Origin of the sequence: Roseateles depolymerans, from assembly GCF_003387155.1 — a bacterium.
Lineage (GTDB): Bacteria > Pseudomonadota > Gammaproteobacteria > Burkholderiales > Burkholderiaceae_C > Roseateles > Roseateles depolymerans.
Genome location: NZ_QUMT01000001.1, coordinates 172,123 through 401,545, shown reverse-complemented (window position 1 = coordinate 401,545; position 229,423 = coordinate 172,123). Strand labels below are relative to the sequence as shown.

The following is a 229,423-nucleotide window of genomic DNA, read 5'->3' as shown; positions in this document are numbered from 1 at the left end:
CCTGCACCTTCACCGCCGACCCACCCTTGCCCGGAATCTCGAAGAAGGTGTAGCTCAGGGTGATGGTCTTCACATCCCTGGGCAGCTTCGGGTCGATCACGAACACCACCGGCCACACCTTCTGCTCGCCGGGCTGCAGCGTGTATTCATTGAAGCAGAAGCACTCCAGCTTGTTGAAGTAGGGTGTGGCCTGCTTGGGCGCATAGCTGGGGATGGCCTGGGCTGCCATCACCCGGTTCTGCACATTCTGGAAGGTGTACATCACCGTGGTCAGCTCGCCGGGATGCACATCCATGTGACGCACGGCGGGCTTGAAGTCCCAGGGGCCGCGGGCATTGGTGTCGAATTCCACGCTGATGCGGCGGCTGTAGTCGACCTGCGTGTTGCGCAGGTCTTCCTTCTTCACCGCATGCTGCCGCTCCCCCAGGGCCAGCACATTGATGCCCAGCGCGGTGCAGACCGCGCGGTAGATGGGCACCAGCGCATAACCGAAGCCCGCCATCATGGCCACCACCACCAGCAGCTTGCCGGTCATGCGCAGGTTGTCCCTGCGGATCCAGGCGGCCAGCGGTCGGCGGTCCATGGCGTCGGGTCCTCAGCGTCCCAGCCAGATGATCTTGGCCACAAAGCCAAGACCGAACACCAGCGCGACGCTCAGCAGCACGAGCGCCAGCTTCAGGTTGCTCTTCTTCTGATCGTCGCGAATGCTCATGGCCGGGTCAGCTCACGATGCGGGTGGCGGTCACGTCCAGCTTGGGCGGATTCTCGAAGGTGTGGAACGGGGCCGGCGACGGCACTTCCCACTCCAGGCCTTCGGCCGCTTCCCAGGGCTTCTGCGGGGCCTTGGCGCCCTTGCCGCGCATCATCGGAATGACCACGAACACAAAGAAGTAGACCTGCATCAGACCGAAACCGAACGCGCCGATGGAAGCCAGCATGTTGAAGTCGGCGAACTGCATGGGGTAGTCGGCATAACGACGGGGCATGCCGGCCAGGCCCAGGAAGTGCATCGGGAAGAAGGTGACGTTGAAGAAGATCAGCGAGCCCCAAAAGTGGATCTTGCCGCGCGTCTCCGAATACATCACGCCGGTCCACTTCGGGCCCCAGTAGTACACGCCGGCAAACAGCGCGTACAGAGAGCCGGCCACCAGCACATAGTGGAAGTGGGCCACCACGTAGTAGGTGTCCTGGATCTGGATGTCGATGGGAGCCACGGCGCAGATCAGGCCGGTGAAGCCGCCCATGGTGAACACGAAGATGAAGCCCACGGCCCACAGCATCGGGGTTTCGAAGGTCATGGAGCCGCGCCACATGGTGGCCAGCCAGTTGAAGATCTTCACGCCGGTCGGCACCGCGATCAGCATGGTCGCGTACATGAAGAACAGCTGGCCGGTCACCGGCATGCCGGTGGCAAACATGTGGTGGGCCCACACGATGAAGGACAGGATGGCGATGGAGGCCGTCGCATACACCATCGAGGCATAACCGAACAGGCGCTTGCGAGCGAAGGCCGGCACGATCTGGCTGATGATGCCGAAGGCCGGCAGGATCATGATGTAGACCTCGGGGTGCCCGAAGAACCAGAAGATGTGCTGGTACATCACCGGGTCACCGCCGCCGGCCGGGGTGAAGAAGCTGGTGCCGAAGTGACGGTCGGTCAGCGTCATGGTGATGGCGCCGGCCAGCACCGGCATCACGGCGATCAGCAGGTAGGCGGTGATCAGCCAGGTCCAGGCGAACATCGGCATCTTCATCAAGGTCATGCCGGGCGCCCGCATGTTCAGGATGGTGACGATGATGTTGATCGAGCCCATGATGGACGACGCGCCCAGGATGTGCATCGCAAAGATGCCGGCATCCATTGAGGGGCCCATCTGCAGGGTCAGCGGCGCGTAGAGCGTCCAGCCGGCGGCGGGTGCGCCTCCGGGCATGAAGAACGAGCCCACCAGCATCAGCGCGGCCGGGATCATCAGCCAGAAGCTGAAGTTGTTCATCCGCGCGAAGGCCATGTCGGACGCGCCGATCTGCAGCGGGATCATCCAGTTCGCGAAGCCCACGAAGGCCGGCATGATGGCGCCGAACACCATGATGAGGCCATGCATGGTGGTGAACTGGTTGAACTGTTCCGGGTTGAAGAACTGCAGGCCCGGCTGGAACAGCTCGGCGCGGATGCACAGCGCCAGGATCCCGCCGATCATCAGCATCGTGAAGCTGAACAGCAGGTAGAGCGTTCCGATGTCCTTGTGGTTGGTGGCGAACACCCAGCGACGCCAGCCGGTCGGCGCATGGTGATCGTCATGATGGTCATCAACGTGGCCGGTCGGGTGATCAAGCACTGCACTCATTTGGGAAGTCCTCGTCCGTCTGATGCACGGTTAGACACGGTGAGACACCGCTTCAGGGTCCGTCGTTGGGGCGCGTTCATTTGGCCCGCTCGGCCACGACCTCGGCGGGCTGAACGACCTGGCCGGTCTTGTTGGACCAGCTGTTCTTGGTGTAGGTGGCGACAGCGGCGATTTCCGTGTCGTTCAGGATGGCCTTCCATGCCGGCATCTGGTTGCGGCCATTGAGCAGCACGTGGATCTGGTCGGCATGGGTCTCCGACAGCACGAGCTTGGAGCCGTCCAGCGCCGGGAACTGGCCGGCGCCCTTGCCGTCAGGCCGGTGGCAGACGGCGCAGTTGGTGGTGTAGACCTTCTCGCCGCGGGCCATCAGCTCGTCCAGGGCCCAGACCTTGGAGGGGTCGTCCGCCTTGGCCGCGGCCTTTTTCTGTTCTTCCGCCACCCAGGCGCTGTAGGCCTGCTGGCTGAGCACCTTCACGTGGATGGGCATGTAGGCGTGTTCCTTGCCGCACAGCTCGACGCACTGGCCGTAGTAGTCGCCTTCCTGTTCGGCCTTGAACCAGGTGTCCCGCACGAAGCCGGGGATCGCGTCCTGCTTGACGCCGAAGGCCGGCACCATCCAGGAGTGGATCACGTCTTCGGCCGTGGTGATGACCCGCACCTTCTTGTTGACCGGCACGACCAGGGGGTTGTCCACCTTCAGCAGGTAGTTGTCGACATCACCGGGCTTGCCGGAGTCCGACAGGGCGCGCTGCGAGGCGTCCAGGGTGGAGACGAAATGGATGCCGTCGCCTTCGCCCTTGATGTATTCATAGCCCCACTTCCACTGGTAGCCGGTGGCCTTGATGGTGAGGTCGGCATTGGTGGTGTCCTTCATCGCCACCACGACCTTGGTGGCGGGCAGCGCCATCAGGATCACGATGATGAACGGCACCACCGTCCAGGCGATTTCCACCTTCACGCTTTCATGGAAGTTGGCCGCGACGGCGCCCTTGGACTTCCGGTGCTTGAAGATGGAATAGAACATCACGCCGAACACGGCGACGAAGATGAGCAGGCAGATGACCAGCATCATGTTGTGCAGCCACGCCTGTTCATGCGCGATTTTCGTGACTGCCGGATGCAGGTTGAGCTGATTGACCGCCGGCCCACCGGGCAGGTCGTTCACGGCCAGGGCCGACTGGCTGGCCAGCGCGACCGCTGCGGTCATCGCCAGCTGGCTGCACCGTCGCACCAGCGGATGCACATCACTGTTCATCATCGTCATGGTTCGTCTCTTCATCCAGTCTTTCTTGAGCTCTCGTCACCCGGGTCTCCACCAGGCGGTGTCGAAGGGCGATCTCCAGGGACCCCAGGCCCCCAGACCTCGCGGGGCGCGCCAGGGCTCACCGGGGCCTGCAGACGTACGGCCATCGGGTCGGAATTTTAGCCCACGCCCCTTTTTGGCCTTGTCCACGCTTTCACCCACGGCAAAGCCGTGCACCAAAGCTGGACTATGACTGCCGCCGAGGGCGTCAACCGCCCTGGAATACCCTCAGAGCGCCCTTCCAGAACGCTGTCCGCAACGCTTGACTCGCGTCAATTCTCACTCGACCGGCGGGCGTTGGGACCTGCCGATGGGGTCAGTGCTTGCCGGGTCCGCGGATCATGGCCCGCATCTGCTCCAGGGACACCTCGGTCTGTGCCGCCACTTTGACGCGCGGCTGCGGCTTGAAGGCATGGCCGTAGACCAGCTCGACGCTGAGTCCGAGGCGGCCATCCGGCCCGCGCAGGGATTCCAGCGCGGCCAGCAGCCGTGAATGCCACTGGCGGCCGCGCAGGCCGGGCGTGCGCAGCACCGACACATTGCCGCCCAGGGCGCGCAGGTCGGCCAGCAGCGATGCCGGGGTGGCCCAGGTCAGGCGCAGGTGCTCCTGGTCCATGACGGGATCGGCGAAGCCGGCATGCACCAGCATGTCGCCCAGGTCATGCATGTCCACCCACTCCGGGGTGGGAACGCCCCACCCTTGCTGGGTATAGAGCTGGCGGAGTTCGAGGAAGCTGTCCGGCCCAAAGCAGGAGAACATCAAAAAGCCGTCCACGGCCAGTGCCGCATGCCACTCAGCGATCAGACCTGGCTTGTCCGTTTCTGCATGCAGCTCCATGTTGGACCACAGCAACTGCGCCGCGCCGGCGGGCGCCTGGGCGACCAGCTCGGGCGTCATGCCGCCGCGCAGCCGCTCCAGCATCGACTGCATCCAGCCGCGGCGCAGGCGCTGCTGCCAGTGGGCGCGGACTGCGTCGTCCGGTTCGCACCACTGCTGCACGGCCTGGGGATATTGCTGGCGCAGACCGGCGTCGCCGCCGCCCACCGAGGGGCGGCGCTGAAGCACCTGCGCGGGTTGAAGTTTGATGACGGGCAGACGGTCCAGCATGCGCTGGGCGACTTCCTGATGCAGCCAGGGCGGCTGCTCGGCCAAGGCCAGACGACGGCGCTGCCGCCGTGCCGCCGCCGCATCAATCTGCTGTGTGCCTGGCGGCAAAGCCTCGTTCCCACTCATGGGGCGAGATTGTAGGCGGCGCCGGGAGACCTCATGACGCGGGGGAGTTTGGAAGGATCTCGTCGGATGAGTCAAAGGAGAGACGGTCGTGCTGAAGCGTTTGTTCCCACGTTGGCGGATGGGTCTGGGCTGGCCAGGGCAGTGCCTGCTGTGCCGTCAGTGGTGCCAGGGGCGCTGCTGCCCGGACTGCACCCGCCGGCTTGAGGGCGATGACCGCCCACGCTGCATCACATGCGGGCTGCTGCTGCCCGAGGGTCTAGCCGGCGAGGACGACCTCGATGCATGGGGCCCACCCTCCGCGAGTCCCCACTTCCATTGCGGTCGCTGCCTGCAAAAGCCCCCTCCCCTGCTGCGCTGCGTGGTGGCGCTGGATTACGCCTTCCCCTGGGACCAATGCCTGCAGGCCCTGAAATTCCGCGCGCGGCTGGAGATGGCGCCCTTGCTGGCCCAGTCACTGGAGGCAGCGCTGAGCCGGGCCCAGGCCCCACGGCTGGCACTGCCGGCGGCCACGCTGGTGCTGCCCATTCCCTTGTCTGCCCAGCGCCTACGTGAGAGGGGTTTCAACCAGAGCCTGGAGATCACGCGGCACCTGCCCGGGCGGCGACAATACCGGGTGTGCGCCCGCACCCTGGTGCGGACCCGGCATACCCAAAGGCAGTCGGAGCTGCCGCTGGCCGAGCGCCTGGCCAACCTGCGTCGGGCCTTTGCGGTGACGCGGCCTCTGGACGGTCAGCATGTGGCTATCGTGGATGACGTGATGACCAGCGGCGCGACCCTCTTCGAAGCGGCGGCGGCCCTGCATCGGGCGGGCGCGGCCACTGTGCAGGCCTGGGTGGTGGCGCGCACGCCCTGACGCGTGAAGGCTGGTGCGCAGCGAACCGGCGCGAGAGTTATTGGAAGGATTTCATGTTCAACATCGTGCTGGTGCATCCGGAGATTCCGCCCAACACAGGCAACGTCATCCGCCTGGCGGCCAATACCGGCTGCCGGCTGCACCTCATCGAACCGCTGGGGTTCTCGATGGAGGACCGCCTGCTGCAGCGGGCGGGTCTGGACTATCACGAATACGCCCCGGTCCTGCGCCATGCCGACTGGGACACGTTCCTGGCGGCCGAACGGCCGGACGAATCCCGCCTGTTTGCCTTCACCACGCGGGGCAGCCGGCTGCTGCCGGAGGTCGAGCTGCGCGGGGGGGACTACCTGGTCTTTGGCTGCGAGACGGCCGGCCTGCCGCCGGCGCTGCGGGACAGCTTCCCGCTGGCGCAGCGCGTGCGCCTGCCGATGCGCAGCGGCCAGCGCAGCCTCAATCTCAGCAATGCCGTGGCGGTGGCGGTCTTCGAGGGCTGGCGCCAGAACGGCTACGTCGACGGCGTGTGAGGCCCAAGGAAGGACGACTTCGAGCGCCCGCTGGCGGTCAATGGGCGCTCGGTGTGGGTCGCCTCGCAGGCAGCGGCTCGCGCCGCTTCACCATTCCGACTTGGCCTGACGTCCCATGAGCGCTTCCATGGCGCCATGCGTATCCAGGCGGCCTTCCAGCACATCGACCACGGCGGCGGTGATGGGCATTTCCACGCCCAGGGACTGAGCCCGGGACAGGACGGTGGGTGCGCTGTAGACGCCTTCGGCCACATGGCCCAGGCGTTGCAGGATGGCGGGCAGGTCCAGGCCTTCGGCCAGCAGCAGGCCCACGCGGCGGTTGCGGGACAGGTCGCCGGTGGCGGTCAGCACCAGGTCGCCCAGCCCGGCCAGTCCCAGCAGGGTTTCCGGCTGCGCGCCCAGCGCCAGGGCCATCCGCTGCATCTCTGCCAGGCCGCGGGTAATCAACGCAGCGCGCGCATTCAGCCCGGGCCCCTTCTTGCCTTCCAGTTCGGCGGCCAGACGCAGCCCGTCGGCGATGCCCACGGCGATGGCCATCACATTCTTCACTGCCCCGCCCACTTCCACCCCGACGGGATCGGCCGACGAATACACCCGCAGCCGCTCGCTATGAAACGCCTGCACGCCCAACTGCGCCAGTTCGGCATGTTCCGACGCGGACACCAGCGCCGTGGGCTGCCCTGCAGCCACCTCCTGCGCAAAACTCGGCCCTGACAACACGCCGGTGGCCAAGTGCGGCACCACCTCGCGGGCAATCTCATGCCCCAGCTGACCGGTGCCGGCCTCAAACCCCTTGCACAGCCACAGACAGCGCGAGCGAGGCGGCAGCACGGCCAGCATGCTGCGCAGCGCGGCCATCGGCGTGGCGACCACGATCAACCCGTCCTGCCCATGCGCCAGCGCGGCGGCCAGATCGCTGCTCAGGTGCAGCGACTCGGGCATGGGCGCGTCGGGCAGATAACGGGCATTGCGCCGGTCGACCTGCATGGTGGTGACACTGGCGGCATCCCGGGCCCAGAGCACGACGTCGTGGCGGGCGCTGGCGGCGATGGCCAGGGCGGTGCCCCAGGCACCGGCGCCGAGCACGCTGATCTTCATGCGCAGGAGAGGATCGGACATGGTGGTCAGAGAAGGACAAAAACCGGAACGGACCAGCGTCGGACAAACGTCGGACGGGACAAGGCCCGTCGGGGACCAGAAGCAGAAACGCCGGCCGGGCGGTTGCTTCCGCGGGGCCGGCGCTGGTCAGGCGGGGACTGCTCAGTTGGGAGCGGATTCGCCGCCGGCGCCCAGGGCCTGGGCTTGCTGTGCTTCGAACATGGCCTGGAAGTTCACTTCGGTCAGCAGCACGGGCGGGAAGCCGGCGCGGGTGCAGACGTCGGACACGATGGCGCGCAGATAGGGGTAGATCATCTGCGGGCAGACGATGGCGAGGATGCCTTCGAGCTGTTCCTGGGGCACGTTGCGGATCTCGAAGATACCGGCTTGCTTGGCCTCGATCAGGAACAGGGTCTTGTCCTGAACGGTGGTGGTCACGGTGGCGGTCACGCTCACTTCGAACAGGCCTTCGGCGACCGGTTCGGCGGACAGGGCCAGCTTGATATCCACTTGCGGCTGCGCCTGCTCCAGCAGGATCTGCGGGGCATTGGGCTGCTCCAGCGACAGGTCCTTGAGGTACATGCGCTGAATTTGGAACACGGGGGTGCTGTTGTCGTCGGCCATGCTTCTTCCAAAAATGGGAAGGCCCGCAGGCGCGGGCCGTGAAAAGCATTATGGCACTGCCGGTCCCGCCTCCATGAAGGGGGATCACCCAACATGAAACGAAGCGCGAGTCACGCTTCTGCAATGTCCCGCCCGTCTGCAAAGACGAGCGCCCCGCAGTCTAGCCCCGGCAACACACCTCCGCTCACGCGGACGAAGATCGTTGCAGTCCTCGGTTCAGGAAACAGGGAGCCCGGGGCCTCTTTGCGGAAGTTAAGAAGGGAATGGCCGGCGAAGCCGGACAGGAATGACATGGAGCAAAGGGGCCCCGGGCTTCCTGTTTCCGGCGCGTAGGCAACTAGCCCCCGCCAAACTCACCCTGCGAGCAACGGCTGCAGCGCACCCTTTTGGTCGAGCGCGATCAGATCATCACACCCCCCCACATGGGTCTCACCGATGAAGATCTGGGGCACCGTCCGACGCCCGGTCAGCGCGATCATGGAATCCCGCTGCGCCGGATCCAGGTCCACGCGGATTTCTTCAATCTGATCCACGCCGCGCTGCTTGAGCAGGGACTTGGCCCGCACGCAGTAGGGGCAGACCTGGGTGGTGTACATCTTCACGGCGCGCATCGCCTTACCTCCAAAATGCTGTTGAGCCTCCGAGGAGGCTCCACGGTGAGCCGCAAGGGCGGGAATCAGGCCGCGGACTTCTCCACCGGCAAGCTGGCTTCCCGCCAAGCGGCCAGTCCACCGGCCACGGGCACCACTTGCGTGAAGCCCTGACCACGAAGGATGCCAGCCGCGCGACTTGCGCGTGCGCCGGTCTTGCACATCAGCACCAGCGGCAGGGCCTTATTGGAGGGCAGTTGCTTGATCGGCTCGCCGGTGGTGAGCAGATTCAGGGGGACGTTCCGGGCGCCCACAGCATGCCCTTGGGCGAATTCTTCGGGCTCGCTCACATCAATGAGCACGCCTTTCTCACGGTTGAGCAGCCGCACCGCCTCGGCCGTGCTCACGCCGCCGGCCTTGCCGCGAAACGAGGTCCACAGCAGCAAGCCGCCGGAAATCACCGCCGTCAGCACCAGATACCAGTTGTCGATCAGGAATTTCAAAGCCAGGCCCAACCAATGAAAACCGCAGATTATAGGTTTCGCCCCACGAAACAACGGGCTCGCCGGCGTCTGACCGGGAGCCCGTCTTCAGGGGTGATGTGAGGGCGCGCCCTCGTTCGCTCACAGCCGGAACGTCGACACCGCCGTCTGCAACGCCCGGGCTTGCTGCTCCAGACTGTTGGCAGCGGCGGCCGCCTCCTCCACCAGCGCCGCATTTTGCTGCGTCATCTGGTCCAGCTGCAGCACCGACTGGTTCACCTGCCCGATCCCCTGGCTCTGCTCGGCCGACGCCGCCGTGATCTCGCTGATGATGTCCGACACCCGCTGCACGCTCGCCACGATCTCGTCCATCGTCGCGCCGGCATCCTGCACCAGCCGCGAGCCCGACTCGACCCGCTCCACGCTGGCGCCGATCAGCGACTTGATCTCCCGCGCCGCTTCCGCACTGCGCTGCGCCAGCGACCGCACTTCCCCGGCCACCACCGCGAACCCACGCCCCTGCTCCCCGGCCCGCGCGGCTTCCACCGCGGCATTCAGGGCCAGGATATTGGTCTGGAACGCGATGCCGTCGATCACCCCGATGATGTCGCCAATCTTGCGCGAGCTTGCGGTGATCTCGTCCATCGTCGACACCACCTGCCCCACCACTTCGCCGCCCCGACGCGCCACCGTCGCCGCCGAGCCCGCCAGCTGATTCGCCTGGCTCGCCGCATCGGCGCTCTGCCGCACCGTCTCGGTCAGCTGCTGCATGTTGGATGCTGTCTGCTCCAGCGACCCGGCCTGCTTCTCCGTCCGGGTGGACAGGTCCTGATTGCCGGCGGCGATCTCGCGGGACGCCACCGTCATCGAATCCGTGCCATTGCGCACTTCGCTCACGATGGCCTTGAGCCCCTGCGCCGTGTCCCGCACGGCGGCCAGCAGACTCTGGTCGGCGCCCGGCGCCACCTGGATCTGCTGCGCCAGATCGCCCTCGGCCATCTGCTGCATCACCTGGCGGGCGTATTCCGGCTCCCCGCCCAACTGCTTCCACACGCTGTTGATCAGCAGCCACGACCCCAGGCCCAGGCACAGCACCACCACCACGCCGCTCACCACCGTCACCAGCACGCTCGCCGACACCCCGCCTTCCGCGCGGGCCAGCGACGCATCGAAACTGCCTTGCGCGTCCTTGCCGGAAGCGGCCAGCAGATCCGCCAGCGCCTTCTGCGCTGCCTGCATCTTGGGAATGGCGCCCGCCTGGTCGCCCTGCTTGATGCCCAGGAACAGCTGCGCCGTATCCACCGACGCGGCGTAATACGCCTCGAACGCCTTGTCCAGCTGGCCGCCCTCGTCGGCCCGGCCGGGAATCGCCTTGATGCCGGCAATCACCTTGCGCATGCTCGCGGCCCGTTCCCCGGCTTCATCCAGCCGCTTCTTCTCCCCCTCGGCCACCGCACTCTGGATGGTGCCGCTGAGGTTCTCCAGCTGCGACGACAGCTGCGTCGTCGCCACCAGGTAGGGATAGTCGGCCTCTCCCAGCGCGGTGATCGCGCCGGACGTCCGGGTGGAAAAGAACAGCACCACCGCGATGCCCACCGCAAAGATCAGCGCCGCCACCACGGGCAGCATCGCGATTCGCGTCTTCAGCTTCATCTTCTGTCTCCAGCACACGCGCAGGCGCCGACCTGGGTGGGGCGGCGCCTGCGGCTTTTGCATCGTCTGCAGGACGTCCTGCGCGAACGTCCAGGTTTTACTCAGCGCCAGGCGCTTCAGTCAACGCTGAGCACCACCTTCACCGAGCTGTCCACGGCCGACTTCTCGATATAGCCGATCGCATCCGGATTACCGGCCACGAACTTCTTCACATCGGCCGAGCTGCCCAGTTCCTTGGGCGGCGTGCCCTTGCCCGAGAACACCAGGCGCGACCAGGCCGCCTTCACCTGGGCCGACGACTTGCCGGTGGCCTTGGTGTAGAAAGTCTCGCGCGCGCCGGCGCTTTCCGGCAGGTCCACCGCCACGGCGGCATTGCCATTGGGCAGCGCATTGCTCTTGCCCAGGAAGATCGACGCGACCTGGTCCGCCGTCATGCTGGCCACGGCACTCTTCGGATTCACCACCACGGCCACCTGGGCCTGTGCTGCCACGCCCGCCACCAGCAGCGCGGCGCCCACGATCATCTTGTTCATCTTGAATTGCATCTGGGACCTCGCCGCTTAGAACACGAAATCAACCGCCAGGCTGTAGACGCCGACGCGCTGGTTGGCGAAGCCAGGCTGCGGGTTGTAGAACTGGCCGGCACCGGTCGTCTTGATGCTGTCGTACTGGGCCTTCACGGCGATGTTGCGCATCGCGTCCCAGCGCATGCCCAGGGCGATCGTCTTCTGCGGCGTGCTCTGCGAGCTGGCCACTGCGGCCACGGTGGCATTGAGCACCGACGGCGCCGGCACGGTGTTGTTTACATTCAGGCTGTCCGTCTTTTGCTGCGACAGCGTGGCGTAGGGCGTGAACTTGCCGATGCGATAGCCCAGCGTGGTGTACCAGCCGGTGGTGTCCGGCACGAAGGTGTCGGTCTTGCGCTGGGTGTATTCAGCGGCGGCGACCCAGTTGCCTTCGTCATAGGTCAGGCCGATGCTGGAGAAGGTCGCGTCCTTGCCATTGGGGTCGAGCTGATCACCAATGCTGGCGTAGGGCGTGGCGCGCAGCGCGGCGACGAAGGTGTTGACCGTGGCGTTGTGGACCGTCACCTTGCCCATCACATGACCCACACGCAGCGTCAGGCCGTCCATCAGCTCGGCCGATGCATTCAGGCCGACCATGTCCTTCAGGTCCACCTTCACCCGACGCACATACGAAGAGCTCTGGCCGGCGAAAGCGCCCAGCGTGACCGAATGACCGGCGAGCTGCGTCGTCCAGTTCACGTCACCGCCATCGAAATGGCTGACCGGCACCTGGCCGTAGACATCGATGGGCGGACGCAGCCAGGTGTTGGCATAACCGACATCACGGAAATCCGACACCGCAAAGAACGGGGCGCCCATGCGGCCCAGACGGAAGGCCAGGCCCGGCGTTGCCTGGTATTTGCCGAAGGCCCATTCGATCTGCGGCGTCCAGCTGCCCTTGCCGTTTTGCTTGGTCAGCACCTGCACGGTGGCGGAGAACTGCTGGTTGAACTTGGCGGCACCCTGCACGCCCAGCTTGGTGTCGACGTCGGCGCTGAACGACTTGTCGGCGCCATGGGTCTGGCCGGGGATGACATATTGCGCGCCGTCCTTGGACGTGCCCACCACACCGACCGTGCCGAAACCGGACAAGGAGAACATCGACTCCTGCTGGGCCTGGGCTTGCGCGCCCACGGCGGCCATCGCCAATGCTGCACCCAGCGCCACCGGCGTCAGACGCCCACTCTTCACAACCATCATGGAGGAACTCCTCATTCTTCGTTACCAACTACACCGACACCTCACACGGCGGACCGGTCGCTTCGGCCAGAGCCCTGGCACACCCGCATTCGTCCGACGCGAACCTGTTGTCGGTCCTTCACAAACCTTCTTGATCCCGCAGCCCGAGAGGGCTGCCTCTAGAATCCGCGCAGTCCGCCGGAGACCGGCAAAACCTCACGGATCCCCATGTACAAGCTCGTGCTCATTCGCCACGGCGAATCCACCTGGAACCTCGAAAACCGGTTCACCGGCTGGACCGACGTCGATCTGACCCCCACTGGCGTCGCCCAGGCCCAGCAAGCGGGCCGGCTGCTCAAGGAAGCCGGTCTGGACTTCGACGTTGCCCATACCTCCGTCCTCAAGCGCGCCATCTGGACCCTGTGGCATTGCCTGGACCAGATGGACCGCCAGTGGCTGCCCGTGCGTCACAGCTGGCGCCTGAACGAGCGCCACTACGGCGCCCTGCAGGGCCTGAACAAGGCCGACATGGCCAAGCAGTACGGTGACGAGCAGGTGCTGGTCTGGCGCCGCAGCTACGACACCCCGCCGCCGGCCCTGGAAGCCTCCGATCCGCGCAGCGAGCGCAGTGACGTCCGGTATGCCGGACTGGAGCCTTCTCAGATTCCGCTGACCGAATGCCTCAAGGACACGGTGGCACGGGTGCTGCCCTATTGGAATGAGCAGATCGCGCCGGCTATTTTGTCTGGTAAGCGAGTGTTAATTGCGGCCCACGGCAACAGTATCCGGGCCCTCGTGAAATATTTGGACAACATCGCGGACGACGCGATCGTTGGCGTGAATATTCCCAACGGCATACCGTTGGTTTACGAATTGGACAAGGATTTGAAGCCCATCAAGAGCTATTACCTGGGCGATGCGGAAGCGGCCGCCAAGGCCGCTGCTGCGGTGGCCAGCCAGGGCAAGGCCTGAAGGGCGGGGGCTGGGAGTCGCCGCAGTCGGGGACATTATTTCAGTATGTCCGTCACCTAGGCGACACGGAATTTCCATTCATTGCAGTAGCCCGGTCCACCATAATAAAAAACCCCGCACATGCGGGGTTTTTTATTGGGTCTTTAGTAAGACTTTAAATATCTCGACCGTTCATTAGTCTCGAAATTCGCGAGTACCTCTATCCGGACGCGGTAATCATTCACGCTGACCGCAGTGAATCCGCTACCAGACGCGAAATGCACACTGAATTGCTGGCATGAGGCACCGCATTGCTGCTCCAGACCTGCCGCACGCCGGCTTCATGCAGCGCGGGCAGGGCATCGCCATTGAACAGGGCATGGGTCACCGCCACGTCCACGCTGGTGGCCCCGCGGGCCAGCGCCTCCCGGGCGGCGCCCATCAGCGTGCGTCCGGTGGAGGCCATGTCATCCAGCAACACCACCGGCCGTCCCGCCACCGCCACGTCGGGAAACGCCAGTTGCACCTGGGTGTCGCCGTGACGGACCTTGCGTCCGATGGCATGGTCCAGCCCACCGGCCTTTGCGGCATCAGCCACCCATTGGCCGGATTCCTCGTCCGGCCCCACCAGCAGCGCGCCCGGCACCTGGTCTGCAATCCAGCGGCCCAGCAGGCCGGCCGCCGACAAGGCCAGACCCACGCCGGGCGGCATCACCTCGTCCAGGCTGCTGATGCGGTGCAGATGCGGGTCCACCGTCACCACCCGGTCGAACTGGGTGGCCAGCAGCGCGGCGATGTGACGCTGGCTGACCGCCTCGCCAGGGGTGAACTCCTTGTCCTGCCGCATGTAGGCCAGATAGGGAGCGACCAGGGTCAGACGACGGGCGCCCCAGGCACGGGCGGCTGGCGCGGCAATCAGCAGCTCCACCAGCCGGTCGTTCGGAGTGTGCTGAAGGCCGCGCAGCAGCACCACCTCGGAGGGCAGCGGCTTGGGCAGCACCAGTCGCAGTTCGCCATCCGGGAAGCGGTGTCGGCGGATCAGGCCCAGCGGGCAGTCCAGTGCGGCGGCCAGACGGTGGGCCAGCCCTTCTTCATCGTCGAATGCCAGCAGCATGCGCCACCTCTCTCTTACTTCAGTCGCCAGGTCGGTCACCCGGCCGGTCGCCGGATGGGTCGCCCGCTCAGGGCGGCGGCAAGGCCGCCGACAACCGCTGACTCAGGATCTCGGCCAGCGCCCGCCGTTCCATGCCATGGGTCTCGATGAGCGGCAGTCGCTCGATCCGGATCGACAGGTCCCGGGCGGTCAGGATACGCCACAGGCTTTCCATCAAGGTCATCTGGCCGATGAAGCGGGCGTCCTCGCTGTAGGGCTGGCCCGGCTGGTGCCAGCGCAGCACCACCGGCTGCAAGGGGGCCCCGACACTGATGGCCGCCTGCAGCAAATTGGCATGCAGCGGCAGCAGCGGATACCCAGGACCGGTGGTCCCCTCCGGGAAGACGGCCACCACTTCGCCGCGCTGCAGCGCTTCGGCGGTCTGGTGCACCACCCGCAGCGCGTCGCGCTTGCTGGCCCGCTCGATGTAGAGCGTGCCCACGGCAGTCGCCAGGCCGCCCACCAGCGGCCAGTGCTGGATGTCCGACTTGGACACGAAACGCGCTTCCGGCATCACCGCATGCATGGCGGCAATGTCCAGCCAGGACACATGGTTGGCGGTGATCAGCCGGGCGGTGTCCGGCGCCGGCCCGACCGACTCCAGCCGCACGCCCAAGGCCCGCAGCATCTTGGCCGACCACCAGCCCACATAGCCGTGGCGCTGGTCGGGCGTGAGCCCTTTCCATCGGACGTTCACGATCCACAGACCGTGCACCAGATGGGTCAGCATCCGGACTACCCGTCCGGCCGCCACCAGCGCCCGCATCAGGCGGCCGCTTCCGTCACCAGGGATTCGTAGGCCACCGTGCCCGCGACCAGCGTGAACCGCACCTGGCCGGGCAGTTCAAAACCGGTGATGTCGAAGGCAAAAGGCGTGTGCTTGCCCTGGCTGACCAGGCGCTCGGGCGTCACGGCGCCGGAGGCTTCGGGATCGAAGACGCAGACATCGCCCACGCCACCCTCCACCAGGCGGCCGGCGCTGGCCGACAGCGAGCCCAGCGCCCCGCCCAGCACTTTGACCGGACGCGCGGTGATCACATCCAGCGCGCGGGCCATCGGCAGGCCTTCGTCCTGGGCCCAGCGCAGCGCCAGGCTCAGCAGCAGTTCCAGACCGGTCGCACCGGGCGTGGCTTCCGCGAAAGGCAGGTGCTTTTCGTCGGTGGAGACCGGGTTGTGGTCGCTCACCAGGGCATCGATCGTGCCGTCCGCCAGACCCTGGCGCAGGGCGTCCCGGTCGCGCTGCTGGCGCAGCGGCGGCTGGAGGCGGAAAGCGGGGTTGAAGTAGCCGATGTCCACATCGGTCAGGTGCAGCGAGTTGATCGACACATCGGCCGTCACTGGCAGGCCTTCCTGCTTGGCACGGCGCACCAGGTCCACGCCGGCGGCGCTGCTGAGGCGACACAGATGCACCCGGGCGCCGGTGGCCCGCACCAGTTCCAGGATGGTGTGCAGGGCGACGGTTTCGGCGGCCACCGGCTCGCCGGACAGGCCCAGGCGCGTGGCGACCGCGCCGCTGGCGGCCACGCCACCGCTGAGCCAGGGGTCGCGCGGATGCAGCCAGAGCGCATAACCGAAGCTGGCGGCGTACTGCATGGCGCGCTGCATCGTCAGCGTATTGCGGATCGGCTCGGCGGCATGGGAGAAGGCGACGCAGCCGGCTTCGGTCAGCTCGGCCATCTCGGTCAGCGTCTCGCCGGCCAGTCCGCGGGTGATGGCGCCCAGCGGGAACAGGCGGCAGCGGCTGAGCTTGCGGGCGCGGAACTTGAGCATTTCCACAAGGCCCGGCTCATCCAGCGCGGGGTCGGTGTCGGGCGGGCAGACCAGGCTGGTCACACCACCGGCGGCGGCGGCGGCCAGTTCGCTCTCCAGCAGGCCTTCGTGCTCGTGCCCCGGTTCGCGCAGCCGCGCGGCCAGGTCCACCAGGCCGGGGGCCACCACCAGGCCGGTGGCGTCGATGGTGCGGTCGGCGGTGAAGTCACCCACCTGCCCCACGCCGACGATACGGCCCGAGGCAATCGCCAGGTCACCCGTCTGGTCCAGGCCCGAGGCGGGGTCCAGCAGGCGTCCGTTCTGAATCAGGATCTTCATACAGTGCTCCAGCCTCTCTTCAAGCCTCGTTGCCGGCCAGGATGGACATCACGGCCATGCGCACCGCAATGCCGAAGGTGACCTGCGGCAGGATGACGCTGTGCTGGCCATCGGCCACGCTGGACGAGATTTCCACGCCGCGGTTGATGGGGCCCGGGTGCATCACGATGGCATCGGGCTTGGCCAGGGCCAGTTTCTCGGGGGTCAGGCCGAAACTCTTGAAGTACTCGCCGGCGCTGGGCAGCATGGCGCCGCTCATGCGCTCGTTCTGCAGGCGCAGCATGATGATGACGTCGGCATCGCGCATGCCTTCGGCCATGTCGTGGCACACGCGCACGCCCATGTCCTTCAGGTCACCGGGCACCAGGGTCTTGGGGCCGACGGCGCGGATCTCGGGCACGCCCAGGATGTTCAGGGCATGGATGTCCGAGCGGGCCACCCGGGAGTGCACGATGTCGCCGACGATCGCCACCGTCAGCTGGGTGAAGTCCTTCTTGTAGTGACGGATGGTGTACATGTCCAGCAGCCCCTGCGTGGGGTGGGCATGACGGCCGTCACCGGCATTGACCACATGCACATGCGGCGCGCAGTGCTGGGCGATCAGATAGGGGGCGCCGGACTCGCTGTGGCGCACCACGAACATGTCGGCATGCATGGCCGAGAGGTTGGCCACCGTGTCCAGCAGGGTCTCGCCCTTGGCGGTGCTGGAGCGGGCGATGTCGAGGTTGATCACGTCAGCGGACAGGCGCTTGGCGGCGATCTCGAAGGTGGTGCGGGTGCGGGTGCTGTTCTCGAAGAACAGGTTGAACACCGACTTGCCGCGTAGCAGCGGCACCTTCTTCACTTCCCGGTCGTTGACCGACAGGAAGGTGCCGGCGGTGTCCAGGATCTGATGGATGACCGCGCGGGGCAGCCCCTCGGTGGAGAGCAGGTGGACCAGCTCGCCGTGCTTGTTCAGTTGGGGGTTTCGTTTACTCAGCATGGTCATTTCACGTCAAAGCTGAACCGTCCGTCGGTGTCCTTGGCCAGGCGCAGGCGCTGCTCGGGCGCCAGGGCGACGCGGGCGGCGGAGAAGGCCGGCTCGATCGGCAGTTCGCGGCCGCCGCGGTCCACCAGCACGGCCAGGGTGACGCTGGCGGGGCGGCCGAAGTCGAACAGCTCGTTGATCACGGCGCGGGTGGTGCGGCCGGTGTAGAGCACGTCGTCGATCAGCAGGACGTGACGGTCGTTGATGTCGAAGGGCAGGCGCGTGTGGTCGGTGGTGGCGCTCATGCCCTTGGAGCCGAAGTCATCGCGATGCAGGGCGCTGGAGATCACGCCGTGCTGGCCGTCGAGCTGCAGGTCCTGCTGCAGGCGTTCGGCGAGCCAGGCGCCGCCGGACCAGATGCCGACCAGGGCGACCTGGGGCTGCAGCAGCCGGTGCACGCCGCGGCGCAGGTCCGCATACAGGGCTTCTGCATCGAGAAGGAGAGTGCTCATGGAGATTCCCGGAAATACTGTTCGAGGATCAGGGCGGCGCTGGCGGCATCCAGGTCGCGCGCGCCTTGGGACTGGGCTTCGGCGCTGGTGTAGCGTTCATCGACTTCCAGCACCGTCAACTTGAAGCGTCCGCGCAGTTGCCCTGCAAACCGCTGCGCACGCTGGGTCATCTCATGGGGCTGCCCATCGGGGTGCCGGGGCACGCCGACGACCAGCGCATCCGGCTGCCATTCCTGGATCAGCTTGCCGATGGCCACGAACCGCGCGTCGCCCTGCTCCGCAATCGTCCGCAGCCCCTGCGCCGTGCCCAGCAACCGATTCCCGCTGGCCACCCCAATACGCTTCGTCCCGAAATCAAAACCAAGCAGCTGCACAGGCACCTTCTCAGCACCCATCACGCCGCCCCCGCCCAGTCGCGCAGCGACGCTGGGCCCATCCGGCCACGCCCGTGGAACTGGCTCTGCCAGGCCACCGGGCGGCGCCCCTTGGGGGCAGGAGCGAAGCGACTGGGGGGCTTGATTTATGCATGCCCTGCCTCTGGGCTGAGCATGCGGGGGTCGATGCCGAGGAGCGCCAACGCCTTTTCGTAGCGTTCCTCGATCGGCGTCTCAAAAATGATCTCCGGCGTTGCATTCACCGTGATCCAGCCGTTGCGCCCCAGCTCCTCTTCCAGTTGCCCGGCCGCCCATCCGCTGTAGCCCAGCGTGATCAGCACCCGCTTGGGGCCCGCGCCATGCGAGAGGGCCTCCAGCACATCCCGGCTGGTGGTCATCTCCAGCCCGCCCGGCACTGCCAGCGTGGCGTTGTAGTGATTGCCCTGCGCGTCCAGCGGTTCATGCAGCACGAAGCCGCGCTCCGTCTGGACCGGCCCCCCGTAGAACACGGGGCGAGCCGCCAGGTCTTCATCCGGCAGTTCCAGTTCGACCTTCTCGAAGAGGTTGCCCAGGGTCAGGGAAATCGGTTTGTTGATGACCAACCCCAGGGCACCCTTCTCGTTATGCTCGCACAGGTAGACCACTGACCCGGCAAAGGTCTCGTCCACCATGCCCGGCATGGCGATCAGGAACTGGTTGGTCAGATCGATGCGTTCCTTGGACATGCGGGCATTCTATTTCACCGACACTCCCCGTCCATGACGAACGCCTCCTCCCACGGCGGCTCCAGCGCCGCCCCCGATCCGAACACCGCCCTGGTCTGGTTCCGCCGCGACTTGCGGGCCGACGACCATGCCGCCCTCTTCCACGCCCTCAAGCGCCACACCCGGGTGTTTTGCGTGTTCGTGCTGGACACCGACATCCTGGACCCCCTGCCCCGCGCCGACCGCCGTGTCGCCTTCATCCTGGACGCGCTGCGGGTGCTGGACGCCGACCTGGGCCGGCTGGCCGACGGTGCCGGCCTGATCGTGCGGCATGGCCCGGCCCGGAAGGAACTGCCCGCCGTGGTGGCAGCGCTGGGCGCGGGCGCGCTCTACTTCAATCACGACGACGAGCCGGACGCCCTGAAACGGGACACCGCCGTCGGCGACGCCCTGCTGAGCCGCGGCGTGTCGGTGCAGAGCTTCAAGGACCATGTCATCTTCGAGCGCTCGGAGATCCTGACCGGCAGCAGGCAGCCCTATGGCGTGTTCACGCCCTACAAGAACAACTGGCTCAAGACCGTCAACGACTTCTACCTCAGCGCCTACCCGGTCAGCCGGTATGCGCGCCACCTGGCACCGCTGACCGATGCGCTCCAGGCCGACCTGGCGGCCCTGCCCGCCTCATCCCGCTCCCACGCCAAGGCCGCGACGCCGAAACACCACCGACGGGTGCCGACGCTCGAGGAGATCGGATTCGAGTCGGTGGCGGTCAACCCCAAGCTGATGGACGGCAGCGACGGCGCACAGCGGCTGTTCAAGGACTTCCTCACCCGCATCGACCGCTACGACGAGCAGCGGGACTTCCCCGCCGTGAAGGGCCCCAGCTACCTGAGCGTGCATCTGCGATTCGGGACGGTGTCCATCCGCCAGTTGGCCCGCGAAGCCAGCGCCCGGGCCCGCAAGGGCAACGAGGGCGCGCAGACCTGGCTGTCCGAGTTGATCTGGCGCGATTTCTACCACCAGGTCATGCATCACCATCCGCATGTGGTGGGCCAGGCCTACCGGCCGGAATACGACCGCATCCAGTGGGAAAGCGGAGCCGAGGCCGAGCGGCTTTTCAAGGCCTGGTGTGAAGGACGCACCGGCTACCCCATCGTGGACGCCGCCATGACCCAGCTCAACGAGACCGGCTACATGCACAACCGGCTGCGCATGGTGACGGCCAGCTTCCTGATCAAGGACCTGGGCATCGACTGGCGCTGGGGGGAGCGGTACTTCGCGCAGCAGTTGCTGGACTTCGACCTGGCCGCCAACAACGGCGGCTGGCAATGGGCGGCCTCCAGCGGCTGTGATGCGCAGCCGTATTTCCGCATTTTCAATCCGGTCAGCCAGAGCGAGAAATTCGATGGCGACGGCAAATTCATCAAGCGCTACCTGCCGGTGCTGGAGAAGCTGCCCCCGAAGCTGATCCACGCGCCCTGGACGGCCCGCGCGGTGGAACTGCAGGCCTGCGGCGTGACGCTGGGCCGCGACTATCCGGAACCGATCATCCGGCACGAGGTGGCGCGCATGGCGACGCTGGACCGGTATTCGGTGGTCAAGGACCGCAAGCTGCCGGAAGGGGCGGCCGAGGCCTAGCCTCAGGTGCTGGTGCTGGTGCTGGTGCTGGTGCGGGTTCTGTGCTGGTGCTGGTGCTGGCGCTGGCGCTGGTTGGGCGGCGGCGCCGCCTTCAGTGCACCACCGCGCTGCCGTCCGACGGCAGCGACTCGCCATGGGCCCGGCACTCCGCCAGATTCAGCAGGCCTCGCGCGCTGATGGCGTCGCGGGGATACACCGCCACACCGACCGAGCAGTGCAGCAGCAGCGGCCGTCCGGCCAACTGGAAGGGCTGGCTCAGCGCCTCGTCCAGCCGCTGCGAAAGCGCCTCCGCATCCGCAGCGGTCGCCACGCGGGACACCACCAGCGCAAACTGCTCATCCGCATGACGGGCCAGCAGGTCCGATTCGCCGGTGCAGGCCTTCAGACGCTGTCCCAGCTCCACCAGCATCGGCGCGGTGGCGGCCGGCCCGTGGGAGAGCAACAGGGCCTGCAGTCCCCGCAGCACCACCACGGCCACGACCACCGGCTGGGCCTCGCCGCGCAGCACCCGCAAGACCTGGTCCAGCCGCTCCAGCAGCGCGACCTGGCCCAACAGCCCGGTGACCGTGTCCCGCAGCAGGGGCGACATGCGGGTCTGGCGTCCGGTGGCCGCCTCGCTCTGCAGCAGCTCTTCGAGGTCGTTGAACAGCGTCTCCAGGCCGGTGCCCTTGTCGTAGAAGCCGTCCGCCCCGGCCTTGATGCACAGGTCCTTGTAGAGCTCGGCCGACTGCTGGCTCAGCATCAGGATGCGTCCCTTGTAGCCACGGCCGCGCAACTCTCGCAACACATCGAGGCCGGTGCCGACGGCCAGGTTCATGTCCAGCAGCACCGTCTGCGGCTGCAGCCAGTCGATCAGCGCGATGGCCTGCGGTGCCCCTTCGGCCTCGCCAATGACGCGGGCTCCCGGCATCAGGTCCAGCCTGGCTGCCAGCAGTCGGCGAATGGCCGACGAGTCCTCGACGAGGAAGATATCCATGGGACGCTTTCTTCAGATGCCGCCCGTCGTTGAGCGGCTTGGCTCGCATCTTGAGCCCACCGCGTGACCGCGTTGAGAAGCGTGCCTCGCAAGCCGGTGTGGGGTGTCCACCAGAGCTCTTGTACTGAAATCACCTACAAGGTCGGGACAGCGGTATCTGCGTGACAAACCTGTCGCCCCACCCCCCCGGATCGCGGGGGGAGCACGGCCGCAGACGGGGCCTTACAGCGCATCCGTCAGGCCATGCTGCAGGCAGTACTTGGTCAGCTCGGTGTTATTGCGCCAGCCCGTTTTCTCCAGGATGCGGGCGCGATAGGTGCCGACCGTCTTGGCCGACAGGTGCATGGTGTCGGCGATCTCCGCCGGCGTCTTGCCGGCGGCAATCAGGAGCATCACCCGATGCTCCTGCGCGGACAGCTGCTCATGCGGCAACTGGTTGGGCGCATGACCGCTGAGCAGCCCCAGCAGATGGTCCGCCATGGCGGCGGTGACGTAGCGGCCGCCGGCCAGCAGCCGCTGCAGCGCCTGGACGAGTTCGTCGGTGGCCTTGTCCTTGGGCAGGTAGCCGGAGACGCCCATCTGCAGCAGCCGGGCCGCATAGGCCGACTCGGCATTCAGGCTGAGCACCAGGACCGGCACGTTCTTGATGGCACGCAGGATGCGGCTGGCGCCTTCGGTGCCGGTGGCATCCGGCAGCGACAGGTCCAGCACGATGGCATTGGGCGGCTCGGCCTGCCCCAGGCGGAGGGCGTCGGCAATGGTGGATGCTTCATCGATCTGGGCATCCGGCCACTGGGAGTGGATCAGCTGCTTGACCCCCAGCCGCATGATCGGATGGTCATCAACGATCAGAAACCTCATCCCAACCCTCCTCGTTTTCAATGGCAGCAGATCTGGACGCCGGGCCTGAACCGGAAGCGGCCTGCGCCGACGTCGCGTTCGGCACGGCCATTTTCATCGGCACACGGACTTCCACCCTCGTGCCCTGTCCGGGGGCGGGCCCGAAACTCATCTCGCCCCCTGCCAGTACGGCACGCTCTCGCATGTTTCTCAAACCGGATGCATCGGCCCGGATCTGGCCGGGCCCGACGCCATCATCCTGGATTCTCAGCCAATAGTCGCTCCCCTCAAGCCGTGACTCGATGGCCAGATGCTGGGCCTGTGCATGACGCAGCACATTCGTGGCGGCTTCCTGCAGCAGCCGGAACAGCTGGTTGTGCTGCTCAGCATCCAGTCCTTCGTCGGAGCTCAGGTCCAGCGTCACGGCCAGGCCCGATTGGCGCTCCAGGCCCTGGGCGTAATGCTGCACCGCGGCAGAGAAGCCGAAGTCGTCCAGCAGCGGGGGTCGCAGGGCGGAGGCAATGCGACGCGCGGCGCCGATCACGTCGTCCGAGATGCCCAGCAGTTCATCGAGCATCGGCTCGCGCGTGGGGGCCAGCTTGCGGGTCAGCGAGATCACCAGCATCTTGCTGGCGGTGCCGAGCTGCCCGAGCTGGTCGTGCACTTCGCGGGCCAGGCGCCGCCGCTCGCCTTCGACGCTGCGGTCCAGTTCAGCCGCAAAGCTCTGGATGCGATCAAGCGCGTCGCGCAGGGCCTGGGTGCGCTGGTCCACCACCGTCTCCAGGTGCGCATGGCTGTCGCGCAGCGCGGCTTCGGCTTCGTCGCGGCGCTTGCGTTCTACCCAGAGGGCCAGCAGCGCGGCGGCCACCAGGGTGCCGCCGACCACCGGGAAGATCTGGGCCAGCAGTGCCGTCTGCTCCTGCTGCTCCCGCACGGCGGATTCAATCTCATTGATGCGTTGCTGCTGCAAGGCGTCCAGCCGGTCGAGCTCTCCGCGAATCTCGTCCATCAGCTGCTTGCCGGCCACCCAGGCCTGCACATTGCGAATGGCGGCTTCGCCGAGCTTCCAGCGGCTCTCGACATTCTGGGCCAGTTGCACACGCCGGTCTGCAATCAGTCGGTCCAGACGTGCAATGGCCGCGTCCTGCGCATCGCCGGAGCGCTGCAGGGCGGATTTCAATTCACCATAACGAGGATCGAGTTCCCGCAATCCATGGTCGTAGGGCTGGAGAAAACTGGCATCCCCCGTAATGAGGAAACCGCGTTGACCGGTTTCCAGGTCCACCAGCAGATGATTGAACCGGCTGATCAGCACCTGCGTGCTGAATGCATGGGCGCGCACATTCTCCAGACGGGTCAATTCGCCCAGGCTTCGGTATTCACCATAGGCGGTCACCACAAAGGCCACACAGCCGGCCAGCAAGAGGCCCGCGGCCACCGGGAAGCTCAATATGCGCATGCAGATGGGGACCTGTCGGCCCGCTTGGTCTGTTCCGCGGTCATTGTCCCTAGCACTGGTTGAGTCATTGCCCACCCCGACCCGGTTGAATGACCACCCCTTCGCGTCAGACGCGCAGCCCCCACCCTAGAGGCGGGCGTGAATAAATGCAAGCCCGGCGCGGCCTGCAATGGCGATGAACTGGCCTGGAAGGAATGCCAGACAGTGTCCGGCATGCGAGCAATGCACTGAAGCGAGTGCAGAAGCGATCGTCGAGACGATTCAGAACAGCTCGACGTCGCTGGTATGACTCGCTTCGGACATCTGGCCCTGCGCAATCAGCGTGGCATGGCTCTGCACCTGATTGCGACCGGCGCCCTTGGCGTGATAGACCGCCTTGTCGGCGCGCTCGAAGGCGCCCGCCGGCGAGTCACCCGCGCGGATCTGAGTGAAGCCGATGCTCACCGTGATGCGGCCCACCTGCGGGAAGGCGTAATGCTCGGTGTTGTGACGGAAGCGCTCAAAGGCATTGGCGGCGTCTTCCTCGTTTTCGCAGCGCATCAGCACCACGAATTCCTCGCCCCCGAAACGGTAGAGCAGGTCATTGAAGCGGAAGGTGTTGCGCATCAGGCGCGACAGCAGCAGCAGCACTTCGTCGCCAATCAGATGGCCGAAACGGTCATTGATGGATTTGAAGTGGTCAATGTCCAGCACGCCCAGCCAATAGCGCGGATGCACTTCCGTCTGGCGGCGCTCTTCCTGCCCGCTGCTGGCGGCCCGGCCGGGCAGCTCGGACACAGCCTTGAGGAAGCTCTCGTCAAAGGTCTTGCGGTTGAGCAGACCGGTGAGGGTGTCCCGCTCGCTGTAGTCCAGCAAGCCCTGGAAGTTGTGATAGATGCGCAGCACGCTGATGACCAGCCGCTGGGACGACGGGCTCGGACGGCTGGAGGTCTGCAGTTCCAGCACCCCGATGACCTCGCGCTCGGTGGCGAGCGGGAAGTAGGTGATCCACTGCTTCTGGTCGCGGTCCTGCAGGACGGCACGTTCCTTCAGGCACTGGTGACGGCGGGGGACGTCTTCCAGGCGCGCCAGCTTGTCAGGGTCGACCCAGACCGAGTCTGCAGTCGCCACCGTGTCTTCGGCGCGCAGGCGGGCGCGGGTCAGCCACCGCTGCTGGCCGGGCTCGCCGACACAGCGGTAGATGGCGACCGACGCCGGGGTTTCCAGAAGATCACGCAGGGCCGTGACCAGTGTGACGTCCATGACGTCACGGTCACGAAACCCGGTGAGTTCTGCAAGATGATCAACGACCTGAGGCATGGCGCTGTTTCAATCCACGCCCATCCGTCGGGCGTTACGACACTACCGCCTGACCGGCGAGGTTTTGAGCAGTGTATCGACCGATGAGTCCCAAAAGGTGCTCTTCGTCGTAGGGCTTGCCCAAATAGTCATCAACCCCCAATTGCTGCGCATAGTCGCGATGCTTTTGCGCAATCCGCGAGGTGATCATGATCACCGGCAGATTCCGCAGACGGGCATCGGCACGCAGGTTGCGGACCAGGTCGAAGCCGTCCATGCGCGGCATCTCGATGTCGGAGAGCACCACGGCCGGCAGTTCATCGCCGGACAGACGCTCCATCGCATCCAGGCCGTCCTTGGCCAGCAGCACGCGGTAGCCTTCGCGCTCGAGCATGCGCTGCGTGACGCGGCGCACGGTGAGCGAATCGTCCACCACCATGACCAGCGGCGGCAGCGGCTCGCTCGGCTTCTCCACCACCACCTGCGCGGCGGCGCTCAGGTCATGCACGCGCTGCTGCGCGGCATGGCCGTAACGGTTGGCCAGCGCGACCGGGTTGTAGATCAGGGCCACGTCGCCCGAGGCCAGCAGGCTGATGCCCGCCAGGCCCGGCACCTGCATCAGCTGCGGTCCGAGGTTCTTGACCACGACTTCCTGGTTGCCCAGGACTTCGTCCACGTGCAGGGCCAGACGCTGCTGCGCGCTGTGCACCAGCACCACCGGCAGGGTACGGCCCTGGGCGATGCCGCGCTCGCTGGCGTTCATCAGGCCGCCCAGCCAGTAGAAGGGCAGTTGCTCGCCGGCGACCTGCATGAAGCCGTCCTGGTAGGCCTTGTCCACCTGGTCGGCGGTCAGGCGCTGCACCGACAGCATCAGGCTGGCGGGCACCGCCACCTTGCGGTCACCGTAACGCAGCACCACCACCTGCGTCAGCGCAGTGGTCAGGGGCACGCGCAGCTCGAAGCTGGCGCCCTTGCCCGGCGTGGAGTCGGTGATGACGTAGCCGCCCAGCGTGTTGACTTCGGAACGGACCACGTCCATGCCCACGCCACGGCCGGCCATTTCGGTCAGCGACTCGGCGGTGGAGAAGCCCGGCTCGTAGATCAGTTCCATGAGCTGCTTGTCGGTCAGTGCCTGACCCGGCTGGATCAGACCCTGGCTTTCGCCGCGGGCGCGGATGCGGTCCAGGTTCAGGCCGGCACCGTCATCCGTGAAGCGCACCTGGATTTCGTTGCCTTCCTGATGCAGGCTCAGCACGATGCGACCCAGCGGCGCCTTGCCGGCTGCTTCACGGGCAGCGGCCGGTTCAATGCCGTGGACCACGCTGTTGCGCAGCAGATGCTCGAAGGCGCCGGTCAGACGTTCCAGCACGGAACGGTCCAGTTCCACGCCGCCGCCGCGCACTTCCAGCTGGGCCTGCTTGCCGCTTTCGCGAGCGGCCTGGCGGACCACGCGGTGCAGACGTTCACCCAGGCTGCTGTCGAATTCCACCATCCGGGTGCGCAGCAGGTCGTCCTGCAGTTCACGCGTCAGGCGGGACTGGCCCGCGAGTTCGTCTTCACCGGCCGCCACGTTGCGCTGCAGACCTCGCTGCACGGTCGCCACGTCGTTGACCGATTCGGCCAGCATCCGGGTCAGTTCCTGGAAGCGGGTGTAACGGTCGAACTCCAGCGGGTCGAAGTCCTTGCCGGTGGCCTGTGCGGCTTCCTGGCGGGCGGCGATGCGGGCTTCAGCCTGCAGCTCCAGCTCACGCAGTTGCGTGCGCAGACGCTCCAGGTTGTCGTCCAGGTCGCCCAGCAGGGTGCGCATCTGGCCCAGTTCGGATTCCAGACGGGCGCGGCGGATCGCCACTTCGCCGGACAGGGCCGCCATGCGCTCCAGCAGCACGCCCCGCACACGCACTTGCGCGGCAGGCGCGACCGGGGCGCTTTCCATCGGTTGACCCAGGTCGGCCACTTCGCTGAAGTGGGCCCAGTCGATGTCGATGTCGGCTGGCACAACCGGTGCCGCCACGACGGCGGGCACCTGGGCTTGGGGCTGAACCACCGGGGCTTCGGCCGGGGCTTCGACCGGTGCGGCGGGTGCAGTCACCGTCTCGGCGACGGCTTCAGCAGTCGGCGCTTCCTCCGTCTCCAGAGCAGGCGCCACGACGGCGTCGGAACCTTCCACCGGCAGCTCGGCGGCCACGGGCGCTTCCGTCTCGATGACGGCGGGGACCTCCACGGCCTCCACCACATCCAGCAGTTCCACCGGCTCGACGGCTTGCACCGCAGCAGGTGCTTCGACCGGCGCAGGGGCCACCACCGGAGCGGCCACCGGGGCCACCATCGGCGCGGGCACCACCGGCGCCGGATTGCGCCAGTCACGCTGCAGGTTCTGGAAGCTGTACTCGAGCGCGTCGGCGGCGTCCTGCAGGTCGGTGACCTGGCCATGGTCGGCCGCGCCATCGCCCATCAGGCGTTCGATCTGGGACTCGAGGTTGTGAGCCTGTTCACCCAGGCGCATCGCACCGGCCAGGCGGGCACCACCCTTGAAGGTGTGCAGCACCCGCATGCAGGCCGAGGCGCGCGAAGCGTCCTGTGGCTGCGAGGCCCATTCGCGCAGGCCGGCATGCAGTTGACGCAGCAGGTCTTCGGCTTCTTCCTCGAAGATCGGCATCAGCTCCGGCTCGATCTGGTCGGGCAGGCTGAAGTCGAAATCGTCGTCGGCGAATTCGTTGACGGATGCGTCAGCGGATGTGTCAGCGGCGGGCACCACCGCAGGCGTGGGTGCGAGATAGGCCGGCACCGGCGCTTCCGTCGCATGCGCAGCGGTCGACACCTCGTCCAGCGACATGGCCAGCAGGCCTTCGTCGCTGTCCAGGGCGCCATCGGGCAGCGGCGCGCCGGGCTGGAACAGTTGCAGCTGCGCCAGCAGCTCGCCGTCGACTTCCTTCAGGAAGCCGGCCGCGAACTGATGCAGCAGGCGGCGGATCTCGTCCGAACCGCGCTGGAACAGCGTCGGGTCGGCCACCTCATGGCCTTGCGCGCGGCCCAGCGCATGCTCCAGCGCACGGGCCAACGTGGACAGGTCGTCGAAACCGACGGTGGCGGCGCTGCCAGCCAGGGCATGCGCCAGCGGCTCGGCATCCTGCGGCAGCGGCGACTGCGGCAGCAGCGACCATTCGGTCAGCTCCACCTGCAGGCGGCGCGAGCGCTCATCCGCCTCATTGAGGAAGATGTTGAACAGCGCAATGCTGATGCGCAGATGACCGATGACCTTGACGCCTTCGTCGCTGTCTTCGGCGGCGTCGGTGTCTTCGTCGGGCACGTCGGTGTCCACCGCGGTGCCGCCCACCAGGCTCAGCACAGGCGCGGCGGCCGGCACCGGGGCGAAGGCCTGCTCGATGATCGGCTCTTCTGCCGATGCGGCGGCAGGTGCTTCGGCCTGCACCGACGGGCTGCTCAGCAGCTCGCTGTTCAGGTCCAGATGCAGATCGACCGATTCGGTGGAGGCATCAGCGTCGGCGGCAGCAGCAGCGGTCGAAGCGTCGGCGGCCACGGGCTGGTCCAGGCTGGAGAGATCCAGCAGGTCCAGGTCCAGGCTGTCGGCACTGACAGTCGCGTCGGCAGGCAGCGCAGGCGCTTCCACCACGTCGTCGATCGGCAGCGGCATCGGCTCGGTGGCGTGGACTTCCTCGGTGTCGAGGTCAGTCGGCCAGCCTTCCGGCATGTCGAGCAGCGGCGCTTCGTCGGCGGTGGCCACGGGCAGCGTCGGCACGTCCACCAGCTCGGGCACTGCGGGCGCCACATCCAGCGATGCTTCGGCGGAGAGAGCGGGCAGGTCCAGCGCGACGTCGAGTTCGGGCACGTCGCGAGCCGGGGCCGTTGCCTCGGACGGGAAATCCAGCGACAGGTCCAGCGTCGGCTCGTCCACGGCGGCCGTTACAGAGGCTGCAGACGCTGCGGCGTCGGCAGTCAGCGGCGGGACGTCCAGGGCCGGCAGCTCGAGCGAAGGCAGACCGTCGGCCACCACGGGCGTGGCGGCTTCCAGCGGTGCCAGCGGACGGTCGTCCAGGGTCTCGACGGCGGTGGGCCGCTCGGCCACTTCCACCACCTCGGGCACCTCGGCGACCTCGATGATCTCCGGCACTTCCACCAGTTCGGGCACGTCGGCGGGAACGATCACCGGGGCAGCAGCAGCAGCAGCGGCAGCCGCAGCAGCGACAGGCGCCGCAGCAGCCACGGGCGCCGCAGAGATCTGCAGCGGTGCGTAGCGGTTCTCCAGACGCAGGGCATCGGCCGCGGCACGGAACGGCACGCTGCTGTAGCCGTGCGGACGCTTCTCGCCAATGGCGGTCGCCCAGGCCTGGAAGGCGTCCAGCGCTTCATGGCTCAGACGCAGCAGGTCGGCATCGGCCTGCGGATGCTCGGAGAGGCGATGGTTGTAGAGCTGTTCAAAGGCCCAGCCGGCTTCACCGAACTCATTGAGCCCCACCATGCGGGAGCTGCCCTTGAGCGTGTGGAAAGCGCGGCGGACGGTGGTCAGCTCTTCGCGGTTGCTGCTGTCGCGGGCCAGCACGGCCAGCGCGTCGCGGGCGGTGGTGACCACTTCGCCGGCTTCTTCCAGGAAGATTTCCAGCATCTCCTGGTCGACTTCCGCTTCTTCCTGCGGAATCGGCGCGGACTCGGGCACGGCCGGCGGCGCCACCGGGGCCGAGGCCTCGATGAACTGCTGCAGCGACTCGGCAGCGGTGTTTTCCTGCCCTTCGCTCAGCAGTTGCTGCTGGGCTTGCTGGGCAGCCTGGGCCAGGTTCAGGTCGTCCGCAGCGCGGGCTTCCTGCGAGATGCGTTCCAGGTCGCGGGCCAGGTCTTCGGCCGGACGATCGCCCTGGGCGACCGCGGCGGCCGTGGCCTGCAGCTGGTCCAGCAGTTGCGGGGCCGGCGCCTGTTCGGGCGCTTCGTTGGCGGCTTCGGCGACCGGGTGATGTTCGCTCTCGCGACCCACCAGCGATTGCAGCAGGCCGCTGGCATCGTCGAAGCGGAACATGCGCTTGGCCAGGTGCGGCTGGACGCTGAGCATGTCGATCAGGAAGCCGAGCGCACCGAGGTTGTTGGCCAGACGGTCGAATTGGGCGCGCGGACCCGGCAGGGCCGGATCCACTTCGGTCTGGGCCAGCTCATCCACCTGGTCGCGCATGCGCAGCGTGGCCTGGGCCGCCTGCGACAGGCCCAGCACGCTGAACACGCCGCGCATGGTCTGCAGTTGGCTCGGCACCGGGATCAGGAGATCACGCTTGGTGGGGTCGCGGAAATACTCGTCGCACTGGCGCTCGACCTCCGAGAGGCTGGCGCGCAGTTCATGCACCACCGAGCCCAGGGTCTGGCGGTCCGCCACGCGGCGGTACAGCTCTTCCATCCAGGCTTCCAGCGGCTCGGGCGCCTGGCCCTTGGCCACCGCCTCGATGCGACGGGACAGGTTGACGACCCGTTCGGCCTGCTCCGGCTGGTCGAAGGCCTCGTCTTCCAGGGCCGCTTCCAGGTAGAGCATCGCCGTGGCGATTTCCATGGCCAGGGTCGGCTCGGGCGCACGGCCCGAACGCAGCGTGGCCACGACGGCACGGCGCAGCGTGTCGCCCAGCACGTCCCCGCTGGGGAAGAGCTTTTGCAGCGACTCGGCCACGCCGGCGAATTGTTCGTCCAGGCCGCCCAGACGGTGGGTCTCGCCTTCAGCGGCGGATCCCCAGGATTCCTTGGCGGTGGCGACGCGGCGCTTGGCCGCCTGCACCCAGGTCGGGTCGATCTTGCCCAGCGTGTCGTCGCGGTAGTCGACGGACGGGGCCTCGATCAGGCCGTAAGCCACCTGCACGGCTTCCAGACGCGGCGCGGTGCCGGGGGCCGGATGCTTGGCGGCGGCGGCAAAGAACAGCAGGTCCTTGGCCAGACGCTCGGACGGCGCCGCATCGCGGCCGGCGCGCAGTTGCGCCAGCAGGCGCGAACCCAGACGTTTGACCAGCGTGTCCACCGGCAGCAGGCCGCGGGACTGGGCTTCGAACTGGGCAGCCGCCAGCAGCCACAGCGTGCGGCCGTGGGGCTGGGTCTGGGTCAGTGCCAGGCCGGCGCACAAGTCGCTCAGCAACTGGCCCTGTCCGGGCGCAGGCGCGCGCATCTGCTTGAGCAGCAGGGCCTCGAAAGGCGCGCGCATCTGTTCAGGCGTGAGGGCGCGCACCGACGTGTCGGCCGCCAGGTCACGCCAGCGGAACTCCTGGGTCCACAGGTCGGCCGGGTGAATGCGGCCTGCCCCGTTGAGTTCCTGCAAGGTCTGGTAGGCCGGGAACAGCGCCAGCGAACTGGGCTGGCCGCCGGCCAGGGTCTTGGCAATGAAGGCCAGCACGGCGAAGTCGGCCCGCTCGACCGCTTCCACCTCCGCCACCGACACCAGGGCCGGGTTTTCGGCCAGTCGGAACAGCGTGGCCTCGGCGGCGCGCAGCAACTGCGCGGCAGCCGGAAGGCTCACCACCGACAGCACGCCGGCGGCCTGGTGCATCTGTTGGGCCGCTCCCTGCAGCGCCGGGCTGGGCTGGCCTTCGCCGCCCAGGGTGGAAACGCGCGCGTCGGTATCGCGGAGCACTCGGCGCAGGGCCTTGTGCACCGATTCCAGCGTGCGACGCAGTTCCTCCTGGACCCAGGCCAAAGGGCTCAGGTCTGCCGGGAACTCGGATTCGCGCGAAAGGTCCATGCTCGCTCTTTATTGTCGCTTTGTAATGTGGGCGCTGTGGTGGCGTGCGCTCACGTGGCCGTGATCCCTGGTTGCCGATGAGGGCAGTCGGGGATCAGTTGGTCACCTTGAATCGCGCCACCGACTGCTTCAGCGCTTCCGCCGACCGGGACAGCTCATGCACCATCTGGGCCGTGGAACGCGTACCTTCGGAGGTCTGTTCGGTCACCGCGAAGATGTGCTGGATGTTCGCACCCACCTCGTTGGCCGCACGGGCTTCGTTCTGGGCAACGGTCGTGATCTGACCGATCAGTTCGTCCAGGCGACGCGACACCGCGTCGATGTCTTCCAGGGCGCGACCGGCCGCGTCAGACAGCTTGGTACCTTCCACCACCCCCAGCGTGGACCGTTCCATAGCGGCCACGGCGTCGTGCGTGTCGGTCTGAATGGTCTTGACCAGCGCGGCAATCCGGCGCGTTGCGTCGGCGGAGCGTTCCGCCAGTCGCTGCACTTCTTCCGCCACCACCGAGAAGCCGCGACCGGCTTCACCGGCGGACGCGGCCTGGATGGCGGCGTTCAGGGCCAGCACGTTGGTCTGTTCGGTAATGTCCGAAATCAGCTCGGTGATCTCGCCAATTTCCTGCGACGACTCGCCCAGGCGCTTGATTCGCTTCGACGTTTCCTGGATCTGGTCCCGGATCTGGTTCATACCGCCGATGTTGTTCTGCATGGCCTGCAAACCCTGTTCAGCGGCCAAACGCGACTGGCGGGCCACTTCGGCCGTCGTCTGCGCCTGCGTGGACACGTCGTTGATTCGGTGGGCCATCTGCAGCACCGCTTCACCGGTGGCGCGAATTTCGTGCAGCTGTTCGGTCGAGGCGGCCAGCAGCTCGGTCGAGGTCTGGTCCACCTGGGCGGTGGTGTCGGTCACCCGCACCGCCGTGGTCTGCACCTGATGCACCAGGCTGCGCAGCTCTTCCACCGTGTAGTTCACCGAGTCGGCAATCGCGCCGGTGATGTCTTCCGTCACCGTCGCCTGGTGGGTCAGGTCACCTTCAGCCACCGTCTGCAGTTCGTTCATCAGACGCAGAATGGCGGCCTGGTTGGCGTCGTTGACGCGCTTGGCTTCCTGCTCCTGCGCCTCGGCTTCGCGACGCTGTTCGTCCGCGAGCTGGGCACGACGGGCCTGGTCACGCACATACAGCTGCAGGAATCCGACCGCACCGCCCACCAGGGCCAGCAGCGACAGCACCATGCCCACCACCAGCACCAGGCTCAGACCACCGGCAGCGGCCAGGTCGGTCGAGAGCTGGCCCAGGTCCTTACGCAGCACTTCGCTGTCGTTCAGGATGGCGGTCTGCGCTTCCCGCGAAGCCACCAGGCCCTGCAGGTTGGACAGAATGGCGGTGGCCTGGGTGCGGGTCTGGTCGTACTGGCCCAGCAGCACCTTCAGGCGCTCACGCACCTGCGGATCCTTGGCACCGTTCAGGCGCAGTTCCGGGTTGCCGTCCAGCAGCGCCTGGGCGATTTCACGGAAGGCGTTCAAGTCCTTGCCCAGCAGGAACACGGCCTCGGGGCTCACGCCGTCCTGGGTCAGGAATTCGTTGGCGGACTTGCCAATACGCTGGGTCAGCATCACCAGCTGGCCGACCGCGGCCACTTCGCCGGTGGAGGCATTGCCCTGGATGGACAGCGAAGCCACGGCTTCCGCGCTTTCCAGCAGGTCGGACGACTGGCGGTTAATGGCGCGCAGAGCGGCGCCCACCTGCGTCAGCACCTTTTCCTGGGCCAGCATCACCTTGGTGTTCTTGTCGGCGCGCTCGATCATGGGGGCGATCTTGTCGAGCAGCGGCTTGACCGAGCCCGGGGCTTCGGCCAGCGTGTCCGATCCGTCCCGCAGGCCGGCGATCACGCTGGTCAGCACCTGCGAGCTTTCCTTCATTTCAGGGAAGGCGTTCTTGTTGCCCAGCAGGGCGGTGGAGACCGCCTTGGCCAGACGCTGCGATTCCGTCATCGCCTGACCGGCGCCAGCCACCTGGTCGGCGGCGCGGTTCGAACCCACCAGGCTCAGCGTCACCGTCAGCACGGTGCCCACCAGACCGGCGGCCACCAGGGCCGTCAGCAGGCCGGTGCGGCGCGGAGGCTGGGGCGGCAGCTTCTTGGGCATGGAGCTGGGCGTTTCCACCGCCGATGCGGTCGGCTGGAAGCCGGCACCGGTTTCCTGGAATTCGGCCGTGGGCTGGGCAGTGGTGATGATCGAGGGCTGGAAGTCCTGCGATTCATCGGCCGCGGCCGTGTTCTCGGTCGAGGGGCCGGTGTCGTCGATGTCGACGTCCGCCTTGCCCTCGTTTTTGCCCTTGTTCTTGATTTTGTCCAGGAAGCTCATCACACCCTCGTTTGGTCTCGTTTCGTCGAAGCTGGCCGTGTCCGGCCGCGTTCAGGCATCAGTTCAAAACAATGCGCAGGAATTGGGGATGCAGGATCAGTGCATCCAGATCCAGCACCTGCCAGCGCCGGCCCTGCCCGTCGCGCATGCGCATCGGGGCGAAGTCGGGATGGCCGGCCGTGTCCGGCTCGGCCTGAAGCTGTTCGTCGCCGCGCAGGCCGAGGAGCTGGTCCACCAGCAGCGCGCAGTTGATACCCAGCTCCGGGTTGATCGACACCAACCGATGGGAAGGCGTCAGGGAAGTGGCGCCCCGCAGGCCCAGGAAGGCCGACAGGTCCACCACCGTGTGCAGGCCGCCGCGCAGGTTGGCCACGCCCAGCATCCACGGCTGGGTGTAGGGCACCTGCTGCAGCGGCACAGGCGTGAAGATTTCGCCGGACTGCTTCAGGGGAAGCAGCAAGCCCAGGCCGGCACACTCCACGGCCAGCCAGTTGGCGGCTTGCGGCGTCTCTCGAGCCGCCTGCATCCGTTGCGCCAGGCGTTGCTGGAGGTCTCGCAGGGCTTGCTTGTTGGCCATGGTCTCAGCCCAGCGCCTTGATCTTGGCGATCAGCTCGTCGGCCTTGACCGGCTTGACGACGTAGTCGCGCGCGCCCTGGCGCATGCCCCAGACCTTGTCGGTTTCCTGGTTCTTGCTGGTGCAGATGACCACCGGGACGTCGGCATAACGCTCGTCGCGGGTGATGGCGCGGGTCAGCTGGAAGCCGTTCTGGCCAGGCATGACCACGTCCATCAGGATCAGGTCGGGCTTTTCTTCCTCGAGGCGCTTCATCGCTTCTTCACCGTTTTCGGCGGTGCGCACGGTGTAACCGCGCTTGGTCAGAAGGTCGCTCAGGTGATGCAGCTCGGTCTTCGAATCGTCGACGACCAGGATTTTTTGGATGGACATGGATGCTCCCAGGTAGCGCGGCCAGACATCGGCCGCGATGGCCTTTTTGTCAGGGATGATGAGATTGACAGGAAACTCGGAAGATCAAACGCCGCGAAAACGCGGCGGTGTGAGGTTGTTGACGTTCAGGGCTCTCGCCGGTGTTGCTGGACTGCTTGCAGCAACTGGTCTTTCGTAAACGGTTTGGTCAGATAGTCCTGCGAGCCCACCATCCGGCCGCGGGCCTTGTCGAACAGACCATCCTTGGACGACAGCATGATGACCGGCACTTGTGAAAACTGCGGGTTGCGCTTGATGATGGCGCAAGTCTGGTAACCATCCAGTCGCGGCATGAGGATGTCGCAGAACACGAGGTCCGGCTGGTAATCGCTCAGCTTGGCGAGGGCGTCGAAGCCATCTTCAGCCAGCACCACCTGATGCCCGCCCTGCTTCAGAAAGATTTCTGCGCTGCGGCGAATGGTGTTGCTGTCGTCGATGACCAGCACCTTTGTGGCCTTGGATTCCAAGCTGTTCTCCGTAAGTGTCAGACCAGGGTCGTCAGTGTTGTTGCGATTCGGGGCTGCGCGACGGATGAAGCCGGGTGCTTCCGTGATCCGTTTCGCGCCAGCGGCCAGTTCGTGCGCCGAGGTCGGGCGGTCCGTGCCGCCCCGACCTCAGATCTGGACCATCTCGAAGTCTTCCTTGCGGGCTCCGCACTCCGGGCAGGTCCAATTCATGTTCACATCTTCCCAACGCGTGTTGGGAGCGATACCGTGCTCAGGGTCTCCGGTGGCTTCGTCATAAATCCAGCCACAGATCAGGCACATCCAGGTCCTTGCTTCGCTCACGATGGGTTGACTTTGCATCACTACAATGATCGAAAGATTGTAGCCACGCCCCCTGGGTATCCCGGAGGGCAGAAGTACCGATGAAACAACAGTTAAAACCGGTCCTTCGTCACATTTCGCGCATCCGTTCACGGCTTCCCGCCGCCCATCCATGAGCCGTCAAGACCTCACCTCCCCAGACCCCGATCCGACCGGCACCCAGCCCGGCGAGGACCAGGAGTCGCCGCCCCCGGCCTGCGTCATGAGCTTCAACGCCAGCGACCCCAGCGGCGCCGGCGGCAGCGCCGGTGACGTGGCCACCATCGCCGCCATGGGCGCCCATGCCCTGCCGGTGGTCACCGCCATCGTCATGCGCGACACGGCCGAGGTGTTTGACCACCAGACGCTGGACGGCGACTGCATCGTCGAGCAGGCCCGCTCCATCCTGGAGGACGTGCCGGTGGCCGCCTGGAAGGTCGGCTTCCTGGGCAGCGCCGAAGGCATTTCCTCGGTGGCCGAGGTGCTGTCCGACTATCCGGACGTGCCGCTGGTGGCCTACCTGCCCAGCATCTCCTGGCTGGACGAGGAGCAGCAGCAGAGCTACCTGGATGCCTTCCGGGAACTGGTGCTGCCCCAGACCCTGGTGCTGGTGGGCAACCACAAGACCCTGAGCGACTGCCTGCTGCCCGACTGGGACGCCGACCGGCCGGCCTCACCGCGGGAACTGGCCGTCGCCGCCCATCAGCATGGCGCCGCCCATGTGCTGGTGACCGGCATCAGCCTGCCCAACCAGTATCTGGACAATGTGCTGGCCGGGCCGCAAGGCGCCATCACCGGCGAAAAGTTCGAACGCTTCGAGGCCAGCTTCGTCGGCGCCGGGGACACCCTGTCCGCGGCCCTGGCGGCGCTGCTGTCGGTCGGGTCCGAGCCGCATGATGCGGTCGGCGAGGCGCTGGCCTTCCTCGACCAGGCCCTGGAAGCGGGTTTCCGCCCGGGCATGGGCAATGTCGTGCCGGACCGCTTCTTCTGGGCCCTGCCCCCGGGCGAGGAAGGCGGGCCGGACGGCGAGGCCACGACCCCGGAAGAGCCCGTCATCGACGAACCGCCGACCCGCGGCCCACGCCGCATCCACTGAACCAAGGTCCTATGAGCCAGAACGATCTCCTCTTCGAGCGCGCCCAGCGTGTCATCCCGGGCGGCGTCAACTCGCCGGTGCGGGCCTTCCGCGCGGTCGGCGGCACCCCGCGCTTCATCGCCCGGGGGGAAGGCGCCTACATCGTCGATGCCGACGGCAAGCGCTACATCGACTACATCGGCTCCTGGGGGCCGATGATCCTGGGTCACGGCCATCCGGCCGTGATCGAGGCGGTGCAGCGGGCGGTCACCGAGGGGCTGTCGTTCGGCGCCCCCACCGAGCGCGAGATCGAACTGGCCGAGGAAATCCTGCAGCTGGTGCCCAGCTGCGAGCAGGTGCGGCTGGTGAGCTCCGGCACCGAGGCCACGATGAGCGCCATCCGCCTGGCGCGGGGCGCGACCGGCCGCAACAAGTTCATCAAATTTGAAGGCTGCTACCACGGGCATACCGACGCCCTGCTGGTCAAGGCCGGCTCGGGTCTGGCCACCTTCGGCCACCCCACCAGCGCTGGCGTGCCGGAAGCCACGGCCCAGCACACGCTGGTCCTGGAATACAACAACGTCCAGGCCCTGGAAGAAGCCTTCGCGCTGCATGGGAAGGAACTGGCCTGCGTCATCGTCGAGCCGATTGCCGGCAACATGAACTTCGTGCGCGCCAGCGTGCCCTTCATGACCCGGCTGCGGGAGCTGTGCACCGAGTCGGGCGCCCTGCTGGTGCTGGACGAAGTCATGACCGGCTTCCGCGTCGACCTGCGCAGCGCCCAGGGGCACTATGCCGACCTGATCCCCGGTTTCAAGCCGGACATCAGCGTCTTCGGCAAGGTCATCGGCGGCGGCATGCCGCTGGCCGCCTTCGGCGCCAGCCGCGACATCATGAAGCACCTGGCCCCGCTGGGCGGGGTCTACCAGGCCGGCACGCTCTCGGGCAACCCGGTGGCCACCGCCTGCGGCCTGGCGACGCTGCGCGAGATCCGCAAGCCCGGCTTCTTCGACGCCCTGTCCGCCCGCACCCGCCGCCTGGTGGACGGCCTCAGCGCCGTGGCCCGTGAACAGGGCATTCCGTTCTGCGCCGACAGCCAGGGCGGCATGTTCGGTTTCTTCCTGCTGCCGGAGTTGCCGCAGAACTACACCGCGGTCATGCGCACGGACAAGGAGCAGTTCAACCGCTTCTTCCACGCGATGCTGGACGCCGGCGTCTACCTGGCCCCGGCCCTGTATGAGGCGGGTTTTGTCTCGGCCGCCCATACGGACGCTGATATCGACGCCACCTTGCACGCGGCCCGGGACGCCTTCCGCCAGGCGCTGCGATAGCCCCATGCCGGTGGTGGCCGGGCAGGCCCTCGGGCCGGCGCCTGGCAAGCCCCGGTCCGGCACTGTCGCGATCAGCCCACCTTGAGACAGGTATTACTCTTGCTTACCCTTTGGTACAGCAGCTGAAGCACGAACCATGCATATCCACATCCTGGGCATTTGCGGCACTTTCATGGGCGGTCTCGCCGCCCTGGCCCGAGAGGCCGGTCACCGGGTGACCGGCTGCGACGCCAATGTGTATCCGCCGATGTCCACGCAGCTGGAGGCGCTGGGCATCGACCTGATCGAGGGCTATGGCGCGGACCAGCTGGACCTCAAGCCCGACCTGTTTGTGGTGGGCAATGTGGTGACGCGGTCGTCGGAAGGCCGTTTTCCGCTGATGGAAGCCATTCTGGATGCGGGTCTGCCCTACACCAGCGGTCCGCAGTGGCTGGCTGAGCATGTGCTGCAGGGGCGCCATGTGCTGGCAGTGGCTGGCACGCACGGCAAGACCACCACCACGTCCATGCTGGCGTGGATCCTCGAAGCCGCCGGGCTGGCGCCTGGATTCCTCATCGGCGGCGTGCCGCAGAACTTCGGGGTGTCGGCCCGCCTGGGCGGAGGACGGTATTTCGTCATCGAGGCCGATGAATACGACACCGCCTTCTTCGACAAGCGCAGCAAGTTCGTCCACTACCGCCCCCGCACCGCCGTGCTCAACAACCTGGAGCATGACCACGCGGACATCTTCCCGGACCTGGCCGCCATCGAGACCCAGTTCCATCATCTGGTCCGCACCGTGCCGCCTTCAGGCCGCCTGGTGGTGAATGCACGTGAGGAATCGCTGCAACGGGTGCTGGGCCGCGGCTGCTGGAGCGAAGTGCAGCGTTTCGGCGCCCGCAAGGAAGAGCCGGGGGCCCTGCGCGCCCGGGGGGAACCGACCTCCTTCGACGTCCTGCGCGGCAGTCTGAAGGTGGGCCACGTCAGCTGGGAGCTGCTGGGGGAACACAACCAGCTCAATGCGCTGGCGGCCATCGCTGCCGCCGAGCATGTGGGCGTGGACCCGGAGGCCGCCGCCACGGCGCTGTGCGGCTTCAAGAGCGTGCGCCGCCGGCTGGAGCTGCGCGGCGAGGTGCGCGGCATCAAGGTCTACGACGACTTTGCCCACCACCCCACCGCCATCCACACCACGGTGGACGGCCTGCGCCGCCGCATCGCCCCGGCCGAGCGCATCCTGGCCATCTTCGAGCCGCGTTCCAACACGATGAAGCTGGGCACGATGAAGGCCCAGTTGCCCTGGGCGCTGGAGGAAGCCGACCTGAGCTTTTGCAACCAGGACGGCCTGACCTGGGACGCCCGGGAAGCGCTGGCCCCGCTGGGCGACCAGGCGGTGGTGGGGGCCTCGGTGGACGATCTGGTGCGCCTGGTGGTGGCCGCAGCCAAACCCGGCGACCACCTGCTGTGCATGAGCAACGGCGGCTTCGGCGGCATCCACGAGAAGCTGCTGGCGGCGCTGAAGTAAGCTCTGCGTCGTCGGTGAGAGGCAGGCATGCCGGCTGCCTGGGCCTCAGTCACCGATCTTTTCACCGCAGAGTCTTTCCACCGTCCCCTCTCCCTCCAGGAGCACCGACACGATGAGCCCTCCCGGCAAGCCGATTCCCGCGCTGCAAAACCGTTCCTTTCTCTGCCTGCTCACCCTGGTGACGGTCGGCTTCGGATGGATCCTCTGGCCCATGCTGGGCTCGATCTTGTGGGGCGTGGCCCTGGCCATCGTCTTCCGCCCGGTCTACCTGCGCCTGCTGCGCAAGGTCAAGCGGCCCAATGTCGCCGGGGTGCTGACCATCCTGCTGATCGTGGTGTTGGTGGTAGTGCCGATGACCTATGTGACGGCGGCGCTGGTGCGCGAGGCGACGGTCCTGTATGAGATGTTCAAGTCCGGCAAGTTCGACTTCCACACCTACGTGCAGCAGATCTATGCCGCCACCCCGCGGTGGGTGATGGACGTGCTGGAACGGCTGGGGCTGCAGAACCTGACCAGTCTGCAGGACCGTCTGGGCTCGGCCCTGAACCAGGGCAGCCAGTTCGTCGCGACCAAGGCGCTGGGGTTCGGCCAGGACACGTTTGACTTCGTGGTCAGCTTCTTCGTGATGCTGTATCTGCTGTTCTTCCTGATGCGCGACGGGGAGCAGCTGTCCAAGCGCATCCGCGATGCGGTGCCGTTGCAGGACGCGTACAAGCGCCAGCTCGGTGACAAGTTCCGCACGGTGATCCGCGCGACGGTGAAGGGCAACATCGCGGTGGCGGTGCTGCAGGGCGCGCTGGGCGGGCTGGCCTTCTGGGTGCTGGACATTCATGCGCCGGTGCTGTGGGCGGTGCTGATGGCCTTCCTGTCGCTGCTGCCGGCGGTGGGCGCGGCGATGGTGTGGGCCCCGGTGGCGGTCTACCTGCTGGCCACCGGCGCGATCGGCGCAGGCCTGGGGCTGCTGCTGTACGGGACGCTGGTGATCGGCCTGGTGGACAACCTGCTGCGTCCGCTGCTGGTGGGCAAGGACACGAAGATGCCGGACTACGTGGTGCTGATGACCACCATCGGCGGCATGGCGGTGTTCGGCATCAATGGCTTTGTGATCGGCCCGCTGATCGCTGCCATGTTCATCGCGGTCTGGGACATCGTGGCCGCCGAGCGGCGTTATCCGGATGACCGCACGGGTTGAATCATCACTCGCGCTGCGCTCATGAGCCAGCGCCAAGCACCCACAAAAAAAGGGCCGGTTCTCACCGGCCCTTTTTGCTTTCCGCTCAACTGCGGGTCATCGTCGCCTTCAGCGTGGTGCTCAGCAGATCCAGGCTCTCCGCAATATGGGCCTTTGTCTCCACCGACTGCCCGCCCTTGGCTTGCGCCGCGCGCAGCTCCGACTGCAGCTGCGTAGCCTGGTAGCGCATCAGCGCATAGGCGTCGGCGAACTGGCCGGTGGCATTGCTGTGGGTCAGGTTGGCCTGCAGGCGGCGCAGATACTCCCGCTGCAGGTTGCGGCGCAGACGGTCGATCTCGCCGCCGGTCTTGAGCTCGCTCCAGATGGAGGACTGCAGCGTCCCATACACCTCATTGAGGGAGATGATGCCCTTGCGCTGCGAAGCCGGCACATAGTTGGGCAGCTCCATCAGGCGCACTGCCGTGCTCACGCTCAGCAGACGATTCAGGGCAGCCAGTTGCACCGCGGACACGGCCGCCGGAATGCTCACCCACTGCGGACGCGCGAATTCCACATAGTCGGTCGTCAGCGAACTGAGGAACTCCGGCTTGAAGCGGAAGCTGTCCGCACTGAACAGGCCGGTAGCCAGGAAACGCAGTGCTTCACGCTGCTTCGCCGGATCCACCGGCGCCAGCGCCGGACGCGCCGCCCCCGGCACATCCCGCGTCGTGTACATGCCGCCGACATACTTGCCCACCAGCTCCGACGAACGGGCCAGTTGCATGAAGCCGTTGATCAGCGACCGACGCTGGCGCAGCGGATCTTCACCCGCCACCGGCTTGCGGTTCTGCACCCGATTCCACAGTTCCTGCGACAGCTTCAGACGCTTCTGATAGTAGGACAGCGGGTCGTCGCCCAGGTCGAACCGGTTGATCATCGGATCCATACCGTCGTAGGGACCGAAGCCCCCCGCATCGGTGTCGTCCGCATAGGCATGGCCCGGCTCGTTGTTGCGCGAGGCGATGCGGTTCAGCTCGGTGTCTTCCTGGTCCTTGGCCACCGGCTTGTAGGCGTATTCAATCGCCCAGTAGTCATACGACCCCAGCGTGGTGTTGTTGTAGGTGGTGGGCGCCTCGCCTTCCAGCGGAATGTTGTAGGCGTTGTAGTCCATCACCGAACCGGAGATGCCGTGGGCATCGGTGTAGGCCTTGTCCTTGAGCTGCGCCTGCGTCACCGTGGTGGACGCCTTGAAGTTGTGCTTGAGGCCCAGGGTGTGACCCACCTCATGCATGATGACGTCCTTGATGCGCGCCTGCACGAAGGCCTCGGCCTCCGGGCTGTTGGGGTCGATGTCGCCCCGCGCTTCCAGGATGTCCAGCGCGAAGTTCATCTCCGACGCCGCATCCATGGCGTAGGTGCAGTAGCTGGCGTTGCGGCCTTCGCGCCAGCCCTGATTCATCTGGGCCAGGGCCTTTTCCTCGTCGCTGAGGCTGGTCAGGCGGGGCACGTCTTCGCTGATGAAGGCGCGGCCGCCGCGCGAGAACACGTCGCTCATGCCGATGTCGGCATCCAGGATTTCGCCGGTGCGGGGGTCCACATGCGAGGGGCCGATGGCAAAGCCGACATCCGAGCCGACAAACCAGCGGATCGACGCATGCTGCGCATCCATGTTGTCCCAGTCGGCATCATCGGGCTGCTGCTTGGCCACCACCGCGTTCTTGAAGCCGATCTTCTCGAAGGCCTTGTTCCATTCCAGGATGCCGGCTTCCACCGCTGGGCGGTATTTCGGCGGAATGTTCTTGTCCATCCAGTAGACGATGGGCTGCACCGGCTCGGACAGGGCCGCGGACGGGTCCTTTTTCTCCAGGCGCCAGCGGTTGATGTAGTGCACCCGCGAATTGGCCTTGCTGTCGTCGCTCAGGTCGTTGAAGGACTCGGTGAAGTGACCCAGGCGACCGTCCGCACGGCGGGTGGGCATGGCGGCCTCCGGCAGGGCTCGGAAGTTGTAGACAAAGCCCATGAACATCGAGCGCGGGTCCGGGGTCACCATCGGCGGCGGCGGCACCGGCACCGGCGGCGCGACCAGCGGCGGGGCCGGAATGCGAGGGGTGAAGTAGTGCACCTTGGCGCTGAGCGTGCTCAGCGTCTGGTCCGCCCGGGTCGCCTCGAAGTAGGAGTTGCCGCGGTCCACCGAATACGGCAGGCGGAAGGCCGCTTCCATACGGGTGCTCATGCCCGGGATGTCGGTCAGCAGCAGGCCGGCGTCCACCAGGAAGGACTTGCGCTCCGGATGGTCCGCGCTGGCCACCGGGCCGGCGGCCAGCAGGCTGGGCGAGAAGGCTTCCTCGACGGCGCGCTTGCCGCCGCCCTCGGCGCGGAAGCGGGTGTTCAGCGCCACCAACTGGATGGTGTTGCCCACGCGGCGCCATTCGGCCATCACGTCCGGGCCCATCTGGCTGGCGTAGAAGCCGCGCTCACCAATGGAGCTGGAGATGTTGATGGTGAACAGGAAGGGCTTGTTCAACATGGCCCGCGGGATTTCCAGCCAGACCTTTTCATCCTTGCGCAGGATGGGGAACAGGCCGTCCTGGCGCTTGGTGTCCTTGGACACTTCGGCAAAAGGCTTGGGGGCGGTGGGGTCGGCGGGCGGGCGGGCCGCGCTCATCGGGGCGCTGGCGCCGGGCGCACCCGGAGCGCCGGAGGCTGCCGTGGCCGGAGCCGTCGCCGCTGCGGGCGCAGGCGGCGCTCCCGCGGGGGCACCACCGCCGGCAGGCGGCGTGGCACAGGCGCAGAGCATCAAAGACGCCAAAGCAATGGCGGACAGCTTGATCGAATCCGAAGTGGTCATGAGGCGGATCGGTGAAAGTGGAGTCGTTGCGGTGTCGGGTGGCGATGGCTGCCGACCGCAGTGATGAAAGAGGACCTAAGCCATGGGGAAGGCGTGAGCGGGGACGAATGTGCGGCGCGCCAGGGGCGTCGTCAATTCGCAAAAGCCAGGGAATGCAGGCGAAAACCTATCGCCACCCTACGGCGGTGCGATCAGCGATGACTACAGCGCACGCCCGGCAACGGTACCCGAGTGCCCCGCCCATGCCAAAAGTCAGCCGATGAACCGTCAATGACCGGGATGCTCAGGCGGCGAGCCTTCTGTCCCCGAGCCATGCCCCCTCCTACACTCCACCGCCATGAGGTCCACGCATCCCCCCCGCCGCACCCATCTGCTGTATTTGCATGGTTTCCGCTCATCGCCGCAGTCGGCCAAGGCGCAGCGCATGGTCCGCTGGGTGGCCGAGCACCGGCCCGACCTGGTGCTGGCCTGCCCGCAGTTGCCCCCCTCCCCGCGCGACGCCATCGCGCTGGCCACCTCGCTGGTGCAGGACTGGCCGCGGGACACGATGGCGGTGATGGGCAGTTCCCTGGGCGGCTTCTATGCCACCTATCTGGCGCAGGCCACCGGCGCCCGCACGGCACTGATCAATCCCGCCGTCGATCCCGCCCGCGACCTGGCGGCCTACATCGGCGAGCAAACCATCTGGCAAAACCCGCAGGAGCGCTTTTACTTCCGGCCGGAATTCGTCGGCGAGCTGCAGGCGCTGACGGTCGGGCCGCTCGCCCATCCGGAGCGCTTGATGGCGGTGATCGCCAAAGGGGATGAGCTGCTGAGCTGGGAGGAGATGGTGGGCCGCTACCCGGGCAGCCACATCCGGCTGCTGGAAGGAGGCGACCATGCGCTCTCCGACTTCGATACCCACCTGCCCGCCATCACGCAGTTCCTCGGCTTGTAGCCGGCTGGGTGGCTGGGACTGGATGACCGGACGTCTCAGCGCGATGGTTTGCGGATGGCCCACACCAGCAGCGCCGTCACCAGCACCGTCAGCACCACGATCAGGCCGACCACCACGACAAAGCCGTGGGGATGATCGATGAAGGGCAGTCCGCCCACGTTCATGCCGAACAGGCCCGACACCAGGTTGATCGGCAGCGCCAGCACCGTGACCATGGTCAGCAGGTACAGCGTGCGATTGTTTTCCTGGGCCACCAGCGCCGCGGTTTCATCCTGCACCGCCCGGATGCGTTCCTGCAGCGCCTGGATGTCCCGCAGCACCAGCGCGAATTCCTCGCTGGCCTGCTGAAGCTGCTGCTGGTCCGACGAGGTCACCCAGGCGGGTGGATGCGACAGCATGCGCAGCAAGGCACTCGGTTCCGGCGCCAGCAGACGCTGCAGCCGCACCATTAGACGGCGCAGTTGCGCCACGTCGTTGTCGGTGCCGGGACGACGGCCGGCCAGCAGCGCATCCTCGATGTCATCGACCCGCTCCGTCGCCTGGCGCACGATGCGCTGGAGTTCATCCGCCTGGTCCCGCAGCAGGTGGTCCAGCAGGCCGAGGGTGGACTGAGGCCGGTCGCCGCGCTTGACCGCCATGCGCAGCCGGTCCACCGACCGCAGCGGCGAGCGCCGCGCGCTCAGCACCAGATGCTCGCTGACCTGCATCCACAGCGTGGACACGTCCTCCACATCAAAGGAGAAGTCGAAGGTGACGTCGTTCAGCACCGCAAACAGCTGGTCCCGGTCGCGCTCGATGCGCGAGGAGCGGGACCCCGCCTGCTGGGCCTCCATGAAGCTGTCGGCCAGCACTGCATGGCGGGCCAGCCAGGGCATGGCACCGGCATGGCTGAGGTTCAGGTGCAGCCACACATACCCGCCATCCGGTTGTTCCAGCCGCGCCTGCGCCTCGGCCAGCGTCGGCAGCGCCTCGGTGGGCCGCTCGGGATGGATCCAGAAGCCGCAGATCAGCCCATTCGTGTCGCCGCCGTAGGACGCGACCTGGGGGGCCGACAGTGGGTCGGGACGCGCCGGCGATGAAGCCGGTGAAGCCGCAGAAGTCGATGAAGCCGATGAGGGCACCGAGTTCGATGGGGGCGGCGGGGACGACGCAGGCGGCGCCACATCGGACGCCGGCGAGTCGGACAAGGGTTCAGCCATCAGCGGAGGTTCCAGGAAGACGAGCAATCGCCTGCCCCATGCGCAGCCGCTGGCCGGTGCTCACCCCGTCCAGCAGCGCCACGCCGGGCGGCAGGAACACGATGATCGTCGAGCCTTGCTCGAACCAGCCCATTTCCTCGCCGCGTGTATGCGAATGGCGACAGTCGAACCGATGCGGACCGGGATGGTCCGGCCGCAGCGTCAGGTCCAGCGCATGCAGCCGCAGGCTGGCCACCAGGATGGCGGCCACCGGCACCAGGGCGATGGGGGTGCCGTCCGGCAGACGGGTTTCGATCGCCGCCCGGACATTGCGGCAGAACAGCCGCTCCACCCGCTTGAGCGCAATCGGATTCACATTCCAGGTGTCGCCGGCCAGATGGGTGACTCGCTCGATGGTGAGGTCGGCCGGGGCATGGAAGCGGTGGTACATCGACGAGGTGAGCCGCAGCGTCAGGTAGCTGCCGTTCAAGTAGGGCGCCGCCCGCTGCGCATCGCCGAACAGCTCCTGGATGCCGTAGGCCATGCCTTTGGCCTGCAGCGCCATGCCGCGCTCGACCCGGCCGAACGCCCCCACGATCGCATCACACGGGCTCACCAGCACCCCGGGATCGGCATCCACCGGACGGACGCCCGGACGCAGGCGCCGGGTGAACACCTCCCGCAGGCTGCGGTAGGCGCGTGGTTCCGCTTCGCTCAGGTCCAGGTCGGTGAACAGCCGCCAGACCGCCACCGACAGCCGGGTGAGCCCGGGGCTCTCGATGCGGCTGTACCAGCCCATGAACCGGGTCAGCGCCAGCCGGGGCACCCGGTTGGTGAGCAGGAAGTTCAGCTGTTCCTGCTGGGTCAAACGATCACGCCAGCTCGCCAATTTCATAGACATGTCAATCGGATCCGGTACATCTCGCCACTGTGCCAACCCTGTGTGACAAGACAGCACTTTGAGGCCATTGCCATGAACCCAGAATTGCTCTCCGCGCTGGCTGCTGCCGGCTTGCTGACCGCCGCCCTCGCGCTGGCGCCCAAGGGCTGGCGACGCCTTCAGCTGTCCCGTGCCAAACACCCGTCGCTGGCGGGCCACTCCCGCATGGCGGTGCGGCTGGCCCGGCTGATGCCGACCCAGCGATTCGGCGACGACCGTTTCTTCGATGCAGACGACGCCACCCCCGAGGTAGTCCAGCGCCGCCGGGCCAGTTTCGAGGCCCTGTCCCGAACGCTGCAGGAACGTCACGCCCGCAGCATCGAGGCCACGGCGGCGCTCAAGCCTGGCCTGCCGGACCTGCAATTCACCAGCGGCTACCGCGTGCCGCCGCCGTTCAGCCCGGTGGTGCAGAAGGCGCTGCCGCTGGGGGCGGTCATGCGTGCCAGCGACGGCCACTGGCTGACCGACCTGGACGGACAACGCTTCATCGACCTGGCCGGCAGCTACGGCGTCAACCTGTTCGGTTATGCCTTCTACCAGCGCTGCATTGCCGAAGGCAGCGCGCGGGTGGCCGAACTGGGCCCGGTGCTGGGCGTCTATCACCCGCTGGTGCAGGGCAATGTGCAGCGGCTGCTGGCCCTGTCCGGCATGGACCAGTTGTCCTTCCACATGTCCGGCACGGAAGCGGTGATGCAGGCGGTGCGCCTGGCCCGCTACCACACCGGCCGGACCCACCTGGTGCGCTTTTGCGGCGCCTATCACGGCTGGTGGGACGAGGCGCAGCCGGGCCCCGGCAACCCGCTGCCGGCCGAGCGCACCTACACACTGCGCGATATGCATGCGCGCAGTCTGCAGGTGCTGCGCACCCGGCGGGACATCGCCTGCGTGCTGGTGAACCCGTTGCAGGCGCTGCATCCGAACCGGCCGGCGCCGGGCGATGGGTCGCTGGTGGACAGCTCGCGGCGCGCCGCCTACGACCGGGAGGCTTATGCCGCCTGGCTGCGGGAGCTGCGGCAGGTCTGCACCGAACGCGGCATCGCGCTGATCTTCGACGAGGTGTTCATGGGCTTCCGACTGGGCGTCGGCGGGGCGCAGGCCTATTTCGGGGTGCAGGCCGACCTGGTGACCTATGGCAAGACGCTGGGCGGCGGGCTGCCCGTGGGCGTGGTGTGCGGCAAGGCCGCGTGGATGAAACGCTATCGCGAGGAGCGACCGGCCGACATCTGCTTTGCTCGGGGCACCTTCAATACCCATCCGTATGTGATGGGCGCGATGTCGGTGTTCCTGGATGCGCTGGAAGATCCGGCCTGGCAGCAGACCCTGGTGGAGCAGGACGCCGTGCAGGATCGGCGTCGGGCGCAGCTCAACGCCGCGCTGGAGGCTGCGGGACTGCCGGTGCGTGCGGCCAACATGTCGTCGGTATGGACGCTGTATTACCTGCAGCCCTCGCGCTACAACTGGATGCTGCAGTACTTCATGCGGGCCCAGGGGCTGGCGCTGAGCTGGGTCGGCACCGGCCGGATGATCTTCAGCACTGACTTCACCGATGCCGATTTCGACGAAGTGCAGCGCCGCCTGCTGGTCGCTGCGCAGGCGATGCGCGACGGCGGCTGGTGGGCCGGGCCGGACGATCTGACGAATCAGTCGATCAAGCGCCGGCTGCTGCTGGAGACGCTGGGGCTCGCACGCTGACCGCGTGGCCAGTCCGGGCCACCTGGGCCGCGGCCCGGCTGCGGGCGCGTCAAGGGGCCGACGCCGCCGAAGCCGCAGAACGCACTGGGGACGCTGTTCCGGTAGCGCTGGGGGCTGAGGCCGAAGGTGCAGCGGACGCTGGGGCGACGGTTGCGCCAGTGCCAGCGGCAGAGGCGGCTGCCGGTGCCACGGGTGCTGGCGCCGACGAGGTCGCGGCTGCAGCCGCGGCCCGCTCCCGGATCTCCTGGGCCACCTCATCGACCGCCTTGACCACGGCTTCCGGATGGTCCCGCTGGATGTAGTGCCCGGCACCTTCCACCGGCTGGATGCCCTTGCCACCGATCAGCGGCAGCCAGTTCGGCTCCAGGCCATGCACCATGGCCTCGAAGCCGCTGATCGTCTCCTCCTGCGTGTACACCGTTCGGGTGAGCACCCGCACCGGCACGTCCGGCCGGCGCTTGGGCAGCAGCGCATCCACGCAGTCGGTCTGCTGCAGGTATTCGGCCTGCATCATGCCGCGGAAGACACGGCGGCTCATGCTCTCCAGCATGTTGGCCATCAGCGGCACTTCCACCTGCATGCGGCGGGTGTGCATCGGATGCACGGCATCCACCAGCACCAGCCCGGCCACCTCGTCGGGATACAGGCGCGAAAACGCGTATTGGTAGAGGCCCCCCATCGAATGCCCCACCAGCAGATACGGCGGCTGGATGCCCGACGCATGCAGCAGGTCATGCAGTTCGGTGGCAATGCCGCAAGGGTTGCGCGGTGTGGGCGGGGTCGCGGTGCTGTCGCCGTAGCCGGGGCGATCGTAGGCAAACACCGTGTAGCGGTCGCGCAGTTCGCTCAGCACCGGCACCCAGGGGTCCCGGCCGTCGCCGATGCTGGACTGCAGCACCACCACCGGCTTGCCCTGCCCCACATAGGTGTAGACCACCGGCCCTCCCACCAGCCGCTGCGTGCCGGTGTTGGGCATGGCGCCGCATCCAGCCAGCACCGCCGCGGACAGCGCCAGCGGCCAGGAGAGGGGCCGGGACAGGGGCCGGAATGTCGGCCGGTATGTCGGCCGGAACAGCGAAGACAGCAGCGCCCGTCCCGCGGACGTCAGGGACCAACCAGACGCCAGAGAACGGCGCCAGCGCAGCAACCACATGCAGCAACCTCCGGAGGGAATCAGACAGGCGGCGAGCCGTCCGGAGGCCTCCACAGGCAGCGCTCAGGACATGCAGGTCTCTCAGGCCACCTGCTCGCCGTGTCCGGCATTCTGCCGTTCCATCAGCACGTGATGCATCGGATCCATGCGCTCACCGCGCAACAGATGCAACGGGGCGCGGTGATAGAGCTGGATGTCGTGGAAGGGGTCGGTGATGATCTTGGTGGCCCAGGCCAGGCCCGTGCGCAGGTCGCGGGTCACCGCCAGTTGCAGCACCCGGAACACCAGGCCGCCGACACCCAGCCAGAACCAGAGCAGGCCCAGCTGGTGCAGATACTCGGTGAAGCTGGCGGCCGGGGTGAACAGGCCGAACAGCCCCGGCTGCAGCCACAGCGCCACCGGCGACGCAGCCCACAAAGCCATCAGCACCACCTTGCGCCGCAGGTTGTAGCCAATCTTGATGGCTTCCTTGTGGGCATGGGTGGCCTGGTTGATGTCGTCGAAGCCCTTGGGCTCGAAGAAGAAGTGGCCGGCCTGGCGGCTGGTCATCGACACGCCCCAGGCCAGCAGCGCGGCCCAGGCCGGGTCCACCAGCAGCAGGCCGTAGGCGACCACGAAGCAGCAGGCGCTGAGCAGGTGCAGCGACTGGTTGATGCGGCAGTGGTGGTAGTAGCGGTGGTCGTCCCAGCGCTGTTCCTTGAGCAGGTCCAGAAAGTCCTTCATGCGGCCCTCGTCCAGAAGATGATCCGTCGGTGAGACTGCCGCCGGTCGGCCCCGTTTCGGGCAGGCACGGCGCTTTCATGGCGCTTGTGCGACGGCAGTGTGGCGACTGTGTCGCGGCGCTGTTTCAGGCGCGTGACGGTCGCAAGCGTCACACAACTGTTGCGAAGCGCGACCATCATGCCGGTCATGACAAGCGCACCGATCGAACTCGAGGTGGACGAGCTGCCGACCCGCCAGCGGCACTTCCGCGTGGCGGTGGTGACGGAAACCTACCCGCCGGAAGTCAACGGGGTAGCCCGCAGCATCGCCTGCGTGGTGAAGGGTTTGCAGGCGCGGGACCATGCGGTCCAGCTGCTGCGGCCGCGTCAAGCCGGGAGCGATTCGAACGGCCCCGGGCATGACGAAGTGCTGATGCGCGGTCTGCCGGTACCGCGTTATCCGCATCTGCGCATGGGGGTGGTGTCCAAGCGCACGCTGATGCAGCTGTGGGCGCCGCGGCGGCCGGATGTGGTGCACATTGCCACCGAAGGCCCGATGGGCTGGTCGGCGCTGCAGGCGGCTCGTCAGCTCAAGCTGCCGGTGGTGTCGGAGTTCCGCACCAATTTCCATGCCTACGCCCAGCACTACGGCATCGGCTGGTTGCGCCGGCCCTTGCTGGCTTACCTGCGCAAGTTCCACAACCGCTGCCACAGCACGATGGTGCCCAATGCCACGCTGGCGGGTGAGTTGATGGCGCAGGGGTTCCGGCATGTCAACGTGATTGCACGCGGCGTGGACACGCAGCTGTTCGACCCGTCGCGCCGCAGCGAGACCCTGCGCGAGCAGTGGGGCGCGGCGCCGCAGGACCCGGTGCTGCTGCATGTGGGCCGGCTGGCTGCCGAGAAGAATCTGCAATTGCTGGTGGACCTGTGGCCCGTCGTGCGGCGCCATCATCCGCGGGCCCGCCTGGTGCTCGTGGGCGACGGTCCGGCCCGGCCGGAGCTGGAGCAGCAGTTGCCCGGCGCCATTTTCGCCGGCATGCGCCATGGCGAGGACCTGGCGGCGCACTATGCCAGCGGCGACCTGTTTGTCTTCCCCAGCGTGACCGAGACCTACGGCAACGTCACGCCCGAGGCGCTGGCCAGCGGCCTGCCGGTGCTGGCGTATCACTACGCCGCGGCAGCCTTGCTGGTGCGCAGCGGCGTCAACGGGGCGACGGTGCCGCTGGGCAGCCCGGCCGCGGCCTTTGCGGACCGGGCGCTGGAGCTGCTGGCGGACCGTCAGCGGCTGAGCGCCATGCGCGTGGCCGCTCGGGATGGTGCGGAGTCCATGGGCTGGGACGGCATCGTGCAAGGCATCGAGCAGGTGTATGCCTCGGCCATCGACGGCACCAGCGTCGCGTTGCGGGCCGGCGCCGGATTGCTGGCGCCCGCTGTGCGGGCCTGAGACTCGTCGTCCCTTCACCTCGTGGCCTCGTCATCTGGTGGCCTCGGTTTCGGTTCGTCGTCCACTCTCGCACGCACTTCGGCGCTCCTGCAAACGCGCACGCTTGGGGCTGGCCCTTGCCGTCAATCCGGCGGTCGTTGGACGCTGGCTCGGACGCTCACTCCGACAACACGCCGTGCCGCGACGGCAGGTCCAGCGCCACGGAATCCGCCCCGCGCCACAGCCGACGCAGCATCAGCAGCAGCACACACAGGCTCACCAGCAGACCCAGGCCGCTCATCAGCCACACCAGCGGTACCCCGGCGGCCTGCAAGGCGGCGTAGGCGCCCAGCATCAGCAGGATGCTCAGGTTCTCATTAAAGCCCTGCACGGCGATCGACCGGCCCGCGCTGAGCAGTTGCACGCCGCGATGCTGCAGCAGCGCATTCATCGGCACCACCATTGCGCCGCCGACCGCGCCCACCAGCACCATGGCCGGCAGCGCCCAGTCCAGCGTCCGAACCCAGGGGGTGGCCAGCATCAGCAGGCCGAGCATCAACCCCAGCGGCAGTACGCGGATGGCGTGGTGCAGGCCGATCCACCGACCCGCCAGGCCCGCGCCCACCACCACGCCCACCGCCACCGTCGCCTGCAGATAGGCCCCCTGGTTGAGCCGCAGCCCCAGCACGTCCTGCGCCCACTGCAGCACCGCCAGTTGCAGCGTAGCGCCAGCGCCCCAGAACAGCGTGGTCATGGACAGGGACAACCGACCGCCCTTGCGGTCCCGCCAGAGCGTGGCGTTGGCCGCCAGGAAGTCCTTCATGATGGCCAGCGGCTGCCGTGAGCTCGGCGCATACACGGCGCCGCTTTCCGGCACCCGCAGTTGCAGGCCGGCCGCCAGGGCATACAGCAGCAGCAGCGCCAGCAGCGACGCCACCAGCGGACTGCGCAGCGGCACACCGGCCACTGCCGCCATCCACCAGGGGCTCACCAGCAGACCACCCACCAGCGTGCCCAGCAGCACGGAACACACGACCGAGACCTCGATCCAGCCATTGGCCGCTACCAGGCGCGACGCCGGCACGATCTCAGTGATCAGCCCATATTTGGCCGGTGCATAACAGGCCGCGGCCACACCGACCACCGCAAAGGCCGCCAGCGGATCCAGCCCCATCACCATGGCGCCCACGCCGACCGCCTTGAGCCCATTCATCCAGGTCATGAGGGCCGCCTTGGGCATGGCGTCGGCGATCAGGCCCACGACCGGCGCCAGCGCCACATAGGCCACGGTGAAACAGAGCTTGAGCAGCGGGGCCCACCACACCGGCTGCCCCATCTCCCGCAGCAGGGCAATGCCCACGATCAGCAAGGCGTTGTCCGCCAGGGCTGAGAAGAACTGGGCCGCGATCAGGGTGTAGAAACGAGGAGGCATGGTCGCGGCGGACGGGGCCGCAGAAAAATCGGAGTGTGTGAGGGTGAGATGACGCTGGCTTGACCGAAGCTTGACAGCGGTTTGACAAGCCCAAGTCAGCGCTTTGGCCGGGGATGACCCGCAGATCTGCCAGAAATGCTTCACAAACCCCGCAAAAGCCGCCGTCCGGCGCCTGGCAGGGGTCGGCGCAGGAACGAATTGACACCTCGGCCCCCGCCCCCGCCGCTCGACCGTCGCGCCGATCAGCGACAATGCCGCCGCTATGTTTGCCCTCTTCGAAGACGCCGGAAAATTTCTCGCCGGCCGCGTGATGTCCGAAGCCGAATCCTCGATGCAAATCGAACTGGATTCAGGCAAGCGCGTCAAAGTGAAATCCGCCAATGTGCTGCTGAAGTTCGACAAGCCCTCCCCGGCCGAACTGATGGCGGACGGCCAGCGGCTGGCCCAGGAGATCGACCTGGACCTGGCCTGGGAATTTGCGCCCGAGACCGAATTCGGTTTTGCGGACCTGGCCCGCGACTATTTCGACGTCAAGGCCACCCTCAGCCAGCAGGCGGGTGCGCTGTTCAGGCTGTTCGAGGCGCCGCATTACTTCCGGCGCATGGGCCGGGGCCAATTCAAGAAGGCGCCGGCGGACATCGTCAAGGCGGCGCTGCTGGGCATCGAGCGCAAGAAGCAGATCGCCGCCCAGATCGAGGAATGGGCGACCGAGCTGGCCGCCGGCCGCTGCCCGGCCCCGATTGCGGAGCAGATCTACCGTATCTTGTTCCGCCCCGACAAGAACGGCCCGGAATACAAGGCATTGGTGGAAGCAGCCCGCCGCAGCCAGAAGGCGCCGCTGGACCTGCTCAAGGATGCAGGGGCCATCACCAGCCCTTATCAATTCCACTGGAAGCGCTTCCTTTTCGAGCACTTCCCCAAGGGCACCGGCTTCCCCGCCCTGTCCGCTCCGGCCATCAAGGACGAGCTGCCGCTGGCGTCGGTGCGCGCCTTCTCCATCGACGACTCCGCCACCACGGAAATTGACGACGCACTGTCGGTGCAGGGCCTGGGCACCGGCACGGTGGTGTTCGGCGTGCACATTGCCGCGCCGGGTCTGGCCATCCAGCCGGACTCGCCGGTGGACAAGGTCGCGCGGGACCGCTTCAGCACCGTCTACATGCCGGGCTGGAAGCTCACCATGCTGCCCGATGAGGTGGTGCAGGCCTACACGTTGATCGAAGGCCGGGACTGCCCCGCCGTCAGCATCTACCTGACCCTGGACGAGGCGACGCTGGAGATCACCGGCCGCGAAACGCGCCTGGAGCGGGTGCCCATCGCCGCCAATCTGCGCCACGACAAGCTGGACAAGGTCATCACCGACGCCACGCTCACCGGCGCCGAACCCGCGGACTACGACTTCGCCCCCGAACTGGCCTTTGCCTACCGCCTGGCCCGGGACCTCAAGGCCAAGCGCGAAGTGGTGCGCGGCAAGCCCGAAACCTTCAACCGGCCGGACTACAACTTCCGCCTGGAATGCAACGGCGACCATGAACCGGACGGCAGCGAGCAGGTCAGCATCGGCGTGCGCCAGCGCGGCGCGGCGCTGGACCTCATCGTGGCCGAGGCCATGATCCTGGCCAACAGCAGCTGGGGCGCCTACCTCGCCGAATGCGGCGTGCCCGGCATCTACCGCAGCCAGGCCAGCCTGGCGCCCGGCATCAAGGTTCGCATGGGCACCAAGCCGGCGCCGCATGCGGGCATGGGCGTGTCGCAATACACCTGGGCCACTTCGCCGCTGCGCCGCTATGTCGACCTGGTCAATCAGTGGCAGATCATTGCCTGCGCCCGTCATGGACGTACCGCCGCCCTGGTGGCGCCGTTCAAGCCCAAGGATGCGCAGCTCTTCTCCATCATCTCCGGCTTCGATGCCGCCTACAGCGCCTACAACGGCTTCCAGTCCGGCATCGAGCGCTACTGGACGCTGCGCTACCTGAAGCAGCAGGGCATCACCGAGCTGACCGCCTCGGTCATGAAGGAAGGCCTGGTGCGCGCCGACGACCTACCGCTGGTCTTCCGCGCCCTGGGCTGCGAACAGTTGCCCCGTCACGCCCATGTGAAGGTGCGCATCACCGGCCTGGATGAACTGACGTTGGACGTGCACGCCAGCCTGATCGAGCGTCTGGACACGAACGACGCGGCGCAGGATGCCGGCGACGCCGAAGAGGATGAAGAGCCCAGCGGCGTGCTCACCCTGGCCATCGACGTCAATGCGGAGGACGCCGCTGGCGCTCCTTCTGAACCGGCGCCCCCGGGCGCTGCCTGAGTGCCTCCCATGCCCAAGCTCAGCTACCTGCAGACTGCGCTGATTGTCTCGATCGGCTTTCACGCGGCCCTGATGTTCGCGGTCAAGACCATCCCTCCTGAACAGCTGGACCGGCTGTTCCAGGACACGCCGCTGGAAGTGATTCTGGTGAATGCGCGCGGGCATGAGGCGCCGACCAAGGCGCAGGCGCTGGCGCAGGCCAATCTGGCCGGCGGCGGGGATACGGACGCGAAGGTGCGGGCCACCTCGCCGCTGCCGCCTTCGCCCAAGATCGAGACCGGCGACAGCATCGAGGTGCAGCACAGCCAGATCCAGCAGCTCCAGCAGACGCAGGAGCAGCTGCTGGTGCAGGTGCGCCGGGAACTGGCCCTGCTGCCGGCCCCCGATCCGCAGCGGGACAAGGGCAGCCAGGAAGCACGGCAGCAGGAAGAACGCCGCCGGCAGCTGGTGCAGTTGCTGGCCGAGATCGAGAAGCGGGCGAATGAGGAGAACTCGCGTCCGAAGAAGCGCTACATCAGTCCGGCCACGCAGGAAGTGGTGTACGCCCAGTATTACGACTCGCTGCGCCGCCGCATCGAGGCCCGGGGCACCCGCGACTTCCCCACCTACCAGGGCCGCAAGCTCTACGGCCAGTTGATCATGAACATCCATGTGGACTGGCGCGGCCGGGTGGTGGAAACCGACATCGTGCAGAGCTCGGGCAACCGCGTGCTGGACCGCCGCGCCGTGGCCATCGTGGAGGCCAGCGGCCCCTTCGGCGGTTTTACGCCGGCGATGAAAAAGGGCGCTGAAGTCCTGGTGATCACGTCCCGCTTCCGCTTCACCCGCGAGGACGGGCTGGAAACGACGATGACGGCCAACCCGTCCTGATCCCCATGAGTGAGCCTTCTTCTGCGCAAGGTCCGGGTCCCGCGGCCATGGATCGATATGCCGTCGCCGGCAACCCGGTGGCCCACAGCCGGTCCCCGGATATTCATGCCGCCTTCGCCCGCGAGACCGGGCAGGTGCTGACCTATGAGCGACTGCTGTGTCCGCTCGACGCCTTCGAAGCCACGGTGCGCGCCTTCGCCGCTGCCGGCGGACGCGGCTGCAATGTCACCGTGCCTTTTAAATTTGAAGCGGCATCGCTGGCGAGCCGGCTCACCCCCCGGGCGACACTGGCTGGCGCGGTGAATGTGCTGCGGTTTGATGCAGACGGCTGGCTAGGCGACAACACCGATGGTGCGGGCCTGGTCTCCGACCTGCAGCGTAATGCCGGCAGGCCGCTCGCGGGCCTGCGGATGCTGCTGATCGGGGCGGGCGGCGCCTCGGCGGGCGTGCTGGGCAGCCTGGTCGCGGCCCGACCGGCCGAAATTCATATCGTCAACCGCAGCCCGGACAAGGCCCTGGCGCTGGTCGCCAGCCACCAGGCCTTTGCCGACCATCACGGCGTGCGCCTGCGCTCCGGCGGACTGGACCAGACCGACGGTCGTTATGACGTCGTCATCAACGGCACCAGCAGCTCCCTGAGCGGCGCAGGGCTGCCCCTGCCCCAGCCGGACCGTCTGGTGCTGGCCGCCGGCGGTGTGGCGGTGGACATGATGTACGGCAAGCCGGCCCAGGGCTTTTTGCGCTGGGCGGCGGACCAGGGCGGCCCGTCGGCCTGCCTGCGGGATGGCTTGGGCATGCTGGTGGAGCAAGCAGTGGAATCGTTTGAGCTGTGGCGCGGCGTGCGCCCGGACAGTGCCCCGGTGCTGGCCGAACTGCGTCGTCAGGTGGAGGCCGCATGCTGAGACAGTTCATGCGACTGGTGCTGATGCTGATCGTCAGCATCCTCTGCCTGCAACTCTTCTTCGCCGCCCGCATCGCGCTGATGGCGGTGCTGCCGCCGGAATCGACCAGTTTCCAGCGCACGGAGATCCTGCGCCTGGTGCGTGAAAAGGGCTCCGTCGTCTGGGCGCAGCGCTGGATGGATGCTGACCAGATCAGCATCAACCTGAAGCGGGCGGTCATCGCCAGTGAGGACGCCGGTTTCAATGAGCACGGCGGCGTGGACTGGGAAGCGATGGAAAAGGCCTGGGAGCGCAACCAGAAGGAACTGGAGCGGGCCGAAAAACGCGCCGCCCGCCTGGCCGTCACCGCCCCGAGCAAACCTGCGCCCATGGCCAAGATCGTGGGCGGGTCCACCATCACCCAGCAACTGGCCAAGAACCTCTTCCTCAGTTCCGAGCGCACCTTTGTGCGCAAGGGCCAGGAATTCGTCCTCACCTACATGCTGGAGGCGCTGCTCAGCAAGCAGCGCATTCTGGAGCTGTACCTGAATCATGTGGAGTGGGGCGAAGGCGTGTTTGGCGCCCAGGCCGCCGCCCGTCGCTACTTCCAGGTCGATGCCGCCCGGCTGAGTCCGCAGCAGGCCGCCAACCTGGCGGTGATGCTGCCGGCGCCCAAGCGATTCGAGAAACGCCCACGTTCGCCCTACTTGCTCAGCCGTGCAGGCACTATTGAGGCTCGTATGGGTGCCGTGGAGTTGCCATGAGTTCCGAACTGAGCACCGAGATCGCCGCTGCGGCGGCCCGGTTGATTGTGGAAGAAGGCCTGGAATACGGACCGGCCAAGACCCGAGCGCTGCGCGCCCTGGGCCTGCCGCCCCGCACCAAGCTGCCGGACAACGACGAACTGGAAGACCAGGTTCGGGAATACCTGTCGATCTTCTGCGCGGACACCCAGCCGGCCGAACTGGCCGCGCTGCGGGAGGTGGCCGCGGTCTGGATGGAACGGCTGGCGGAGTTTCGCCCCCACCTGACCGGCGCCGTCTGGCGCGGGACCGCCACCCGGCTGTCCAACATCCATCTGCAGCTGTACTGTGACGACAGCAAATCGGCGGAGATCGCCCTGCTCAATCAGGGCGTGGATTACGACGTCGGCCAGGCCCGCAACAGCCGTGGGGACACGGTGGACCAATTGATCCTGGATGTGCCCTGCCGCGCCCTGAATGAACGGGTGACGCTGGCGCTGACCATTCTGGACTACAACGACCAGCGCGGCGCGCTCAAGCCGGATGCCCGGGGACGCACCGAGCGGGGCGACCTGACCGCGCTTCGACACTTGATGAAGGACGCCTGATGCAGCGACGACATGTTCTGGGATGGGCCGCCGTGGGCGGCGTGGCGGTGGCGGGCGGCGCCCTGCTGGCCTTGCGCCATGAGCGCGAGGCGGCTGCTGGTGCGAGCGCGGGTGCAGGCGCCGGAGCACCGGCGACCGGCCCCCTGTCCGAGCCGGCTGCTGCCTTCTGGAACGCCAGCTTCGACACCCTGGACCAGCAGCCCTACCTGCCCGCGCAGCAACTGCGCGGCAAGCCGCTGCTGCTGAATTTCTGGGCCACCTGGTGTGCGCCTTGCGTCAAGGAACTGCCGGAAATCAATCAGTTCCACGAGGAATTCGCGGCCAAGGGCTGGCAGGTGCTGGGTCTGGCCGTGGATGCGCCCACGCCGGTCCGTGGATTCCTGGCCAAGCTGCCGCTGCGCTTCCCGGTTGCCCTGGCCGGTCTGACGGGCACCGACCTGTCGCGCCAGCTGGGCAACAGCAAAGGCGGCCTTCCCTTTACCGTCGCCTTCGGCGTGCAAGGTGAGCCGATCTGGCGCAAACTGGGGGCCACCAACCTCGAAGAGCTACGCCAAATGGTGGCAACTAGCAAAGTTTGAGCTGCCGTCAAGCGCCAAACGGGGGAGGCCCTGGCATCTGGCATGCCATAGCCAAGTGACTGGGCAGGGTCAAGCCATTTATTTTTGTGAAGCTGCCTGGATCTGGGGGCAAAAGGCGTAAAGTCCAGCCTTTTACGCTTCTAGTGTCTTCGCTCTAATGAGTCAGGACCGGTCGCAGATGCAGATTCTTGTTGTTCACGGCCCCAACCTCAACCTTCTCGGCACCCGGGAGCCCGAGGTCTATGGCGCGCACACTTTGAAGCAGATCGACGACGATCTGCGGCAGAAGGCGCAGGAAGCCGGCGCGCAGCTCGACACCTTCCAGAGCAACCACGAGGGAGCCCTGGTGGACCGCATCCAGGCGGCCGGGCGCGACGGAACGCGCTTCATCATCATCAACCCGGCGGCCTACACCCACACCAGCGTGGCGATTCGCGACGCGCTGGCGGCGGTGGCGCTGCCCTTTGTTGAAGTTCACCTGTCCAACATCCACCGCAGGGAGTCCTTCCGACATCACAGTTATGTGTCGGAGCTTGCGGTGGGCGTGATCTGCGGGCTGGGCCCTCTGGGGTATCAGCTGGCCTTGCAGTACGCGCTGAATCATCGCGGCGCCTAGCCTTGCGGCCGGGCCCGTGTCGGGCACAGACGAAAACACAACCTTCCCCGTTGGAGAAACCCTATGGATTTGCGCAAGCTCAAGACCCTGATCGACCTCGTGTCCGAGTCGAACATCTCTGAACTTGAAATCACCGAAGCCGATGGCAAGGTGCGCATCGTCAAGTCCGATGGCACGCCCCTGGTGGCGGCCATGCCGGTGATGCAGGCGGCCCAGCCGATGGTGCCCGCCCAGGCCGCAGCGCCCGCCCCCGCCGCCGGTGCTGCGCCAGCGGCCGCGCCGGCTGCCCCGGTGGAAACCGGCCATGTGGTGAAGTCGCCCATGGTGGGCACTTTCTACCGCGCCTCCAGCCCCAATGCCAAGCCCTTCGTGGAAGTGGGTCAGCAGGTCAAGGAAGGCGATGCCATCTGCATCATCGAGGCGATGAAGATCATGAACGAGATCGAAGCCGACAAGTCCGGCACCATCGTCAAGGTCCTGGCCGAGAACGGTCAGCCGGTGGAATACGGCCAGCCGCTGATCGTCATCGAATAAGGCGGCGGCATGTTCAAGAAGATCCTGATCGCCAACCGGGGAGAAATCGCCCTTCGCATCCAGCGCGCCTGCCGCGAACTGGGCGTGAAGTCGGTGGTGGTCTACTCCGAGGCCGACCGCGACGCCAAGTACGTCAAGCTGGCGGATGAAGCGGTGTGCATCGGCCCTGCCCCGTCCGCCCAGAGCTACCTCAGCATGCCGGCGATCATCGCCACCGCCGAGGTGACGGACGCCGAAGCCATCCACCCCGGCTACGGCTTCCTCAGCGAGAACGCGGACTTTGCCGAGCGCGTGGAGCGCAGCGGCTTCACCTTCATCGGCCCCACCCCGGAAAACATCCGGACCATGGGCGACAAGGTGGCGGCCAAGCAGGCCATGATCAAGGCCGGCGTGCCTTGCGTGCCGGGCTCTGATGGCGCGTTGCCGGACGATCCCAAGGAGATCGTGCGCATTGCCCGCACGGTCGGTTATCCGGTCATCATCAAGGCCGCTGGCGGCGGCGGTGGCCGCGGCATGCGGGTCGTGCACACCGAGGCGGCCCTGGTCAATGCGGTGCAGATGACCAAGGCCGAGGCCGGTGCGGCCTTCGGCAATCCGCAGGTCTACATGGAAAAGTTTCTGGAGCATCCGCGTCACGTGGAAATCCAGGTGCTGGCGGACGGCTTCAAGAATGCCGTCTGGCTGGGCGAGCGCGACTGCTCCATGCAGCGCCGCCACCAAAAGATCATCGAGGAAGCGCCGGCACCCGGCATTCCGCGTCGCCTGATCGAGCGTGTGGGGGACCGCTGCGCGGCCGCCTGCAAGAAGATGGGCTACCGCGGCGCGGGCACCTTCGAGTTCCTGTATGAGAACGGCGAGTTCTACTTCATCGAGATGAACACCCGCGTGCAGGTGGAGCATCCGGTGACGGAACTGGTGACCGGCATCGACATCGTGCAGATGCAGATCCGCATTGCCGCGGGCGAGAAGCTGCCCTTCACCCAGCGCAACATCACGATGCGGGGCCATTCCATCGAATGCCGCATCAATGCCGAAGACCCGGTGAAGTTCATCCCGTCGCCTGGCCGCATCACCATGTGGCATCCGCCGGGTGGCCCCGGGGTGCGGGTGGACTCGCATGCCTACACCAACTACTTCGTGCCGCCCAACTACGACTCGATGATCGGCAAGATCATCGTGCACGGCGACACGCGGGAGCAGGCGCTGGCGCGCATGCGCATTGCCCTGTCGGAGACGGTGGTGGAAGGCATCCAGACCAACATCCCGCTGCACCGCGAGCTGATGGCGGACGCCAAGTTCATCGAAGGCGGCACGGACATTCACTATCTAGAATCGTGGATGAGCCAGCACAAGCGCTGACCCTCCCCTGTTGACTGACGCCTTCGGGCGTCCCCGCCCTCAAGCGCGGGCCCATCGGGCCGCCTTGGGGGCTTCACGCTTTCTGGAGCCACCATGAGCACGAGCGACGCCAAGTTGCACGAACTGATCCTGATCTGCCGCGAAGAGGACGTGGAAACCGTCAGCGACGCGTTGATGGAGATCGAGTCCCTGGCGGTCTCGGTGGAAGACGCCGATGCGGACACCCCGATCGAGAACGCCCTCTTCGGCGAGCCCGGCATGCCGGCGCCCAAGGCGGGCTGGGACCGCTCGGTGGTCAAGGCCCTGTTCGAGACCGAAGCCCAGGCCACTGAAGCGGCCACGCTGCTGCTGGCGCAGGATTGGGCCAGCGACGTCCATGTGCAGACCATCCAGGCGGTGGAAGAGCAGGACTGGGTGCGGCTGACGCAGTCGCAGTTTGCGCCGGTGGAGATCACGCCCACCTTCTGGATCGTGCCGTCCTGGCATGAAGCGCCGGCGCAGGCCCGGCAGAAGATGCGGCTGGACCCGGGGCTGGCCTTCGGCACCGGCTCGCATCCAACGACCCGGATGTGCCTGCGCTGGATTGCGGCGCATGGGGATGAGGCGGCGGGCTGGGACCGCGTGCTGGACTACGGCTGCGGGTCCGGGATTCTGGCCATTGCCACGGCGCTGTTCGGGGCGCGTGGCATCGATGCGGTGGACATTGATCCGGCGGCGGTGCAGTCGTCCCTGCAGAACGCGCAGGAGAATCAGGTCAGCATCCATGCGGCGCTGCCCGATGCGGCGCAGGGCGAATATCCGGTGGTGCTGGCCAACATCCTGGCGACGCCGCTGAAGCTGCTGGCGCCGCTGCTGTGCAATCACCTGGCGCCGGGCGGTCACCTGGTGCTGGCCGGTATTCTGGAGCGCCAGGCCGACGAGCTGAAGGCGGCGTATGCGCCGTTTGTGTCGCTCGAGGTGGCGGACCAGGAAGATGGATGGATTCTGATGACGGCCCGCCGGGGTTGAAAACTTCGGGCTTCGGGCTTCGGGCTTCGGGCTTCGGGCTGCGGCCTCGAACTCGGGGCTCAAGCGAAGGCTCAAGGCTCGGAGCTGAAGGCCAAGCGCTGAAAGCTGAGAGCTGATCACTGATGAGTGACGACAGAGGGCTGGGAATCGTGATGGCCACTTGTCCTGGTGCCCGCCACGAGCGTCCTCTGCAATTGCGACAAATCGTCTCTGAGCCCGTGGCGGAGCGCCTTGGGCAGGGGACGAGCGTCAAGGACTGACCCTGTTTCTGGCATTATTCCGCCCATGAATCTTGCGACTCGCTGCACCACCTGCGGCACCATCTTCCGGGTGGTGCAGGACCAGCTGCGCGTCTCGGAAGGCTGGGTGCGCTGCGGCCGCTGTGCCGAGGTCTTTGATGCGCGCGAGCAGCTGTTTGACCTGGAGCGCGACAGTCCGCCGCCATGGCCACCGGTGGCCGGTGCGCCTGCGCCGGCCGTGCGTCAGCCGGCGCTGCAGGCTCCGGCCCCGGCACCGGCGGTGACCCCACCGCCGCCTGCTTATGCACCGCCGCCTGCTTATGCACCGCCGCCTGCTTATGCACCGCCGCCCGCGTTTGCGCCGCCGCCGCCTGCCTACACCCCGCCGCCGACTTTTGCGCCGCCGCCGGTCACTCCGCCACCGTCTTCGCGGGATCTGTCGCTGCCCGGTCGTGGGCCGGAGCCGGGGGCGACGACGTTCCCGAGCCAGTCGATGGCGGCTGCGTTTGACGATTTGCCGCGCCGCATGCCGCCGCCGCCGATCGAGCCGCCGCGGGACAGTGGCTGGCTGGCCAATGATGACAATGAGCTGAATCCGTTTGCACCGTCGCGTCCTTTGCCGGGCGACTTTGACGATGACGACGGGGATTCATTGCTGCCGTCGCCGCGGCACTACAGCCGGCCGCGCAATCGTGCGGTGGGGGGTAGCGGGCGTGCGCAGCCGCCGGCGGTGCCGGAGTCGTCGTATGGCGAGGACCGGGTGGAGCCTTTCCTGACGGCGCCGCCTGCGCCGGCGGTGGATGCAAGGTCGCATCTGCCCGAGCCCAAGGGCATGCGGTTTGAAGAGGACGAGTTGCCACCGCCGATGGCGGATGACGAGCGCCCGGATGTCTTGCTGAACCTGAGTTCAGCCACGGCGGCGCAGCTCAAGACGCAGGAGCCGTCGCTGGACCCGCGGATTCCGGTGCGGGCGCCGGTGGATCCGGGCGAACCTTCGCTGATGCCGACGGCGCAGACGGATGTGCCGATGACGCGTGCGGAGCGCAAGGCGGCCGAGAAGGCAGCGGCGCGCGAGGCGGCGGAGGCAGCGCGCCGGGCCAAGGAGGAGGCCAAGGAAGCGGAGCGGGCGGCCAAGGAAGCGGAGAAGCAGGCGCGCGAAGCTGAGAAGGAAGCGGCGCGAGCGGCGAAGGATGCGGAGAAGCTGGCGTTGCTGACGCGCAAGGCGGCGGAGAAGGCGGCCAAGGCGGAGGCGCGGAGCAAGGGCCGGGAGCCGGCGGAGGCTGCGGCGTCGGTGCCGAGTTTTGTGCGCAAGGCTGAGTCTGCGCAGCGCTGGCACCGTCCGTGGGTGCGGGCGACCTTGGGCACGGCGGCGTTGGGTTTGTTGGCCGGTGTGGCGGGCCAGATTGCATGGCAGGGGCGAGAGGCCATTGCTGCGCAGTATCCGTTTGCGCGTCCGATGCTGCTGAAGATGACGACGGCGATGGGCCAGGAGCTCAAGCCGTGGCAGCACATTGAGGCGTTGAGTGTGGAGAGCAGCAGTCTCAACCCGGCGGGCGAAGGCAACCATTACCGGCTGAGCCTGAGCCTGCGCAACCGCAGCAACTGGGACGTGGCGCAGCCCTGGGTGGATTTGAGCCTGACGGATGCTTCGGGCCAATTGGTGGTGCGCCGCATGCTGTCCCCACAGGAACTGCACGCCACGCAATCGTCTTTCACTGCCGGCGCCGAGCAGCAACTGCAAGTCGTTTTCGACAGCGGCAACACCAAGATCAGCGGCTACACCGTCGAACTCTTCTACCCCTGAAGCGCCCACCCGCGGGCCGCCCAAGCGAGCACCGGACGCGGTTCACCGCACCTCGCTGCACCTAGTCGCGCCGGACGCGCGAAGCGTCGTCCAAGCGGGGCTGTGGGTTCGCTGCGAGGGCCACCCGCCGGGCCGCCCCAAGGGAGGCCCACAGCCCCCTCGGGGGGCGGTGTTTGGCTGGCCCTAGGCCAGCCAAACCGGGGGCCAAAAAAAACCCGGCCGAAGCCGGGTTTTCATTCAGGTGCCTGAGGCTCAGGGCTTGTTGCCGGTGGGGAACGGCCAGGCCGCTTGCGGGCTCAGCGCGGTCTTGGCAGCAGGCGCGGGAGCGGCAGCGGGCTTCGCAGCAGCGGCAGCAGGCGCAGGGGCAGCGGCAGGCTTGGCAGCAGCCTTCTTGGCAGAGGCCTTCTTCGCGGCCGGCTTCGCAGCAGGCTTGGAAGCCTTGGCAGCGGGCTTGGCAGCGGTGGCCTTCTTGGCGGCCGGCTTGGCGGCGGGCTTCGCAGCCTTGGCAGCGGGCTTGGCAGCCTTGGCAACCGCCTTGATGGGCGGCTTCTTGGCAGCGGAGGCCTTCTTCGCAGGTGCAGCGGCCTTCTTGGCAGGTGCAGCCTTCTTGGGAGCAGCGGCCTTCTTGGCCGGTGCAGCCTTCTTGGCCACAACCTTCTTCGCAGCCGGAGCAGCCTTCTTGGCGGCAGCAGCCTTCTTCGCCGGAGCAGCCTTCTTCGCTGCAGCAGCCTTCTTCGCCGGAGCGGCCTTCTTTGCAGCCGGAGCTGCCTTCTTGGCCGGAGCGGCCTTCTTGGCGGCCGGAGCCTTCTTGGCCGGAGCGGCCTTCTTCGCCGGTGCAGCCTTCTTCGCTGCAGCCTTCTTCGCCGGGGCGGCCTTCTTGGCCGGAGCGGCCTTCTTCGCAGTTGCCATTTCAGTTCTCCTTGATCAAGTGGAAATAGCCCTGCCCGTCAACAACCGGTTGTTGCCAGTGCAGGTATTCATTGCCCATGAGTCGAGGGAGTTCGCCACGGTGCAATGAATCAGGGTGCGATGCAGGCCGCCGCTTCTGTGTCGGTCGGTGAATTGCATCGCCAATCTTGATCTCTTCTCTTCAGTCAAACAGTCAACAGTTCAGGGGTTGCTCCGGCCGGGGACTTCATCAGTCCCAGGACAGGGCACCGCCCGATTGGTATTCGATCACGCGGGTCTCGAAGAAGTTGCGTTCCTTCTTCAAGTCAATCATCTCGCTCATCCAGGGGAACGGGTTCTCTTCATTCGGGAAGAGAGCCTCCAGACCGATCTGGGTGGCGCGACGGTTGGCGATATAACGCAGGTAGCCCTTGAACATCGCTGCATTCAGACCCAGCACGCCGCGCGGCATGGTGTCTTCGGCGTAGCGGTATTCCAGTTCCACGGCCTGCTCAAACAGCTGCTTGATCTCGGCGCGGAACTCAGGCGTCCACAGATGCGGATTCTCCAGCTTGATCTGATTGATCAGGTCAATGCCGAAATTGCAGTGCATGGATTCGTCGCGCAGGATGTACTGATACTGCTCGGCAGCACCGGTCATCTTGTTCTGGCGACCCAGCGCCAGGATCTGCGTGAAGCCGACGTAGAAGAACAGGCCTTCCATCAGGCAGGCAAACACGATCAGCGACTTCAGCAGCGTCTGGTCCGTCTCCGGCGTGCCGGTGACGAAGTTGGGATCCATGATCGCGTCGATGAAGGGGATGAGGAACTCATCCTTGTCGCGGATCGACTTCACCTCGTGATAGGCATTGAAGATCTCGCTCTCATCCAGACCCAGCGACTCCACGATGTATTGGTAGGCGTGGGTGTGGATCGCTTCCTCGAAGGCCTGGCGCAGCAGGAACTGGCGAGCTTCGGGCGCGGTGATGTGGCGATAGGTGCCCAGCACGATGTTGTTGGCCGCCAGTGAATCCGCGGTCACGAAGAAACCAAGGTTGCGCTTGATGATGCGGCGCTCGTCCTCGGTCAGACCATTGGGGTCCTTCCAGAGAGCGATGTCGCGAGACATGTTCACTTCCTGCGGCATCCAGTGATTGGCGCAGGTGGCCAGGTACTTTTCCCACGCCCACTTGTACTTGAACGGTACGAGCTGGTTGACGTCGGTCTGGCCATTGATGATGCGTTTGTCCGCGACGTTGACACGTCGGGCGGCGGCGGGTGCAGTGAGGTCCGCCGACGCTGCATGCGATGCAGGGTTTGAAGCGACGGACTGACGCGCGGCGTCCATGGGGGTCATGGTCGCTGCGTGAATCGGTGCACCGGAGGCCGGCGCGCTGCTCGAAGGTTTACGGTCTTCTTCCCAAACCAACATGGTGGTCTTCCTATCGTCGCGGATTATCGGAGTGTTGTGTTCAAACACAAAGGACTTCTTGACTTCAGCGCCACTTCCCTGTTGCTGGTCCGCATCGCATTTCGCTTCCGAGGAGGCGCGCGGCGTGGGTGCATGGAGCGCTGAAGCGGCGGGTGTGAGGTCCGCCGGAAAGTGTTCATCGATGCTGCCGCGCCGCTTCTCCAAAAACGCGCGACGCCCGGAAACATCGATGAACACTCGCATCGCGAGCGTCAGCCCGACTTTTCCGCAAGGCTTGCCGCAGATGATTCACGCATCTGACGGCAGCCTCGCGGCCTTCATCGGGACTTCAATGAGACTTCATTGAGCCTTCAACAACTGCTTACTGGCAGGCTTCGCAACCCGGGTCGTCAATGGCGCAAAACTTGACGTCGGTGGCCGGCGTCGAAGCGTCAATGACGGGCGAGACCGAGGTCTCGACTGCAGCTGCAGCCACCGGTGCGACCGATGCCGCCACCGGCGCGGCGTGCATGCCACCGACCGAGCTGCTCACCGAGTTGAGCTGGCCGGCGTTTTGCACCGTGCTCTTCTCGGCGTGCGTCGCGCCCATGGTGCGCAGGTAGTAGGTGGTCTTCAGACCACGCTGCCACGCCAGCTTGTAGGTCTCGTCCAGGCGCTTGCCCGATGCACCGGCCATGTAGATGTTCAGGCTCTGCGCCTGGTCGATCCACTTCTGGCGACGGGCGGCGGCTTCCACCAGCCACACCGTGTCCACTTCGAAGGCGGTGGCGTAGAGCTGCTTGAGCTCTTCCGGCACGCGGTCGATGCGGCGCAGCGAACCGTCGAAGTGCTTCAGGTCCATGACCATCACGTCGTCCCACAGGCCCAGCTTCTTCAGGTCGCGGACCAGGCACTCGTTCACCACGGTGAACTCGCCGGACAGGTTGGACTTGACCGACAGGTTGCCGAAGCAGGGCTCGATCGAGGCGTCCACGCCGATGATGTTGGAGATGGTCGCGGTCGGGGCGATGGCCACGCAGTTGCTGTTGCGCATGCCGTCACGGGCGATCTTGGCGCGCAGGCTGTCCCAGTCCAGGGTGGCGGAACGGTCCACGTCCACATAACCGCCGCGGGCTTCGGCCAGCAGGTTCAGCGAGTCGATCGGCAGGATGCCGCGGTCCCACAGCGAACCGCGGTAGCTGCTGTAGCGGCCACGCTCGGCGGCCAGGTCGGTGGACGCCCAGTAGGCGTGATAGCAGACGGCTTCCATCGAACGGTCGGCGAATTCCACCGCGGCCTGGGAGGCGTAGGGCACGCGCAGCTGGTACAGCGCATCCTGGAAGCCCATGATGCCCAGACCCACCGGACGGTGACGCAGGTTGGAGTCACGCGCCTTCTTGACCGCGTAGTAGTTGATGTCGATGACGTTGTCCAGCATCCGCATGGCGGTGGACACCGTCTTCTTCAGCTTGACCTGGTCGATCTCGCCGTCCTTCAGATGCTGCGCCAGATTGACCGAGCCCAGGTTGCACACCGCGATTTCGTTGTCGTTGGTGTTGAGCGTGATCTCGGTGCACAGGTTGGACGAGTGCACCACGCCCACGTGCTGCTGCGGCGAGCGCACGTTGCAGGCGTCCTTGAAGGTGATCCAGGGATGGCCGGTCTCGAACAGCATGGTCAGCATCTTGCGCCACAGGTCACGGGCCTGCATGCGCTTGAACAGCTTGATCTCGCCGCGGTCGGCCTTGGCCTCGTAGGCGACATAGGCCGTCTCGAAGGCCTGGCCGAACAGGTCGTGCAGGTCCGGGCAGGTGGACGGGCTGAACAGGGTCCAGTCGCCGCCTTCGATGACGCGCTTCATGAACAGGTCGGGAATCCAGTTCGCCGTGTTCATGTCGTGGGTACGACGGCGGTCGTCACCGGTGTTCTTGCGCAGCTCCAGGAACTCTTCGATGTCCAGGTGCCACGTTTCCAGGTAGGCGCAGACGGCGCCCTTGCGCTTGCCGCCCTGGTTCACCGCCACGGCGGTGTCGTTGACCACCTTCAGGAAGGGAACCACGCCCTGGCTCTTGCCGTTGGTGCCCTTGATGTGGGAACCGAGGGCGCGCACCGGCGTCCAGTCATTGCCCAGGCCGCCGGCGAACTTCGACAGCAGCGCGTTTTCCTTCAGCGCCTCGTAGATGCCGTCCAGGTCGTCGGCCACCGTGGTCAGGTAGCAGCTCGACAGCTGCGAGCGACGGGTGCCGGAGTTGAACAGCGTCGGGGTGCTGGACATGAAGTCGAAGCTCGACAGCACTTCATAGAACTCGATGGCGCGGGCTTCGCGGTCGATCTCGTTCAGCGCCAGGCCCATGGCCACACGCATGAAGAAGGCCTGCGGCATTTCGATGCGGGTGCCGTCGACGTGCAGGAAGTAGCGGTCGAACAGGGTCTGCAGGCCCAGGTAGTCGAACTGGAAGTCGCGTTCGGCCTTCAGGGCGGCGCCCAGCCTGGCCAGGTCGTACTGCTGCAGACGCTCGTCCAGCAGTTCGGCCTGCACGCCCTTCTTGATGAAGGTGGGGAAGTAGTCGGCGTAACGGGTGGCCATCTCGGCCTGCGTCACTTCCTCGCCCAGGATTTCCTTGCGGATGGTGTGCAGCAGCAGACGGGCGGTGGCGCGGGTGTAGCCGGGGTCCTTCTCGATCAGGGTCCGGGCAGCCAGGATGGCGGCCTTGTGGACCTCGTCCATCGGGACGCCGTCATACAGGTTGCGCTTGGTCTCGGCCAGGATCGGCTCGGGCTTGACGTCAGCGCCCAGGCCTTCGCAGCTGGAGACGATCAGGGCGGACAGCTTGTTCAGGTCGAGGGGCACGCGGGTGCCGTTCTCGGTCACGCTGATGCCGGACTCCAGCACGGCAGCCTGCTGCGCCTCGCCCTGGACCTTGCGCTCCATGGAACGACGCTCGCGATACAGCACATAGGCGCGGGCCACTTCATGGTGACCGCCGCGCATCAGCGCCAGCTCGACGTGATCCTGCACGTCTTCAATATGGAAGGTGCCGCCGCCCGGACGCGAACGCACCAGCGCACGCACCACGGCTTCGGTCAGCGCATCCACCGTCTCGCGCACGCTGGCGGACGCTGCACCGCTGGTGCCATGCACGGCCAGGAAGGCCTTCATCATGGCCACCGCCACCTTGCTCGGCTCGAAATGCACCACCGCACCGTTGCGGCGGATGATCTGGTAGGCCTGGTAGCCGCCGGCGGCCAGCGGTGCGGACTCACGGGGAGTCTGCGCCAGGCCCGCTTCGGCGGTCGGTGTGACGGCGACTGTCTGCATGGGATCCTCGTCTGTTCTGGTTCGAAAAAACAAAAAGCAACGCCGTGCCCGGACAACCCGACCGGGCCAGCGTCATCAAGTAATGGGGTGATGCAAGAAGCGTTTTTCCGCCGTGATGCCCCACACCATGACCTGACCGGCGCGCAAGCGGCGCGGGGGCATCGGAGCAACTGCGGGGAAGGCGTTCATCGCTGGTTTGCGAAGTCAGCAGGATAGCATGCGAGACACTATATCTAGGGTCTGGTCTACCTTCAAGCAACTACCAATAGCGTTACGAGCTGGGAACCGACCTGGGCATGTCAGCCCTCTCAAGCCCTGTCCCCGCACAGCGCCGATGGATTCGGGACCTTCGTTTCAAGGCCAAGGATTGACGCGGCTTGCGGGCCCGAAATGCCTGCAAACACGCATCATCAAAGGGGCTCCGGCAAGGCCGGTCCGATGGGGCCATCGGGCGGCACCGGACGGCTGTCACAGGTGATCAGGACAAGCCCCATCTAGGGGCTTCCCGAAGAGACAACGACGGGGCGGTATGCGTCCATGCCTGAGCGCCAGAGGGAGGATGAGGGCGCACGCGGGCGCGCAGGATCGGCATCCGCACACCCGCGGCCGATCGCAGGATCAGTTGTCGTCAGCCCCGAGCGAAATGCCCAGGCGGGCCATGCGGTAGCGCATCTGGCGCAGCGACAGTCCGAGACTGGCGCCGGCCGCCGTCCGGTTGTTGCGGTAGTGCTCGAGCGCGCGCAGCAGCAGGCGCTTTTCCACTTCGTCCAGGTAGGTGGCCAGGTCGGACGGCAGCGGGGCTTGGCCCAGCGCCTCGGCCGGCAGCGGGACGCCTTGCGCCAGGTCGGCGGTGTCGGTCACGGCCTCCGGCACTTCCTCGGCTTCGAGCAGTGCCTCGGGCAGGTCCAGATCGGCCACATCGATGGTCTCGCCGCCGGACAGGGCCAGCGCCCGATGCAGCAGGTTCTCCAGTTCCCGCACATTGCCGGGGAAGCTGTAGCGCCCCAGCGCCGCCAGGCCCTGCGCCGTCAGTTGCGGCACCGGCTCCACGCCGGCGTCGGTGGCGATGCGCTCCAGCACCCGGGCGCTGATCGGCGCCAGGTCTTCCATGCGCTCGCGCAGCGGCGGCACGCGGATCTGAATGACATTCAGCCGGTAATACAAGTCCTGCCGAAACCGCCCCGCCATCACCTCGGCGGCGAGGTCCTTGTGGGTGGCGCTGAGCAGCCGGACATTGACCGGCATTTCCGCCACCGCGCCCACTGGACGCACCGAACGTTCCTGCAGCGCGCGCAGCAGCTTGGACTGCATCGCCAGCGGCAGGTCGCCGATTTCGTCGAGGAACAGCGTGCCGCCCTGGGCGGCCTGGAAGAAACCTTCGCGGTCTTCGGTGGCACCGGTGAAGGCGCCCTTGCGATAGCCGAAGAACTCGGCCTCCAGCAACTGCTCGGGAATGGCGCCGCAGTTGACGGCAATAAAGGGTTGGGGACGGCGGGCGCTGACATCGTGGATGGCGCGGGCCACCAGTTCCTTGCCGGTGCCCGACTCGCCATTGAGCAGCACCGGCGCCATGCTGCGCGCCACCTTCTCGATGAGCTGACGCACCTGACGCATGGCGGCCGAATCACCGACCAGCCGCTCCAGCGCTGACACCGGCCCGGCCGCTGCCACGCGGCCTCGCGGCAGCGCCGCCTTGCGAGAGGCTTCGACCATCGCGGCACCCATGGGCGTGACGGTCGGCGCATCGGACTCGTGCGGCGGTGGGGAGGCGAGCGGCGCGGGGGACAGCGGGCGGTTGCCAAACATCGTTGGCGCAGGCGCAGTGGCCGAAGCCGACGCTGAGGCGTAGGACGGCTGGGATGCCGGTGAGGCCGGTGAGGACGGTGAGGCCGGCACCGCGGAAGCCGCGGAGGAAGGCGACGCCGCCGACACCGCGCCCGTTGCCGGGAATGGCGCAGGCCCGCCCGCGCTGCCGGGCGACGGTGCACGCGCGGCCATCGTGGAGGCCGACGACTCGGGTCGGGGCACCCGTCCCAGCGCCGAGGCGACCACCATGCGGAACTGGCGCAGGTCCACCGGCTTGGTCAGGTAGTCATAGGCGCCGGCCTTCAAGGCTTCCACCGCATTCTCGGGCGAGCCATAGGCGGTGATCACGATGGCGCGCTCGCTGCGGCCGCGCTGCTCCAGCCACCGCAGCACATCCAGTCCGGTGCCGTCCGGCAGTCGCATGTCGGTGATGACGGCGTCGTAGCGCTTGCTGTCCAGCAGCGCCAGCGCATCTTCAACGGTGCCGGCGCTGTCCAGTGCAAAACCTTCCCGCAACAGCGTCATCTCATACAGGGTGCGCAGGTCGGGTTCGTCATCGACCACCAGCAGTCGGGAATCAGCGCTCATGGGTAGTGTCTTGGCCAGCAGGAGAGGCGAGGCGGGGCAGCAGCACACGGAACTCATTCACGTGCTGCGACTCCTGACGGTGGAAGTCGATCTTGGCACCGTACCGCTCGCAGAGTTCCCGACAAATGTACAGGCCCAGGCCCGTGCCTCGGCTTCGGGTTGAAAAGAATGGTTCGAACAAGTGTCGTTCTACCTCGGCCGGGATGGGATCGGCGTCGCTCAGCACCGACAGACGGACCCACTCCGTGCCTTCCTGCATCACTTCCACACGCACGGCCGCCGGCATCGGGCGGGCATGGCGCAGGCCGTTGTCCAGCAGATTGATCAGGACGCGGCGCAGGTGGTGCGGGTCGAAGCTCACCGTGGCTGTCTCGTCCAGGCTGATGGCCAGGCGCAGGGGGCTGGTGTCGTCCTGGGGCAGTCGCTGGGTGGCGGCCCAGTCCGTGCAGTATTCACGCACCAGCGGGGGTAACTGCACCGTCTGGGGGATGGAGGCAACGCCGGGGGCCACCTCCATCACATCGTCCACGATGCGCTTGAGCCGCTCCACATTGCCGGCCACCATGCGGGTCAGCTGCTCCAGGCGCGGCTGGCCGGCGCAGTCTTCTTCCAGCAAGGCATTGGCCTGCGCAATGGCGGTGAGCGGGTTGCGGATCTCGTGCGCGATGCCAGCCGAGACACGACCCATCGCCGCCAGCTTCTCCTGCCGGTTGCGGGCTTCGAGGTGGCGGTTGTCTTCGACGAACAGCACACACAGGTCGTCCCCGTCCAGGGACCGCATGGTGAAGCGCATGCGCACATGCAGCGAGCGCTGCAGGCCGCCGCCGAAGTCCAGCAACACGTCGCGGCCGGTGTCCGGCCAGCTGCGTTCGCTGTAGGCCTGGGTCAGCGCCCGCAGCAGGGGCGCCCAGGTGGGGGTGGCATCCAGGCGGAAGGGGCCGGGGCGCAGGGTGGCGCCTTCGGCCAGCAGCGCGCGGGCGGCGGGATTGGCGGTCCGCACCAGGCCGCGCCGGTCTGCCACCAGCACGCCTTCATCCATCTCTTCGATCACCAGGCGGTTCAGATCGGCTTGCTGGCGCGCATATTCCAGGCTGCCGCGGGCAGCGCGTTCCTCGCGGGCCAGACGGCTGGCCAGCTCATTGGCCAGCAGCGTGACGACGAACAGGCCCACGCCCAGCAAACCGGCCTGGCTGATCCGCAGGCCGCCCTCCAGGCCCATCATCACCGCCCACACCGCCACCGCCAGCAATTGCAGGCTGGACAGCGCCGCGCAGGCCAGGGCGGGCAGACGCGGCAACAGGGCGCCGGCCATGAGCACCGGCATGAACAGCAAGGCGCCATAGCTCAGGCCGGCCGGGTCCCACCATTGCAGCAGGCTGAAGAGCGCCAGGTCCACGCCGATGCTCAGCGTGATCTGGCGCCAGCTCAGCGACTGGCGGTCGGGGGTGGGCGGCCAGGTGCCGCCGCCGAACCAGCGGGGCAGGATCCAGGCCAGCACTGCCTGCACGCCGTAGAGCAGCGACAGCCAGGCCGCCCAGGCACTGGGCCGGGCGCCCATCAGGCTCGCCAGCGACTGGGTGGCCAGCAGCGCCAGGCTCAGCGTGGCACGCGCGCCCATGAAGGCGCGGTACAGGCGCTGGGTGGTGCTGATGCCGGAGGCGCGGGCGGAAGTGTCGGACAAGGGCATGGCGGGCGGTCGGGGCGGTCGGTGCTGTGCGGTGCTGTGCGGTCTGTGCGGTTGGGACGATCAGTGCGGGCGGGCTCGGGCGGACTGCGGACTCGAGCGGGCGTCAGCAGTGCGCGGGTGGGTGGCGCCCCAACATCAGGTCAGCCGGGCCTCGAACCGACTGCGATGCTCCGCGCAGCAGAAGTGGCCGCCCCGCCCTGGCAGCGCCTCGCTCACCGGCAGGTGCGTGCCACATTCGGCACAGTCCACCATGCGTTCAGGTTCCGGTTCAGCGGCGGCAGCGGCCGGCGTGGCGCTGCGCGGTGTGGGCGGCGGGGTGCTGCGCTCAGGCCGGCCGCGCTTGAAGCCCAGCACAAAGAAGAACAGTGCCAGCACCAGCACCCAGAACAAAAGTTTCATCACGACGGTCCGATCACCAGCTGCGCTGCAACACCACTTCCAGCACAAAACGCGATCCGGCATAGGACAGGAGCAGCAACCCTGCCCCGAAGTACAGCCATCGCGTGGCCCGGCGTCCGCGCCATCCGAACACACGGCGTCCGGTCAGCAGCCCGGTCAGCACCACCCAGCCCATCACCGCGAACAGAGTCTTGTGGTCCCAGCGCCAGGTCGGGCTGAAGGCCCAGCCCAGCAGCAGGGCCAGCGACAGTACCACCACACCGGCGCCGACAAACTGAAAGGTCAGCCGCTCCAGCCGCAGCAGCGGCGTGGCCAGCATCGGGCCGCCCTGCCCTTTCTGCGCCCGCATCTGCTTCTCGGCCCGGTTGAGCATCACCGCATGCATCACCGCCACGCCGCACAGGCCGTAGGACGCCAGCCCCATCGCCCAGTGCAACGGCGCCAGCGCGGAACCGGCCTGTGGGCGATACTCGCCAGGGAACAGCCACGCCAGCAACATCACGATCAGGCCCAGCACACTCAACCAGCGCTGGGCCGAGGGCAGCGGCAGAAAGCGACTCTCCACCAAGTACACCCCCAGCACCAGCCACAGGGTCATGGACAGCGACGGGGCAAAACCGAACCGGGCGGCGTGCATCAGGGCGCCCTCCGGCCCCGGCGCACCGATGCCGGCGATGTCCGTGACCAGCGCGGCCAGGTGCAGGCACCAGGCGACGGCCAGGATGGCGCGCCAGGTATTGGGTCGACGGGTGGCCCAGACGGCGGCCAGCGTGTAAGCCAGAACACCGGTCATGCTGAGCAGTGTCAGCAGCAGGCCGGCGGGCTGTTCCGATCCGAACGATAAAATCATCCGCAAAGTGTAATGAGACCCGCCGCCTTTCAATCGGCGTTTGAACAATGGCATCCACTCTCACCGACCGCCTGAGTCGCCTCGTCAAGACGATGCGCGGGCAGGCCCGCATCACCGAAGACAACGTGCAGGACATGTTGCGGGAGGTGCGCATGGCCCTCCTGGAGGCGGACGTGGCCCTGCCCGTCGTTCGCGACTTCGTCGCCCGCGTCAAGGAAAAAGCGCTGGGCGCCGAGGTGGTGGGCTCGCTGTCCCCCGGCCAGGCGCTGGTGGGCATCGTCCACAAGGAACTCGCCGCCACCATGGGCGAGGGCATTGCGGACATCAACCTGGCCGCCCAGCCGCCCGCCATCATCCTGATGGCCGGCCTGCAGGGCGCCGGCAAGACGACCACCACCGCCAAGCTGGCCAAGCACCTGATCGAAAAGCGCAAGAAGAAGGTGCTGACGGTCTCGGCGGACGTGTATCGCCCGGCGGCCATTGAACAGCTCAAGACGGTCACCGCCCAGGCCGGCGCCGAGTGGTTCCCGTCTGCGCCGGACCAGAAACCGCATGACATCGCGCTGGCCGCCGTGGACCATGCCCGCCGTCATTTCTTTGATGTGCTGCTGGTGGACACGGCCGGCCGCCTGGCCATCGACGAAGCCTTGATGGCGGAAATCCGTGACCTGCACGCCACACTCAAGCCGGTCGAAACCCTGTTCGTGGTGGACGCCATGCAGGGTCAGGACGCGATCAACACCGCCAAGGCCTTCAAGGAGGCCCTGCCGCTGACCGGTATCGTGCTGACCAAGCTGGACGGCGACTCGCGCGGTGGTGCGGCGCTGTCGGTGCGGCAGATCACTGGCGCGCCCATCAAGTTCGCGGGCGTGTCGGAGAAGATCGACGGCCTGGAAGTCTTCGATGCGGAGCGCCACGCCGGCCGCGTGCTGGGCATGGGCGACATCGTGGCCCTGGTGGAGGAAGTCCAGAAGGGCGTGGACGTCGAGGCGGCGCAGAAGCTGGCCGAGAAGCTCAAGTCCGGAGACGGCTTTGACCTGAACGACTTCCTGGCCCAGATTTCCCAGATGAAGAAGATGGGGGGCCTGTCCGGCCTGATGGACAAGCTGCCCACCCAGATGACGGCCAAGGCCGGCGCCGCCGACATGGACAAGGCCGAACGCGACATGAAGCGCATGGAGGGCATCCTTAATGCGATGACCGCCAAGGAGCGCCGCCAGCCGTCGCTGCTGATGGACGGCAAGTCCAAGGCCAGCCGCAAGCGCCGGATTGCCGCCGGTGCCGGCGTCCAGATCCAGGAAGTCAACCGCCTGCTCAATCAGTTTGACCAGATGCAGGGGATGATGAAGAAGATGAAGGGCGGCGGCCTGATGAAGATGATGAAGAAGCTCGGCGGCATGAAGGGCATGAAAGGCATGATGGGCGGCGGGGGCGGCGGCATGCCGTTCTGACCGAGGACGGTCGGTGGCGCCGCCTATTGGCTGGCGACCTTCCGCCCGGTCCTGGCCTCCATAACGAAGGGCTCCCGAGGGAGCCCTTTTGTTTGTGCGTGACTGCTGTGCTTCAGCGTTAGGCCTGAGTCTTGTGGCTGACTCTTGTGCCCGACGCGCTCTGCCCCGCGTCGCCAGTGATTACTCGAGCAGCGCTTGCGCGAATTCGCGCGCGTCGAAAGTCTGGAGGTCTTCCAGCTTCTCGCCCACGCCGATGAAGTACACCGGCACCGGCCGCTCCCGCGCGATGGCGGCCAGCACGCCACCCTTGGCCGTGCCGTCCAGCTTGGTGACGATCAAGGCCGTCAGGCCCAGCGCCTCGTCGAAGGCCTTGACCTGGGTCAGCGCGTTCTGGCCGGTGTTGCCGTCCACCACCAGCAGCACTTCATGCGGCGCGCCTTCCTGGGCCTTGCCGATCACACGCTTGATCTTCTTGAGCTCTTCCATCAGGTGGAGCTGGGTCGGCAGACGGCCGGCCGTGTCGGCGATCACGACATCCGCACCGCGCGAGCGGCCAGCCACCACCGCGTCGAAGGTGACGGCCGAGGGGTCGCCGCCTTCCTGGCTGACGATCTGCACGCGGTTGCGGTCGGCCCAGACCGACAGCTGTTCGCGAGCCGCGGCGCGGAAGGTGTCGGCGGCGGCGAGCAGCACGTTGGCTTCTGCATCCGCCAGATGGCGGGTGAGCTTGCCGATGCTGGTGGTCTTGCCGGCGCCGTTCACGCCCACCACCATCATCACGGTGGGCGAGTGCTCACCGATGACGAGTTGACGCTGCAGCGGCTGGAGCAGTTCGGTGAGGGCATCGACCAGCAACAGGCGGACGGCTGCGGGGTCGGTGGCTTTCGTTTCCTTGACCCGGCGCTTGAGGTCCTGCAGCAGGAATTCAGTGGCCTTGACGCCCGCGTCGGCCATCAGGAGCGCGGCTTCCAGCTCTTCATACAGCTCGTCGCTGATCTGGGTGCCGGTGAACACCTGGGCAATGCTGGAGCCGGTCTTGCGGAGACCCTGGCGGAGCTTGTCCATCCAGCTCTTGCGGGGGGCGGGTTCCGGGGCGGCGAGGGGGGAGGCGACCGGGGCGGAGATCGGGGCGGGACTGGCGGAGACCGGCGCCGGAGGCGGTGCGGTAACGCGGGCCGGTGCGGCGACAGGGGCCGTTGCGGCTACAGGGACCGGGGGAGAAGCCGGGACCGGCGGAGAAACAGGCGCCGGTGCGGCCACGACGGCGGGCGCGGAAGTAGGCTGCGCGGGGGCAGGAATTGCCGGGCTCGCTGGGACCGTCGCCACTGGCTGTTGGGGCGGTGCGACAGCCGCAGGGGACGCCGAAGGCGCCGCCGGTGCCGAGGCTGCCGACGGTGCAGCAACGGGGGCTACCGCCGGGGCGGGCGCAGGCGCAGGCGCCGGAGCCGGTTCCGCAGCGGGGGTGGCATCGGAACCGAAGCCCAGTTTTTTCTTGATGAAGCTGAACATGAAGGGGACTGCTCGCCGTTTCGATCGCCTTTTTTCGGCGGGGCTTGCATTGTCGTAGAAAACCTTGCTATAGTCGCGTTCTTCGCAAGGCGCTTTAGCTCAGCCGGTTAGAGCGACGGAATCATAATCCGCAGGTCCGGGGTTCGAATCCCTGAAGCGCCACCAAACAACATCTACTCGCCCAATAAGCGTTTAGATCGAAAAAGCCACCCTTGAGGTGGCTTTTTTCTTTGGTCAAACTTCACTCATGTAGCCAGCGCGCGGGTCACTTCTTGGGGCATCTCGAGCGCGCTTAACGCAACGGACCCTGCGATAGTTGCGCTGCAAAGGCCGCAGCGGACGCCCCCCCCCCCCCGATCATGCAAGCGAAGTGGGCGCCCAGCAGCGGACATGATGTCTGTTCATCCCTCCCCATCCAGCACGAAAGTCCGGAACACCGCGCTCGAAAACTTCGGCGCAGGGCCTATGACGTTGCAGACAACCAGCCCATTCATCGACTGAACCGCTGGCGCACTTCGACTATCCGGCTCACCAAGTGAACCTCAGCCATCGGCTTCGGGTTCGCGGTCTGATGAAGCATCCGCATCGTCTAGTAAACCGCCCCGAAGCGCCGGCCAAAGGCAGTTCAGGCAACGACAGGTGCTACTGCGTGTCGGCGAAGTGTCATCGTCTGGCGCACGCTTTCGCCAGACGCTCGGCAGGTTTGCAGCCGCTTCTGCTGCGGCAAGTTCTTCGAGAGTCACCTTCAGCACTCCAAATCTGAGTTCAATACCGCGCTCAAGAGGCGGACGGTCTATTGCCACCCACGGAGCGCCTTGCGCATGCGCCGTCTTACCGGCAATCAGCACGCTCAGGAGAGAAGTAAATGGGTTCTCTACGCACCCTCCGCCTCCCTTTGCTCAGTACGCTGCTTGAGCGCTGCATTCTTCGCTGAGCCTTGATCCCCGTAATGAATCTCTCGATGACATGCGGGGCAAAGAGCCGCAACGCACGAGGGATGGTCCAAGCCACCATCGGAAAGTCGAGTGATATGGTGCGGCTCAAGGTAAGGCGATCCGTCGGCCCGGACGAAGGGCGCCGGTCTGTCGCAGCTTTCGCATACACCTGCAGCGCGCAGAAGCACGTAATCGCGCACCGCTCGGCTTCGCTCGTACACAGCGCGGAGCGCGTGCATGCCGCCAAGCCCCTCACGCGGCTTAAGCGCTGCGAGTGCACGGCTACGGGCCTCTTGCAGTGACTTTGGCTGAACGTACCCAGCAGCCACTTCAACAGGAAGCACCGCGTCCTCTTCCAACGTCCGCACGGGAAGGAGATGAAACACGATCAGCTTCCGCGGGTCGCCATTTCGGTCCGGCCCGATAGGGCACGTGTGGTTGGCGTAGATGAACTCACCTTTGTACTGTTGGCCCTTCCCCTTACCCAAAGCCTTGAACACGTGCAGAGATCTTCCATCCTGGGCGTGCCGAGCAATAGCCAAGTTACCGTTGGTCATCTTCATATCTCCGACCTGACCCTCACCGGTGTACGAAAAAACTCCGTTCTCGTCGAAATGATCCTTGTAGCCATACTGCTCACCAGACTCGCCGGTGAACAGAAAAACTGCTGGGGCGCGCCTTGACGGGGCAATCCCGCTTTGCCTGCTGCCGCCGAACGGGTCGTTGATCTCGGGCCAACGGTCGTACACGCGGTTCAATTCAAACCGCAAGACATAGCTGTCAGCATTCACTTGTGCCATCCCCCCTCGTCTCGTTATCAGACTTTGACGGAATACATGCCGCCCATGGACGCAATAAGGCGGGTCCATCCTTTACCAGTATTTTGGCCCCGAGCGTCCTTAAAAGGTGACTTCACCGCAACGGCCGTTACCCCCATTCAGGCGTAAGCTCCCCTCGCAAAGCAGACAGTGTCGCAATCAACTATCGTTGAGCGCGGTTAAGAAAGCAGCATGATCACGATCTCAAAGCCCTATGCCCCTATGATCATCGCCGCAGTCCGCGACGCGGTGATTTACCAAGAGGGTCTGCTTCGGAGTGAGACGCTTCGTGATCGTGCCGACCACGAAGAGCACTACATGCATTTGACGCAGTTCTTCGAGTATGTACAGAACGAATAAAAGCGTCACGAAGAAGAGATCGGCTGCCCGCTCGAGAAACTTCTGTAAATCCCATCAAGGCCCAAACCCCGAAGTTGCCGACGGCAGTCCTCCGCATTTGTAGTTGGGTCCTGCGCCGCGTGATCAGCGGCGCTCACTCAACCGGAGGCAGAAAAACACTCCAGGCTCAATAGCCTCGTGTAAGACCTGAGTCTGCCGCCAAAGGCAAAGCCTTTACAGCGGACCCGGTGAAGTTCCCCCCCTCCCGACCTACGCGCTTGGCGGCAGCTTCGCCGCACGCGCACTGACCCGCTGCCGGATCGCCTCACGCCACACCTCTTCATTCGGTTCAAGCGCAGGAAACGCCACTACAGCCGGATTGATCACTTCCCCCATGATCGTCGCCATGACTCGTCCAACGGCTTGCTTCAAGTCTCTATGCGCCGTCTCGGGGATCGTGGCGAGCGCATTCGCCAGCGCATCGTCCAGCGCCGCCATCGCATCGATGCCTCCATCGCGCAGCGCTCTTGCGCATTCAATCGTCGGCAAGTTCATCCGGCATTCCTGTTCAGTCAATGAATCAATCACGCAAAGGGTAACCCAATCGATGCGCGACCCGGCCCACCGCCAACCGTGGCGCCACTCAATCGCCAGCCGTTGGATCCCTCACATGGAATTCCGTCGCGTCAAGCAAGGGCCTTTGGCTGCTCGTTGAAGCACATCACCAGGTCGCGCACAGACTTCACCCTGCCGTAGTAGGGATTCGCCTCGATGTGGTCGAGGGATCGTCCGGTGCGCCTCGCCACCTCGGGCGCAACAGCCATGTCCAGGGCGTCAGAATCAATCAACAGCGTTGGTAGCGTGTCGGACGCCAGCACCGGAAACGATGGATGCGCGAACGCAAGCTCCTCCTGGAGCGCCTCATACACCGCGCGAATGATCCAGGTGTCCACCCGGCGTGTATCAAAGCTCCTGGCGAATTGGCAGATGGATTCACCGTCTCGCGAAGCCGCCAGTTCGGAGAACCGCATTCGCGCGGCCTTCGTCGTGGCCCGGACCCAAATCCCGATGAGAGCACCACCAAGACCGAGCAGCAGCAGCGCTTGAATGGTGAAGCACCAGAAGATGCCCAGCACCGCCACGCCACTCAGCCCAAAGAACACGACTCGAGAAACCCGTGACGGCGCTTGACGCTTTGGCATTCTCCGAGACGGTGTTCGCATCGCATGCTCCCAGGGCTTTCTGGAAGTTTGACACATCCGTTGAGTGCCAATCGTCGCGAACCCAGCCTCGTCGGCGAGCTAGGAAGACATCGGCCGCAGCAATGCCGGAATGGACGACGCCAGCAATGCAACGCCCGAGCCGGTGAGCAGTGCCAGGACCAGCTGACGAAACTGCGCCTCTGAGATCCCGACGTAGAGCCGGCTGCCCAGCAGCGTCGGGATCAGCATCGCTGGCGCCACGACGGCGAACAGCGGCAGCACTTCCCGCGTGACCAGCCCCTTCGACAGGTAGACCGCCATGGTCACCATCAGCGCGGAGAGATTGAAATTCTGGATGATGGCGCGTTGCTCATCCTTCGGCAGACCGCGTAGCGTGCACCACAGCGTAGGCACCGTCCCGGTGAAGCCGCCAAGCCCCCCCATGACGCCGCCGAGGCCTCCCACCACGGCATCTGCAAGCCGACCGCCGCGAGTGATCCTCGGCAGGCGCCGGGCGAGCAGCATGGCCGGACACCAGATGACCAGGAAGCCCCCCAGAATGGCCTTGAAGACCTGGGTATTGATCAGCGGGAGGATGGCCACGCCAATCGGGATGCCGACCACGCCCCCCATCAGGAATGGCGCCAATCGCTTCCAGTCGAATCCTCGACGCACTGTGAATGCCGCAATGAGCTGGCCGGTCAAGGCGCCGAAGACGGCCAGTGTGGCCGCGGTGGTCGGGTCAAGAGACCAGGCCTAGAACGACATCGCGGTCAGGCCGAATGCGAATCCATACAGGCCCTGGACAAAGCCAGCACAGATGGCGCCAATCACGACCATGGTGATTTGATCCATAGCTCCTCTTCGTCGGCGCTTCGCCTTGCATCGAGATAAACGGCCCGCATGGCAGTCCCAGGCCGGAAGTAAAGAGCCGCAGGGTTTTCGGTTGCGACTCAGCGGCGGATGCATTCTGCCCTGCCGTTGCACCGCAAGCTGGCCATTGCCGGATGGCTCCATACTTCGGCCATGACGCGCCTCGTACTGCTTCCCGGAATGGACGGAACCGGTGAGCTCTTCGACCCTTTCATTGCCGCGCTCCACGGCATCATCCCCACCTCCGTGGTCCGTTATCCGGCACACCTGGCGCGTTATGAGTCGCTCACAGCCTGGGCCAGTGCCACATTGCCGACCGACGAGCCGTACGTTCTGCTGGGCGAGTCCTTCTCCGGCCCGATTGCCCTGACCCTGGCCGCCGAACGCCCAACGGGCCTGTCCGGCTTGATCCTGTGCGCCAGCTTTGCGCGCTGCCCCAGTGTCTGGCTGACGCGCATGCGCCCCGCGCTTGGCTGGCTGCCGCCACTGCCGCCACCACGCGCACTCTTGCGTCATCTGCTCTGCAATGGCGATCAGGCGAGTCCCGAGACGTTTGCCGCATTGCAATCCGCCGTGTCCCGCTCCACGCCGAGGGTGCTGTTGGAACGACTACGGGAAGTCGCCTCGGTGGACGTCTTGGCGACTGTCAACAGGATCGAAGTCCCTCTGCTGTACCTGCATGCCCGGCAAGACCGGCTCGTCTCAATCCAATCCTTTCAAGAGATTCGCCGAGCCCGGCCCAGCACGCAGTTGGCTGAATTCGATGCGCCTCATCTGCTGCTTCAGACTGCGCCCGAGGCCACCTCATTCGCGGTGCGGGAGTTCCTGGACGCTCAGCGCTGACCGTGACCCGTGCACAGCATCCGCCCCGTCGCGCCCCGCATCCAGCAAGCTCCCGCCGCCACCCTGCCCCGCCCAGCGCCCAGCACTTTGCGGTGGCACGCCCAACCGCCGCACAAACACGTCCCGCAAATGCCGACATTCCCGGCACCCGGTTTCCCGCGCTATCGCACGGCGGTCTGAAGGCTTCCAGCCGCGGTCAGCGACGCGGCGGCACCCACTCAGTGAGCACCACCGGATGCGGCGTGTTCGTCGCCTTGCTGCGGGAGCGGCTCTTGCGCTCGAAGCCTGGCACGGTGTCCGCACTGGCCTCGGCGTACTGCGACATCGGCACCCGATGCGCATCCCAGACGCCGGTGATGTTCTCCGGTGGCACGCCGCCGCGTATCACCACCTCCTGCGACGCCTTGGCGGTGTTGAGGCTGGAGCCCTTGCCGGTCGGAAACACCCGCGCGGCTTCATACGGGTTGGTGAGGTCGTAGGACTCGCGGTCCAGCGGCTTGTTGAACCGCGCCACGCGTCCACCAGGGCCGCCTTCGCTGGCCCATGCGGAGGCCACCTTCGCGCTGCGCGTCGCAGAGACGAATTCGCTCTTGGTCTTGGCACGGCTGCCGGCGGTGATGTGCTGGCTCGCGGTCAGGTTGGGGTCGTAGCCTTCCGGCGGCCTCAGTCCACGGCGCGGATCTTCATCGCGGCGCAGGGACCGGTACAGCACATTGGGGTTCTCGCTGTCCGACTCGCCGTCCGACAGGTGATGCAGCGCGCGAGTGCGCGGCGGATGGCTGGACATGGCCGGCGCCGCGCGTCGAGGTTCCGGACCGCCCCACGACGCTGACGACATCGAAGGCGGTTGCGAATACCCCGAAGGGGCCTGCTGCCCGTAAGAAGGGCGCGGCGACGACGGACCCACAGCGGGTTGTGAATAGCCGCTGGACTGTCCATACGGGGACGCGGGGGCGTACGGTGAATACCGGGGGGGAGAAGTACGGTCGATCGGCATCTGGACTCCGAAAAATGAATGACCCGTTCGGGCTGGTCCAGCGTAGGCAGCGGGCCGTTGGCATCGGTCCCGAGGTGCGAAGCGAGCAATGCCCGCGCGAAGTGCTCGAGGTAGGATGCCGCGGTCCATTTCCTGGAGTCCGCGCGTGACACGCTCCGCTCGCTTGCTGGCGCTGATACAGACGCTTCGCCGCCATCGCCATCCGGTCACCGGCGACGCCCTAGCCTCCGGGCTTGGTATCAGCCTGCGCACGCTGTACCGGGACATCGCCACCTTGCAGTCCCAAGGCGCCCAGATTGATGGGGCGCCCGGCCAGGGTTACATGCTGCGCGAAGGTTTCGTGTTGCCGCCGTTGATGTTCACGTTGGAAGAAATCGAGGCGCTGGTGCTCGGCTCGCGTTGGGTCAACAGCCGGGAGGACCCCAGCCTGGCGTCTGCGGCCCGCGATGCACTGGCCAAGATCGGCGCAGTGCTGCCGCCGCACTTGCGTCACGAACTCGACACCACCACGCTGATGGTGGGTCGCTCCGACGCCCCGGGGCTGGACCGCGATGTGATGGCGCTGCTGCGCAAGGCCATCCGCAGTGAGCACAAGGTGCAGATTCAGTATCGGGACCTGCAGGACAGCGTCACCGACCGGATCGTCTGGCCCTTCGCGCTCGGGTTCTTCGACCAGGTGCAGGTGCTCGTCGCCTGGTGCGAACTTCGGGGCACGCACCGTCACTTTCGTGCAGACCGGATCGAACAGGCCCAGGTGCTGGAGGAACGTTCTCCGCGGCGCCGCACGGTCCTGATCAGGGATTGGCGCCAGCAGCAGGGTCTGCCGGCTACTGACGGAATTTGACAGACCCGCTTCCTAGCATGACCAGCACCGATTCACAAACACGGAGTTCCAGGTCATGTCTCATCCCAACTTTGTCCTTCTCTACGTCAAGAACCCCACCGACAGTGCAGCCTTCTATGCCGCCTTGCTCGGCGCACCAGTCATCGAGGCTTCGCCCACATTCGCCATGCTCAAGCTGGACTCCGGTGTCATGCTGGGGCTGTGGGCGTCTTCCGGGGTCGAGCCGGCCGCGACCGCGCCAGGAGGCTGCGAGTTGGCCATCGCGGTGGCGAATGACGAGGCCGTGCAGGCGCATCTGGAGGCATGGCAACTGGCCGGTGCCCGCTTGCTGCAGCCGCCCACCCTCATGGACTTTGGCTACACCTTCACCGTGGCCGATCCTGACGGGCATCGACTCCGGGTGTTTGCGCCGCGGCGCGCTTGACGATCATCCGCTGTTGGGTCCCCGTGACGCCACCCTCATCTTCCATGTCCTCCAGACCTGCCCTGCACTTCGACGCCGACGCCCCGCAGCTCGCCCGTGAGCTGATTGGTGCCTTGCTGCTGGTGGACGGCGTCGGAGGGCTGATCGTCGAGACCGAGGCTTATGCCATGGACGATCCAGCCTCCCACAGCCATGGCGGCCCTCGTCCGCGCAATCGGTCGATGTTCGGGCCACCCGCGCACGCCTATGTCTACCGCTCGTACGGCATTCACTGGTGCCTGAATGTGGTGTGTCGCGAGGCAGGCCATGGCGCAGCGGTGCTGATCCGCGCCTTGCAGCCGACCCATGGCGTGGCGCTGATGCGTCAGCGTCGCGGCACGGAGAATGAACGACTGCTGTGCGCCGGCCCCGGCCGTGTGGCGCAGGCCCTGGGCATCACGCAAGCGCATGACGGCCTACCGCTGGACCAGCCGCCCTTCGAGCTGCGCCCGCCCGATCATCCGGTCGAGGTGGTGACGGACGTGCGCATCGGGATTTCCAAGGCAGTTGAACTGCCGTGGCGATTCGGACTGGCCGGGTCGCGGTTCGTGAGCCGGCCTTTTCCGCGTGAGACGACGGGAGCGTAACTCCAGCACGCCCGCAAGCTTCACCGGGATCAGGTAATCGGTGCCGGATTGAACAGCACCAGCGCGTTGTGCAGCTGATGCCGCTCCGCCCAGGTGCGTCGGCCGCTGGCCACGTCCAGCATCAGCTGGAACATCTCCCAGCCCATCTCGGCAATCGTCTTCTCGCCGTCGGCAATCAGTCCGGCATTGACGTCCATGAGGTCATGCCAGCGCCGTGCCAGATCGCTGCGGGTGGCCACCTTGATCACCGGGCACTCGGCCAGTCCATAGGGGGTGCCGCGGCCCGTCGTGAACACATGCAGGTTCATGCCTGCCGCCAATTGCAGCGTGCCGCAGATGAAATCACTGGCCGGCGTGGCCGCATAGATCAGGCCGCGCTGGCCATTGAGCCGCTCGCCCGGGGCCAGGACGCCGCTGATGGGCGCGCTGCCGCTCTTGACGATGGACCCCATGGCCTTTTCCACGATGTTGGAGAGTCCGCCCTTCTTGTTCCCGGGCGTGGTGTTGGCACTGCGGTCCACGCTGCCGCGCCGCAGGTACGCGTCATACCAGGCCATCTCGCGGATCATGGCGTCGGCCACTTCCGGCGTGCGGGCCCGCGAGGTGAGCTGCGCAATGCCGTCCCGCACCTCGGTGTTCTCGCTGAACATCACTGTGGCGCCCGCTCGCACCAGCAGGTCGGCGCAGAAACCCACCGCGGGGTTGGCGGTCACGCCGGAGAAGGCGTCACTGCCGCCGCACTGCACGCCCACCACCAGCTCGGACGCGGGCACGGTTTCCCGGCGGCGGGCATTGAGCCGTTCCAGATGCCGGCGGGCGGTCTTCATGATCGACTCGACCATGGACATGAAGCCCACATGCTCGTTGTCCTGCAGGCACACGACGTCCAGGCCCGCCTGGGGATCACGTTCGTCGCTGATGGGAATCACGCCCGGCGGCAGCAGGCGCTCGGGCTGGAGCTTCTCGCAGCCCAGGCTCACCACCATCACTTCGCCGCCGAAGTTGGGATTCATGCTGATGTGACGCAGCGTGCGGATGGGAATGATGGCGTCGGGGGCGTCGATGGCCACGCCGCAGCCGTAGGTGTGCTCCAGGCCCACCACGTCATCCACATGCGGATAGAGCGGCAGCAGCTCCGACTTGATCCGCTGGACCGCGAATTCCACCACCCCGGCCACGCATTGCACGGTGGTGGTGATGGCCAGGATGTTGCGCGTGCCGACCGTGCCGTCGGCATTGCGGTAGCCCTCGAAGGTGTAGCCCTCCAGCGGCGGCAGGTCCGGCGCGACGACGGTGGCCTTGGGCAGCCCCTCCAGCTCACGAGCGGCCGGCATCTCCAGCAATCGTTCATGCACCCAGCGGCCGGCCTCGATGGCTTCGAGCGCGTAGCCGATGGGCACGTTGTAGCGCAGCACCGGGGCGCCGGCGGGCAGGTCCACCAGCGCCACCTTGTGGCCCTGCGGCACCTTGTCCTTGAGCACCAGTCCGCCCGGCAGCACGGTGCCAGCGGGCAGCCCGCCATCATTGGCGACGATGGCGACGTTGTCCGCCTCGTGGATCTTGATGGTGAGAGGGGCGTTGGTGTTGGTGTTGGCGATGACGCTGTTCATCATGATCTCGTTCCTCCTGGCCGGATGCTGGGAAGGCCTCAGGCCTTGAGCTGCACGCGCTTGATCTCGCCCACCACCAGCACATAGCTGACGACGGCGATCACCGCATGGACCCCGACAAAGACCAGCGCCCCGTTGAAGGAATGGGTGGTCTGCACGATGTAGCCGATGACGATCGGGGTCGTGATGCCGGCGATGTTGCCGAAGGTGTTGAACATGGCGCCGCTCAGGCCGGCAATCTCCTTGGGGGAGGTGTCCGACACCACGGCCCAGCCGAGCGCGCCCAGGCCCTTGCCGAAGAACGCCAGGGCCATGATGGCCACCACCAGCCACTGCAGGTCGACGTAGTTACAGGCAATCATCGACGTGGACAGCAGCATGCCCACCACGATGGGCACCTTGCGGGCCAGGGTCACCGAGTGACCGCGACGCAGCAGCCAGTCCGACACCACGCCGCCCAGCACGCCGCCCGCGAAACCGCAGATCGCGGGAACCGCCGCGACCAGGCCCGCATTGAGCACCGTCATGCCGCGCTCCTTGACCAGATAGACCGGGAACCAGGTCAGGAAGAAATAGGTCAGCGTGTTCACGCAGTACTGCGCGATGTAGACGCCCAGCAGCATGCGGTTGGTGAGCAGCTGCTTGAGATAGGCGAGTTTCGGACCTGCGGGCTTGGCCGTGCGGGCGTCCTGCCCGGCCAGCAGGGCGCCACCGGATTCAATGTGCTGCCGCTCGGACGCGCTGACGCCGGGATGCTCGAGCGGGCTGTTGTGCATGGTCTTGAGCCACACCAGTGACAGCACCACGCCCAACGCGCCCATGAAATAGAACACGTCCTGCCAGCCCAGCGCATGGACGATCCACGCCATGATGGGCGCGAACATCACCGTGGCGAAATACTGGGCTGAATTGAAGATGGCGGAGGCGGTGCCGCGTTCCGCCACCGGGAACCAGGCGGCCACCATGCGGCCGTTGGCGGGGAAAGACGGTGATTCGGCCAGGCCCACCATGAAACGCAGGGCAAACAGCGCGATGACGGCGGTGGCGGCATCGAAGTAGTGAACGGCGCCCTGCAGCATGGTGAACAGCGACCACAGCAGGATGCTCCAGGCATAGACCTTCTTGGCGCCGAACCGGTCGAGCAGCCAGCCGCCCGGCAGTTGTCCGGCCACGTACGACCAGCTGAAGGCCGAGAAGATGAAGCCCATCTGCACCGAGCTGATGCCCAGTTCCTTGGACAGCACCGGGCCGGCGACCCCGACAGTCGCGCGGTCCGCATAGTTGAGGACCGTCACCACGAACAGCATCGCCAGGATGCCGAAGCGGGCCCGACTGCTGGTGGCGCCCGAGGACGCCGAAAGCGAAATCTGCATGTTGTCTCCTGGGGTCGGGTGAGCCGGTCTGACGCCAGCTGGTACCGTTACCATGGATTGATGATACCGGTACCAACTTCGTGGTCAACGCCGACGCGGGTAAACCATGAACCGCCTCCCCACCGGCCCGGGATGACTTGCCCTTTGCATCTTGACGGAGTTCGCTTCTGAAACTTGCGGCGGATCCGCATAATCCAGAGCCACACAAAAGCGGGCGCGCCATGCCGCCATCGACGTCCGCAGGGAGGCCTCATGAACACCGATCTCGTCTTCGCCGACGAACTGCCCGACGACGCCGCTGGCAGTCACCGCTCACGTCCCTTGTCCCCCTGGGTCGTGATGGTGGTCGACGATGACCCGGCCGTGCACCAGGTGACGCAACTGGTGATGGATGACTTCGAGTTTGCCGGCCGCAAACTGCAGTTCCTCAATGCCTACACCGCCACTGAAGCGCGTGACCTGCTGCGGAGCCGGCAGGACGTGGCCCTGGTGCTGCTGGATGTGGTGATGGAGTCCGAGCACGCCGGGCTGGACCTGGCCCGCTACATCCGCGAAGACCTGGGCAACCGCCATGTGCGCATCGTGCTGCGGACCGGGCAGCCGGGGCAGGCGCCGGAAGAGGACGTGATCAAGTCCTACGACATCAACGACTACAAGGAAAAGACCGAGCTGACCAAGCGCAAGCTGATCACGGTCTTCTACTCCTCGCTGCGCTCCTATCGGGACATCATCACGCTGGACCATGCCCGGCAGGCGCTGCGCCGCTCCATCGAGGCCATCACGCAGATCCACGATGCGGGCAGCCTGCGGCATCTGGCCTCGGCGCTGCTGGATCAGCTGGCCCATTTGCTGGGGCTGGAAGTGCAAGGGCTGTGTGCGAGCCGGATGGCGGCTTATGCGGCCTCCCAGGGGGAAGGCGCCCTGCGGGTGCTGGCCGCCACCTCGGAATTCCAGGGCTTGCTGGACGAATCGGAGGTGGCGCATCTGCCTGCGGATGTGAAAGGCGCGATGGAGCAGGCACTGGCCACCCGGCAGAGTCATGCTGACGGGGAGTGCTTCATCGGGTACTACCGCACCCACACCGGCAACGAGAGCCTGCTGTACATGCGCTTCTCCGAGCCGATCGACGAAGAAGGGCAGGAGCTGCTGCAGATCTTCTGCGCGAATGTGGCGATTGCCTATGAGCGCTTGCTGCTGTCGCAAACCGGCGCCGCGGCTCCCATCCAGCAAGGCCGCTAGCGCCCCGGCCGCGAGGCGATCCCACACCGCGGGACTGCCAAGCCGCTAGCGCCACGTCTACGGGGCCAACAGGCCAACAGGCCAACAAGCCAACCGGCAACCAGGCCGCGCCGTATCATGCCGCCCGTTCTCTCCGTCCTCGGTCGCCGACGCGGCCGGCATCATGCTGCATCAAGTCCGCCTCTTCTTCATCGCGCTGCAATTCTTCACCCGCGTGCCCATCCCCGGCTGGACCGGTTTCCAGCCCGAATGGCTGCACCAGTCGGCACGGTACTTTCCGCTCGTCGGCGCGGTGGTGGGCCTGTGGTCCGCCGCCGTGCTGTGGCTGGCGATGCTGGTGTTCCCGAACAGCGTCGCCGTGGTGCTGGCGATGGCCGCCAGCATCTGGCTGACCGGCGGCTTCCACGAGGACGGACTGGCCGACACCTGCGATGGATTGGGCGGTGCGGTGAGCCGGGAGCGGGCGCTGGAGATCATGAAGGACTCGCGCCTGGGCAGTTACGGCGCCCTGGGGCTGTTCCTGATGCTGGGCCTGAAAGCCGCCACCCTGGTCGGACTGGCCGATGCCGATCCCACCCTGGCCCTGACCGCCCTGCTTTGGGCCCATCTGGCGTCGCGCGCGGCGCCGGTCTGGCTGATGCATGCCCTGCCCTATGCCGGGGATGCCGCCCATGCCAAGGCCAAGCCGCTGGCTACCCAGATCGGCGGCGCAGAACTGGGGATGGCGATGGGCACGGTGGTGCTGGCCAGCGGGCTGTGGGCCTGGCTGCTGCCGGACGACATCCCGCTGCTGCTGGGCGCCATCGTGACCGGCGCGGGCCTGACCTTCTTCATGCAGTCCCTGCTGGAACGCCGCCTGGGCGGCTACACCGGGGACAACCTCGGTGCCACCCAGCAGGTGGTGGAAGTGGGCGCGCTGCTGGCCTGCCTGGGGCTGGGGGCCTACTTTTGAGCGGAGAGACATTCAGCGTCTGGCGCCATCCGCGGCCAACGGGCGCCAAGGGCCTGTGCGTGGGCGCCCGGTGTGATCTGCCGGTGCCCGCCCGACGCGCCAAGCGACTGGCACGACGCATCCAGGCGCATGCGCGCCGGCATCGACTGCCGCATGAGATCTGGACCTCGCCACTGCGCCGATGCGCCGACGTGGGCCGCTGGCTGCGGCGATGGGGTTGGCGACATCACCAGGATGCGGCGCTGCTGGAACTGGATTTCGGCGACTGGGACGGCCGCCCGTGGTCGGACATCCCCAAAGCGGCGATGGATGCCTGGGTGGCCGATTTTGCCGGCAGTCACCCTGGCGGTGGAGAGAGCCTGCAGATGCTGCTGGCAAGAGCGAGCGGCTGGCACGGCGCCAAGGCAGGCGGCATGGTGGTCAGCCACGGCGGCTGGATGCTGGCGCGCCGCTGGGTGTCCGAGCATCCCGACCGGACCCCAGCCGCTTGTGAATGGCCGTCACCGCCCCGCTATGCAGAGCGCTGGACCTTCGACACGACGCCAGCTGCGAGCACTCAGCGGGACGCGGGGAACAACGTGGCGAACAACCCGACAAACATCCTGGGTCCGACGCAGCGCTGAAGCGCCGTGTCTGACACGTGGAAGATAGACCCTCAGGCCGCCTCGGTCAGCCGCAGATACTTCTGCATCAAGGTTTCCTTCGACTCCACATGCGCCGGGTTCACCGGGATGCAGGCCACCGGGCAGAGCATCACGCACTGCGGCTCGTCGAAATGGCCGACGCATTCGGTGCACTTGCCGGGGTCGATCTGGTAGTACTCCTCGCCCATGGAGATGGCGTGGTTGGGGCACTCCGGCTCGCACACATCGCAGTTGATGCATTCGTCGGTGATCATCAAGGCCATGTCAGACTCTCCTGGTGTGCTGCGCCGCGTCCGTCCACCGGGCGGGCAGCACCCCTTCATTCCTTGCCCGACCCGCGAGCCAGGCGTTCATCCAGGCGTGCACGCACCAGCGGCGACACGAACTTGCTCACATCCCCGCCCAGCGTCGAGATCTCGCGCACGAAGGTGCTGGAGATGAACTGGTACTGGTCCGACGGCGTCAGGAAGACGGTCTCCACATCGGGCATCAGCTGCCGGTTCATGCCGGCCATCTGGAATTCGTATTCGAAGTCGGAGACGGCGCGCAGCCCCCGCACCACCACCTTGCCGCCCTTTTCCAGCACGAAGTTGCGCAGCAGCCCCTCGAAGGCCACCACCTCGACATTCGGATACGGCGCCACCACCTCCCGCGCCATCGCCAGGCGCTCTTCGATGCTGAACATCGTGCGCTTGTGATGGCCGGCGGCCACGGCGAGCACCAGCCGCTCGAACAGGCGGCTGGCCCGGCGCACCAGGTCTTCATGACCCAGGGTCAGCGGGTCGAAAGTGCCAGGGTAGATGGCAGTCAGCAGGGTTTGGGAAGTCAAGGGGTCGCTCCAGGGCCACTGGGTGGGACGGCCCCCGATTATCCGTTGCGCTGGAAGAGTCGGTAGTGCACCGCCCCGGCACGCCCTTCCCGCCATAGGGACAGGCCCAGTTCGGCCGGCGGCTCCAGGGCTTCCGGGGCTTCGAGATAGAGGAGGCCCTGCGGTACCAGCAGCGGGGCGGCGGCGCGCAAGGCGGGCAGGAACAGGTCCTGCGCAAAGGGTGGGTCCAGCAGCACCAGGTCCAGCGACGCGGGAGCCGCGCGACGCATCCAGGCCAGTGCATCGGCCGCCTCGATGCGCATCGGAGCGGTGCCGTCCTTGTCCAGGCGCTTGAGGTTGGCCCGCAACTGGGCCGCCAGGCCAGGGTCTTTCTCCAGCAGCGTGACCTGGGCGGCGCCGCGCGATGCGGCCTCGAAGCCCAGCGCGCCGCTGCCGGCGAAGGCATCCAGCACACGCCAGCCGCTCAGGTCCTGGCCCAGCCAGTTGAAGAGGGTTTCGCGGACACGGTCGGGCGTGGGACGCAGTCCCGGCCGGTCCGCCACCGGCAGCTTGGACCGCTTCCAGACGCCGCCCACGATGCGGACCTCGCTGGGCCCGCGGGACGCGCCGCGCGGCGCCTCGGTGCGCACGTCCGGCCGGCCATCGGCCTTGGAACGGGCCGTGCGCGGTGTTCCGTCTCGTCCGCTCATGTGCGGACCGGAATGCCCTGGCTGGCCATCAGCGCCTTGGCCTCGCCCACCGTGTGTTCGCCATAGTGGAAGATGCTGGCCGCCAGCACCGCATCGGCCCCGCCGCGGGTGATGCCGTCCGCCAGGTCCTGCAGCGAGCCGACACCGCCCGACGCAATCACCGGCACCGGCACGGCGTCCGCCACGGCCCGGGTCAGGTCCAGGTCGAAGCCGCTGCGGGTGCCGTCGCGGTCCATGCTGGTCAGCAGGATCTCGCCCGCGCCCAGCTCGGCCATGCGCACCGCCCAGGCCACCGCATCCAGCCCGGTGTTCTTGCGACCGCCGTGGGTGTAGACGTCCCAGCCCTGGCCATCGGCCCGGCGCTTGGCATCGATGGCCACGACGATGGCCTGCGCGCCGTATTTGTCCGACGCGGCGCGGATGAGCTCCGGCTCCGCCACCGCGGCGGAATTGAAGCTGACCTTGTCCGCACCGGCATTGAGCAGCCGCCGCACATCCGCCACCGAGCGCACCCCGCCGCCCACCGTCAGCGGAATGAAGACCTGCGAGGCCACCGCTTCGATGATGGGCAGGATGAGGTCGCGCCCGTCGCTGGTCGCGGTGATGTCGAGGAAGGTCAGTTCGTCGGCGCCCTGCTCGTTGTAGCGCGCAGCGATCTCCACCGGATCACCGGCGTCCCGCAGTTCAACGAAATTGACGCCCTTGACGACCCGGCCGCCGGTGACGTCCAGGCAGGGGATGATGCGTTTGGCCAGCAAGTGCTCAGTTCCCGTTCAGTTCATCCGCCCGGGTCTGGGCGGTGGCGAAGTCGAGGTCGCCGGTGTAGATGGCCCGGCCGCAGATGACGCCCTGCACGCCTTCGGATTCGACGGCGCACAGCGCTTCGATGTCCTTCAGGTTGGACAGGCCGCCGGAGGCGATCACCGGAATGCTCAGCGCCTGGGCCAGGCGCACCGTGGCGTCGATGTTGATGCCGGTGAGCATGCCGTCCCGACCGATGTCGGTGTAGATGACGCCTTCAATGCCGTAGTCCTCGAACTTGCGGGCGAGGTCGACCACTTCATGGCCGGTGAGCTTGCTCCAGCCGTCGGTGGCGACCTTGCCGTCCTTCGCATCCAGGCCCACGATGATGTGGCCGCCAAAGGCGGACGCGGCGTCCTTGAGGAACCCCGGGTTCTTCACCGCGGCGGTCCCGATGATGACGTAGGACAGGCCGTCATCCAGGTAACGCTCGATGGTGTCGAGGTCCCGGATGCCGCCGCCCAGTTGCACCGGGATCTCGTCGCCCACCTCGCGAAGAATCGCCTTGATGGCGCCTTCATTCACGGGCTTGCCGGCGAAGGCACCGTTCAGGTCCACCAGATGCAGGCGACGGGCGCCGGCATCCAGCCAGCGACGCGCCATCTCGGCGGGGTCTTCGCCGAAGGTGGTGGAGTCGTTCATGTCGCCTTGTTTGAGGCGGACGCACTTGCCGTCTTTGAGGTCAATCGCGGGAATCAGCAGCATGGCCGAATGCGGGTGGTGGAAGGTGGAGGAAAGGGGGACTGAGAACAGCGCAGGAATGATCCGGTGTTGAGCGATGCAGGGGCAGGGATCAAGGGATCAAGGCTTCCAGTGCAGGAAGTTGCGATAGAGCGAAAGCCCGAACGCGGCACTTTTCTCAGGGTGGAATTGAGTGGCAAAAATGTTATCCCGCGCCACGGCGCAGGTAAAGCGCAAGCCGTAGTCGCTCTCGCCCACGCTGTGCTCGGTGGCGGTGGTGCGGGCATAAAAACTGTGCACGAAGTAGAACCAGCTGTCGTCGGGCACATCGCCCCACACCGGATGCGCCCGCATCTGGTGCACGCGGTTCCAGCCCATCTGCGGCACCTTGTAACGGCTGCCATCGGGCTGGCGCTGGCCGTTCAGCTGGAAGCGCTGCACCCGGCCCGGAATGAGGCCCAGGCCCGGCGTGTCCTGCTCTTCGCTGTGGTCCAGCAGCATCTGCATGCCCACGCACACGCCCATCAGCGGCTTGTTGGCGGCGGCATGCAGCACCGCTTCCTTCAGGCCCGAGTCGCTCAGCTCGCGCATGCAGTCGCGCATGGCGCCCTGGCCCGGCAGCACCACCCGTTCGGCGGCCATCACCTCTTCCGGGCGGGCGGTGATCACCACCTGCACGCCCTGGCCCTCGGCGGCATGCTGCACCGCCTGGGAGACCGAGCGCAGGTTGCCCATGCCGTAGTCCACCACGGCGACGGTGCGGGGGCTTGTCATCACAAGGTCCCCTTGGTGGAGGGGATCACACCGGCGGAGCGCGGGTCCGGCGTCATGGCCATGCGAAGCGCACGGCCGAAGGCCTTGAAGATCGTCTCGCACTGGTGGTGGGCATTGTGGCCCTTGAGGTTGTCCACATGCAGGGACACCAGCGCATGGTTCACGAAGCCCTGGAAGAACTCATAGGTCAGCTGCGTGTCGAAGGCCCCGATGGCGCCAGCGGTGAACTTCACATCCATCGCCAGGCCCGGGCGGCCGGAGAAGTCCACCACCACGCGCGACAGCGCTTCATCCAGCGGCACATAGCTGTGGCCGTAGCGGGTGATGCCCTTCTTGTCGCCGATGGCCTGCGCCACCGCCATGCCCAGCGTGATGCCCACATCCTCGACCGTGTGGTGGCCGTCGATGTGCAGGTCGCCCTTGGCGTCGATGTCCAGGTCGATCAGGCCGTGACGGGCGATCTGGTCGAGCATGTGGTCAAAAAACCCGATGCCGGTGGACAGATGGGCCTGTCCGGTGCCGTCCAGGTTCACTCGGACGCGGATCTGGGTTTCCTTGGTGTCGCGGCGGACTTCGGCGATGCGTTCGCTCATGTTGATTCCAGGGGCGGGTCAGTCGTCAGGGACAAAACGGAGAAAAGGGACAAAACGTGCGGTGGGCCGGGGCGATGCTTGGGTGGGCCTTGGGCTGTGCGGGATCTCGTGAACCTGTGCTCAGGGTGCCACAGAAGGGGCCAGGTCCGCCAGCACGCCGCGCAAGGCAGTGAGCATCGTGTGGTTCTCCTGCGGCGTGCCCACCGTCAGCCGGACACAGCCGGCCAGCAGCGGGTGCATGCCGGAGACATTCTTGATGAGCACGCCACGGGCCTTCAGCCCCGCATGCACGGCGTTGGCATCGGGCACTCGGGTGAGGATCATGTTGCCCTCGCTGGGGAAGGCCACCACGCCGGGCAGGCCTGCCAGCTCGGTCAGCAGGCGGGCCCGCTCGGCCCGCAGCTCGGCAGCCTGCTGCTCATAGACGTCGGCATGCTCCAGCGCGAACAGACCGGCCTCGGCATTGAGCACGCTGATGTTGTAGGGGGGGCGCAGCTTGTCGACGTGGTGCACCACCTCGGCGTGCCCCATCAGGTAGCCGATGCGGACACCGGCCAGGCCGAACTTGCTCATCGTGCGCATGACCAGCACATGCTCGTAGCGGTCCAGCAGGCCCATCGCATTGCGGGCGGCAAAGGGCTGGTAGGCCTCGTCGATCACCACCAGGCCGGGCGCGGCCTGCACCAGGCGCTCGATGACGTCCGGATTCCACAGGTTGGCGGTCGGGTTGTTGGGATAGGCCAGGTACAGCAGCGCCGGCTGATGCGCCTGGATCGCGGCCTGCATGGCGGCCTCGTCCAGCTCGAAATCCGCGGTCAGCGGCACGCCGACGAAATTCAGTCCGAGGTAACGCGCCGACAGCTCGTACATCACGAAGCCCGGCACCGGGGCCATCACCGTCGCGCCGGGACGCGCCACCGCCAGCGACAGCAGAGAGATCAGCTCGTCCGAGCCATTGCCCAGCATGATGCCGTTGTGCGCCGGCATGCCGGCATGGCGCGCCAGCGCCTGCGCCAGTTCCCCGGTGCGCTCGCCGGGATACCGGTTGATGGCGACCCGTCCCAGGCGCTCCCCCAGCGCCTGTTGCAGCGCCTCGGGCAGACGGTAGGGGTTCTCCATCGCATCCATCTTGAGCAGGCCGGCGGCGCTGTGCACCTGATAGGCATGCAGGGCGCGGACATCGTCGCGGATGTGATCGAGAGCTCGGGTCAGGAAGGCAGTCATGCGGAACGCTCAGCGCGGGTCAATTCGGCCATTTCGGCCGGTTGGACCAGCAGCGGGTTGAGGATGGTGACGCTGTCATAGAGCTGCTGATGCGGCAGCGTCAGGCTCAGCAGCAGGTCGCAGCCCTGCACCTTGGCAGCGGCCACGACGAGGGCGTCGAGATAAGGGAGGTTGAAGCGGCTCTCCAGCGACCAGGCCGATTCCACCGTGGCGTGGTCGATGGCCCACGGCGACCATCGCTGGTAGCGCCGCACTTCGGCCCGCGCATCGCCATTGGGCATGGGCGGCTGGATGCGGGTGGTGATGGTGCGGTAGAACTCGTTGAGCACCTGGCTGGACACGCGGCCCAGCCGCTGCTGCCACAGCACCTGCAGCCAGCGCATGGCCTGGGCGCGGCGATCGGGGAAGGCGCCGTCCTCGCTCTGGATCAGGACGGAGGTGTCCACGAACACCGGGCTGGTCAGGGCAACGGTCGGGAGGGCGGTGGCCATGGTCGTCATCCGGCCAGCTCGCGGCCGGGATAGTCCCCGCCGTCGGACGCCCAGGTGCGTTCACGATGGAGCCAGTCCTGCAAGGCGCGCTCGTACGCATCGTCGGACCGCATCTTCTCGGCGAGCAATTCACCGACCAGTCGCGACACGCTGGTGTTGCGCCGTGCGGCTTCCAGCCTCGCCCATTCGGCGACGCTGTCTTCCATGGTCACGGTCACGTTCTTCATGGGAAGGATGCTACACGAAGTTCGTGGTGCACGAACTTCGTGTCCCTGCTGTGCATCGGGATTTTTGCTGACCGGTGCTCTTTGCAGGCGTTCCAGCAGGCGTCCTGCCAGGCTTATTGGTAGGTCACCGTCACGGTCAGGTTGTCCGTGTACGTCCCTGGCGGCACCGTCAGTTGCCGACCGGGAATCCGCCCATACACGGTGAAGGTGAGGCCCGGCGTCAGACCCAGGGCATCCAGCAGGACGGAGCCGGACGCCCGGCTGGTGGCGGACGTGCCGTCTCCCCAGACGGTCGTGTAGTTGCTGTCCAGATAGACGTTGTAGGAGAGGGTGTTGGCGCCGGACGCCATGCGGCGCGTGCTGAAGCTGGTCCCGCCGCCCTTGCCCAGGTCGATGGTGAAGGGCACGAGCAGGCCCGCGACACCCCCGCAGGTCACCTTGACGCTGCCGGTGGAGTCGGTGTTGCCAAAGGCCAGTGGGTTGTAGGCGGCAAAGACGATGTTGGTCACCACCACCGAGCAGGTGCAGACCGCCGGCAGGCAAAGGGCTTGCGCGCCCCCGGCGGCCAGCAGTCCGGCCAGGAGGGTGGTGCACAGCCGCAGATACTGCCTACGCCACCAATGCCGCCAGCGCTGCCTGTCCTGCCAGCCCCCCCGCTCCGGCCACGGCGCACCTTCGGGTCCGAGGCCGTCGCGTCGGGATGTCCAGCATTGAGTCATGGGTCGCTCCTGGTTGAGGACGGTGGGGGCGCAAGCGCCTTGCAGGTCACCCGCCCCAGATCCGGCAGTTCACGATCTGCCTTGGGCAGCTCGATGCTGGCCTCGCAGCCCCCTCCTGGCCAGCGGACGTCCAGCCGGTGCGGCCCGGGCGCCGCACCCAGGCCGGCCACGAACGCCCGCCCGTCCAGGCCCACCGGGAAGCTGCGCATCTGGCCCACCGGGCGCAGGTCGGCGCCGGCCGGCACAGGATGGCCCTGTTCATCCACCAGCGTGAAGGTGGCGGTGCGGCTGACCCCGATCGGGAACCGGATCAGCGACGCACGACGCGCCGCCGGGGTCACCTGCAGGTCCAGCGATTCGATGTCCGCGTCCAGCGGCAGGTCATCGGCGATCACCCCCACCCGGTTGACCTGGTAGCCGCGCAAGGTGGGCAGGAAGGCGCGGCCGCTGCGGTCGGTGCGGGCGACCACCTGGTTGTCGTGGGTGACGCGGACATTCGGCTGGTCCGCCACTTCCACCACCGCAAAACCGCCGTCCACGCGCCGACCGGCATACACACTGCCGTCCAGCCAGGCCAACCCGCCGCCGATCCCCGCCCGCAGATCGGTGCGCCCTTGCGCGCGGGCAATGCCGCCGCTGAGCGCCACATGCCGATCCTGCCACTGCGCCTGCAACTGTCGACGCCCGCCGGACTCCGCCAGCGCCTGATAGCCCAGGCCCTCACCGGGCGGCGGGTTGTTCTGGAACTGCAGTTGCCACTGGTCCTGCGCCGGCTGCCCGCCGCCGCGCTGGCCCTGCCAGCTGGTGGAGACGCTTTGGTGATCCCCGATCGGCAAGGTCCAGAAGACCGACACCGCGGTGCCTCCACCATGGCCCGCCTTGAGCATCGACAGCCCGACATACCCCCAGGCGCCCAGGCCGCGGCCGGCATTGAAGGTCCACAGCCGGGTGCCCGGATTGATGAAGCCCTCCGGCGACGGCCGCTGCAGCGTGCCCTGGTAAACGAGCCCGGCCCCCAGCCCCCATCCCTGCCACTGCGTCCCCACGGTGGCCGATCCGCTCCAGCGAGGCGACACCGGCTGTCCCCGCTGCACAAAGCCCGGCGAGGCCCGTCGCACCTCGACCGCCCCGCTCCATCCGAACCCCTGCCGTTCCACCCCCAGCGTGCCCAGCCACCCGCTGCGGGCCTGCGCATCCCGGCTGCGACTGCCCGCGGCAGACAGGTTGAGCGTGCCCCAGTCCTGCAGCAGCCACAGGCCGGAAGCGCCCACGGTCTGCTGATCTGCCGCCAGTTCGCCGCGGCCTTCGGCGGTGAAGCCGCTGTTGATGCCCCGCCGCCACGTCAGCTGGGTCAGGCCCTGGCCGTAGCGGTTGCTCTGGGTGCCGTAGTTCTCCCGCACCCATCCCAGCTCGACGCTGTAGGCCGTGAGGCCCGGCTTGAGCAGCGACGGGCTGATGTAGTAGGGCTGCACCACCACCTGCTCCCGGCCCAGCAGGTCCTTGACCACCGTCCGGATCTCGCCCTGGCCGGTCACCAGCGGCAGGTCGCTGATGTCGAATGGCCCAGGCTGGACACGCCCCTGCAAGCGCTGGCTGTTGTTGACGAAGACGTCCACGGTGGAGGGCAGGCTGGCCTCGCCCTTGAGGGTCGGCAGCGGAAAGCTGAGGAAGCCGGGTCGCAGGCTGAAGTCCGTGGCCCATTGCACGCCGCCCATGCGCAGCGCCCGCCCCCAGCTGCCGGCATCGCTGATGACGTCGCCCAGCCGCAGCGTGGCCAGCTGCTCGGGGCGGTCCCAGGTCCAGCGGGTGTCCAGACGGGTCCAGCCGCGTGAACTGCGGTAGAGCATCAGATGGTTGAGATCCCCACGCCCGGTCAGCAGCCCCAGTTCCGCCAGCCCGTCCAGGCTGCCCTCGCCACCCACGCGGCGCTGCCATTGCAGGTCGTAGTTGGTGAACAGACCCAGTTGGGCCGGCAAGGTCACCTGGGTGGCCATCCGGTCCAGCTCGATCTTCTGATCGCCAAAGGCCTGCGGCGGGGCCTCCAGCTCCAGGGTCTGGCTGAGCTCCTCGATGCGCCATCGCACCAGCGCGCCTGGCGCATCGCTCAGGACCAGGAAGAGCTCGTTGTCGATCATGCGCGGCGGCGTCGAAGGGGGGCGCAGCTGCAGCTCCTGCCAGAGCGTCTGCGGCAGCGCCAGGCCTTCGGGCACCCGGACGGCACGAACGGTCTGGGGTTGGGCCTGGCCGTTCACCCGCAGGCCCAGCAGCAGGGTTTCGCCGAAGCGCGGCGCGGCGGCGGCCCGCTCGGCAGCCAGGCGCTCCAGCGTGCGCTGCAAGTCTTCAGCCGACGTCTGTCCGACCGCTGCCAGGGGCGCGGCCAGCAGCAGGCTCCACCACTCACTGCGTGCCCGCGCCCAGCGCGACATGCTGCAGGCCCTGGTCAGTCATGACCTGGAGCGTGCCGGAGGGATTGGACGGGGTGGCAATGCGGAAGGTGCGCTGCTCGCCGGGAAAGATCACACTCTGTCCGCCGGACACGGCCAGCACCTTGCTGTCGCCCGTCGCGCCGGCCAGCCGCAATTCGCTGACCTTCATATGCACATTGCCGTTGTTGGCCACGGTGGCGACGGTCTCGCCGCTGGCGGTGCGCTGCACCTGCCAGGTCTGCTCACGCCGGACCTGGTTGGGCGCCACATACACCGGCACCCGCAAGGCCACCAGCACCCGCACCTGTCCGGACACGCGGTTCTCGCTGGCCCGGGCCACCGGCACTTCCCGCAGCACCATCCGGTAGGTGGCCTCCTGCTGCAGGTCGGGGGTGCGCCGCAGCCCCAGCCGCAGGATCTGCGTCTGGCCAGGCTGCAAGGTGAAGATGGGGGGATTGACGATCAGCTCCTGCGTCGGCGCATCCAGGTCCTGTCCGGCCTGACGGGTCCAGGCGATGGCTTCGGCCTGCATCACCACCACGTCATTGCCGTTGTTGACCACCTGCACCGTGGCCCGGTCGTTCTGCCGGTCCAGATGCACATTGACCGGCATGATGCTGACGTCCGCCGCCCAGACGCTCAGGCTGGTCATCAGCCCTGCGGCAGCGAGCAGCGCGCCCAGGCGCCGGCGCCAGGTGCTTGTGACGGGAACTTCTTCGAGTTTCGCCATCGATGTCCTCCTTGGTCGCGGTGGGGACCGCGGGCCTCAATAACTGATCGTCACCGTGACCGTGTCGGTATAGACCCCCGGGGCCATGCCGGTGAGCGAGGGCAGGCGTCCGTAGATGGTCACGCTCTGCGTGTTGCCGGTGCCCAGACCGCTGTAGGTGGCGCTTGCGGTGCCATTGCCCCACACGGAACTGCGCCCGCTGTCCACATACAGCTGATAAGGCAGGGTGTAACTGCCGCTCTTGAGCAGTCGACCCGCGAAATTCGTGGCACTGCCGGCATTGACGCCAGCATTGAGCGACAGGGTGTAGGGCGTGGTCGCCGTGCATTGCACAGTCAGGGTGGACGTGGCGTCCACCGCGCCCGCATTGACCGGATTCAAGGCATTGCCGAAATTGAGGGTGCTGCCGGAGACCGTGCAGGCACTGGTCACCAGCACCGAGGATCCGAGCGAGCTGTTCACCGTGCCGGCGTTCGCCTCGTGCGCCATGACAGTGGCACCCAGCGCAACCGCCGTCAGCGCCATACCCTTGAATGCAGGACTGAGCCAACGCATAGGCAAATGGTCGGGCTCATGGGCCCGTCCTTGATGTGTCCAGGTGCAGGCTAAAAGCGGCAGCGCTGAAATGCAAGCCGCTTGCGGGTCAGCGGCGTTTCATCAGGGAGACAACCGCTGTACGGCAATGCCTGACACCGCAGTGCAGCAAACTTTGACACGGGTCGGTCGATTCCCCGCTTGTCCCCCGGTTGGGGGTGGCCGATCCGTGACATTGGGCATGGCTTCGCCTGTACGTTTGCGTTCCAATCCTTTTTATCAATTCAACGTGCCTCGCAGCCCAGGTCTGGGTGTCAGGACAGAAGCCCGCTTCTTCCTTCTCATGAACCCCGTGCTCCGACTCCTGACAACCGCTTCACGACTGACAGCCGCCCTGTGCGCCGCCCCCCTCCTGTGCCTCCCGGCACTGGCAGCCCCCAGCACTGCCAGCGGCAGCCTGGAAGTGGGCGCGACCATCGTGGTGGCCTGCAATGTCTCCGGCAACACGCTCAACTTCGGCACCGCCATTGACCCGCTGCAGACCACCGGCGCCATCGATGCCAGCACCACGCTGGCGGTCACCTGCACCCGCACCACGCCTTACAGCGTCGCACTGAGCGCCGGCGCCAATGCCGGCGGGCTCAATGCCTTCGGGTCGCGTGCCATGAAAAGCGGCACCCACAGCCTGGCCTACCAGCTGTATCTGGATGCGGCGCGCAGCCAGGTCTGGGGCAATGGCACCAACAGCAGCGTCTACACCGGCACCGGCAGCGGCAACACCCAGCAGCTGACCATCTATGGCCGCCTGCCCTCGGTGGCGCAGGCGGTGCCGGGCGACTACAGCGACACGGTGACGGTGACCATCACCTACTGATCTTCACGACATCACCGGCCCTGCTGACCGCGCTGCCGTGCCGACTGGCCTCAGGCGGACGCGGACTTATAGCGCTCCAGCCAATGGGCATAAGGCGCGGGCAGCACCCAGGCCGGACGGTCCTGCTGCAGCTTCATGGCCGTGTGATACGGCCAGTGCGGATTGGCCAGCTGGGCGCGTCCCACCATCACCAGGTCCATCTGGCCTGACGAGACGGCATGCTCGGCCAGCTCGGGCGTGTCGATGCCCCACGACGAGGCCACCGGCAGACCGGCTTCACGACGCACCCGCTCCGCGATCGGCCCGAGGAAGGCCGGGCCCCAGGGGATCTGCGCATCCGGCGTGGAGAAGCCCACGCTGACGTTGAGCAGGTCCAGCCCTTCGTCTCGCATCTGGCGCGTCAGCCCGATGGCTTCGGCCAGCGTCTCTTCATCACGGCCGTCAAATTCGATGACGCCGAAACGCGCCGTCAGCGGCAGCGACTCCGGCCACACCTGGCGTACCGCCTTGAGCGTTTCCAGCAGGAAGCGGCCGCGGTTGGCGGCGCTGCCGCCGTAGGCGTCCGTGCGCTGGTTGGCATGCACCGAGAAGAAACTCTGCGCCAGATAGCCGTGCGCGAAGTGCAGTTCCAGCCACTGGAAACCGGCGTCGCGCGCGCGGCGGGCCGCGGCCACGAAGGCGTCCTGCACGCGCTGGATGTCTTCCACCGTCATCGCCTGCGGCACCCGCGGCAGATGCTTGCCGAAGGCCACGGCGGACGGCGCCATCGGGGTCCAGGCCCGGGGGTCGCCAGCGGGAATATGGTCGTCGCCCTCCCAGGGACGGTTGGCGCTGGCCTTGCGCCCGGCATGCGCGATCTGGATGCCGGCCACGGCACCGGCCGCCTTGATGGAGGCCGCGATCTCCGCGAGACCCTGGGCGTGCTCGTCGCTCCACAGGCCCACGCATCCCGGCGTGATGCGACCTTCCGGCAGGACGCCGGTGGCTTCCACGATCACCAGTCCCGACCCGCCACGCGCCAGGCCGGCGTAATGGGCGCGGTGCCAGTCATTGATCAAGCCGTTGTCGGCGCTGTATTGGCACATCGGCGGCACGGCAATGCGGTTGCGCAAGGTGACGCTCTTCAGGGTGAAAGGGGAAAACAGACTTGACATGGAATTCTCGGAATGGAGGGAAAAGACGGGGGCGATCCGTGCAAGGACCCTTAACTGAGGTCACCCCACCCTGCCTGCAAGCCGACGCCATCGCCGCACGGGCGCATGCCGGACGGATCCAGCGACAGCCCGTGGTTTACCCCGACTCCGGACCCGCCGATGCCGAAACGGTCACAAAACTTGATGAAACCGTCGTCGCAGCGCCGCCACACCCCAGGGTCCGCCATCCCCCGCAATGTGACCTTCGTCCTAATGCTTTTTTGTGGTGCGTCCCTAAACTTCTTTGCAACTAAAAGCAATTCGGGCAAGAAGACCATGTGTATTCCCTTGCGAGTCTGGTGGGCGGCGGCGCTGACCGCGGTGTCCTGCGGCGTGCTGGCCCAGGTGCCTTACGTCTTCAGCTACAACCCGGGGCCCAATCGCGGCACCAAGTGGGTGGTGAAGGCGTCGGACGGCATCACCGAGTCGGCGGCGTCGGTCCTGACCGATGCGCCGCGTGCCGTCTGGGCCCGGGTCTGCTACACGATCGGCCCGTCCGACAGCACCGTGACGCTCTACACCCAGACCGGCAGCAAGGAGCCCAAAGGCACCGAAATCGCCTGGGGCGGCTGCGCAGACGTCTTCGGCACCAGCATCTGGATCGGCAATCCGCATGGCCAGCCGGTCGGTGGTTATTACGGCATTGCGCCCGCCACGCCAGCGCCCTGACGCCGTTTCCCACCCTCACTGATCCCTCGGCGCGGTGGCCCCTGGGCTGCCCCCGCCGTCCTTTCGCCTGTTCTCTGTTCCCTGTTCCCTGAAGAACCCCTCTGGAGGAATCCTATGTCCGCAGTCCTTGCTCCCCTGGCCCGGTCGGTCCTGACGCCCGCTCTCCTGCTCTCGCCGCTGCTGCTGGCCGGCTGCCTGGCCACCGCGCCGACCATGGGCGAGAACAAGGGCACCGTCTCCGGCGCTGCCGGGGGCTCCACCGCCGAAAACCAGAACTCCAAGCTGGAACACTGCGACGAATCCCTGGGCACCCTGGCCCTGTACGAAGATCCGGCCGCACCGTGGTGGTCGCAGATGCGTGAGCGTCAACTGGGCTCGACCCTGCCGGTCATCCGGCTGATGGTCCAGCAGAGCAACTGCTTCGTGGTGGTGGAACGCGGCAAGGCCTTCGCCAACATGGAACGTGAACGCGCCCTGATGCAGTCGGGCGAAACCCGTGCCGGCAGCAACTTCGGCCAGGGCCAGATCGTGGCGGCCGACTACACGCTGAGCCCCGAAGTCCAGTTCTCCGGCAAGACCGGTGGTGGCGGTGGCGGCATCGGGACCGGCGCCATCGGCCTGATCACGGCCGTGGCCGCCAGTGTCAACCAGAACGAAGCCTCCACCACGCTGCTGCTGGTGGACAACCGCTCGGGCGTGCAGATCTCCGCGGCTGAAGGCACCGCCAAGAACTTTGACTTCGGCGTGCTGGGCGGCGGCCTGTTCGCCAACACCGCAGTGGGCGGCGGCGCCTATGCCAAGACCCCGGCCGGCAAGGTGGTGACGGCGGCGTTTGCCGACTCCTTCAACCAGATGGTCAAGGCCCTGCGCAACTACAAGGCGCAGCAGGTCAAGGGCGGCCTGGGCACCGGCGGCCGACTGGGCGTGTCGGGCGGCACGACCGCTGCGTCGCAGGAAGCGGATGCGGCTGCGGCCAAGCCCGCAGCCAAGCCGGCCGCCAAGCCGGCCGCCAAGAAGCCGGCACCCAAGCCCGGTTCGACCACCACCAAGTAAGGCCAGGGGACACGGAGGTCGCGCAGTGGCGCGCCTCCGTCGCCGGATCAGGGTGTCGCCAAATTTGACAGCCTCTGTCCGGCGATGCCCGGCGATGTCCGGCGCTGGATCCTGTCGCTGCCTTGCTGCGCATGAATCAGTGACACGCCGCCGTCTGCACTGCCAAGGCGCCGCATGCACCACAGACGTGTGGTCCAGCTTGCACAGGCTTGGCACTGCACGCACCACACCGTCGCAGCGGGTTGGATATAAGTGCGCCATCGCCACCGGAATGGCCTGACAACACTCGGCATCCGCAGCGTTCTCGTGGAGCCACTTCTCTCAATCGGCACACCCGACCGATTCACGAACAGCCTTGTCACCTCCGCTTACACCCTTCTGGATTCCGGAAGGCGGCGATACGGACAATCGGCTATTAGGTATTTCCACGGTTCGCCGCTGTCCCGGATTCGCGGCAGCGGGCCCGCGAATTGCTCCGCCGCGTACGGCGTAGAACTCGCGTCTCTTGGCATCTTTTGTTCTCCCAATGACCTCTTGAAAGGGGCTGCATGCTTGCGCGCGTCGTTCCAGGCGACCCACGCGTTCTCACGGCGCTGCTGGACAGCGTGGCCCAGGCCTGCGGTGCGCAGGCCTGCGAACTGGTGTGGGACGGTCAGGTGGTGGCCCGCGGTCAGGGCTCCGCAGGCGAAGTGCTGGCCGCGCTGGACGTGGACTGGGAACATGCCTCGGCCCAGCTGCGGGTCATGGCCGCGCAGCCCCGCACGCTCACCCGCGACGAGATGCGCGCCTTCCACACCGCCACGCAGACGGTGCAGACCTATCTGGACGCCACGGCGCGCTGCGTCTCGCTGGCCCGGGAGCGGCCGCTGAGTGACAAGCTGCTGGCCGCCCTCGAATACCTCACCGATGCGCTGATCCTGCTGCGCTCGGACGGCATGGTGGAGTTCGTCAACACCGCCTTTGAACATGCCACCCAGCGTTCGCGCCATTCCCTGGTGGGGCGTCCCTATCACGAGTGTTTCCCCGCCAGCGCCCTGCAGCGGCTGGACGGTGAAGCGCGTCCTGCCCTGCTGGCGGGCCGGCCCTACGCCTTCGAGGACCACATCGAACGCCTGGACAAGTGGTTCGAGTTCCGCGCCTTCCCCTGCGAGGACGGGGCCATCGTCCTGCTGATCGACATCACCAGCCGCAAGGCCGATGAAGCCGCCCGCCAGCAGCTGGAAGACAAGCTGCTGCGCGCCCAGCGGATGGAGAGCCTGGGCACCCTGGCCGGCGGCATCGCCCACGATTTCAACAACATCCTGGCCGCCATCCTGGGTCACGCCGGCATGGTGGCCGATGACGCCCCCGCCGGCTCGCCGCTGCGCGGGCACATGGACCAGATCCGCCGCGCCGGTTCCCGGGCACGGGAACTGGTCGAGCGCATCCTGGCCTTCGCGCGGGGCGGCGGCGAGGAATTCAGTCGCCAGCCGCTGCAGCCGCTGGTGCGCGAGGCGGTGGACCTGCTCAAGGCCACCCTGCCCTCGTCGGTGCGGCTGCAGGTGGACCTGGGCGACGAGTCCTGCGTGGCCACCGTCAGTCCGTCGGAGATGCAGCAGTTGGTGCTGAATCTCTGCACCAATGCCTGGCAGGCGATGGAAGGCAGCCAGGGCACCATCCACATCCGGCTGCGCTGCGTCACTGTGCATACGCCGCGGGTCTGCACCATCGGGCAACTGGCGCCCACGCAATATGCGGAGCTGTGCGTGGAAGACGACGGCGTGGGCATGACCGAGGCCATCAAGGCGCGCCTGTTCGAGCCCTTCTTCACCACCAAGCCGCGCGGCCAGGGCACCGGCCTGGGCCTGCACATGCTGCACGGCATCGTGGACGCGCACAGCGGCGCCATCGATGTGCGCTCCACACCGGGCGTCGGCACCTGCTTCATGGTCTACCTGCCCGTGGTGGAATCCCAGGGGCCGGTCAAGGTCGAGGCCCTGCAGGAAGCGATGCGCCCCGGTCATGGCGAGCCGGTGGCCTATGTGGACGACGACCCGATCGTGCTGATGATGGTCGAGCAGTTGCTTCTCAAGGCCGGTTTTGCGGTCACGGCCTTTGCGTCGCCGGACGAGTTCCTGGCGGCCATGCAGTCCACGCCCGGCCGCTTCCAGGTGCTGGTGACCGACTTCAACATGCCCAACATGAACGGTGCGGAGCTGGCGGTGGCGGCGCGGGCGATCGACCCGTCGCTGCCGATCGTGGTGACCACCGGTTTTGTGTCGGAAGAGCTCGAGGCGGCCGCGGCGTCCCTGGGGCAGATGGCGGTGCTGCAGAAGGCCCGCTCCTATGAGGAACTGGCCGAGCTGACCGCCCTGGCCGCGCAGGGCTTCCCCGAAAGCCGCTTCGGCGATACGGGCCTGGCGATGTTATGAGCGCGGGGCGGCGGGTCGCACCACCAGCACCTTCAGCGCCCGCTCCGGATCCACATCCTCGAAGGCGGCAGGGTTGGGCAGCCGCTCCACGACGTCGAAGTCCGGCGCCTCGGTGCGGATGAGGTCACGCAGGAACTGCGTGTCCAGCTTGGGCGTGTTCAGACACACCAGGGCTTGCCCTTCCGGCGCCACCAGCTCGGGCAGGCGCCGGATCAGGCGCGCATAGTCCTTGGTCGCCACGAAGCTGCCTTTCTGGAAGCTGGGCGGGTCCATGATGACCAGGTCGTAGGGACCGCCGCGGCGGATCTTGGCCCAGGAGTTGAAGATGTCGTGCGCCAGGAACTGGGCCCCCTGCGACACGCCATTGAGCTGATGATTGCGCCGTCCGATGGACAGCGCCCCGGAGGCCATGTCCACATTGACCACTTCCGAGGCTCCCGCCTGCAAGGCCACCACCGAGAAGGCACAGGTGTAGGCAAAGAGGTTGAGCACCTTGCCGCCAGGACGTGACTGGGCCCACTGCCGCACCCATCGGCGGCCTTGCGCCATGTCCAGGAAGAAGCCGTGGTTCTGCCCATGCAGCAGATGCACGCCAAAGCGGGTGCCGTCTTCGTCCACCTCATGCGGGTCGGGCACCTGGCCGGCCATCAGGCGGTTGGTCACCCGGAATTCATCGCGCTGCTGGAACACCCAGTTCAGCGGTTCGCCCGGGGCGATCTCGGCCCAGCGGCGGTGCAGGGCGGCATCCAGGGTCTGCAACTGCTCGTCGGGCACGGGCGCGAAACTGGTCAGCAGCAGCACCGGCGGGAAGGCATCCAGGGCCCATTGCTCATGACCGGGATAACGGCCACCACGGCCGTGGAACAGGCGCACCGCCTGAGTCGGTCGGTCCAGGGTGGCAATGTGGTCGAGCAGGGCTTGCATGGGGCGCGGCGCCGGAACAGGGCACCAGGGAGGTCAGCAGGGCCCGGCAGTGTAGTCAGTCTCCATCCGCGCGTGCCTGCTCATAGGAACCGCGCACCGCCCGTCAGCCCTCTGTCACTCAGGACTTGCCGAGCAAGGCGTAAGGTCCGCCTTTTTCCAGCGCACGCTGGTAGGCCGGCCGGGCATGGATGCGTGCCAGAAACTCCGTGATGCGCGGCTGCCGCGCCGCTTCACCGCCCCGCGCCGCCGCCGCTTCCAGCGGGAAGCTCATCTGCACGTCGGCCGCGGTGAACGACGCTCCGGCAAACCATTCGCTCTTGCCCAGCTCCGCCTCCAGATAGTTCATGTGGTTGGCGATCTGCGGCAGCACAAACGACGACTTCGCCTTGCCCGCAATCGCCTTGGCAATCGGCTTGATGAAGAACGGGACCGGGCCGGACTCTATGCGGTCGAAGACCAGCTTGAGCAGCAGCGGCGGCATGGCCGAGCCTTCGGCATAGTGCATCCAGTAGCGATAGCGCAGCGCCTCGGGGGTGCCGGGAGCCGGCTTGAAGCGTCCCTCGCCATACCGGTCCACCAGGTATTCCAGGATGGCGCCCGATTCGGCGATCACCAGCTCGCCGTCGGTGATGACCGGCGACTTGCCCAGGGGGTGCACCCTTCGCAGTTCGGGGGGTGCCAGCATCGTCTGCGGGTCGCGCTGATAGTGCTTGATTTCGTAGGGCAGGCCCAGCTCTTCAAGCAGCCACAGCACCCGCTGCGAGCGGGAATTGTTGAGGTGGTGAACGGTGATCATGCGGGGAGTCTACTGAACGAAGGAAATGGCATCGAAGAGGCGCTGCAGCTTGGCTGCGCGGGTAGGCGCCACGAACTGACGCGCCCAGGCCAGCCGGCCCAGCAGGGGCGCCCGCAGCGACAGGTCCACGGCGGGCTCGCGGCCGAGGCGATGCATCTCGGCGCGCAGGCGATCGTAGTCGGCGCGCGCGATGTGCGGGGTCTCGTTCACGACCAGGCCTGTCACCGTCTGCCGGCCGCCGGCGCGCATCAAGCGGGTCTTGTCCGGGCGCAGCCGAAAGCCCTCCTCTTCCACGATGGCCTTCACCCAGGCATGCAGGGTGACCGCATCCAGCGCCGGTGTGCCGGCGCCGGAGAAGACCAGATCGTCGGCATAGCGGGAGTACTGCGCGCCAAATCGCGCCGCCAGGCCGTCCAGGCGAAGGTCCAGCCGGAAGGCACAGAGGTTGGCGAGCTGGGGCGAGGTGGGGGCGCCCTGCGGCAGGTGGGGAGCGGCGAGCCGGCGGGTGTCGATCCACGTCAAGCCGCCGTCATCCTGCAGACGCTCCCGGACCGCTCGCGGCGTGCGAACGGTGCAGAGCGTGGTGAGGTATTCGGCCACCGCTTCCTCCATGCCGAGCGTGCGGAACAGGGCCCGGATGCGGGCCGCACCGATGCCGGGAAAGAAGTCCTGCAGGTCAAAGCGGAACACCCAGTCCTGCCCGGCATGCAGCCCGGCGTGGCTGGCCACATTGCGTCCCGCGACGAACCCATGGGCGGCTTCATGCACCGGCACCAGGTCCAGCAGGCTGCGCAGCAAACGTCGCTGCACCGCCTTGAGCGCGGGCATCGGCGCCTCGATCAAACGAAGGCCGCCCCGCCGCTTGGGCACCAGCACGGCGCGGTAGTGGCGAATGGCCTGCACATGGGGACGATGAGGCCGTGCCTCCGCCTCCCGATAGCGCTGTGCGGGTCCGGCCAGCACGTCCAGCATCGACAGGTCGATCCCCAATCCGGCCGCCAGGTCCGCCACGGTGTGCCAGGCAGGCAGGGGCAGATCTTCCAGCGCAAAGGGCGGCGGCGTCATGCGGGCCGGGCGCAGCAACAGCCGACGCACCTGCAGGCGCGGACCCGCGGGATCCCAAGCGTCGAAGAATTCAGGACGCTGATCCAGATGCTCGGCCAGGGTGCGCGGCGTCATGCCGAGCCAGACGGGTGCGCTCAAGCTCGCCAGGTGCTGGCACAGCGGCAGCAGCCAACGCCGGTGCTCCTCACCGACGCAGGCCATGCCCCGGCCCAGCAGCGCCTGGGGGCTGCGACCGCCCGGCGCGTCGTCGTCCGTCTGGAAGGCGCGGGCCAGCGCCAGCGCAATCCAGCGGGGATAGGTCAGGGACGCCGAGGAAGTCATGACGGTCGAGGGCAAGTCAACAGGGACGGGCCGGTTCGGACTGCCGCCGCGCCAAAAAGGTGACTCCCGTCTGCCAACGAGCCGGTCCTGCGAGTTCTGTGTTGCGCGAAGCGCAAGGCGGATCTCGCGCCGGAATGCGTCACTCAATGCGATGCCACGGGGATGCCCCGCGGCCCGGAAGCCAGAGCCTCCGACAGGCTTGGCGAACAGGAGTCGGGCGGATTATGGCGTTGCTTCATGACGGGGCGGCACCCCTCTTGCCCAAGAGGCGCACGCGGCCCGCACGGGCCGCTCCGAACGGCGCTCATGCACACCTTCGAATGGATCATCGCCCTGCTCCTGGGGGCCGCGCTGCTGGCCATGCTGGCGCGGCGCCTCGGCGCGCCAGCACCGGCCTTGCTGGCGCTGGGCGGCATGGCCCTGGCGTTCTGGCCGGGCAGCCCGACCTGGACGCTGGACCCTGAACTGGCCCTGGCGCTCTTTGTGGCGCCGGTGCTGATGGACACTGCCTACGACGCCTCCAAGCGCGACCTCAAGGCCAACTGGCGGCCGGTGGCGGGCCTGGTGCTGGCGGCCGTGGGGACCACCGTGGTGGTGGTGGCGGTGGTGAGCCGCTGGCTCATTCCCGACATGCCCTGGCCCGTGGCGGTGGTGCTGGGCGCCATCGTGGCACCGCCCGATGCGGCGGCCGCCACGGCCGTGATGCGGCAGCTGCGCCTGCCTTACCAGGTGCTCAATGTCCTGGAGGGCGAAAGCCTGCTCAACGATGCCAGCGCCCTGCTGATCTACCGGCTGGCCCTGATGACGGTGATGGCCGGCATGCCGGGTCCAGGCACCCTGGCGCCCATCCTGCTGATGACCGTCGTGGGCAGCGTGGTGGCCGGTGTGGTGTTCGGCTATTTGCTGCGTCCACTCACCCGGCACAGCGCCCATGCCCCGACCGCGCTGGTGATCCAGTTCTGCTGCACCTTCGGCGTGTGGATCGTGGCGGAGAAGCTGGGGCTGTCCGGCATCCTGACCATGGTGGCCTTTGCCATGACCAGCTCGCGCGGCGGCGGCACCACCATTCCGGCTCGACTGCGGGTGCCCATCTTTGCGGTGTGGGAGACCGTGGTCTTTGTGCTCAATGCCTTTGCCTTTGTGCTGATCGGATTGCAATTGCGACCGATCTGGCAGCGGCTGGGCGCCTCCGGCACCCATGAGGAGGCGCTGATCTTCGCCACCGTCGTGCTGGGCGTGACCATCGCGGCCCGGGTGGCCTGGGTGATGACCTACAGTGCCTTCACCTCGCGGCACGGCGCGCTGGCGGACAGCGCTCGCACGCATCCGGCCTGGGCCGGGGGCATGGTGCTGTCCTGGGCCGGCATGCGGGGCATCGTCACGCTGGCAGCGGCCTTTGCCGTGCCGGAGCGCCTGCCGGATGGGTCACCCTTCCCGTATCGCGACCTGATTCTGCTCAGCGCCTTCGGCGTCGTCTTCGGCACGCTGGTGATGCAGGGCTTCACCCTCAAGCCGCTGATCCGCTGGCTGCGCATGGAAGACAACGACCCGGTCGGGCAGGAGGTCCGCAACGGGCGCATCCAAATCTACCAGGCGCTGCTGGCCTCGATTGAAAACGACACCTCGTTTCCGGCGGCCCTGCTGCGCAAGGAATACCAGGCGGTGGTGGACATGAATGCCAAGGACCGGGGCGAGACGCCCCTGGAGGAAGTGCCCGGCGGCCCGCTGCGCCGCCAGGCGATCGAGGTGGCGCGCCAGAAAGCGGTCGAGCTGCGGGAGCAGGACGTGATCGGCGACCACGCCTACCGGGTGCTGATTCAGGAACTGGACTGGGCCGAGCTGTCGGCGGGCGGCGCGGTGGAGGACTGATCGATGCCGTGCGTCCAGCCCGGCACGTTCACGTAGTAGCGAACGGCGCGCCCTGCACCCGACGACCGGAGCACGCCCGCCGCCACCAGCGCCATCAGGTCCCGGGTGGCGGTCGCCTTGGAGGTGCCTGTCATCTTCATGTATTTGTCGGCATTGAGCCCGCCCTGGAAGCCGCCATCGCCGTCGTCCAGAAGACGCTGGACGACCTTGCGCTGCCGCTCCTGCGTCATCTGGTGGGCATGCTGGTCCCAGAAGGCGCGCTTGACCAGGGCGCTTCGGATGACGCCGGTGGCGTGCCGACAGGCCGCCGCGAACTGCTGCACCAGCCACCGGATCCAGGCCGTCACATCCAGATCGCCGCGCTGGGCCTGGTTGAGCTGGTCGTAATACGCCTTGCGGGACGCGAGCAACTGCCCCGACAGGCTGTAGAGCCGCACGGAGCCGCCCTGGTGCTGGGCCAGCGCCAGATCCATCACTGCACGGCCCAGCCGGCCATTGCCGTCCTCGAACGGATGGATGCTTTCAAACCAGAGATGCGCGATGGCGGCACGGGCCAGTCCATCCAGCGGCGTGGCCACCCGATCAGACGTAAGCAGCCTGGACGGCGTCGTGTCGGCGAACCAGGCCAGGAAACGTTCCATTTCCGCCCGCACGGCGTGGGACGGCGGGGCCTGATAGTGCACGACCTCCCGACCGGGCTGGCCACTGACGATCTGCATCGGGTCCTCATGGTCGCGATAGCGCCCCACGGCAATGCGCACGATGCCGGACGTGCCTCCCGGGAACAAGGCCGATTGCCAGCGGCAAAGACGATCTTCATCCAGGGGCTGGTCGAGGGCGGTCACCGCGTCGTTGACGATGTCCACCAGGCCGTCCACATGCCGGTCGGCCACGCCTTCGTCCGAGAGCCCCAGGCGCCGCATGACGGAGGACCGGACGACCTCGGCGGCCAGCGCTTCCCCTTCAATGGCGGCAGTGGCCACCACTTCCTTGGAGAAAGCATCCAGCGTCACCTGGTTGGCAGCATCCATGCCGATGGCATGGGCTTGGCCTTCCAGTTCGCCCAGCGCCCGATGTGCCTCAGCCAGTTCGGGAAGCGCCGCGGTGCTGTCAAAGCGAAAACTCGGCCAGTCAGGCCGCTGCCAGATGTACATGAGCCGCATATTAGCCGAATCGGCTCAAGAAATGAGCCGATTCCTTGAATATTCGGCTCACATCATGAGCCGAATATCGAGATTTACGGCTCATCCGATGAGCCGTTTCGCGTCTTTGTCGGCTAACCCCTGTCGCTATCGCCGCCATTGAAACTGTTGTGGTCACAACGCAAGTTCGTCGTCGTAACCTGCCCCCTCGCCTGCATCACTGATGTGTCACCGATGTGCGGGATGCTGAGCCCGCCACTCACCGAGGAGAAGCCCGATGACCACTGAAGCCAAGTGCCCCGTTGCGCACGACAAGCCCAAGACGCCCCGCACCAACAGCAACTGGTGGCCGGACGCGCTCAACCTGGCGCTCCTGCACCAGCATTCCGAACTCTCCGACCCGATGGTGGAGGACTTCGACTACCGCCGGGAGTTCCAGACCCTGGACTTGAACGCGGTCATCCAGGACCTGCACGCCCTGATGACGGACTCCCAGGACTGGTGGCCGGCCGACTACGGCCACTACGGCCCCTTCTTCATCCGCATGGCCTGGCACTCCGCCGGCACCTACCGCATCTTCGATGGTCGCGGCGGCGCCCGTTCCGGTGAGCAACGCTTCGCCCCGCTCAACAGCTGGCCGGACAACGGCAACCTGGACAAAGCCCGGCGCCTGCTGTGGCCGATCAAGCAGAAGTACGGCCGCAAGCTGTCCTGGGCCGACCTGATGATCCTGGCCGGCAACGTGGCCCTGGAATCGATGGGCTTCAAGACCTTCGGTTTTGCCGGTGGCCGGGAAGACATCTGGGAACCGCAACCGATCGACTGGGGCCCCGAGTCCACCTGGCTGGGCGACGAACGCTACAGCGGCGACCGCGAACTGGCCAATCCGCTGGCGGCCGTGCAGATGGGCCTGATCTACGTGAATCCGGAAGGCCCGAATGGTCGCCCCGACCCGGCCGCCTCCGCCCGCGACATCCGCGAGACCTTTGCCCGCATGGCCATGGATGACGAAGAGACCGTGGCCCTGACCGCCGGCGGCCACACCTTCGGCAAGGCGCACGGCGCTGGCGAGGCCCATCACGTGGGCGCCGAACCGGAAGGCGCCAACATCGAAGAACTGGGCCTGGGCTGGAAGAGCAAGTACGAGAGCGGCATCGGAGCCCACACGATCACCAGCGGCATTGAAGGCGCCTGGACTCCCACGCCGATCCAGTGGGACAACAGCTACTTCGAGACCCTGTTTGGCTATGAATGGGAACTGACGAAGAGCCCGGCCGGGGCCCATCAATGGCGGCCGAAGAACGGCGCCGGGGCGGACGCCGTGCCCGATGCCCACATCCCTGGCAAGCGTCACGCGCCGATGATGACCACGGCTGACATGGCGATGCGGGTGGACCCGGTCTATGAAAAGATCTCCCGCCGCTTCATGGCCGACCCGGCCCTGTTCGCCGACGCCTTTGCCCGTGCCTGGTTCAAGCTGACCCACCGCGACATGGGCCCGAAGACCCGCTACCTGGGCCCGCTGGTGCCCAAGGAAGACCTGGTCTGGCAGGACCCCATCCCCCCGGTCGATCACGCGCTGGTGAACGACGCCGACATCGCCGCGCTGAAGAAGACTCTGCTGTCCTCCGGCCTGTCGCCGCAGCAGCTGATCAAGACCGCCTGGGCTTCCGCCTCCACCTTCCGTGGCACCGACCTGCGTGGCGGCGCCAACGGCGCTCGCATCCGCTTCGCGCCGCAAAAGGATTGGGAAGTGAACGAGCCGGCCGAGGTGGCCAAGGTGCTGTCCACGCTCACCGAGATCCAGAAGCAGTTCAATGCAGCGCAAAGCGGCGGCAAGAAGATCTCGCTGGCCGACCTGATCGTGCTGGGCGGCTCGGCCGCGGTGGAAGCGGCGGCACGCAATGCCGGACACCCGGTCACGGTGCCATTCACGCCGGGTCGCATGGACGCCTTGCTGGAGCAGACCGACGTCAACTCCTTCAAGGTGCTGGAACCGGCCGCGGACGGCTTCCGCAACTACTTCCGCGTCGGACCCACGCCGAGCGCGGCGACCGCCCTCATCGACCGGGCGGCGCTGCTGACGCTGACGGCGCCGGAGATGACCGTGCTGGTGGGCGGCCTGCGCGTGCTGGGCGCCAACTACGGCGGATCCTCACTGGGCGTCTTCACCCAGCGCCCGGGCCAGCTGACGCCGGACTTCTTCAGGAATCTGCTGGACATGCGCACCGCCTGGCAGAAGTCCGAGTCTCAGGCCGGTGTGTTCGAAGGCCGCGACCGCAAGACTCAGGAAGTGCGCTGGACCGCGACATTGGCTGACCTGGTGTTCGGCTCAAATGCGCAACTGCGTGCCTTGTCGGAGGTCTACGCCTCGAGCGACGGCGAATCGCAGTTCGTCACTGACTTCGTTGCGGCCTGGACCAAGGTCATGAACCTGGACCGTTTCGACCTGAAGGCCAAGCCCTAAGCCGGGGCAGGCTCTCCGTTAGATGCTCATCCATGCAAACGGGCGCCCTGCGGGCGGGCCGGGGCCTGTTTGCGGAAGTCAAGGGGGAGGAGCCGAAGGCGACGGAGGACATGGAGCAAACAGGCCCCGGCCCGCCCGCAGGGCGCCCGTTTGCATGGATCCCGCCTCCCGGCGGGATCCATCATTTCTGCTTATCGCTCCAAAGCACCCCCCCGGTGGCCCAATTTTGGCGAGCGACATCGAAGAACAGCACATCCACCGCATCCGGACTGCCGCCCAGCACCCGCACACAGGCGGCGGTGAGTTCCTTGGCCAATTCGGCCTTCTGTTCCGGCGTGCGGCCTTCAAAAAGTTCTACGCGCAAGGTCGGCATATGGCGGTCTCTCGGTTGGGAGCCGACATTGTGCAAGAGCCCCTGCATGGCGAGCCTTCGCCAGCGGACGAGGCGCCCGCACGATGGGCCGCCGGTGACCCACGCGCGGGCCCTGCCATTCGTGACTTCCTGCACAAACCCATCAACAGCGCCTATGAAAGAGCGCTGCTCAATCCCCCGGAGTGGTGAGCGTTTTGCGCATCTTCACCCATGGCGGGCGCCTGCCTTCACTGACAGAATGCGCCCCAACAAACATTCGAGGGAGTTGAGATGTCGGGAAGTGCAGACCAACGATTTGCGGCACCGCAAGCGCACGTCGAAGACGTGACGGGAACCAACGACCCGGTCCTGGCGGACCGCGGAACGCGCCTGCTGGCGGCCATTGTGGATGGCCTCATCCTGGCCGCGCTGGCCTGGGCGTTGACCAATGTGCCGGTCGTCAATGCCCTGCTGACCCCGAAGGACGAAAGCTTCTTCGCCCTGAACGTGGGCGCACTGCTCGTCGGCTACCCGCTGTTCCTGGTGGTGCAAGGATGGTGCCTGGTGCAACGCAGCCAGACCCTGGGCAAGATGCTTTGCGGCATCCGCATCGTGCGCACAGACGGCAGCCCGGCCAGTGCTGCCCGCCTGCTGGGCCTGCGCTACGGCGTGGGCTACCTGACCTCCATCAGCTTCGTCCTCTCTTCCCTCTACGGCATCATCGATTCGCTGCTGATTTTCCGCAGCTCGCGCCAGTGTCTGCACGACACCATCGCTGATACGAAAGTCATCAAAGCCTGAGCGTGACCGTTGCCGTCTCCGACCTGCGGGTCGACACGCTCGCGCCGGTCGAGACGCCGGAGGGCATCGTGCTGTCGCTGCGCCCGGCCGGACTGGTCTCGCGCAGCATGGCCTTCCTGGTGGACCTGCTGATCCGCCTGCTGATCGATGCCGGCCTGGCGCTCGCGCTGGCGCCGCTGGGCCGCATGGGCATCGGGCTGCTGCTCATCGCCATGTTCGCGGTCGAGTGGATCTACCCCATCTTCTTCGAGCTGGGCCGCGCCGCCGCCACGCCCGGCAAACGGATCTTCGGCCTGCGGGTGGTGATGGACACCGGCCTGCCGATCACGCCCGCGGCGTCCGTCACCCGCAACCTGCTGCGCGCGGCCGATTTCCTGCCGCTGGGGTATGCCTTCGGCATCATCACCCTGCTGCTGAACCGCGAGTGCAAGCGTCTGGGGGACCTGGCGGCCGGCACCCTCGTGGTCTATGCGGCCCCGGTCGTGCTGCATGACGTGCCGCCCCAAGCCCCCAGCCTGGCACCTGCCCGGCCGCTGAACCCGCAGGAACAGGCCGCCATCCGCGCCTGGGCCGGTCGTGCCCGGCGCCTGACACCGCAGCGCTTCGAGGAACTGGCCCTGCTGGCCACCTCCGTGCTGCCGGCACCGGCCCCGGATGAAGCGCCTCGCAGCCCGTCCGAGCGCCTGCTGGGCGTCGCCCAGTGGTTGATGGGAAAGCGCTGATGACCCCGATCCGTTTCGAGGCCGACTATGGCGGCATGTGGGACGCTCTGGCCGAGCAGTTGAAGGTGGCCGAGGCCGGCAAGCCGGTGGACGGCGCCCTGCTGGCCTCCCGCTACCGGCGCGTCTGTGAGCACCTGGCGCTGGCGCAGTCCCGTGCGTATCCCATCCATCTGATGGCGCGGCTGGAATCGTTGGCGCAAGACGCGCACCGCATCCTCTATCGCCGGCAGGACTATGGCCTGGCCGCGCTGGGCCATCTGCTGCGCGTCAAGCTGCCGCAGACAGTCCGCGACCAGCGCCGCTATGTGCTGCTGGCCTTCCTGCTGTTCACCGTGCCGCTGGTCATCAGCTTCCTGATGGCCTGGCTGACGCCGGACTTCGCGCTGCGGGTGATGGACGCCCAGCAGCTGCGACGGATGTCCTCCATGTACGCGGACGGCAGTTCCGCCGTGGGCCGCCTGCGCGAAGCCAGCACCGACTGGCAGATGTTCGGCTACTACATCTTCAACAACATCGGCATCGGACTTCGTTGCTTCGGCGCCGGCATCCTGGCCGGCGTGGGCAGCGCCTTCGTGCTGCTGTTCAACGGCCTGCAGATCGGCACCGTGGCCGGTTACCTGCAGCGCGACGGCCTGGGCCACAACTTCTGGCCCTTCGTGGCCACTCACTCGGCCTTCGAGCTGACCGGCATCGTGCTGTCCGGGGCTGCGGGCCTGCGCATCGGGCTGAGCTGGCTCTCGCCGGGTCGGCGCAGCCGGCTGGAGGCCCTGAAGGTCGCCGCGCGAGAGTCGATTCCGATCATCTACGCAGCCTTCTTCCTGCTGCTGGTGGCGGCCGGATTCGAAGCCTTCTGGTCCTCGGCGGCCTGGGTGGAGCCGTGGGTGAAGTTCCTGGTGGCCGGACTGTGCTGGCTGCTGGTGGTGCTGTGGTTGGGATTGATGGGACGGGGAATGCATCGTGCGGGTTGAAGGTCTGGCGGTCATGCTGCGTCCGCGCAGCCCTTACGAAGCATGCGACCTGGGCCTGGCGCTGGTGCGACACCATGCAAGGTCGCTTTGGCGCTGTTTTGCGCCGGTGCTGCTGGCGGTGGCCCTCCTGGCGATGTGCGCCGTGGAGGTGGCCGACTGGCTGCCGGTGTTCCTGATCTTCTGGCTCAAGCCCTGGATGGACCGCACCTTGCTGTTCGTGCTGTCGCGCGCGGTGTTCGGCCAGGCCACCCACTGGTCGGACCTGTGGGCCGCCCGCCGTATGGTGTGGGGGGGCCAGTTCTTTCGCACGCTGCTGTGGCGACGTTTCTCGCCCTGGCGCGCCTACACCCAGCCGATCGAGCAACTGGAAGGCCAGACCGGCAGCCGGCGGCGCAAGCGCACGACGTTGATGCTCAAGGACAACCGCGGCGCCGCCACCGCCTTGCAGGTGGCCTTTGCCCATGCCGAGGCCGTGCTGCTCTATGGCCTGCTGGGCCTGGTGTGGTGGATGGCCCCGGAGGACAGCCGCAACCAGGTGATGGATTGGCTGCTGCATCTGGGCAACGAAGAAGGCCGCGCGGTGATCAAGGACCTGCTGACGGCCGGCATCTACACCGCCGTCGTGCTGTTCCTGGAGCCCTTCTACGTGGCCGCCGGTTTTGCGATGTACCTGAACCGGCGCGTGGCGCTGGAGGCGTGGGACGTTGAACAGGAGTTCCGCCGTGCGTTTGCGTGAGGGTTTTGCAAGTCTGCGGGTCCTGCCGCTGATGCTCGCCCTGATGCTGATGACGGTGGCGGTGCTGCCGAGTCCCCAGGCCCACGCCGCGGACGCGGGCGACGGCGAACCCGCGCAGAAGTCCGGAAGCCGTGTGGTGATGCTGACGCCGAAGCCCGTAGCCGCCAGCCAGGTGCAAGCCGCCGCCTCGGCCGTGGCTGCGGACCCGCTGCTGGGGGGCCAGGAGAAGACCCGCTACCTTCGATTCAAGGACGACAACGCCCGCAAGAAGGACGAGCCGGCCAAATCCTCGATGGCCGAGTGGTGGGTGGAGCTGATCAAAAACCTGGGCACCGGCCTGCGGATCGCCATGTGGCTGGTCGGCGCCGCGCTGTTCGTCTGGGTGCTGCTGCGGCTGCGCGAGTGGCTGAAGCTGCGCGGCGGTGCGCCGGTGGTGGCCGCTGTCGCCCCCACCCATGTCGGCTCGCTGGACATCCGCCCCGAAAGCCTGCCCGACAGCATTGGCGCCGCCGCCCGCGATCTGTGGCAGCAGGGTCAAGCGCGGGCGGCCCTGTCGCTGCTGTATCGCGGCGCGTTGTCGCGGCTGGTGCATGTGCATGCGGTGCCGATCCGTGCCGCCAGCACCGAAAGCGACTGTCTCAGCCTGTCCGAGCCACGCCTGGCGCCGTCCGCCCACCAGTTCCTGTCGCGGTTGGTGGGAGGCTGGCAGACCGTGGCCTACGCCGGTCGAGACCTGGATCCGCTGGACTTCGAGCAGCTCTGCGCCGGCTTTGATGCCCACCTGGGCGAAGGAGCTGCCGCATGAACCGCGAACGCGCCTTGTGGCTGGTGGCTGTGATCGTGATCGCGCTGGGGGCCTTGTGGCTGACCCAGAACACCGAATGGGCCGAACGCAGCATCTGGCGCGGCGCGCACGGCGAAGCCAAGACCAATCCCGTCTATGTCGCCGAGCAGCTGCTGCGCCAGCTGGGCGCGACGGCGGAGCATCGGGACACGCTGGAACAGCTGCCGCCGCCGACGGCCCGGCTGGTCATGCTGTCGGACGACTGGTCCGTGGTCCCGAACCGCGCCGAGAAACTGCGCAATTGGGTGGAGCACGGCGGTCATCTGGTCCTGTTGACGGCATCGACCTGGCGTGAGACGCCGCTGGATGAATGGGTGCCGATCAAGAACGAGTTCGTCAATGAAGTGCCGCGCAGCGGTTCCCGTGCGGCCGCTCCCCCCGTACCCGCTGCCGCGCCGAGCGTCCCGTCGGCCCAGCGGGGCCAAGCCGCGCCGGAAGACGACGAGGAATGCGACGAGGACTGTGACGACGACAGCGCCACCGATGAAGACGAGGCCGACGAAGAGGACGCTGCAACCACGCCGCCTGCGCCCTCCGCACGCCCGCCCGTGGGTGTCGCGACGGCCGCCAGCGCAGCCGCCCCGGCGACGGCGGCATCGCAGGCCGCTGCCTCCGACATGATCAGGCTGTCCGCCTGGAACCAATGCAGCCTGTTCCAGCCCAACCTGCGGGTGAAGATCGTCGGCAACCGCCGCGCGAGCTGGGCGGTGCACCAGGCACCGGGCACCCAGGGCCTGCGAGTGGACATGGGCCAAGGCACGGTGACGGTGCTCAACGTCGCCCCGCGCGCCTTCATGGACACCCAGTTGCTGGACTGTGACCATGCCGTGCTGCTGACCTCGGCCCTGCAAGTCGAACCCGGCGCCACCGTCTGGTTCTTCCTGAACGAGAAACGGGAAGCGCTGATGCCGTGGCTGTGGCATCAAGGCTGGATCGCGGTGGTGCTGGGCGCCCTCGCGCTGGCGGCTGCGCTGTGGCGTCGCGCCGTGCGTTTCGGTCCCGGCCTGCCGGTGCCTCCGCGCCTGCGCCGCTCCATCGCCGAGCAGGTGCGCGGCATGGGCCACTATCTCTACCGCCACGGCAGCGAAGCGCTGATGCTGGCGCAGCAGCGTGCGCTGGAAAGCACGGCCGCCCGGCGGCTGGTCGACTACGCCCGCCACCCGCTGCCCGAGCGAGCGCGTCGCATCGCGCAGGCCACGGGCGTTTCCGAACACGACCTGCTGGCGGCACTGTCCGCCAAGTTCTGCACCCGTGCGGAGCTGCCGGCGCGGCTGCAGATTCTTGAACAGGCGCGCCGCCGTCTCCAGACCCATCAACAAGAAAGACCTCCTCAATGATCAAGCCCGAAGAGCTCAAGCTGGCAACGCAATGGCTGCATGCGCTGCGTCAGGAAATCAGCAAGGCCGTGGTGGGCCAGACCGCCGTGGTGGAGCAGTTGCTCGTCGCCGTGGTGGCCTCCGGTCACGTGCTGGTGGAAGGGGTGCCGGGCCTGGGCAAGACGCTGCTGGCCCGGGCGCTGGCGCAAGCGGTGCGGCTGCAATATGCGCGGCTGCAGTTCACGCCGGACCTGATGCCGGCCGACGTCATCGGCCACAGCGTGCTGGACGACACCGGCGGCGGCCTGGGGCGGCTGCGGGTGCGCAAGGGCCCGGTCTTCACCAATCTGCTGCTGGCCGATGAAATCAACCGCGCACCGGCCAAGACCCAGAGCGCGCTGCTGGAAGTGATGCAGGAATTCCAGGCCACCCTGGAAGGCCAGACGCTGGCGTTGCCGCGGCCCTTCATGGTGATGGCCACCCAGAATCCGGTGGACACGGAAGGCACCTATCCGCTGCCGGAAGCGCAGCTCGACCGGTTCCTGCTGAAGATCCTGATCGGCTACCCCACCCATGCGGAAGAAACCGCGGTGGTGGAACTGGTGACCACCGGCCGCGCCGGCCACGAACTGCCGCTGGATGCGGTGCAGCCGGTGCTGGACGACGTGCAGGTGCAGGAACTGCAGCGCCTGGCTGGCCTGGTGCATGCCGACACCAAGGTCATCGACTACGCCGTGCGAGTGGTGCGGGCCACGCGCAACTGGCCGGGCCTGGAATTCGGCGCCGGTCCGCGCGCCAGCGTGGCGCTGGTCCGTGCGGCCCGCGCAGTGGCGCTGATCAACGGCCGCGACTTCATCACGCCCGACGACATCGCCCGCCAGGCGCTGGCCGTGCTGCGCCATCGCGTCACCATGGCGCCGGATGCGCAGATCGAAGGCCGCGACATGGATGAGCTGCTTCAGGCCGCGCTGCAGAGCGTGGAGGCGCCGCGCCTCTGATGAACACCGTGCGCCGCGTCATCCTGCCCACCCGCATGGCCGTGTGGGTGCTGCTGGGCCTGTGCCTGGCCTTCACGGCCGTGCTGGCCGCGGGCGTGCCGGTGGCCCTGGCCGGTCCTGCGGGGCTGGGCCTGCTGGCCCTGCTGGCCGCCCTGGCGGCCGCGGACCTGTGGCGCAGCCTGCGGCTGTGGGCGCAGGCCGGTCCACGGGTGGAGCGCCGCCTGCCGGCCGCCTTTGCCATCAATGCCTCGACCGAGCTGCGACTGGACGTGGTGAACGACGGACCGCTGGCCTGGCAGCTGCAGGTGTTCGATGAACTCGACCCGCTGTTCGACTTCGAAGGGCTGCCCCTGTCCCTCACGGTGGACCCGCAGACCCGCACGCCGCTGCGCTTTCGGGTCATCGCGCGGCAGCGCGGCATTGCCACCATCGGCCGCACGCAACTGCTGTGGCGCACGCGGGCCGGTCTCTTCGAGGTCCGCCAGACGGTGGGCGATGCCCAGCGGCTGCGGGTCTATCCCAACTTTGCCGCGCTGGCGCGGTATGCGTGGCTGTCTGGCGATCGCCGGCTGGCGCAGATGGGCATCAAGAACTTCGTGCAGCGGGGCCAGGGCACGGACTTCCGGCAACTGGCGGAATACCGCCGCGGAGATCCGCTGCGCCACCTGGACGTGAAAGCCTCGATGCGGCACCGCAAGCCGGTGGTGCGGGAGTATCAGGACGAGCGGGACCAGTGCGTGATGTTCCTGCTGGACTGCGGTCGCCGGATGCGGGCCGACGAAGGGTCGGACGGTCAGCGCGGCACCAGCCACTTCGACGATGCGCTGGACGCAATGATGCTGCTGGCTTATGTCGCCCTGCAGGAAGGGGACGAGGTGGGCGCGATGACCTTCGGCACCGCCGAGACCGACCGCCGCGATTGCGCACCGCGCAAGGGCATGGGCACACTCAATGCGCTGATGAACAAGATGCACGACCTGCAGCCGGGGCATCACCACTCCGACTACCTGGCGGCGGCCGAGGACATGTCCAAGCGGCTGCGCCGCCGCTCGCTGATCATCGTGCTGACCAACTTCCGCGACGAGGACGCGCCGGAACTGCGTCCGGCGCTGGCGCTGCTGCGGCGCCGGCATCTGGTGCTGCTGGCCAGCCTGCGGGAAACCGCCCTGGGCGTGATGCAGGAGCAGCCGATCCACAGCACCGAGGATGCGGTGACGGTGGCCAGCGCCCACATGCTCTCGCAGGCCCGGCAGGACGCCTTTGCCCGCGTGGTGGAGCGCGATCGGCTGTCGGTGGACGTGGAGCCGCAGGCCCTGGCGGCGACGCTGGTGAACCGATATCACCAGGTCAAGCGCTCAGGGCTGCTGTGAGGGCTGCTGTGACGTCCGTGCGGCTGACGCCGCACACCGGGGCCTGACCGCGTCAGAGCCCCAGATCGCTCAGGCCCGGATGGTCGTCGGGACGACGACCCAGCGGCCAGTGGAACTTCCGATCGGCTTCACGAATGGGCTGGTCATTGATGCTGGCGTGCCGGTCCGTCATCAGGCCTTGGTCATCGAATTCCCAGTTCTCGTTGCCATGGCTGCGATACCACTGCCCGGCGTCGTCATGCCATTCGTAGGCGAACCGCACGGCGATGCGCCGCCCATCAAACGCCCAGAGTTCCTTGATGAGCCGGTAGTCCAGCTCACGGATCCACTTGCGCTCAAGCAGGGCGCGGGCTTCATCGCGTCCCCGCGGAAACTCGGCGCGGTTGCGCCAGCGGGTATCCGGGCTGTAGGCCAGCACGATGCGGGCGGGATCCCGGCTGTTCCAGCCATCTTCGGCCAGACGGACCTTCAGGATGGCGGATTCACGGGTGAACGGGGGCAGGGGCGGGCGGGTGTCCATGAGAAGTCCTTTCAATGTAGACAGACTTGTCTACGTGCCCGAACTCTAGAGCATGTGGACAGACTTGTCTACAATGATCTGCATGTCTTCATCCGGCCCTTCCCCAACACCCCGATCAGCGCCCGAGCCTGACCGGTCCGGCACCGCGATCACCCCTCCCGGGCTGCTAGTCGATCCGGCGACGCTGGACCAGCTGTCCGCGCGCGACCGCATCCTGCACACGGCCCATGACCTGTTCTACCGGGACGGCATTCGTGCCACCGGCATCGACCGCGTGATTGCCGAATCCCGCGTCACCAAGGTCACCTTCTACCGGCACTTTCCCAGCAAGAACGAATTGATCGTGCAGTACCTGGCGCTTCGCCATGAGCGCTGGATGGGCTGGTTCACCGATGCCCTGCAGCGGCACGGCGGCCAGGGGGTGCCGGCGCTGGTGGAGTCGCTGCGGGAATGGCTGGCGTCGCCCACCTTCCGGGGCTGCGCCTTTCTCAACAGCGTCAGCGAGATGGGCACCTCGCTGCCCGAGGCCGTGTCCCTGACCGCGCAGCACAAGGACGACATGCGGGAGGCCATCGGCACGTTGCTGCCGGCGTCGCCGCAGCGCAAGCGTCAGGCCGCGGCACTGGCCCTGGCGGTGGACGGCGCGATCGTGCAGACGCAGTTCACCGGCGCCAGCGAGGAGCCGCTGCGCCAGCTCAAGTGGCTGGGCGAGCGCGTCGTGTCGGGCTGAATCAGCTCCGGGCGGCCGTGGGCCCGCCTGGTGCACCGGCCGTCTCGTCCGGCCGCACGGCGGCCTTGATTGTGAACATCACCCACTCCGGCCGCATGTTCAGTCGCACCGGATAGATGCTCACGCCCAATCCGCTGGTGATGTAGAGGGTGCGCCGGTTCACCCGCACCCAGCCGTGGGTCTGCTTCACCGGCCAGCCATGCGGCGCCACGATGGAGCCGTGGAAGGGAATCCAGACCTGTCCGCCATGGGTATGGGCCGCCACCGTCAGGCCCGAATCGCGCGGCAACTGGCGCGCGCTGGCCGGGTCATGCATGAACGTCAGGGTCTCGGCGCCAGCCGGCACGCGGCGCAGCGCCTGGACGGGATCGCTGTGGCCGGTCATGCGGTCACCGATGCCCACCACCCAGACCGACGTGCCCGGCAGCGGCACGGCATCGTTCTGCAGCACGGTCACGCCGGCCGCCCTGAGCGCCTGGGTGAACCGCGGACCGTTGGTCCACCAGTCATGATTGCCCAGCACCGCATACACGCCGTGGGTGGCCCGCAATTGGCCCAGCACCTCGGCCACCTGCTCGGGCGTGGTGCCGTCCTCCCCGCGGCCGAAGATGAAGTCACCCGGCAGCAGGACCACATCGGGCTGCGCCGCATTGATGTCCGCCACGATGGCCCGGGCGCGGTCCAGGGTCATCACGCTGCGCAAGGCATCCTGGCCCATGTGCCAGTCGGAGGCGACCGCGACCTTCAAGCCCGGCGGTCCGTCCCAGCCCGACACCGAGACGTCGAACCGCCGCTGGGCCACCCAGCGGGGCTCGATCAGCACGGACCAAACGGCCAGGAGCAATAGCGCTCCCACCAGGACCAGCAGCAGTCGCACCAGGCGACCGAACCATCGGCGCAAAAAGCCAACGAAGGGGGACGATGAAAAAGAGGAAGCCGGCACGACCACCAGATGACAAGCGGATGTAGATCACAGGGTATCACCCGCCGGTCTTCGCAAGCTTCGTGACAGCCTGTTGACAGCTTTCTTCAGTGGCCGTTCAGTTTCCAAAGTCAGGATTCCCCCCATGGATACCTTCCTGCCCCCGGGGCATTTCCGGCCGTCGGAGGCGCTTAACGGCAGCGTTAGCGGCAGCTTTAGCGGCAGCTTCAGCGGCGGCCTTGCAGCGCCTCAGGCGTCCACGCTGGCGCCGATGGCCCCTCGCGCGCCGGCGCGTGACGCCCTGCCCACGATGTCCTGCATCGTGCCCAGCTTCAACGAAGCGGCCTGCTTGCGCGAGCTGCTGCCGCGCCTGGCGGATGTGCTGCAACTGCACTGCGCGCACTGGGAAATCCTGGTGGTGGACGACGGCAGCCGGGACGACAGCGCCGAGGTGCTGCGCCAGTTGTCCGCCCAGCCGCGGCTCAGCGGGCTGAAGGTGCTGCGCCTGTCCCGCAACTTCGGCAAGGAGGCCGCGCTCAGTGCCGGACTGGTCCAGGCCCGCGGGGACGTGGTGATGATGCTGGACGCGGACCTGCAACACGATCCGGCGCTCATCCCGCAGTTTCTGGAGGCCTGGCGGCGGGGCGCCGACATGGTCTATGCCGTCCGCCGTTCCCGCGACGATGAAGGCAGCCTCAAGCGGGTGGGCACGCGCCTGTTCTACAGCCTGCTCAACCGGGGTGCGCGCTTTGCCGTGCCGCCGGACGCGGGCGACTTCCGACTGATGGACCGCCGCGTCGTGGACGCCCTGCTCGCGCTGCCCGAGCGCAATCGGTTCATGAAAGGCCTGTACGCCTGGGTCGGCTTCAATACCCAGGCCCTGCCCTACCAGCCCGCCGCCCGGGCCCATGGGCACAGCAAGTTCCGCCCGCTGCGGCTGGCGCAGCTGGCCCTGGACGGCCTCACCGCGTTCACCAACTGGCCGCTGCGTGCGGTCAGTGCCTGCGGCATCTTGCTCGCGGTGCCAGCCATGCTCTACGGCCTCTACCTCACCGCCATGTATCTGATTTACGGTCACAACGTCAGCGGCTGGACCACCATCGTCGTGAGCCTGATGCTGTTCTGCGGGCTCCAGTTGGTGTCGCTGGGCATCGTCGGGGAGTATGTGGGCCGCATCTTCGAGGAGGTGAAGGGCCGGCCGCTCTACCTCGTGAAGGAGCAGTGGGGACAGGGGCTGGAGGCCTCCGTCACGCAGGGCACTTCCACGGGCGTCACCCCGAGCGTTGCCCCCGTCATCATGACGGGCGTGGAGGCGAGCGCGATGGCCGGCGTGGGCTTAGGGACAGGCTTAGGGACGGGCTTGAGGACGGGCTTCCTCACGGGCTCCCACCCCAGGAGCCACTGATGAGAAGCACCCTCAAGGCAACCGTGGCCTCCCACCGCGAGAGGGGCTCACCGGACCTGGCGGCAGCCATCGACCGGGACCGCCCTCGCAGCCTGCGCCGGGAACTGGCCTGGGTGGCCCTCCTGTCGCTGCTGTGGCTGGCGTGGAGCGCTGGCCTGCGTCCGCTGGAACTCCCGGACGAGGGCCGCTACGTCGGCGTGGCGTGGGAAGGCCTGCGCAGCGGCCAGTGGCTGGTGCCGCTGCTCAACGGCGAGCCCTTCTTCCACAAGCCTCCCCTCTTCTACTGGATCACCGAAGCGTCGATGTCGCTGTTCGGCCAGAACGCGCTGGCCGCGCGGGCGGCGCCGCTGCTGGGCGGCTGGATATCGGCGCTGTCGCTGTGGCTGCTGCTGCGTCGCTGGTCGGGCGTGCAATGGGCCCGGGCGTCGCTGATGGTGCTGCTGGCCATGCCGCTCATGTTGCTGGGCAGCCAATACGCCAATCTCGACATGCTGGTGGCCGGCTGCGTCAGCGCAACGGTCTGCCTGGCGGCCGATGCCCTGCTGCGGCATCAGCAAGGTCTGCCGTGGCGACGGATGATGCTCGCCGCCCATGCGGTGGCGGGCCTGGGCGTGCTGGCCAAGGGCCTGATCGGGTTCGTGCTGCCGGGCCTGGTGATCCTGGCCTGGCTGGCCTGGCGCCGCCGCTGGCGCGATCTTCCCCTGCTGTTCTGGCCGCCTGGCCTTTTGGTGATGACGGCGGTGGCCGCGCCCTGGTATGGGCTGATGCAGATGCGCTTCCCGGAGTTCCTGCATTTCTTCTTCGTGGTGCAGCACTTCGAGCGTTTCTCCGGCAGCGGCTTCAACAATGCCATGCCGTTCTGGTTCTTCCCGGCGGTGCTGCTGGCGGCGTCGCTGCCGGCCCTGCCCTGGCTGGCGCTGGGGCATCTGGGCGGAAAGCCCAAGGAGCCCCGGGACGAGACCGGCCTGCCCGCCCTGATGGTGATCTGGCTGGTGACCGTGGTGGTGTTCTTCTCGCTGCCGCAGTCCAAGCTGGTGGGCTACATCCTGCCGGCCGTGCCTCCGCTGGCGGCGCTGGTGGCCCTGGCGTGGCAGCGGCTGCAACCCGGCACGCCCCGCATGCGCCTGTGGGCCTGGGTGAGCCTGGGCCTGTCGGCGGCGCTGAGCATCGGCACCGTCATCGCCCTGACGGTGTCGCCCCTGCGCACCACACGCGCGCTGGCGGAGGACCTGCGGGCCCAGCGGCATGCCGGTGAACCGGTGTTCATGCTCAACCGGTTCGACTACGACCTGCCGATGTATGCCGGGCTCGACGCCCCCGTCTGGGTGCAGAGTGACTGGGCCACTGAAGATCCCATGGCGCGGGACAACTGGCGCAAGGAACTGGCGGAGACCCGCCGCTTTGCCCCCCAAGACCCGTCGCACCTGATCGACGAACCGGCCCTGCTGCAGGCGCTCTGCGCGACCCCCACCGCCTGGGTGGTGGCCTCCACCCGGGACGCACCGGCCCTGCCGTGGCTGCAGCCCATCGAACCGGTCTCGACACGCCGGGGCCTGTCCCTGTGGCGGCTGAGCCCGCGCCAGCTGAACTGCGGCGCCGGCGGATGAGTCACGCCTTCGACCCTCCCACCCTTGCAACGCACCCGCGGCAGCGGCGCCTGTGCATCTGCGCGGACGACTTCGGCCTGCATCCCGCGGTGAACGATGCGGTGCTGCGCCTGGTGGCGATGGGCCGGCTGCAGGCCACCAGCGCCATGGTGGGCGCGCCGGCATGGGCGTCCGGAGCCCTGGCGCTGGGGTCGATCGATGCCGCCCATCTGGACGTGGGCCTGCATCTGGACCTCACCGAATATCCGCTGACCGTGCCCGCCCGCAGCCTGACGGGCTGGCTGCTGCAGGGCCTGAGGGATGTGCAGGTCCTGCTGCGGGAGGTGCATGCGCAGCTCGATGCCTTCGAGCAGGCCCTGGGCCGCATGCCAGCCTATGTGGACGGCCACCAGCATGTGCATCAGTTCCCCGGTGTGCGGGACGCGCTGCTCACCGCGCTGACCGCCCGTTATCCCGGCCAGCATCCCTGGCTGCGCTCCACCCGGCCCGGCGGCGGCGGCCTCAAGCCCTATGTGATCGATGCGCTGGGACGGCGCGGCCTGCAACATCACGCCGACGCCCTGGACTTTCCGCAGAACCGGCGATTGCTGGGCGTGTATGGCTTCGATGCGGACGCCCATCGCTATCGGCACCATGTGGACGCCTGGCTCGCCGAGGCGCAGGACGGCGACCTGCTCATGTGCCATCCGGCCCTCGCCCCGGTGCCAGGGGACCCGATCGCAAGGGCGCGTTGCCAGGAGTTCCTGGTCTGGTCCGATCCTGCCCTGTCGCCATCGCTGATGGCGGGCGAGTTGCAGCTGCTGCCGATGAGCCAGATGCTCAAGGGCTAGTCCCCCCACCTCCTTCTCTTTGCGGACATCGGGCGGCAAGTCCGGCCACGTGCGCTACGATGGGCCGGTTGTGGCATTTCAACGCACGCCCCACACAACCGGAGGATTTCGCGATGGCCACCAAACCCAACTATCAGTACGAGAAACGCCAGCGTGAGCTGGCCAAGCAGAAGAAGAAGCAGGAAAAGGCGCAGCGCAAGACGACGCCCATCCCGGGCGAGCCGGCTCCTGCGGACCTCAAGGAAACCGGCTGACCGCTCAGTCGCCCTTGTCCAGCACCGCCCGCACCCGGGCGGCCAGTTCGTCCAGGGTGAAGGGCTTGCCCAGCAGTTCCACCCCGGCATCGAGCACGCCGTTGTGGACAACGGCATTGCGGGTGTAGCCGGTGGTGAACAGCACCTTCAGCGACGGCCGGCGCCGACGCACCTCGTCCGCCAGCTTGCGGCCGTTCATGCCCGGCATCACCACATCGGCAAACACCAGCGCGATCTCCGGGTGGGTGTCGATGAGATTGAGCGCCGCTTCACCGCCGCTGGCCTCCAGCACGCGGTAGCCCAGCTCCGTCAGCGCCTCGACGGAAGATCGGCGCACCGACTCTTCATCCTCCACCACCAGCACGGTCTCTTGCCCGTCACTGAGCGGCATGACGGGGGGCGTGTCGGTCGCGACGTCGTCTTCCGCCGCATTCAGCAGGCGCCGCAGGTAGATCTTGACCGTGGTGCCCTGCCCCGGCTCGGAGTAGATGCGCACGTGCCCGCCAGACTGCTTGACGAAGCCATACACCTGGCTCAGGCCCAGGCCGGTGCCGCGTCCCACTTCCTTGGTGGTGAAGAACGGGTCGAACGCCCGTGCAACCACATCGGGGGTCATGCCGCCGCCGGTATCGCTCACCGCCACCATCACATACTGGCCGGCAGCCACGCCTACCTGCTCGGAGGCGTAGCGTTCGTCCAGATGCGAATTGGCGGTCTCGATCGTCAGTCGGCCGCCGTCGGGCATCGCATCGCGGGCATTGACCGACAGGTTGAGGATGGCGTTTTCCAGCTGGTTCGGGTCCGCATGCGTCAGCCACAGGCCGCCGCCCAGCACCGTTTCCACCTCGATGGCACCGCCCATGGAATGCCGCAGCAGGTCCGACATGCCGGCCACCAGCCGGTTGACATTCAAGGCGGACGGCCGAAGCGGCTGCTGCCGTGAGAAGGCCAGCAGACGCTGCGTCAGCTGGGCCGCACGCTTGGTGGCATTGCGGGCGGAGTCCACGTACCGCATGGCCAGCGCATCGTCCCGCAAATACTTGCGCGCCAGCAGGTCCAGCGAGCTCACCACCACCGCCAGCATGTTGTTGAAGTCGTGCGCGATGCCGCCGGTGAGCTGGCCCACCGCTTCCATCTTCTGCGACTGCCGCAGCGCTTCTTCGGTCCGCAGGCGGTGATCCAGCTCTTCCTGGACGCGCCGCTCCAGCGTGTCGTTCAGCTCCCGCAGGGCCTGGTCGGTGCGGTGGCGCTGGGTGACGTCCTGGAACAGCACCGCCACCTGACGCCGCTCGACCGGTTCCACCCGGAAGGCCGCCAGCTCCAGATACCGGCCGGTGCGCTCGAGCTCCCGCTCGAAGCGGACAGGCACGCCGCTGAGCAGCACGTTGCGGTAGATCTCGACCCAGCCCTCGGCTTCGTCCGGCACCATGTCCCGCACCTTCTGGCCCACCACATTGGGGATGCCGGCATTGGCGGCATAAGCCGGGTTGGCCAGCACGTGCACATAGTCGCTCAGCGGGCCGTGCGGGCCATCGAGGAATTCGATGACGCAAAACCCTTCGTCGATGCGTTCGAACAGCGTCTGGAACTGCCGCTCGCTTTCGTCCAGGCGGCGCAGTTCCAGCACCTTGGCGGTGGTCTCCACCACGCTGCACACGAGGCCCTGAATGCGGCCGGACTCGTCCCGCAGCGGCGTGTACTGGAAGCTGAACCAGGCCTCGGACAGACTGCCGTCGCGGTCCACCTGCAGCGGCAGGTTTTCGATGTTGACGCCCTGTCCGGACAAGGTGCTTTCGATCAGTTCGATGACATCCGGCCAGACCTCACCCCAGACCGACTTCAACGGCGCTCCCATGGCCGCCGGGTGCTTGGCCCCGAGCATCGGCACATAGGGCGCGTTGTAGATCATGGTCAGCGCCGGTCCCCAGCTCAGCCACATGGGCACGACCGCGTCCATCACCATCGACACCATCGCCTGCAGCGACGCCGGCCAGTGCGCCGGATCGCCGAGCGGGGTCGACGCCCAGTCGGTGTCCCGCAGCAGCGGATGGACACGCGGGTGGCCCGGTGGCAGGGGATGGCCCTCGGCCAGCACGGGCGTCTGGGGAACGTCGTCGATCATGGTCCTCAGTATCGCAGCCCGGCCGTGACGTTTTCCTCAGGAGATCCATGCAGACCGGGGATGCCGGCCCCATGGGCGCTCTACAGACCGCCCGAACGCGCGAACGCGCTGACGCCCTAAGGCCTTAACGGCGCCGGCCGGAGGCCTGGGCCGATGCGGCTTCTGCAGCCGCCGCCCGGAGCTTGTCCTTCTTGCTGGGGCGGCGTCCCTTGATGCCGCCATTGGGATCCAGGCCCCGCGGTGCATCGGTTGCAGAGGCGCTGGCGCCCAGTCCGTCCTGTCCGTCTTCCGCGCCGGAGTCCGGCAATCCGATGGCAGCGCCGGCCTTCGGCTCGAAGCCCGGCACCGTCTCGCGGGTCAAGCGGTAGCCCTGCCGTTTTTCGATCAGCCGGAAATGCGCTTCCGCCGCCTCGCCAACAAAACTCACGGCCAGGCCGGATTCCCCCGCGCGACCGGTGCGGCCAATACGATGGACATAGTCCACCGCAGAGCGCGGCAGGTCGTAGTTCACCACCACCGGCAGCCGCAGGATGTCGATGCCGCGGGCGCCCAGGTCGGTGGCCACCAGCACCTTCAGCGCGCCGGCCTTGAAGTCGGACAAGGTCCGCATCCGTGCGCCCTGGCTGGCATCGCCGTGAAAGGCAGCCGCGGCCACACCGGCGCGGTGCAGCTTGTCGGCCACATGGTCGCAGGCATAGCGGGTGGCGACGAACACCAGCACCCGGGACCATTGACCCTCTTCGATCAGATGACGCAGCAGCGGCGTGCGACGGGCGTCGTCCACCCGGATGGCGCGTTCCTCGATGCGGGCCTGGTCCAGCGCGGTGGCCTCGACCTGGATGCGCACGGGGCTTCGCAGGCAGGCGTCCGCCCACTGCTGGACGCTGTCCGGGAAGGTGGCGGAGAACAGCAGCGTCTGCCGCTTGGCCGGCAGCAGGGACAGCACCTGCTGCACCTCGTCCGAGAAACCGGCGTCGAGCAGGCGGTCCGCTTCGTCCAGCACCAGCAGGCCCACATCGGACAGCTTCAGTCCGTTGTGCTCCACCACATCCAGCAGGCGGCCCGGGGTGGCCACCACCACCTCAGCGCCGCCCCGCAAGGCCATCAGCTGAGGGTTGATGGACACGCCGCCATACAGCACCGACACCTTCACCGGCTCGGAGAGGAACGGCGAGAGTTGACGCAGCGTCTCGCCCACCTGCACCGCCAGCTCGCGAGTGGGCACCAGCACCAGCGACCGCGTGCGGCGCAGCGCCGGACGCACCGCGGCATCGATCTGCTGCATCAGCGGGAAGGCATAGGCCACCGTCTTGCCGGAGCCGGTTTCGGCACTGGCCTGCAGGTCCTGGCCGGCCAGCGCGGGGCCGATGGCGGCCGTCTGGATGGGCGTGGGGGCTTCGAAGCCCAGTGCCTCGGCCGCGCGTTGCAGCGCCGGGGACAGTCCCAGGGAAGCGAAGGTGTTCACAGGCGGCGCACCTTCACCGATTTACCCTTCACCTTGCCGGCATTCAGGCCGCGCAGCGCCGCGTCCGCGATGCTGCGGTCCACCGCCACATAGGTGGAGAACTCGTTGACGTTGATCTTGCCGATCAGGCTGCCGTCAAAGCCCAGGTCCTTGGTCAGCGCGCCCAGCACATCACCGGGGCGGATCTTCTCCTTGCGGCCACCCAGGATCTGCAGCGTCACCATCGGCGGCAGCAGCGGCTGGCCGCCGGCCTGGTCGGTGAGCTCGGACACCGGATGCCAGATGCTGGCAGCGCCCTGCAACTGTTCGATGCGGCCCACCCGGCCCATGTCGTCCATGCTGGCCAGGCTGAAGGCCCAGCCCTCCTCATCGGCCCGCCCGGTGCGACCGATGCGGTGCACATGCACCTCTGCATCGGGCGTGATGTCCACGTTGATGACGGCTTCGAGCTGGGCAATGTCCAGGCCGCGCGCGGCCACGTCGGTGGCCACCAGCACGCTGCAGCTGCGGTTGGCAAACTGCACCAGCACCTGGTCCCGTTCGCGCTGGTCCAGGTCGCCGTGAAGTTCCAGCGCCGCCAGCCCCTGGGCCTGCAGCACCGCCACCAGATCGCGGCATTGCTGCTTGGTGTTGCAGAACGCGAGCGTGCTGGCCGGGCGGAAGTGGTTCAACAGCAGGCCAACGGTATGCAGCCGGTCCTGCTCCTCGACCTCGTAGAAGCGCTGGCGGATCTTGCCGGCGGCATGTTTTTCGGTGAGCTTGATTTCCTGCGGGTCCCGCATGAAGCGCGCGGCCAGGGACGCCACACCGTCGGGATAGGTGGCCGAGAACAGCAGGGTCTGCCGGTTCTTTGGGCAGGCCTGCACCACCTGGGCGATGTCTTCGGCAAAGCCCATGTCCAGCATGCGGTCCGCTTCGTCCAGCACCAGGGTGTTCAGAGCCTCCAGCGACAGCGTGTCCCGCGAGAGATGGTCCAGGATGCGGCCCGGTGTGCCCACCACGATGTGGGCCCCATGGGCCAGGCTGGCCAGTTGGGTGCGGATGGGCACGCCGCCGCACAGGGTCAGCGTCTTGATGTTGTCTTCGGCACGGGCCAGGCGACGGATCTCCTGGGTGACCTGGTCGGCCAGCTCGCGCGTGGGGCACAGCACCAGGGCCTGCACCGCAAAACGGCGCGGATTGAGATTGGCCAGCAGCGGCAGGGTGAAGGACGCCGTCTTGCCGCTGCCGGTCTTGGCTTGGGCGATCAGGTCGCGACCGGCCAGCGACAGGGGCAGGCTGGCGGCCTGGATGGGCGTCATCGTGAGGTAGCCCAGTTGCTGCAGGGTGGCCTGCATGGCGGGCCCCAGCGGCAGGCGGGCGAAGGAGGTGGCGTCGGATGATGCGCCGGATGATTGGCCGGATGGGGCGCCGGACGGGGAGGCCTGGGTGGCCAGGGGCGCAGCCGCAGGGGCGGATGCCCCCGGGCCTGTGGAGTCAGTGCGGGTCATACGCAATTGTCGCGGCTTTCCGGCCGGAAGCCGCGTGCAGGGCGATGCGTTGCACGCTCCCAGCGGCAGGAATGAACCTTTAAGGGCCTGCGGACGGCTGGTGGCTGCCTTCGCCTTCGCCTTCGCCGTAGCATTGAGGATGTCGCCGCTGGCCCCCGCCGGCCTCAAGGGTCAAAGCGCCTTGCGGGCCGGCATCTCGGGTCGCCGCGTGCTCTGGACGCCGACATCCAGGCAGCCCGCCGCCTCCAGCGACGCCTCCACCGCGCGCTCCCAGTCCGTGTGCGGCACACCCTGCCGCCCGAGCGCATGCGCCAGCGCCGCGCCGGACATGTAGAGGGGCTCGCGCCACAGGTAGCGCATCTCCATCATCTCCCGGAACAGCGTGACGAACGGCGCGCCCAGCGGCAGCACCCACCAGGGGAAGCGGGTCATGCGCGGGGTGCGGCCGGTGCGGCGTGCCACCACGCGGCGCACGGTCTCGGCCATGCGGTTGCCGTCGGCGTCCCAATGGCCCTCGAAATGGAAGCGGGCAAAGGCCGGGCCGCTGGCACGCTGCTCGATCAGGCGCTTCATGGTCTCCGCCACATCGGGCAGATAGGCCCACTGGTGGCCGACGCCCTCGCGGCCCGGTTGCTGGATCTTGCGCACAGGCTGGCCCGCGGTCACCAGGCACTGCGTGAACCAGCTGTTGACCGTGCCCGGCCCGAAGAAATCGCCGGCCCGCAGGATGATGACCCGGAAGGCGCCGCGCTCCGCGCATTGCTGGAGGCGACGTTCCATCTCCACCCGGATGGCGCCCTTGCGGGTGACGGGATGCTGCGGCGCGTCCTCGCGGGGGCGGGGCAAAGCGTCCGGGCCGAAGTTGTAGACGGTGCCCGGCAACACCACAGTGGCGCCCTGTGCAGTGGCGGCGGCCATGGTGTTGTCCAGCATCGGCAGCACCAGCTCGCTCCAGCGCTGGTAGCCGGGTGGGTTGACGGCATGGACGATCACGCCGCAGCCTTGGGCGGCCGCCATCACGTCGTCCCGGTGCATGGCGTCGCCGCGCAGCCAGAGGATGCCGTCGCGCTGTTCCTGCGGCACGGTCATGCCGCGCCGCAGCGCGCGCACGGTCCAGCCGGCATCCCGAAGCTGGCGTGCAACGCTGCCGCCGATGCCGCCCGTGGCGCCCAGCACCAACACGGTCCGGGAGGTCAGTGGATCGAAGGGCGCGCTGTTGGCGAGTGCAGGGGCGGGTGCGGGTGCGGGTGCGGGTGCGGGTGCGGGTGCGGGTGAGTCTGCCACCGTTGGCGCGGGCGCACGGCTGTCCGCATCTCTGGCTCGACCAGTGGCGTCCGCGGCGGGAAGATCGAGCGATGCTGCAGCCCGCGTGAGGTCAGACACATTGGGGCGGATGGGGGTCATGTCGGCACTCCGTTGGAAGGGATGCGATGGATTCTGGACACCGCGCCTCTTGCTGAAAACTACCGAACATCGACCAGCCGCTATACATTTGCGCATGACCTCATCGATTGCCTGGGAGTGGTACCGCTCCTTCCTCGCGGTGCTGCGCGAAGGCTCCCTGTCCCGGGCAGCGCGAGCCCTGGACCTGACGCAGCCGACTGTCGGGCGCCATGTGGCCGCCCTGGAGGCAGGCACAGGGCAGACGCTCTTCATCCGCACGCAGGCGGGCCTGGTGCCGACCGAGGCCGCGCAGGCGCTGCGCCCGCTGGCAGAAGCCATGGACAGCACCGCCGCCGCGCTGGAGCGCACCGCCCGCAGCCAGGGGGATGGCATTCGGGGCGTTGTGCGCGTCACAGCCAGCGAGGTGGTGGGGCTGGAGGTGCTGCCTGCGCTGCTCACCACGCTTCGGGAGGCCCATCCCGGTCTGGTGGTGGAACTGGTCATCAGCAACCAGGTGCAGGACCTGCTGCGCCGCGAGGCCGACATCGCCATCCGCATGACGCAGCCTCGCCAGGAAGCGCTGATCGCGCGCCGCGTGGGCGTTGTGGAGGTGGGGCTGCATGCCCATGCGCGGTACCTGGCGCGGCACGGCACGCCCCAGTCGCTGGACGAGCTCAAGGACGAGCGCCATACGCTCATCGGCTACGACAACGACGTGCCCTACGTCCGCGAACTGGCGCGACGGTTTCCGATGCTGGCGCGGGACCGCTTCCAGCTTCGCGCCGACAACGATATGGCCCAGCTCGCCCTGATCCGGGCCGGCGCAGGCATCGGCCTGTGCCAGGTGGCGCTGGCGCGGCGCGACCCATCGTTGCAGCGGGTGCTCCCCGATGCGCTGACCATTCCGCTGGAGACCTGGATCACCATGCACGAGGACCTGCGTCACAGCCCCCGCTGCCGGGTGGTCTTCGATGTGCTGGTGGAGGGGCTGGCGCAGCACATCGGCGTGGCGGCCGAGTCGTCGTCATGAGCACGATGGCCGTGGCTGGCGCACCGACGTGGTCGCAGCGCCGAGTCCTCGTTGGTGAAGCGGGGAAGCGCCTGTCAACGGGTCTATGAAAACCGGATGAAGTCGCTGAATCCGACCGATGAGCGTCTCAAGGATGCGCCCTCTGTCGCGGGGAATTGCTGACGGTGGGCCTCAGTCGGCCAGCACCAGCCGCCCATCAGGAAAGCGCCCGGCCATGAAGTCCACGAAGGCCTTGACCTTCGGACTGGCCAGCCTCCGTGAGGTGTGCAGCACCCACAGCGCCACCTCTCGCCCGGCCACCGGTCCCCAGCTCACCAGCTCGCCCCGCGCCAGACTCTGAGCCACTGCGGACTCCGGCAGCATCGCCACGCCCGCACCGGCCAGCACCGCGTCCCGCACCATGAGGATGGACGAGAGCCGCAGCACCACCTGCGGCGCCAGGACCCGTCCGTCCTCCAGCGTCCATGTATCCCCGGCGCTGAAGGCCGAGACCACGGCGGGGATCGGGAATGCCGTCGAAGGCGCCATCGCAGGGGTTGTCGAAGGGGTTGTCGCAGGGGCTGTCGCAGGTGCTGTGGGAATGTTCGGCCCAGGGCCCGCTGGGGCCACCACCAAGAGCCGGTCCGTTGCAAAACAGCGCCCCACCAGAGCACTGTCCATTCGGGGGTTGGGACGGATGGCCACATCGAAGCGCTCGTTGACCAGGTCCACGAGCCGGTCTTCCGCCACCACCTCCAGCGTGACGGCCGGATGCAACTGGCGGAACTCCGCGCATAGACGGCCCATCGCCAGTTGCGAGAACAGCAGCGGCGCCGCCACCCGCAGCAGCCCCCGCACCTGACCCGTGCCTTCGGCGGTGGCCGCAAACGCCTCCGCGACCTCGCTCATCGGCCCCTCGGTGCGGCTGAGCAGCAACTGCCCGGCTTCGGTCAGCTCCAGGCCCTTGGTGCTGCGCTCGATGAGCCGCACGCCAAGCTGTTCCTCCAGCTCGGACACCCGCCGGGACAAGGTGGCCTTGGAGCGACGGCTCGCCCGGCTGGCACGGCCAAACCCGCCGTGGGTGGCGACCAGGTTGAAGTCCGCAAGGGCATTGAGATCCATGTGTTCCAACTTTGAGACGGCGCGTCCACATTCTGGCGCCTGTGTTTATTGCTTGCAACAACCTATCGTTCAGTCATCGCAACCCACCCCACCACGGAGTTTTCTCATGACCATCCTCGTTACAGGCGCCACTGGCACCATCGGTTCCCTCGTTCTTCAAGGTCTGGCCCAGCGCGGTGCCAGTGTCCGGGCCCTGGTCCGCGAGACTGGCAAGGCCGCCCTGCCGGCCGGCGCCAGCGAAGTCGTCGCGGACATGTCGGACGTCGCCTCCATGCGGCAGGCCCTGACCGGCGTGCGCAGCCTCTTCCTCATCAATGCCGTGACACCGGCGGAAGTCACGCAGGGCCTGCAGACGCTGGCCCTGGCCCGCGACGCCGGCATCGAACGGATCGTCTACCTGTCGGTCATCCATGCCGACCAATACACCGACGTACCGCACTTCACCGGCAAATACACGGTCGAGCGCATGATCGAACAGCTGGACCTGCCGGTCACCGTGCTGCGTCCGGCCTATTTCATGCAGAACGAACGGCAGGTTCAGTCGGTGATCCAGGGCTACGGCGTCTATCCGATGCCGATCGGCTCCGCGGGTGTCGCCATGATCGACACCCGGGACATCGCCGATGTGGCCGTGGCCGAGTTGCTGCGCCGCGACGGGGCAGACACTGCGCTGCCTCGCCTGACCATGGACCTGGGCGGCCCGGAGCTGTTCACCGGTGAATCGGCGGCGAAAGTGTGGAGCCAGGTGCTGGGCTGCGAGATCCACTACGGCGGGGACGACCTGCAGGCCTTCGAAGCGCAGCTGGCGCAATACGGCCCGGGCTGGATGGCCTACGACATGCGGCTGATGATGAACCGGATCCAGCAGCACGGCATGAAGCCTGAAGCCGGCACGGCGCAGCGGCTGGAGGCGCTGATCGGGCATCCGCTGCGCACTTATGAGGCACTGGTCAAGGAACTGGTGGCCACGGCGGCTTGAGGCGCGCAAAGGGCCTCCGGGGATGCGTTCAGCCCTTGTGCTGCGGATCCTCGGGGGGCCTGAGCGCGGACTCTGCCTCGGGCGCGGGTCCGGGCGTTGGTTCGGGCGTTGGTTCGGGCGCTGGTTCGGGCGCTGGCTCGGGCGCCGGTCCGGGCACAGGTTCGGGCCCCAGTCGCGCCAACTGCGCCTGCGCCAGACGGTGATAGATCGGCACGCTGATCCAGCGCGACATCAGGCTGGCCATCAGTGCCGCCGCCATCAGGCTCAGCACCATGGCATGCCCATCCACCATCTCCATCACGATGATGAAGGCGGTGATGGGTGCCTGGGTGACGGCTGCCAGAAACGCGGTCATGCCGATGGCAATCATCACCGCCGCGCCCTCCTCGGGCCCGGCCAGTTGAGCCAGGTCGCTGCCGATCCCCGCCCCAATGGCCAGCGACGGCGCAAAGATGCCGCCCGGCACACCGGACCACACCGCCAGCCAGGTGGCGACGATGCGCAGCGTGACGTAGAGCACGGGCAGGTCCAGGTGGCCTTCCACCAGCCGCCGCGTGTAGCCGTAGCCGCTGCCGTCAGTGGCCCCGTGGCTCACCCAGCCGATCACCGCGATCGCCACACCGCAGGCAAAGGCAAAACGCACCGGGTACTGCGCCCGCAAGCGGCTGAAGCGGTCGTCCCCACCCAGCAGACTTCGCTGCAGCAGCCGGGAAAACACCCCGCCCAACAGGCCGCAGGCCACCACGGTGAGCAGGCCGGGCCACAGGTGGGACCAGCTCAGGTGTTCCACTCGCAGGCGCCCGAAGTAGCTGGCATTGCCGAACACCGACACCGCCACGAGGCCCGCGAGCACGATGGCAGCGATCAGCAGGCCGCTGGTGCGCTGCTCGATCTTGCGGGTCATTTCCTCGATGGCGAACATGACACCCGCCAGCGGTGCATTGAAGGCAGCGGCAATGCCGGCGGCGCCGCCTGCCACCAGCAGACCCTCATGATTCAGGGGCGAGCGGCGCGGCAGCCAGCGCTGTGCATGCTGCATCACCCCGGCGGCGATCTGGACCGAGGGGCCTTCGCGTCCGATGGCCAGCCCTCCCAGCAATCCCCCGGACACCAGCAGCAACTTGGCCAGGCTCAGCCGCAGCGACACAAACATTCCCATGCGGGCTGCTGGCACCTGCGGCGAGAGCGCCGCCATCACCTGCGGGATGCCGGAGCCCGCAGCGCCGGGGGCGAAGCGACGCGTCAGCCAGACCAGGGCGGCGGCGCAGCACGGTGTCCACACCAGCGGCGCCCATGGCGACCACTGGCGCAGATGGTCGAAGCCTTCAATGGCCCAGTCGCTCAGCCAGGTGAACATCACCACCGCCAGACCGGCCAGCACCGCGTACACCAGCACCACCGTGCGGGCTAGCCACTGCCGCCAGTCGGCCAGGTCATGCCGCATGGCGGCGAGGATGTCGGGCTCGGCGTCCGCGTGAGGAGTGGAGGGCGACGGCGACGGCTGAAATGCGTCGGGCCGCTGTGGTGGCTGCTGCGGCTGATGCGGCTGGGGCGGCTGCTGCGGCTGGGGCGTCTGGGGCGTCTGGGGCACTTGTTGCGGCTGTTGCGGCTCCTGCGGCCGTTGCGGTTGCGGTTGCGGAGCAGGAGCGGAGGGCGGCGGCGCTTGCGAATCCATCATCCAAGTATCGCGCGCTGAGTCTTCGGGCAGGGCTCATGTCGCACGATGCAGGCCGCCCTGCCCCGCACTCCCAGGGGGCGGCATGCCGGTTGCTCTGTCGCACTCTCACGTCTTCCCCACTCCGCCATGGCCTTCCTGCGCAAGCTCATCCGCCAGCTGTCCAGCCGCGTCTTCACGCTGCCGCTGGTGGGCGTGCTGCTGTCCGCCGTGCGGAACTACGTGCTGCATCAGAGTGCGAACCAGGCCGGCAGCATGGCGTTTTCGACTGTGCTGGCCATGTTCCCGCTGGTGCTGCTGTTGTCGGCGGGCGCGGCCTTCATCGGCTCCCCGGGGGATGCGGCCGCGCTGGTCAGCCGGGTGGTGGACTACGCACCGCCGCTGGTGCGCAGCGCCATGCAGCCGGTCATCAACCAGGTGCTGGCCCAGCGCAGTCAGGCGCTGCTGGCCATCGGCCTGTTCGTCACCCTGTGGACGGCATCATCCGGCATGCAGGCGGTGCGCACCGCCTTGAACCGGGCCTATGGCATCGAGCGCGGCCTGCCGTTCTGGCGCGCGCGGCTGAAGGTCACCCTGTTCACCGTGGTGGTGGGCGGTGGCATTCTGGCGACCTTCAGCTCGGTGATCGTCATGCCCTATGTCTGGCAGGCGCTGGAGCAGAACATGGGCGTGGGACGCGAGACGGTCTGGCTGCGCAACAGTGTCCGATATGGGTCGGCCTTTGCCGTGCTGGTGGTGCTGTATGCCTTGCTGTACGGCTGGCTGCCCGACATTCGGCAACGCCTGGGCACGGTGCTGCCGGGGGCCGTCGTCGGCGCGGCCTTGTGGGTGGGCGCCGCCGCGACGCTGTCTTACACCCTGCGCAGTGCGGGCAAGCTGGCGCTTCTCTACGGAAGCTTTGCAGGCGTGGTGGCGACGCTGGTCTTTTTGTATGTCACCGCCTCCACCCTGATCTACGGCGCCGAAGTCAATGCCGTCATTCGCGAGCGGACGGATGGGAACCCAGAGGGAGAAGCGGAAGCCGATGCGGCAGCGCTCAGAGGAAGCAGCGATGACCAGGCGGCAGGACGAGCGGCGGGAGCCCGCTGACGCTGCGGATCCCCCGACGGCGTTGCGTCAGGCGCTTTCCCGGCTCCCCTGCGAGCTTTGGCGCTGGAGAATGCTGATGCTGCCGTCGCTCTCCAGAATCGCCAGCTTCATCTGAGGCAATGGACAGTCCGCCTTGCGTAGGGCCTGCTGCACATCGGCGTGGCCGATCCGGTGGCGCCGCATCACCTGCGGGAACCACGCGCCGTCGCGTCCGATCAGCACGGGAGAGCCCTCCAACCACCGCTCCAGAGGCTTGCTGCGGGAGCTGATGAAACCCAGCAGGCCATTCATCAGGATCAGCGCGCCCGCCAGGATCCAGGCGCCGGTCACCGACTCTTCCCCGCCGCTGAGTCCGTTGCTCACCGCCTCGCTCAGCAGCATCACCACCAGCAGATCAAACGGCGTGAATTGCCCCACCGTCCGCTTGCCCGAGAGGCGGACCATCAGGAACAGCGCGAAATAGATGAGAACGGCGCGCGCCAGCAGTTCCCACACCGGTACTTGCAGATCGAACATGGTCGCCCCCAGCAAAGACGGTGCCTGCACGTAGGGCATCGCCTGACAGGGGAATCCTCAAAACGCCTCTCGTACGTCGGCCGTACGGATGGGAGCATTCGCTCCGCGAGGGTTGGCGAGGCCGACCCGTGAACGACAGCGCCGGATAACCAGAGCATGCATTCGATCCTCATCGTCGACGACAACATCCATCTGATCGCCTTGATGGGCAAGATGCTGGAGCCGCTGGCCCGCGTGATTTTTGCCACCAACGGCCAGGCCGCGCTGCGCGAGATGAAGAAGTCCCGACCGGACCTGGTGCTGCTGGATCAGGAAATGCCGGGCATGTCCGGCGATGAGGTCTCCGCCGCCATGCGCGACGACCCGGACCTGAAGGACATTCCCGTGATCTTCGTCACTGGCCACAACGACGCAGAAGCAGAAGTGCGTGCCCTGACCGCCGGTGCGGTGGACTTCATCGCCAAACCGGTCCATGAAGCCATTTTGCTGGCGCGGGTGAAGACGCAATTGCGGCTCAAGGGCCTGTCCGACGAGCTGCGCCGCAGTGCCACCCTGGACGGCCTGACCGGCATCGCCAACCGGGCCGCCTTTGACAACCGCCTGGCGATTGAATGGGCGCGAGCGTCCCGCAACGGTGCGCCTTTGTCCCTGCTGCTGCTGGATGTGGACCACTTCAAGCAATACAACGACCATTACGGTCATCCCGCCGGCGACCGCTGCCTGCAGGCCATTGCCAAGGTGCTGAACGGCGTCTCCACACGGGCCAATGACCTGGCAGCCCGGTTCGGTGGCGAGGAATTTGTCATGCTGCTGCCGGACACCCCGCTGTCGGGCGCCCGAGTGGCGGCGGAGCGGCTGCGGGAAGACATCCTGGCGCTGGAAATGCCGCATGCCCGATCCTCCACGCTGCCGCTGGTGACGGTGAGCATCGGTGCGGCGCAATGGGTGCCCAGCAGCACCGAGACTGGATGCCAGTCCAGCGACCTGATCGACTGGGCCGACCGGGCGCTCTACGCGGCCAAGGCGGCGGGCCGCAACCAGGTGGTGGAACATGCGGCTGCGGGCGCGTTGCCGGGCTCGAGGGGCCATGCGCAGGCCAGCGCCGTGGTGGAGCCGCACTGATGACATCGTTCAGCGCCGAGGCCGAAGCGCACGCCCAGGACTCCGGCCGGGCCCTGCGCCCGACACTGATCCAGCTGGGCATCATCACGGCCATCGGCCTGATCTGCGCGGTCTTCGGCTATCTCATCCAGAACACGCAGAACCGCATCGACGCGGAAGAGCGATTCGCCGCGATCTCCAAGCGAGTGTCGCTGGGCATCATCGAACGCATGCACCGCTACGAGTACGGCCTGCGCGGCGCCCGCGGCGTGGCGGCGTCGGCGGACGGACAGCTGACGCGGGCCGCCTTCTCACGCTATGCCTCCACCCGTCAGATCGACCGCGAGTTTCCCGGCGCCCGTGGGTTCGGCATCGTGCTGCGCGTGCCGCAGGAGGAAGAGCCGGCCTTTGTGCTCACCCGCAGGCAACTGGACACGCCGGACTTCAACATCCGTCAGTTGCAACCCCATGACGGTGACCGTTTTGTGATCACCTTCGTCGAGCCCGAATCCCGCAATCGTGAAGCGGTGGGCCTGGACATTGGATCGGAACCACACCGGCGCGAAGCGGCGCTGCGTTCCGCCCAGACTCGGGAAGCGACGCTGACCCCTCCACTGACGCTGGTGCAGGCCAGTGGCAAGCGCTCAGGCGGCATGCTGCTGCTGTTGCCGTTGTTGCGTCCGGGCCCTTCGGTGGATCAGCCCGATCGACCCGAAGAGCAACTGGTGGGATGGTCCTACGCCCCGCTGCTGATCGAAGACGTGCTGGCGGGTCTCGATTCGGAAGACACGCACTACGTGCTGTCGCTGTTCGATCCCGACTACGACGCGGACAAGCCCTTCTACGTGGGCTCCCGGGCGGACGAAGTGTCCACGGCGCTGCAGCCGCAGCGGGTGTCGATCCCGCTGTATGGACGCCGCTGGGAGGCCGTGCTGCGCCCCACGCCCGCCTTCCTCGAATCGCTGCACCAGCAATCCCCCACGCTGCAAGCGCTGCAGGCCTGGCTGTTGGGTGCGGCCATCGCCGCCCTGGTGGCGACCGTGGCCCAGTTGGCCGAGCGCACCCGCGGCCAGCGGCTGGAACTGGCCCGCCGCGCCGCCATCGTGGAGGGCAGCAGTGACGCGATCATCGTGCAGGACCTGGACGGCGTGATCATCGACTGGAATGAGGGCGCGGAGCGGCTGTTCGGCTACACCAAGGAGGAGGCCAAGGGCCACACCGCCACGGAACTGCTGTTGCCACGCGGCAGCGAAGAGGAAGATGCCAAGATCCGCGAAACGGTGGCCAGCGGTGGCCGCGTCACCGTCTTCGAGACGACCCGCCGCGATTCACAGGGCCACCTGATTCCCGTGTCCATCACGGCTTCGGCCATTCGGGACGACAAGGGGCAGGTGGTGGGCGCCGCCAAGATCCTGCGCGACGGCCGGGAAGCCAAGGCGGCGGAGCAGCGCATGCGCGACCTCAATGCGTCCCTGGAAGACCAGGTGCGCGAGCGGACCGCGATGCTGAACGACGCGATGCGGGAAGCGCGCGATGCCAACGAAGCCAAGAGCCGCTTCCTGGCCAACATCAGCCATGAGATCCGCACGCCGATGAATGCGGTGATCGGCATGGCCCACCTGCTGAGCAAGACCCGGCTGGACGGCGATCAGGCCGGCATGCTGGAGCGCATCCGCACCGCCGGGAAGGCGCTGCTGGCCCTGCTGAACGATGTGCTGGACCTGTCCAAGAGCGAGGCCGGGGAAATGGTGCTCGAGGCCGCGCCCTTCAGCCTTCAGAAGGTGGTGACGGAGATTGCATCGATCGCCGAAGTGTCGGCGCAGCAACGCGGCATCGCATTCGTGGTCGACAGTCCCGACATCGACCAGGTGCTGCTCGTGGGCGACCGCACCCGGCTGGGCCAGATCGTCCTGAACCTGATCACCAATGCCATCAAGTTCACCCTGGAGGGCCGCGTCACCCTGCGCGTGGCGGTGGCGCCCGTCAGCGACGCGGGCACACGGGCGATCACGCTGCGCGTCGAGGACACCGGCATCGGCATTGCCGAGGACATCCAGCCGCTGCTGTTCCGTCCGTTTGTCCAGGCGGACACGTCCACCACCCGGCGCTTCGGCGGCACCGGGCTGGGCCTGTCCATCGTGCGCCAGCTGGTGGAGCTGATGGGCGGCACCATCTCCCTGCACAGCGTGCCCGGGGACGGCAGTGAGTTCGAGGTGTCGTTGAAGCTGCCCGTGGCCGAAGCCCTGGCGCCCGCCACCGGACCGGACGCCGTGGCCGTGACGCCACCACCGCAGACGGCGGCCCTTCGCGGACGGCGCATCCTGGTGGTGGATGACAACGCCTTGAACCGCGAAGTGGCGGCCCGCATCCTGAGCCTGGACGAGGCCACCGTGGTGCTGGCGGTGCATGGGGCGGATGCGGTCGAGAAGGTCCGGGCCGACGCGCACGGATTCGATGCGGTGCTGATGGATGTGCAGATGCCGGTGATGGACGGCCTGGAGGCGACGCGACAGATTCGCGCCTTGCCCGCCGACCAGAGGGCCCGGTTGCCCGTGATCGGGCTGACCGCCGGCGTGTCCGTCGAGGAGCGGTCGCAGGCTCATCAGGCCGGCATGGACACGGTGGTGGGCAAGCCGTTTGATCCCGACCTGCTGGTTCACACGCTGGTGCAGTTGCTGCGGCCGTTGCCAACGCTCAACGCGGGTCCCGCCGTGGCTCCCGCTGCGGAATCTGCTGCGGAATCTGCTGCGGCTATCGTGGCGACTATCGCCGCACTGCCCGCAACTCCGCAGGCCGAGGCGCGTCCGGCGCCGGCATGGGCCCAAACCCAGGCACAGGCACCGACACCGTCGCCAGCACGGCCCCCGGTTCCCGAGGGCTGGCCCGACCTGGAAGGCTTCAACACGGCCGCTGCCCACCGGCTCCTCAGCGGCGACGTGCATCTGCTGCGCAACATGGCCTTGTCTGTCCGGGATCTCCTGATGCGGAATGCACGGCTGTGTGCTGATGGATCCTCAACGTCAACGCCGATGCCAACACCCGCGCAGTGGCAGGCCCACGCTGGGGCCTTGCATGACCTCAAGTCGATGGCCGGATCGCTGGGTGCCACCGCGGTGATGGAGGCCGCAGGACGGGCAGAGCGGCTGCTGCGCGCCCAGGACCTGGACGCGGCAATGTCCACCATGCAAGAGCTTCAAGGGCTTGGCGCCGTGTGCGTGCAGTCCATCGAGCGTCAATGGCCGGAGGCACTGGCCGCGCAACCGGGACGCACGGCGACAGCGTCGCCTGAGTCCCCGGCGCTGGCGCAAGAATCTGGCGACCTGGCCTCCCTGCTGGCGCAGATGAAGGCCGGCGACTGAGCGCCGTGATCAGTCCTTGAGCCGTTCCACCGTGGCCAGCGCACGGAACGCCGGCCGGGCAAACAGATAGCCCTGCATCAGGTAGATGCCCTCGTCCCGCAGGGCATCCCGTTCCCCGACGGTTTCGATGCCTTCGGCCACCACTTCGATGGACATCTCGCGGCACATGCGCACCAGGTGCCGCACGATGCGGCGCCGGGAGACATCCGCATCCACATGGCGGATCAGGTCCATGTCCAGCTTGATCAGGTCGGGCTGGAAGTCCGCCAGCAGCTTCAACCCTGCATAGCCGGCGCCGAAGTCATCAATGGCCGTCTTGAAGCCGAAGCGTTTGTATTCCTTGAGGATGTCGGCGAACCAGGGGCCATCCTCGATGCGTTCGCCCTCGGTCACCTCGAAGATGATGCGGTCCAGCGGCAACTGGTAGGTATTCGCGGCGGCCAGCGTCGTGCGGATGCAGAGCTCTGGGCGATAGATGGCGTTGGGCAGGAAGTTGATCGACACCGGCACCTGCATGCCCAATGCCGCCGCACCCTTGATGGCCTTGACCCGGCAGGCCTGGTCGAAGCGGTAGCGGTTCTGCTCGGTCACCTGGGACAGCACCGACCACGCGCCCTCCCCGGCGGGCCCCCGCACCAGGGCCTCATGGGCAAAGATGCTGGCGTCGCGCAGGTCCACGATGGGCTGGAAGGCGTAGTCGAAGTCGAATCCCACCCGCTCGCCCCGGCCGCAGGACTCGCAGTCCGCTGCCGAGCCTGCGAGCGGAACAAAGCTCTCCGGGAAACTGGAGCGGGCCGCGGACGCGGAACGGATGGGCACGTTCAGGACGTTCATCCTGTCAGTCTACGGACTGCCGGCCGGCGATCCGGAGCGCCCATTCCGGGAGCATGACTTTCTGCCGCCATGTGCCGTCTTTCCGCTGTCTTTGGACCGTGCTGCCGAGGCCATCGTCTGCCATCGCGTTGCAGCGGGCTAACGGATTGGCCACGACGGTCCGCTTCAGGTCGGCATTCGCCCATCGGCCGGTGACGGACTGTCCTCATGCGACAGCAGCGGCGCATGCGCCAGCAGTCGCTCCAGCCGTTCCATCCGGTGACGATGCAAGGTGGTGATGGCGTAGAAGTTCTCGCGCAGTTCGGTGGACCGCGCCACCGTCACCAGCACCCCCGTGCGCAGCTCGTCCTGCACCACCACTTCGGGCAGCACCGTCAGCCAGCCACTGTCGCGGGCGACCAGACGCAGCATGGCCATGTCGTCGACCTCGGCCCGTAGCCGGGGCGTCACGCCGGCCGCCACGCACAGCGCATCGAACTGTCCGCGCAAGGCGTGGCGCGGACCGGGCAGGGCCAGCTCGCGGCCGTCCAGGTCCTGCGGCATGCGAAGGGTTCGTCCCCGCCACTCATTCGCGCCCCCCACCAGCGAAATCGCCTGGCTGCCAAGGAAACGGCAATGCAGCGGACGGTCCGCGCTGGCGGCCACCGCTTCGTTGGCCAGCACCACATCCAGGTGATGCTCCAGCAGGCGTGCGACCAGGCCTTCCAGCAAGCCCGACTCCAGCGACAGCGTGACCGTGGGGTCGGTCAGCAGCGGCCGGATCCAGTTCTCCAGGTAGTTGCGCGACAGCGTGGCGACACTGCCCACGCGCAGATGCTCCACGCCTTCGCTGTGGCCCTGCAGGCGCCCGAGCAGTTCACGACCCAGGCCGAAGATGTTCTCGGCATAGGACAGCACCAGTTGCCCGCGCTCGGTCAGCACCAGGCGCCGTCCACTGCGCTCGAAAAGCGGCTCGCCCAGCCGGTCTTCCAGCTGGCGGATCTGGCTGGACAGCGCCGACTGCGACACATGCAGCTGCTGGGCCGCCTGGGTGAGGTGCCCGGTCCGGGCCACCTGCCAGAAGTAGAACAGGTGCCGGAAATTCAGCTGCTCGACGCCAAACATTCTGTTTGATGGATGAATTGGTTCTGATCATTGAATTTTACAGAACCGATGGCAAGCGCCACCATCGCGCCGTTCGAGTTCTGGAGTCGGTGATGCGCCTTGTCCCCCTGTTGATGGTCGCCAGTGCGGTCCTGCCCGCCGTGCTGATGGGGGCTGCGATGCTCGCGTCGGCCTGGCGCGCGGTGTATCGGCCCGAGGGACCGGCCCCCCGTCATGAGCGCGCCGCCTGGCAGCTGTGCCACCGGCTTTCCTGGCTGGCCACCCTCAGCGCGGCCATCAGCCTGGGGCTGCAACTGGCCACGTCGTCCACCCTCCCGCCCCTGCCGTGGATGACGCTGAGCCTGAGCGGGGCCTGGGTGGCCCTGCTGGTGCAGTTGCTGGGCACCGTCATTGGCGTGTTCTCCGCCCGCTACCTGGAGGGGGAAAGCGGCCAGGCCCGTTATGCCGCGGCGCTGAGCGGCGTGCTGGCATCTGTCCAGTTGCTGCTGCTGGCCGACCACTGGCTGCTGTTGATCGGAAGCTGGGCCGCGGCCGGCATCGCCCTGCAGCGCCTGCTGACCTTCTACGCCGACCGCCCCTTCGCCCAGCTTGCCGCCCACAAGAAGCGAATGGCGGACCGGCTGGCGGATGTCTTGCTGCTGACGGCGGCAGCGCTGAGCGTCTGGGAGGTGGGCAGCGGCTCCCTGACCGCCTTGCGAGATCACCTGGCCGCTGCACCGGCCTCCCCTGTCTTGCAGGCCAGCGCCGTCTGCCTGGCCCTGGCGGTGCTTCTGCGCACGGCCTTGCTGCCCATGCACGGCTGGTTGATCCAGGTGATGGAAGCGCCCACACCCGTGTCCGCGCTGCTGCATGCCGGCGTGGTGAACCTGGGCGGATGGGTGCTGATCCGCTTCGCGCCGCTGCTGGAGGCCGCCCCCATGGCCCGCTGGCTGCTGGTCGGTGCAGGGCTGGTCACCGCCCTGCTGGCGGGACTGGTCATGCTCACCCGCATCAGCATCAAGGTGCGGCTGGCGTGGTCCACCGTGGCCCAGATGGGCTTCATGGTCATGGAATGCGGGCTGGGCCTGTACACGCTGGCGCTGCTGCACCTGCTGGGTCATTCGCTCTACAAGGCCCATGCCTTCCTGATGGCGTCCAGCGTGGTGGACGAGACACGGCGCGCGGAACTGCGCGGCGGCGCCACGCCCACGCTGCTGAGCATGATGATGGCGCCGGGATGGGCGCTGGTGCTGATCGGCGGCATGACCGCGGCGGTGCATGCGCTGTGGGAGGTCCCCGCCTGGCCGATGTGGTGGACCGCCGTGCTCGCGCTCGCCTGGGCTCCGCTGCTGTGGACGTCGGCATCGCCCATCGCCGGCGGCGCAACGTCCGACCAGCCAAGCGCGACCCGCCGATGGCTCAGCGGCATCGCCATGGTGGCCGCGTTGTGTGGCGCCGCGCTGCTGGGCCATGCGCTGCCCTTCGGCGTGATCGATGCGCCCGACACCGTCGCCGGATGGGTCGCGGCGGCCGGCATGACGCTGCTGTACGCCTGCCTGGTGCTGATGCAGTCCCATGCGGACGCGCTGGCCGGCTGGCGCCGGCGCAGCTACGCCGGCTTCTACATCGATGAATACGTGACCCGGATGACGCTGCGGCTGTGGCCGACGCGCTGGACCACCCCTGCCCCCCTTTGACGGACGACGAGGCCTCCATGCACACGATCAGCCAACACCCCGATGCGGCTCGCGATGCACGCGTCCATGACACCCCCGTGGTCGATCCGGACCCGACCTCCGCGCTCACCGGCGAGGCCCTGCCAGACCCCGACACTGCCCTCCAGCACCGCATCGAAGCCGCCTGCGCCAAGGCCTGCAGCGCCATCGCGCCGGCATGGCCGCTGGACCGAGCGATTGCGGTCAACCCGCACTGGGAACGCATCGGCCTGACGGTCCGCGAAGTCGCCGCCCGCATGGCAGTGCTCGGACGCATCCAGGTGTTCCCGCCGCGTGAGCAACTGGCGGCCGCCTGGACGTCCGGCCGCATCCAGCCTGCGGACTTGCAGGCGGCGCTGGCGCGGTTCCCGCAGGCCGATGGCGCCGGGCTCGACAGCTCTGCGCTGATCCACGCGCTGACGCAGCCAGCGGAACTGCCCAAGCTGCCGCTGCTGATCGATGTGCTGGATGACGATCCGCAGGGTCAGTCCCGCCTGTCATGGCGCCAGGCCATCACCCATCAACTCAGCCAGACCTGCGCGGCGTATTTCGACCGCCACCAGGCGGACTGGCAGCCGCGGCGCGACGAGGGCCTGTATGCGTTCTGGCGCGACACCATCACCCATGACCACGGCATCGGCGTGCTGATGGGCCTGCCCGACATCGCCCAAGGGCTGCACGTGCTGCCGCAGAACCGTCAGGCCGCCGAGCGATGGGCCCTGGAGCGACTGGGCCTGCCGGAGGAGGCCTGGGCCGACTACCTGGAAGCCGTGCTGCTGACCGTCAACGGCTGGGCGTCCTGGTGCGCCTATCTGGGCTGGGAGGCCCGCCTGCAGGGCGGCAGTGACAGCCATCTGCGCGACCTGCTGGCCATCCGTCTGGCGTGGGGGGCCATCCTGCTGGAATGCCGCGGCGGCCGCTCGGCGCAGCGGGCCTTTGCGGCCTTGCAGGTCGCCTGGGAGCAGGCGGATTCGATGATGAAGCAGGCGCATGAGCGCTTGCTGGTGGACGAGATCTGGCAGACGGCGCTGGAGATTGGTTATCAGCGGGGTTTGGCGCGTCGGCTGCAATTCGTGTCGAGCGATTCGTCATGGACGCTGCCCTTGACGCCGCCGGACGTCCAGGCGGTGTTCTGCATCGACGTGCGCAGTGAACCCCTTCGGCGTGCCATTGAATCAGCCGGCCCGCGGGTGCAGACACTGGGGTTTGCGGGCTTCTTCGGACTGCCGATCCACTACTCGCCGTTGGGCACGCAGATCAAGCGTCCGCAGTTGCCGGGCCTCCTGGCACCGGCCCTGGCGGTGACCGAGGAAGTGATCGATGCGGAGCAGACAGAAGATGCACCGCTGCGGCAAGCCGCCCTGCAGTCCCGCGAACGGGCCTTTGCCCGCACCCGTCAATGGCAGTCCGGCACACGCTGGCCCAATGCCGCGTTCTCGTCCGTGGAAGCCATCGGCACCGGCTATCTGGGCAAGATGCTCCGCCTGCTGCGGCCCGCCACAGCGCCGCGCGATCGGCTGGAAGCGGAGGGGCTGCCCGCCCGCTACCGTCCGGTGTGCCGTCCGACACTCAGCGGCCTGGACCTGGACACCAAGCTCACGCTGGCCGCAAAGGTGCTGCACGCCCTGTCGATGGACCGGTCGATCGCCCCGCTGGTGCTGCTGGTGGGCCACGGCAGCCAGAGCGTCAACAATGCGCAGGCTGCGGCGCTGGACTGCGGTGCCTGCTGCGGTCAGACGGGGGAGATCAACGCACGCGCGCTGGCGCGGCTGCTGAACGAAGCGCCGGTCCAGTCCGGACTTCGCGAACGCGGATGGCCACTGCCTGCTGAGCTGGCCTTCGTCGCAGCCCTGCACAACACCACCACCGACGAGATGGAAGGCTTCGACCTGGATCTGCTGCCGGCATCGGCGAGGGCGCGCTGGGACCGCTTGCAGCCGGTGCTGGTGCAGGCTGGCGATCAGGTCCGGCGAGAGCGCGCCGCCTCGCTGGGACTGGACCCGCGTGCGCCGGCTTCAGCGCTGCTGGCGCACCTGCAGCGCCGCGCCAACGACGTCGCCCAGATCCGCCCGGAATGGGGACTGGCCGGCAATGCGGCGTTTGTCATCGCGCCTCGCACCCGCACCCGCGGCGCCGTGCTGGAGGGCCGCGTCTTCCTGCATGACTACGACGCCCGCCAGGACACCGACGGCAGCGTGCTGGAACTGCTGATGACCGCCCCGATGCTGGTGACTCACTGGATCAACTGGCAATACCACGCATCCACCAGCGAGCCCGAGCGCCTGGGCAGCGGCAACAAGCTGCTGCATAACGTGGTGGGGGGCCGACTGGGTGTGTTCGAGGGCAATGGCGGCGATCTGCGCATCGGGCTGGCGCGGCAGTCGGTGCATGACGGCCACCAGTGGCGTCACGAGCCTGTGCGGCTGACGGTGGTCATCGATGCCCCGGCCTACGCCATCGAACAGGTGATTCGCAAGCATGCCGTGGTGCGCCAGCTGGTGGAGCATGGCTGGCTGCATCTGTGGCGCTTTGCGGAAGGTGGCGGATTCACATGCTATGCAAGCGGGGCGTGGACACCTGTGACGCTGGGCCAGAACGCCTGACCGCGCTAGAGCCCATGCCGGCGGTGCCAGTCGGCGAGTGATTCCTTGGGATATTCATCGAACTGCTCGTCCCCCTGGCCCGCCACCACCTCGACCCAGTCCGGCTTGGAGCCCAGCATCATGTGGACATGAGCGGGCGGCGTTGGCAGCGGCGTGTCGATGGCGCCGGCATGCGGGTGCACGAGATCGGGCCAGCTTTCGTCATAGAGCCACAACGCGGTGCCGCAGTGAGCGCAGAAGTGGCGCTGACCGGTGCTCTCCTTCCCTTTCAGATGCGCACGGTAGACGCGCAGATGCTCCTGGCCCTGATGCAGCTTGAACGTGCGGTAGTCGGCGCCGAGGTTGATCGCAAAGCCGCCGGTGCCGGCCGTCTTGCGGCAGATGGAGCAATAGCAGCGCATGAAGGGCGCAGGCTCGTGGGACTCGACCGAGAACTTCACCCGGCCGCAATGGCAGGAACCGTCGAGGTGCATGGAAACTCCTTCAGCAGTTGAATGCAGATGGTCAGGGCAAATCGCCCGCCAAGCCGTACTGGCGTATTTCCGGCAAAGGCGATGCCTTGTCACCGTTTCATTGGATGTGGAGCCGTGGCAACACCCGGCACTGTTTGCAGCAAGGCCATTGCAATGGGCATTGCAAGACCTTTGTCATTCGCCAATAATTGCGGCCATCATGAAGACCTCCCAAGTGATCAAGGCAACTTTCGCCACCTGACGCGCCCCCGATCACATTCGGTGGGCGTGCGCGCCTACCGGTCTTCCCCCTGAGAACCCCGGCAGGCCCAGCGCCCTCCGGGGTTTTCTGTTTTTCAAGTCCTCACCCATGAACTGCCGCACCTACGACAAGCTGATCGCGACGATTTCCGCCCGCCGGAGTCGCGTCCGTGCGCGCCCGCGCTCCGGCATTCAGCCGCCCTCTTTCCGACGTTAGCCCGCATCAGGTGAATCCGCCTGAGGGCAGCGTCTTGCCCTCAGATTCCGAATGAAGGATTCACCATGTCTGCTTTCTCCACCCCTGTGCGCAATCTCGGCGTCATTGCCCACGTCGACGCCGGCAAAACCACCACCACCGAACGCATCCTGTTCTATACGGGGCAGAGCCATCGCATTGGCGACGTCAATGACGGCACCACCCGCATGGACTTCGATCCGCAAGAGCGCAAACGCGGCATCACCATCAACAGTGCCGCGGTGTCGGTGCCATGGAAGGGCACGCAGCTCAACCTGATCGACACGCCGGGACACATCGACTTCAACATCGAGGTCAATCGTTCCCTGCGGGTGCTGGACGGTGCCGTGGTCGTTTTCGACGGCGTGGCCGGCGTGGAACCCCAGACCGAGACCAACTGGCGCCTGGCCGACAAGTACCGGGTGCCCCGTATCGCCTTCATCAACAAGCTCGACCGCGTCGGGGCGGACTTCCTGCGCGTCGTCGCCATGATGGAAGAGCGACTCGGTGCGACGGTGCTGCCGCTGCAACTGCCCATCGGTGCAGAAGCCGGCTTCCGCGGTGTGGTGGATCTCATCACCATGAAAGCGCTGGTGTGGGAACGTGACGATGCCCGCGCGCCCTATGTGGAATCGGACGTACCGCCTGAGATGCTGGAGCAGGCGCAGGCGCATCGCACGCGACTGCTGGACACGGTGCTGGAGCAGGATGACGCGCTGCTGGCCGCCTATCTGGACGGCGTCACGCCCTCGCCGGCTGCGATCCGCCAGTGCGTGCGTCGCGGCGTGCTGTCGGGGGCGTGGGTGCCGGCCCTGGCGGGCTCGGCCTACCGCAACCGAGGTGTGGAGCCCTTGCTCGATGCCGTGGTGGACTACCTCCCGGCGCCTGAAGACGTGCGGCGCGAGGATGTCGATGCAGCCTCGTCGCTCGCGTCCGATCCGGACGGGCCTTTTGCCGCCCTGGCCTTCAAGGTGGCGGCGGACGGTCACGGGACGATGGTGTTCGTGCGGGTCTATCGCGGCCGCCTGCGGCGCGGTGATGCGGTCCTGGACGCCACCACCGGCCGGATGGAACGGGCGGGTCGGCTGTACGAAGTGCATGCGGACCAGCGCGTGGAACGGGAGGAGATCCGTGCCGGCGACATCGCCGCGGTCATCGGCCTGAAGGACACCCTGACGGGCGACACCTTGTGTGATCCTCGCAGCCCACTGCATCTGGAGGAGATCAGCATTCCGGAACCGGTGATCGAGGTGGCCATCGAGCCCAGGACCCGTGAGGACGTGGCCCCGCTGTCCAAGGCGCTGCAGTCGATGCTGCGGGAAGATCCGAGCCTGCGGATGCGGCACGACGCCGAAACCGGCCAGACCCTGCTCTCGGGCATGGGCGAGCTGCAACTGGAGGTGGCGGTCGAGAAGCTGCGTGCCCAGCACGGCGTGGAGGTCCAGGTCGGGCGACCGCAGGTGGCTTATCGCGAGACCTTGGCGGAGGTGGTGGAAGTCCATCACATCCACAAGAAGCAGACCGGCGGTCCCGGGCAGTTTGCCGAGGTACGACTGCGCTTCGAGCCGCTGGCCCGGGGTGAAGGCGTCCGATTCGAGAGCCGCATTGTCGGTGGCGCGATTCCCCGCGAGTTCATTCCTGCGGTGGAAGCGGGCATTCGGCGTGCGGCGCTGCAGGGCGTGATCGCCGGCTTCCCGTGCGTGGATTTCCAGGCCACGCTGCTGGACGGCGGTTTCCACGAACGCGATTCGTCGGCCCTGGCCTTCGAGCTGGCGGCGGCAGCAGCGGCGCGTGAAGCCTTTGCGAAGGCGGATCCGCAACTGCTGGAGCCGGTGATGGCGGTGGAAGTCGTCACGCCCGCGGAATCGCTCGGCGACTGCATTGGCGACCTGAACCGCAGGCGCGGTCTGGTGCGCGGTCAGTCGCTGCGAGGCACGGCCGTGGTGATTGAGGCGCAGGTCCCGCTGAGCGAGATGTTCGGCTACATCGGACAGCTGCGTGCGCTCTCGTCAGGGCGTGCGTCGTTCTCGATGCAGTTCGAGCAGCATGCACTGGCGCCGAGGAAGGTGCGGGAGGCGGTTGCTGCGGCTTGATGCCGTCGGCCCAACCCGCGAACGCGAACGGTCCGCCGTATGCCGCCAGCGAGTCTGTCAGCGAGTCTGCCAGTAATGAGGCTGGTGGCCCCAAGGGGCCCTGTGTGAGCAGGGCCCTTTTTTTTATGACTGAGGCTTTGCCTCGAGCTCCGCATCCAGCCGGAAGGTCGCCACCACATCCGACAGCTGCCGCGCCTGGTTCTTCAAGCTCTCCGCCGCCGCAGCGGACTGCTCCACCAGCGCCGCATTCTGCTGCGTCATCTGGTCCAGCACCGTGACCGCCGCTCCGACCTCGCCGATGCCCTGGCTCTGCCGGTCCGCCGCCTGGCTGATCTCGCCAATGATGTCGCTGACCTTGCGGACGGAGGCGACCAGTTCCCCCATCGTGTCGCCGGCCTCCACCACCTGGCGGCTGCCGCCCTCCACACGCTCGACCGATTCCCCGATCAGCGCCTTGATCTCCTTGGCTGCCTCGGCACTGCGCTGCGCCAGGCCTCGCACCTCGCTCGCCACCACCGCAAAACCGCGCCCCTGTTCACCGGCCCTCGCCGCTTCCACGGCCGCATTCAGCGCCAGGATGTTGGTCTGGAACGCAATGGTGTCGATGACGCCGGTGATGTCCGAAATCTTGCGGGACGACAGGTTGATGTCACCCATGGTGCGAACGACCTGCCCGACCATCTGCCCGCCGCGGTCCGCCACGGTGGAGGCCGACGTCGCCAGCTCACGCGCCTGCAGCGCGGCTTGCGCGCTGTGCCGCACGGTGGAGGTCAGCTCCTCCATCGAGGCCGCGGTTTCCTGGAGGTTGGACGCCGTCTGTTCGGTCCGCTGGCTCAGGTCCAGATTGCCGGTGGCGACTTCATCGCTGGCAATGCGGATGCTTTCCGCGCTTTGCCGCACCTGGCCGACGATTTCCCGCAGCGACATCTGCATGTCCGCCAGCGTCTGCATGAAGGCGGCGACTTCGTCACGTCCCTGCACCACGATGTCCGCGGTCAGGTCGCCGCGAGCGATGCGCTTGGCCACCTCGGACGCCCGGCCCAGCGGCGTCAGGATGGAGCGCACCAGCGCCAACATCAAGCCGCTGACCAGCGCAATGATCACCACCAACCCGCCCAGACGAATCTTCGATTGCAGCGAGGACGATGCCTGGTCTGCCTCCCGCTCGGCGATGACCGCCGCCTGGGTGTCCTCCACCCATTTGTTGAACACCGTTCGGGCGGTGTCCAGGTCGGCTTGTGCCTGGCCAGCATAGGCAAATGCAGCCGACGGATCCATTTTGGCGTCCACCACCTGCTGCAGGATGTCGGCCAGCGGCTTGACGTGGGCCTCGAAGCCCGCCAGCGCCGGCGCAAGCGCCTGTTCCCGCTCCGGGGTCGTCATGACCGACTTGAGCTGGGCACGCATGTCCGCCACCGTCTTCTTCCACTGCGCATGGTGCTCGCCGGCTTCGTTGGTGTTGTTGCCATTGAGCATCACCGACTGCTCGAGCCGCTGGATGCGCTCCAGGGAGGCCAGGATGCGGGCCGTGTCCTGGGCCGTCTGGCTCTGCCGGTCCAGCAGGTCCGAGGAGCGGTTCTGCAGGTGGTCCAGGCTGATCGCCGACCAGGCCCCCAGCCCGATGATCAACAGACACAACAGCAGCGTGCTTCCCAGCAGGCGCTGTCGGATCGAAAGGTTGCGGAGGAATCTCATGGACACCAAGCCTCTCTGCTCTCAATCTAGCGGTCTCTCCCTTCGTCACCGGATGTGCCGGAGGGGGCCTGCTCTGATTCTGCGACACGGTCAGCCCCAGCGCTTCCGACGTGCACACGGGGATTGTGAAATGCTGCCAGGCAGTCCGGAATGCCGATTGGGACATGCCTTGGTTCAGGGAACTGATGGCGTCGGCCGCCGCGTCCCTGTGATGCCCCGGCGCATCGACCGCCGGGACCTGGACATTCATCCGATATCCTCTGGCGGCCTGAAAGCGGACAGTTCATCCCGTTGTCCACCCTTTCAGGAGATCACCATGAACTTTGCCAAGCTGACCATCGCCGCCGCCGCACTGACCTTCGGTCTGGGCGCCCATGCCGCCGAGCCGAGCCCCCAACCCTCCGTGGTGATCGTCCACGGCGCGTTTGCCGACGGCTCCGATTGGGCCAAGGTCATTCCCCTCCTGCAGGCCAAGGGCGTGCGGGTGACGGCGGTGCAGAACCCGCTGACTTCGCTGGACGATGACGTCGCAGCAGCCAAGCGCGCCATTGACGCGGCCCCTGGCAAGGTGGTGTTGGTCGGCCACTCCTGGGGTGGCACGGTGATCACGCAGGCCGGCGCCAACAGCAAGGTCGCCAGCCTGGTCTACGTGGCGGCCTTTGCGCCCGATGCAGGCCAGGCGGTGTCCGACCTGGGCAAGGCCTATCCCGCGCCGGCTGGCGTGGCCCACATCCAGCCGGATGCCGCCGGTTACCTGCGGCTGACGGACGAAGGCATGAGCCGGTACTTCGCCCAGGACCTGCCCGCTTCGCAAACGTCGGTGATGGCCGCGACCCAGGGGCCGATTGCCGCCAAGGCCTTCGGCGAAAAGGTCAGTGTGGCAGCCTGGAAGACCAAGCCCAGCTGGTATGTGGTGGCGGCCAGCGACCACATGATCCAGCCGGCGCTGCAGCGCGACTTCGCCAAGCAGATCAATGCCCGCGTCACCGAGGTGAAGGCGAGCCACGTACCGCAGCAGTCGCAGCCCGCTTCGGTGGCCGCGGTCATCCTGGACGCTGTCCAGAACTCTCGCTGAACGCATGAGCCCCCACGCCGCCACCATCCCGGTATTTGATGCCATCTCCGCGCTCGCCTTCGTCGGGGACCTCAGCATGGGCCAGCCAGTGGATCACTCCGCACGGACGGCCTGGCTGGCGGCCCGCCTGGCGGAGGTCAGCGGCGAGGATCGCGACACCGGGGTGAATGCGGCATGGTCGGCACTGCTGCGGTGGTGCGGTTGCACCGCCAACGCGCCCGAATTTGCCGAGATGATGGGCGACGACGTCGGGGGGCGGCGCGCCATGCTGGCGCAGACGTCCCAGGCGGAAGCCAGCCGGCTCGCGGCCAGTGTGGGTCCGATGGCGCGCATCCATTGCGAAGTGACCGAAGTGGTTGCCAGGACACTGGGGCTGCCCCCCGCCGTGCAGGCGACCATGCGCTACATGTTCGAGACCTGGGACGGTCAGGGACAGCCCCAGCAACTGCGCGGCGAGGACGTGCCGCAGACCGTCTTCCATGTGTCCGTGGCGGGCGACCTCGAGATCCTCACGCGCACCCACGGACTGGTGACCGCGCTGCAGGTGATGGATGAGCGTGCGGGGAGCCGCTATCCGGCGACCATGGTGGCGTTAGCCCGCCATCATGCGGCCGAGTGGATGGATGCCCTGGATCAGGGCGGCGCTTCCAGTCCCGCCCTGAAGGCCGCGTTTGGGACCCACGACCGTCTGGCAGCGCTGGAGCTGGTGGCGGACGTCATCGACCTCAAGTTTCCCTGGATGACCGGCCTGTCGCGCCGCGTGGCCGAGACGGCCCGCCGATGTGCGGAGCGGCTGGGCCTGGGCGCCGATGCACAGCTTCGGGTGTACCGGGCCGGCCTCATCCACGGCATCGGCCGGGCGTCGGTGCCCAACCTGGTGCTGGAGGCTGGTGCGCCTCTCGGCGAGGCGGATCAGGAGCGTGTGCGGCTGGTGCCCTACTGGGCCGAACGCGCGGGGCGACGGATCGAGGCGCTGCGGGAAGAGGCCCTGCTCGCCTCTTACGTGGAGGAACGCCTGGATGGCTCGGGCTACTACCGCGGCGTCGCCGGCGACTCCATTTCGGAGGAGGCGCGGGTACTGGCCACCGCAGTGTGTGCCGTGCGTCTCCAGACCGGTCGGCCGGGCGCAGCCCCACTGGATGAGGCCGCCACGCTGGCTCACTTGCAGGCGGAGGCACAGGCCGGTCGATTGGATCCGGACGTGGTGCGCGCGCTCGATGACAGAGCGGTGTCCGGTCCGGCCGCTGGTCCGGACGCCAGCCCGGCTGCGGGCCCGGGTGCGTCCCTGCTCACCGACCGCGAAATCCAGGTGCTTCGCCGCATTGCCTGTGGCGACAGCAACAAGGAAGCCGCGCGGGTGTTGAGCATCAGCCCGAGCACCGTCCGCGCCCATCTCGAGAACATCTTCCGCAAGCTGGAATGCACCACGCGCGCCGCGGCCACGCTCAAGGCGGTCACCTTGCGGCTGATTTGAGACACACTCCACGGTCACGGCGTCCGGCTGGCCGTTCGAGGACTTCACCATGACGAGAACGATCACCACCCTTGTAGCGGGATTGCTGGTGGCTGGCGGCCTGGCGGGCATCGGCCCGCGCCTGGCCGCCGGCGAACTGTCTTCGTGGAGCCAACCCGCAACGGCGCAGGCGCCTTTGGTGGCTCTCTCTGGCGCCACGGGCTGGCTGAACGCGCCGGTACTGCGCCCGGAGGATCTGCGCGGGAAAGTCGTGCTGGTGGACTTCTGGACCTACTCCTGCATCAACTGCCTGCGCACCCTGCCCTACGTCAAAGCCTGGGCCGAGAAATACAAGTCGTCCGGACTGGTCGTGATTGGTGTGCACACCCCGGAGTTCGCATTCGAGAAGATGCCATCGAATGTGAAGCAGGCGGTGGACCAGTTGGGCATCGACTACCCGGTGGCCCTGGACGCGAGCAATGCAGTGTGGGATGCCTTCGGCAACCGGGCCTGGCCGGCGCTGTATTTTGTGGATCGCAACGGGCAGCTCCGGCAGCGTCAGTACGGCGAAGGTCGCTACGCGGAAGCGGAGCAACTCATCCAGCGGCTGTTGAAGGAGGCCGGCGCCGCGGCGGTGCCTACGGGCCTGGTCACTCCGCAGGGTGCTGGCACGCAGGCCGCGCCCTCGGGCATGCGGGCTGGATCGGAAGAGACGTATCTCGGCATTGCGCGGGCGGAAGGCTTTGTGTCGGCGGGGGGTGGCTACCGATTTGCCAAGGACCATGCCTGGCCGGTGACGACGGGACTTCGCAGCAACGAATGGACGCTCGCCGGCACCTGGACGAACGAGGCCGAGTACGTGCTGGGTCGCCAACCCGGAGCACGCCTGCTCTATCGATTCCGGGCCCGTGATCTCCACCTCGTGATGGGCACGGAGGGCCAGGCGCCGGTGCGGTTCCGGGTCCGCATCGACGGCAAGCCGCCCGGGGATGACCACGGCAGCGACGTGGACGCGCAGGGTTTTGGCACCGTCACCTCCCACCGGCTTTATCAGCTGGTGAGACAAAAGGGCTCCCCGGTGGAGCGGACCTTCGAGCTCGAGGTGCTGGAGCCGGGCCTGCGCGCCTACGCGTTCACCTTCGGCTGAACCGGCGCCGCCGGCGAGCGCTCAGAACGCGCTCTTGACCACGCCACCGTCCACGCGCAGTGCTGCGCCGGTCGTGGCCGAGGACAGCGGGCTCGCCACATACGCGACCAGCGACGCCACCTCCTGCGGCGTGGCGAATCGACGGATCAGCGAGGTCGGGCGCACCTTGTCGAAGAACTCGGCCTCGACCGCCTCGAAGGACGTGCCGCCGCTGCGGGCCATTTCCTGGACGAAGTCGCCCACGCCGCGTGACCGCGTCGGCCCCGGCAGCACGCTGTTGACGGTGATCCCCGTCCCTGCGACGGATTCGGCCAATCCGCGGGACACCGCCAGCTGGGCGGTCTTGGTGACGCCGTAATGGATCATCTCGGCAGGAATCTGCACGCCGCTTTCGCTGGAGATGAAGATGATCCGTCCCCAGTTGGCGGCCTTCATGCCCGGCAGCACCAGGCGAGACAGCCGGACCCCGCTCACCACGTTCACATCGAAGAAGCGCATCCAGTCTTCATCCGGGATGTCCTCGAAGGGCTTGGGTTCGAAGATGCCCAGGTTGTTGACGAGGATGTCGATGCCGGGGAAGCGCTGGACCACTGCCTGGGCGGCGTCTGCCTGGCTGAGGTCTCCCGCGAAGCCCTCGACCGTGCCGCCGGTCTCCGAGCGCATGCGCTCGACCACCTCGTCCACCGACGACTGGCTGCGCCCATTGACGATCACCCGCGCGCCCTCCTGGGCCAGCGTGTGCGCAATGGCGTGGCCGATGCCGGCCGTGCTGCCGCTCACCAGAGCGGTCTTGCCTTGAAGTTTCAGGTCCATGTTGACTCCATGAAAGGGCCCTTCCACAGGGCCCGGTGATTCCACCTGAGAGGAGGCGCCGCCCGGACATCGCGAGGGTCCGCCCGGCGGCAAGACCGCCTCAACGCTTGCCGAGGAACTCCACAATACCGCGTGTGGTGGCTTGTGGCTCTTCTTCCATCAGCCAGTGGCCCGCCCGCGGGATCACCAGTTCGGTGACGTCGGTGGCCGCATTGCGCAGGGTGACGGCTTCCAGCCCCGCAAACGACTTCTCGCCGCCAATCGCCAGCACCGGCATGGTGAGCTTGGTCTTCATCGCCAGCTGGTTGTCCTTGGCGTCGGTACGGAAGGCATGGAACTGGGACAGCGACGCCTTCATCGCACCCGGGAGGGCATACAGCCTGGCGTAGTGATTGCGCGTGCTTTCATCGATCTTGGCGGGCTGTCCGCCGAAGTCGTTGTAGAAACGATCGAGGAAGATGCGCTCGCGCCCCTTGACCAGGCGGAAGACGTCTTCGCCATAGAAGTCGAAGTGCCAAAGCCTGGGGTCGCGCACCACTTCGTCCCAGGGAGGAATGCCCGGAAGCGGTGCGTCCATCACCACCAGCCGGGTCGTTTTGGCCGGATAGCTGGCAGCGTAGGCATAGGACACCATCACGCCGATGTCGTGGCCGACGACATCGGCCTGCTCGATCCCCAGTTGGTCCAGCACGCCGCGGATGTCCTTGGCCTGGTTCATCTTGTCGTAGCCCGCCTCGGGCTTGGCGGACAGACCCATGCCGCGCAGGTCCGGAATCACCACCCGATGGGTTTTCACCAGCTCGGTGGCCAGCGGCGTCCACATGTCGCCGGTGTCCCCGAAACCGTGGATCAGCACGACCGCCGGGCCGGTGCCGCCCACTCGCACATGCAGGGTGGTGCCATTGGTGGCGATGTCGCGGGTCTGGAAGCTGGAAGGCAGGGGCTCCACCTCGGCCCGGGCGGGCTGATGGAGGGTCAAGGCGGACGCGGCCAGCAGGGCCGTCGTCAGGACATGTCGAAGATGCAGTTTCACGGGCTACTCCTTGGAGAGAAGATGGGGGATGGGACTTGGAGGGCTGTCGGTCCCTTGAAACATCCGGGATCGATGGATCAGAGTGTGTGGGCCGGGCCGCGCGGGGAGAAGCCGTTGAAAGCAGGAACTGCTGTTCTCCGGAACCGGACAATCCAGCCCTCGGTCCTCGCGCCGCCGGGTATTCCTGTTCTTCGGTCCACCGGTGCTCCGCTAGGATGCAGCCCATCTCGTGAAGGCGCCGCTGGCGCTCTCTCCCATGCTGAAGCTCGAGGGCATTGCCACCTTTGTTGCCATCGCCGAAGCGGGGTCGATCAGCGCCGCTGCAAGGCGACTGTCCCTGTCGAAGTCCGTGGTGAGTGAACGGCTGGTGGAGCTGGAACGCAGCCTGGGCGCCGCCCTCTTCCAGCGCACGACGCGCAAGCTCACGCTGACGCAGGACGGGTCGGCCTTCTTCGACCGGGCGGCCCGCATCCTGGCGGAGGTGAACGAAGCGACGGCGGAGGCGGCAGAGCGCCGCGGCACGCTGGAAGGCCCGATGCGGCTGTCAGCGCCGGTCACCTTCGGCCGGATGCATCTGGGGCCTGCGCTGTATCCGTTTCTGGCCCTGCATCCCGGCATCTCGCTGACACTGGAACTGGATGACCGGCGGGTCGATGCGGCCGCCGACGGCTTTGATGCCGTGATCCGCCACGGCGTCGTGGACGACTCACGGCTGGTGGCCTGGCCGCTGGCGCGCAGCCAGCGGGTGCTCGTGGCCTCCCCGGCTTACCTGGAACGGCATGGCAGGCCGGAGTCTCTCGACGCGCTGGCGGCGCATCGGGCCATCTACTACTTCAACCGCGGCATCGCCGACTGGACGTTTCTCGGAGAGGCGGGTCCGGAACGGATCCGGCCTCCCGCAGCGCTCAGGGTCAACAATGGGGATGTGATGCGGGATGCTGCCCTGGCAGGGCTGGGGGTGGCGATGCTTCCGGGGTTCATCGTCGGCCCGGACATCGCGCGGGGCCATTTGGAAGTGCTGGACGTCGGGCGGCAGGCCCCCGAGGAGGTGATCTACCTGGCGCATTCGGAAGGCCGCCGAGCCTCCGCCAAACTGCGGGCGCTGGTGACGTTTCTCCGGGAGGCATTCGGTGATCCGCCGTACTGGGATGCGCATCTGAACCCGGCGCGTCAGGAGGCGAAGAGCGTCCCGGCGCCGGTTGGGACGATACGCACCCGGCCTTAGGCGAGGAACGCGGGTATCCAGCGTCCATCCGGCTGGGGCGGCACGCCGGTCTTCATGGCGATTCGGACGGCGGCACTTCCGCACGCATGGCCTGCAGGCATTCGTCCAGCACCGCATGCAGGCGGGACACCAACGGTTCACCGAGCTGCTCGTTGAAGGCCTGCTGGGCCCGCGCCCACTGCTTCTTGGCCGCCGCCTGCATCTTCACGCCTTCGCTCGTGGCTTGGACCAGACGACTGCGGCCATCCGTCCCCTCCATGATCTCCGCCCATCCCTGGGCGACCAGCACCTGCAAGTTGCGGGTGAGCGTGGACGCTTCCATCTCCATGGCTGCCGCCAGCTTGCCCGGTTGCACCGGACCCAGCCGCACGATATGCGACAGCAGCGAATACTGAGTCGTCTTCAGGCCTGCCTGAGCGACGTATTCGTCAAACATCTGGCTGACCCGCCGGGAGACCTGCCTCAACTTCAGGCTGCTGCATCCCTTGGGCGCGGACGGGGAACGGGAGGGCATGACTTTCTCCTCGGCAAGAGGGTCAACTTGTATCTACAATCATTGTATCTGCAAACGTTGGAGCCCATTGATGCTCGCCAAGGCCACCTCCACCGCTCTGCGCCAACGCGGCATCCATTACGCATGGGTCGTCGCAGCGGTCACTTTTTTCGCCATGCTGACCACTTCGGCAGCACTGGGTCTTCCCGGCGCCATGTTGCAGCCCCTGAGCCGGGAGTTTGGCTGGACGACGGATCAGCTGTCTTCCGTTTTCGCCGTCCGCTTCGCGCTGTTCGGCCTGCTAGGCCCCTTCTCGGCGCTGTTCATCGCGCGGTTCGGGCTCAGCCGGATCATGGTCGCTGCGGCAAGCCTGATTGCCGTCGCCATGGGCCTGGCCACGATGGTGACGCAGCTCTGGCAGCTCTTCCTGCTCTGGGGCCTGGTGCTGGGCTGCGGCACCGGGCTGACGGCGCTCGTGCTGGGTGCCATGGTGGCCAACCGCTGGTTCACCCGCAATCGTGGTCTGGTGGTGGGGTTGTTTGCGGCCAGCACGGCGACCGGGCAGCTCATCTTCCTGCCGGCCGCGGCCTGGATCATCGAGCACCTGGGATGGCGATATGCCGTGTTCCCGATCGTCATTGCCTGCCTCGCGGTGGGCACACTGGCGGCGCTGTTCATGCGGGACCATCCGCGGGATATCGGCCTTCGCGCCTTTGGCGACCCGGAGGACGCAGGGCTGGAGGCTCCCGTTGCGCCTCCTGCCTTCAACCTCCGCACGCCCTTCCTGACCTTGGTCGAGGCTTCGAAGAACCGCACGTTCTGGATCCTGGCCGGGACGTTCTTCATCTGCGGCCTGAGCACCAACGGACTGGTGCAAACCCACTTCATCTCGCTGTGCGGCGACAACGGGCTCAGTGCGGTGCCCGCCGCTTCCGTCCTGGCGATGATGGGCGCTTTTGACCTGGTGGGCACCACGCTGTCGGGCTATCTGTCCGACCGCTTCGACAATCGCAAGCTGCTCTTCTGGTACTACGGCTTGCGGGGCCTCTCGCTCTACTGGCTGCCGTTCTCGACCTTCAGTCTCTATGGCTTGTCCCTGTTCGCCATGTTCTACGGGCTCGATTGGATTGCGACCGTGCCCCCGACCGTGAAGCTCACCGGGCAGGCCTTCGGAAAGGAAAAGGCCGGGCTGGTGTTTGGATGGGTGTTTGCGGCCCATCAGCTGGGAGCGGCCGTGGCGGCCTACGGTGCCGGGCTCACCCGCACCCTGCTGCTGACCTACACCCCCGCGCTGATCGCGGCGGGCACTGCCTGCGTGCTGGCTGCCATCCTGGTGATGCGCATCCGTGCAAGGCCGGCAGCGGTCAGTCCATGAGTCACTGACGAACGCGCTGGGTGTGCGGGGCTCCCCTGGGCTCGGGACGAATCAAAACGGCTAACACGGTTAAAGCGGCTAAAGCGGCTAAAACGGCTAAAGGCTGGCGCTCGGTTGCCGAAAGCCACTGAGCGCCGCTGTATTTAGAGCTCAGGGAGAACCAATGAACGTCACCGCCATCCCGGCTGCCAGCCCCTCCTACGCCAGAAGTGCCAGCCAAGCGCCCTCGGCACCAACCTTCAGCGCCAGTGCGGCCGCCAGCACGCTGGACCGCAACTCGTCCACCATGCTCACGCTGACCTATTCGGCTCCCGACTCGGCGGAGCAGCAGACGCTCTACGCCAAGACATTGGCTACGAGAACGGGCCCGATGCTCGCAGCTGACGACAGCATCAAAACCATCGAGGACCGCTTGCAGAAGTTCCAAAAGAACCTCGCGCTGGCTCGTCCGGATTTGGCCAAGACAGACTGGGACATCACCGTCAAGGACGGCAAGATCAAAGTCACAGGGGATATTGACCCCGACGACAAGCGCTCCATGGAAGCGCGCCTGAACAACGACCAAGCGTTGGTAGGCGCGGTGAAGTCTTATATGGGTGCGGCGAACGCATATCTCGAGACCAGCGCTGACAACCCCGCCTACACGGCGATGAACGGATTCACCGGCAAATCCACCCTCTACAACTTCAAGGAAGTTGGCAAGCAACTCGAAGGCAAGATCTCCTTCAAAGAGTTGATCGCCGCTTCTTGGAGCGCCTACGACAACCCGAATGGCGGCGAAGCGGCGGATCCGGGCAACTATCGCGGCGCCACGTCGCTGGAGATCCTGGCGTCCCGGCTCACTTCGACGGCGCTCTCTGAGGTTTGATCGCTGCCCTCAAGCCAGCCCTTGCGTGACATGGTTGTTCTCTTTCAACCCCACTCGCGCAAACTTGAGCGCCTTGCCGTCGGCATCCGAGAACCCTGCGGGCGACCGAAGTCGCTGGAGCTGACGAGGGGCGTTTCTCGTAGCTCGGCAGCGTACGCCCAAGTTAGCCAAATGCCGCCCCCCCTGTTGACATGCATCTAAGTCGAGAGTGGGATCCTAGGTTAAACAATAGGTTAGCTCACTCTGAATCACCGCTCTTGAGAAACGGTGCTCATCCAAGTTGAGAATTTCCTGTCGGCCCATCACTGAACTTGAGAAATTTCCCAGCAGGGCCTTGATCGGAGCACAAGCCTCGTCCCGGATGCTCCGTGCGAGGAACCGGATTACTCGAAACCGTCCAGCGAAGGCATTGGCGGGGAGCCGGACAATCGCCGCCTTACGCTCCTGTAGCGCAGCCGCCCGTAGGGCAGCTCGGAGTCCGACCAGATGGCAGCGATCTCGGAGAACCTGTGAAACGAATCGGAGTGGCGCCAGAAAAGTTCGTGATGGTTAGCTCCGAGCTGGCTGAGAAAGCAGCGCGGATACGCATGCTCACGGCGGTGGAGGCTCGATCGCTTGTGGAAATGGCTCCCAAGATTGCCGCCAGGCCCATGCTTGGGAAACCTTCTTTGCGGCGGCGCAAGCGGAAGAAACGTTAAAGGGCCAAAGGACGGTAGTCCAGCGACAGATCTGCCGATGAGCACTTTGCTGCCCGCTGCAGGCTGGTCAGAGTCATTCACCCTCAGGCCATCAATGTCGTCGTTCGCCGCAAGCGGTCCTCGGCTGTCATGCGCGAAGGACGTTAATCAGTGCCTTCAGCCCCGCGGATAAATGGCCATGACTGGGGTAGTACAGATGCAAACCATCGTCTGGGGCGCACCAATCGTCAAGGCAGCGGAACAGCGCCCCTTCTTCCAGGTGCTCGACTACGCGGTTGTTCCAGACATAGGCCAAGCCGCAGCCCTGCAAGGCAGCCTCGACCTTCAGCTCTTGACCATCGAGCGTTAGCGGGCCGTCAACTTCCACTTCCAGGGACTCACCCTCACGGGAGAACTCCTAGTTGAAGATCGCACCGCTGGGAAAGCGGTACCGTCTGCAGCGCGACCAAGCTCGCCGTGCGAGCCCTGTCCGAGGGGCTGCGCGCCGAAGCACCTGCGGGCGTTCGCACCACCATCGTTTCGCCGGGCGCCGTGGAGCCCGAGCTGAAGCTGGGCTCCACCGGCCAAGATTAGGATGTGGCGACCGGTCAAGCGGGATCACCCAAAGGTGAACAAGTAAGCAGTGGCGCCCGAGTCGAGGAACTCGATGCTGAAGGTGCGGTCGGCGATTTGGCCGGTCTGCCGTACGAGTTGGTAAAGGCGCTGTTCCGTGACGACACCAGTGCCATCCGCGCTGACGTCCGAGCCCTGCGCTTCGCCCGGCTCCTTGCCGTCGACCAGTACCCTGAACCGCACAGGCCGACCGTCACTACTCGGCCCAAGGACTAGGTGTAGGTCCCTGGAATGGAAGCGATAGACGATGCGGCCCCTTGAGGAATCTAGGACCGCTCGCTCGCGACCGATGGTCCATCGGCCGGCGAGGCCCCAATCATTCAATCTCAGGTCCCTGGGCAGGGTGTACTCAGTGGCCGTGTCTCTCGCAGCCGCAGGTCGCGACGCGAAGTTGCTGGCACGTTCGTAGCCAATGTAGGTCTCTGCAGAATGCAGAGCAACTTCGTCTGCGGCTGCTTGCACGCCTTGTGCAGGCACTTCAGCAACGCCGCCCGCAACGCTGACGCCGGACTCGCGCAACAACTGTTGAATCACATGCTCGGATTCAGCGTGATTCCCCTCGCCAAAATGTTGATGCCGGATTTGCCCCTTGCTGTCGATGAAGTAATGTGCGGGCCAGTACTGATTCCGGTAGGCCCGCCAGATGGCGAAGTCGTTGTCAACTGCCACGACATAGTCAATGCCCAAATCCTTAAGTGCCTTTCTCACGTTATCGACATCGCGCTCGAACGCGAACTCGGGAGCATGCACTCCGACCACCACCAAGCCCTGCGGTCCGTACTTCTTCGCCCAAGCCTTGACATAGGGAAGCGTCCGGAGGCAGTTGATGCAAGAGTAGGTCCAGAAGTCGACTAGCACCACCTTGCCACTCAAGGAAGCGTTGGACGGACGGTTGCCATTGAGCCACTGGGTGGCCCCGTCCAGCGGGGGCGCAATGCCAAGCTCCGGAAGTCTGGGGGCTTCTCCGTTGGTGCGCGTCACGGTCAACGCCGCTCTCTCCGAATTCGTCCGGGCCTCGCCCCCCAGCTTGGCGAGCAGCCGCTGTTCCAGCCCGCCCGTGGAAGCTACGGAAAGATTTGCCAGCGCACCGGTGTCGAGCCCAAGCGCGATTGCGGCGACACCCGCCAGCATGGCAGCACCCAAGACTTTGCGGATCCCTTCCCCTGCACCGATGGACCGCTTCATCCCGGCGAACACTTTCGCTCCGAGAAGGAGTGCAGCCCCCATCGAAGTAGCAGCGCCCGTCGCGTAGGCCAATAACAGCAGACTGCTGGACAGGCTTGCCCCTTGAAGCGCCGCCCCTGTAAGGATCAGTCCCAGAATCGGGCCTGCACAGGGCGCCCACAGCAGCCCCGTTGCCGCGCCCAGCACGAAGGATGCGCCGACACTGGGCGGTGCCTCGCCTGAGGCGGATTCCGAAAGGCGTGAACCCAATGCGACGAGGGGGCGCGTGAGCCGGTCTGCAACACGAGGCCACAGCAACGTGGCGCCGAAGAGCGCCACCAGCGCCAGTGCAGCCCATCGCCCGTATTGATTCGCGGCCACAACCCAACCACCACCGACAGCAGCGAGTGAAGCCACAAGTGCGAACGTCAAGGCCATGCCAACCAGCAGGGGTAGGCCACTGCGCAGAAAGGGGGCCTGCGCGCGGGAAAAGACAAACGGCAGTACGGGAAGAATGCAAGGGCTAACGATGGTTAGCACGCCGCCGAGGTAGGCGAGCAGGAGTAGAAGCATGACGTTGAACTCGTGTAGAAAGAAGTGTTGATTGCCGCCGAAAGTCACCAGTTAGAAGGTGTGGCTTTAGAACGCGCGCCACGCGCCTGCTAGGCCGATCTTGACGCCGTCGCTTCCGCGGAGGTGACGCCATAGAAATAGTCGGCATAGCTTCTGTCGTAGCTGGAGACTTCCAGGTGTGGAACCCTTGCATCAACTGCAGTGGTACGGGGTCTGTTGCCTCCGGCGGCGGCGGCTGTGGCTTCGGCTGCGCCTCGCAGCCGGAGCTCAAAGCGAGGGCGAGGATGGCCGAGGTGGCAACTCGGATAGAACTGAAGTTCATGCGGACTTCTTGGTAGATGCAGTGCGCGATGGTTCGGATGCTGGGCCGCCCGGCGGCAGGGCTTTGGAAGGCGCGGGCTGAGCAGGCCGATGCCAGACTTGCGTCTTGCCAAAAAGGGGAATGAAAACGTAGGGCCTCACGACCAGTTGATCGCCGTCCAGGGCGAGTCGAACGCTGTAGGTCTTGGCGTTTTCGCGGTTGTAGATCTCGCCGCGAAGCGTCGCGTTGTCGCTTGATGGTTTCAGCCCCGTGAGGATCTTCATGCCCAGAGCGGAGCGTTTATCCGCGGCGTCCATCGTCTGGCCTGGCGCACTCATCGACTTATTCCCCAGGACGCGGGTCACGGTGCCACACCATGCGTCTGCACACGGAGCAATCTCCACTTCGAGATTGCCGGAATCGGTGATCCAGCGGCCTTGGAAACCTGCCTGAGGCTGGGCAAATGAATTGATTGCTGCTACTGCGAGGACAGCAAGTGCAGCCAGAGAACGACTTTTGAGCATGCGAACTCCATAGGTGGGAGCTCGCATTGGGCAGGCTTGAGTTGTCGGGCGCTTATCCAGCCAAGCTGTTTTTGTATGACCGTATGTCAGGCGGACCCAAGGACAAACTGAGATACAAAAGTCAGGCTTACATCATGTGCTCCGATCCGACCGACTCCTGTAGAAATGAGCTAGCCCCCTGATTCACCGGACACGGTCTATCGCTTATCTTTGAGGATAGGAGTAAGACTGTGAATACGACTAGGAATACGCCCATCGAGGTGATCACGACGGACCAGCGGCGCAGACGATGGTCCGTGGCCGAGAGGGCCGAACTGGTGCGCCGCACCTACGAGGCCGGCTCCAGTGTCTCGTTGGTGGCGCGCCAGACCGGCGTCTCGGCGAGCCAGCTGTTCCAGTGGCGCAAGCTGGAGCGTCAGGGAGCCCTGACGGCGGTGTCTGCTGGAGAAGCCGTGGTGCCTGCGTCCGAGCTGGCCGCAGCACGAGCCGAGATTGCAAAGCTACAGCGTGTTCTAGGCAAGAAGACGCTGGAGAACGAGATCCTCAAGGAGGCCGTGGAGTACGCTGCGGAAAAAAAGTGGATTGCGCGCTCGCCCTTGTTGCCGACGGACGACGACCAGTGAGGGTCGTGTATGAGGCACTGGGCGTGGCGCGCTCGCATGTTCATGCGCTGCGGGGCCGACCGCACGCCTGGCAGGACGGCCGCAAGTCCCGTATGCCGCGAGAGGACGAGGCGTTGGTTGGCGAGATCAAGGCGCAGATTGCCGACCTGCCCAGCTACCGTTACCGGCGGGCTTGCGCTCTGGTGAATCGGGAACGCAAGGCTGCGTCACTTCCTCGGGTCAACGCCAAGCGGGTATACCGCGTGATGGCTGAACACGCTCTATTGCTCCCCAAAGCACCGAAGCGAACGGCGTCGAGCCGTCGCCATGATGGCACGGTAGCAGTGACGACATCCAACACCCGTTGGTGCTCTGACGGCTTCGAGATCAAGTGCGACTCCGGTGAAACGGTGACGGCCACGTTCGTCAAGGACTGCTGCGACCGGGAAATCATGGCGTGGCGCGCCTGGGCGGGCAAAGGGCTGCCTGGTGAGCCGGTCAAAGAGATGTTGATTGAGGCAGTGGAGCGGCGATTCGGATCGGTCGAGGGCGTCCCGTCGCAGCGGGTGGAGTTCCTGACAGACAACGGCGGCGCATACATTGCAGCAGATACCCGACGGATCGCCAGGTCGCTGGGGCTGGAGCCGATCAACACGCCGGTGTGCAGCCCGCAGAGCAACGGCATGGCCGAGAGCTTCGTCAACACCTTCCGGCGGGATTACTTGAGCCGCATGGACCTGACGGACGCTAGGACGGTGATGGCGCAGTTGCCAGCAGCCTTCGAGCACTTCAACGAGGTGCACCCCCACTCGAGTCTGCAAATGAGGTCACCTTGGGAGTTCAGACGTGAATTGAGAGACCAGCGGCGCCTGGAGATTCCAGCGCTAAATTGCGAATAGCCCGTGTCCGGCTGTGCAGGGGCAAGATCAGAAAGTGAAGATGGCCATGTCAGACCACATCCTCATCGTCGACGACGACCCCGACATCCGCGAGATGCTTGTCGACTACCTGATGCGCCAGGGATTGCGAGCCAGCGGCGCTGCAAGCGGCCGAGAGATGCGGGACGTGCTCGCTAGAGAGCGGATAGATCTGGTCGTTCTGGATCTGATGCTTCCCGGAGAGGATGGAATCAGCTTGTGCAGAGAGCTCCGAGCGCCCAGGCAACCATCGCTCCCGATCGTCATACTCAGTGCTCGCTCGGACGAAGCCGATCGGATCCTTGGCCTTGAGCTTGGAGCGGACGACTACTTGTCGAAGCCGTTCGCCGCCCGTGAGCTTTACGCGCGGGTCAAATCGGTGCTGAGACGTACGCGGATGATGCCGCCTCAGATCCCTGCAGAGGTTCCCAGATCGCAGCTCAAGTTTGGAGACTGGATCCTGGACACCTTGGGTCGCAACCTTGTCGACCACGACGGAACAGTCGTACGTCTCTCGGGCGCGGAATACCGGCTTCTGCGAGTGCTGTTGGAGCATCCACAGCGCATCCTTTCCAGGGAGCAGTTGTTGCAGCTCACGCAAGGTCGCGAGGCGGACGTCTTCGACAGGTCGATCGACCTTCTGGTCAGCCGAGTTCGCCAGCGGCTACGAGATGAGCCTCGGGAGTCGCGCTACATCAAGACCGTGCGCAGCGAGGGCTACGTGCTGTCTGTGCCCGTTCAATCCATGTCTTCTTCCAGCGAGGGCTCTTGAAAACTCCTCGAACGCTGCTAGGGCGCTTGGTCGTGGTCATCGTTGTCAGCATGACGCTGGCCCAAGCGTTGACCTTTGTGTTTGTGCTCGCGGAGCGCAGCCTCAGGATGCGCGGGATGATGGTGGACTATCTCTCCGCCGATGTCGCGAGCTCTGTCGCCATACTGGAACGCCTGCCGGCGTTCGAGCGCGGTATGTGGATCGAGCGACTCCAGCGTCCCAACTATCGGGTTCGATTGGGTGACGAGGGCGGGGGGAGCAGTCCTTTAGAGAGCCCCAGCGGCATGGCAAAGACAGTTTCGCAGTCCCTGTCTCAAGTACTGGGGCAGACAGTTGTCGTCAAGGAGAGCAGTGGCGCCGATGGAGATCTTCGACTTGATCTTCGCTTGCGCGACGGCCAACCTGTTTCAGTGTTGATCGGACCGCCAAGCCTGCGTCTCTCGCCATGGCTACTTGCAGCATTGGGCTTCGAGCTAGCGCTTCTTGTAGCCGGCTGCTGGCTAGCCGTACGGCAGGTTACGCAACCCCTGAAGCAGTTGGCGGATGCGGCGCGTTCGCTCAGACCCGGCAAACGCGGAATCGCGTTGCCGCGTGTGGGTCCGTGTGAGGTGCTGGATGCGGCCGAGGCATTCGAGCAGATGCGGCAGCGCATCAACGAACACCTCGAAGAGCGCGTTGAAATGCTGGGCTCGATTTCGCACGACCTACAGACGCCGATCACGCGGATGCGACTTCGGGTCGACATACTCCGGCAAGAGCCCCTCAGAGACAAGCTCCTGGCTGACTTGGCGCAAATGCAACATCTGGTAGAGATGGGGCTCGCCTACGCCCGGACCAGCCAGGCAGTCGAGGAGCCACTTGTTCCCACGGACTTGGTTGCGCTTCTCGAAAGTACCATCGCTGACTACTCCGACGCGGGCAAGGCGGTGATTTGGACGGGAGGTGCCGCCCGCAATACACGCACCCGACCCAAAGCCTTGCATCGGATCGTTGTCAATTTGATCGACAACTCACTCAAGTTTGCAGGTGCTGCAGAAGTAGCCCTGGAGTCGCGCGCCGACGCCATCGAGATCAGCGTCATGGATAGAGGCCCTGGCATCCCGCCAGAGGCCATCGACAAGGTCATTCGGCCCTTCTATCGGGTCGAAGGCTCGAGAAGCCGCGAGACCGGCGGAACGGGCCTGGGACTGGCGATCGTTCAGCGCTTGCTCGTGCATTGCGAAGCGGAGTTGATACTGCGCCCGCGAGAGGGCGGTGGCCTGGTTGCGAAGGTTCGACTCCCTGTATAGCGTCGTTGCCCCCTATTGAGCGCGGGTTCTGTTGGATCAACCGCTTGCAGGTTCTGGCCTTGATGAGGGTGGTCCAGTTGCACCAAACCCACACTGGAACCGATGCGGAACCGCTTGCAATCATCGGCGAACCGGAAGTCATCCATGCGCTCGCAAATCTGCTCCGCCAAGCCTCGCGCCTGATCGGCAGGGCAGTGCGCCAGGATGACTGCAAACTCCCCCGCGAGTCGGACCAGCGGGTCGCGTGCGCGCACTGACTCTGCGAGCAATTTGGACACCTACCGCTGTCCAATGGAGCGAAAGTTTCAACTTAGACGACGAACTTCCCAAGTTAGCCGAATCTCGACACCCCCCTTGAAACGTCACAACCCGTCCCTATAATCCTGTTGCTAGCACTCAGCGCCGCCGAGTGCTAACAGTTGGCACTGAAGGGTGCTAACCGCATTCTTGTGACGGGTCGGCCTCTCGTAGCCGGCTCAGACATCAAGTCCGACACAGTCAAGGAGATCAGATGAAACTGCGTCCTCTGCACGATCGCGTGATCGTCAAGCGCCTCGAGAACGAAACCAAGACGGCCTCCGGCATCGTCATCCCCGACAACGCCGCCGAAAAGCCTGATCAGGGTGAGGTCTTGGCCGTCGGCCCGGGCAAGCGCAATGACAAGGGTGAGTTCGTTGCCCTGAACGTGGCCGTTGGCGATCGCGTCCTGTTTGGCAAGTACAGCGGCCAGACCGTCAAGGTTGACGGCGAGGAACTGCTGGTCATGCGCGAAGAAGACCTCTTCGCCGTCATCGCCAAGTAAATCCACCCGGTCTCAACGCGGCGCGCTGGCGTCACGGGGGCCCTTTCGATCCTGGCACCGCCCTCACGGGCCCTGCCACCGGACGGCCCCGCGCAACCAGCCCGCCGCGTGCCACGCAACCCACAGCTTTCACCGCCTGCGGTACTCCCTGCGTCGCGTGGCTGACCTCTCACTACTGAATTCGGAGAATCTCACATGGCAGCAAAAGACGTTGTCTTCGGCGGCGAAGCCCGCGCTCGCATGGTTGAAGGCGTGAACATCCTGGCCAACGCGGTCAAGGTCACGCTGGGCCCCAAGGGCCGTAACGTGGTGCTGGAGCGCTCGTTCGGCGCCCCCACCGTCACCAAGGACGGTGTGTCGGTCGCCAAGGAAATCGAGCTGAAGGACAAGCTGCAGAACATGGGCGCCCAGATGGTCAAGGAAGTCGCTTCCAAGACCTCGGACAACGCCGGTGACGGCACCACCACCGCCACCGTGCTGGCCCAGGCCATCGTGCGCGAAGGCATGAAGTACGTGGCCGCCGGCATGAACCCCATGGACCTGAAGCGCGGCATCGACAAGGCTGTCGCCGCTCTGGTCACCCAGCTGAAGGCCGCCTCCAAGGCCACCACCACCTCCAAGGAAATCGCTCAGGTCGGCACCATCTCCGCCAACAGCGACTCCGAAGTCGGCCGCATCATCGCTGAAGCGATGGACAAGGTCGGCAAGGAAGGCGTGATCACCGTGGAAGACGGCAAGTCGCTGGAAAGCGAACTAGACGTCGTCGAAGGCATGCAGTTCGACCGCGGCTACCTGTCGCCCTACTTCATCAACAACCCTGAGAAGCAAGCCGCACTGCTGGACAACCCGTTTGTCCTGCTGTACGACAAGAAGATCAGCAACATCCGTGACCTGCTGCCGACGCTGGAAGCCGTCGCCAAGGCTGGCCGCCCGCTGCTGATCATCGCTGAGGAAGTGGACGGCGAAGCGCTGGCGACCTTGGTGGTCAACACCATCCGCGGCATCCTGAAGGTCGTGGCCGTCAAGGCTCCGGGCTTCGGCGACCGTCGCAAGGCCATGCTGGAAGACATCGCCATCCTGACCGGTGGCAAGGTCATCGCTGAAGAAGTGGGCCTGACCCTGGAAAAGGTCACCCTGGCCGACCTGGGCCAAGCCAAGCGCGTCGAAGTGGGCAAGGAAAACACCACCATCATCGACGGCAACGGCGCTGCTGCTGACATCGAAGCCCGCGTGAAGCAAATCCGCGTGCAGATCGAAGAAGCCACCAGCGACTACGACCGTGAAAAGCTGCAAGAGCGCGTGGCCAAGCTGGCCGGCGGTGTTGCCGTGATCAAGGTCGGCGCTGCTACCGAAGTCGAGATGAAGGAAAAGAAGGCACGCGTGGAAGACGCGCTGCACGCCACCCGCGCTGCCGTGGAAGAAGGCATCGTGGCTGGTGGTGGCGTGGCACTGCTGCGCGCCCGTCAGGCCGCTGGCACCATCAAGGGTGACAACCCTGACCAGGACGCCGGCATCAAGCTGGTCCTGAAGGCCATCGAAGCCCCGCTGCGCGAGATCGTGGCCAACGCCGGTGGCGAACCGTCGGTGGTGATCAACACCGTGCTGGCCGGCAACGGCAACCACGGCTTCAACGCTGCCAACGACACCTACGGCGACATGATCGAAATGGGCATCCTGGATCCCACGAAGGTCACCCGTACCGCCCTGCAGAACGCCGCTTCCGTGGCTTCGCTGATGCTGACGACCGAATGCATGGTCGCCGAATCGCCGAAGGACGAAGGCGCCGCTCCCGCCATGCCCGGTGGCATGGGCGGCATGGGCATGGACATGTAATGTCCACGGACAGGGCCTGGCCCTGTCCCCGCAGTCCCGCTGCATCAAAGGGTCGCTTCGGCGACCCTTTTTTTTCGTCGATCCGTGGGGAGCGCCGCTGGGGGCTGCAGGCACCTGCGACGCGCGGGCCGTTACAAATTCGCCCCCCGCGGCCCCGGCCCTGCGGGTTGCTTCGCCCGCCTTGGCAGGGGATGCACGGCCGGTGCGGCAAAGCCCGATAATGGCGGCGCACTTACATATTCATGATGGTTCAAGCGCCTTCGCAGCAATCCCTGGTCCTGGAGACCCTGGCTCATGTTCCCTCCCTGGCGCATGCCGTCTACGGCGGCATCCAGGACGAACTCAAGAGCCGTCTGGAGCACCATCAGCTGATGGCGGGCTGGTCCAAGCGCCGGGCGCATTTTTCGGCGGACCTGGAAGCCTCGCTCAGCCGACTGCTGAACCTGGCCGCCGAAGGCAAGGACCCGCTGGCGCGGGACCGCCAGGTCATCCACAGCGACAGCCTGAGCCTGAGCCTGGTCGATGAAAACCAGGCGCTCAAGGACGTGGCCATTGCCCACGTCATCACCACCATCGAAGACAGCACCCGGGCTGAACTGCATCAGCTGGGCAACTTCTTCGGCGCGCTGCGCGGCATTGCCCGCCCGCTCAAGAGCGACAACCCGCTGCGCGCAGCCGTCTTCGCCCATGCCCTGTCGCGCGCCATCGAAGGCGTGGACCTGGACGCCGACGGCCGCTACAAGCTGATGCGCATCGCCGCCCTTCCGCTGGCGCGGCAGTTGCAGCCGATCTTCACCCTGCTGTGCCGCGAACTGCGGCAGGCGCAGCTCAGTGGCATGCTGCAAAGCCATGGGTCGGCGGTGAAGGAGTCCGACCTGCGCATGCGCCAGTTCAAGGCGCTCAACCAGAATCCGCAGGCGCCCAACACCACGCTGGACGAAGTCGCGCTGCTGCTGGACGCCGTCACGCGTCCCCATCAGCTCGATGAAGTGGTCAGCCCGCGCCTGGGTCCCGGCGCACCCGGCAGCGCCAAGGGTGGCGACCTGCTGTCTCGTCTCTACGACCAGATCCTGGCGGACACCAGCCTGCAGCCGCAGCTCAAGGTGTTGATGGGCCGCTTGCAGGTCGCCATCGTGCGGCTCTCCCGCCTGGACGTGACGCTGCTCAAACGCCAGGACCACCCCACCTGGCTGCTGCTCAACCGCATCGCCGCCCATGGCGCCGGCTACCGCAATGCGGACGACCCGGGCCTGCTGGCCTTCCTGCAATTGGTGGACCGCAGCATCCAGCCGCTGATCGCGGCGGAGCAACCCGCTGCCAGCCAGTTCAAGCAGGCTTTGGTCGAGGTGGAACGCTACATCCGGGAGCAGGCCGAACAGCACAGCCAGCCCAGCACCGGTGCCCTGGAGCGGCTCGACCGCGAACAGCAGCGCCAGGAATGGCAGCGTCTGCTGCGCGAGCAGTTGCAGCACCAGCTGGACGATGCCAATGCCGGCAAGTTGATGCGTCGCTTCCTGCTGGGCCCCTGGGTGGAGGTCATCGCCCAGGCGATGGTGCAGTTTGGCCGGGAATCCGAACAAGCCGCGCTCTACGTGGATCTGGTGGACGGGCTGCTGCACAGCGTGCAGCCGCATGCGGATGACGTGGCCCGTCAGCGGCTGCGGGCGCGCTTGCCGCAGTTGGTGCAGTCGCTGGAACAAGGCATGGACAGCATCTCGCTGCCGCCGCTGCAGCGCCAGGCTTTCATGAACGAGCTGATGCGCCAGCATGGCCGTGTGCTGCGTGGCCTGCCCGCCGATGAAACCGTGGCCACCGACAGCGCACCGCGCCGGCCGGCACTCACGCCGGAAGAGGTGCTGCAGCAACTGCTGGCCGAGCGTGAATCGCAGCTGCCCTCGCGCTGGGCGCACGAGCGGGTCGACCGCGGCCAGCTGCCGACCGTGCCGATCGGGCTGTTCGCCGACGAACGCTCGCCCGACGCCAAGGTGGCCCTGCAGCAGTGGATCAACGGCATGGAGATCGGCAACTGGTACCACCTGTTCATCAAGAGCGAATGGGTGACTGCGCAGATCGCCTGGATCAGCGACAGCGGCCAGCTGTTCCTCTTCGTCAGCCAGTTGCCGGACGACCGCCATTCGCTGACGCGCGGCGCGCTGGAGCAACTGGTGGTCAACGGCCTGATCACCATGCTGGAGCCGGAGCCGTTGCTGCAGCGTGCCATCGGCACGCTGATGCAGGACCTGGAACAGCAGCGCTGAGGGGCATCGTGATGTTCTCCCGCCCCGGACTGGCGCGGGCGGCGGCCTGGTTGACGGCCGTCTGCCTGCTTGTGCCGTCCGCACACGCCGGTCCGATCGCGACGCGAGGCTTGCAGCCGTCCGCATCGGTCACACTCGCTCCGGTCAGGCCCTTGTCGGTTGCCCAGGCGCCGGTCCCCTTGCCGCTCCTTCAGGGCGACCCCGCCACGGTGTCCAGCCCCCGGCCGACCGGTCCTCGAGCGCGCCTGGGCCTGGTGTTGTCCGGCGGCGGCGCACGCGGCCTGGCGCACGTGGGCGTGCTCAAGGTGCTGGAGCGGGAACACATTCCGGTGGACGTGATCACCGGCACCTCCATGGGCGCCATCATTGGCGGGCTCTATGCCAGCGGCATGTCCGCCGACAGCCTGGACCACGAACTGCGGCGCATCGCCTGGGACCGGCTGTTTGCCAGCCGGGTGGATCGTCAGGACCTGTCCCAACGCCGCAAGGAAGAGGACTTCGAGTTCTCCGCCACGATCGAATTTGGCCTGCGCAATGGCGAGGTCCGGGTGCCCACTGGCACGCTGTCCAGCCGAGGCCTTGAAGCGCTGCTGCGCCGGCTGACGCTGCCGGTGCGGGACGTGACGGATTTCGACCGCCTGCCGACGCCCTTCCGCGCCGTGGCCACCGACATGGAAAGCGGCGCCGAGCGGGTGCTGTCACAGGGCGACCTGGCCCTGGCCTTGCGGTCCAGCATGAGCGTGCCCGGCGTCTTTGCGCCGGTGGAATGGGAAGACCGCATCCTGGGGGACGGCGGCCTGGTCAACAACCTGCCCATCGATGTGGCCCGCGGGCTGGGCGCCGAGCGGGTGATCGCGATCAATGTCGGCACCCCGGTGGCGGGTCGGGAGTCGCTGAATTCGCTGCTGGGTCTCACCTCCCAGATGATCACCATCCTGACCGAGCAGAACGTGCAGCGCTCACTGGCTTCGATGGCGGCCGGCGAAGATCTGCTGATCACGCCCAGGCTGGGCAAGCTCACCTCGGGTGACTTCGACAAAGCGCCGGAGTTCATCCGCCTGGGCGAAGAGGCGGCCGAAGCCATGCTGCCGCAGTTGCGCGCCTTTGCGGTCAGCCCCGATCTGTATGCGCAATGGCAACAGGCCCGCAGCGGGCTCAAGCCGCCGGCGCCGCTGGTGGCGGCCATCCAGCTGGAAGGCAGCGAGCTGACCAATCCGGAGCGGCTGCGCAGCCAGCTGGAGTCCAGGCCCGGCGTGCCCTTCGACAACAGCAAGGCCGAACGCGACATGCGCTTCCTGTCCTCCAGCGGCGACTATGAGCGGGTGGACTATCACGTCGAGAAGCGGGACGAGGGCGAGACGCTGGTCTTCAACCTGGAAGACAAGCCCTGGGGGCCCAACTACTTCCGCGTCGGCATGGACCTGTCCACCGACTCCAGCGGCGACAGCTTCTTCAACCTGCGCATCAGCCACAACCGGCACTGGCTCACGGACACCGGCACGGAATGGCGCAACCAGGTCACCATCGGCGAGACGCCGCGGCTCTACACCGAGCTCTACCATCCGCTGGGCCTGCGGCTGGGGCTGGCGGACGACTGGTTCGTTGCGGGCTGGGCCGAGGCCAACCAGCGCAAGCAGATCGTCTACAACGACAACGACCCGGACAACGCCACTCTCGGACAGGCCCGGGTGGTGCGTCGTGATGCCAGCGTAGGCGTGGACCTGGGCCAGCCCTGGGGGCGCTGGGGAGAGGTGCGGCTGGGCGTGGTGCGCCAGATCCGGTATGCCAAACCCGACCTCATCACCCTGCTCTCCCCCGAGTTCGGCAAGCTGCGCTGGACCAGCAACGAATCGGGGCTGCGGCTCAAGACGGTGGTGGACCAGCTGGACTACGCCAACTTCCCGCAGCACGGGTATCGCGTCACCGCCGAGGCGGAAGCCGGGCGGCAGGACAACAAGAACCTCAACAGCGGCAAGTTCGTGCGCGTGAGCGCCGACGGCACGATGGTGCAGAGCTTCGGTGGCCACACGCTGAGCTTCTACATGCGCGGCGTGGCGGTGCAGCAGCCTGATGACTCAGGGCTGGGCGGCTACACGCTGGGCGGCTTCCACCAACTGTCGGGCTACCAGCCCAATCAGCTCAGCGGCAATGCGTTGCTGTTCACCCGCGCGACCTACTACCGGCGGTTGAACGATTCCCCCTTCCTCTCCCGCGGGTTCTTCGTGGGGGGCACGCTGGAGGCGGGCAACACCTGGACCAGCCGGCGCGACATCAACCCCAAGGACCTGCGGTATGCAAGCAGCATCTTCCTCGGGTCGGACACCGGACTCGGGCCGCTGTATGTGGGGCTGGGCTATGCGCCCAAGGCGGGGACCTCGCTGTACGTGTTCATCGGCCGGCCCTGATCGATCGCGGGCCAGGGTGCCCGCCGATCACACGCCGTCCTCGTCCTCGTCATCCGACGACAGCACACGGGGCGCACGGTGGGCCCAGTCGTAGATCAGCTCGGCCGCATCATCCAGGCCCTGCTTGTTCAAGGCAGAGAACAGGCTGACCGCGATGTCGGAGTCTTCAGTGGCCAGCACCGCCAGTTCCTTCTCCACCTGCGCCAGTGCAGCGGCCCCTTCCTTGCGGTTGAGCTTGTCGGCCTTGGTGAGCAGCACCAGCAGGCTGACCTCGCCCGCTGTCACGCGGTCGGAGACGAACTCCAGCAACTGCTTGTCGAGGTCGGTCAGGCCGTGACGTGAATCCACCATCAGCACCACGCCCGACAGGGTTTCGCGCTGGCTGAGGTAGTCGGCCATCACGCGCTGCCAGCGCAGCTTGGCGTCGCGAGCCACGGCGGCATAGCCGTAACCGGGCAGGTCGGCGAACAGGGCGTCCGGAGCGTCCTTGGGGCCCAGCACAAACAGGTTGATGTGCTGCGTACGACCCGGCGTCTTGGACGCAAACGCCAGGCGCTTTTGCTGCGCGAGTGTGTTGATGGCCGTGGACTTGCCCGCATTGGAGCGGCCTACGAAGGCGATTTCCGGCAGCGGGCGAGCCGGCAGCGTCTCGGGCTCACCGGCTTCGCGCGTGTCCTCGTCGCCGTCGGCCTCGATGCCATCCTCCTCACCGTCATCACGGGCGAGAGCGTCATCGTCTCCATCGGAGAGGTCGGTGTCCTCCCACGATGCCTGTTCAGCGGCCAGCCGCTCATCGGTCTCGTCGTCGGGCTCCTGGCCCGGCAAGATGCCGTTCTGAGGCAGATGATGCAACTGGCTCGCCGTGGTCAGGAACCGGGCCGTGTGGGTCCAGGCCAGGGCGCGCTTGGCGGGCGTCACGGTGTCGGTCGGCTCGGGGGCTACAGGGGCGGCCACGGCATCGCGTCGCTTGGGGGCGGCGGCCTGAGGGCCGGCCTGGGTGGCCTTGCCCGCTTTGGCGCCAAGTGTTGCCCCTGCTTTGCCGCCCGTTTTGAGCGGACCCTTGCTCGACGATTTCTTGCCCGACGATTTTTTGCCCGGTTTGCCCCCAGACTTGGCCAGCTTGGCCGCCTTGGCGTCCTTCGCCGCCTGCACGGCCGCCGACACTTTCAGGCCCTTGGGGCCCGAACGCTTTTCACCCGGCGCCCGTTCGGAAGCGGCCGCTGGGTCAGGCGTTGTCCCTGATGTTGTTCCCGGACTTGTGCGGCCTGCGGGTTTCCCTGGGGTCGCCGAAGCGGGTTTCTTGTTGGAATCGGTCATCGCGCTTCGGGTGTCAAAGAGACCCCATTGTAAGATTTCTCGGTTGCGCTCATCCAACCCCTCAACATTCATGAAGACTGTCTCTTTCTTGTTGTCGAGCTTGGTTCTGTTGTCCGGCGCTGCGTGGGCGGCGGACAACCAACCCGCTGCCAAGCCCGATCTTGCCCAAGGTCAAGCCAAGGCCACCCAGATCTGCGCGGCCTGCCATACGGCTGACGGCTCCCGGGGCCTGTCTGCCAATCCCATCCTCCAAGGCCAGCATGCGGACTATCTGGCCAAACAACTGCATGAGTTCAAGGCCGGCAAACGCGTCAATGCGGTGATGAACGGCATGGCTGCCGCCCTCACCGATGACGACATCCGCAACGTCGCTGCGTTCTACGCCAGCAAGCAGGCCAAACCGGGTTCTTCCAAGAACAAGGAACTGGTCGCGCTGGGCGAGAAGATCTACCGCGGTGGCATTGCCGACAAGCAGGTGCCTGCCTGCGCGGGCTGTCACAGCCCCAACGGTGCAGGCATCCCGGCGCAATACCCGCGCCTGGCCGGCCAGCACAGCGAATACACCGAAGCGCAATTGACCAATTTCCGCGCCGGTGCCCGCGCCAACAACGCCGCCATGGCCGCGATTGCCGCCAAGCTGAACGACCGAGAAATCAAGGCCGTGGCCGACTACGTGGCCGGCCTGCGCTGAACCCGGCGGTTCCCGCACGGGGAGATCTGACCCGCCCACGGCCCCGGGGGCGGTCCTCTCCAGACACAAACACCGGTGCTCGCACCGGTGTTTGTCCATCTGCAACGGCATGCACCTGCTTGTTACATGGGCAGATGGCATGCCGCGCGGATGCCCGCGACAATCGCCCCCATGATGGCCCCCATGACCGAGAAGTCTTCCGTTCCTCCCGCTGACAGCGCCCTGGCGGGTCCATCTGCTGGACCGTCCGCAGCGCCGTCCCATCCGGCGTCCCGTGGTCGGGTCGCTCTCGCCGACGCCATGGAGCTTCTGGCGTCGATGCGTTTCGCCATTTCCCTGCTCGTGGTCATCTGCATCACGGCGGTGATCGGCACGGTGGTCAAGCAAAACGAGCCCCTGAACAACTACGTCAACCAGTTCGGTCCGTTCTGGGCCGAGCTGTTTGGCCGGATGAGCCTCTACACCGTCTACAGCGCCTGGTGGTTCCTGCTGATGATGGCGTTTCTGGTGGTCTCCACCAGCCTGTGCGTGGCCCGTCATACGCCCAAGATCCTGCGGGACTTCCGCAACTACAAGGAATCAGTGCGGGAGCAATCGCTGCAAGCGTTCCGCCTGAAGGGGCTGGGTTACCTGCACATGGGCCCGGAAGCCTCGCTGCAGCAGCTCAACAATTGGCTGTCGGCCCACGGCTGGCGCGCCCGCGCCCAGGTGCGCAACACCGGCGTGATGATCGGCGCCAAGAAGGGTGCGGCCCACAAGGTGGGGTATCTGGCCGCCCACTCGGCCATCGTGCTGATCTGCCTGGGCGGCCTGTTCGACGGCGACCTGCTGGTGCGGGTGGTGATGTGGGCCCAGGGCAAGTCCATCTACCAGGGCTCCGACCTCAACCTGATGGCGCCGGAAAACCGCCTCGGCCCGGGCAACCCGAGCTTTCGCGGCAACCTCTTCGTGCCCGAAGGCAACCGCAGCGCGGCCGCCCTGCTGAACATGCCCACCGGCGTGGTGCTGCAGGAACTGCCGTTCGAGGTGGAGCTGAAGAAGTTCAAGGTGGAGTACTACGAGACTGGCATGCCCAAGCTGTTTGCCAGTGACATCGTCATCCACGACCGGGACACCGGTGCCACGCTGGCTGCCACCGTCAAGGTCAACGAGCCGGTCACCTACCGCGGCCTGACGCTCTACCAGAGCAGCTTCGAGGACGGTGGCTCCGAGCTGCAGCTGCGCATGCGCAACCTCTCCGGCAATGATGAGGTGGACCTCACCGGCAAGATTGGCGGTGCCATCCAGATGGGCCAGGGGGACGCGAAGTCCACGCTGGAGTTCTCCGACCTGCGGGTCATCAATGTGGAGAACCTCGGCGGCGCTGCTGGGGGTGAGGCCGCTGAGGCCGCTGGTGCAGGTGCGGGGGGCGCGAGCGCCGCTGCCACCGATGTGCGCCGCGTGGACCTGGTCGGCCGCCTGGAGCAGCACTTGGGTGCCGGTGTCAGCGTGGGCGCGAAGAAGTCGCTGCGCAATGTCGGCCCGTCCTTCAGCTACAAGATCCGGGACGCCAGTGGCCAGGCCCGCGAGTACAACAACTACATGCTGCCGCTGGAACTGGAAGGCCAGCGTGTGTTCCTGCTGGGCGTGCGCGAATCCCCGAGTGAAGGTTTCCGCTACCTGCGGGTGCCGGTCGATGCCCAGGACAGCATGGACGCCTGGCTGTCGATGCGACGCGCCCTGGCCGACCCGGCCCAGCGCAGCCGCGCCGCCCGTCGTTATGCCGAAGCCGCCGCCCCCAGCGACAACGCCAGGACCCGCGAACAGCTGGAAGCCACCAGCCTGCGGGTGCTGACGCTGTTTGCCGGCGCCGAGGGCCTGCAGGTCAATACCCCGCAGCAAGGCGCTTCCATCGGCGGCCTGCCGGCCCTGTCCGACTTCGTCGAGAAGGAAGTGCCGCAGGCCGAGCGCCCTCGGGTGTCCGAAGTGCTGCTGCGCATCCTTAACGGCAGCCTGTTCGAGCTCTACAAGCAGGCCCAGCAGCAGCAGGGTCAGCCCGTGCCCGAACCCGGCCCCAAGACCCAGGCCTTCATGACGCAGGCGGTGTTGTCGCTGTCGGACGCGATGTTCTACCCCTCTCCGATGGTGCTGCAGCTCAAGGACTTCAAGCAGGTCCAGGCCAGCGTCTTCCAGGTCACCCGGGCGCCGGGCCGCACGCTGGTCTATGCCGGCGCGGTCTTGCTCATCATCGGCGTGTTTGCGATGCTCTACATTCGGGAACGCAGGCTCTGGATCTGGCTGGAATCGGCGCCGGGCCGTTCCGAACAGACCCGCGTCCGCATGGCCATGTCCAGCAACCGGGACACGCCTGACCTGCCCACGGAATTTGAAGCGCTCAAGCGGCAGTTGCTGCATGAGGAGGCCTGACCCCATGACTACCACCACGTCCACCGTCGAGAGCCGGCTGCATGCCGACACCTCCACGCTTGAATCCACCCTCGCGGCCTCGTCTCGTTCGCTCGTCGTGGGCAAGCGCGGCTGGTGGGCCGGGCGCGACCTCACCGACTGGCTGTTCGCCGCCGTGGTGCTGCTCGGTGCCGCCTTCGCCTTCACCCGGTACCAGGGCTCGATGGATGTCTACGAAAAGGGCATCCTGCTGGGGGCCACGCCGGCGCTGATCGCGCTGGGCTGGTTCTGGCGGCCGCTGCGCCTGCTCTGCGTCGTGGTGGGCGCGGTCAGCCTCCTGGCCATCCAGCTGTACCTGCGCCAGACCGACAGCTTTGGCGCCGACCTCGCCGCCGCGGACAAGGTCTTCCTGCTCAAGTACATGTTCTCCAGCCAGAGCGCCATCTTGTGGATGAGCGTGCTGGTCTTCATGAGCACGCTGTTCTACTGGCTGGGCTTCTTCAAGCGCGAGGGCGGCCACAGTGCGGCGGAAGCCATTGGCAGCCGGCTGGCCTGGGGCGCGGTGGGCATGGCGCTCATCGGCACCATGGTCCGCTGGTTCGAGAGCCATCAGATCGGCCCGGACATCGGCCATATCCCCGTCAGCAACCTCTATGAGGTGTTCGTGCTGTTCACCTGGCTGACGACGCTGATGTATCTCTACTACGAGCAGCGTTTCAAGACCCGCGCACTGGGCGCCTACGTCATGCTGGTGGTGAGCGCGGCGGTCAGTTTCCTGCTCTGGTACACGGTCGCCCGCGATGCCCACGAGATCCAGCCGCTGGTGCCGGCCCTGCAAAGCTGGTGGATGAAGATCCATGTGCCGGCCAATTTCATTGGGTATGGAAGCTTCTCGCTGGCGGCGATGGTCGCGCTGGCCACGCTGCTCAAGACCGCACCGCCGCGCAGCCTCCACATCGGCCTGATCGGGGTGCCAGTGGGGCTGGTGCTGGTGCTGCTGGCCTTCCGCGCCGGTGCCACGCTTACGCCTGAAACCGTCGCCGGCCTGGATGGGTGGGCCGGCAAGATGGCGGGTGTGGCGGTGTTCCTGGCCTTGTGTGTGGCCCTGCGCGGCCCGCTGACGGCGCGGCTGCCCTCGCTGGAGTCCCTGGATGACCTGATGTACAAGGCCATCGCGCTGGGCTTTGCCTTCTTCACCGTCGCCACCATCCTGGGCGCCTTCTGGGCCGCCGAAGCCTGGGGCGGCTACTGGAGCTGGGACCCGAAGGAGACCTGGGCCCTGATCGTGTGGCTGAACTATGCCGCCTGGCTGCACATGCGGCTGATGAAGGGCCTGCGGGGGGTGATTTCTGCCTGGTGGGCACTGATCGGTCTGCTGGTCACCACCTTCGCCTTCCTGGGCGTGAATATGTTCCTCTCCGGCCTGCATTCTTACGGAACGCTGTAATTCCGGTCGGATTTAAGGTCCGGCTCAGGCAGGGCCGGGGCGGATGACGTAAGGTGCGTCCATCCGCCCATCCCGGGCGACCTGAAGAGGTTGGCCATGCATTTCCTGCGACAGCGACACGGACCGCACATCCCGTCGTCCGAGATCACCCCGCGCGCCGCTTACGACAGCCGTCGCGACTGGCTCAAGTCAGCGGGCGCCCTTGGGCTGGCCGGCCTGGGTGCCGGCCTCGGGCTGGAGGCAGCGGCGCAAACCGCCGGTCCCGGCAAGCTGGCCAAGCTGCCGGGCGTGCGCAGCAACGTCGCGGGCGCCATGGCCATGGACAAGCTGACGCGCTATGAGGACGTCACGTCCTACAACAACTACTACGAGTTCGGCACCGACAAGAGTGACCCGGCCCAGAATGCCCACACGCTGAAAACGCGTCCCTGGACCGTCGCCATCGAAGGCGAATGCGCCAAGCCCGGCCGCTTCGGCATTGAAGACCTGCTCAAGCTGGCGCCGATGGAAGAGCGCATCTACCGCCTGCGCTGCGTCGAGGGCTGGTCGATGGTCATCCCTTGGGAAGGGTATTCGCTGGCCGAGTTGCTGAAGAAGGCAGAGCCCACCAGCAAGGCCAAGTATGTGGAATTCACCACCCTGGCGGACAAGGCCCAGATGCCGGGCGTGCGCTCCGGCGTGCTGGACTGGCCCTACATCGAGGGCCTGCGCATCGATGAAGCCATGCACCCGCTCACGCTGATGGCCTTTGGCCTGTACGGCGAGGTGCTGCCCAACCAGAACGGCGCGCCCCTGCGCCTGGTGGTGCCCTGGAAATACGGCTTCAAGTCGGCCAAGTCCATCGTCAAGATCCGCTTCACCGAGCAGCAGCCGGTGAGCAGCTGGACCAAGGCTGCCCAGCAGGAATACGGCTTCTTCTCCAACGTGAATCCGAAGGTGGACCACCCTCGCTGGAGCCAGGCTACCGAGCGGCGCATCGGGGAGGACGGCTTCTTTGCGAAGAAGCGCCCGACGCTGATGTTCAACGGCTACGAGTCGCAGGTGGGCCAGCTCTATGCCGGCATGGACCTGAAGAAGTTCTACTGAGCGGACGGAGCTGCCCTTGACGACGTCCGCACCCGCCCCGGCACCCGCGCCCGCACCCACGCGTGCCGCCCGTGCCGCCCGCCATCCGCTGCTGCATCCGGTGGCCAAGCCGCTGCTGTTCGTGCTGTGCCTGCTGCCCCTGGCCTGGTATGCCTATGGCGTGATCACCTATCAGCTGGGCGCCAATCCGGCCGAGGCGGTCATCCGGGGTCTGGGAGACTGGACGCTGCGCCTGCTGTGGGTGACGCTCGCCGTCACGCCGCTGCGGCAGTGGACCGGACAGCCGGCCCTGGCTCGGTTCCGGCGCATGCTGGGGGTGTTCACCTTCTTTTATGCCACGCTGCATCTGGTGGCGTATTCCTTCCTGGACATGGGGCTGGACCTGCCCGAGATCCTGAAGGACATCGCCAAGCGGCCCTTTATCCTGATGGGCTTCGCCGCCTGGCTGATGCTGCTGCCGCTGGCCGCCACGTCCTTCAACCGGGCGATCAAGGCGCTGGGCGCCAAGCGCTGGCAGTGGCTGCACAAGCTGGTCTACCTGATCGCCATCGTGGGCCTGATGCACTTCATCTGGATGCGGGCCGGCAAGAACAACTTCGCCGAGCCGGCGGTGTATGGCGGGATCCTGGCCGTGCTGCTGGGGTGGCGGGTGTGGAAGCGGATGGCGTAGGAGGCTTGGTAACGGGCCCGGTGAGAGGCCCGGTGAGAGGCCCGGTAAAAGTCCCGGAAAGACCGGCTCTGGCCGCATTTGCGCCCGATCCCGGATAATCACGGGTTTTCCCCGCCGGCCACCGCCTCCCATGACCGACGCCCACCACGGCTCCAACGGGCCCCACCCTTCAGATCGCCCGGACAGATCGGACCATTCCGATCGCTCCGAGCGCTCCGAGCGCTCCGATGGGCCGCAAGCGGACCTGCTCGCCCCACTGCCCACGCTCCCCGCCGTCCTGGACGCCGTCATCATCGGCGGTGGGCCGGCCGGCTGCAGCGCGGCCAGCTGGCTCGCCCAGCTGGGCTTGAGCGTGGCCGTCATCGAACGCGGCTCGCGGCTGTGCGGAAGTCTGCAGGCCCTCACCTACCACCAGGACTGGCTGCTCGGCCAGCCCGGCGAAAGTCTGGCGGCGCTGGGTGACCGATATGCCAGCCACGTCCAGGCCCTGCCCGGCGTGCATGTGCTCCTGCACCGCAGCGCCCATCATCTGGACTGGCAGGCGGAGCAAGGCTGGCAGATCCATCTGGACGGGGACACCCCCGGTGCCGCCGCGGCGGACCATGCCTTGCGCGAGCCGCTGCGGGCCCGGGCGCTGGTGCTGGCCACCGGGCTGACGCCGCGACACCCGACGCCCCTGTACCCCGCCTCCGCCCGGCACGGCCGGGTGCTGGACGCCATCGAGCTTACCGCGCGACGCGAGCAACTGCCCCCCGGCCGCGTGCTGCTGCTGGGCGGCGGCGACAACGCGGTGGAAAACGCCCTCTTCCTGCAGGCCCATGGCCACGAGGTGACGATCTGGTCGCGCTCTGACTGGCGGGCCCAGACACATCTGCTGCAGCAGTTGGACGCCCAGCCCGCCATCCGCCGCCGACCGGCCCAGGCCATGCCGACCGCCGTGACCGCCCAGCCAGACGCTGTGCAGGTCTCGTCCAAGGCCTACGGCGACGAGCAGTTCGACCATGTCGCCGTGCTGCTGGGCTATGAACCGGAAGCGTCGGCCTGGCTGCTGGTGGCGGACGCCCTGCAGCGCGCCGGCGTCACCGCCCCGTCCCAACCCTTCCGCGACGAGCCCCGTTTCGGCGTGCTGGGGCTGTTCGTGGCGGGGGATGCCAGCGCCCGTCAACACCCCTGCGTCCAGACGGCGCTGGGCGACGGGGTCGTGGCCGCCAAGCAGGTCGAGGCCTTCCTGCGTCCACTGCGCGAAGCCCAGCCGCCCGCCAGCCTGCGCCGCAACAACCGCCAGGTGATCCACATCACCGGGCTGCGCTTCGGCGCCAACCTCGGTGTGCTCGACTTCGAACGCGAAGGCCCCCAACCGATCCAGGTGGATGCGGAGGTCAACCTCGGTGCGCAGATGATCGTCTCGCGCGACGCGGACATCGGCCACGTGCTGGACTACCGCCGGGTGCGCCTGATCATCATCGATGAATGCACCGCCGAACACACCGACCTGCTGGAAGCCCTGCTGGGCAAGCTCTGCACCCGGCTGATGAAGCTGCCGGGCGTGGTGGGCGTGCGCATCAAGGTGACCAAGCTGGAAATCTTCCCCGACTGCCAGGTGGCCATCAGCGCCGAATGCGGGCAGTGGTGACCGGAACCCGGCCCTGACCGCGAACGGCGGCGGGGCCCCATCGGCCTGACCGATACAGAGATAGGACTGACCATGATTGAGACCACGACCGCTGCTGCTCAGAGCGCCGATGCCGTTGCCGCGGAGGCTGCCGCCAAGAAGCATGCGCATGAGATGAACAAGCTCTCCAAGCGCCTGCACCGTCAGGTCGGCCAGGCCATTGCCGACTTCAACATGATCGAGGACGGCGACAAGGTCATGGTCTGCCTGTCCGGCGGCAAGGACAGCTATTCCCTGCTGGACATCCTGATCAACCTCAAGGAGAGGGCCCCGATCAAGTTCGACATCGTGGCCGTCAACCTGGACCAGAAGCAGCCCGGCTTCCCCGAAGACGTGCTGCCGACCTACCTCAAGTCGCGCGGCGTGGACTTCCACATCGAGGAGCAGGACACCTACTCCATCGTCAAGCGCCTGGTGCCCGAGGGCAAGACCACCTGCAGCCTGTGCTCGCGCCTTCGCCGCGGCATCCTGTACCGGGTGGCCGGCGAGCTGGGCGCCACCAAGATCGCGCTGGGCCATCACCGGGACGACATCGTCACCACGCTGATGCTCAACATGTTCTTCGGCAGCCGCATGAAGGGCATGCCGCCCAAGCTGGTCAGTGACGACGGCAAGAACGTGGTCATCCGTCCGCTGGCCTATGTGCGGGAGTCCGACCTGCAGCGCTGGGCCGACCATCGCGAATTCCCCATCATCCCGTGCAACCTCTGTGGCAGCCAGCCCAACCTGCAGCGCGCCACGGTCAAGGCGATGCTGCAGGACTGGGACCGCCGGTTCCCGGGCCGCGTTGACAACATGTTCACCGCCATGGGCAACATCGTGACCTCGCACATGATGGACCGGTCGCTGTTCCCGTTCGAGACCATCAAGGCCACCGGCGCGCCGGTGCAGGACGGTGACATCGCCTTCGACGAGGAAGAACACTGCGGCACCAGCGCCCCGGCGCCCGCATCGGTCATCCGTCTGGTGCGCGACGACGAGCAGGAATAACCGGAGCGAAACCGGATCCTTACCTGCCCCCAACAGACAGGGTCAACCGGACACGGTCACAATCGTTGTGATGCCGAGGGCACGCGGACTGCCCTGGATGACACTCACACGGCATCGACACGGCATTGATCTCTGGAGGCCCGTATGTTCTCTTCGATTCGTCGGCTGGCCCTGGCCAGCTTTGGCGCTGCGGCAGTGCTGGCCCTGACCGGCTGCGCGGCGCTCAACACCGTCTCGGCCGAGGTCCAGACCTTCGGCAGCTGGCCCGCTGGCCGGCAGCCCGGCACCTATGCGTTCGAGCGCATGCCGTCGCAGCAGCAGAACGAGCAGGCGCAGGCCCGTCTGGAGGACGCCGCGCGCGCCGCCCTGGAAAAGGTGGGCTTCACCGCCGCGCCGGATGCGAAATCGGCCGATGTGCTGGTGACCCTGGGCGCCCGCATCACCCGCACCTCCGCCGCCCCGTGGGACGACCCACTGTGGTGGCGCTGGAACGGCAACTATTTCCAGTGGCGCTACGGCCCGGCCTGGCGACCCTATTACAACCGCTGGGGCTTCGCCTATCCGATGGATCCGATGATGGAGCGTCGGTACGACCGGGAAGTGGCCCTGCTGCTGCGAGACCGCAAGACCAACGAGCCGCTGTATGAGGCGCGTGCCAGCAACGATGGCCTGACCGAAGGGGACTCGCGCCTGCTGGCGGCCCTGTTCGAGTCCTCCATGGCGGACTTCCCGCAGACACGTCCGGAGCCGCATTCTGTGTCCGTGACGCTGCCGCCGGCGCCCTGAGCGGCCTCCTGACAACGCCTTGGCCAGCCCAACGATAATCGCGGTTTTCCACTGGAAGCCGCGATTTTTCTATGTCGCTCAATATCGTTGTCATGGCTGCGGGCAAGGGCACCCGCATGAAGTCGTCCCTGCCGAAGGTGCTGCACAAGCTGGCCGGCCGGTCGCTTCTCAAGCATGTGCTGTCCAGCACGGCGGCGCTGCAAGCGCAGGCCCGCATTGTGATCACCGGCCATGGTGCGGACCAGGTGGAAGCCGCTGTCGCCGGCGACGGCATCCGCTTCGTGCGCCAGGAACCCCAGCTGGGCACCGGCCACGCCATTCAGCAGGCCGTGCCGGCGCTGGAAGCCGGCGGCACCACGCTCATCCTCAGCGGTGACACCCCGCTCATCAGCACCCCCACCACGCAAGCCATGGTGCAGGCCAGCCAAGGCCAGAAGCTGGTGCTGCTCACCATCCACTATGCCGACCCGACCGGGTATGGCCGCATCGTGCGCGACGGCGACGCCGTCAAGGCAATCGTCGAGCACAAGGACGCCACGTCCGAGCAGCGACTGATCCGCGAGTGCTACACCGGCATCATGGCGGCGCCCACCGAGGCCCTCAAGCGCTGGGTCGGCCAGTTGAGCAATCAGAATGCGCAGGGTGAGTACTACCTCACCGACATCGTGGCCATGGCCGTGGCGGAAGGGGTGCCGGTCGTTGCGGTCACGACAGCGGACGAGACAGAAGTGCTGGGCGTCAACAGCCCGTCGCAACTGGCCCATCTCGAGCGCCGTTTCCAGCGTCAGCAGGCCGAAGCGCTGATGGACGCAGGCGTGCGCCTGGCCGATCCCGCACGCCTGGACCTCCGGGGCACGCTGAGCTGCGGACGTGATGTGGAGATCGACGTGAACTGCGTCTTCGAAGGCACGGTCAGTCTGGGAGACGGTGTGCGGATCGGGGCCAACTGCGTCATCCGCAATGCCACGATCGCAGCGGGCGCCCGCATCCATGAATTCACCCACATCGACGGCGAAGCGGCCGGTGCCAGCGTCGGCGAAGGCGCCCTGATCGGCCCGTTTGCCCGTCTGCGCCCGGGCGCGCAACTCGGCGCCGAGGTGCACATCGGCAACTTTGTGGAGGTCAAGAATTCGACCCTGGCCAAGGGTGCCAAGGCCAATCACCTGGCTTACCTGGGCGACGCCACGGTTGGAGAGCGCGTCAATTACGGCGCCGGATCCATTACCGCCAACTATGACGGCGCCAACAAACACCGCACCACCATCGGGGCGGACGTCCATGTGGGCTCCAATTGCGTGCTGGTGGCCCCGGTGACCCTGGGAGACGGCGCCACCATCGGCGGCGGCTCCACCATCACCAAGGATGTGGCGCCCGGACAGCTGGCCGTGGCGCGCGGTCGACAAACCGTGATATCTGAATGGGTTAGGCCTGTCAAAAAGAAGTGAGGGGTTCAGAATCCCTTTAAGCTGGCTTTGCGTTCGGGCGGTCTGTGGCATGTTGACCGTGACATGTGCATCAGATCCCCCGTCGCAATGCGGCCTGCCCCCCGGACCACGGGAGGCGACCGGGGCCAGGCTTGCCTAGCATTGGCCCTGTTGTAGATCCACCTGGGTGTTCCATGGCGATCCGTACTGCTGACACGACCGAGCTGCTGCCCCTGCGGGATGACGATGTCGCCCTGCCGGAAACGGCTGCATTGGACGGGCTGATGAAGTCTCTGGCGTCGGAGGCGGACACGCCCGAGGACCAGGCTGCGCGCAGCGAAGCGCTGGAGCGCCTGGCCCTGTCGCACGCGATGTGCGACGACGCCGCGCAGGCCTGCTTCTATCTGTGCCGCAGCCTGGGTCTGGCCCGACAACAGACGCCCACCCAGGACGGCCAGTCAGGCCCTGACCTGGACCTGCTGTTCCAATTGCTGGGCGCCCTGGCGGACCTGCCGGCGGAAGTCAGCGCCCTGCCGATGCCGGAAGGCGAAGCCGATGGCCTGGGCGTGGCGGAACTCTGCCACCAGCTGGCTGCGGCCCGCGAGATGACCACCGCAGCCTGGAACGAGGCGGCGGAAATGAACCCGGTCGTTGCCACCTGCCCGGCAGCACCGGCGCACGCGCTGCACTGAGCGACGCGCAAACGCGCCACACGGGTCGTGGCGGCGCCTGCCTCTCAGTGGCTTTGACTCACTGACCGATGCCCGCGCTCGTGGCCGGCGATCAGCCGGCTCACCCGGGACACCGACAAGCCCAGTTCCCTCGCCAGCGCGGTCATCGACTGCCCGCCTTCGGTGTGAGCCCGGTACAGCGCTTCTTCCCGCGAGCTGCTGTTTCTCAGCCATTCCCGCAAGGCGCGGGGCCGGGGCGCACGAGGCGCCCGTTCACTGAGGTGGACCGTCCGCTGCACGAAGGCAGCATCGCCCAGGAAGATCTGGTGGCGCAGCTGGCTCCAGATGTCCAGTTGCGGATCGGATTCCACCAGGCCGTAATAACGCTGGGCGGCCCGGCGGCGGTCGGACGCCGTCTGGGGCCGTCGTCCGAGCACATGACTCCACAAGCCCTCCACTTCCAGCCACGGCGGTGAGTCCGCCATGCCGGAATGCGCCGGGAAGCTGCTCCAGGGCCACCGCGCCGGATCATCGACCAGCGCATCGCGCACCCCCACCAGTTCCACATACCGGCAGGCATCCAGCAGCAGATGGTCCCGGTCCACCAACACGGCCTTGAAGCGCCCCTGAAAGACGTGACCCGTGCGCGCATGCCGTCGGTTGAAGGCCTGGGTGTAGACACCATTGAGATGCCGCATCAGCCGCGACAAATTGGCCTGGCGGGTGAAGATCAGCAGCTCGTAGTGCAGGCTGCCCAGCCCGTAGGCCAGCACCTGGGCATCAAAGCGCTTCGCGGCCTGGTCCACCAACTCGAGCATCAGGCGCCGGTCTTCGTCGTCAGCGAACACGGGCTGCTCCCCCCGTGTCGCCACGTGGTAGACAGCGCCTGGAAATTCGATGCGAAGGGGCCTAGCCATGGCAACAAGCTAGGCGACGGCTCCCCAAAAAACAAGGCGCCCGACCGCTGATCTCAGCGACACGGACGCCTGCCTGATTGGTCCCCGGATCGATCGCCTAAGCTGTGGATCGCCCCGGCCCGGGATCAGCTCTTGCCTAGCTTGGCCAGCACCTGCATCACGGCGTCTTCGCCCATGTTGCGGGCGTCGGCGAGCTCGCCGCCCAGGGTGGCGCCCAAGACCTGACCCTCCGGGCTCAGCACGGCCACCGTCGGGATGCCCTTCTTGAGGGTCACGCCCATCTGGTTGGCCACGTCGACGTTGCGATCGAATCGACCGACATTGACCTTCACGACGACAAAGCGCTTGTTCACCTCATGCGAGAGCGACCCATGGCCCATGCCCCGGTTCAGCGCCAGGCAGTCCTTGCACCAGTTGGCGCCATAGATCACCAGCACCTGCTTGCGATCGGCGGCCGCCTTGGCAATGGCCTCATTGATGTCGACCCGCGCGTCCGCCTGCTCGTTATAGGGGCCCTCGTTCGGGGTCTCCGCCGCGTGCACGGCCGGCAGGGCCACCAGGGCCCACACCGCGGCCATCAGGAAGGTCGTGGTTCGTCGTTTCATCGCGTCAGTGTGCCATCAGGAGCAAGCGCTTGCGCATCGAGGGCCCATATCGGAAATACCGATGGGCGCATGCGGTACAAACGCAGCTTCGACCACTTCCCTTCATCAGCGGCCCATCGCCGCCCATCACACCATGGCCTCCAGCCTTCTTGCCCTGATCGATGACATCACCACGGTGCTCGACGATGTGGCCCTGCTTTCCAAAATGGCCGCCAAGAAAACCTCCGGCGTGCTGGGGGATGACCTGGCGCTGAATGCACAGCAGGTCAGCGGCGTCAGCGCCGACCGGGAACTGCCGGTGGTCTGGGGCGTGTTCAAGGGCTCGCTGCTCAACAAGGCCATCCTGGTGCCGGCGGCACTGGCCATCAGCGCCTGGGCGCCCTGGGCGGTCACGCCGCTGCTGATGGTCGGCGGCGCGTACCTCTGCTTCGAGGGCGTGGAAAAGCTGGCTCACAAGTGGCTGCACAGCGATGCGGAGGATGCTGAAGAAAAGGCCCTGCTGGAGGCGCTCAAGACCCCCGGCGCCGACATCGCCTCCCTTGAGAAAAGCAAGATCAAGGGCGCCATCCGCACCGACTTCATTCTGTCGGCGGAGATCATCGCCATCACGCTCAATACGGTGGCCAACGAGCCCTTCCTCTCGCGCGTGCTGGTGCTGTCCATCGTCGCACTGCTGATGACGGTGGGGGTCTACGGCCTGGTGGCCGGCATCGTGAAGCTGGATGACGCGGGTCTGTGGCTCAAGCGTCAGGCCGCGGCATGGCAGCAGAGCCTGGGCGGCGCCCTGCTGGCACTGGCGCCCTGGCTGATGAAAACGCTCTCGGTGCTGGGCACGGCGGCGATGTTCCTGGTGGGCGGCGGCATCCTGACCCATGGCTCGGCCACGTTGCACCATGGCATCGAGCAGGTGGTGAACAGCCTGGGGGCGACCGGAGTGGTGGCGTCCACGCTGCAGCTGGTGGGTGATGTGCTGGTGGGCGTGGTGGTCGGAGCGGCGGTGCTGGCGGTCGTCTCGCTCATCCAGAAGTTGCGCAAACGCTGAAGCGCCGGGGCTGGTAACGTGCAGCAGCTGGCACCGGCATCGCGGAGAATCACGGCATGAAGACGCATCAGATCGAAATCCAGAAGTTCAAGGCCGCCTCCAATTCCAGCCACGGCACGGTCAGCTTCAAGGTGGACGCGCTCATCAGCGCAAGGCAGCCGGTGGAAGGCATCGAGCCCTCCAGCCTGGTCACCATGAGCGAAGCCAATGCGCGGGTGCTGATGGCCCTGCTCAAGACCCAGCTCGCCGAATTCGATGGCCGCAAGGCCCGCAGCCAGCGCTGAGCGCTCGGGCTGCACCCACTTTTGACGGGTCCCACGGACTCGCCCCTGATTTCTGAAAGTACCGAATCACCATGGAACTGCCGCAGTACCAACCCGAGAAGGCGGACTATCTGCCCCTGACTGACGACGAGCTCCAGGACCTGGACGACTGGCTGTCCGAACTGCCCACCGATGCCGCGATGAACATCGAGGCCATCGACGGCTACCTGAGCGCCCTGCTGCTGAGCCCGGTCTCGCTGAGCGACAAGGCCGGCGCCGACTGGATGGCGCCCGTGTGGGGCGGCGGCGACCCGTTTGCCAGCGGCAAGCAGCGCAAGCGGGTGGCCCTGCTGCTGCTGCGCCATGTGCACAGCCTGTCGGTGCAATGGACCTCGAAGCAGGACGAGTGGGAGCCGATCTTCAGCATTGCGGAAGACGGCGAACAGCAGCTGGTGGATGCCGAGGACTGGTGCACCGGCTTCATGATCGGGGTGGACCAGGACAGCGAGGCCTGGGCCCCGCTGTTCGAGCACACCAAGACTGCGGCGGCGCTGGCCCCCATCGCCCTGCTCGGTGGTGACGAGGAGCAGCTGTCCGCCGAAGACGCCGAGAAGCTGACCGACCTGCACTGGCGCGATGCGCTGAGCCGCGAAGTGCCGGAAGGCGTGCTGACGATGTGGACGCTGCGGCAAGCGGCGGATTAAACGCCGCCCAGCATCAGGCGGACTAACCGCCGCCTGGCCTCAGGCGGCCAGCGCCAGCACCCGATAGTGCCCCAGCGGCTCTTCCGCCCGCGGGGCGGGCTCGGCGTGGGCGTCGGCGGACATCGCATACCGCCCGCCCTGCGCGATCCGCTGCAAGCCCACCTCCACCACGCCCAGCATGCCGAGCGCCTCCCGCAGGTTGTCGCGCACGGCCGCGGCGACGATCAGGGCTTCATCGTCGTCCGAGTGCGTGTCTTCGTCGATGTAGTCCCGCTCCAGCCGGGCCACCAGCTCGGCGCAGGCGGCCGCTTGCTGCATGCGTTCCCGCACGGTCTCGAGCGCCACGCGGACGGTGATGTCGCGTCGCGGCGCGAGCCATTCCGCATTGCCGGGCATGAAACGGCTGCGGGTGGGGCACATGCGGGAGCGGTACAGAAATCCGTCCAGGTCCGCGTCGGAGAGGTCCGACAGGGGTCGCAGGTCCAGCAAGGCAATGACGGGGGGCTGGGCAGCCGCCTGTGCAGCCGCCTGTGCAGCCGCTTGTGCAGCCGCTTGTGCAGGGATTTGTGCACGGGGCTGAGCGCAGGACTGAGGGAAAGGAATGCAGGTAGGGTGCGTCATGGGGAAGCTCCGGGTCTGTCCATCAAAGGGATGGCTCATGATTCCCGCACCGCCGACGCATTTCATTGAAGAAAATCAAAGCCAAGGCCCACCCCTTTCACACCATTCATCTTGACTGGCGGAAGGCAGTGGGCCTTGTGACGTGAACCCGGGAGAGGCTCAGCGAATCTGAGTGGCCATCGGACGCGAACGTCCGATAGCCGGGGCGCTGTGACGCCGCAGCGCTCAGCGAGCGGCGGTGCCCAGATGCTGAAGCCAGAAGGCTTCATACTTGCGATGCTGCCCGACCGGCTTCACCGCGCCGCCCAGTGCATGCACGCCATCCGGATCCAGGTACAGCTCGACCAGCCCGTCCTTGCCCGACTCCAGCAGCGCCCGGTAGACATTCACCGTGTCCTGATACAGCACGTTGGGGTCCTGCATGCCATGCACCAGCAGCAGCGGCTTCTTCAGCTGGCGGGCCAGCGGCAGCAGCGAGTACTTGCGCAGCACGGGCTTGGTCCGGTCCACCGGGCCGATGGTGCGGCCGCTGTACCAGGAGTTGTAGTTCTCCCATTCCGTCGGGCCCGCGCCCGCGATGCCCGCGGCGAACAGATCCGGCTTGGTGTAGAGCGTGTACTGGGTCTGGAAGCCGCCAAAGCTCCAGCCGTTCAGGCCCAGCCGGTTGCCGTCCACACCGAAGTTCGCCTTCATGTAGCCCACCAGGTCCTCCAGGTCTTCCGCCTGCGGCTGACCCGGCTGCTGCCAGTTGGCATCCGCAAAACGCTCTCCGTAGTTGGAGTGACCACGCGGGTCCACCGTCACCGTCACGTAGCCGTACTTCACGGCCATGTACATGGCAAAGAGATAGCCGGTGTTCTGGAAGCTGTCGGTCTCCACCAGGTGGCGGTCATTCAGCGGACCGCCGTAGACATAAACGATGCCGGGGCGCCGGTCACCGGCCTGCCAGCCGCGGGGCTTGAAGACATAGCCCTGGATCTGGTCGCCGTGGCGGTTGGCATAGCTGAAGCGCTCCGGCTGTGCCACGCTAACCTTTGCCCAGGCCGGATCGTGGCTGCTGGTCAGCACACGGCCCGGCTCGGCCGGCTGGGTGGTGGCCTGACTCTTGATGAGCTTGAGCTCGGGCAGGTGCGCCCAGTCACCGGCCACCGCCGCCAGCCACTGGCCATTGCGGGAGACGGTCGCATTGCGGTGGTACTCCGGCGCGCGGCCCAGGGCGGTCATGGCACCGTCCTTCAAGTCCACCCGCCACAGGTTCATGGCGGCGTAGTCGTCCTTGTTGGCCACCACGAACATCGTGCGGCTGTCCGGCGTGAAGCCCAGCACCTGATAAGCCTCGAAGTCCCCCTGCACCAGCGGACGGACGGCACGGTCGCCGCCTTGCAGCCGCATCGCATAGGGCTGGCGCCAGCCCTTGTCGGCCAGCATCACCACCAGGTCACGGCTGTCCGGGGTGAACTGCGGGGTCATCACATTGACCAGCTCATGGTGGATGGGGGCACGACGCTCGACCACCACCACCGGCTTGCCCGACGGCTCGCCCAGGTAGACGCGGTACAGGCCCTTCTCACGCTCGAAGGTGGCGAAGGCATAACGACTGCCGTCGCGGGCCCACACCACCGGGGACATTTCGAACCACACGTCGCCGCCCGGGTGGGTGAACACCGGCTCCGGCTGGCGGGTGGGGGTGTCGCCGGCAGCCGGAACGGGGCGGATGAACAGGGCGATGGCAGGCAGGCCACGCTTGTCGTCCGAGACTTCGCGGTCCACCTTCTTGGCGGTGGCAAAGCGCTCGCTGTAGTTCATGATCTCGACCTGACGGCCGGGCTTGGGCGCAGGCTTGCCTTCCGGCGTCGTCAGCGGCGCCTCGGCCAGCAAAGCCATCCAGCGGCCGTTCTCGCTCAGGGTCGTCTGCGCGATCTTGAACTTGCGGTCTTCATCGTCCGGGTTGAACAGCTCGCGGTTGATGACTTCCACCCCGCTGCTGGCCAGTTGCACCCGCAGCACGCGCTTGTCGTCCTGCACGATCACGGCGCGGTCGTCGGGGGTGTAGGCCACCGGCTTGAGCATGCGGTCGATGGACAGCAGCGGCTGCGCCCGATCGGCCCCCACCTTCCAGCGCAGCAATTGGCCGCGGTAGCTGAAGGTCAGCTCGTCGGCCTTGCTGGCCCAGACGAATTGCGTCACGCCCGGATAGAGGTCTTCCGGCTTGAGCTTGTCGCGGGCCTGCTGCTTTTTCAGCTCGTCCCGCAGCTCCCAGAGCTCCATGTCCTTGGGGTCCTTGCCGGACTTGCGGGCGTCCGCACTGGCAGCGCCGGACGCTGCTGTGGAAGCGCTGGTCGCCGAAGCAGCGGACGAGGCCGAACTCGCGGACGACGCCGCAGCATCGCCCCAGGCGGCCTTTTCCGCCGCCTTGCGGGCGTCTTCCCGGGCCTTGCGCTGGGTGAGCTCCACCTTCAGCGCTTCCAGGGCCTTGCGCTCCCACTGGTCCAGGTCGACCTTTTCGCCGCGCAGATAGGCGGCCTGCGCCTCTTCCCGGGCTTGCCGCTCAGCCTGCTCATCGCGCTTTTGCTGCAGCTTGCGGGCGAAACGGTCCAGGTTTTCCGGCGTTTCGACCATCGCCATCAGCGTCGGCGAGGTGACGCGCACCGTCTTGCCGGTCTGCGTGTCGTGCACATACAGGTCGCTGCCGGGCTCCCCGAACGGATTCCACAAATACGCCAGATATCGCCCATCGGCGCTGAACCGGGCCTCCTTGGCCGCTTCGCCTCGATAGGACTCGGCACGGAACAGCTGTTCCAGGGTGAGGGTTGAGGGGGTTGTCGCTGCCACGGCCGCCGGGGCCGGCGCGGCCGCATGGGCCACGGTGCCGTCCCCCAGGGCCAGCCCGGACGCCAGGGTCGCCAGCGCCACGGTGCTCAGGATCCAATGCTTCAAGTTCGCTCTCCACCCCCCAGTTGTCGGGGGAGCGCAGATTCTAGAAATGTTGGCAACACCTGCTTACCGCGTCCCCGTCCACCACGGACGGTGACCGCGCGTTAGACACCCAGGCTTTCCCTGACTTGCAGGGAAATCTGTTCGCAAAAGGAACCGATCATGAAATCCCTGCTGATCGCATCAACCCTGGCCCTGGCCGCCCTGACGGCGCCCGCGGCGCATGCCGGAGACGTGGGCGTCTCCATCAGCGTGGGCCAACCCGGCTTTTACGGGCAGATCCAGCTGGGAGGCGGCTACCCGCCGCCGTCGGTGATCTACACCGAGCCGGTGCTGGTGCAGCGGGTCTATGCCCCGCCCCCTCCGATCTACCTGCGCGTGCCGCCCGACCATTACCGCCACTGGGCCCATCACTGCGGGTACTACGGTGCCTGCGGCCGTCCGGTGTATTTCGTGCGGGAAGACTGGTATGCGCGGACCTATGCCCCTGCGTATTACGGTCCGGCTTACCGCCCTGGCTTTGTGCCGGGACCGCCGCACGGCTATCGGGTCGTCGCACCCCCGCCCCCCCGCTGGGAAGGCCGCTGGGATGATCGACGCGACTGGGAGCGCCGTGAATGGCAGCGGCGCGACTGGGACCGCCGAGGGGACGACCGTCGGGACTGGGACCGCCGGGGCGATGACCGTCGGGATTGGGACCGCGGTGACCGTCACGGCGGCTGGGACGACCGCCGCGGCGGCGGTCATCACCATCACTGAGACCGCTGACGCCCTGTCGCGTATAGTGGGTGCATCCGCGCGCCGTGGCGGCGTGCTTAGCCGCAGCCCACCATGTTCACCAAAGTCATCGCTGCCCTGGGTCTCCTGATCTGCGTGCTGCTGGCCGTGGACATGGCCCTGCCCTGGCGTTACCAGCAGGCCTGGCGCGCCAGGATGCGGCGAGCCTTTGGCCCCTCCTCCGGCAGGCTGTCGGAGCGCCTGGCGGCCCTCGGGCTTCGCTTCAGTTCACGGGAGCGCCGACGCGCCGCCCATGACGCCGCCCGCGATGCCATCGCCCGCGCCAAGCAGCGCGCCGCGAAGTGGGATGGCAACGTCTATCACAGCGACGAATTCGAGCGACGCCAGCGGCGCAAGCCGCATTAAACGGCGGGGCCGCAGCCCCCGCCTCGCTTGAGCCGCTCGCGCCCTTAGGTCCGCGCCAGCACCGGTGCCAAGGCCCGTCCGGTGTGCGTGCCCCGCGCCACCAGGGTTTCCGGCTGCCCCTGCGCCACCACCTGCCCCCCGGCCGAGCCGCCTTCCGGCCCCAGGTCCAGCACCCAGTCCGCCTCGGCGATCACATCCAGGTCGTGCTCGATCACCACCACGCTGTGCCCGCCATTGACCAGGCGGTGCAGCACACGGATGAGTTTCTCCACGTCCGCCATGTGCAGCCCCACCGTCGGTTCGTCCAGCACATACAGCGTGTGCGGCGGCTTCTGACCGCGACGGGTCACGTCGTCCCGCACCTTCACCAGCTCCGACACCAGCTTGATCCGCTGCGCCTCGCCGCCTGACAGCGTCGGGCTTGGCTGCCCCAGCGTCAGGTAACCCAGCCCCACGTCCTGGAGGAGCTTGAGCGGATGCGAAATGTTGGTCATGGCCGCGAAGAACTCCACCGCCTCATCCACTTCCATCTGCAGCACTTCGCCGATGCTCTTGCCACGCCAGCTCACCGCGAGGGTTTCGGGGTTGAAGCGTTGACCGTGGCACTGGTCGCAAAGCACTTTCACATCCGGCAGGAAGCTCATGGCGATGGTGCGCATGCCCTGGCCCTCGCAGGCCGGGCAGCGGCCCTCGCCGGTGTTGAAGCTGAACCGGCCGGGGCCATAACCACGGGCTTTGGCTTCCAGCGTTTCGGCAAACAGTCGGCGGATCGCGTCCCAGAAGCCCACGTAGGTGGCGGGACAGCTGCGCGGCGTCTTGCCGATCGGCGTCTGGTCCACTTCCAGCACCCGGTCCACCTGCTGATGACCTTCGATGCCGGCGCAGCCCTGCCAACGGGACGGCGCCTTGCGCAGCGGCACGGCCGCGGCCATGTTGGACAGCAACACATCCCGCGCCAGGGTGCTCTTGCCGGATCCGGAGACGCCGGTGATGGCCACCAGCCGATGCAGCGGCACTTCCACCGTCACCGATCGCAGGTTGTGCAGCGACGCATCCAGGATCTTCAGACGGGGCTGGTCGGCCTGCGACAGGTCCACCTCCCGGCGCGGCTGCACCGGATGGACCAGCGGATGCGACAGGAATCGACCGGTGAGCGATTCGGGATTGAGCGCCAGCTCTTGCGCCGTGCCTTGCGCCACCACCTGGCCGCCGCGCTTGCCGGCGCCCGGTCCGATGTCGATGATGTGGTCGGCGCGGCGGATGGTGTCCTCGTCATGCTCCACCACGACCAGCGTGTTGCCCTTATCGCCCAGCGTCGACAGCGCCTTGAGCAGGATCTGGTTGTCGCGCGGGTGCAAGCCGATGGTCGGCTCATCCAGCACATAACAAACGCCCTGCAAATTGCTGCCCAACTGGGCGGCCAGGCGGATGCGCTGGGCCTCGCCGCCGGACAGCGTCGGTGCTGCGCGGTCCAGCGTCAGATACCCCAGACCCACCTCTTCCAGGAACTCGAGCCGGCCGCGGATCTCGGACACCACGTCGCGTGCGATCTCGGCATCCCGGCCGGTCAGTGCCAGGCCAGCGACCCATTCCCGGGCCTCGGTCACGCTCCATCCGGCGACGGTGCCGATGGTCTCGTCCTCGAAGGTCACCGCGCGCGCCACCGGATTCAGCCGGGTGCCGCAGCAGTCCGGACACGGCTGGTCGCTCAGGCCTTCCACTTCCGCCTCTTCAGCGGGGAAGCTCTGTTCACGGCCGCGGTTGTCCTTGTCCTGCTGGCTGTCGTCCAGCGCCTTGCGCTGCTCACGCGTCAGCGCCAGGCCCGTGCCCACGCAGGTGGTGCACCAGCCGTGCTTGGAGTTGTAGCTGAACAGGCGCGGGTCCAGTTCGGGATAACTGGTGCCGCAGGTTGGGCAGGCCCGCTTGGTGCTGAACACCCGCAGCTCGCCGATGCCGGTGGTGGGCCGGGCATTGCGGATCGCGTCCTGCAGGCCATCCAGCGGTGCCAGCAGATGCACCACGCCCTTGCCCTGGTCCAGGGCCTTGGCCAGCAGCTCGCGCAGCTCGGCTTCCGACGCCGGGCTCACCACCAGGTCGCCCACCGGCAGTTCGATGGTGTGCTCCTTGAATCGGTCCAGGCGCGGCCACGGGCTGGTGGACAGGAACTCGCCGTCCACCCGCAGATGGGTGTGGCCGCGGCCCTTGGCCCATTTGGCGAGATCGGTATAGACGCCCTTGCGGTTGACCACCAGCGGCGCCAGCAGCCCCACGTGGCGACCCTTGTAGTCGCGCATCAGCTGCGCGGCGATGGCCTCCACGCTTTGCGGACGCACCGGCGTGCCGTCGATGGCGCAGTGCTGCACGCCCAGCTTCACATAGAGCAGACGCAGGAAGTGCCACACCTCGGTGGTGGTGGCCACGGTGCTCTTGCGCCCGCCGCGCGACAAACGCTGCTCGATGGCCACGGTGGGCGGAATGCCCCACACCGCATCCACTTCGGGCCGGCCAGCCGGCTGCACGATGGACCGCGCATAGGCATTGAGCGATTCAAGATACCGGCGCTGGCCTTCATTGAACAGAATGTCGAAGGCCAGCGTGCTCTTGCCCGACCCGGACACGCCGGTGATCACGTTGAAGCGGCCGCGCGGAATGCTCACGTCCACCGACTTGAGATTGTGCTCGCGGGCATTGACGATGCGGATGGCCTCGTCCGCCTTGCGACGCTGGCGCACCAGCGACTGCAGCGGCCGGCCTTCGGCCGCGATCGGCACCGGGGCGCGATCCATGTCCAGCGCATACTCGCGCAAGGCCTTGGCGGTGTGCGAGGTCGGATGGTCCTTGATCTGCTCCGGCGTGCCGACGGCCACCACATGGCCGCCGCCTTCGCCGCCTTCCGGTCCCAGGTCGATGACCCAGTCGGCGGCCCGGATCACATCCAGGTTGTGCTCGATCAGGATCAGCGAATGACCGGCCTGCAGCAGCTTGCGCATGGCCCGCATCAGCTTGGCGATGTCGTCGAAGTGCAGGCCGGTGGTGGGCTCGTCGAAGAGGAACAGCGTGCCCTTGGTGGCCGTGGCCTGGCGCGGACGCGAGGCCGCCTCGGCCAGGAAACCGGCCAGCTTCAGACGCTGCGCCTCGCCGCCGGAAAGGGTAGGCACCGGCTGACCCAGCGTCAGATAGTCCAGGCCCACATCGGACAGCGGCTGCAGCTTGTTGACCACTTCGCGGTCGTCGCGGAACACGGTCAGGGCTTCGGCCACCGTCAGGTCCAGCACATCGGACACGCTCAGCTGCCGTCCCGCCCGCTCCAGCTTGACCTCCAGGATCTCCGCACGGAAGCGCTTGCCGTCGCAGTCTGGGCAGCGCAGGTAGACGTCCGACAGGAACTGCATCTCCACATGCTCGAAGCCGGAGCCGCCGCAGGTCGGGCAGCGGCCGTCCCCCGCATTGAAGCTGAACATGCCGGCGCCATAGCTGCGCTCCTTGGACAGCGGCGCTTCCGCAAAGCGCTTGCGGATCTCGTCGAACACGCCGACATAACTGGCCGGGTTGGAGCGGGCCGTCTTGCCGATCGGCGACTGGTCCACGAAGACCGCATCCGCCAGCCAGTCCGCCCCCAGCAGACGGTCATGCTCGCCCGGGGTTTCGGTGGCCTGGCCGAACCAGCGGGCCAGCGCCGGATACAGCACGTCCTGCATCAGCGTGCTCTTGCCGGAGCCGGACACGCCCGTCACCGCCACCATGCGCTGCAGCGGGAATTCCACATCCACATTGCGCAGGTTGTGCTCGCGGGCGCCTTCCAGGATGAGGCGCGGCGTGTGCTCGTCCACCACGCGCTTCAGGCCCATGCCCACATGCTTGCGGGCGCCCAGGTAGGCACCGGTCAGGGTGTCTGCGGCGCGGATGTCCTCAGGCGTGCCGTCAAAGACGATCTGCCCGCCCTGCTGACCCGGGCCAGGGCCCATGTCGATCAGGCGGTCGGCGGCCAGCATCACGGCGGGATCATGCTCGACCACCACCAGCGTGTTGCCGGCATCCCGCAGGCGGCCCATGGCCTCGACGATGCGGTTCATGTCCCGCGGATGCAGGCCGATGCTGGGCTCGTCCAGCACGAACAGGGTGTTCACCAGCGAGGTGCCCAGCGCCGTGGTCAGGTTGATGCGCTGTACCTCCCCGCCGGAGAGCGTGCGGCTTTGACGGTCCAGCGTCAGGTAGCCGATGCCCACGTCCACCAGGTACTTGAGACGGTTGCGGATCTCGTCCAGCAGCAGCTTCAAGGCTTCATCCAGCATCGACCCGGGCAACTGGAGATGGTCCATGAAGGTCCGCAGCCGGTGGATGGGCAGCAGCATCAGGTCATGCACCGACAGGCCGGGCAACTGCTCCAGCTGCTCCCGCGTCCAGCGCACGCCTTCCGGCAGGAAGCGCTGGTAGTGCGTGCCGCCTTCATCCGCCGCCAGGGCCTCGTCGGCCAGTGCCTTGGAGCCAATGCGCCACAGCATGGCTTCGGTCTTCAGTCGGGCGCCGCGGCAGGTGGGGCATTCGGTGTAGCTGCGGTATTTGCTCAGCAGCACCCGGATGTGCATCTTGTACGCCTTGCTCTCCAGGTAGTCGAAGAACCGGCGCACCCCGTACCACTGCTTGTTCCAGTTGCCGCTCCAGTTGGGGCTGCCCTCGATCACCCAGTCCCGCTGGGCCTGGGTCATCTGGTTCCAGGCCGTGTCCCGCGGGATGCCGGCCTCACCGGCGTACTTGAGCAGGTCGTCCTGGCATTCCTTCCAGGCCGGTGTCTGCATCGGCTTGATGGCACCGCCGCGCAGGGTCTTGCGCTCATCGGGAATCACCAGGCCCAGGTCCACGCCAATCACGCGGCCAAAGCCGCGGCAGCTGTCGCAGGCACCCATGGCCGAATTGAAGGAGAACAGCGCCGGCTGCGGATCCGCATAACGGATGTCGCTCTCCGGGCAATGCAGGCCGGTGGAATAACGCCACAGCACCGGCTCGGCGCCCTCCTCGGCCGGCAGCACATACACCGACAACCGGCCACTGCCGCGCTTGAGGCCCAGTTCGATGGCTTCCAGCGCACGGGACTGCTCCACGCCCTGCACCCGGAAACGGTCGGCCACGACGTCCAGCACCTTGCGGCCGTCCTTGACGCGTTCCGCCTGCACGCGGGTGAAGCCGGACGCGGACAGCCACTGCTGCACTTCCTCCGGGCTCACCGACTCCGGCAGCTCCACCGGGAAGGTCAGCACCAGGCGCGGGTCGTTGTCGCGGGTGCGGGCCAGCAGATCGGCGTAGATGGTCTGCGGCGTGTCATGGCGCACCGGCAAGGCGGTGTCGCGGTCGAAGAGCTCGGCCCCGCGCGCGAACAGCAGCTTGAGGTGGTCGTTCAGCTCCGTCATCGTGCCGACGGTGGACCGGCTGGTGCGCACCGGATTGGTCTGGTCGATGGCGATGGCGGGCGGCACGCCTTCCACCTTGTCCACCGCCGGACGGTCCATCCGGTCCAGGAACTGGCGGGCGTAGGCGGAGAACGTCTCGACGTAACGACGTTGCCCTTCCGCATACAGCGTATCGAAGACCAGGCTGGACTTGCCCGACCCACTGGGCCCGGTCACGACCGTGAGTTCCCCCGTCCGGAGGTCCAGGTCGAGGTTCTTCAGGTTGTGCTGGCGGGCACCGCGAATGCGGATATCGGCGTCTGACATGCTGTAGGCAGCCTCAATGCGGGTAGAGGCCAAAGATTCTAGGGAGTGGTACTGACAGGAACTGACAGCAGCGGAATTGGCCTTGATCAAGTCGGCCCATCGTGTCGCGGATCGCCCTTTAGGGGGAGGTCGCCACATTTCCGGGGAGGCCCGGTAGCGCAGACCTGTCGGCTTCGCGCATGATTTCGTCATCAATTGAAAACCGGCGGCGTTTGACGCATGGTCTCGTTACGGTTGTCAAGGCCCGGCAAGGATGGACTGCTTCGTACTTGCTACTCTTGCACGGCTGAGGCAACAATCAGACCTGCTGGCCCTTGGCAGTTTTGGCAACTTTGGCGGCACCTATCAGGGATTACCCCAGGTCATGGATGACAGGGGCTACAACACATGGACAGACACGACGGCCATCTTTTTCCCGAGACCTCGTTGGTCTTGATGGCGTCTGACGCCTCGCCTTCCGCCAGCCCCGTTTCCGGCCCGGCGGCGGATGCCAGCACCTCCGGTCAGCGCCCTGAGCCCGGAGAGAGCTTTGTGTTGCTGGTCGAGGACAACCCGATCAACCAGGTGGTGGCGCTCGAATTCCTGGCGCTGATGGGCCTGAAGACGCAACTGGCCCGCAACGGCCAGGAAGCGCTGGACCTGTGTGAGCGGGAAGCGCCGAGCCTGGTGCTGATGGACATCCAGATGCCGGGCATGGACGGACTGGAATGTGCCCGCCGCCTGCGTGAGCAGCAGGCCCAGGGGCGGCTGCCCCGTTTCCCCATCCTGGCCCTGACGGCCCATGCGCTGGACAGCGACGTGGCGGACAGTCTGAAGGCAGGCATGGACGAGCATCTGACCAAGCCGCTGGACTTCCTGACCTTGCGCCGTCGCCTGGCACGCTGGCTGGACTTGCCTCAGCTCAACGACTGAGCGCAGCGCTGCGCGCACCTCGGGCAGGCTTGGCTTGCATGCGCTTGCGTTTGCGCGCCTGCATCAATCGTTCGATCGCTCAATCGCTCGGTGGGTCGCTCGGGCGCACGGTCGCTCAGTCGTCCAATCGCTCGCTCCCTCAATCGCTCCGCCGCCCCAGCTCCGGCCAGCGGGCCAGTTTCTCGTAGAGCGTGGCCCGTGAGATGGCCAGCAGCCGCGCGGCCGCCACCCGGTTGCCTTTGGTCCGGCGCAGCGCGTTGGCAATGGCCTCCCGCTCCAATTGCGCCTTGCGGGCCGACAGCGTCGCGGGCGCAGCGGCGTCCTCGGACGGAAGGGCCGACTGAACAGGATCGACGCGCGACGGCTCCTCCGGCCTTCGTGGGCTGAGCGGAAGGGCTGCCATCGAGCCGGGCGTCCACGGGCCCACCCGCAACGCAGCACCGGCCTCGGCGCCGGAGCGGCCCTGCGTCGGCAGCCAGGCCTCACCCACGTTGCCAGACCCGGCGGGCATGGCGACCGCAGGCCGCTCACCGACCTCCATGGCCGCGGCCGTCGGCCCCGAACGGGCGTCCGCCACGACCGTCGCCGCCGCCATCAGCGGGGCCAGATCCGCCGCCGTCAGCACCGGACTGCTGCCCGCCAGAAACGCCTGCTCCAGCAGATCCCGCAGCTCCCGCACATTCCCGGGCCAGCGACGCCGCTGCAGGGCTGCCAGCGCCGAAGCGCCCAGGGACTTGGGCGGCAGGCCGCCCCGGCGGGCCAGGTCTTCCAGCAGCACCTCCACCAGCGCCTCGATGTCCTCGATCCGCTCCCGCAGCGGTGGCACCCGGATCGGCAGCACATGCAGGCCGTAATACAGGTCGGCCCGGAAGCATCCGCGCCGCACCATGTCGGCCAGATCCCTGCGGGTGGAGGCAATCAGCCGCACATTCACCGTCCGCGACGTCCAACCGCCCGGCATCGGCATCTCCTGCGAACGCAGCACATGCAGCAGCTTGGCCTGCAGGGCCAGCGGCAGGTCGCCAATCTCATCGAGGAACAGCGTGCCGCCGTCCGCCAGTTGCAAGCGTCCCGCGAAGCTGTCGTCTGCCCGCGGGGCCCGGTCTGGCGACGGTCCAAACAACTCCTCGTCCAGCAGCGCTGCCGGCACCGCGGACACCCGCACCGTCACCAGCGGCTGGGCCGCGCGGCGGGAGGCGGCATGAATGGCATGGGCCAGCAGTGATTTGCCAGTGCCCGGCTCGCCCATCAGCAGCACCGGCGCGTCGGATTGGGCCACCCGCCGGGCCTGGCGCTTGACCTCCTGCGCCAGCGGGCTGCTGCCCACGAAGTCGATGATGCGATGCTCCGGTCGGCGCTGCAGGCGCTGGGCCAGCGCGAGTTGCCGCCGGGTGTCGTCGAGCTCGGCCTGCAGACAGGCCAGCCGGTCCATCAAGGGCTCGACGGACGGATCTGCGGCCAGCCGCGACCGGGGCGCCGGACTGTCCGAATCCCTGGGCTTCTCGTTCATGATGTCTCCTGGTGGGCGCTCAGGACCCACTGCCTCGTCTCGGGCAGCTTTTCAGGCCAATGTAGCAGCGTGCGGGCGGAACGGAGTGCGGGTTAGGGAGCAGCCACAAGCGACCCAAATCGCTCTATAACCCGCGCCATGGTTGGTTCCTGGACTTCCTCGCGCGCAACACGCCAGTGGCGGGTGGCGGCCCGCCGCAGACCGGTCGGTCAAGGGCATGAAACAGTCGCATGGTCTGATGGTCCCTCACCTTGATGACCTTGTTGACTTCGATGACCTCTATGCGCTGGACAGCATCGACGCCCCCCGCGAAGACTTCACCCGTGGGGACATCGCCTGCCCACGAGCAGTGACCACCTGCCTGTCATCCCCACCCACATTCCCACCCACATCCCGGCCCGTGACGACCCCTGCTTCGCGGTCCACGGCCAGCCCATGCGCCCCCGCTCACGCGGCGCGCCCCAATGACCACGATGGAGACATGTCATGACTGAAGATCAAGCCCGTTCACGCCGCCAGGTCCTGCGTCAGGCGGCCGGTACGTCCCTGGGCCTGCTGGCCGGGTCGGCGGGCTGGCCGGGCCTGGCCCGCGCCGAACCCGGCTGGCCGAACAAGCCGGTGACCTGGGTCGTGCCCTTCCCGGCCGGCGGCGGCACCGACACCTTTGCGCGACCCCTGTGCGCCCAATTGACCAAGCAGACCGGCCGCCAGTTCATCATCGACAACAAGGGCGGCGCGGGCGGCACCGTCGGCGCGACGCTGGCCTCCAAGGCGTCGCCGGACGGCTACAGCTTCTTCATGGGCGCGGTGCACCATGCCATCGCCCCGGCCATGTATCCGAAACTGGACTACCGGCTGGAGGAGGACTTCATTCCGGTGGGCCTGCTGTCCAGCGTGCCGCAGGTCATCGTGGTGAATCCGTCGAAGGTGCCAGTCAAGGATGTGGCCGGCCTGCTGGACCTGCTGCGCAAGAACCCGGGCAAGCTGAACTACGGCTCGGCCGGCAACGGCACCTCCCACCATCTGGCGGGGGAGCTGTTCAAGATCCAGACCAAGACCTTCATCACCCACATCCCCTACCGCGGCGCCGGGCCGGCCCTGCAGGACCTGATCGCCGGCCAGGTGGACCTCATGTTCGACGGCCTGGCCTCGTCCGCCACCCACATCAAGAGCGGTCGCATCAAGGCCCTGGCCGTGGGCGCGGCCAAGCGGGCGCCCGGTTTCCCCGACATTCCGTCGGCGGTGGAGGCCGGCATCCCCAACTACCAGGTGGCCACCTGGTACGGACTGTGGGCGCCCAAGGGCACGCCCAAGGACGTCATCACCGCGATGCAGGCCGAGCTGAAGAAGGCCTTCGCGACCGAAGAGCTGCGCGCCATCTGGAACGGCCTGGGCACCGACACGCCCAACCTGTACGGGGACGCCTTCGGCAAGTTCGTCCATGGAGAAATCCTGCGCTGGGCCGAGGTCGTCAAGACCAGCGGAGCGAAGCTGGACTGAGGACAATGGGGGTCATGAGCACTTCTTCCGCTTCCCGCCGCAGCGCCAACCTGTTCGAGGCCCTGCGGGCCTCCTTCCCGCAAGACCTGGACCGCTGGGCCATTGAATGCGCCGACGGACCGGACATCGGCCAGCGCTACACCTGGCGTGACCTGGACCGCGCCACCGCCATGATGGCCAATCTGCTGGCCTCACTGGACCTGCCCCCGGCCAGCCGCATCGCCGTGCAGGTGGACAAGAGCGTGGAAGCGCTCATGCTGTACCTGGCGGTGCTGCGCGCCGGGCATGTCTACCTGCCGCTGAACAATGCCTACCAGGCCGCCGAGCTCGAGTACTTCATCGGCAATGCCGAGCCGGCGGTGGTGGTGTGTGCCGGCAAGAACTTCGGCTGGGTCAGCAAGCTGGCCTTCCAGTCGGGCGTGCCCTGGGTCTTCAGCTTGAATGACGACCGCACCGGCACCCTGCTGGACCGGGCGCTGCAGATGAGCGACGTCTTCGAGACAGTGCCGCGCCAGGCGGACGACCTGGCCGCCATCCTCTACACCAGCGGCACCACCGGGCGCAGCAAGGGGGCCATGCTGAGCCACGGCAACCTGCTGTCCAACGCGCAGGTGCTGGACCGGTACTGGGGCTGGAGCACGGAAGACGTGCTGATCCACGCCTTGCCGATCTTCCATGTGCACGGTCTGTTCGTGGCGTCGCACGGGGCCTTGCTGGCGGGCGCCCGCATGCTGTGGTTCAACCGGTTCGATCCGGCGGCGGTGGTCGGCCGCCTGGCCGAGGCCACGATCTTCATGGGCGTGCCCACGCTCTACGTGCGCCTGCTGGAGCAAAGCGGGCTGACGCGGCAGGCCTGTGCCGGCATGCGGCTGTTCATCAGCGGGTCCGCGCCGCTGCTGATCGACACCTTCCAGGCCTGGCAGCAGCGCACCGGACACACCATCCTGGAGCGCTACGGCATGAGCGAAACCGTGATGCTGACCTCCAACCCCTACCGCCCGGACGACGGCGACCGGGTGGGCGGCACGGTGGGACGTCCGTTGCCGGGCGTCGGCCTTCGCATCCTCGACGACGCGGGTCAGCCCTGCGGACCCGGGGACATTGGCCATATCCAGGTCCAGGGCCCCAATGTCTTCGGCGGCTACTGGCGCATGCCGGAGAAGACCCGCGAGGAATTCACCGCCGACGGCTGGTTCAAGACCGGCGATGTCGGACGCGCTGACGCCAGGGGCTACGTCACCATCGTCGGTCGGAGCAAGGACCTGATCATCTCCGGTGGCTACAACGTCTACCCGGCGGAGGTCGAAGGGTGGCTCAACGAACTGCCGGGCGTGGCGGAATCGGCCGTGATCGGCGTGCCGCATCCGGACTTCGGTGAAGGCGTGATTGCCGTCGTCGTGCCACGGGCCGGTGCCAGCCTGCAGGGCGAGGTGCTGATCGCGGCGCTGAAGGACCGCATTGCCAACTTCAAGGTGCCCAAGCACATCTTCATCCAGACGGAGCTGCCTCGCAATGCGATGGGCAAGGTCCAGAAGAACGTGCTGCGGGAGCAGTTGGGGAAGACCTTTGCCTGAGATGCGCGAAGCGGGCGCCTCAGGAGCCGCGGAAGCCGCAGGCGCAGTGGATGGCGCAGGCTCAGCCGATGCCGCAGGCGCCGCGACCGATGCCGCCGGGCTGGACAACAGCGCCTGCCCGCGCTGCGGCGGCGGCTTCCACTGCGGCGTGGCGGACGGTCACTGCGCCTGTTTCGGCCTGCGCCTCACCGATGCGCTCAAGGCCCAGCTGAGCCGGGACTATCCCGGCCAGTGCCTGTGCCTGCGCTGCCTCTCGCAACTGTCCCAAGGCTCTGAACGCCCCACGGCCGCCGAGGACCTGACGCCGGACTGAAGCGCTGTGCCGCGCCACCGCTGGCGCCCGAGTCGAGAAATAGTCGTGGTCTCCCCCACAGCATCGGGCTATGACGCCGCGCCCGGGACGGGGAGAATCGCCGCATGCCCTCCGCCGTGCCCAACCGGTCTTCGGAAGCCGCCCCGCTGGCCCAGCGACTGCTGGTGCTGGGGCCGTTCCTGTCCCTGGGGCTGGTGCTGGTGGTGTTGTGGAGCCTGGTGGGCTGGTTCTCGCTGATCTATCCGCGCTCGCTGATCCAGGACGTGCAGTCGGAACTGCAGAGCACGGCCGACAACGCCGCCGGCGAAACCGACGCCCTGCTGCGGGAGGCCGAAGGCAACCTGCGCACCATGGACCTGCTGCTGCTGACGCGGCGCACCAAGGAAGAAGGCCGGGACGCCACCGTCAGCCTGCTGGCCGACACCTTGCGGGAAGGCTCCCGCGGCGTCACCGACTTCATGCTGGCGCACACCGATGGGCGGCTGTGGCGCATCCCGTCGGGCTCAACGCCCCTGGTGGAGCTGGGTCCCGACAGCTTCCTGCAGGAACTCAAGGACGTGCGTGCCCAGACGGTGGTGGTCGGCGGGCCGCTGCGCTTGCGCCCGGGCGCGCGCCTGGTGCTGCCGCTGTCCACCCGGCTGAGCGGCGACCGCGGCCAGTTCCAGGCCGCGGTGGCGCTGATCGATCTGGACATGGTGCTCAAGCTCTACCGGGCACGCCTGCAGCGTCCAGGACAGGCGATTTTTCTGGAGCGAGAGGACGGACTCGCGCTGGCCCGCGTGCCGGAGGTGCCGGAGCTGCTCGGCCGCAACGTGGTGCAGGATCGCCCCGACCGCAAGCTGCCGGCCAGTGCCCCGCCGGGCGGACGTTTCGAGATCGGCGAGGCCTCCCTGGACGGCAAGGACCGGGTGGTGGCCTACCAGACACTGCGAAGCTTCCCGCTGCGGATCTTCGTGTCGCTGGAAGAAGACCGGGTGCTGGGCGGCTATCTGGTGCAGCGGCGGGCGGTGCTGGGCTTTTCGCTGCTGGTGAGCCTGACGGCCATCGGCCTGATGCTCTGGTTCACCCGAGTTCAGTCACGCGCCCGCCTGGCGGAGGCCGAGCGCCAGGCGACGGCGGATGCGTCCCCGATGGGCCTGTTCCGGGCGACGCTGGACGGTCGCACCGTCTATGCCAACGAGACCTACCTGCAGCTGATGGAACTGGACCGGGCGCACCTGGCCTGGGGCTGGCTGGAACGCCTGCCGGTGCAGGAACGCGAGCCCGCGCGGCAGGACTGGATGAAACGCGTGGCGGAGGGCCAGGCCATGGACCGGCTGCGGCATTTCCGGCGCTCCGATGGCACCGAGATGGTGCTGGCCGTGCGCACCCGGCCGATGCGGGTCCATGGCCGCATCGTCGCTTATGCCGGCACCGTGCTGGACGTGACCGAGCCGGCGCGCCAGCAGGAAGCAACGCGCATGCTCAGCGCCATCATCGACAGCTCGCCCGATTACATCGTGCAGACCTCGCCGCAGGGGCACATCGTCTACCTCAATCCGGCCGTGCGCAGGCGCCTGGGCATGGACCGGGACACGCCGCCCAAGGACCTGCACCAGCGCCAGTTCTTCGTGGACGGCGGCGAGCGTTTCGAGCGGGAGATCCTGCCGGCGGTGATGCGGGATGGGCACTGGCATGGCCGCTGGGCGGTGCGCATGCGCTCCGGCGGGGAACTGCCGGTGGACTGCACGCTGATCCTGCACCGCGACGAGAAGGCGACCGTTCGCAACTTCTCCTGGATGCTGCGCGACATCACCGATGAACTGGCGGTGGAGCGGGAGCGTGAGCGCAGCCAGGCGGTGATGAGCGCACTGGCCCACAGCAGCGCCGTGGAAGTGCTGGCGGTGGACACCGAGCAGCGGGTGATCTTCTGCAACCGCACGATGGAACAGAACCTGGGGCTGGCGCCGCGAGCCTGGGAGGGGTGGACCGCCGAGCAACTGCTGGGCGAGCAGCGCTATGCACTGGCACGGCTCCAGATTGAACGGGCCCTGAAAGGCGAGACCAGCGTCGAGGAATGGCGGGACGAGGCCGCGCAGGACCGCGGTGCGCCGCGCTACATCGAATGGAGTTACGGGCCGCTGCTGGGCGAGACCGGACAGCCGATCGGCGCCTATGGCGTGGGACGGGACGTGACCGACACCAAGGAGGAGCAGATCCGCCTGCTGAAAGCCTCCAACACCGACCCGCTCACCGAGCTGCTCAACCGCGCCGGCTTTGCCAGCCATATCGACACCGCCCTGGAGCGGGCACGGGACCGCGGGGAGCTGGTGGCGCTGCTCTACCTGGACCTGGACCGCTTCAAGCCAGTGAATGACCAGTACGGCCATCCGGTCGGCGATGCGCTGCTCAAGGCGGTCGCCGGACGCCTGCGCCATGCGCTGCGTCCGCAGGACCTGGTGGCGCGGCTGGGCGGGGACGAGTTCGCGGTGTTCCTGCACCATGTGGCCAAGGTCGAGGACGCGCAGGTGGTGGCGGACAAGCTGGTCCACGCGCTGAGCATGCCGTTTCGCATCGGCGCTCTGGAGCTGCACATCGGCACCAGCGTCGGCTACTGCGTGCAGTGGGCGCGGCAGGCGGACATCAATGCGCTGGTGACCCAGGCGGATGCGCAGCTCTACCGGGCCAAGCGGGCGGGTCGGGGTCAGGCCTGCGGCAGTGTGTGCGCCTCCGACGTCACGCCGGCTGCTTGACCCGCATCAGCGTGAGCTGCAGCAGCTTGGCATCGGCACTGGCGCGGTGCCGCCTCAGTTGCACCTCGGCGCGGACCTGCTGCTTGACGTCGCCAAAGCGCAGGGCCTCGTCCTCGCTGAGCAGGCGGCGCAGGTCGTCCAGCTTGAAGCCGGGCTGCATGCCGACGCTGTCATACAGCCGGGCCAGCCAGCTGTAGTCGTAGGCCCAGCTGTCGCTGTAGACCGTCTGGCCGGACAGGCGGCTGTTGAGTTCCTGGGCCACCCACTCCCGCGGACGACCATGGCGCTGGAGCAGCTCCCGCGAGATGCCGTGCAGCGCTTGCGCCTGCGGGTCCCAATGGTCCCAGTCGGGCGCGGGCTGGATGAGCGAGCAGAACGGCAGGCCCTGCCCTTGCACGAAGCCGATCTCGATCGGGTAACTGCCGCGGCCGAAGCCGGAGGCTTCCAGATCCAGGATGGTGGGCATGCACTGCATGACCCCCAGTATGCAAGTGCCGGGCCAGCCTGGGCGGGGAAGGCCTCCTCGAAACGAGGGACGTCGGTCGGCAGGGCGGAATCAGGCCAGGGATTCGCTGGTCGGCGGAGCGCTCGCCGCGCGACGGCGCTCGATCACCTCCCACGCATCCAGGCCGCCCTCCAGTGCCAGCACCCGGGCATGGCCGCGGTCCTGCAGCTGACGGGCGCCCGTCACGGCAGAGATCTCGTTGGGGCAGTTGCAGTAGAGCACCAGCAATCGGTCCTTGGGCAGCTCTTCGGCCTTCGACGCCAGACGGGCCAGCGGGATGTGCAGCGCCTGCGGCAGGCTGCGCGGGTCGGCGGCGCGGCCAGTGTCGCTGCGCACGTCGATGAAGACCGGTGTCATGTCCTGGTCCAGCAGCGCTGCGGCATCTTCCACGCTGATGCGTTCGATCTCGCCCTGTTGACGGGCCATGCTGCGACGCCGCCACCAGCGCCAGGCCACCACCACCGCCAGCAGGAGGCCCAGCGTGACCAGAGCCCACTTGCCGGCATTGGCCAGCACGTCCAGCACATCCTGGATCTGGTCGCTGAAGACCAGGCCCAGGCCCAGGAAGCACAGGGTCCACACCAGCCCGGCCACCGCGTCATAGGCGATGAAGCGACGCCAGCCCATGCCCAGTGCCCCGGCCATCGGCGCCGCCACCACCGAGATGCCGGGCAGGAACTTGGCCGCCAGCAGGGAACTGCCGCCCCAGCGAGCAATCAGGCTTTCGCTCTGGCGCACGCACACATCGGGGGACAGGGAGACGCGGCAGAGCAGGCGCAGCACGCGATGCCCGTGGATGCGGCCGGCCACGAACCAGAGGGCATCCCCCAGCACGTTCGCCAGCACCGCCGACACCACCAGGCTGACGCCGGACAGCCGCCCGGCCGCCGCCAGACCGCCCGCCACCACCAGCAGCGGAGCTGCCGGCAACGGGGCCCCAATGCGCGCGGCCAACGTCACGAGGAAGATGAGCAGGAAGTCGTGCTGGATGAGCAATTCGATGAGGGCGCGCATGGGCGTGATTGTGGCGGCAGACGGACAGGCCCATCGCCGGTGGGGCGATCCGCCGCGTTGCACAGGCGCGAAAGCAAGAGCGGCGGCCTCTCCCATCCGGGTGTCGCGCCGATCTACGGCCGCCCCCACGCGTGGCACACTCAAGCTCCCCGACCGCTTTCCACCCCATCGCCGTGCCCCTTCACGCCCCCACGCCGCTGATCGAGTCCCTGAGCCTGAAGGCCGGGGGCGCCACCCGCATCCACCTCAAGATGGAGGCGCTGCAGGTGCCGGGCTCCTTCAAGATCCGGGGGGTGGGCCACGCCTGCGAGACCTATGCGCGCGGCGGTGCTCGCCGTTTCATCAGCTCCAGCGGTGGCAATGCCGGACTGGCGGTGGCTTATGCCGGCCAGCGGCTGGGTCTGCCGGTGCTGGTGGTGGTGCCGGAGACCACCACCGAGCGGGCGAAGTCGCTGCTGGCGCTCTTTGGCGCGGACGTGCGGGTGCATGGCCGCACCTGGCAGGAGGCGAATGAGCTGGCAACGAGCCTGCTGACCCCAGACGCTGCCTTCGTGCATCCCTTCGACGACCCGCTGCTGTGGGACGGTCATGCCAGCATGATCGACGAGGTCGTCGCCAGCGGGCTACGGCCGGACGTGGTGGTGGTGGCGGTGGGCGGCGGTGGGCTGCTCTCCGGCGTGATGGCCGGGCTGGTGCGCAACGGCCTGGCGGACATCCCGGTGCTGGCCGCGGAAACCACCGGCGCCGCGTCGCTGAAGGCGGCGATGGACGCCGGCGAGCCGGTCAGCCTGCCGGCCATCACCAGCATCGCCACATCGCTGGGCGCCAAGCGGGTGGCCGACCATGCCGTCGCCCTGACGCAGACCCATGACATCCGCAGCGCCCTGGTGTCGGACGCCGAAGCCGTGCGCGCCTGCCTGCGCTTCATGGACGACCATCGGGTGCTGGTGGAGCCGGCCTGCGGTGCGGCGCTGGCGGTGGTGTATGACCAACCCGAGCGGCTGGCGCCGTTCAAGAACGCGCTGGTGATCGTGTGCGGCGGCGCAACGGCGACGCTGTCGCAGTTGCAGCAGTGGGACCGGGAGTTGTCCGGCGGCGCGATCAAGGGGTGATCAAGGGGCCATCATGCCGCGTGCCAGCCTGCCCACCCGGGCAAGCGCTTCGCGGCGGGTCGCATCGAGGTCGCAGGCAGCGGTGAGTCGCAGGCCGCTGTCATAAGCGCGTCCCAGCGTGAACACGCTGCCCGGCACGAAGCTGATGCCATGCAGCCGGGACTGGGCCAGAAGCCGCTGGGCACTGAGCCCTTGCGGCAGCGTCACCCAGAGCTGATGCCCCGCGTGGCTGCGCTGCACCGTCGTGCCGGGGGGAAAGTGCGCCAGCACGGCTGCGGTCCAAGCGCTGATTCGTCGCAGCAACTGGCGCCGGAGTCGGCGCAGGTGGCGATCAGCATCCTCGCTGCCCAGAAAATCCGCCAGCACCTGGTCGTGCAGTCCGGGCAGCAGTTCGCCATGCACCGCCCGCGCCGCCATCAGTTGCACCCGATGCCGTCCGCTGGCCACCCATCCCACCTGCATGCCGACGCCCGTCACGCAGGCGGTGCTGCCGCAATGCAGCACCCGATCGGCCTCGTCCAGGGCCTTGAGCAGCGGCGGCGCGTCAGGGCGCAGCGTCAACTCACCCAGCAGGTCGCATTCGATCAGGGGCAGCCCATGCCGCGTGCACAGCGCCACCAGCGAGCGGCAGGCCGCTTCGTCCCAGGCCATGCCGTTCAGGGCGGACGTGGCCAGGTCCACGATGCAGACGGCAGGGCGGTCCGTCTGGATGCGTGATTCCAGGTCGATCACCACGGGCGAGGTCGCAGTGGGTGCAGCCGCAGCAACCCCGGCGGACGGTAGCCCAAGCTCCAGGACCCGCAGCCCCCGCGACTGCAGCAGCTCCAGCAGACGAAGCGGCACCGGGCTGGTCACCGCCACCGCATCGCCGGGACGCGTGAGCGCTTCCAGGCACAGACTCAGCGCTTCGCCCTCCCCCGTGGTGACCACGAGGTCAGACTCCTGCACCTCGCATCCCCGACGCCGCAGGCGCTGGGCCAGTTGCTGTTTCAGGCGACCGGAACCGCCCACCCATCCACGCGCCAGCGCGGCAGCGTCGTCGCGGACATGGTGGCGGGTCCATCGGCGCAGTGCGGCCAGCGGCAGGAGATCGTCGGGCAGACCCAGGTGCCCCAGTGACAGCTGACCGTCGCGGTGGGCCGCCAGTGCCATGAGGCGTTCCCGCCGTGTATCCAGGGCCTCCGGGGTGACCGACGTGGGCGGCGGCCCGCCCGTTTCTGCCCCATCGGACGCCCCATCGGGCGCCACGCAGGAAAAGAATCCCAACCTCGCACGGGCTTCGATCAGGCCCGCATCCTCCAGGCGATGCAGGGCATGGGTGACGGTGGAAAGGCTGGCGCCATGGGTCTCGCACAGCTCACGCACCGAGGGCAGCCGCGCGCCGGGCGGAAATCGTCCATCCCGCAGCGCCTGCGCCAGATGCGCCGCCAGCGCCTGGTAGCGGAACTTGGCGGGGGCGTCGTCAGGGGCGGAACGGGGAACGGGGAGGTGCAAGGGGGCAGGACGGTGGCTCAAAGGTCCGCAACGATACCGCGCGGAGCGGCGCCTGGATCGATACAGGGCGGTGCGGCGTAGATCGATACAGGGCCGGATCAGGCCGAGGGTCATCGCAAGTCGGCTTCACCCCCAGGTCCGACCCGCTTCGAGGCGACCATGACCGCAGGTGGGTTGCACTGCGGTGCATCTACTCCCATGGGGCGGCGACCCTGTATCGATCCGACACGGCCCTGCCTGGCTCTGCCGCCGTTGCGCATCGCTGCCTAGAGTGCGAGCTCCTTGCCTCCCAGGTCTGCGCGATGCTCCTCCTACTTCGATTTCGACTGCCACTGCGACTACGGCGGCTGCTGCAACTCCCCCTGGGACGGCTCCAGTCGGCCACCTTCCGCTCGCTGCCGGGCCCCGCCCGGTCGCTGCTGACGCTCGAACTGCTCAGCAGCTGCGCCATGGGTCTGGGACACACGGCGGCGCTCTCCTGGCTGGCGGAACGGGGCGGGCCTGGCGCGCTGGTGGTCTTCAGTGCGTGGCTGGCCCTGACCACCCTGGTGGGCCTGCCGGTCCTGTCGCCGCTGGGGGACCGGTTCGCCAAGCCAGGCCTGATCCGGTGGGGATCCCTGGCCCTGGGGCTCATCGCGCTGCTTCAGGCCCTGCTCGCCTGCGCCGGTGTGCTGGGCTGGCAGATGCTGGTCATCACCGGCGCGCTGGCAGCCATGGCGCAGGCCGTCACCCAACCCGCGCAGGTGGCCTTGCTGCCGGATCTCGTGGCGCCGGGGCATCTGTCGCAGGCCATTCGCCTGCGTCGGGGCTGGCAGGCCATTGGCAGCCTGAGCGGACCGCTGCTGGCAGGACTGGCCCTGGCCTGCGGCGCGCTGCAGGCCTCGCTGTGCCTGCATGCGTTCGTCGCGGGCCTGTGCGCAGCAGCCGGCCTCGCCCTGCGCGGGCCGGCGATCCGCACCGTTGATGTGGGCCGGCCGCCCTGGCTCGATCTGCTCCGGGCAGGCTGGCGCGCCAAATGGCAGGTGCGGGTAGACCGGTGGTGGACGCTCTCCGGTGCGCTGATGATGCTGTTCTACGGGCCCGCTGTCGGGCTGCTGCTGCCCCTGCGTCTGCAGGCCCTGCACGCCTCGACCGCATGGCTGGGGCTGTGCCAGGCGGCGCTTGCCATGGGCGTGCTGATCGGTGTGCTGGGTGTTGCCGAAGCATTGATTCAGCGCCTGGGGCGCCACCGCGCCATGATGACGGCCGTGGCTTTGTGCGGCCTTTGCATCGGCGCCCTCTCCGCCTGCCGGCATCCGGCGATGGTGGCCGGCCTGCTGGCGCTCATGGGCGCCTGCACCTCCCTCACCCAACTGACCGGCCAGACACTGCGCTCACTGGCCATCCCCGAAGACTTCCGCTCGCGCATGGCGGCCGCACAGCTCACCGTGGCCTCGCTGGCGGCCACGGGCGCGCCGATGCTCGCCGGCGGTATGCTCCTGCAGTGGCGGGTGGAAACGGTCTACGCGCTGCACGGTGCCGCTTTCCTCGGTGCCGGCCTGCTGCTGCTGGCCGTGCCGGGTCTGCGCACCTTGCTGGGCCTGTCCGCCGCGGACGCAGTGGGCTGGTATGAGCGTCAGTATCCGCAGGCCTTCCGTCGTCCAGCTGCCGTGCCAGCGGCTTCACGAAACCGTCATCCGGCCCCTGAATCATCGGCCGTTTCACACACCAGGACCAAGGCGGGACCATGAGCGGGAGTTCGAAAGAGGATCGGGGCGCGGAGCCGACCAGCAGCGCGTCAGAACAACCCGCTGCGCAGCGGAAGTCCGACGACCGGGACCTGGTCGCCCGCATCCGCCGCGACCTGCTGGACGGCTATGACGAAGAGCTGGAGCTCGAGATCGAAGACCGCGCCGTCGACGAGGCCCTGCTCTCGCTGGACGTGAATGGCCACGAGCACAGCGATCGGCTGTCCTACTTCAAGCATCTATTCCGACTGCAGCGCGAGCTGGTCAAGCTGCAGGACTGGGTGCAGCACACCGGTGAGAAGGTGGTGATCCTGTTCGAGGGTCGCGATGCGGCCGGCAAGGGCGGCGCCATCAAGCGCATCACCCAGCGGCTCAACCCGCGCGTGTGCCGCGTGGTGGCCCTGCCCGCCCCCAACGACCGCGAGCGCACCCAGTGGTACTTCCAGCGTTATGTGCCTCACCTGCCTGCGGCTGGGGAGATCGTGCTGTTCGACCGCAGCTGGTACAACCGCGCCGGCGTGGAACGGGTGATGGGCTTTTGCACCGAGAACGAGGTGGAGGAATTCTTCCGCTCCGTGCCCGAGTTCGAACGCATGCTGGTGCGATCGGGCATTCGCCTGATCAAGTACTGGTTCTCCATCAGCGATGAAGAACAGCACCTGCGCTTCCTCGGACGCATCCACGACCCGCTGAAGCAGTGGAAGCTCTCGCCGATGGACCTGGAATCACGCCGCCGCTGGGAGGACTACACCCGGGCCAAGGAGTTGATGCTGGAGCGCACCCACATCCCCGAAGCACCCTGGTGGGTGGTGGCCGCGGACGACAAGAAACGCGCCCGGCTCAACTGCATCCAGCATCTGCTGGACCATTTCGACTACCAGGAAGTGCAGCGCACCGAGGTGCGCCTGCCGGAGCGGGAGCGGCATGCGGACTACTCCCGGCAGCCCGTGCCGCCGGAGATGTTCGTGCCGGAGCGGTTCTAGGCTCAGGCTCCCGGCTCAAGCCTCCGATTCACGCCCGCGCTTCCAGCGCCATCTGGCGCTCCAGCACCGCGCCCAGCAGGCGGGCGGCCCCGGCGCCATGGTCCAGGCCCGTGCGGGCCAGCGCCGCCTTCAGCTCGTCCAGCAGCGGCTGCGAGGCGCAGTGCTGAATCATGCTGAGGGCGCCGTCGAAGTCGCCGTTCTCCACATGCGCGATGACTTGGGTACTCCAGTTCTTATCCATGGTGATTCGCTTTCTGTTGAAGGGGCTGGATCACTCAGCGTGACCCGATCCCAGGCGGCCTTGACGGCAAACGGCATGCCTCTGGGCGGACTTCCTCTTGTCCTACAAGACAACGCCGCATCCGCTGGCAGTCCCGGGCAAGACGGACAGATACCGTAGCGGCAACTCCCAACGACATCGAAGCCGCCATCATGAACGCCCAAGCCCAAGCCCGTGCTCACAGCCCTTCCCTGAACGCGCCGTCCACCGCGGTGCAGGCAGCCAATGCCGACGCCGTGGCAGCGGGAAGTGTGCTGATGTCGCTGTGCTTCCGGGCGGAAGATGTGCAGGCCATGGGTCTGGCCCGTCGCTGGACCGATGCTGCCGTGGAGGAGCTGCAAGACCTGGCCCGCCTGACCGATCCGGTCGATGACGAGGCCGCCGAAGTCGAGCTTCGTCAGGCGATTGCGCAGAATCCTTGCGAGGTCCAGGCCTTCGCCGACCTCACCGCCTTGCTCAGCCGCCAGGGGCGCCATGACGACGCGCTGGAAGTGGTGGACCAGGCGCTGGGCTGGTGCAGCGACGTGGCCCTGCTGCAGCTGCAGGCCGGGCGCGTCCTGTCCGCCGCCGGTCGCAGCGTGCAGGCCATCCATGCCTATCATCGTGCGCTGGCCCTGGATCCGATGCTGGGCGATGCCCACTATGAGCTGGGCCTGCTGTATGAGGACATCGGCGAGCCGCGCCGCTCGGCCCGTCATTTCCGGGCCTACAGCCAAGTCATCGCGCAGCCGGTGCAGGCCGACCCGATCAACTGATCCCGGCGCGCGCGGCGCAGGAGTTGGAAAGCGGGCGGCAGGCCCGCTTTTTTGCGTGCGGCGTTGATTCAGTCGCCGCTGCGATCCACGGGCCGCATCGGCCGGATTCTTCGAGGCTCGGTCGCGTCAGCGGTCAGCATGCCGGTGGTGCGCTCGTGGGCCTGCGCGATCAGCGGGTCGATCAGCGCCGCTTCCGGCAGATTCGCCCAGTACCGGCGCGGCATCTCCTTCTCCATCATCGACACCTTCAGCCGCGCTGGATTGAAGATGCTGCGGTAATAGGTCAGCCAGAGTTCGGCGCCGGCATCCATCGGCGGCACGTCTTCACGTCGGCCGGCCGGCCCGGTGGTCAGCGTCTGTCCATCCCACGACAAGGTGCAGCGCGGCGTGAGGATCGCCCAGCGCATGTTGGCAAAGCGTCGCGCAAAAAAGGGCGCAGCCGCTTCCTCGACAAAATGGGGCGGCTCGAACCAGGCGAGGTACTGCTCGCCCTGATCGTCCTGCACAGGAAAAAAGCGCACGAACGCATGCATCTTGTGGATGGCCCGGCGGACGTCGCGCGCCATGTGATCGGCACGGCGGCGTTCGGGATCGAGCGTGTCCATCCACTGCGAGGGCGACTGCTTCAGGCGCCACAGCAGCCGGTACATCAGCGCAAAACGCTGGGGGTCGCTGTGCAGCAGCGCCGCGTCACACAGGCGCACGAAACCGGCCGGGACGGTG

General features: G+C 67.0%; 195 protein-coding genes, 1 tRNA gene and 3 pseudogenes (2 of these 199 running past the window's edge). 97 read left to right on the top strand and 102 right to left on the bottom strand.

Features of this window, described 5'->3' with window-relative positions:
- The 5 genes from DES44_RS01680 to DES44_RS01665 all read right to left on the bottom strand — a co-directional run.
- Positions 1-583, bottom strand: partial view of a cytochrome c oxidase assembly protein gene (locus tag DES44_RS01680; RefSeq protein ID WP_058936493.1) — the 5' portion only. It extends 83 nt beyond the left edge of the window; 583 of the gene's 666 nt are visible here — the first part of the coding sequence; the start codon lies at positions 581-583; the stop codon falls past the left edge of the window.
- 12 nt (positions 584-595) lie between these two features.
- A complete protein-coding gene (locus DES44_RS25235; protein WP_211326918.1) occupies positions 596-712 on the bottom strand; it encodes a cytochrome oxidase small assembly protein in 117 nt (38 codons plus the stop codon).
- A gap of 7 nt (positions 713-719) precedes the next feature.
- Positions 720-2,345, bottom strand: a complete 1,626-nt coding sequence (ctaD, locus tag DES44_RS01675) for a cytochrome c oxidase subunit I (protein WP_058936494.1) — start codon at positions 2,343-2,345, stop codon at positions 720-722.
- Positions 2,346-2,421: 76 nt separating this feature from the next.
- Positions 2,422-3,552 carry a cytochrome c oxidase subunit II gene (gene coxB / locus DES44_RS01670; RefSeq protein WP_058937590.1) on the bottom strand — a complete coding sequence of 377 codons (1,131 nt, stop codon included), beginning with the start codon at positions 3,550-3,552 and terminating at the stop codon, positions 2,422-2,424.
- 412 nt (positions 3,553-3,964) lie between these two features.
- Complete coding sequence (locus tag DES44_RS01665) at positions 3,965-4,882, bottom strand: hypothetical protein (protein WP_083525842.1); 918 nt, start codon at positions 4,880-4,882, stop codon at positions 3,965-3,967.
- Positions 4,883-5,240: 358 nt separating this feature from the next.
- Here DES44_RS01665 and DES44_RS24915 point away from each other — a divergent pair, with 358 nt between their 5' ends.
- Together DES44_RS24915 and DES44_RS01655 are read left to right on the top strand one after the other, a co-directional pair.
- Entirely contained in the window at positions 5,241-5,735 is a 495-nt protein-coding gene (locus DES44_RS24915; protein WP_058936495.1) for a ComF family protein, read from the top strand.
- Positions 5,736-5,788: 53 nt separating this feature from the next.
- Positions 5,789-6,259 carry a tRNA (cytidine(34)-2'-O)-methyltransferase gene (locus tag DES44_RS01655; RefSeq protein ID WP_058936496.1) on the top strand — a complete coding sequence of 157 codons (471 nt, stop codon included), beginning with the start codon at positions 5,789-5,791 and terminating at the stop codon, positions 6,257-6,259.
- A gap of 87 nt (positions 6,260-6,346) precedes the next feature.
- Here the strand turns inward: DES44_RS01655 and DES44_RS01650 are convergent, their stop codons facing one another.
- The 7 genes from DES44_RS01650 to DES44_RS01620 all read right to left on the bottom strand — a co-directional run bounded on the left by DES44_RS01650 (position 6,347) and on the right by DES44_RS01620 (position 12,472).
- Positions 6,347-7,357, bottom strand: coding sequence for an NAD(P)H-dependent glycerol-3-phosphate dehydrogenase (locus DES44_RS01650; RefSeq protein WP_058937592.1), 1,011 nt, complete (start codon positions 7,355-7,357; stop codon positions 6,347-6,349).
- A 162-nt stretch (positions 7,358-7,519) separates the two neighbouring features.
- Positions 7,520-7,981, bottom strand: coding sequence for a protein-export chaperone SecB (gene secB / locus DES44_RS01645; protein ID WP_058936497.1), 462 nt, complete (start codon positions 7,979-7,981; stop codon positions 7,520-7,522).
- Between the two features lie 353 nt (positions 7,982-8,334).
- Entirely contained in the window at positions 8,335-8,592 is a 258-nt protein-coding gene (gene grxC, locus DES44_RS01640) for a glutaredoxin 3 (protein WP_058936499.1), read from the bottom strand.
- Positions 8,593-8,657: 65 nt separating this feature from the next.
- Entirely contained in the window at positions 8,658-9,074 is a 417-nt protein-coding gene (locus tag DES44_RS01635) for a rhodanese-like domain-containing protein (RefSeq protein WP_058937593.1), read from the bottom strand.
- Between the two features lie 120 nt (positions 9,075-9,194).
- Positions 9,195-10,706 carry a methyl-accepting chemotaxis protein gene (locus tag DES44_RS25895; RefSeq protein WP_058936500.1) on the bottom strand — a complete coding sequence of 504 codons (1,512 nt, stop codon included), beginning with the start codon at positions 10,704-10,706 and terminating at the stop codon, positions 9,195-9,197.
- A gap of 116 nt (positions 10,707-10,822) precedes the next feature.
- The gene (locus tag DES44_RS01625; protein ID WP_083526108.1) at positions 10,823-11,239 is read right to left on the bottom strand and encodes a type 2 periplasmic-binding domain-containing protein; all 417 of its coding nucleotides are present in this window, start codon (positions 11,237-11,239) and stop codon (positions 10,823-10,825) included.
- 27 nt (positions 11,240-11,266) lie between these two features.
- The gene (locus DES44_RS01620) at positions 11,267-12,472 is read right to left on the bottom strand and encodes a porin (RefSeq protein WP_058936502.1); all 1,206 of its coding nucleotides are present in this window, start codon (positions 12,470-12,472) and stop codon (positions 11,267-11,269) included.
- A gap of 207 nt (positions 12,473-12,679) precedes the next feature.
- On the opposite strand from DES44_RS01620, the gene gpmA reads away from it, so the two are divergent.
- A complete protein-coding gene (gene gpmA, locus DES44_RS01615; RefSeq protein WP_058936503.1) occupies positions 12,680-13,423 on the top strand; it encodes a 2,3-diphosphoglycerate-dependent phosphoglycerate mutase in 744 nt (247 codons plus the stop codon).
- 220 nt (positions 13,424-13,643) lie between these two features.
- Here the strand turns inward: gpmA and DES44_RS01610 are convergent, their stop codons facing one another.
- The 7 genes from DES44_RS01610 to DES44_RS01580 all read right to left on the bottom strand — a co-directional run bounded on the left by DES44_RS01610 (position 13,644) and on the right by DES44_RS01580 (position 19,221).
- Positions 13,644-14,516: a ribose-phosphate diphosphokinase gene (locus tag DES44_RS01610; RefSeq protein ID WP_058936504.1), complete on the bottom strand. Its 873-nt coding sequence runs from the start codon at positions 14,514-14,516 to the stop codon at positions 13,644-13,646.
- A gap of 67 nt (positions 14,517-14,583) precedes the next feature.
- Positions 14,584-15,285 (bottom strand): lysophospholipid acyltransferase family protein, encoded by a 702-nt coding sequence (locus DES44_RS01605; protein WP_232309837.1) that lies wholly within the window; start codon positions 15,283-15,285, stop codon positions 14,584-14,586.
- A 35-nt stretch (positions 15,286-15,320) separates the two neighbouring features.
- The gene (locus tag DES44_RS01600) at positions 15,321-16,643 is read right to left on the bottom strand and encodes a dihydroorotase (RefSeq protein WP_058936506.1); all 1,323 of its coding nucleotides are present in this window, start codon (positions 16,641-16,643) and stop codon (positions 15,321-15,323) included.
- A 19-nt stretch (positions 16,644-16,662) separates the two neighbouring features.
- Entirely contained in the window at positions 16,663-17,625 is a 963-nt protein-coding gene (locus DES44_RS01595) for an aspartate carbamoyltransferase catalytic subunit (RefSeq protein WP_058937594.1), read from the bottom strand.
- 2 nt (positions 17,626-17,627) lie between these two features.
- Positions 17,628-18,122 carry a bifunctional pyr operon transcriptional regulator/uracil phosphoribosyltransferase PyrR gene (gene pyrR / locus DES44_RS01590; protein ID WP_058936507.1) on the bottom strand — a complete coding sequence of 165 codons (495 nt, stop codon included), beginning with the start codon at positions 18,120-18,122 and terminating at the stop codon, positions 17,628-17,630.
- The gene (ruvX, locus tag DES44_RS01585) at positions 18,119-18,517 is read right to left on the bottom strand and encodes a Holliday junction resolvase RuvX (RefSeq protein WP_058936508.1); all 399 of its coding nucleotides are present in this window, start codon (positions 18,515-18,517) and stop codon (positions 18,119-18,121) included. Before ruvX ends, pyrR begins: the two co-directional genes overlap by 4 nt.
- A gap of 125 nt (positions 18,518-18,642) precedes the next feature.
- Positions 18,643-19,221 carry a YqgE/AlgH family protein gene (locus tag DES44_RS01580; protein WP_058936509.1) on the bottom strand — a complete coding sequence of 193 codons (579 nt, stop codon included), beginning with the start codon at positions 19,219-19,221 and terminating at the stop codon, positions 18,643-18,645.
- 33 nt (positions 19,222-19,254) lie between these two features.
- Here DES44_RS01580 and DES44_RS01575 point away from each other — a divergent pair, with 33 nt between their 5' ends.
- Positions 19,255-20,838, top strand: coding sequence for a cryptochrome/photolyase family protein (locus DES44_RS01575; RefSeq protein WP_058936510.1), 1,584 nt, complete (start codon positions 19,255-19,257; stop codon positions 20,836-20,838).
- 91 nt (positions 20,839-20,929) lie between these two features.
- Here DES44_RS01575 and DES44_RS01570 read toward each other — a convergent pair whose 3' ends face one another.
- The 10 genes from DES44_RS01570 to DES44_RS01525 form a co-directional block, all read right to left on the bottom strand.
- The gene (locus DES44_RS01570) at positions 20,930-21,814 is read right to left on the bottom strand and encodes a diguanylate cyclase domain-containing protein (RefSeq protein WP_058936511.1); all 885 of its coding nucleotides are present in this window, start codon (positions 21,812-21,814) and stop codon (positions 20,930-20,932) included.
- Positions 21,815-22,036: 222 nt separating this feature from the next.
- Complete coding sequence (locus DES44_RS01565; protein ID WP_058936512.1) at positions 22,037-22,675, bottom strand: response regulator; 639 nt, start codon at positions 22,673-22,675, stop codon at positions 22,037-22,039.
- The gene (locus DES44_RS01560) at positions 22,656-24,113 is read right to left on the bottom strand and encodes a CHASE3 domain-containing protein (RefSeq protein WP_083525843.1); all 1,458 of its coding nucleotides are present in this window, start codon (positions 24,111-24,113) and stop codon (positions 22,656-22,658) included. The genes DES44_RS01565 and DES44_RS01560 overlap by 20 nt, the downstream gene beginning before the upstream one ends.
- 261 nt (positions 24,114-24,374) lie before the next feature.
- Positions 24,375-25,355, bottom strand: a complete 981-nt coding sequence (locus DES44_RS01555) for a GGDEF domain-containing protein (protein ID WP_232309838.1) — start codon at positions 25,353-25,355, stop codon at positions 24,375-24,377.
- Positions 25,356-25,446: 91 nt separating this feature from the next.
- The gene (locus tag DES44_RS01550) at positions 25,447-32,106 is read right to left on the bottom strand and encodes a hybrid sensor histidine kinase/response regulator (RefSeq protein ID WP_058936515.1); all 6,660 of its coding nucleotides are present in this window, start codon (positions 32,104-32,106) and stop codon (positions 25,447-25,449) included.
- Positions 32,107-32,200: 94 nt separating this feature from the next.
- Positions 32,201-34,471 (bottom strand): methyl-accepting chemotaxis protein, encoded by a 2,271-nt coding sequence (locus DES44_RS01545; protein ID WP_083525844.1) that lies wholly within the window; start codon positions 34,469-34,471, stop codon positions 32,201-32,203.
- Between the two features lie 58 nt (positions 34,472-34,529).
- The gene (locus DES44_RS01540; RefSeq protein WP_058936516.1) at positions 34,530-35,048 is read right to left on the bottom strand and encodes a chemotaxis protein CheW; all 519 of its coding nucleotides are present in this window, start codon (positions 35,046-35,048) and stop codon (positions 34,530-34,532) included.
- Positions 35,049-35,052: 4 nt separating this feature from the next.
- A complete protein-coding gene (locus tag DES44_RS01535; RefSeq protein WP_058936517.1) occupies positions 35,053-35,418 on the bottom strand; it encodes a response regulator in 366 nt (121 codons plus the stop codon).
- Positions 35,419-35,543: 125 nt separating this feature from the next.
- Positions 35,544-35,924, bottom strand: coding sequence for a response regulator (locus DES44_RS01530; RefSeq protein ID WP_088451150.1), 381 nt, complete (start codon positions 35,922-35,924; stop codon positions 35,544-35,546).
- Between the two features lie 147 nt (positions 35,925-36,071).
- Positions 36,072-36,263 (bottom strand): rubredoxin, encoded by a 192-nt coding sequence (locus tag DES44_RS01525; RefSeq protein WP_250636786.1) that lies wholly within the window; start codon positions 36,261-36,263, stop codon positions 36,072-36,074.
- A 133-nt stretch (positions 36,264-36,396) separates the two neighbouring features.
- Here DES44_RS01525 and thiD point away from each other — a divergent pair, with 133 nt between their 5' ends.
- From thiD to DES44_RS01505, 4 genes are all read left to right on the top strand, one after another.
- Positions 36,397-37,359, top strand: a complete 963-nt coding sequence (thiD, locus tag DES44_RS01520; RefSeq protein ID WP_232309839.1) for a bifunctional hydroxymethylpyrimidine kinase/phosphomethylpyrimidine kinase — start codon at positions 36,397-36,399, stop codon at positions 37,357-37,359.
- Between the two features lie 11 nt (positions 37,360-37,370).
- Complete coding sequence (hemL, locus tag DES44_RS01515) at positions 37,371-38,669, top strand: glutamate-1-semialdehyde 2,1-aminomutase (protein ID WP_058936520.1); 1,299 nt, start codon at positions 37,371-37,373, stop codon at positions 38,667-38,669.
- A gap of 136 nt (positions 38,670-38,805) precedes the next feature.
- Positions 38,806-40,170: a UDP-N-acetylmuramate:L-alanyl-gamma-D-glutamyl-meso-diaminopimelate ligase gene (gene mpl, locus DES44_RS01510; RefSeq protein WP_058936521.1), complete on the top strand. Its 1,365-nt coding sequence runs from the start codon at positions 38,806-38,808 to the stop codon at positions 40,168-40,170.
- Between the two features lie 112 nt (positions 40,171-40,282).
- On the top strand, positions 40,283-41,362 hold the full coding sequence (locus DES44_RS01505; RefSeq protein ID WP_058936522.1) for an AI-2E family transporter: 1,080 nt from the start codon (positions 40,283-40,285) through the stop codon (positions 41,360-41,362).
- Between the two features lie 85 nt (positions 41,363-41,447).
- Here DES44_RS01505 and DES44_RS01500 read toward each other — a convergent pair whose 3' ends face one another.
- A complete protein-coding gene (locus tag DES44_RS01500) occupies positions 41,448-44,189 on the bottom strand; it encodes a zinc-dependent metalloprotease (RefSeq protein WP_058936523.1) in 2,742 nt (913 codons plus the stop codon).
- A gap of 337 nt (positions 44,190-44,526) precedes the next feature.
- On the opposite strand from DES44_RS01500, the gene DES44_RS01495 reads away from it, so the two are divergent.
- On the top strand, positions 44,527-45,126 hold the full coding sequence (locus tag DES44_RS01495) for a YqiA/YcfP family alpha/beta fold hydrolase (protein WP_058936524.1): 600 nt from the start codon (positions 44,527-44,529) through the stop codon (positions 45,124-45,126).
- Positions 45,127-45,161: 35 nt separating this feature from the next.
- On the opposite strand, the gene DES44_RS01490 is transcribed toward DES44_RS01495, so the two are convergent.
- Positions 45,162-46,325 carry a transporter gene (locus tag DES44_RS01490; RefSeq protein ID WP_083525845.1) on the bottom strand — a complete coding sequence of 388 codons (1,164 nt, stop codon included), beginning with the start codon at positions 46,323-46,325 and terminating at the stop codon, positions 45,162-45,164.
- The gene (gene asd, locus DES44_RS01485) at positions 46,318-47,205 is read right to left on the bottom strand and encodes an archaetidylserine decarboxylase (RefSeq protein ID WP_170156577.1); all 888 of its coding nucleotides are present in this window, start codon (positions 47,203-47,205) and stop codon (positions 46,318-46,320) included. The genes DES44_RS01490 and asd overlap by 8 nt, the downstream gene beginning before the upstream one ends.
- 72 nt (positions 47,206-47,277) lie before the next feature.
- On the opposite strand from asd, the gene DES44_RS01480 reads away from it, so the two are divergent.
- Positions 47,278-48,936 (top strand): aminotransferase class III-fold pyridoxal phosphate-dependent enzyme, encoded by a 1,659-nt coding sequence (locus DES44_RS01480; RefSeq protein ID WP_058936526.1) that lies wholly within the window; start codon positions 47,278-47,280, stop codon positions 48,934-48,936.
- 49 nt (positions 48,937-48,985) lie between these two features.
- Here the strand turns inward: DES44_RS01480 and DES44_RS25890 are convergent, their stop codons facing one another.
- Both DES44_RS25890 and DES44_RS01470 read right to left on the bottom strand, forming a co-directional pair.
- Positions 48,986-50,089 carry an alpha/beta fold hydrolase gene (locus DES44_RS25890; protein ID WP_058936527.1) on the bottom strand — a complete coding sequence of 368 codons (1,104 nt, stop codon included), beginning with the start codon at positions 50,087-50,089 and terminating at the stop codon, positions 48,986-48,988.
- 81 nt (positions 50,090-50,170) lie between these two features.
- The gene (locus DES44_RS01470) at positions 50,171-50,812 is read right to left on the bottom strand and encodes a hypothetical protein (protein ID WP_058936528.1); all 642 of its coding nucleotides are present in this window, start codon (positions 50,810-50,812) and stop codon (positions 50,171-50,173) included.
- Positions 50,813-50,998: 186 nt separating this feature from the next.
- On the opposite strand from DES44_RS01470, the gene DES44_RS01465 reads away from it, so the two are divergent.
- Positions 50,999-52,237 carry a glycosyltransferase family 4 protein gene (locus tag DES44_RS01465; RefSeq protein ID WP_058936529.1) on the top strand — a complete coding sequence of 413 codons (1,239 nt, stop codon included), beginning with the start codon at positions 50,999-51,001 and terminating at the stop codon, positions 52,235-52,237.
- Positions 52,238-52,394: 157 nt separating this feature from the next.
- Here the strand turns inward: DES44_RS01465 and lplT are convergent, their stop codons facing one another.
- Entirely contained in the window at positions 52,395-53,648 is a 1,254-nt protein-coding gene (lplT, locus tag DES44_RS01460; protein ID WP_083525846.1) for a lysophospholipid transporter LplT, read from the bottom strand.
- Between the two features lie 262 nt (positions 53,649-53,910).
- On the opposite strand from lplT, the gene DES44_RS01455 reads away from it, so the two are divergent.
- From DES44_RS01455 to DES44_RS25810, 11 genes are all read left to right on the top strand, one after another.
- A complete protein-coding gene (locus DES44_RS01455) occupies positions 53,911-55,953 on the top strand; it encodes a ribonuclease catalytic domain-containing protein (RefSeq protein WP_058936530.1) in 2,043 nt (680 codons plus the stop codon).
- Between the two features lie 9 nt (positions 55,954-55,962).
- Entirely contained in the window at positions 55,963-56,823 is an 861-nt protein-coding gene (locus DES44_RS01450; RefSeq protein WP_058936531.1) for a cell envelope integrity TolA family protein, read from the top strand.
- 5 nt (positions 56,824-56,828) lie between these two features.
- Complete coding sequence (aroE, locus tag DES44_RS01445) at positions 56,829-57,725, top strand: shikimate dehydrogenase (protein ID WP_198164819.1); 897 nt, start codon at positions 56,829-56,831, stop codon at positions 57,723-57,725.
- The gene (locus DES44_RS01440; RefSeq protein ID WP_198164822.1) at positions 57,719-58,468 is read left to right on the top strand and encodes a transglycosylase domain-containing protein; all 750 of its coding nucleotides are present in this window, start codon (positions 57,719-57,721) and stop codon (positions 58,466-58,468) included. Before aroE ends, DES44_RS01440 begins: the two co-directional genes overlap by 7 nt.
- On the top strand, positions 58,465-59,055 hold the full coding sequence (locus DES44_RS01435) for a hypothetical protein (protein WP_058936532.1): 591 nt from the start codon (positions 58,465-58,467) through the stop codon (positions 59,053-59,055). The genes DES44_RS01440 and DES44_RS01435 overlap by 4 nt, the downstream gene beginning before the upstream one ends.
- On the top strand, positions 59,055-59,633 hold the full coding sequence (locus DES44_RS01430) for a TlpA family protein disulfide reductase (protein ID WP_058936533.1): 579 nt from the start codon (positions 59,055-59,057) through the stop codon (positions 59,631-59,633). Before DES44_RS01435 ends, DES44_RS01430 begins: the two co-directional genes overlap by 1 nt.
- Before the next feature lie 178 nt (positions 59,634-59,811).
- Entirely contained in the window at positions 59,812-60,249 is a 438-nt protein-coding gene (gene aroQ, locus DES44_RS01425; protein ID WP_058936534.1) for a type II 3-dehydroquinate dehydratase, read from the top strand.
- A gap of 63 nt (positions 60,250-60,312) precedes the next feature.
- Positions 60,313-60,783, top strand: a complete 471-nt coding sequence (accB, locus tag DES44_RS01420) for an acetyl-CoA carboxylase biotin carboxyl carrier protein (protein ID WP_058936535.1) — start codon at positions 60,313-60,315, stop codon at positions 60,781-60,783.
- Between the two features lie 9 nt (positions 60,784-60,792).
- Positions 60,793-62,142: an acetyl-CoA carboxylase biotin carboxylase subunit gene (accC, locus tag DES44_RS01415; RefSeq protein ID WP_058936536.1), complete on the top strand. Its 1,350-nt coding sequence runs from the start codon at positions 60,793-60,795 to the stop codon at positions 62,140-62,142.
- A gap of 114 nt (positions 62,143-62,256) precedes the next feature.
- Positions 62,257-63,150, top strand: a complete 894-nt coding sequence (gene prmA, locus DES44_RS01410; protein WP_058937599.1) for a 50S ribosomal protein L11 methyltransferase — start codon at positions 62,257-62,259, stop codon at positions 63,148-63,150.
- A gap of 285 nt (positions 63,151-63,435) precedes the next feature.
- Complete coding sequence (locus DES44_RS25810) at positions 63,436-65,193, top strand: zinc-ribbon and DUF3426 domain-containing protein (protein WP_058936537.1); 1,758 nt, start codon at positions 63,436-63,438, stop codon at positions 65,191-65,193.
- A gap of 252 nt (positions 65,194-65,445) precedes the next feature.
- Here DES44_RS25810 and DES44_RS01400 read toward each other — a convergent pair whose 3' ends face one another.
- The 7 genes from DES44_RS01400 to DES44_RS01370 all read right to left on the bottom strand — a co-directional run bounded on the left by DES44_RS01400 (position 65,446) and on the right by DES44_RS01370 (position 76,141).
- The gene (locus DES44_RS01400) at positions 65,446-66,102 is read right to left on the bottom strand and encodes a hypothetical protein (protein ID WP_058936538.1); all 657 of its coding nucleotides are present in this window, start codon (positions 66,100-66,102) and stop codon (positions 65,446-65,448) included.
- A 229-nt stretch (positions 66,103-66,331) separates the two neighbouring features.
- Positions 66,332-67,513, bottom strand: a complete 1,182-nt coding sequence (locus DES44_RS01395) for a ribonucleotide-diphosphate reductase subunit beta (protein WP_058936539.1) — start codon at positions 67,511-67,513, stop codon at positions 66,332-66,334.
- Between the two features lie 361 nt (positions 67,514-67,874).
- Positions 67,875-70,811 carry a ribonucleoside-diphosphate reductase subunit alpha gene (locus DES44_RS01390; protein ID WP_083525847.1) on the bottom strand — a complete coding sequence of 979 codons (2,937 nt, stop codon included), beginning with the start codon at positions 70,809-70,811 and terminating at the stop codon, positions 67,875-67,877.
- Positions 70,812-71,429: 618 nt separating this feature from the next.
- Entirely contained in the window at positions 71,430-73,205 is a 1,776-nt protein-coding gene (locus tag DES44_RS01385) for a sigma-54-dependent transcriptional regulator (RefSeq protein WP_058936540.1), read from the bottom strand.
- Entirely contained in the window at positions 73,195-74,892 is a 1,698-nt protein-coding gene (locus DES44_RS01380) for an ATP-binding protein (protein ID WP_058936541.1), read from the bottom strand. The genes DES44_RS01385 and DES44_RS01380 overlap by 11 nt, the downstream gene beginning before the upstream one ends.
- Before the next feature lie 135 nt (positions 74,893-75,027).
- Complete coding sequence (locus DES44_RS01375) at positions 75,028-75,291, bottom strand: PP0621 family protein (protein ID WP_116001255.1); 264 nt, start codon at positions 75,289-75,291, stop codon at positions 75,028-75,030.
- Positions 75,292-75,304: 13 nt separating this feature from the next.
- Positions 75,305-76,141 carry a cytochrome C assembly family protein gene (locus DES44_RS01370; RefSeq protein WP_058936543.1) on the bottom strand — a complete coding sequence of 279 codons (837 nt, stop codon included), beginning with the start codon at positions 76,139-76,141 and terminating at the stop codon, positions 75,305-75,307.
- Between the two features lie 47 nt (positions 76,142-76,188).
- Between DES44_RS01370 and ffh the strand changes: the two genes are divergently transcribed.
- Positions 76,189-77,592 (top strand): signal recognition particle protein, encoded by a 1,404-nt coding sequence (gene ffh, locus DES44_RS01365; RefSeq protein ID WP_058936544.1) that lies wholly within the window; start codon positions 76,189-76,191, stop codon positions 77,590-77,592.
- A 180-nt stretch (positions 77,593-77,772) separates the two neighbouring features.
- Here the strand turns inward: ffh and ftsY are convergent, their stop codons facing one another.
- A complete protein-coding gene (ftsY, locus tag DES44_RS01360; protein ID WP_198164824.1) occupies positions 77,773-79,101 on the bottom strand; it encodes a signal recognition particle-docking protein FtsY in 1,329 nt (442 codons plus the stop codon).
- Between the two features lie 88 nt (positions 79,102-79,189).
- On the opposite strand from ftsY, the gene DES44_RS01355 reads away from it, so the two are divergent.
- Positions 79,190-79,266, top strand: a tRNA-Met gene (locus DES44_RS01355).
- A gap of 709 nt (positions 79,267-79,975) precedes the next feature.
- Here DES44_RS01355 and DES44_RS01350 read toward each other — a convergent pair.
- The 4 genes and pseudogenes from DES44_RS01350 to DES44_RS01335 form a co-directional block, all read right to left on the bottom strand.
- Positions 79,976-80,836 carry an SRA domain-containing endonuclease gene (locus DES44_RS01350; protein ID WP_232309840.1) on the bottom strand — a complete coding sequence of 287 codons (861 nt, stop codon included), beginning with the start codon at positions 80,834-80,836 and terminating at the stop codon, positions 79,976-79,978.
- 627 nt (positions 80,837-81,463) lie between these two features.
- Entirely contained in the window at positions 81,464-81,781 is a 318-nt protein-coding gene (locus DES44_RS01345; RefSeq protein ID WP_147306912.1) for a hypothetical protein, read from the bottom strand.
- A 98-nt stretch (positions 81,782-81,879) separates the two neighbouring features.
- Positions 81,880-82,356 carry a hypothetical protein gene (locus DES44_RS01340; protein ID WP_233441630.1) on the bottom strand — a complete coding sequence of 159 codons (477 nt, stop codon included), beginning with the start codon at positions 82,354-82,356 and terminating at the stop codon, positions 81,880-81,882.
- 138 nt (positions 82,357-82,494) lie between these two features.
- Positions 82,495-83,250 (bottom strand): annotated as a pseudogene (locus DES44_RS01335) (sulfite exporter TauE/SafE family protein).
- A gap of 108 nt (positions 83,251-83,358) precedes the next feature.
- Here DES44_RS01335 and DES44_RS01330 point away from each other — a divergent pair.
- Positions 83,359-84,111 carry an alpha/beta fold hydrolase gene (locus tag DES44_RS01330; protein WP_083525848.1) on the top strand — a complete coding sequence of 251 codons (753 nt, stop codon included), beginning with the start codon at positions 83,359-83,361 and terminating at the stop codon, positions 84,109-84,111.
- Between the two features lie 196 nt (positions 84,112-84,307).
- On the opposite strand, the gene DES44_RS01325 is transcribed toward DES44_RS01330, so the two are convergent.
- Positions 84,308-84,898 carry a hypothetical protein gene (locus DES44_RS01325; RefSeq protein WP_058936548.1) on the bottom strand — a complete coding sequence of 197 codons (591 nt, stop codon included), beginning with the start codon at positions 84,896-84,898 and terminating at the stop codon, positions 84,308-84,310.
- 373 nt (positions 84,899-85,271) lie between these two features.
- Between DES44_RS01325 and DES44_RS01320 the strand changes: the two genes are divergently transcribed.
- From DES44_RS01320 to DES44_RS01310, 3 genes are read left to right on the top strand one after another with little or no spacing between them, the layout of a single operon-like run.
- Positions 85,272-85,952: a helix-turn-helix transcriptional regulator gene (locus DES44_RS01320; protein ID WP_310732321.1), complete on the top strand. Its 681-nt coding sequence runs from the start codon at positions 85,272-85,274 to the stop codon at positions 85,950-85,952.
- Positions 85,953-86,007: 55 nt separating this feature from the next.
- Entirely contained in the window at positions 86,008-86,376 is a 369-nt protein-coding gene (locus DES44_RS01315) for a VOC family protein (protein WP_058936550.1), read from the top strand.
- A 44-nt stretch (positions 86,377-86,420) separates the two neighbouring features.
- Positions 86,421-87,002, top strand: coding sequence for a DNA-3-methyladenine glycosylase (locus DES44_RS01310; protein WP_058936551.1), 582 nt, complete (start codon positions 86,421-86,423; stop codon positions 87,000-87,002).
- 29 nt (positions 87,003-87,031) lie between these two features.
- Here DES44_RS01310 and garD read toward each other — a convergent pair whose 3' ends face one another.
- Together garD and DES44_RS01300 are read right to left on the bottom strand one after the other, a co-directional pair.
- Positions 87,032-88,615 (bottom strand): galactarate dehydratase, encoded by a 1,584-nt coding sequence (garD, locus tag DES44_RS01305; protein ID WP_232309842.1) that lies wholly within the window; start codon positions 88,613-88,615, stop codon positions 87,032-87,034.
- A 35-nt stretch (positions 88,616-88,650) separates the two neighbouring features.
- Positions 88,651-89,985: an MFS transporter gene (locus tag DES44_RS01300; protein WP_058936552.1), complete on the bottom strand. Its 1,335-nt coding sequence runs from the start codon at positions 89,983-89,985 to the stop codon at positions 88,651-88,653.
- 252 nt (positions 89,986-90,237) lie between these two features.
- Between DES44_RS01300 and DES44_RS01295 the strand changes: the two genes are divergently transcribed.
- From DES44_RS01295 to DES44_RS01285, 3 genes are all read left to right on the top strand, one after another.
- Positions 90,238-91,224 (top strand): DUF3369 domain-containing protein, encoded by a 987-nt coding sequence (locus DES44_RS01295; protein WP_058936553.1) that lies wholly within the window; start codon positions 90,238-90,240, stop codon positions 91,222-91,224.
- Between the two features lie 163 nt (positions 91,225-91,387).
- Positions 91,388-92,176 carry an adenosylcobinamide-GDP ribazoletransferase gene (locus tag DES44_RS01290; protein ID WP_058936554.1) on the top strand — a complete coding sequence of 263 codons (789 nt, stop codon included), beginning with the start codon at positions 91,388-91,390 and terminating at the stop codon, positions 92,174-92,176.
- Between the two features lie 83 nt (positions 92,177-92,259).
- Positions 92,260-92,799: a histidine phosphatase family protein gene (locus DES44_RS01285; RefSeq protein WP_233441629.1), complete on the top strand. Its 540-nt coding sequence runs from the start codon at positions 92,260-92,262 to the stop codon at positions 92,797-92,799.
- A 32-nt stretch (positions 92,800-92,831) separates the two neighbouring features.
- Here DES44_RS01285 and DES44_RS01280 read toward each other — a convergent pair whose 3' ends face one another.
- The 14 genes from DES44_RS01280 to DES44_RS01220 form a co-directional block, all read right to left on the bottom strand.
- Positions 92,832-93,083 (bottom strand): YfhL family 4Fe-4S dicluster ferredoxin, encoded by a 252-nt coding sequence (locus tag DES44_RS01280; RefSeq protein ID WP_058936555.1) that lies wholly within the window; start codon positions 93,081-93,083, stop codon positions 92,832-92,834.
- A gap of 56 nt (positions 93,084-93,139) precedes the next feature.
- Positions 93,140-93,649, bottom strand: a complete 510-nt coding sequence (gene coaD, locus DES44_RS01275; protein WP_232309843.1) for a pantetheine-phosphate adenylyltransferase — start codon at positions 93,647-93,649, stop codon at positions 93,140-93,142.
- A gap of 38 nt (positions 93,650-93,687) precedes the next feature.
- Positions 93,688-94,338, bottom strand: coding sequence for a 16S rRNA (guanine(966)-N(2))-methyltransferase RsmD (gene rsmD, locus DES44_RS01270; protein WP_083525850.1), 651 nt, complete (start codon positions 94,336-94,338; stop codon positions 93,688-93,690).
- Entirely contained in the window at positions 94,335-95,096 is a 762-nt protein-coding gene (gene hisF / locus DES44_RS01265) for an imidazole glycerol phosphate synthase subunit HisF (protein WP_058936556.1), read from the bottom strand. Before hisF ends, rsmD begins: the two co-directional genes overlap by 4 nt.
- Before the next feature lie 4 nt (positions 95,097-95,100).
- Positions 95,101-95,844, bottom strand: a complete 744-nt coding sequence (gene hisA / locus DES44_RS01260; protein WP_058936557.1) for a 1-(5-phosphoribosyl)-5-[(5-phosphoribosylamino)methylideneamino]imidazole-4-carboxamide isomerase — start codon at positions 95,842-95,844, stop codon at positions 95,101-95,103.
- Positions 95,845-95,940: 96 nt separating this feature from the next.
- Entirely contained in the window at positions 95,941-96,594 is a 654-nt protein-coding gene (gene hisH, locus DES44_RS01255; RefSeq protein ID WP_198164828.1) for an imidazole glycerol phosphate synthase subunit HisH, read from the bottom strand.
- The gene (gene hisB / locus DES44_RS01250) at positions 96,594-97,187 is read right to left on the bottom strand and encodes an imidazoleglycerol-phosphate dehydratase HisB (protein WP_058936559.1); all 594 of its coding nucleotides are present in this window, start codon (positions 97,185-97,187) and stop codon (positions 96,594-96,596) included. Before hisB ends, hisH begins: the two co-directional genes overlap by 1 nt.
- 120 nt (positions 97,188-97,307) lie before the next feature.
- Positions 97,308-98,411: a histidinol-phosphate transaminase gene (hisC, locus tag DES44_RS01245; RefSeq protein ID WP_058936560.1), complete on the bottom strand. Its 1,104-nt coding sequence runs from the start codon at positions 98,409-98,411 to the stop codon at positions 97,308-97,310.
- Complete coding sequence (locus DES44_RS01240; protein WP_058936561.1) at positions 98,408-98,902, bottom strand: PIN domain-containing protein; 495 nt, start codon at positions 98,900-98,902, stop codon at positions 98,408-98,410. Before DES44_RS01240 ends, hisC begins: the two co-directional genes overlap by 4 nt.
- 5 nt (positions 98,903-98,907) lie before the next feature.
- Positions 98,908-99,129 carry a hypothetical protein gene (locus DES44_RS24910; protein WP_058936562.1) on the bottom strand — a complete coding sequence of 74 codons (222 nt, stop codon included), beginning with the start codon at positions 99,127-99,129 and terminating at the stop codon, positions 98,908-98,910.
- 113 nt (positions 99,130-99,242) lie between these two features.
- Complete coding sequence (locus DES44_RS01235; protein WP_083525851.1) at positions 99,243-99,848, bottom strand: Csu type fimbrial protein; 606 nt, start codon at positions 99,846-99,848, stop codon at positions 99,243-99,245.
- Positions 99,845-102,274 carry a fimbria/pilus outer membrane usher protein gene (locus DES44_RS01230; RefSeq protein WP_058936563.1) on the bottom strand — a complete coding sequence of 810 codons (2,430 nt, stop codon included), beginning with the start codon at positions 102,272-102,274 and terminating at the stop codon, positions 99,845-99,847. The genes DES44_RS01235 and DES44_RS01230 overlap by 4 nt, the downstream gene beginning before the upstream one ends.
- Positions 102,246-103,004, bottom strand: coding sequence for a fimbrial biogenesis chaperone (locus DES44_RS01225; protein ID WP_058936564.1), 759 nt, complete (start codon positions 103,002-103,004; stop codon positions 102,246-102,248). The genes DES44_RS01230 and DES44_RS01225 overlap by 29 nt, the downstream gene beginning before the upstream one ends.
- Positions 103,005-103,040: 36 nt before the next feature.
- Positions 103,041-103,559 carry a Csu type fimbrial protein gene (locus tag DES44_RS01220; RefSeq protein WP_083525852.1) on the bottom strand — a complete coding sequence of 173 codons (519 nt, stop codon included), beginning with the start codon at positions 103,557-103,559 and terminating at the stop codon, positions 103,041-103,043.
- 331 nt (positions 103,560-103,890) lie between these two features.
- On the opposite strand from DES44_RS01220, the gene DES44_RS01215 reads away from it, so the two are divergent.
- Positions 103,891-104,412: a Csu type fimbrial protein gene (locus DES44_RS01215; RefSeq protein WP_211326917.1), complete on the top strand. Its 522-nt coding sequence runs from the start codon at positions 103,891-103,893 to the stop codon at positions 104,410-104,412.
- Positions 104,413-104,462: 50 nt separating this feature from the next.
- Here DES44_RS01215 and DES44_RS01210 read toward each other — a convergent pair whose 3' ends face one another.
- Positions 104,463-105,566: an NADH:flavin oxidoreductase/NADH oxidase gene (locus tag DES44_RS01210; RefSeq protein WP_058936567.1), complete on the bottom strand. Its 1,104-nt coding sequence runs from the start codon at positions 105,564-105,566 to the stop codon at positions 104,463-104,465.
- 315 nt (positions 105,567-105,881) lie between these two features.
- Here DES44_RS01210 and DES44_RS01200 point away from each other — a divergent pair, with 315 nt between their 5' ends.
- From DES44_RS01200 to DES44_RS01190, 3 genes are all read left to right on the top strand, one after another.
- Positions 105,882-106,274, top strand: a complete 393-nt coding sequence (locus tag DES44_RS01200) for a hypothetical protein (RefSeq protein ID WP_147306911.1) — start codon at positions 105,882-105,884, stop codon at positions 106,272-106,274.
- 114 nt (positions 106,275-106,388) lie between these two features.
- Positions 106,389-107,327, top strand: coding sequence for a CsgG/HfaB family protein (locus DES44_RS01195; RefSeq protein ID WP_058936570.1), 939 nt, complete (start codon positions 106,389-106,391; stop codon positions 107,325-107,327).
- Between the two features lie 548 nt (positions 107,328-107,875).
- Entirely contained in the window at positions 107,876-109,738 is a 1,863-nt protein-coding gene (locus DES44_RS01190; RefSeq protein ID WP_058936571.1) for a hybrid sensor histidine kinase/response regulator, read from the top strand.
- Here the strand turns inward: DES44_RS01190 and DES44_RS01185 are convergent.
- The 3 genes from DES44_RS01185 to DES44_RS01175 form a co-directional block, all read right to left on the bottom strand.
- Positions 109,733-110,662 carry a class I SAM-dependent methyltransferase gene (locus tag DES44_RS01185; RefSeq protein WP_058936572.1) on the bottom strand — a complete coding sequence of 310 codons (930 nt, stop codon included), beginning with the start codon at positions 110,660-110,662 and terminating at the stop codon, positions 109,733-109,735. The two genes, DES44_RS01190 and DES44_RS01185, sit on opposite strands and share 6 nt — an antisense overlap.
- A gap of 118 nt (positions 110,663-110,780) precedes the next feature.
- On the bottom strand, positions 110,781-111,458 hold the full coding sequence (locus tag DES44_RS01180; RefSeq protein WP_058936573.1) for a glutathione S-transferase family protein: 678 nt from the start codon (positions 111,456-111,458) through the stop codon (positions 110,781-110,783).
- A 9-nt stretch (positions 111,459-111,467) separates the two neighbouring features.
- Positions 111,468-112,844 carry a reverse transcriptase family protein gene (locus tag DES44_RS01175; RefSeq protein WP_058936574.1) on the bottom strand — a complete coding sequence of 459 codons (1,377 nt, stop codon included), beginning with the start codon at positions 112,842-112,844 and terminating at the stop codon, positions 111,468-111,470.
- Positions 112,845-113,150: 306 nt separating this feature from the next.
- Here DES44_RS01175 and DES44_RS01170 point away from each other — a divergent pair, with 306 nt between their 5' ends.
- Positions 113,151-114,713 (top strand): cation:proton antiporter, encoded by a 1,563-nt coding sequence (locus DES44_RS01170; protein WP_058936575.1) that lies wholly within the window; start codon positions 113,151-113,153, stop codon positions 114,711-114,713.
- On the opposite strand, the gene DES44_RS01165 is transcribed toward DES44_RS01170, so the two are convergent.
- On the bottom strand, positions 114,662-115,867 hold the full coding sequence (locus DES44_RS01165) for a Fic family protein (RefSeq protein ID WP_232309844.1): 1,206 nt from the start codon (positions 115,865-115,867) through the stop codon (positions 114,662-114,664). The two genes, DES44_RS01170 and DES44_RS01165, sit on opposite strands and share 52 nt — an antisense overlap.
- Before the next feature lie 265 nt (positions 115,868-116,132).
- On the opposite strand from DES44_RS01165, the gene katG reads away from it, so the two are divergent.
- Complete coding sequence (katG, locus tag DES44_RS01160; protein ID WP_058936577.1) at positions 116,133-118,322, top strand: catalase/peroxidase HPI; 2,190 nt, start codon at positions 116,133-116,135, stop codon at positions 118,320-118,322.
- A 181-nt stretch (positions 118,323-118,503) separates the two neighbouring features.
- On the opposite strand, the gene DES44_RS01155 is transcribed toward katG, so the two are convergent.
- A complete protein-coding gene (locus DES44_RS01155; RefSeq protein WP_058936578.1) occupies positions 118,504-118,695 on the bottom strand; it encodes a 4-oxalocrotonate tautomerase in 192 nt (63 codons plus the stop codon).
- Positions 118,696-119,019: 324 nt separating this feature from the next.
- Between DES44_RS01155 and DES44_RS01145 the strand changes: the two genes are divergently transcribed.
- From DES44_RS01145 to DES44_RS01110, 8 genes are read left to right on the top strand one after another with little or no spacing between them, the layout of a single operon-like run.
- Positions 119,020-119,475 carry an RDD family protein gene (locus DES44_RS01145; RefSeq protein WP_211326916.1) on the top strand — a complete coding sequence of 152 codons (456 nt, stop codon included), beginning with the start codon at positions 119,020-119,022 and terminating at the stop codon, positions 119,473-119,475.
- A 2-nt stretch (positions 119,476-119,477) separates the two neighbouring features.
- Entirely contained in the window at positions 119,478-120,197 is a 720-nt protein-coding gene (locus DES44_RS01140; protein WP_232309845.1) for an RDD family protein, read from the top strand.
- Entirely contained in the window at positions 120,197-121,165 is a 969-nt protein-coding gene (locus tag DES44_RS01135) for a stage II sporulation protein M (protein WP_058936580.1), read from the top strand. The genes DES44_RS01140 and DES44_RS01135 overlap by 1 nt, the downstream gene beginning before the upstream one ends.
- Positions 121,155-121,901 (top strand): hypothetical protein, encoded by a 747-nt coding sequence (locus tag DES44_RS01130; RefSeq protein ID WP_058936581.1) that lies wholly within the window; start codon positions 121,155-121,157, stop codon positions 121,899-121,901. The genes DES44_RS01135 and DES44_RS01130 overlap by 11 nt, the downstream gene beginning before the upstream one ends.
- Entirely contained in the window at positions 121,888-122,706 is an 819-nt protein-coding gene (locus DES44_RS01125; RefSeq protein WP_147306910.1) for a DUF4129 domain-containing protein, read from the top strand. The genes DES44_RS01130 and DES44_RS01125 overlap by 14 nt, the downstream gene beginning before the upstream one ends.
- Complete coding sequence (locus DES44_RS01120; protein WP_058936583.1) at positions 122,703-124,082, top strand: DUF4350 domain-containing protein; 1,380 nt, start codon at positions 122,703-122,705, stop codon at positions 124,080-124,082. The genes DES44_RS01125 and DES44_RS01120 overlap by 4 nt, the downstream gene beginning before the upstream one ends.
- On the top strand, positions 124,079-125,059 hold the full coding sequence (locus DES44_RS01115) for an AAA family ATPase (RefSeq protein WP_058936584.1): 981 nt from the start codon (positions 124,079-124,081) through the stop codon (positions 125,057-125,059). The genes DES44_RS01120 and DES44_RS01115 overlap by 4 nt, the downstream gene beginning before the upstream one ends.
- A complete protein-coding gene (locus DES44_RS01110; RefSeq protein ID WP_232309846.1) occupies positions 125,059-126,429 on the top strand; it encodes a DUF58 domain-containing protein in 1,371 nt (456 codons plus the stop codon). The genes DES44_RS01115 and DES44_RS01110 overlap by 1 nt, the downstream gene beginning before the upstream one ends.
- A 52-nt stretch (positions 126,430-126,481) precedes the next feature.
- Here the strand turns inward: DES44_RS01110 and DES44_RS01105 are convergent, their stop codons facing one another.
- Positions 126,482-126,949, bottom strand: a complete 468-nt coding sequence (locus DES44_RS01105) for a nuclear transport factor 2 family protein (RefSeq protein WP_058936585.1) — start codon at positions 126,947-126,949, stop codon at positions 126,482-126,484.
- Between the two features lie 82 nt (positions 126,950-127,031).
- Between DES44_RS01105 and DES44_RS01100 the strand changes: the two genes are divergently transcribed.
- Positions 127,032-127,679 (top strand): TetR/AcrR family transcriptional regulator, encoded by a 648-nt coding sequence (locus DES44_RS01100; RefSeq protein WP_083525854.1) that lies wholly within the window; start codon positions 127,032-127,034, stop codon positions 127,677-127,679.
- 1 nt (position 127,680) lies between these two features.
- On the opposite strand, the gene DES44_RS01095 is transcribed toward DES44_RS01100, so the two are convergent.
- The gene (locus tag DES44_RS01095; protein ID WP_058936586.1) at positions 127,681-128,580 is read right to left on the bottom strand and encodes a metallophosphoesterase; all 900 of its coding nucleotides are present in this window, start codon (positions 128,578-128,580) and stop codon (positions 127,681-127,683) included.
- 292 nt (positions 128,581-128,872) lie between these two features.
- On the opposite strand from DES44_RS01095, the gene DES44_RS01090 reads away from it, so the two are divergent.
- The 4 genes from DES44_RS01090 (at position 128,873) to DES44_RS24905 (ending at position 132,697) form a co-directional block, all read left to right on the top strand.
- Entirely contained in the window at positions 128,873-130,006 is a 1,134-nt protein-coding gene (locus DES44_RS01090; RefSeq protein WP_083525855.1) for a glycosyltransferase family 2 protein, read from the top strand.
- Positions 130,006-131,613, top strand: a complete 1,608-nt coding sequence (locus tag DES44_RS01085; protein WP_058936587.1) for an ArnT family glycosyltransferase — start codon at positions 130,006-130,008, stop codon at positions 131,611-131,613. Before DES44_RS01090 ends, DES44_RS01085 begins: the two co-directional genes overlap by 1 nt.
- Positions 131,610-132,443, top strand: coding sequence for a ChbG/HpnK family deacetylase (locus DES44_RS01080; RefSeq protein ID WP_058936588.1), 834 nt, complete (start codon positions 131,610-131,612; stop codon positions 132,441-132,443). The genes DES44_RS01085 and DES44_RS01080 overlap by 4 nt, the downstream gene beginning before the upstream one ends.
- Before the next feature lie 113 nt (positions 132,444-132,556).
- Positions 132,557-132,697, top strand: a complete 141-nt coding sequence (locus tag DES44_RS24905; protein WP_170156574.1) for a hypothetical protein — start codon at positions 132,557-132,559, stop codon at positions 132,695-132,697.
- Positions 132,698-132,701: 4 nt separating this feature from the next.
- Here DES44_RS24905 and DES44_RS01075 read toward each other — a convergent pair whose 3' ends face one another.
- From DES44_RS01075 to DES44_RS01060, 4 genes are all read right to left on the bottom strand, one after another.
- On the bottom strand, positions 132,702-134,819 hold the full coding sequence (locus DES44_RS01075) for a hybrid sensor histidine kinase/response regulator (RefSeq protein ID WP_083525856.1): 2,118 nt from the start codon (positions 134,817-134,819) through the stop codon (positions 132,702-132,704).
- Positions 134,820-134,943: 124 nt separating this feature from the next.
- Positions 134,944-136,284 carry a DEAD/DEAH box helicase gene (locus DES44_RS01070; RefSeq protein WP_058936589.1) on the bottom strand — a complete coding sequence of 447 codons (1,341 nt, stop codon included), beginning with the start codon at positions 136,282-136,284 and terminating at the stop codon, positions 134,944-134,946.
- Positions 136,281-137,621, bottom strand: coding sequence for an ATP-dependent RNA helicase DbpA (gene dbpA / locus DES44_RS01065; protein ID WP_058937611.1), 1,341 nt, complete (start codon positions 137,619-137,621; stop codon positions 136,281-136,283). The genes DES44_RS01070 and dbpA overlap by 4 nt, the downstream gene beginning before the upstream one ends.
- Before the next feature lie 324 nt (positions 137,622-137,945).
- Positions 137,946-139,178 (bottom strand): NAD-dependent epimerase/dehydratase family protein, encoded by a 1,233-nt coding sequence (locus DES44_RS01060; protein WP_083525858.1) that lies wholly within the window; start codon positions 139,176-139,178, stop codon positions 137,946-137,948.
- A gap of 94 nt (positions 139,179-139,272) precedes the next feature.
- On the opposite strand from DES44_RS01060, the gene DES44_RS01055 reads away from it, so the two are divergent.
- Positions 139,273-140,187, top strand: a complete 915-nt coding sequence (locus DES44_RS01055; RefSeq protein WP_058937613.1) for a LysR family transcriptional regulator — start codon at positions 139,273-139,275, stop codon at positions 140,185-140,187.
- A gap of 171 nt (positions 140,188-140,358) precedes the next feature.
- Here DES44_RS01055 and DES44_RS01050 read toward each other — a convergent pair whose 3' ends face one another.
- On the bottom strand, positions 140,359-141,288 hold the full coding sequence (locus DES44_RS01050; protein WP_058936590.1) for a LysR family transcriptional regulator: 930 nt from the start codon (positions 141,286-141,288) through the stop codon (positions 140,359-140,361).
- Between the two features lie 106 nt (positions 141,289-141,394).
- Between DES44_RS01050 and DES44_RS01045 the strand changes: the two genes are divergently transcribed.
- On the top strand, positions 141,395-142,267 hold the full coding sequence (locus DES44_RS01045; protein ID WP_058936591.1) for an SDR family oxidoreductase: 873 nt from the start codon (positions 141,395-141,397) through the stop codon (positions 142,265-142,267).
- Between the two features lie 28 nt (positions 142,268-142,295).
- Here DES44_RS01045 and DES44_RS01040 read toward each other — a convergent pair whose 3' ends face one another.
- Positions 142,296-143,711, bottom strand: coding sequence for a chloride channel protein (locus DES44_RS01040; protein ID WP_058937614.1), 1,416 nt, complete (start codon positions 143,709-143,711; stop codon positions 142,296-142,298).
- 360 nt (positions 143,712-144,071) lie between these two features.
- On the opposite strand from DES44_RS01040, the gene DES44_RS01035 reads away from it, so the two are divergent.
- Positions 144,072-145,031: a YihY/virulence factor BrkB family protein gene (locus tag DES44_RS01035; protein ID WP_058936592.1), complete on the top strand. Its 960-nt coding sequence runs from the start codon at positions 144,072-144,074 to the stop codon at positions 145,029-145,031.
- Positions 145,032-145,058: 27 nt separating this feature from the next.
- On the opposite strand, the gene DES44_RS01030 is transcribed toward DES44_RS01035, so the two are convergent.
- Positions 145,059-145,547, bottom strand: a complete 489-nt coding sequence (locus DES44_RS01030) for a DUF421 domain-containing protein (protein ID WP_058937615.1) — start codon at positions 145,545-145,547, stop codon at positions 145,059-145,061.
- A 156-nt stretch (positions 145,548-145,703) separates the two neighbouring features.
- Here DES44_RS01030 and DES44_RS01025 point away from each other — a divergent pair, with 156 nt between their 5' ends.
- Positions 145,704-146,669, top strand: coding sequence for a diguanylate cyclase domain-containing protein (locus DES44_RS01025; RefSeq protein ID WP_083525860.1), 966 nt, complete (start codon positions 145,704-145,706; stop codon positions 146,667-146,669).
- Positions 146,669-150,007 (top strand): CHASE domain-containing protein, encoded by a 3,339-nt coding sequence (locus DES44_RS01020; RefSeq protein ID WP_058936593.1) that lies wholly within the window; start codon positions 146,669-146,671, stop codon positions 150,005-150,007. The genes DES44_RS01025 and DES44_RS01020 overlap by 1 nt, the downstream gene beginning before the upstream one ends.
- A gap of 9 nt (positions 150,008-150,016) precedes the next feature.
- Here DES44_RS01020 and DES44_RS01015 read toward each other — a convergent pair whose 3' ends face one another.
- Both DES44_RS01015 and DES44_RS01010 read right to left on the bottom strand, forming a co-directional pair.
- The gene (locus DES44_RS01015) at positions 150,017-150,841 is read right to left on the bottom strand and encodes an EAL domain-containing protein (protein ID WP_058936594.1); all 825 of its coding nucleotides are present in this window, start codon (positions 150,839-150,841) and stop codon (positions 150,017-150,019) included.
- A 165-nt stretch (positions 150,842-151,006) separates the two neighbouring features.
- On the bottom strand, positions 151,007-151,945 hold the full coding sequence (locus DES44_RS01010; RefSeq protein WP_058936595.1) for a LysR family transcriptional regulator: 939 nt from the start codon (positions 151,943-151,945) through the stop codon (positions 151,007-151,009).
- A gap of 92 nt (positions 151,946-152,037) precedes the next feature.
- Here DES44_RS01010 and DES44_RS01005 point away from each other — a divergent pair, with 92 nt between their 5' ends.
- Both DES44_RS01005 and DES44_RS01000 read left to right on the top strand, forming a co-directional pair.
- Positions 152,038-153,621: an NADH-quinone oxidoreductase subunit L gene (locus DES44_RS01005; protein ID WP_058937616.1), complete on the top strand. Its 1,584-nt coding sequence runs from the start codon at positions 152,038-152,040 to the stop codon at positions 153,619-153,621.
- Between the two features lie 17 nt (positions 153,622-153,638).
- A complete protein-coding gene (locus tag DES44_RS01000; protein ID WP_083526113.1) occupies positions 153,639-156,242 on the top strand; it encodes a YbcC family protein in 2,604 nt (867 codons plus the stop codon).
- A gap of 5 nt (positions 156,243-156,247) precedes the next feature.
- On the opposite strand, the gene DES44_RS00995 is transcribed toward DES44_RS01000, so the two are convergent.
- Positions 156,248-156,715, bottom strand: a complete 468-nt coding sequence (locus DES44_RS00995) for a GFA family protein (protein ID WP_058936596.1) — start codon at positions 156,713-156,715, stop codon at positions 156,248-156,250.
- 522 nt (positions 156,716-157,237) lie between these two features.
- Between DES44_RS00995 and fusA the strand changes: the two genes are divergently transcribed.
- On the top strand, positions 157,238-159,283 hold the full coding sequence (gene fusA / locus DES44_RS00990; protein ID WP_058936597.1) for an elongation factor G: 2,046 nt from the start codon (positions 157,238-157,240) through the stop codon (positions 159,281-159,283).
- 123 nt (positions 159,284-159,406) lie between these two features.
- Here the strand turns inward: fusA and DES44_RS25885 are convergent, their stop codons facing one another.
- Positions 159,407-160,978, bottom strand: a complete 1,572-nt coding sequence (locus DES44_RS25885; RefSeq protein WP_058936598.1) for a methyl-accepting chemotaxis protein — start codon at positions 160,976-160,978, stop codon at positions 159,407-159,409.
- Positions 160,979-161,294: 316 nt separating this feature from the next.
- On the opposite strand from DES44_RS25885, the gene DES44_RS00980 reads away from it, so the two are divergent.
- From DES44_RS00980 to DES44_RS00970, 3 genes are read left to right on the top strand one after another with little or no spacing between them, the layout of a single operon-like run.
- On the top strand, positions 161,295-162,053 hold the full coding sequence (locus tag DES44_RS00980) for an alpha/beta fold hydrolase (protein ID WP_058936599.1): 759 nt from the start codon (positions 161,295-161,297) through the stop codon (positions 162,051-162,053).
- A gap of 4 nt (positions 162,054-162,057) precedes the next feature.
- Positions 162,058-163,527, top strand: coding sequence for an HD domain-containing phosphohydrolase (locus DES44_RS00975; RefSeq protein WP_083525862.1), 1,470 nt, complete (start codon positions 162,058-162,060; stop codon positions 163,525-163,527).
- 49 nt (positions 163,528-163,576) lie between these two features.
- A complete protein-coding gene (locus DES44_RS00970; protein WP_083525863.1) occupies positions 163,577-164,653 on the top strand; it encodes a redoxin family protein in 1,077 nt (358 codons plus the stop codon).
- 21 nt (positions 164,654-164,674) lie between these two features.
- Here DES44_RS00970 and DES44_RS00965 read toward each other — a convergent pair whose 3' ends face one another.
- The gene (locus tag DES44_RS00965) at positions 164,675-165,466 is read right to left on the bottom strand and encodes an SDR family NAD(P)-dependent oxidoreductase (protein ID WP_058936602.1); all 792 of its coding nucleotides are present in this window, start codon (positions 165,464-165,466) and stop codon (positions 164,675-164,677) included.
- A 100-nt stretch (positions 165,467-165,566) separates the two neighbouring features.
- Positions 165,567-166,493 (bottom strand): alpha/beta fold hydrolase, encoded by a 927-nt coding sequence (locus DES44_RS00960; RefSeq protein ID WP_375137504.1) that lies wholly within the window; start codon positions 166,491-166,493, stop codon positions 165,567-165,569.
- Positions 166,494-166,755: 262 nt separating this feature from the next.
- Here DES44_RS00960 and DES44_RS00955 point away from each other — a divergent pair, with 262 nt between their 5' ends.
- Positions 166,756-167,724, top strand: a complete 969-nt coding sequence (locus tag DES44_RS00955; protein ID WP_058937619.1) for a LysR family transcriptional regulator — start codon at positions 166,756-166,758, stop codon at positions 167,722-167,724.
- A 52-nt stretch (positions 167,725-167,776) separates the two neighbouring features.
- Here DES44_RS00955 and DES44_RS00950 read toward each other — a convergent pair whose 3' ends face one another.
- Positions 167,777-168,238 (bottom strand): MarR family winged helix-turn-helix transcriptional regulator, encoded by a 462-nt coding sequence (locus DES44_RS00950; protein WP_058936603.1) that lies wholly within the window; start codon positions 168,236-168,238, stop codon positions 167,777-167,779.
- A 70-nt stretch (positions 168,239-168,308) separates the two neighbouring features.
- Between DES44_RS00950 and DES44_RS00945 the strand changes: the two genes are divergently transcribed.
- Positions 168,309-169,592 (top strand): MFS transporter, encoded by a 1,284-nt coding sequence (locus DES44_RS00945; protein WP_058936604.1) that lies wholly within the window; start codon positions 168,309-168,311, stop codon positions 169,590-169,592.
- A gap of 163 nt (positions 169,593-169,755) precedes the next feature.
- The gene (locus tag DES44_RS00940; protein WP_058936605.1) at positions 169,756-170,460 is read left to right on the top strand and encodes a hypothetical protein; all 705 of its coding nucleotides are present in this window, start codon (positions 169,756-169,758) and stop codon (positions 170,458-170,460) included.
- A gap of 825 nt (positions 170,461-171,285) precedes the next feature.
- Here DES44_RS00940 and DES44_RS26040 read toward each other — a convergent pair.
- Positions 171,286-171,525 (bottom strand): LysR substrate-binding domain-containing protein, encoded by a 240-nt coding sequence (locus DES44_RS26040; RefSeq protein WP_198164830.1) that lies wholly within the window; start codon positions 171,523-171,525, stop codon positions 171,286-171,288.
- Positions 171,526-171,584: 59 nt separating this feature from the next.
- Between DES44_RS26040 and DES44_RS25220 the strand changes: the two are divergent.
- Positions 171,585-171,728: pseudogene (locus DES44_RS25220) on the top strand (oxidoreductase); the annotation flags it as partial.
- Positions 171,729-171,755: 27 nt separating this feature from the next.
- Here the strand turns inward: DES44_RS25220 and DES44_RS00930 are convergent.
- Both DES44_RS00930 and DES44_RS00925 read right to left on the bottom strand, forming a co-directional pair.
- Positions 171,756-173,507: a cytochrome c biogenesis protein DipZ gene (locus tag DES44_RS00930; protein WP_058936606.1), complete on the bottom strand. Its 1,752-nt coding sequence runs from the start codon at positions 173,505-173,507 to the stop codon at positions 171,756-171,758.
- A gap of 318 nt (positions 173,508-173,825) precedes the next feature.
- On the bottom strand, positions 173,826-174,332 hold the full coding sequence (locus DES44_RS00925) for a DUF2147 domain-containing protein (RefSeq protein ID WP_083525864.1): 507 nt from the start codon (positions 174,330-174,332) through the stop codon (positions 173,826-173,828).
- A gap of 254 nt (positions 174,333-174,586) precedes the next feature.
- Between DES44_RS00925 and DES44_RS00920 the strand changes: the two genes are divergently transcribed.
- From DES44_RS00920 to DES44_RS00910, 3 genes are all read left to right on the top strand, one after another.
- A protein-coding gene (locus DES44_RS00920) for an IS3 family transposase (RefSeq protein ID WP_375137503.1) occupies positions 174,587-175,833 on the top strand; the annotation gives its coding sequence in 2 pieces (ribosomal slippage) (positions 174,587-174,902 and positions 174,902-175,833; 1,248 coding nt in all).
- A gap of 40 nt (positions 175,834-175,873) precedes the next feature.
- Positions 175,874-176,623, top strand: a complete 750-nt coding sequence (locus DES44_RS00915) for a response regulator (RefSeq protein ID WP_058937620.1) — start codon at positions 175,874-175,876, stop codon at positions 176,621-176,623.
- Between the two features lie 50 nt (positions 176,624-176,673).
- Positions 176,674-177,912, top strand: a complete 1,239-nt coding sequence (locus DES44_RS00910; protein ID WP_083526114.1) for an ATP-binding protein — start codon at positions 176,674-176,676, stop codon at positions 177,910-177,912.
- Here the strand turns inward: DES44_RS00910 and DES44_RS25880 are convergent.
- A complete protein-coding gene (locus DES44_RS25880; protein WP_116001249.1) occupies positions 177,822-178,190 on the bottom strand; it encodes a GGDEF domain-containing protein in 369 nt (122 codons plus the stop codon). The two genes, DES44_RS00910 and DES44_RS25880, sit on opposite strands and share 91 nt — an antisense overlap.
- Before the next feature lie 233 nt (positions 178,191-178,423).
- Here DES44_RS25880 and groES point away from each other — a divergent pair, with 233 nt between their 5' ends.
- The 4 genes from groES (at position 178,424) to DES44_RS00885 (ending at position 185,210) form a co-directional block, all read left to right on the top strand.
- Positions 178,424-178,714, top strand: a complete 291-nt coding sequence (gene groES, locus DES44_RS00900) for a co-chaperone GroES (RefSeq protein ID WP_058936611.1) — start codon at positions 178,424-178,426, stop codon at positions 178,712-178,714.
- 195 nt (positions 178,715-178,909) lie between these two features.
- The gene (groL, locus tag DES44_RS00895) at positions 178,910-180,547 is read left to right on the top strand and encodes a chaperonin GroEL (protein ID WP_058936612.1); all 1,638 of its coding nucleotides are present in this window, start codon (positions 178,910-178,912) and stop codon (positions 180,545-180,547) included.
- Between the two features lie 242 nt (positions 180,548-180,789).
- Complete coding sequence (locus tag DES44_RS00890) at positions 180,790-182,805, top strand: DUF1631 family protein (RefSeq protein WP_083525865.1); 2,016 nt, start codon at positions 180,790-180,792, stop codon at positions 182,803-182,805.
- 179 nt (positions 182,806-182,984) lie between these two features.
- The gene (locus DES44_RS00885; protein WP_058936614.1) at positions 182,985-185,210 is read left to right on the top strand and encodes a patatin-like phospholipase family protein; all 2,226 of its coding nucleotides are present in this window, start codon (positions 182,985-182,987) and stop codon (positions 185,208-185,210) included.
- 27 nt (positions 185,211-185,237) lie between these two features.
- Here DES44_RS00885 and yihA read toward each other — a convergent pair whose 3' ends face one another.
- Positions 185,238-185,906, bottom strand: coding sequence for a ribosome biogenesis GTP-binding protein YihA/YsxC (yihA, locus tag DES44_RS00880; RefSeq protein ID WP_058937621.1), 669 nt, complete (start codon positions 185,904-185,906; stop codon positions 185,238-185,240).
- A 691-nt stretch (positions 185,907-186,597) separates the two neighbouring features.
- Between yihA and DES44_RS00870 the strand changes: the two genes are divergently transcribed.
- The 11 genes and pseudogenes from DES44_RS00870 to DES44_RS00825 all read left to right on the top strand — a co-directional run bounded on the left by DES44_RS00870 (position 186,598) and on the right by DES44_RS00825 (position 198,370).
- Positions 186,598-187,218, top strand: a complete 621-nt coding sequence (locus tag DES44_RS00870) for a c-type cytochrome (RefSeq protein ID WP_058936615.1) — start codon at positions 186,598-186,600, stop codon at positions 187,216-187,218.
- Positions 187,219-187,401: 183 nt separating this feature from the next.
- Positions 187,402-189,624 (top strand): cytochrome c biogenesis protein ResB, encoded by a 2,223-nt coding sequence (locus DES44_RS00865; protein ID WP_233441627.1) that lies wholly within the window; start codon positions 187,402-187,404, stop codon positions 189,622-189,624.
- Between the two features lie 4 nt (positions 189,625-189,628).
- Entirely contained in the window at positions 189,629-191,050 is a 1,422-nt protein-coding gene (gene ccsB / locus DES44_RS00860; protein ID WP_083525868.1) for a c-type cytochrome biogenesis protein CcsB, read from the top strand.
- Positions 191,051-191,146: 96 nt separating this feature from the next.
- Positions 191,147-192,136, top strand: a complete 990-nt coding sequence (msrP, locus tag DES44_RS00855) for a protein-methionine-sulfoxide reductase catalytic subunit MsrP (RefSeq protein WP_058936616.1) — start codon at positions 191,147-191,149, stop codon at positions 192,134-192,136.
- A gap of 10 nt (positions 192,137-192,146) precedes the next feature.
- Positions 192,147-192,806 (top strand): protein-methionine-sulfoxide reductase heme-binding subunit MsrQ, encoded by a 660-nt coding sequence (gene msrQ, locus DES44_RS00850; protein ID WP_083525869.1) that lies wholly within the window; start codon positions 192,147-192,149, stop codon positions 192,804-192,806.
- Positions 192,751-193,989 (top strand): annotated as a pseudogene (locus tag DES44_RS00845) (NAD(P)/FAD-dependent oxidoreductase); the annotation flags it as partial. The gene msrQ and the pseudogene DES44_RS00845, both read left to right, overlap by 56 nt.
- A gap of 81 nt (positions 193,990-194,070) precedes the next feature.
- On the top strand, positions 194,071-194,439 hold the full coding sequence (locus tag DES44_RS25380) for a dihydroneopterin aldolase (RefSeq protein ID WP_058937625.1): 369 nt from the start codon (positions 194,071-194,073) through the stop codon (positions 194,437-194,439).
- 72 nt (positions 194,440-194,511) lie between these two features.
- Positions 194,512-195,468 (top strand): tRNA 2-thiocytidine(32) synthetase TtcA, encoded by a 957-nt coding sequence (gene ttcA / locus DES44_RS00840; protein WP_083525871.1) that lies wholly within the window; start codon positions 194,512-194,514, stop codon positions 195,466-195,468.
- A 144-nt stretch (positions 195,469-195,612) separates the two neighbouring features.
- Positions 195,613-196,254: a DUF4136 domain-containing protein gene (locus tag DES44_RS00835; RefSeq protein WP_058936617.1), complete on the top strand. Its 642-nt coding sequence runs from the start codon at positions 195,613-195,615 to the stop codon at positions 196,252-196,254.
- Between the two features lie 71 nt (positions 196,255-196,325).
- A complete protein-coding gene (gene glmU / locus DES44_RS00830) occupies positions 196,326-197,699 on the top strand; it encodes a bifunctional UDP-N-acetylglucosamine diphosphorylase/glucosamine-1-phosphate N-acetyltransferase GlmU (RefSeq protein WP_058936618.1) in 1,374 nt (457 codons plus the stop codon).
- Between the two features lie 173 nt (positions 197,700-197,872).
- A complete protein-coding gene (locus tag DES44_RS00825) occupies positions 197,873-198,370 on the top strand; it encodes a hypothetical protein (protein WP_058936619.1) in 498 nt (165 codons plus the stop codon).
- 44 nt (positions 198,371-198,414) lie between these two features.
- On the opposite strand, the gene DES44_RS00820 is transcribed toward DES44_RS00825, so the two are convergent.
- Together DES44_RS00820 and DES44_RS00815 are read right to left on the bottom strand one after the other, a co-directional pair.
- The gene (locus DES44_RS00820) at positions 198,415-199,266 is read right to left on the bottom strand and encodes a transposase (protein ID WP_058936620.1); all 852 of its coding nucleotides are present in this window, start codon (positions 199,264-199,266) and stop codon (positions 198,415-198,417) included.
- 125 nt (positions 199,267-199,391) lie between these two features.
- On the bottom strand, positions 199,392-199,871 hold the full coding sequence (locus tag DES44_RS00815) for a thioredoxin family protein (RefSeq protein WP_083525872.1): 480 nt from the start codon (positions 199,869-199,871) through the stop codon (positions 199,392-199,394).
- A gap of 133 nt (positions 199,872-200,004) precedes the next feature.
- Between DES44_RS00815 and DES44_RS00810 the strand changes: the two genes are divergently transcribed.
- The 3 genes from DES44_RS00810 to DES44_RS00800 all read left to right on the top strand — a co-directional run bounded on the left by DES44_RS00810 (position 200,005) and on the right by DES44_RS00800 (position 201,880).
- Positions 200,005-200,913, top strand: coding sequence for a DUF808 domain-containing protein (locus DES44_RS00810; RefSeq protein ID WP_058936622.1), 909 nt, complete (start codon positions 200,005-200,007; stop codon positions 200,911-200,913).
- Between the two features lie 56 nt (positions 200,914-200,969).
- The gene (locus tag DES44_RS00805; protein ID WP_058936623.1) at positions 200,970-201,197 is read left to right on the top strand and encodes a hypothetical protein; all 228 of its coding nucleotides are present in this window, start codon (positions 200,970-200,972) and stop codon (positions 201,195-201,197) included.
- A gap of 71 nt (positions 201,198-201,268) precedes the next feature.
- Entirely contained in the window at positions 201,269-201,880 is a 612-nt protein-coding gene (locus DES44_RS00800; RefSeq protein WP_058936624.1) for a UPF0149 family protein, read from the top strand.
- A gap of 39 nt (positions 201,881-201,919) precedes the next feature.
- On the opposite strand, the gene DES44_RS00795 is transcribed toward DES44_RS00800, so the two are convergent.
- The gene (locus DES44_RS00795; RefSeq protein WP_147306909.1) at positions 201,920-202,501 is read right to left on the bottom strand and encodes a hypothetical protein; all 582 of its coding nucleotides are present in this window, start codon (positions 202,499-202,501) and stop codon (positions 201,920-201,922) included.
- Positions 202,502-202,726: 225 nt separating this feature from the next.
- Positions 202,727-205,438 (bottom strand): S9 family peptidase, encoded by a 2,712-nt coding sequence (locus DES44_RS00790; protein WP_058936626.1) that lies wholly within the window; start codon positions 205,436-205,438, stop codon positions 202,727-202,729.
- A gap of 159 nt (positions 205,439-205,597) precedes the next feature.
- Here DES44_RS00790 and DES44_RS00785 point away from each other — a divergent pair, with 159 nt between their 5' ends.
- Together DES44_RS00785 and DES44_RS00780 are read left to right on the top strand one after the other, a co-directional pair.
- Complete coding sequence (locus tag DES44_RS00785) at positions 205,598-206,194, top strand: hypothetical protein (RefSeq protein WP_058936627.1); 597 nt, start codon at positions 205,598-205,600, stop codon at positions 206,192-206,194.
- A 72-nt stretch (positions 206,195-206,266) separates the two neighbouring features.
- On the top strand, positions 206,267-206,578 hold the full coding sequence (locus tag DES44_RS00780; RefSeq protein ID WP_058936628.1) for a hypothetical protein: 312 nt from the start codon (positions 206,267-206,269) through the stop codon (positions 206,576-206,578).
- Between the two features lie 44 nt (positions 206,579-206,622).
- Here DES44_RS00780 and uvrA read toward each other — a convergent pair whose 3' ends face one another.
- Positions 206,623-212,289, bottom strand: coding sequence for an excinuclease ABC subunit UvrA (uvrA, locus tag DES44_RS00775; protein ID WP_058936629.1), 5,667 nt, complete (start codon positions 212,287-212,289; stop codon positions 206,623-206,625).
- Between the two features lie 387 nt (positions 212,290-212,676).
- On the opposite strand from uvrA, the gene DES44_RS00770 reads away from it, so the two are divergent.
- Complete coding sequence (locus tag DES44_RS00770; protein WP_083525873.1) at positions 212,677-213,201, top strand: response regulator; 525 nt, start codon at positions 212,677-212,679, stop codon at positions 213,199-213,201.
- A 139-nt stretch (positions 213,202-213,340) separates the two neighbouring features.
- Here DES44_RS00770 and DES44_RS25375 read toward each other — a convergent pair whose 3' ends face one another.
- Positions 213,341-214,711 carry a sigma 54-interacting transcriptional regulator gene (locus DES44_RS25375; RefSeq protein WP_058936631.1) on the bottom strand — a complete coding sequence of 457 codons (1,371 nt, stop codon included), beginning with the start codon at positions 214,709-214,711 and terminating at the stop codon, positions 213,341-213,343.
- Between the two features lie 486 nt (positions 214,712-215,197).
- Between DES44_RS25375 and DES44_RS00760 the strand changes: the two genes are divergently transcribed.
- The 4 genes from DES44_RS00760 to DES44_RS00745 all read left to right on the top strand — a co-directional run bounded on the left by DES44_RS00760 (position 215,198) and on the right by DES44_RS00745 (position 220,830).
- Positions 215,198-216,211 (top strand): Bug family tripartite tricarboxylate transporter substrate binding protein, encoded by a 1,014-nt coding sequence (locus DES44_RS00760; protein ID WP_058936632.1) that lies wholly within the window; start codon positions 215,198-215,200, stop codon positions 216,209-216,211.
- 14 nt (positions 216,212-216,225) lie between these two features.
- Entirely contained in the window at positions 216,226-217,785 is a 1,560-nt protein-coding gene (locus DES44_RS00755) for a malonate--CoA ligase (RefSeq protein WP_058936633.1), read from the top strand.
- Between the two features lies 1 nt (position 217,786).
- Positions 217,787-218,098: a cysteine-rich CWC family protein gene (locus DES44_RS00750; RefSeq protein ID WP_083525874.1), complete on the top strand. Its 312-nt coding sequence runs from the start codon at positions 217,787-217,789 to the stop codon at positions 218,096-218,098.
- Between the two features lie 104 nt (positions 218,099-218,202).
- Positions 218,203-220,830: a sensor domain-containing diguanylate cyclase gene (locus DES44_RS00745; protein WP_058936634.1), complete on the top strand. Its 2,628-nt coding sequence runs from the start codon at positions 218,203-218,205 to the stop codon at positions 220,828-220,830.
- Here DES44_RS00745 and DES44_RS00740 read toward each other — a convergent pair.
- Together DES44_RS00740 and DES44_RS00735 are read right to left on the bottom strand one after the other, a co-directional pair.
- A complete protein-coding gene (locus DES44_RS00740) occupies positions 220,814-221,296 on the bottom strand; it encodes a 3'-5' exonuclease (protein ID WP_233441626.1) in 483 nt (160 codons plus the stop codon). The two genes, DES44_RS00745 and DES44_RS00740, sit on opposite strands and share 17 nt — an antisense overlap.
- A 90-nt stretch (positions 221,297-221,386) precedes the next feature.
- A complete protein-coding gene (locus DES44_RS00735) occupies positions 221,387-222,349 on the bottom strand; it encodes a VTT domain-containing protein (protein ID WP_058936636.1) in 963 nt (320 codons plus the stop codon).
- 173 nt (positions 222,350-222,522) lie between these two features.
- Here DES44_RS00735 and DES44_RS00730 point away from each other — a divergent pair, with 173 nt between their 5' ends.
- The gene (locus DES44_RS00730) at positions 222,523-223,461 is read left to right on the top strand and encodes a pyridoxal-phosphate dependent enzyme (RefSeq protein ID WP_058936637.1); all 939 of its coding nucleotides are present in this window, start codon (positions 222,523-222,525) and stop codon (positions 223,459-223,461) included.
- On the opposite strand, the gene DES44_RS00725 is transcribed toward DES44_RS00730, so the two are convergent.
- Positions 223,462-224,955: an aminotransferase-like domain-containing protein gene (locus tag DES44_RS00725; protein ID WP_058936638.1), complete on the bottom strand. Its 1,494-nt coding sequence runs from the start codon at positions 224,953-224,955 to the stop codon at positions 223,462-223,464.
- Positions 224,956-225,257: 302 nt separating this feature from the next.
- Here DES44_RS00725 and DES44_RS00720 point away from each other — a divergent pair, with 302 nt between their 5' ends.
- The gene (locus tag DES44_RS00720) at positions 225,258-226,685 is read left to right on the top strand and encodes an MFS transporter (protein ID WP_083525876.1); all 1,428 of its coding nucleotides are present in this window, start codon (positions 225,258-225,260) and stop codon (positions 226,683-226,685) included.
- Positions 226,682-227,665 (top strand): polyphosphate kinase 2, encoded by a 984-nt coding sequence (gene ppk2 / locus DES44_RS00715; RefSeq protein WP_083525877.1) that lies wholly within the window; start codon positions 226,682-226,684, stop codon positions 227,663-227,665. The genes DES44_RS00720 and ppk2 overlap by 4 nt, the downstream gene beginning before the upstream one ends.
- 28 nt (positions 227,666-227,693) lie before the next feature.
- On the opposite strand, the gene DES44_RS00710 is transcribed toward ppk2, so the two are convergent.
- Positions 227,694-227,906 (bottom strand): hypothetical protein, encoded by a 213-nt coding sequence (locus DES44_RS00710; RefSeq protein WP_058936640.1) that lies wholly within the window; start codon positions 227,904-227,906, stop codon positions 227,694-227,696.
- 191 nt (positions 227,907-228,097) lie between these two features.
- On the opposite strand from DES44_RS00710, the gene DES44_RS00705 reads away from it, so the two are divergent.
- Positions 228,098-228,700, top strand: a complete 603-nt coding sequence (locus DES44_RS00705) for a tetratricopeptide repeat protein (protein ID WP_058936641.1) — start codon at positions 228,098-228,100, stop codon at positions 228,698-228,700.
- 68 nt (positions 228,701-228,768) lie between these two features.
- On the opposite strand, the gene DES44_RS00700 is transcribed toward DES44_RS00705, so the two are convergent.
- On the bottom strand, positions 228,769-229,423 hold the 3' portion of the coding sequence (locus DES44_RS00700) for a TIGR03915 family putative DNA repair protein (RefSeq protein WP_058936642.1). 185 nt of this gene lie beyond the right edge of the window; the window shows 655 of its 840 coding nt (coding positions 186-840); its start codon lies beyond the right edge, outside the window; its stop codon occupies positions 228,769-228,771.

Coding starts and splice junctions, on each gene's coding strand:
- DES44_RS25235 (WP_211326918.1), bottom strand. CDS start 712: ATGAGCATTCGCGACGATCAGAAGAAGAGCAACCTGAAGCTGGCGCTC.
- ctaD (WP_058936494.1), bottom strand. CDS start 2,345: ATGAGTGCAGTGCTTGATCACCCGACCGGCCACGTTGATGACCATCAT.
- coxB (WP_058937590.1), bottom strand. CDS start 3,552: ATGACCGCAGCGGTCGCGCTGGCCAGCCAGTCGGCCCTGGCCGTGAAC.
- DES44_RS01665 (WP_083525842.1), bottom strand. CDS start 4,882: ATGAGTGGGAACGAGGCTTTGCCGCCAGGCACACAGCAGATTGATGCG.
- DES44_RS01655 (WP_058936496.1), top strand. CDS start 5,789: ATGTTCAACATCGTGCTGGTGCATCCGGAGATTCCGCCCAACACAGGC.
- DES44_RS01650 (WP_058937592.1), bottom strand. CDS start 7,357: ATGAAGATCAGCGTGCTCGGCGCCGGTGCCTGGGGCACCGCCCTGGCC.
- secB (WP_058936497.1), bottom strand. CDS start 7,981: ATGGCCGACGACAACAGCACCCCCGTGTTCCAAATTCAGCGCATGTAC.
- grxC (WP_058936499.1), bottom strand. CDS start 8,592: ATGCGCGCCGTGAAGATGTACACCACCCAGGTCTGCCCCTACTGCGTG.
- DES44_RS25895 (WP_058936500.1), bottom strand. CDS start 10,706: ATGAAGCTGAAGACGCGAATCGCGATGCTGCCCGTGGTGGCGGCGCTG.
- DES44_RS01625 (WP_083526108.1), bottom strand. CDS start 11,239: ATGAACAAGATGATCGTGGGCGCCGCGCTGCTGGTGGCGGGCGTGGCA.
- DES44_RS01620 (WP_058936502.1), bottom strand. CDS start 12,472: ATGATGGTTGTGAAGAGTGGGCGTCTGACGCCGGTGGCGCTGGGTGCA.
- gpmA (WP_058936503.1), top strand. CDS start 12,680: ATGTACAAGCTCGTGCTCATTCGCCACGGCGAATCCACCTGGAACCTC.
- DES44_RS01610 (WP_058936504.1), bottom strand. CDS start 14,516: ATGCTGCTGGCATTCGACGATGAAGAAGGGCTGGCCCACCGTCTGGCC.
- DES44_RS01605 (WP_232309837.1), bottom strand. CDS start 15,285: ATGCTGACCCATCTGGTGCACGGTCTGTGGATCGTGAACGTCCGATGG.
- DES44_RS01600 (WP_058936506.1), bottom strand. CDS start 16,643: ATGAAGATCCTGATTCAGAACGGACGCCTGCTGGACCCCGCCTCGGGC.
- DES44_RS01595 (WP_058937594.1), bottom strand. CDS start 17,625: ATGCTGAGTAAACGAAACCCCCAACTGAACAAGCACGGCGAGCTGGTC.
- pyrR (WP_058936507.1), bottom strand. CDS start 18,122: ATGAGCACTCTCCTTCTCGATGCAGAAGCCCTGTATGCGGACCTGCGC.
- ruvX (WP_058936508.1), bottom strand. CDS start 18,517: ATGGGTGCTGAGAAGGTGCCTGTGCAGCTGCTTGGTTTTGATTTCGGG.
- DES44_RS01580 (WP_058936509.1), bottom strand. CDS start 19,221: ATGTCCAAGGAACGCATCGATCTGACCAACCAGTTCCTGATCGCCATG.
- DES44_RS01575 (WP_058936510.1), top strand. CDS start 19,255: ATGACGAACGCCTCCTCCCACGGCGGCTCCAGCGCCGCCCCCGATCCG.
- DES44_RS01570 (WP_058936511.1), bottom strand. CDS start 21,814: ATGGATATCTTCCTCGTCGAGGACTCGTCGGCCATTCGCCGACTGCTG.
- DES44_RS01565 (WP_058936512.1), bottom strand. CDS start 22,675: ATGAGGTTTCTGATCGTTGATGACCATCCGATCATGCGGCTGGGGGTC.
- DES44_RS01560 (WP_083525843.1), bottom strand. CDS start 24,113: ATGCGCATATTGAGCTTCCCGGTGGCCGCGGGCCTCTTGCTGGCCGGC.
- DES44_RS01555 (WP_232309838.1), bottom strand. CDS start 25,355: ATGGACGTCACACTGGTCACGGCCCTGCGTGATCTTCTGGAAACCCCG.
- DES44_RS01550 (WP_058936515.1), bottom strand. CDS start 32,106: ATGGACCTTTCGCGCGAATCCGAGTTCCCGGCAGACCTGAGCCCTTTG.
- DES44_RS01545 (WP_083525844.1), bottom strand. CDS start 34,471: ATGAGCTTCCTGGACAAAATCAAGAACAAGGGCAAAAACGAGGGCAAG.
- DES44_RS01540 (WP_058936516.1), bottom strand. CDS start 35,048: ATGGCCAACAAGCAAGCCCTGCGAGACCTCCAGCAACGCCTGGCGCAA.
- DES44_RS01535 (WP_058936517.1), bottom strand. CDS start 35,418: ATGTCCATCCAAAAAATCCTGGTCGTCGACGATTCGAAGACCGAGCTG.
- DES44_RS01525 (WP_250636786.1), bottom strand. CDS start 36,263: ATGCAAAGTCAACCCATCGTGAGCGAAGCAAGGACCTGGATGTGCCTG.
- thiD (WP_232309839.1), top strand. CDS start 36,397: ATGAGCCGTCAAGACCTCACCTCCCCAGACCCCGATCCGACCGGCACC.
- hemL (WP_058936520.1), top strand. CDS start 37,371: ATGAGCCAGAACGATCTCCTCTTCGAGCGCGCCCAGCGTGTCATCCCG.
- mpl (WP_058936521.1), top strand. CDS start 38,806: ATGCATATCCACATCCTGGGCATTTGCGGCACTTTCATGGGCGGTCTC.
- DES44_RS01505 (WP_058936522.1), top strand. CDS start 40,283: ATGAGCCCTCCCGGCAAGCCGATTCCCGCGCTGCAAAACCGTTCCTTT.
- DES44_RS01500 (WP_058936523.1), bottom strand. CDS start 44,189: ATGACCACTTCGGATTCGATCAAGCTGTCCGCCATTGCTTTGGCGTCT.
- DES44_RS01495 (WP_058936524.1), top strand. CDS start 44,527: ATGAGGTCCACGCATCCCCCCCGCCGCACCCATCTGCTGTATTTGCAT.
- DES44_RS01490 (WP_083525845.1), bottom strand. CDS start 46,325: ATGGCTGAACCCTTGTCCGACTCGCCGGCGTCCGATGTGGCGCCGCCT.
- asd (WP_170156577.1), bottom strand. CDS start 47,205: ATGTCTATGAAATTGGCGAGCTGGCGTGATCGTTTGACCCAGCAGGAA.
- DES44_RS01480 (WP_058936526.1), top strand. CDS start 47,278: ATGAACCCAGAATTGCTCTCCGCGCTGGCTGCTGCCGGCTTGCTGACC.
- DES44_RS25890 (WP_058936527.1), bottom strand. CDS start 50,089: ATGTGGTTGCTGCGCTGGCGCCGTTCTCTGGCGTCTGGTTGGTCCCTG.
- DES44_RS01470 (WP_058936528.1), bottom strand. CDS start 50,812: ATGAAGGACTTTCTGGACCTGCTCAAGGAACAGCGCTGGGACGACCAC.
- DES44_RS01465 (WP_058936529.1), top strand. CDS start 50,999: ATGACAAGCGCACCGATCGAACTCGAGGTGGACGAGCTGCCGACCCGC.
- lplT (WP_083525846.1), bottom strand. CDS start 53,648: ATGCCTCCTCGTTTCTACACCCTGATCGCGGCCCAGTTCTTCTCAGCC.
- DES44_RS01455 (WP_058936530.1), top strand. CDS start 53,911: ATGTTTGCCCTCTTCGAAGACGCCGGAAAATTTCTCGCCGGCCGCGTG.
- DES44_RS01450 (WP_058936531.1), top strand. CDS start 55,963: ATGCCCAAGCTCAGCTACCTGCAGACTGCGCTGATTGTCTCGATCGGC.
- aroE (WP_198164819.1), top strand. CDS start 56,829: ATGAGTGAGCCTTCTTCTGCGCAAGGTCCGGGTCCCGCGGCCATGGAT.
- DES44_RS01440 (WP_198164822.1), top strand. CDS start 57,719: ATGCTGAGACAGTTCATGCGACTGGTGCTGATGCTGATCGTCAGCATC.
- DES44_RS01435 (WP_058936532.1), top strand. CDS start 58,465: ATGAGTTCCGAACTGAGCACCGAGATCGCCGCTGCGGCGGCCCGGTTG.
- DES44_RS01430 (WP_058936533.1), top strand. CDS start 59,055: ATGCAGCGACGACATGTTCTGGGATGGGCCGCCGTGGGCGGCGTGGCG.
- aroQ (WP_058936534.1), top strand. CDS start 59,812: ATGCAGATTCTTGTTGTTCACGGCCCCAACCTCAACCTTCTCGGCACC.
- accB (WP_058936535.1), top strand. CDS start 60,313: ATGGATTTGCGCAAGCTCAAGACCCTGATCGACCTCGTGTCCGAGTCG.
- accC (WP_058936536.1), top strand. CDS start 60,793: ATGTTCAAGAAGATCCTGATCGCCAACCGGGGAGAAATCGCCCTTCGC.
- DES44_RS25810 (WP_058936537.1), top strand. CDS start 63,436: ATGAATCTTGCGACTCGCTGCACCACCTGCGGCACCATCTTCCGGGTG.
- DES44_RS01400 (WP_058936538.1), bottom strand. CDS start 66,102: ATGGCAACTGCGAAGAAGGCCGCTCCGGCCAAGAAGGCCGCCCCGGCG.
- DES44_RS01395 (WP_058936539.1), bottom strand. CDS start 67,513: ATGTTGGTTTGGGAAGAAGACCGTAAACCTTCGAGCAGCGCGCCGGCC.
- DES44_RS01390 (WP_083525847.1), bottom strand. CDS start 70,811: ATGCAGACAGTCGCCGTCACACCGACCGCCGAAGCGGGCCTGGCGCAG.
- DES44_RS01385 (WP_058936540.1), bottom strand. CDS start 73,205: ATGAGCGCTGATTCCCGACTGCTGGTGGTCGATGACGAACCCGACCTG.
- DES44_RS01380 (WP_058936541.1), bottom strand. CDS start 74,892: ATGCCCTTGTCCGACACTTCCGCCCGCGCCTCCGGCATCAGCACCACC.
- DES44_RS01375 (WP_116001255.1), bottom strand. CDS start 75,291: ATGAAACTTTTGTTCTGGGTGCTGGTGCTGGCACTGTTCTTCTTTGTG.
- DES44_RS01370 (WP_058936543.1), bottom strand. CDS start 76,141: ATGATTTTATCGTTCGGATCGGAACAGCCCGCCGGCCTGCTGCTGACA.
- ffh (WP_058936544.1), top strand. CDS start 76,189: ATGGCATCCACTCTCACCGACCGCCTGAGTCGCCTCGTCAAGACGATG.
- ftsY (WP_198164824.1), bottom strand. CDS start 79,101: ATGTTCAGCTTCATCAAGAAAAAACTGGGCTTCGGTTCCGATGCCACC.
- DES44_RS01350 (WP_232309840.1), bottom strand. CDS start 80,836: ATGGCACAAGTGAATGCTGACAGCTATGTCTTGCGGTTTGAATTGAAC.
- DES44_RS01330 (WP_083525848.1), top strand. CDS start 83,359: ATGCATTCTGCCCTGCCGTTGCACCGCAAGCTGGCCATTGCCGGATGG.
- DES44_RS01325 (WP_058936548.1), bottom strand. CDS start 84,898: ATGTCCAGCCATCCGCCGCGCACTCGCGCGCTGCATCACCTGTCGGAC.
- DES44_RS01315 (WP_058936550.1), top strand. CDS start 86,008: ATGTCTCATCCCAACTTTGTCCTTCTCTACGTCAAGAACCCCACCGAC.
- DES44_RS01310 (WP_058936551.1), top strand. CDS start 86,421: ATGTCCTCCAGACCTGCCCTGCACTTCGACGCCGACGCCCCGCAGCTC.
- garD (WP_232309842.1), bottom strand. CDS start 88,615: ATGATGAACAGCGTCATCGCCAACACCAACACCAACGCCCCTCTCACC.
- DES44_RS01300 (WP_058936552.1), bottom strand. CDS start 89,985: ATGCAGATTTCGCTTTCGGCGTCCTCGGGCGCCACCAGCAGTCGGGCC.
- DES44_RS01295 (WP_058936553.1), top strand. CDS start 90,238: ATGAACACCGATCTCGTCTTCGCCGACGAACTGCCCGACGACGCCGCT.
- DES44_RS01290 (WP_058936554.1), top strand. CDS start 91,388: ATGCTGCATCAAGTCCGCCTCTTCTTCATCGCGCTGCAATTCTTCACC.
- DES44_RS01280 (WP_058936555.1), bottom strand. CDS start 93,083: ATGGCCTTGATGATCACCGACGAATGCATCAACTGCGATGTGTGCGAG.
- rsmD (WP_083525850.1), bottom strand. CDS start 94,338: ATGAGCGGACGAGACGGAACACCGCGCACGGCCCGTTCCAAGGCCGAT.
- hisA (WP_058936557.1), bottom strand. CDS start 95,844: ATGCTGCTGATTCCCGCGATTGACCTCAAAGACGGCAAGTGCGTCCGC.
- hisH (WP_198164828.1), bottom strand. CDS start 96,594: ATGACAAGCCCCCGCACCGTCGCCGTGGTGGACTACGGCATGGGCAAC.
- hisB (WP_058936559.1), bottom strand. CDS start 97,187: ATGAGCGAACGCATCGCCGAAGTCCGCCGCGACACCAAGGAAACCCAG.
- hisC (WP_058936560.1), bottom strand. CDS start 98,411: ATGACTGCCTTCCTGACCCGAGCTCTCGATCACATCCGCGACGATGTC.
- DES44_RS01240 (WP_058936561.1), bottom strand. CDS start 98,902: ATGGCCACCGCCCTCCCGACCGTTGCCCTGACCAGCCCGGTGTTCGTG.
- DES44_RS24910 (WP_058936562.1), bottom strand. CDS start 99,129: ATGAAGAACGTGACCGTGACCATGGAAGACAGCGTCGCCGAATGGGCG.
- DES44_RS01235 (WP_083525851.1), bottom strand. CDS start 99,848: ATGACTCAATGCTGGACATCCCGACGCGACGGCCTCGGACCCGAAGGT.
- DES44_RS01230 (WP_058936563.1), bottom strand. CDS start 102,274: ATGTCGCGCTGGGCGCGGGCACGCAGTGAGTGGTGGAGCCTGCTGCTG.
- DES44_RS01225 (WP_058936564.1), bottom strand. CDS start 103,004: ATGGCGAAACTCGAAGAAGTTCCCGTCACAAGCACCTGGCGCCGGCGC.
- DES44_RS01220 (WP_083525852.1), bottom strand. CDS start 103,559: ATGCGTTGGCTCAGTCCTGCATTCAAGGGTATGGCGCTGACGGCGGTT.
- DES44_RS01210 (WP_058936567.1), bottom strand. CDS start 105,566: ATGTCAAGTCTGTTTTCCCCTTTCACCCTGAAGAGCGTCACCTTGCGC.
- DES44_RS01200 (WP_147306911.1), top strand. CDS start 105,882: ATGTGTATTCCCTTGCGAGTCTGGTGGGCGGCGGCGCTGACCGCGGTG.
- DES44_RS01195 (WP_058936570.1), top strand. CDS start 106,389: ATGTCCGCAGTCCTTGCTCCCCTGGCCCGGTCGGTCCTGACGCCCGCT.
- DES44_RS01190 (WP_058936571.1), top strand. CDS start 107,876: ATGCTTGCGCGCGTCGTTCCAGGCGACCCACGCGTTCTCACGGCGCTG.
- DES44_RS01185 (WP_058936572.1), bottom strand. CDS start 110,662: ATGCAAGCCCTGCTCGACCACATTGCCACCCTGGACCGACCGACTCAG.
- DES44_RS01180 (WP_058936573.1), bottom strand. CDS start 111,458: ATGATCACCGTTCACCACCTCAACAATTCCCGCTCGCAGCGGGTGCTG.
- DES44_RS01175 (WP_058936574.1), bottom strand. CDS start 112,844: ATGACTTCCTCGGCGTCCCTGACCTATCCCCGCTGGATTGCGCTGGCG.
- DES44_RS01170 (WP_058936575.1), top strand. CDS start 113,151: ATGCACACCTTCGAATGGATCATCGCCCTGCTCCTGGGGGCCGCGCTG.
- DES44_RS01165 (WP_232309844.1), bottom strand. CDS start 115,867: ATGTACATCTGGCAGCGGCCTGACTGGCCGAGTTTTCGCTTTGACAGC.
- katG (WP_058936577.1), top strand. CDS start 116,133: ATGACCACTGAAGCCAAGTGCCCCGTTGCGCACGACAAGCCCAAGACG.
- DES44_RS01155 (WP_058936578.1), bottom strand. CDS start 118,695: ATGCCGACCTTGCGCGTAGAACTTTTTGAAGGCCGCACGCCGGAACAG.
- DES44_RS01135 (WP_058936580.1), top strand. CDS start 120,197: ATGACCCCGATCCGTTTCGAGGCCGACTATGGCGGCATGTGGGACGCT.
- DES44_RS01120 (WP_058936583.1), top strand. CDS start 122,703: ATGAACCGCGAACGCGCCTTGTGGCTGGTGGCTGTGATCGTGATCGCG.
- DES44_RS01115 (WP_058936584.1), top strand. CDS start 124,079: ATGATCAAGCCCGAAGAGCTCAAGCTGGCAACGCAATGGCTGCATGCG.
- DES44_RS01110 (WP_232309846.1), top strand. CDS start 125,059: ATGAACACCGTGCGCCGCGTCATCCTGCCCACCCGCATGGCCGTGTGG.
- DES44_RS01105 (WP_058936585.1), bottom strand. CDS start 126,949: ATGGACACCCGCCCGCCCCTGCCCCCGTTCACCCGTGAATCCGCCATC.
- DES44_RS01100 (WP_083525854.1), top strand. CDS start 127,032: ATGTCTTCATCCGGCCCTTCCCCAACACCCCGATCAGCGCCCGAGCCT.
- DES44_RS01090 (WP_083525855.1), top strand. CDS start 128,873: ATGGCCCCTCGCGCGCCGGCGCGTGACGCCCTGCCCACGATGTCCTGC.
- DES44_RS01085 (WP_058936587.1), top strand. CDS start 130,006: ATGAGAAGCACCCTCAAGGCAACCGTGGCCTCCCACCGCGAGAGGGGC.
- DES44_RS01080 (WP_058936588.1), top strand. CDS start 131,610: ATGAGTCACGCCTTCGACCCTCCCACCCTTGCAACGCACCCGCGGCAG.
- DES44_RS24905 (WP_170156574.1), top strand. CDS start 132,557: ATGGCCACCAAACCCAACTATCAGTACGAGAAACGCCAGCGTGAGCTG.
- DES44_RS01075 (WP_083525856.1), bottom strand. CDS start 134,819: ATGATCGACGACGTTCCCCAGACGCCCGTGCTGGCCGAGGGCCATCCC.
- dbpA (WP_058937611.1), bottom strand. CDS start 137,621: ATGCAGGCCACCCTGCAGCAACTGGGCTACCTCACGATGACGCCCATC.
- DES44_RS01060 (WP_083525858.1), bottom strand. CDS start 139,178: ATGACCCCCATCCGCCCCAATGTGTCTGACCTCACGCGGGCTGCAGCA.
- DES44_RS01055 (WP_058937613.1), top strand. CDS start 139,273: ATGACCTCATCGATTGCCTGGGAGTGGTACCGCTCCTTCCTCGCGGTG.
- DES44_RS01050 (WP_058936590.1), bottom strand. CDS start 141,288: ATGGATCTCAATGCCCTTGCGGACTTCAACCTGGTCGCCACCCACGGC.
- DES44_RS01045 (WP_058936591.1), top strand. CDS start 141,395: ATGACCATCCTCGTTACAGGCGCCACTGGCACCATCGGTTCCCTCGTT.
- DES44_RS01040 (WP_058937614.1), bottom strand. CDS start 143,711: ATGCGGCATGACCTGGCCGACTGGCGGCAGTGGCTAGCCCGCACGGTG.
- DES44_RS01035 (WP_058936592.1), top strand. CDS start 144,072: ATGGCCTTCCTGCGCAAGCTCATCCGCCAGCTGTCCAGCCGCGTCTTC.
- DES44_RS01030 (WP_058937615.1), bottom strand. CDS start 145,547: ATGTTCGATCTGCAAGTACCGGTGTGGGAACTGCTGGCGCGCGCCGTT.
- DES44_RS01025 (WP_083525860.1), top strand. CDS start 145,704: ATGCATTCGATCCTCATCGTCGACGACAACATCCATCTGATCGCCTTG.
- DES44_RS01020 (WP_058936593.1), top strand. CDS start 146,669: ATGACATCGTTCAGCGCCGAGGCCGAAGCGCACGCCCAGGACTCCGGC.
- DES44_RS01015 (WP_058936594.1), bottom strand. CDS start 150,841: ATGAACGTCCTGAACGTGCCCATCCGTTCCGCGTCCGCGGCCCGCTCC.
- DES44_RS01010 (WP_058936595.1), bottom strand. CDS start 151,945: ATGTTTGGCGTCGAGCAGCTGAATTTCCGGCACCTGTTCTACTTCTGG.
- DES44_RS01005 (WP_058937616.1), top strand. CDS start 152,038: ATGCGCCTTGTCCCCCTGTTGATGGTCGCCAGTGCGGTCCTGCCCGCC.
- DES44_RS01000 (WP_083526113.1), top strand. CDS start 153,639: ATGCACACGATCAGCCAACACCCCGATGCGGCTCGCGATGCACGCGTC.
- DES44_RS00995 (WP_058936596.1), bottom strand. CDS start 156,715: ATGCACCTCGACGGTTCCTGCCATTGCGGCCGGGTGAAGTTCTCGGTC.
- fusA (WP_058936597.1), top strand. CDS start 157,238: ATGTCTGCTTTCTCCACCCCTGTGCGCAATCTCGGCGTCATTGCCCAC.
- DES44_RS25885 (WP_058936598.1), bottom strand. CDS start 160,978: ATGAGATTCCTCCGCAACCTTTCGATCCGACAGCGCCTGCTGGGAAGC.
- DES44_RS00980 (WP_058936599.1), top strand. CDS start 161,295: ATGAACTTTGCCAAGCTGACCATCGCCGCCGCCGCACTGACCTTCGGT.
- DES44_RS00975 (WP_083525862.1), top strand. CDS start 162,058: ATGAGCCCCCACGCCGCCACCATCCCGGTATTTGATGCCATCTCCGCG.
- DES44_RS00970 (WP_083525863.1), top strand. CDS start 163,577: ATGACGAGAACGATCACCACCCTTGTAGCGGGATTGCTGGTGGCTGGC.
- DES44_RS00965 (WP_058936602.1), bottom strand. CDS start 165,466: ATGGACCTGAAACTTCAAGGCAAGACCGCTCTGGTGAGCGGCAGCACG.
- DES44_RS00955 (WP_058937619.1), top strand. CDS start 166,756: ATGCTGAAGCTCGAGGGCATTGCCACCTTTGTTGCCATCGCCGAAGCG.
- DES44_RS00950 (WP_058936603.1), bottom strand. CDS start 168,238: ATGCCCTCCCGTTCCCCGTCCGCGCCCAAGGGATGCAGCAGCCTGAAG.
- DES44_RS00945 (WP_058936604.1), top strand. CDS start 168,309: ATGCTCGCCAAGGCCACCTCCACCGCTCTGCGCCAACGCGGCATCCAT.
- DES44_RS00940 (WP_058936605.1), top strand. CDS start 169,756: ATGAACGTCACCGCCATCCCGGCTGCCAGCCCCTCCTACGCCAGAAGT.
- DES44_RS00930 (WP_058936606.1), bottom strand. CDS start 173,507: ATGCTTCTACTCCTGCTCGCCTACCTCGGCGGCGTGCTAACCATCGTT.
- DES44_RS00925 (WP_083525864.1), bottom strand. CDS start 174,332: ATGCTCAAAAGTCGTTCTCTGGCTGCACTTGCTGTCCTCGCAGTAGCA.
- DES44_RS00915 (WP_058937620.1), top strand. CDS start 175,874: ATGGCCATGTCAGACCACATCCTCATCGTCGACGACGACCCCGACATC.
- DES44_RS00910 (WP_083526114.1), top strand. CDS start 176,674: ATGACGCTGGCCCAAGCGTTGACCTTTGTGTTTGTGCTCGCGGAGCGC.
- groES (WP_058936611.1), top strand. CDS start 178,424: ATGAAACTGCGTCCTCTGCACGATCGCGTGATCGTCAAGCGCCTCGAG.
- groL (WP_058936612.1), top strand. CDS start 178,910: ATGGCAGCAAAAGACGTTGTCTTCGGCGGCGAAGCCCGCGCTCGCATG.
- DES44_RS00890 (WP_083525865.1), top strand. CDS start 180,790: ATGATGGTTCAAGCGCCTTCGCAGCAATCCCTGGTCCTGGAGACCCTG.
- DES44_RS00870 (WP_058936615.1), top strand. CDS start 186,598: ATGAAGACTGTCTCTTTCTTGTTGTCGAGCTTGGTTCTGTTGTCCGGC.
- DES44_RS00865 (WP_233441627.1), top strand. CDS start 187,402: ATGACCGAGAAGTCTTCCGTTCCTCCCGCTGACAGCGCCCTGGCGGGT.
- ccsB (WP_083525868.1), top strand. CDS start 189,629: ATGACTACCACCACGTCCACCGTCGAGAGCCGGCTGCATGCCGACACC.
- msrP (WP_058936616.1), top strand. CDS start 191,147: ATGCATTTCCTGCGACAGCGACACGGACCGCACATCCCGTCGTCCGAG.
- ttcA (WP_083525871.1), top strand. CDS start 194,512: ATGATTGAGACCACGACCGCTGCTGCTCAGAGCGCCGATGCCGTTGCC.
- DES44_RS00835 (WP_058936617.1), top strand. CDS start 195,613: ATGTTCTCTTCGATTCGTCGGCTGGCCCTGGCCAGCTTTGGCGCTGCG.
- glmU (WP_058936618.1), top strand. CDS start 196,326: ATGTCGCTCAATATCGTTGTCATGGCTGCGGGCAAGGGCACCCGCATG.
- DES44_RS00825 (WP_058936619.1), top strand. CDS start 197,873: ATGGCGATCCGTACTGCTGACACGACCGAGCTGCTGCCCCTGCGGGAT.
- DES44_RS00820 (WP_058936620.1), bottom strand. CDS start 199,266: ATGGCTAGGCCCCTTCGCATCGAATTTCCAGGCGCTGTCTACCACGTG.
- DES44_RS00815 (WP_083525872.1), bottom strand. CDS start 199,871: ATGAAACGACGAACCACGACCTTCCTGATGGCCGCGGTGTGGGCCCTG.
- DES44_RS00810 (WP_058936622.1), top strand. CDS start 200,005: ATGGCCTCCAGCCTTCTTGCCCTGATCGATGACATCACCACGGTGCTC.
- DES44_RS00805 (WP_058936623.1), top strand. CDS start 200,970: ATGAAGACGCATCAGATCGAAATCCAGAAGTTCAAGGCCGCCTCCAAT.
- DES44_RS00800 (WP_058936624.1), top strand. CDS start 201,269: ATGGAACTGCCGCAGTACCAACCCGAGAAGGCGGACTATCTGCCCCTG.
- DES44_RS00795 (WP_147306909.1), bottom strand. CDS start 202,501: ATGACGCACCCTACCTGCATTCCTTTCCCTCAGTCCTGCGCTCAGCCC.
- DES44_RS00785 (WP_058936627.1), top strand. CDS start 205,598: ATGAAATCCCTGCTGATCGCATCAACCCTGGCCCTGGCCGCCCTGACG.
- DES44_RS00780 (WP_058936628.1), top strand. CDS start 206,267: ATGTTCACCAAAGTCATCGCTGCCCTGGGTCTCCTGATCTGCGTGCTG.
- uvrA (WP_058936629.1), bottom strand. CDS start 212,289: ATGTCAGACGCCGATATCCGCATTCGCGGTGCCCGCCAGCACAACCTG.
- DES44_RS00770 (WP_083525873.1), top strand. CDS start 212,677: ATGGACAGACACGACGGCCATCTTTTTCCCGAGACCTCGTTGGTCTTG.
- DES44_RS25375 (WP_058936631.1), bottom strand. CDS start 214,711: ATGAACGAGAAGCCCAGGGATTCGGACAGTCCGGCGCCCCGGTCGCGG.
- DES44_RS00760 (WP_058936632.1), top strand. CDS start 215,198: ATGACTGAAGATCAAGCCCGTTCACGCCGCCAGGTCCTGCGTCAGGCG.
- DES44_RS00755 (WP_058936633.1), top strand. CDS start 216,226: ATGAGCACTTCTTCCGCTTCCCGCCGCAGCGCCAACCTGTTCGAGGCC.
- DES44_RS00750 (WP_083525874.1), top strand. CDS start 217,787: ATGCGCGAAGCGGGCGCCTCAGGAGCCGCGGAAGCCGCAGGCGCAGTG.
- DES44_RS00745 (WP_058936634.1), top strand. CDS start 218,203: ATGCCCTCCGCCGTGCCCAACCGGTCTTCGGAAGCCGCCCCGCTGGCC.
- DES44_RS00740 (WP_233441626.1), bottom strand. CDS start 221,296: ATGCCCACCATCCTGGATCTGGAAGCCTCCGGCTTCGGCCGCGGCAGT.
- DES44_RS00735 (WP_058936636.1), bottom strand. CDS start 222,349: ATGCGCGCCCTCATCGAATTGCTCATCCAGCACGACTTCCTGCTCATC.
- DES44_RS00720 (WP_083525876.1), top strand. CDS start 225,258: ATGCTCCTCCTACTTCGATTTCGACTGCCACTGCGACTACGGCGGCTG.
- ppk2 (WP_083525877.1), top strand. CDS start 226,682: ATGAGCGGGAGTTCGAAAGAGGATCGGGGCGCGGAGCCGACCAGCAGC.
- DES44_RS00710 (WP_058936640.1), bottom strand. CDS start 227,906: ATGGATAAGAACTGGAGTACCCAAGTCATCGCGCATGTGGAGAACGGC.
- DES44_RS00705 (WP_058936641.1), top strand. CDS start 228,098: ATGAACGCCCAAGCCCAAGCCCGTGCTCACAGCCCTTCCCTGAACGCG.